The 178472-nt window shown below is 69.3% G+C and carries 126 protein-coding genes and 3 pseudogenes (1 of these 129 cut by a window edge); 46 read left to right on the forward strand and 83 right to left on the reverse strand.

Translation table 11 applies throughout. The annotated features are described in order from the left end of the window. From IE302_RS31575 to IE302_RS31660, 18 genes are all read right to left on the reverse strand, one after another. Nucleotides 1-662, reverse strand: the 5' portion of a protein-coding gene (locus tag IE302_RS31575) for a glycosyltransferase (protein WP_191258082.1). The gene continues 571 nt to the left of window position 1, outside the view; only the first 662 of its 1233 coding nucleotides appear in the window; it begins with the start codon at nt 660-662; its stop codon lies beyond the left edge, outside the window. A gap of 32 nt (nt 663-694) precedes the next feature. After that, entirely contained in the window at nt 695-1924 is a 1230-nt protein-coding gene (locus IE302_RS31580; protein ID WP_229908047.1) for a glycosyltransferase, read from the reverse strand. Nucleotides 1925-1935: 11 nt separating this feature from the next. Beyond that, the gene (locus IE302_RS31585; protein ID WP_191258084.1) at nt 1936-3126 is read right to left on the reverse strand and encodes a glycosyltransferase; all 1191 of its coding nucleotides are present in this window, start codon (nt 3124-3126) and stop codon (nt 1936-1938) included. A gap of 46 nt (nt 3127-3172) precedes the next feature. Continuing rightward, nucleotides 3173-4648 carry a tryptophan 7-halogenase gene (locus IE302_RS31590; RefSeq protein WP_191258085.1) on the reverse strand — a complete coding sequence of 492 codons (1476 nt, stop codon included), beginning with the start codon at nt 4646-4648 and terminating at the stop codon, nt 3173-3175. 61 nt (nt 4649-4709) lie between these two features. Next, a complete protein-coding gene (locus IE302_RS31595; RefSeq protein ID WP_191258086.1) occupies nt 4710-5930 on the reverse strand; it encodes a cytochrome P450 in 1221 nt (406 codons plus the stop codon). A gap of 127 nt (nt 5931-6057) precedes the next feature. Beyond that, nucleotides 6058-7254 carry a cytochrome P450 gene (locus IE302_RS31600; protein ID WP_191258087.1) on the reverse strand — a complete coding sequence of 399 codons (1197 nt, stop codon included), beginning with the start codon at nt 7252-7254 and terminating at the stop codon, nt 6058-6060. 39 nt (nt 7255-7293) lie between these two features. Continuing rightward, nucleotides 7294-8469, reverse strand: a complete 1176-nt coding sequence (locus tag IE302_RS31605) for a cytochrome P450 (RefSeq protein ID WP_191258088.1) — start codon at nt 8467-8469, stop codon at nt 7294-7296. A gap of 105 nt (nt 8470-8574) precedes the next feature. Further along, the gene (locus IE302_RS31610; protein WP_191258089.1) at nt 8575-8784 is read right to left on the reverse strand and encodes an MbtH family protein; all 210 of its coding nucleotides are present in this window, start codon (nt 8782-8784) and stop codon (nt 8575-8577) included. Beyond that, complete coding sequence (locus tag IE302_RS31615) at nt 8781-14357, reverse strand: non-ribosomal peptide synthetase (RefSeq protein WP_191258090.1); 5577 nt, start codon at nt 14355-14357, stop codon at nt 8781-8783. Before IE302_RS31615 ends, IE302_RS31610 begins: the two co-directional genes overlap by 4 nt. 20 nt (nt 14358-14377) lie before the next feature. Beyond that, complete coding sequence (locus IE302_RS31620; protein ID WP_191258091.1) at nt 14378-26572, reverse strand: non-ribosomal peptide synthetase; 12195 nt, start codon at nt 26570-26572, stop codon at nt 14378-14380. A gap of 284 nt (nt 26573-26856) precedes the next feature. Further along, entirely contained in the window at nt 26857-36330 is a 9474-nt protein-coding gene (locus tag IE302_RS31625) for a non-ribosomal peptide synthetase (protein ID WP_191258092.1), read from the reverse strand. Between the two features lie 2 nt (nt 36331-36332). Further along, entirely contained in the window at nt 36333-38285 is a 1953-nt protein-coding gene (locus tag IE302_RS31630; RefSeq protein ID WP_191258093.1) for an ABC transporter ATP-binding protein, read from the reverse strand. Between the two features lie 117 nt (nt 38286-38402). Next, nucleotides 38403-39233 carry a prephenate dehydrogenase gene (locus IE302_RS31635; protein WP_191258094.1) on the reverse strand — a complete coding sequence of 277 codons (831 nt, stop codon included), beginning with the start codon at nt 39231-39233 and terminating at the stop codon, nt 38403-38405. Between the two features lie 188 nt (nt 39234-39421). Beyond that, nucleotides 39422-40396: a ParB/RepB/Spo0J family partition protein gene (locus IE302_RS31640; protein WP_191258095.1), complete on the reverse strand. Its 975-nt coding sequence runs from the start codon at nt 40394-40396 to the stop codon at nt 39422-39424. A gap of 1193 nt (nt 40397-41589) precedes the next feature. Further along, on the reverse strand, nt 41590-42198 hold the full coding sequence (gene vanX, locus IE302_RS31645) for a D-Ala-D-Ala dipeptidase VanX (protein WP_191258096.1): 609 nt from the start codon (nt 42196-42198) through the stop codon (nt 41590-41592). Beyond that, nucleotides 42195-43238: a D-alanine--(R)-lactate ligase VanA-Ao2 gene (vanA-Ao2, locus tag IE302_RS31650; protein WP_191258097.1), complete on the reverse strand. Its 1044-nt coding sequence runs from the start codon at nt 43236-43238 to the stop codon at nt 42195-42197. The genes vanX and vanA-Ao2 overlap by 4 nt, the downstream gene beginning before the upstream one ends. 1 nt (nt 43239) lies before the next feature. Then, the gene (vanH, locus tag IE302_RS31655; RefSeq protein ID WP_191258098.1) at nt 43240-44271 is read right to left on the reverse strand and encodes a VanH-AOV family D-lactate dehydrogenase; all 1032 of its coding nucleotides are present in this window, start codon (nt 44269-44271) and stop codon (nt 43240-43242) included. Between the two features lie 475 nt (nt 44272-44746). Further along, nucleotides 44747-46099, reverse strand: coding sequence for a hypothetical protein (locus tag IE302_RS31660; protein WP_191258099.1), 1353 nt, complete (start codon nt 46097-46099; stop codon nt 44747-44749). 454 nt (nt 46100-46553) lie between these two features. Between IE302_RS31660 and IE302_RS31665 the strand changes: the two genes are divergently transcribed. Then, the gene (locus IE302_RS31665; RefSeq protein ID WP_191258100.1) at nt 46554-47771 is read left to right on the forward strand and encodes an AI-2E family transporter; all 1218 of its coding nucleotides are present in this window, start codon (nt 46554-46556) and stop codon (nt 47769-47771) included. Nucleotides 47772-47779: 8 nt separating this feature from the next. Here IE302_RS31665 and IE302_RS31670 read toward each other — a convergent pair whose 3' ends face one another. Both IE302_RS31670 and IE302_RS31675 read right to left on the reverse strand, forming a co-directional pair. Further along, nucleotides 47780-50281, reverse strand: coding sequence for a winged helix-turn-helix domain-containing protein (locus tag IE302_RS31670; protein ID WP_191258101.1), 2502 nt, complete (start codon nt 50279-50281; stop codon nt 47780-47782). 132 nt (nt 50282-50413) lie between these two features. Beyond that, nucleotides 50414-50878 carry a DUF7144 family membrane protein gene (locus IE302_RS31675; protein WP_191258102.1) on the reverse strand — a complete coding sequence of 155 codons (465 nt, stop codon included), beginning with the start codon at nt 50876-50878 and terminating at the stop codon, nt 50414-50416. A gap of 201 nt (nt 50879-51079) precedes the next feature. Here IE302_RS31675 and IE302_RS31680 point away from each other — a divergent pair, with 201 nt between their 5' ends. Then, nucleotides 51080-51586 (forward strand): DUF1269 domain-containing protein, encoded by a 507-nt coding sequence (locus IE302_RS31680; RefSeq protein ID WP_191258103.1) that lies wholly within the window; start codon nt 51080-51082, stop codon nt 51584-51586. Between the two features lie 88 nt (nt 51587-51674). On the opposite strand, the gene IE302_RS42585 is transcribed toward IE302_RS31680, so the two are convergent. Then, on the reverse strand, nt 51675-51998 hold the full coding sequence (locus IE302_RS42585; protein WP_229908049.1) for a hypothetical protein: 324 nt from the start codon (nt 51996-51998) through the stop codon (nt 51675-51677). Beyond that, nucleotides 51995-52351, reverse strand: coding sequence for a hypothetical protein (locus IE302_RS31690; RefSeq protein WP_229908050.1), 357 nt, complete (start codon nt 52349-52351; stop codon nt 51995-51997). The genes IE302_RS42585 and IE302_RS31690 overlap by 4 nt, the downstream gene beginning before the upstream one ends. Before the next feature lie 121 nt (nt 52352-52472). On the opposite strand from IE302_RS31690, the gene IE302_RS31695 reads away from it, so the two are divergent. The 3 genes and pseudogenes from IE302_RS31695 to IE302_RS43280 form a co-directional block, all read left to right on the forward strand. Continuing rightward, nucleotides 52473-55130, forward strand: coding sequence for a winged helix-turn-helix domain-containing protein (locus IE302_RS31695; protein WP_191258220.1), 2658 nt, complete (start codon nt 52473-52475; stop codon nt 55128-55130). Between the two features lie 93 nt (nt 55131-55223). Then, a complete protein-coding gene (locus tag IE302_RS31700) occupies nt 55224-55571 on the forward strand; it encodes an SHOCT domain-containing protein (protein ID WP_191258105.1) in 348 nt (115 codons plus the stop codon). 179 nt (nt 55572-55750) lie between these two features. Then, a pseudogene (locus IE302_RS43280) lies at nt 55751-55990 on the forward strand (potassium channel family protein); the annotation flags it as partial. A gap of 90 nt (nt 55991-56080) precedes the next feature. On the opposite strand, the gene IE302_RS31710 reads toward IE302_RS43280, so the two are convergent. Then, the gene (locus IE302_RS31710) at nt 56081-57436 is read right to left on the reverse strand and encodes an MFS transporter (protein ID WP_191258106.1); all 1356 of its coding nucleotides are present in this window, start codon (nt 57434-57436) and stop codon (nt 56081-56083) included. A gap of 139 nt (nt 57437-57575) precedes the next feature. On the opposite strand from IE302_RS31710, the gene IE302_RS31715 reads away from it, so the two are divergent. The 4 genes from IE302_RS31715 (at nt 57576) to IE302_RS31730 (ending at nt 63539) form a co-directional block, all read left to right on the forward strand. Then, complete coding sequence (locus tag IE302_RS31715) at nt 57576-59396, forward strand: glycoside hydrolase family 15 protein (protein ID WP_191258107.1); 1821 nt, start codon at nt 57576-57578, stop codon at nt 59394-59396. Between the two features lie 18 nt (nt 59397-59414). Beyond that, nucleotides 59415-60296 (forward strand): helix-turn-helix domain-containing protein, encoded by an 882-nt coding sequence (locus IE302_RS31720; RefSeq protein ID WP_191258108.1) that lies wholly within the window; start codon nt 59415-59417, stop codon nt 60294-60296. A gap of 232 nt (nt 60297-60528) precedes the next feature. After that, nucleotides 60529-62709: an RICIN domain-containing protein gene (locus IE302_RS31725; RefSeq protein WP_191258109.1), complete on the forward strand. Its 2181-nt coding sequence runs from the start codon at nt 60529-60531 to the stop codon at nt 62707-62709. 164 nt (nt 62710-62873) lie between these two features. After that, nucleotides 62874-63539 carry an FG-GAP repeat domain-containing protein gene (locus tag IE302_RS31730; RefSeq protein WP_191258110.1) on the forward strand — a complete coding sequence of 222 codons (666 nt, stop codon included), beginning with the start codon at nt 62874-62876 and terminating at the stop codon, nt 63537-63539. 234 nt (nt 63540-63773) lie between these two features. Here the strand turns inward: IE302_RS31730 and IE302_RS31735 are convergent, their stop codons facing one another. The 4 genes from IE302_RS31735 to IE302_RS31750 all read right to left on the reverse strand — a co-directional run bounded on the left by IE302_RS31735 (nt 63774) and on the right by IE302_RS31750 (nt 66720). Next, nucleotides 63774-64070, reverse strand: a complete 297-nt coding sequence (locus IE302_RS31735) for a DUF1540 domain-containing protein (RefSeq protein ID WP_191258111.1) — start codon at nt 64068-64070, stop codon at nt 63774-63776. An 84-nt stretch (nt 64071-64154) separates the two neighbouring features. Further along, a complete protein-coding gene (locus tag IE302_RS31740) occupies nt 64155-65111 on the reverse strand; it encodes an alpha/beta hydrolase (protein ID WP_191258112.1) in 957 nt (318 codons plus the stop codon). Nucleotides 65112-65157: 46 nt separating this feature from the next. Beyond that, a complete protein-coding gene (locus IE302_RS31745; RefSeq protein WP_191258113.1) occupies nt 65158-66063 on the reverse strand; it encodes a PDR/VanB family oxidoreductase in 906 nt (301 codons plus the stop codon). Nucleotides 66064-66078: 15 nt separating this feature from the next. Continuing rightward, complete coding sequence (locus IE302_RS31750) at nt 66079-66720, reverse strand: MSMEG_1061 family FMN-dependent PPOX-type flavoprotein (protein WP_191258114.1); 642 nt, start codon at nt 66718-66720, stop codon at nt 66079-66081. Nucleotides 66721-66787: 67 nt separating this feature from the next. On the opposite strand from IE302_RS31750, the gene IE302_RS31755 reads away from it, so the two are divergent. Together IE302_RS31755 and IE302_RS31760 are read left to right on the forward strand one after the other, a co-directional pair. Beyond that, on the forward strand, nt 66788-67405 hold the full coding sequence (locus IE302_RS31755) for a TetR/AcrR family transcriptional regulator (protein ID WP_191258115.1): 618 nt from the start codon (nt 66788-66790) through the stop codon (nt 67403-67405). Between the two features lie 41 nt (nt 67406-67446). Next, nucleotides 67447-67668 (forward strand): hypothetical protein, encoded by a 222-nt coding sequence (locus IE302_RS31760; RefSeq protein WP_229908051.1) that lies wholly within the window; start codon nt 67447-67449, stop codon nt 67666-67668. Here the strand turns inward: IE302_RS31760 and IE302_RS31765 are convergent. Then, nucleotides 67665-68480 carry an oxidoreductase gene (locus IE302_RS31765; protein WP_191258116.1) on the reverse strand — a complete coding sequence of 272 codons (816 nt, stop codon included), beginning with the start codon at nt 68478-68480 and terminating at the stop codon, nt 67665-67667. The genes IE302_RS31760 and IE302_RS31765 overlap by 4 nt on opposite strands. Nucleotides 68481-68624: 144 nt before the next feature. On the opposite strand from IE302_RS31765, the gene IE302_RS31770 reads away from it, so the two are divergent. Both IE302_RS31770 and IE302_RS31775 read left to right on the forward strand, forming a co-directional pair. Continuing rightward, a complete protein-coding gene (locus tag IE302_RS31770) occupies nt 68625-69308 on the forward strand; it encodes a GbsR/MarR family transcriptional regulator (RefSeq protein ID WP_191258117.1) in 684 nt (227 codons plus the stop codon). Between the two features lie 49 nt (nt 69309-69357). Continuing rightward, nucleotides 69358-70914: an outer membrane protein assembly factor BamB family protein gene (locus tag IE302_RS31775; protein ID WP_191258118.1), complete on the forward strand. Its 1557-nt coding sequence runs from the start codon at nt 69358-69360 to the stop codon at nt 70912-70914. 147 nt (nt 70915-71061) lie between these two features. On the opposite strand, the gene IE302_RS31780 is transcribed toward IE302_RS31775, so the two are convergent. Further along, nucleotides 71062-71472 carry a hypothetical protein gene (locus tag IE302_RS31780; protein WP_191258119.1) on the reverse strand — a complete coding sequence of 137 codons (411 nt, stop codon included), beginning with the start codon at nt 71470-71472 and terminating at the stop codon, nt 71062-71064. Nucleotides 71473-71532: 60 nt separating this feature from the next. Then, a complete protein-coding gene (locus IE302_RS31785) occupies nt 71533-72354 on the reverse strand; it encodes a peptidoglycan-binding domain-containing protein (protein ID WP_191258120.1) in 822 nt (273 codons plus the stop codon). Between the two features lie 230 nt (nt 72355-72584). On the opposite strand from IE302_RS31785, the gene IE302_RS31790 reads away from it, so the two are divergent. From IE302_RS31790 to IE302_RS31800, 3 genes are all read left to right on the forward strand, one after another. Next, nucleotides 72585-73391 carry an NBR1-Ig-like domain-containing protein gene (locus IE302_RS31790; RefSeq protein ID WP_229908052.1) on the forward strand — a complete coding sequence of 269 codons (807 nt, stop codon included), beginning with the start codon at nt 72585-72587 and terminating at the stop codon, nt 73389-73391. Between the two features lie 115 nt (nt 73392-73506). Further along, nucleotides 73507-74076, forward strand: a complete 570-nt coding sequence (locus IE302_RS31795; RefSeq protein WP_191258121.1) for a YbhB/YbcL family Raf kinase inhibitor-like protein — start codon at nt 73507-73509, stop codon at nt 74074-74076. Nucleotides 74077-74159: 83 nt separating this feature from the next. Next, entirely contained in the window at nt 74160-77285 is a 3126-nt protein-coding gene (locus IE302_RS31800) for an AfsR/SARP family transcriptional regulator (protein WP_191258122.1), read from the forward strand. On the opposite strand, the gene IE302_RS31805 is transcribed toward IE302_RS31800, so the two are convergent. Beyond that, the gene (locus IE302_RS31805; protein ID WP_229908053.1) at nt 77269-78045 is read right to left on the reverse strand and encodes an ABC transporter permease; all 777 of its coding nucleotides are present in this window, start codon (nt 78043-78045) and stop codon (nt 77269-77271) included. The two genes, IE302_RS31800 and IE302_RS31805, sit on opposite strands and share 17 nt — an antisense overlap. 11 nt (nt 78046-78056) lie before the next feature. Further along, entirely contained in the window at nt 78057-78992 is a 936-nt protein-coding gene (locus IE302_RS31810) for an ATP-binding cassette domain-containing protein (RefSeq protein ID WP_191258123.1), read from the reverse strand. Nucleotides 78993-79125: 133 nt separating this feature from the next. On the opposite strand from IE302_RS31810, the gene IE302_RS31815 reads away from it, so the two are divergent. Next, nucleotides 79126-80334, forward strand: coding sequence for a cytochrome P450 (locus IE302_RS31815; protein WP_191258124.1), 1209 nt, complete (start codon nt 79126-79128; stop codon nt 80332-80334). A 139-nt stretch (nt 80335-80473) separates the two neighbouring features. Here the strand turns inward: IE302_RS31815 and IE302_RS31820 are convergent, their stop codons facing one another. Continuing rightward, nucleotides 80474-81226 (reverse strand): PE-PGRS family protein, encoded by a 753-nt coding sequence (locus tag IE302_RS31820; protein ID WP_191258125.1) that lies wholly within the window; start codon nt 81224-81226, stop codon nt 80474-80476. A 150-nt stretch (nt 81227-81376) separates the two neighbouring features. On the opposite strand from IE302_RS31820, the gene IE302_RS31825 reads away from it, so the two are divergent. Beyond that, nucleotides 81377-87703 (forward strand): type I polyketide synthase, encoded by a 6327-nt coding sequence (locus tag IE302_RS31825; protein ID WP_191258126.1) that lies wholly within the window; start codon nt 81377-81379, stop codon nt 87701-87703. On the opposite strand, the gene IE302_RS31830 is transcribed toward IE302_RS31825, so the two are convergent. Beyond that, the gene (locus IE302_RS31830) at nt 87666-88574 is read right to left on the reverse strand and encodes an EamA family transporter (RefSeq protein ID WP_191258127.1); all 909 of its coding nucleotides are present in this window, start codon (nt 88572-88574) and stop codon (nt 87666-87668) included. The two genes, IE302_RS31825 and IE302_RS31830, sit on opposite strands and share 38 nt — an antisense overlap. 95 nt (nt 88575-88669) lie before the next feature. On the opposite strand from IE302_RS31830, the gene IE302_RS31835 reads away from it, so the two are divergent. After that, nucleotides 88670-89176, forward strand: a complete 507-nt coding sequence (locus IE302_RS31835) for a MarR family winged helix-turn-helix transcriptional regulator (protein ID WP_191258128.1) — start codon at nt 88670-88672, stop codon at nt 89174-89176. Here IE302_RS31835 and IE302_RS31840 read toward each other — a convergent pair. The 5 genes from IE302_RS31840 to IE302_RS31860 all read right to left on the reverse strand — a co-directional run bounded on the left by IE302_RS31840 (nt 89165) and on the right by IE302_RS31860 (nt 94384). Next, entirely contained in the window at nt 89165-89539 is a 375-nt protein-coding gene (locus IE302_RS31840; protein ID WP_191258129.1) for a GntR family transcriptional regulator, read from the reverse strand. The genes IE302_RS31835 and IE302_RS31840 overlap by 12 nt on opposite strands. Next, nucleotides 89539-90267, reverse strand: a complete 729-nt coding sequence (locus tag IE302_RS31845) for a hypothetical protein (RefSeq protein WP_191258130.1) — start codon at nt 90265-90267, stop codon at nt 89539-89541. Before IE302_RS31845 ends, IE302_RS31840 begins: the two co-directional genes overlap by 1 nt. A 68-nt stretch (nt 90268-90335) precedes the next feature. Continuing rightward, complete coding sequence (locus tag IE302_RS31850) at nt 90336-91037, reverse strand: DUF4232 domain-containing protein (protein ID WP_191258131.1); 702 nt, start codon at nt 91035-91037, stop codon at nt 90336-90338. A gap of 160 nt (nt 91038-91197) precedes the next feature. Continuing rightward, nucleotides 91198-93729 carry a phosphocholine-specific phospholipase C gene (locus tag IE302_RS31855; RefSeq protein ID WP_191258132.1) on the reverse strand — a complete coding sequence of 844 codons (2532 nt, stop codon included), beginning with the start codon at nt 93727-93729 and terminating at the stop codon, nt 91198-91200. Nucleotides 93730-93991: 262 nt separating this feature from the next. Then, complete coding sequence (locus IE302_RS31860; RefSeq protein WP_229908054.1) at nt 93992-94384, reverse strand: hypothetical protein; 393 nt, start codon at nt 94382-94384, stop codon at nt 93992-93994. A 226-nt stretch (nt 94385-94610) separates the two neighbouring features. Between IE302_RS31860 and IE302_RS31865 the strand changes: the two genes are divergently transcribed. The 3 genes from IE302_RS31865 (at nt 94611) to IE302_RS31875 (ending at nt 97415) form a co-directional block, all read left to right on the forward strand. After that, nucleotides 94611-95324, forward strand: coding sequence for a Crp/Fnr family transcriptional regulator (locus IE302_RS31865; protein ID WP_191258134.1), 714 nt, complete (start codon nt 94611-94613; stop codon nt 95322-95324). Nucleotides 95325-95382: 58 nt separating this feature from the next. Then, nucleotides 95383-95598 carry a hypothetical protein gene (locus IE302_RS31870; protein ID WP_229908055.1) on the forward strand — a complete coding sequence of 72 codons (216 nt, stop codon included), beginning with the start codon at nt 95383-95385 and terminating at the stop codon, nt 95596-95598. A gap of 89 nt (nt 95599-95687) precedes the next feature. After that, nucleotides 95688-97415: an HEXXH motif domain-containing protein gene (locus tag IE302_RS31875; RefSeq protein WP_229908056.1), complete on the forward strand. Its 1728-nt coding sequence runs from the start codon at nt 95688-95690 to the stop codon at nt 97413-97415. A gap of 1 nt (nt 97416) precedes the next feature. Here IE302_RS31875 and fxsT read toward each other — a convergent pair whose 3' ends face one another. The 5 genes from fxsT to IE302_RS31900 form a co-directional block, all read right to left on the reverse strand. Beyond that, nucleotides 97417-101823, reverse strand: coding sequence for an FxSxx-COOH system tetratricopeptide repeat protein (fxsT, locus tag IE302_RS31880; RefSeq protein ID WP_191258136.1), 4407 nt, complete (start codon nt 101821-101823; stop codon nt 97417-97419). A 1-nt stretch (nt 101824) separates the two neighbouring features. Further along, nucleotides 101825-102907 (reverse strand): AAA family ATPase, encoded by a 1083-nt coding sequence (locus tag IE302_RS31885; RefSeq protein WP_191258137.1) that lies wholly within the window; start codon nt 102905-102907, stop codon nt 101825-101827. 13 nt (nt 102908-102920) lie between these two features. Further along, a complete protein-coding gene (locus IE302_RS31890; protein WP_191258138.1) occupies nt 102921-104723 on the reverse strand; it encodes a VMAP-C domain-containing protein in 1803 nt (600 codons plus the stop codon). A gap of 180 nt (nt 104724-104903) precedes the next feature. After that, a complete protein-coding gene (locus IE302_RS31895) occupies nt 104904-105620 on the reverse strand; it encodes a S1 family peptidase (protein ID WP_191258139.1) in 717 nt (238 codons plus the stop codon). A 172-nt stretch (nt 105621-105792) separates the two neighbouring features. Then, on the reverse strand, nt 105793-106824 hold the full coding sequence (locus IE302_RS31900; protein WP_191258140.1) for a helix-turn-helix domain-containing protein: 1032 nt from the start codon (nt 106822-106824) through the stop codon (nt 105793-105795). Nucleotides 106825-106920: 96 nt separating this feature from the next. On the opposite strand from IE302_RS31900, the gene IE302_RS31905 reads away from it, so the two are divergent. The 3 genes from IE302_RS31905 to IE302_RS31915 all read left to right on the forward strand — a co-directional run bounded on the left by IE302_RS31905 (nt 106921) and on the right by IE302_RS31915 (nt 110448). Next, complete coding sequence (locus IE302_RS31905; RefSeq protein WP_191258141.1) at nt 106921-107820, forward strand: alpha/beta hydrolase; 900 nt, start codon at nt 106921-106923, stop codon at nt 107818-107820. A 47-nt stretch (nt 107821-107867) separates the two neighbouring features. Next, the gene (locus IE302_RS31910; protein WP_191258142.1) at nt 107868-109055 is read left to right on the forward strand and encodes a GNAT family N-acetyltransferase; all 1188 of its coding nucleotides are present in this window, start codon (nt 107868-107870) and stop codon (nt 109053-109055) included. 187 nt (nt 109056-109242) lie between these two features. Further along, complete coding sequence (locus IE302_RS31915) at nt 109243-110448, forward strand: acyl-CoA dehydrogenase family protein (RefSeq protein WP_191258143.1); 1206 nt, start codon at nt 109243-109245, stop codon at nt 110446-110448. Nucleotides 110449-110791: 343 nt separating this feature from the next. Here IE302_RS31915 and IE302_RS31920 read toward each other — a convergent pair whose 3' ends face one another. The 4 genes from IE302_RS31920 to IE302_RS31935 all read right to left on the reverse strand — a co-directional run bounded on the left by IE302_RS31920 (nt 110792) and on the right by IE302_RS31935 (nt 115264). Continuing rightward, on the reverse strand, nt 110792-111775 hold the full coding sequence (locus IE302_RS31920; protein ID WP_191258144.1) for a sporulation protein: 984 nt from the start codon (nt 111773-111775) through the stop codon (nt 110792-110794). Between the two features lie 126 nt (nt 111776-111901). Next, complete coding sequence (locus IE302_RS31925) at nt 111902-113233, reverse strand: erythromycin esterase family protein (RefSeq protein WP_191258145.1); 1332 nt, start codon at nt 113231-113233, stop codon at nt 111902-111904. Nucleotides 113234-113431: 198 nt separating this feature from the next. After that, complete coding sequence (locus IE302_RS31930) at nt 113432-114280, reverse strand: dioxygenase family protein (RefSeq protein WP_191258146.1); 849 nt, start codon at nt 114278-114280, stop codon at nt 113432-113434. Between the two features lie 78 nt (nt 114281-114358). Further along, the gene (locus IE302_RS31935) at nt 114359-115264 is read right to left on the reverse strand and encodes an AraC family transcriptional regulator (protein ID WP_191258147.1); all 906 of its coding nucleotides are present in this window, start codon (nt 115262-115264) and stop codon (nt 114359-114361) included. 135 nt (nt 115265-115399) lie between these two features. Here IE302_RS31935 and IE302_RS31940 point away from each other — a divergent pair, with 135 nt between their 5' ends. The 8 genes and pseudogenes from IE302_RS31940 to IE302_RS31975 all read left to right on the forward strand — a co-directional run bounded on the left by IE302_RS31940 (nt 115400) and on the right by IE302_RS31975 (nt 123650). Continuing rightward, nucleotides 115400-116575, forward strand: coding sequence for a glycosyltransferase 87 family protein (locus IE302_RS31940; protein ID WP_229908058.1), 1176 nt, complete (start codon nt 115400-115402; stop codon nt 116573-116575). Nucleotides 116576-116644: 69 nt separating this feature from the next. Next, nucleotides 116645-116809: a hypothetical protein gene (locus IE302_RS31945; RefSeq protein ID WP_229908059.1), complete on the forward strand. Its 165-nt coding sequence runs from the start codon at nt 116645-116647 to the stop codon at nt 116807-116809. After that, nucleotides 116806-117517: pseudogene (locus tag IE302_RS31950) on the forward strand (ABC transporter ATP-binding protein). The gene IE302_RS31945 and the pseudogene IE302_RS31950 overlap by 4 nt, the downstream one beginning before the upstream one ends. A gap of 83 nt (nt 117518-117600) precedes the next feature. Continuing rightward, a pseudogene (locus tag IE302_RS31955) lies at nt 117601-118437 on the forward strand (ABC-2 membrane transporter-related protein); the annotation flags it as partial. A gap of 10 nt (nt 118438-118447) precedes the next feature. Beyond that, nucleotides 118448-119197 carry an SDR family NAD(P)-dependent oxidoreductase gene (locus tag IE302_RS31960; protein ID WP_191258150.1) on the forward strand — a complete coding sequence of 250 codons (750 nt, stop codon included), beginning with the start codon at nt 118448-118450 and terminating at the stop codon, nt 119195-119197. A gap of 313 nt (nt 119198-119510) precedes the next feature. Further along, nucleotides 119511-121316: a ThiF family adenylyltransferase gene (locus IE302_RS31965; protein ID WP_191258151.1), complete on the forward strand. Its 1806-nt coding sequence runs from the start codon at nt 119511-119513 to the stop codon at nt 121314-121316. After that, entirely contained in the window at nt 121313-122299 is a 987-nt protein-coding gene (locus IE302_RS31970) for a 3-oxoacyl-ACP synthase III family protein (protein WP_191258152.1), read from the forward strand. The genes IE302_RS31965 and IE302_RS31970 overlap by 4 nt, the downstream gene beginning before the upstream one ends. A gap of 94 nt (nt 122300-122393) precedes the next feature. Then, nucleotides 122394-123650, forward strand: coding sequence for an HNH endonuclease signature motif containing protein (locus IE302_RS31975; protein ID WP_229908060.1), 1257 nt, complete (start codon nt 122394-122396; stop codon nt 123648-123650). Between the two features lie 6 nt (nt 123651-123656). On the opposite strand, the gene IE302_RS31980 is transcribed toward IE302_RS31975, so the two are convergent. Next, nucleotides 123657-124853, reverse strand: coding sequence for an FAD-dependent oxidoreductase (locus IE302_RS31980; RefSeq protein ID WP_191258153.1), 1197 nt, complete (start codon nt 124851-124853; stop codon nt 123657-123659). 20 nt (nt 124854-124873) lie between these two features. Next, nucleotides 124874-125437 carry a TetR/AcrR family transcriptional regulator gene (locus tag IE302_RS31985; RefSeq protein WP_191258154.1) on the reverse strand — a complete coding sequence of 188 codons (564 nt, stop codon included), beginning with the start codon at nt 125435-125437 and terminating at the stop codon, nt 124874-124876. 155 nt (nt 125438-125592) lie between these two features. On the opposite strand from IE302_RS31985, the gene IE302_RS31990 reads away from it, so the two are divergent. The 3 genes from IE302_RS31990 to IE302_RS32000 are packed head-to-tail and all read left to right on the forward strand — an operon-like array spanning nt 125593 to nt 127063. After that, a complete protein-coding gene (locus tag IE302_RS31990) occupies nt 125593-125781 on the forward strand; it encodes a hypothetical protein (protein WP_191258155.1) in 189 nt (62 codons plus the stop codon). Nucleotides 125782-125817: 36 nt separating this feature from the next. Next, nucleotides 125818-126312, forward strand: coding sequence for a hypothetical protein (locus tag IE302_RS31995; protein WP_191258156.1), 495 nt, complete (start codon nt 125818-125820; stop codon nt 126310-126312). A gap of 58 nt (nt 126313-126370) precedes the next feature. Beyond that, entirely contained in the window at nt 126371-127063 is a 693-nt protein-coding gene (locus tag IE302_RS32000) for a hypothetical protein (protein ID WP_191258157.1), read from the forward strand. An 18-nt stretch (nt 127064-127081) separates the two neighbouring features. Here the strand turns inward: IE302_RS32000 and IE302_RS32005 are convergent, their stop codons facing one another. After that, entirely contained in the window at nt 127082-128038 is a 957-nt protein-coding gene (locus tag IE302_RS32005) for a GlxA family transcriptional regulator (RefSeq protein ID WP_191258158.1), read from the reverse strand. An 87-nt stretch (nt 128039-128125) separates the two neighbouring features. Between IE302_RS32005 and IE302_RS32010 the strand changes: the two genes are divergently transcribed. Beyond that, on the forward strand, nt 128126-128269 hold the full coding sequence (locus IE302_RS32010) for a hypothetical protein (RefSeq protein ID WP_191258159.1): 144 nt from the start codon (nt 128126-128128) through the stop codon (nt 128267-128269). A gap of 229 nt (nt 128270-128498) precedes the next feature. Continuing rightward, nucleotides 128499-130247: a BCCT family transporter gene (locus IE302_RS32015; RefSeq protein ID WP_191258160.1), complete on the forward strand. Its 1749-nt coding sequence runs from the start codon at nt 128499-128501 to the stop codon at nt 130245-130247. A gap of 68 nt (nt 130248-130315) precedes the next feature. Here IE302_RS32015 and IE302_RS32020 read toward each other — a convergent pair whose 3' ends face one another. From IE302_RS32020 to IE302_RS42880, 21 genes are all read right to left on the reverse strand, one after another. Beyond that, a complete protein-coding gene (locus IE302_RS32020) occupies nt 130316-130792 on the reverse strand; it encodes a carboxymuconolactone decarboxylase family protein (protein ID WP_191258161.1) in 477 nt (158 codons plus the stop codon). 29 nt (nt 130793-130821) lie between these two features. Further along, complete coding sequence (locus IE302_RS32025; protein ID WP_191258162.1) at nt 130822-131685, reverse strand: sigma-70 family RNA polymerase sigma factor; 864 nt, start codon at nt 131683-131685, stop codon at nt 130822-130824. A gap of 71 nt (nt 131686-131756) precedes the next feature. Then, on the reverse strand, nt 131757-133643 hold the full coding sequence (locus tag IE302_RS32030) for an OmpL47-type beta-barrel domain-containing protein (RefSeq protein WP_191258163.1): 1887 nt from the start codon (nt 133641-133643) through the stop codon (nt 131757-131759). Nucleotides 133644-133713: 70 nt separating this feature from the next. Beyond that, the gene (locus tag IE302_RS32035) at nt 133714-137679 is read right to left on the reverse strand and encodes a ThuA domain-containing protein (protein WP_191258164.1); all 3966 of its coding nucleotides are present in this window, start codon (nt 137677-137679) and stop codon (nt 133714-133716) included. Nucleotides 137680-137698: 19 nt separating this feature from the next. Continuing rightward, complete coding sequence (locus IE302_RS32040) at nt 137699-138718, reverse strand: multicopper oxidase domain-containing protein (RefSeq protein WP_191258165.1); 1020 nt, start codon at nt 138716-138718, stop codon at nt 137699-137701. Between the two features lie 14 nt (nt 138719-138732). Then, nucleotides 138733-139623, reverse strand: coding sequence for a sugar phosphate isomerase/epimerase family protein (locus IE302_RS32045; RefSeq protein WP_191258166.1), 891 nt, complete (start codon nt 139621-139623; stop codon nt 138733-138735). Nucleotides 139624-139633: 10 nt separating this feature from the next. Further along, nucleotides 139634-140638, reverse strand: coding sequence for a sugar phosphate isomerase/epimerase family protein (locus tag IE302_RS32050; RefSeq protein ID WP_191258167.1), 1005 nt, complete (start codon nt 140636-140638; stop codon nt 139634-139636). Then, a complete protein-coding gene (locus IE302_RS32055) occupies nt 140638-143730 on the reverse strand; it encodes a ThuA domain-containing protein (protein ID WP_191258226.1) in 3093 nt (1030 codons plus the stop codon). The genes IE302_RS32050 and IE302_RS32055 overlap by 1 nt, the downstream gene beginning before the upstream one ends. 251 nt (nt 143731-143981) lie before the next feature. Beyond that, nucleotides 143982-145355 carry an alkaline phosphatase family protein gene (locus IE302_RS32060; RefSeq protein ID WP_191258168.1) on the reverse strand — a complete coding sequence of 458 codons (1374 nt, stop codon included), beginning with the start codon at nt 145353-145355 and terminating at the stop codon, nt 143982-143984. Continuing rightward, nucleotides 145352-146434: a metabolite traffic protein EboE gene (eboE, locus tag IE302_RS32065; protein ID WP_191258169.1), complete on the reverse strand. Its 1083-nt coding sequence runs from the start codon at nt 146432-146434 to the stop codon at nt 145352-145354. The genes IE302_RS32060 and eboE overlap by 4 nt, the downstream gene beginning before the upstream one ends. Next, complete coding sequence (locus IE302_RS32070; RefSeq protein WP_191258170.1) at nt 146431-147294, reverse strand: TatD family hydrolase; 864 nt, start codon at nt 147292-147294, stop codon at nt 146431-146433. Before IE302_RS32070 ends, eboE begins: the two co-directional genes overlap by 4 nt. Nucleotides 147295-147296: 2 nt before the next feature. Beyond that, nucleotides 147297-148712 (reverse strand): EboA domain-containing protein, encoded by a 1416-nt coding sequence (locus IE302_RS32075; protein ID WP_191258171.1) that lies wholly within the window; start codon nt 148710-148712, stop codon nt 147297-147299. After that, the gene (locus IE302_RS32080; protein WP_191258172.1) at nt 148709-149557 is read right to left on the reverse strand and encodes an SCO3242 family prenyltransferase; all 849 of its coding nucleotides are present in this window, start codon (nt 149555-149557) and stop codon (nt 148709-148711) included. The genes IE302_RS32075 and IE302_RS32080 overlap by 4 nt, the downstream gene beginning before the upstream one ends. Continuing rightward, nucleotides 149554-150711 carry an inositol-3-phosphate synthase gene (locus tag IE302_RS32085; protein ID WP_191258173.1) on the reverse strand — a complete coding sequence of 386 codons (1158 nt, stop codon included), beginning with the start codon at nt 150709-150711 and terminating at the stop codon, nt 149554-149556. The genes IE302_RS32080 and IE302_RS32085 overlap by 4 nt, the downstream gene beginning before the upstream one ends. Nucleotides 150712-150820: 109 nt before the next feature. Beyond that, nucleotides 150821-151990, reverse strand: a complete 1170-nt coding sequence (locus tag IE302_RS32090; protein WP_191258174.1) for a Gfo/Idh/MocA family protein — start codon at nt 151988-151990, stop codon at nt 150821-150823. Between the two features lie 43 nt (nt 151991-152033). Then, complete coding sequence (locus tag IE302_RS32095; RefSeq protein ID WP_191258175.1) at nt 152034-153086, reverse strand: substrate-binding domain-containing protein; 1053 nt, start codon at nt 153084-153086, stop codon at nt 152034-152036. A 34-nt stretch (nt 153087-153120) separates the two neighbouring features. Next, nucleotides 153121-154098, reverse strand: a complete 978-nt coding sequence (locus IE302_RS32100; protein WP_229908071.1) for an ABC transporter permease — start codon at nt 154096-154098, stop codon at nt 153121-153123. A gap of 35 nt (nt 154099-154133) precedes the next feature. Continuing rightward, nucleotides 154134-155636 carry a sugar ABC transporter ATP-binding protein gene (locus IE302_RS32105; RefSeq protein WP_191258177.1) on the reverse strand — a complete coding sequence of 501 codons (1503 nt, stop codon included), beginning with the start codon at nt 155634-155636 and terminating at the stop codon, nt 154134-154136. Continuing rightward, nucleotides 155633-156832, reverse strand: a complete 1200-nt coding sequence (locus tag IE302_RS32110) for an ROK family transcriptional regulator (protein ID WP_191258178.1) — start codon at nt 156830-156832, stop codon at nt 155633-155635. The genes IE302_RS32105 and IE302_RS32110 overlap by 4 nt, the downstream gene beginning before the upstream one ends. 337 nt (nt 156833-157169) lie before the next feature. Continuing rightward, nucleotides 157170-158372: an ROK family transcriptional regulator gene (locus tag IE302_RS32115; RefSeq protein WP_191258179.1), complete on the reverse strand. Its 1203-nt coding sequence runs from the start codon at nt 158370-158372 to the stop codon at nt 157170-157172. 115 nt (nt 158373-158487) lie between these two features. After that, nucleotides 158488-158772, reverse strand: a complete 285-nt coding sequence (locus tag IE302_RS42880) for a hypothetical protein (protein WP_229908062.1) — start codon at nt 158770-158772, stop codon at nt 158488-158490. Nucleotides 158773-158864: 92 nt separating this feature from the next. On the opposite strand from IE302_RS42880, the gene IE302_RS32125 reads away from it, so the two are divergent. Together IE302_RS32125 and IE302_RS32130 are read left to right on the forward strand one after the other, a co-directional pair. Next, a complete protein-coding gene (locus IE302_RS32125; protein ID WP_191258180.1) occupies nt 158865-159443 on the forward strand; it encodes a TetR/AcrR family transcriptional regulator C-terminal domain-containing protein in 579 nt (192 codons plus the stop codon). 4 nt (nt 159444-159447) lie between these two features. Continuing rightward, nucleotides 159448-160233 (forward strand): isocitrate lyase/PEP mutase family protein, encoded by a 786-nt coding sequence (locus IE302_RS32130; protein ID WP_191258181.1) that lies wholly within the window; start codon nt 159448-159450, stop codon nt 160231-160233. Between the two features lie 44 nt (nt 160234-160277). Here the strand turns inward: IE302_RS32130 and IE302_RS32135 are convergent, their stop codons facing one another. After that, entirely contained in the window at nt 160278-160940 is a 663-nt protein-coding gene (locus IE302_RS32135) for a response regulator (protein WP_191258182.1), read from the reverse strand. Next, the gene (locus IE302_RS32140) at nt 160937-162484 is read right to left on the reverse strand and encodes a sensor histidine kinase (protein ID WP_191258183.1); all 1548 of its coding nucleotides are present in this window, start codon (nt 162482-162484) and stop codon (nt 160937-160939) included. Before IE302_RS32140 ends, IE302_RS32135 begins: the two co-directional genes overlap by 4 nt. 132 nt (nt 162485-162616) lie before the next feature. Here IE302_RS32140 and IE302_RS32145 point away from each other — a divergent pair, with 132 nt between their 5' ends. The 4 genes from IE302_RS32145 (at nt 162617) to IE302_RS32160 (ending at nt 167282) form a co-directional block, all read left to right on the forward strand. Further along, nucleotides 162617-163585: a Bug family tripartite tricarboxylate transporter substrate binding protein gene (locus IE302_RS32145; protein WP_191258227.1), complete on the forward strand. Its 969-nt coding sequence runs from the start codon at nt 162617-162619 to the stop codon at nt 163583-163585. Continuing rightward, nucleotides 163582-164079, forward strand: coding sequence for a tripartite tricarboxylate transporter TctB family protein (locus tag IE302_RS32150; protein WP_191258184.1), 498 nt, complete (start codon nt 163582-163584; stop codon nt 164077-164079). Before IE302_RS32145 ends, IE302_RS32150 begins: the two co-directional genes overlap by 4 nt. Continuing rightward, on the forward strand, nt 164079-165596 hold the full coding sequence (locus tag IE302_RS32155) for a tripartite tricarboxylate transporter permease (protein WP_191258185.1): 1518 nt from the start codon (nt 164079-164081) through the stop codon (nt 165594-165596). Before IE302_RS32150 ends, IE302_RS32155 begins: the two co-directional genes overlap by 1 nt. Nucleotides 165597-165836: 240 nt before the next feature. Continuing rightward, entirely contained in the window at nt 165837-167282 is a 1446-nt protein-coding gene (locus IE302_RS32160; RefSeq protein ID WP_191258186.1) for a DUF1996 domain-containing protein, read from the forward strand. Nucleotides 167283-167437: 155 nt separating this feature from the next. On the opposite strand, the gene IE302_RS32165 is transcribed toward IE302_RS32160, so the two are convergent. From IE302_RS32165 to IE302_RS32190, 6 genes are all read right to left on the reverse strand, one after another. Next, complete coding sequence (locus IE302_RS32165; protein ID WP_191258187.1) at nt 167438-168127, reverse strand: hypothetical protein; 690 nt, start codon at nt 168125-168127, stop codon at nt 167438-167440. Between the two features lie 121 nt (nt 168128-168248). Beyond that, nucleotides 168249-168950, reverse strand: coding sequence for a Crp/Fnr family transcriptional regulator (locus IE302_RS32170; RefSeq protein ID WP_020633979.1), 702 nt, complete (start codon nt 168948-168950; stop codon nt 168249-168251). Nucleotides 168951-168977: 27 nt separating this feature from the next. Beyond that, nucleotides 168978-169343 carry a hypothetical protein gene (locus IE302_RS32175; RefSeq protein WP_191258188.1) on the reverse strand — a complete coding sequence of 122 codons (366 nt, stop codon included), beginning with the start codon at nt 169341-169343 and terminating at the stop codon, nt 168978-168980. 50 nt (nt 169344-169393) lie between these two features. After that, a complete protein-coding gene (locus IE302_RS32180) occupies nt 169394-169909 on the reverse strand; it encodes a hypothetical protein (protein WP_191258189.1) in 516 nt (171 codons plus the stop codon). 1 nt (nt 169910) lies between these two features. Next, nucleotides 169911-171665 carry a substrate-binding and vWA domain-containing protein gene (locus IE302_RS32185; RefSeq protein WP_191258190.1) on the reverse strand — a complete coding sequence of 585 codons (1755 nt, stop codon included), beginning with the start codon at nt 171663-171665 and terminating at the stop codon, nt 169911-169913. 35 nt (nt 171666-171700) lie between these two features. Further along, nucleotides 171701-174340 (reverse strand): P-loop NTPase fold protein, encoded by a 2640-nt coding sequence (locus IE302_RS32190; RefSeq protein WP_191258191.1) that lies wholly within the window; start codon nt 174338-174340, stop codon nt 171701-171703. A gap of 195 nt (nt 174341-174535) precedes the next feature. On the opposite strand from IE302_RS32190, the gene IE302_RS32195 reads away from it, so the two are divergent. After that, nucleotides 174536-175087, forward strand: coding sequence for a snapalysin family zinc-dependent metalloprotease (locus IE302_RS32195; RefSeq protein WP_191258192.1), 552 nt, complete (start codon nt 174536-174538; stop codon nt 175085-175087). Between the two features lie 56 nt (nt 175088-175143). Here IE302_RS32195 and IE302_RS32200 read toward each other — a convergent pair whose 3' ends face one another. Both IE302_RS32200 and IE302_RS32205 read right to left on the reverse strand, forming a co-directional pair. Further along, nucleotides 175144-175320: a ferredoxin gene (locus IE302_RS32200; RefSeq protein WP_191258193.1), complete on the reverse strand. Its 177-nt coding sequence runs from the start codon at nt 175318-175320 to the stop codon at nt 175144-175146. Between the two features lie 5 nt (nt 175321-175325). Continuing rightward, nucleotides 175326-176528: a cytochrome P450 gene (locus IE302_RS32205; protein WP_191258194.1), complete on the reverse strand. Its 1203-nt coding sequence runs from the start codon at nt 176526-176528 to the stop codon at nt 175326-175328. 184 nt (nt 176529-176712) lie between these two features. Here IE302_RS32205 and IE302_RS32210 point away from each other — a divergent pair, with 184 nt between their 5' ends. After that, nucleotides 176713-177642: a helix-turn-helix domain-containing protein gene (locus tag IE302_RS32210; RefSeq protein WP_191258195.1), complete on the forward strand. Its 930-nt coding sequence runs from the start codon at nt 176713-176715 to the stop codon at nt 177640-177642. Nucleotides 177643-177731: 89 nt separating this feature from the next. Here the strand turns inward: IE302_RS32210 and IE302_RS32215 are convergent. After that, a partial coding sequence (locus tag IE302_RS32215) for an HNH endonuclease signature motif containing protein (RefSeq protein WP_229908063.1) occupies nt 177732-178472 on the reverse strand: 741 nt, incomplete at its 5' end.

Below are 178472 nucleotides of genomic sequence, written 5' to 3' on the forward strand. Positions count from 1 at the left end.
GGCAGGATCCACGCGCCGGTCTGGACGGCGTCGAGCTCCGGGTCCACCGGGGCAAGGACCGCGTCCGCCGCCAGCCACGGCCGATCGCCGTAGCCGTAGCGGAAGACGTCCTCCACCGGGGGCAGGCCGATCGCGGCACGCCTGCTGTCGAGCGCCTCCCCGTACCGCTCGGAAAACCGCTGGGCGCGTTCGGCCCACAACACTCCGAAATCGGTCACGCCCGGCGTGGTCCGCTCGTCCTCCGGCGGATGGTAGTTCGACGACGGCAGGTAGTTCGGGCTGTAGGCGGCGTAGAAGTAGGGGATGCCGAGTTTCTCGGCCACCGACCGGACGCCGGTCGCGTGGGCCAGCTCCCCGGTCGCCACCACCACGTCACAGCCCTCGGCACCCGGGGGGACCTGGTCGAACTGCATGTCGATCGCCATGGCCGCGAATTTGCGTTCCTCTTCGGCCGACGGCGGCGGCATGCCTTCCTGCAGCAGCATGCCCTCGTGCGCCAGGCCGACCGGCACATGCGGCACACCGGCTTCGGCGAGCCGGTCCGCGGAGGAGGGCGACGCGCACATGCGTACTTCCGCGCCGAGCTCTCGCAACCGGACCGCCAGTGCCACCAGCGGTTCGACGTCTCCGCGGCTTCCGCACGTCGACAACAGCACACGCATTTCGCGTCCCCTATCTTGGTCGGTTCTGGGTGTCACGCGGAAACAGCGGACTTGGCCCGGCTGGCCGCGTCGAGCAGCAGCTCCGCCGCCACCGTCGTCCCGTCGACGCGGATCTCCTCCGCCACGGCCGTCGCCCGGACGCGGATCTCCGGGGTCAGTGCCGTGGTGAGCGCGGCCGACAGGGAGTCGAAAGTCGGGACAGGACCGTCGTGCGCCACCCCGACACCGAGTTCGGCCACCCGGCTCGCGTAGTACGGCTGGTCCGCCATCTGGGGCAGCAGGATCTGGGGCACGCCCGCCCGCGTGGCCACATGCGTCGTGCCCGCGCCGCCGTGGTGGATGACGGCGGCGACGCGGCGGAACAGCAGCTGGTGGTTCACTTCGCCGGTCTCGAAACAGTCGTCCCGGTCGTCGGGCAGGACCAGATCGGCCCAGCCGCGGGAAAGGATCGCCCGGCGGCCCTGGGCCCGGATCGCCTCGATGGCCACCCGGACGGCGTCGGCGGGGGCGCGCAGGCTGCCGAATCCCAGGTACACAGGCGGTGTCCCCGCGTCCAGGAAAGCCTGCAGCTCCGCGGAAAGCGGCCGTTCGTCGGGCAGGATCCACGCACCGGTCTGCACGGCGTCGAGATCCGTCGGCTGCAACGGGGCCAGTACCGCGTCGGCCGCCATCCAGGGGTGATCGGTGTAGCCGAAGCCGAAGATGTCCTCCACCGGCGGCAGGCCGATCGCTTCCCGTTGGCTGTTGAGCGGGCCGCCGTACCGCCGGAAGGCGCTCTGGTTGTTCCGCTCCCACAGTTCGCGGATGTCGGTCCCGGCCGGGGCGGGCGGTTCACCGAGCGGGGGCGGCGGCGGATAGTGCGGCGACGGCACGAAACTCGGGCAGTGAAAGGCGTAGAAGTAGGGAATGGCCAGCTTTTCGGCCACCGACCGGACGCCGATCGCGGCGGCCAGGAGCCCGGACGTCACCACCGCGGAACAGCCCTCGGCCGCCTCCGGGATCCGCTCGAACTGCGTGGCGATCGTCTCGGTCATGAACCGCTGCATGTCCTCGCGAGTCGGCGGCGCCGCGTTCTTGACCGGTTCGCGCGCGGAGGCTCCGACGGGCACATGCGGCACACCGACCTCGGCCAGCCGGTCCGCGCAGTCCGGCGGTGCGGCCAGCCTCGCCTCCGCGCCGAGCTCCCGTAGCCGGACAGCCAGCGCCACCAGCGGTTCGACGTCGCCGCGGCTTCCGCACGTCGCCAGCAACACCCGCGTCACGTTTCCCCCGTTCATGCCGGAACGGCCGGCTTCTCGGCACCGGCCGCGTCGAACAGCAGTTCCGCGGCCACCGTCGTCCCGTCGACGCGGATCTCCTCCGCCACGGCCGCCGCCCGCGCCCGGGTTTCCGGGGCCAGTGCCGTGGTGAGCGCGGCCGCGAGGGCATCGGCGTCCGGGACCGGACCGTCGAGCGCCACCCCGATCCCCAGCTCGGCCACCCGGTCGGCGTGATACGCCTGCTCCACCACGTTGTCCACCACGCGGCGCACCACGACATGGGGGATGCCCGCCCGCATGGCGAGATAGGTCGTGCCCGCGCTGTCGTGGTGAATGGCGGCGGTCACCCGGCCGAACAGGTCCTGGAGGTTCACTTCACCGACGGCGAAGCAGTCGTCCCCGTCGTCGGGCAGGGCCAGCTCGGCCCAGCCACGGGAAAGGACCACCCGGTGCCCCTGCGAGCGGACCACGTCGATGGCGACCTTCGCGGCGCCCGCGGTCCGGGCTCCGGACGAACTGCCGAAACCGACGTACACCGGCGGTGGCCCGGCGGCCAGGAACGCCTCCAGCTCCGCCGGGAGCGGCCGTTCGTCGGGCAGCATCCACACCCCGGTCTGCACGGTGCCGGTGTCCGCCGCCGGCCGCGGGGCCAGGATCTGGTCCGACGCCAGCCAGGGCCGCTCGGTGTAGCCGTAGTCGAAGAGCTCCTTCACCGGCGGCAGGCCGAGCTCGGCCCGCTTTTCGCCGACCGTGTCACCGAAAAGCCCGTAGGAGCCCTCGTTGTACATGTCCAGCTCCGCCCGGCTGTGCACCGACGGGAGATGGTCCGGGGACAGCACGACGTAGCGATACGGGACGCCCAGCTTCTCGGCCACCGACCGGGCGGCGACCGCGGCGGGCAGCAGACCGGTCGTCACCACCGCGGTACAGCCTTCGGCGGCCGCCTGGACCTTGTCGAACCACTCGGTGACGACCTCGGTCACGATCTCGGGATCCCCCGGCGCCGGTTCGCCCGGCCCGCGTGCCCCCGCGCGCACCGCCGGGCCGACCGCCACCATCGGCACCCCGACCTCGGCGCACCGCTCCGCGTAGTCCGGCGGCAGGCACATCCGCACCTGGACGCCGAGTTCCCGCAACCGCACGGCCAGCGCCACCAGCGGTTCGGTGTCCCCGCGCGATCCGCACCCCGTGATCAACACCCGCATTTCGCATCCCTTGTTTCGTAGGTCCCCGGGCCCGTCGCGCTCAGGTTCAGGCGGGGTGGTGCGGCAGCCACTTCATGCCGTCGGGCGAGGTCACCAGGCCGCCGGGGAACAGCGGCAGCTCGGGTTCGGCGTCGTCGCCGAGCAGTGCCTTCATCTGCACCTGGCCCGCTTCCTGCATCGCCTGCTTGACCACGGTCGACTTGAACATCGGCACCATGTCGTCGCCGTCGCCCGCCGCCATCTTGTCGACGGCGGCGGCGAATTCGGCGCTGTTCGCGGCGATCCGGTCGGCGGCGGTCAGCGCGGTCTCCCCGGACGACACCCCGCCGATCAGCTCGACGAACGACTCGATGTCGGTGCTCTGGTTCTGCGTGACCTTCTTGGCCTGCCAGAAATACGATTCCTCGTTCACGTTCATCTGATAGAAGGACACGAGGAATTCGTAGAAGACGCCGTACTCGCGGCGGTAGCGCGACTCGAACTCGTTCAGCGCGGTCTTCTCGTCCAGATCGCCCGCGAGGACGCTGTTGATCGACCGGGCCGCGAGCAGCGCGCTGTAGGTCGCCAGGTGGACGCCGGAGGAGAACACCGGGTCCACGAAGCAGGCGGCGTCGCCGACCAGGACCATCCCCGGCCGCCAGTAGGACTCCTGCTGGTACGAGTAGTCCTTGCGGACACGCAATTCGCCGTACCTGCCGGTGGTCACCCTGGTCGCGTCCGAGAGGTACTCCGAGATCAGCGGGCACTCGGCGATCAGCGCGTTGAGGGCCTTCTCGCGGTCACCCTGGATCTTGTCGGCGTCCTCCCGGCGCACCACCGCGCCGACGCTGGTCAGCGTGTCGCTCAGCGGGATGTACCAGAACCAGCCGTTGTCGAAGGCGACACTCAGGATGTTCCCCGAGACCGGCGCGGGCAGCCGCTTGCCACCCTCGAAATAGCCGAACAGCGCGAGGCTGCGGAAGAACTCCGAGTAGTTCCGCGAACCGCCGACCTTGGTGTAGAGCCTGCTCTTGTTTCCCGACGCGTCGATCACGAACCGCGCCGACACCTCGCGTTCGTTGCCGTCTGGATCGGTGTACCGCGCGCCGACGACCCGCTCGCCGTCTTCCACGACGTCGTTGACCGAGCAGCCTTCTCGCACGACGACGCCCTTGCTCCTGGCGTTCTTCAGCAGGATGTCGTCGAACACCGCCCGTTCGACCTGATAGGCGTGCGACGTCGAACCGGCCATCTTGGCGGAGATTCCGAAGTGGAACGTCCACGGCTCCGGGCGGGCGCCCCAGCGGAACGTGCCGCCCCGCTTGATCGGGAACCCGGCGGCGGCCAGTTCGTCGGAGACGCCGAGCATCCGGCACACGCCATGCACCGTGGCGGGAAGCAGCGACTCCCCGATCTGATACCGCGGGAAAACCTCTTTCTCCAGCAACAGGACCCGGTGACCCTGCATCGCCACCAGGGTGGCGACGGTCGAACCGCCCGGCCCGCCACCGGCCACCACCACATCGAAGTCTTCGACCGCCATGTCCCACCATTCCTCTGTCGAGTGTTGAATTGCCGGCGCCGGTTTTCCGATCCGGATCGCGCTACCAGGCGACTGGAACCCGATCAGGGCAGTCGACGAACGCGCTTCGGTACTTCACTTCCGCGATGGGGGCCGCCAGCCGCAGCCCGGGGAACCGCCGCCACAGGGTCTGATACGCCATCCGCAGCATCGAGCGGGCCAGCGCCGCGCCCACGCAGTAATGGATCCCGTGCCCGAAACCGACGTCCGACACCGCGGCGCGATTCGCGTCGAGCACGCCGGGATCCGGGGTCAGTGCTTCGTCCCGGTTGGCCATGAGGACCGAGCACAGGACGTAATCCCCCGCTTTGATCAGCTGCCCGTCGATCACCACGTCCTTGATCGCGAGCCGCGGATTCGGCGCCTGCACGGGGGACAGATACCGCACCAGTTCGTTGACGACACGATCGGCCTTTTCCGGGCTTTCGAAGAGCAACGGGATCTGGCCGGGATTCTCCAGCAGGGCGAGCACGCCGAAACCGATCATCCCCGCGACGGTCTCGACGCCGCCGAGGATCAGGGCCGTGCACAGGCCCTTCAATTCCTCGTCCGTGACGTTGTCGCCGTGCTCCCGCACGATCATGCCGAGGAAACCGTCGTCGGGATCGGCGCGCTGCCGGACGATGAGATTGTTCAGATAGCGGTTGAAGGCAGCGCTGTCGGCCGCCCGCGCCTTGAGCCCGCGGCTCAGATCCGTGTTCCGCCTGAGCCTGCGGACGAATTCACGCTGATCGTCGCGGGGAATGCCGAGCAATTCGCACAGGGCGTGCGCGCCGACCGGGTCGGCGAACAGCGCCTGGAGATCCGCGGGCGATCCCTCGGCCTCCAGCAGATCGAGGCGATCGTCGATGAGACCTTGGATCGCGGGTTCCATCCGGCGGATCCGCCGGACCGTGAATTCCGGCGTGAGCATCTTCCGCAGCCGGGTGTGCTCGGGCGGATCATAGGTCGAGATCTGCCCGACGAACTGGGCCTCCACATGCGCCGCCGATTTCGCCTGGGTGAATTGCGGCCGCGTCGTGAAATTCTCGTGATCGCCCAGGATCTTGCGGACGACGTCGTAACCTTGGGCCTGCCAGACGAAATCCCTGCCCAGCTGGGCGGACGATTCCCCGGCTATCCGGACCAGCGGCCCGTGCGCCCTCAGCTCGAAATTGTCCTCGTGCGGATCGCAGTCGTTCCTCAGCTGAAAGTTCGCCGGCTCCCGCAGGAGTGGCGCGACCTGATCGATACCGTGCCCCATCCGACTGGAAACTCCTTGGTTGACCGGAAAAGTGCCGTTCGGCTTCAGCGGCCCGAACACGCCGACGCCCCAATTCCACCCGCAATCTCCCGGCACGTCCAGCGACGCGGGTGGACGGACCCGGCGATCACCAGGAGACCATCAGTTCGGTCAAACCGTACGCGGGAGTGGTCAGACGGAATTTGTCCTCCTGCGCGGGATCCGCGAGCCTCAGCGCGGGAAAACGCTGCCACAGCGTGGTGAAGACCGTGCGCAGTTCGAGGCGGGCGAGCGCGGCGCCCAGGCAATGGTGGATCCCGTGCCCGAAAGCGATATGCGGCACGGAATCACGGGTGACGTCGAGCCGCTCCGGATCCGGCACCAGAGCGGGGTCGCGGTTCGCTGCCGGGAGAGAACAGATGACGCTGTCGCCCGTCTTGATCACCTGATCCCCGAAGGTGACGTCCTCCTTGGCGATCCGGGGCGTCGGGCTGTACGGCACGGTCAGGTACCGGATCAGTTCGTCGACGGCCCGTTGCGCCTGCTGCTCGTCACCCTGGAACGCCGCGATCTGTTCGGGATGCCGCAGCATCGCCAGCACCCCGAGCCCGATCATGCCGGAGATGTTGTCGTCGCCCGCCAGCATCACCTGAACGCAGAAACCGCGCAGTTCCTCGTCCGTGGCGTCGTCGCCGTATTCGGCGACGACCGCTCCGATCATCCCCTCCCCCGGCTCCTTGCGTTCCCTGGCGATCATCGCCAGCAGGTAGCGGGAGAACTTGTCGCCGAGCGCCGCCCGCCGCTTCTGGCTGAGCGACGCGTCGAGATGCCCGTGACAGAGCTTCATGAACATGTCCCGGTCGTCCCTCGGCACGCCGACCAGTTCGCACAGCACGGCGCCGGGCACCTTGTCCGCGACGATCGAGATCAGATCCGCGGGGGATCCCGTCGCCTCCATCTCGTCGAGACGTTCGTTCACGATCTGCTCGATGTAGGGCCGCATCCGCTGCATCTTCCGCAACGTGAAGCCGGGCATCAGTTTCTGCCGCAGCCGCGTGTGCTCGGGCGGGTCGTAGTCCATCAGGTTGCCGACCAGTTCACGCGGCCGGAAGATGCCCTTCCCGCCGATCTCGTCCCGCGGATCCCACCGGCGCCGGGTGCTGAACTGCTTGTGGTCGCCCATCACCTGCCGGACGACGGCGTGCGCGGTGGCCATCCAATGGGTCTCGGCGTCCGCCCCGGACCCGACGGTGACCCTCGTCAGCGCTCCGGCGCCGAGCAGTTCGTCCGCCGGATCCAGGCCCTGCCTGCGGATGTGCAGCGGGCGCGAGTCGTCCTCGCTCAACGGGAAACTCCTTTGCTCACAAGATTTCGTCCCCCGGCGCTACCAGTCGAGCAGCAGGGCTTCCACGTCGAACGGCGGCGGGCCCAGTTTGATCTCGCGATCCGGTTCGGCCAGCCGGAGCTTGGGAAAGCGGTGCGTCAGCGCCGGGATCGCCGCCCGGAACACCATTTCGGCCAGCGGCCTGCCGAGGCAGTGATGGATGCCGTGCCCGAACGTGACATGCGCGGGCTTTTCCCGGGTGATGTCGAACCCGTCCTCGGGATCGGGAAATTTCCGCCGGTTCGAGGCCAGCAAAGAACAAGTGACCGCGTCGCCCGCCTTGACGAGCTGATCGCCGATGTGGACGTCCTCCCGCGCGATGCGCGGAGTGGTCTTCTCGTCGCTGGTGAGGTACCGGGCCACCTCGTTCAGCCAATCCGGGACGGTGTCCGGCTTGTCCCGGAGCACCGCGAACTGTTCGGGGTGCTCGACCATCAGCCACGCGCCCGCCGCGAGGAACCGGGCCACCTGATCGCCGCTCGCGCCCATCACGAACGCGGCCACGCCCAGCAGTTCCGCGTCGGTGATGTCGTCGCCGTGTTCGCGCACCACCGCACCGAACATGTCGTCACCGGGTTCGCGCCGCGTCTTGGCCGCGACCTGGCCCATGTACGTCCAGTACTTGTTCCCCGCCGCCACCCGCCGTTTCCCCGACCGTTCGGCCCGGCTCGCGTGCAGGGCGCGCGACAGGTCCGCCTGATCGTCCCGCGGGATGCCGAGGAAATCGCAGATCACCGTCGTCGCGATGGGCCACGCGAACCGGGGCACGAAATCCACCGGGCCACCGGTCGCCTCGATGTCGTCCAGGGTGGCCTCGACGATCTTCTCGATCTTCGGGCGGAAGTCCTGCATGCGCCGGAAAGTGAACGCCGACGCCACCATCCGGCGCAGGCGCGTGTGTTCCGGCGGGTCGTACTGGTTGAGGAAGCCGGGCCAGATGCGGCCCGCCGCCGTCCCGCCGTAGAGCAGCTTGGCGCTGAACTTGTCCGAGCCGAGAACCTGCCGCGTCTCGTCGTACCCGGTGGCGAGCCACCCGGTCCGCCCTTCGGGGGAATCCTCGGACTCCATCACGGACATCGGGCCCTCGGCCATCAGGGCGCGCAGCTCCGGTCCCGGATCGAAGCGTTCTCTCCGGTGGATCTCCGTGCCCCGGAGGGCGTTGTTCTCCTCGAACACTGCACAGGGTCCTTTCGGCTCACCCTCGATGAATCCGTGCCAGGCCGGTTGGACGAGCACCGGGCTCGTCCAACCGTCCGCATTGCGCGGCTGGACACCTGAAGGTCAGGCGCCGGCTTCCTGCACGAGGCTCTTGGGCCGGAGGTCCGTCCAGTGCTCCTCGACGTAGGCGAGGCACTCCTTGCGGCTGGTCTCGCCGTGCACCCGGGTCCAGCCCGCGGGCACCTCCGCGAAGGCAGGCCAGAGGGAGTGCTGACCCTCGTCGTTGACCAGCACGTAAAAGGAACCGTCTTCGTTGTCGAAGGGGTTGCTCATCGTTGTGTCCTTTCCCCCTCCGGCCGCTGCCGGAGTTTCTCGGCGACGATGGCTCCAATCTGGCCCAGCGCCGCGGTTTGCACCATGTCGTAGTGGTTGGACGGGATGTCGTGCGCTTCGATGGCGCCGCTGGTGAAGTCCTTCCAGCTGGCTTTCGCCACCGAGACGGGCAAATGCTCGGGACGGTCCACAGTGGCCACGAAGAGCAGGATGTCCCCGGCGAACGGCGAAGAGGTGTGCCGTGGCCCGACTTCCCAGAGGTTGCGCATGACCGCTTCGAGGCGCGACCGCGCGGCCTCCCCCTTGACCAGCTGACCCGCGAGATCCAGGTCCGCCTGATTCCGCTTCGAGAGGGCCGCTTCCTCGCTCGCGGCACCGTTCGTCTTGCGTCCCATGTAGACCGGGTAGGCGTCGAGCAGGGCGAGCAGGCCGACCTCCTCCCCTTCCGCCTCCAGCAGCCTGGCCATCGCCTGCGCGATCCGGCCGCCGAGCGACCAGCCGAGGAGGTGATACGGCCCGGCGGGCTGCACGGCGCGGATCTGCGCGAGGTAGTCGGCGGCCATCTCCTCGACGCTGCCCGGCAGCGGTTCGGTCCGGGCCAGGCCGCGTGCCTGCACGCCGTAGACCGGCTGATTCGCCGGGAGGTACCGCAGCAACGGCTCGTAGTTCCAGCTCAGACCGCCGCTCGCGTGGACACAGAACAGGGGCGGGCGGTCGCCTTCGACCCGGAGCGGCAGCAGGATCTCGAAGTCGCCCGTCTTCACCGCGGCGGGAGTCCGCCGCCGCTCGCCCACGACGACCAGGGTCTTCGCGGGAGTCTTGCGGGCCAGCAGCTCCGTGCGCAGCATCCGGTGCCCCTCGTCCCCGAACGGGCAGGGCACGGTCGGCAGCTCGGCCGGTCCCTCGTCCACCGCCGGACCGGTGACGTAGAGATCACCGACGACGCCCGGGGCGACGGGCCGCAGGAGATCGTCCAGCAGGAGCGCGCCGAGCGGGCCGTCACCTGCCAGGTCCGCGATCACCCGGGGTACCTCCCCGGCCCAGCGCGCGGGGGCGATGGGCGGACGGCCGCGTTCGAAGTCGTCCAGGAAGAGGTCCAGCTCGCTGATCCGCCGCCGGGGATCCTCCGCCACCTGTTCGAGGACGCGGACCAGCCGCCGGGCCAGTGACTCGGCCGTGGCCTGATCGAACAGATCGGTGGCGTAGCGCAGCGCGCCTTCGAGGCCGCCGGGTTCGTCGTCGTCATCGAAGCGTTCGGTGAGCTCGACCGCGAGATCCAGCTCCATGGCCTCGGTCCCGCCGGGTTCGACGCCGGTGCGCAGGGCGGGCAGCTCCGCCGCGGACCATCCGTCGATGTCCTCCTCGTCCACCCGCAGGCCCACCTGGAACACGGGGTGGCGGGAAAGCGAGGCCGGCAGGTCCAGCAGCTCGACGATCCGCTCGAAGGGCACGTCGAGGTGCTCGCCCGTGGCCTGGACGGCCTCCTGCACCCTGGTGACGACCTCCAGGAAACCCGGATCTCCCGAGACGTCGGTGCGCAGGGCGACCGGCCGGGTGAACGGGCCGATCATCGGCTCCAGATCGAAGAGTTCCTCGTCCCGGGGCAGCGTCGTGCCGATCACCACGTCGTGCCCGGCGCCGGATTTGGCCAGCAGCATGGCGAGCGCGGCGTGCACCAGCCCGAGCGTGTCCGCGCCGACGGACTCCGCCGCCTCCGTCAACCGGGCGTGCGGGCCGGCGTCCAGCCGCACCGCGACCGACTCGGCCCGCCGCGACGGGACGGCCTGCCGCGGCCGGTCGAACGGGAGCACCGTCTCCCCGTCGATGCCCGCCAGGTGGTCCCGCCAGAAGGCGACCTGCTCGTTGATCAGGCTGCCCGGCTCGTTCTCGTCCGCGAGCAGCCGCTGCTCCCAGAGCGCGTAGTCGGCGAACTGCAGGGCCAGGGGCGCGCGCTGCGGGACCCGGCCCTCGCGCCGCGCGCCGTAGGCGGCCGCCAGGTCGCGGAAGAACACGTCCAGCGAGTCGTCGTCGGCGAGGATCCGGTGCACCTGGAGGTGCAGCACGTGTTCCTTGTCCGACAGCGCGAAAAGGTCGCACCGCCACGGCACTTCCGAGGTGAGGTCGAAGGCCGTCTCGCGCCGCTCGGCGAGCACCCCGGGCAGATCCTCCTCGGTGACCGGGATCGGCGTCGTCTCGATCGCCACGGTGTCGTGGACGTGCTGGCGGACGCTCTGCGCGTCACCGGGGAAGGTCGTGCGGAGGAGTTCATGCCGGGCCGCGACGTCGCCGAGCGCCGCCACCAGCGCGGGCACGTTCAGCCCGCCGCGCAAACGCAGCGCGACCGACGTGTGCAGCCCCGCCGTCTCGCCGCCGGGATCGGCCAGCAGCCAGGCACGCAGCTGCCGGGCGATGAGGGGCACCCGGTCCGGCCGCTGGGCGACTTCCAAAATGGGACGCGACTTGGCGGCCAGTGCCTTGGCCAGCCCCGCGGGCGTCGGTGAGGAGAACAGCTGCCGGATGGGCAGGTCCTCGCCGAGTTCCTCACGGATCCGCGCGACGAGCCGCATGGCGAGCGCCGAACTGCCGCCGAGGTCGTGGAAGGCGTCGTCCACCCCGACCTGCTCGACGCTCAGGATCTCGGCGAACAGCGCGCACAGGACCTTCTCGGTCTCGTTCTCGGGTGCCTTCTCCGACGTGCGTCCCGCGAGATCCGGGGCGGGCAGGGCCCGGCGGTCCACCTTGCCGTTGGGGGTGACGGGCAGGCCGGGCAGGGCGACGACCGCGATCGGGACCATGTAGTCGGGCAGGACCAGGGCCATCTGACGCCGGATCTCCTCCGGTCCCGCGTCGCTGCCGTCGGAGACGAAGTAGCCGACAAGGCGCTTCTCGCCCGGCTGGTCTTCCCGTGCCAGGAGAACCGCTTCGACGACACCCGGCTGGGCCGCCAGCACGGACTCCACTTCGCCGAGCTCGACCCGGTAGCCGCGGATCTTCACCTGGTCGTCCGCGCGGCCGAGGAACACGATCTCGCCGTCGCGGGTCCAGCGCGCCCGGTCGCCGGTGCGGTACATGCGTTCGCCGTCGAGGAACGGGCACGCCACGAACCGGTCGGCCGTCAGGCCAGGGCCGTTCAGGTAGCCGCGGGCCAGCCCCGTGCCCGCGATGTACAGCTCGCCCGCCACGCCCGGCGCGACCGGGCGCAGGAAGGCGTCGAGGACGTAGATCCTGCGGTTGGTCATCGGGTGCCCGATCGGCAGCTCGTCGCCCACCACGTCGCCGGGTTCGATCGGCAGCCACGTCGCGCACAGGGTGGTCTCGGTCGGCCCGTAGGTGTTGCGCACCCGCAGGCCGGGCTGGGCCCGCCGCAGGTTCTCCACCGACTGCAGGGGGACCACGTCGCCGCCGGTCCCGATCTCGACGAGCCCGTCGAAGCATTCCGGCGACGTTTCGGCCAGCGCGCGGAAGGTACCGGCGGTGAGGTGGACGAAGGTCGCGCCCCGTCCCACGGCCTGCCGGACACCGGCCGCGTCCAGCACTCCCGGTTCGGTGAGCAGGACCCGGGCACCCGAGACGAGCGGCACCCACATCGCGTAGAGCGACGGGTCGAAGACGTGCGTCGCGTGCATCAGCACGCCGTCGCCCGCACCGATCTGCCAGCCCTCGTCACCCGCCAGACCGGCCACGGCACCGTGCGGGATGCCCACGCCCTTCGGCAGGCCGGTGGATCCGGAGGTGTACATGACGTACGCCAGATCGTCCGCGTGCGGCCGGATCCCCGGCGCGGCGCAGGCTTCCACGGCCGCGCGCGTTTCCGGCGCGTCGAGCACGATCGCGTCGTCCGGCACGACGGCGGCGGTGGCTTCGGTGCACACCACGGTCGAGACGCCGGAATTCTCGAGGATGAACGAGATACGCTCGGCCGGGTACTCGACGTCCACCGGGACGTAGGCGGCGCCCGCCTTCCAGATCGCCAGGAACGCGATGATGAGATCCGGCGACCTTTCCATCGCCACCCCGACCCGGTCGCCGCGACCGACGCCACGACCGGCGAGGTGGCCCGCCAGCCGGTCCGACGCCCGGTCGACCTCGGCGTAGGTCAGGTTCGCGCCGGCGGCGTCGGTGATCGCCACCGCGTCCGGCGCCGCCGCCACCCGCCGGGCGAACAGCTCGACGACGGAGTCCCCCGGCACCGGGCCCGCGGTCGCGTTGAAGTCGTCCAGGACCAGTGCGCGCTCGGCGTCGCTCGCCAGGGTCAGACGGCCGACGAGGACGTCGGGCTCGGCGACCAGCCGCTCCAGCACGCGCGCGAGCGCGCCGACGACCGATCCGGCGGCCTCGGAGTCGAACAGGGTCCGGTCGTAGTCGAGGATCAGCGGCATCCGCTCGCCGGGTCCGGTGATCAGCGTGAACGGGTAGTGCGACGAATTACGTCCCCGCTTCACCGGGATCAGGCTCAGGCCACCGTCCGACGGCCTGCCGAGTCCCTTGCGGGGGAAGTTCTCGTAGATGACGAGCGTGTCGAAGACCGCCCCGGGACCGACGACGGCCTGAACGTCCTGCAGGCCGAGGTGCTGGTGGGCCATGAGCGCCGACTGGTCGCGCTGCAGCCGGGCGAACAGTTCGACCGCGCGCTGCCCGCCGTCGAGCCGGACCCGGACCGGCAGGGTGTTGAGCAGCTGGCCGACCATCGCCTCGACGCCGTCCAGATCGGCGGGCCGCCCGGAGGCGGTCGCGCCGAACACGACGTCGTCACGCCCGGCGAGCTGCGCCAGCACGACGGCCCACGCGCCCTGCACGACGGTGTTCAGCGTGAGGTCGTGGCCGCGCGCGAACCGGGCGAGGCCGTCCGTCAGCTCCGTGGACAGCTCGACCACCGTCGTGTGGATGTCCGGGACGCGGGCCGGATCGGGCGCGGCGACCGTGGTCGGCGTGTCCGGCCCGGCGAGCTCGTCCCGCCACGCCGCCCGCGCCACTTCCTTGTCCTGCTTGCCCAGCCACGCGAGATAGTCCCGATAGGACACGGTGGGCGGGAGCCCGGACGCGTCCCCGCCCGCGGCGTAGATCGCGGCGAGCTCACGGTGCAGGATCGGCATCGACCAGCCGTCCACCAGCACGTGATGCAGGGTGTGCACGAGCCGGTGGCTGTCCGGGCCGAGCCGGATCAGATGCAGTTTCATCAGCGGCGCCGCTTCGATGCGCAGCCGCTCGGCGAGCTCGTCGGCCGCCAGCCTGTCCACCTCACCGTCGGCGACGTCGTCCGGCAGCCCGGTGAGATCCGTTTCACGCCAAGGGATCTCCGCTTCGCGGGCGATCACCTGGACCATCTGCGCGCCGCTGACGTAACGGAAACAGGCCCGCAGCGCGGCATGCCGGTCCACGAGAGCCTGCCACGACGTCCTCAGCAGACCGGCGTCCAGCGGTCCGTCGATGGCGTAGACGGTCTGCACGGTGTAGGTGTCGCGACCCTCGTCGTCGAGGGCGGTGTGATAGAGCATTCCCTCCTGCAGCGGGGAAAGAGGCCAGACGTCCTCCACGCTGGAGCGGCGCTTCGCGCGAGTGTCGTCAACGGTCACGATGTGCTCCTTAGTACCGGTCATTCGCCGGCCAGCCCGGCCTCGAGTAGGTCCATCTGGTCAGGGGAGAGAGCGACGAGCGTGCCCGCGGCGGGTTCCGGTGCCGCGGCGGTCTCGTCCTCGTCCGGAAGTTCCTGGGCGATCGCCGCCAGCCGTTCCGGCGTCTTCTCGTCGAACACCTGCCGCGGGGTCAGGCGCAGCCCGGTACTGCGGGCCCGCACCGACAACTGCATCGAAGTGATCGAGTCACCGCCGAGTTCGAAGAAGCTGTCGTCGGGCCCCACGTGACCGAGCCCGAGCACCTCCGCGAACAGTGCGCACAACTTCGCTTCCACGGGGGTGCGCGGGGCACGGTCCGAGGTCATCGCGGCGAAGTCGGGGGCCTGCAGCGCTCGGTGGTCGAGCTTGCCGTTCGGGGTGAGCGGCATCTTCTCCAGCGGCACGAAGGCCGCGGGCATCATGTAGTCCGGCAGGCGTTCGGCCGCCAGCTCCCGCAGCGCGGAGGTCAGCGTGCCGTTCTCGGCGGCGGCATCGGCCGACGGCACGACGTAGGCCACCAGCCGCTTCTCGCCCGGCCCGTCCCTGCGGACCGAGACCGCCACCTGACCGACCCACGGATGCTCCGCGAGCACGGCTTCGATCTCGGCGGGCTCGACCCGGTACCCGCGTATCTTGACCTGCGCGTCGACCCGGCCGGCGAAGAGCAGCTGGCCTTCCCTGGTCCAGCGGAACAGGTCGCCGGAGCGGTACATCCGCTCGCCGGGGGCGAACGGGCTGGCGACGAACCGCTCCGCCGTCAGGCCGGGGCGCCCGAGGTAGCCGCGCGCCAGCCCGACACCCGCGATGTAGAGCTCGCCGACCACGTCCGGCGGCACCGGCCGCAGGAACGCGTCCAGCACGTAATGCCGCACGTTGTGGATCGGGCCGCCGAGCGGGACCTGGTCGTGTCCCGGGGACAGCGGGGCGCTCATCGTCGAGCAGATGGTCGTCTCGGTCGGGCCGTAGGCCTGGATCACCCGGCGGCCCGGCGACCAGCGGTCCACCAGCGCGGCGGGCAGTGCCTCGCCGCCTGTCAGCACGGTCCGCAGGGTGTCCGGCAGGTCGTCCTCGCTCGCCAGCACACTCGGCGACACCGTCAGGTGCGTGATGCCCGCCTGGCGGATCGCGTCGCCCAGCGTCACCCGGGGCGGCATGCTCGCCGCGTCCGGCAGGACCAGGGTCGCGCCCGCCAGCAGGGCCATGTAGACCTCGGAGACCATGGCGTCGAAGCCGATCGCGGACAACTGCAGGATCCGCGAGGACGACGTCACGGCCATCCGTTCGATATGCGCGTATCCCAGGTTGACGAGTCCGGAGTGGGTGACCAGGACGCCCTTCGGCACCCCCGTCGACCCCGACGTGTAGATCACGTACGCCGCGTCTTCCGGTGCCACCGTCGGCAGCTCGACGCCCGGCTCGGCGGCGGGCAGCTCCTCCAGCTCCAGCACCGTGCCCGCGAACTCCGCGGGCACGAACGACCGCGTCGCCTTGGTGCACACGAGTACTTCGGGAGCCGAGTTCGCGAGCATGAACTCGACGCGGTCACGCGGATAGTCCGGATCGACCGGGACGAACGCGCCGCCGGCGAAGGTGACGGCCAGCAGGGTCACCGCCAGGTCGACCGAACGCCCGACCAGCACGCCCACCCGGGCCTCGCGCCGCACGCCCGCCCCTGCGAGCAGCCGTGCCAGCGCCTCCACTTCGTCGAGCAATCCTTGGTACGTAAGGCTTCGCGCCCCGTCCTGGACCGCGACCGCGTCCGGCGTCCGGTCCGCCTGCGCGCGGACCAGCGCGGGCAACGTCTCCGCGGTGAGCGGCGCGTCGGTCCGGTTCCACTCGTCCACCACCAGACGGCGCTGCTCCGGGCCGATCAGGCCGATCCGCCCCACCGGTGTCCGCGGCTCGGCCAGCACCTGGTCGAGCGCGCGGAGAAGCGCGGCGAGCATCTCCTCGGCGCCGTCCCGGTCGACCACGTCCGGCCGGTAGATGAGTTCACCGCGGACGGGACCTCCCGCCACGGACGCGCGCAGGGACAGCGGATAGTGCCCGTCGTCGTCGGAATTCCCCGCCGGGCGCAGGACGAGCGCGTCGGGGCCGTCGAGCCGGGGCGGCGGGGGCGGGTAGTTCTCGAACACCACGATCGTGTCGAACGCGGCGCCGCGACCGGCGGCCTTGGTGATCTCGCTCTGCCCGACGTGCTGGTGCGGCAGCAGCGCGACCTGCCGTTCCTGCAGGCCCTTCAGCATGTCGACGACCGGTTCGGCGCCGCTGAGGCGGGCCCGGACCGGCAGCATGTTCATGAACAGGCCGACCGCGGACTCCACACCGGGGATCTCGGGCGGGCGCCCGGCCACCGCGGCACCGAAGACGACGTCCTCGCGTCCGGTCAACCGAGCCAGGTGCAGCGCCCAAAGTCCCTGGAAAAAGGTGTTCGGCGTGACCCCGTGACGGCGGCTGAACTCCGCCAGCCGCTTGCTCGGTTCGTCACCGAGTTCGAACCGGACGCGTTCGGGTTCCAGCGGCGTGAGGATCGACTCCGGCGGGACGACGTGGGTCGCCTCGTCGAGGCCCGCGAGCTCGGTCCGCCACGCCTCCAGCGCGGCCGCCTTGTCCTGGCGGGCGATCCACGCGAGGTAGTCGCGATACGACGCCGCGGCGGGCAACGCCCGGTCGTCACCGCCCGCTTCGTACGCCGCCAGCACGCCGGTGGCGATCAGCGGCAGGGACCAGCCGTCGACCACGATGTGATGCGACGTGAAGACCAGGCGGTGGCTGCGTTCGCCGAGGCGTACGAGATGCAGGCGCAGCAGCGGTCCCTCGGCCAGGTCGAACCGCGCGGCGTGCTGTTCCTCCGCGAGCCGGTCGAATTCCGCCAGCGCCTCGTCCTCGGGCAGCCCGGACAGATCGGTCTCCCGCCAGGGCAGCGTGACCTCGCGGGCGATCGCCTGCACGGCCGTCCCGGATTCGAGCTGATGGAAACTCGCCCGCAGGGCGGCGTGCCGGTCGAGCAGGGCCTGCCAGGACGCGCGGAACCGGGCGGCGTCCAGCGGGCCGTCGAGGGCGAGGGTCCGCATGCTCGCGTAGACGTCCGGGCCCTCCTCGTCCGCGGTGTGGAACAGCAAACCCTCCTGCAGCGGGGAAAGCGGCCAGATGTCGAGCAGGCCCGGCACGGCGGCCTCGACCTTCTCCACCTCTCGCTGCGTCAGCGTCGTGAGCGGGAAGTCGGACGGGGTGTGTCCCCCGGCGCCGCCGTCGACGTGAGCGGCGAGGCCGGTCAGCGCGGCCAGCCACGCGTCGGCGAACGACTCCGCCTCGGCGTCGTCGAGAATCCGCCGGGCCCAGGTCACGGTCAGCGAGAACTCGGGGCCGTCAGTGTTGTCGGGGCCATCGGTGCCGTCGGCCACTACGGCGTCGATCTCCAGGACATGCCGCAAAGGTGTGTCCAGCTCGGCCACGCCGCCGGTGATTCCCGTGATCTGCCAAGGCCGCGCGTCACCCTCGGACCGCGCCGAGAAGCGGCCGAGATAGTTGAACCCGATCTCCGCCTTGGGCAGCGCCGCGAGGACCGGCCCCGTCTCCGCGTTGAGATGCCGAAGCATCCCGTAGCCGAGCCCGCCGTCGGGCACGGCTCGCACGTTTTCCTTGACCTGCTTCAGCAGACGACCGGGCGCGCTCGCCTCGGTCACGTCCAGCCGGATCGGGTGGATGTCGGTGAACCAGCCGAGCGTCCGCGACAGGTCCATCTCGCCGAGGGGCTGACGGCCGTGGCCTTCGACGTCCACCACGACGGCGGTGCCGCCGCGCCAGCCTGCCACGGCGCCGGCCAGGGTGGCCAGCAGTACCTCGTGGACACCGCAGTGGAACGCCGAGGTGGCCTTCTCCACGAGCGTGCCCGCCGGCAGGGTCCAGGTCCGGCGGCCCGCCGTCGACACGGTGTCGCGCCGGGGATCGAGTTCGCCCAGCCGCGACTGCGCGCGGGCGAGGATCTCCGTCCACGTCGCCAGCTCCGCGGTCCGGGTCGCGGCCTCGGCGGCCAGCGTGCGCGACCAGCGCCGGAACGAGACGTCCGGCGGGTCGAGCGACGGCCGCCCGCCCGCGAGCACGGCTTCACAGGCCGCTTGCAGGTCCGCCACCAGCGTTCGCCACGACACCACGTCGACCACGAGGTGATGCGCGGCCACGACGAGCCGTCCGGTCCGTCCCGGTCCGGCGTCCACCCAGACCGCCCGGACCATCACGCCTTCGACGGGATCCAGGCGTGCCCCCGCGTCGGCGGCCCGGTGATCCGCGATCTCCCCGATTTCGCCACTGTCTTCGCCGTCGGCGTCGACCCGTTCGACGAGCGTCGCCGCGTCCACCGTGCCCCGCTCGGCCACGATCAGCCGGGGCCGGTCGCCCTCGGGCTCGACGATCCGGCTCCGCAGCAGGTCGTGCGTGTCGATCACCGCGCCCAGCCCGGCCGTCAGCGCGGCCACGGAAAGGTCGCCGGGGACCTCCACGGTCACCCACTGCGCCATGGCTCCCCGGGTCAGCCCCAGGGGATCGCGTTCGAGCAGTGCCAGCGCCACCGGCGTCAGCGGGACCTCACCGACGCCTTCGGTGTCCTCGGCCCGCGGCCGTCCGCCGTGTTCGGCGACCGCCGCGATCCCCGCGGGCGTCTTCCGGTCGAAAACCTGCTTCGCCCCGAAGACGAGATTCTCGCGCCGAGCGCGGGCGGCCAGCCGCATCGAGAGGATCGAGTCCCCGCCCAGTTCGAAGAAACCGTCGTCGGCGCCGACCCGGTCCAGCCCGAGGATCTCGGCGAACAGGTCGCACAGCACCCGCTCGGTCTCCGTGCGCGGTTCGCGTCCGGTCGCCCGCCCGGCGAACTCGGGGGCGGGCAGGGCCGCGCGGTCGATCTTCCCGTTGAGCGTCAACGGGAAACCGTCCAGCACCAGCACCACCGAGGGCACCATGAACTCCGGCAGCCGCGCCGCGAGCCGCGCGCGGACCGCGTCGGAATCCAGTCCCTGTCCCGGTTCCGCGGTCACGTACGCGATCAGGCGCTTCTCGCCGGGGCGTTCTTCCCGGGCCACCACGACCGCCTGCGCGACGTCGGGGACCTCGGTCAGCGCCGCCTCGATCTCGCCGGGTTCGACCCGGTAGCCCCGGATCTTCACCTGGGAGTCGGCACGCCCGCCGAACAGCAGCTCGCCCTGATCCGTCCAGCGCGCCAGGTCGCCGGTCCGGTACATCCGCCCCGGGGTGAACGGGTTGGCGACGAACCGCTCCGCGGTCGACGCGGTGTTGCCCAGATATCCGTGCGCCAGACCGGCTCCGGCGAGGTAGAGCTCGCCGGTCACGTTCGGGGCCACCGGCTGCAGGAACGCGTCGAGCACATAGGCCTGGCGCCCGGCCAGCGGTCCGCCGATCGGCAAGGTGGCGCCCGTTTCGTCGCCCGGTTCGAGGACGAGCCACGTGGCGCAGAGGGTGATCTCGGTCGGGCCGTAGAGCTGCCGGACCCGGACGTCCGGGCACGCCCGGCGCATCCGCTCGACGGAGGCGAGCGGGACCGCGTCCCCACCGGTCAGGATCTCCCGCAGCCCGAGGAAGGATTCCGGCGCTTCCTCGGCCACCGCACGGAAAGCGCCCGCCGTCAGGTGGACGGTGGTCACGCCGCGGGAGATCGCCTCGCGGAGGCGTTCCGCGTCGACCGTGCCCGGTTCCGCGACCACCACGCGGGCCCCGCTGACCAGCGGCACCCAGATCTCGACCAGCGACGCGTCGAAAGCGTGCGACGCGTGCAGCAGGACCCGATCGCCGGGGCCCTGGGACCAGCCCGGGTCGCTCGCCAGCGCCGCCACGCTTCCGTGCGGCACCGCGACACCCTTCGGCACCCCGGTCGATCCCGACGTGTACATCACGTACGCGACGTCGTCCGCGCCGACGGTGACCAGGGGCGCTTCATGCCGTGCCCCGTCGATCGCCGGGGCGTCCGCGAGCACCGGCTCGACCCCGTCCGGCACCGCCTTGCGGGTCGCTTCGAGACAGACCGCGACCGCCACCCCGGCGTCGGACAGCATCCGCTCGATCCGTTCCGCGGGGTAGTCCACGTTCACCGGGACCTGCGCGGCACCCGCCTTCCAGACCGCGAGCAGGGCGACGAGCAGCTCCGCGCCGCGCGCCATCACCACACCGACGCGGTCACCACGCCGTACGCCGACGGCGGCCAGGTTCCCGGCCAGCCGGTCGGATTCCCGGTCGAGGACGGCGTAGGACAGGGTCCGCTCGCCGTCCATGACCGCCACCGCGTCCGGCGAGGCGCTCACCTGCCGCCGGAACAGCCCGAGCACCGACGTCGTGTCGGCCGCCTCGCCCGTCGCGTTCCAGCGTTCCACCACCGCCGCGCGCGCCGGTTCGCTCGTCACGCCGAGGCGGCCCACCGGCAGCGAAGGCTCCGCCACCACCTGTTCCAGGACACGCACGACCTGCCTGGCGATCTCGGCCGCCGTCTCGCCGTCGAACCGATCGGGCCGGTAGGACACGTTGACACGCAAGCGATTCCCGAGGCTGACGTTCATCGTCAGCGGATAGCCGGTGCCGGTCCGGGTGACGACCGCGCTGATCGCGACACCGCCGTCGTCGCCGAGACCGTCGGCGGTGTGCGGGTAGTTCTCGATCATCACGATGGTGTCGAAGACCGCGCCCGTACCCGCCACCTTCTGGATCTCCGGCAGCCCCAGGTACTGGTGTTCGGTCAACGCCGCCTGGCGTCCCTGCAGGTCCTGGAACAACTCCAGGAGCGGCTGACCGCCGTCGAGCCGCACGCGAACCGGGACGGTGTTGATGAACATCCCCACCATCCGCTCGACGTCGGCCACCTCCGCCGGGCGCCCCGACACCACCGACCCGAACACCACGTCCGTCCGGCCCGCCAGCCGCGCCAGCACCAGCGCCCAGGCGGCCTGCAGGATCGTGCTCGTCGTCAACCCGTTGCCCCGGGCCAAGTCGGTGAGCGCGCGCGTCGTCTCCTCGGACAGCAGTTCGGCGTGCTCGCCGGGCAGCACCAGCGTCTTGCCCGCGTCGGCGTCCACAAGGGACGGTTCTTCCGCGCCGGCGAGTTCGGTCCGCCACGCCTCCCGCGTCCGGTCGCCGTCCTGACCGTCCAGCCAGGTCAGATAGTCCTTATAGGACGGTGCCGCCGACGGGATCTGCCCGCCCGTGTAGGCGATCGACACCTCGCCCAGCAAGAGCGGCGTCGACCAGCCGTCCAGGACGACGTGGTGCGAAGTCAGCACGAGCCGGTGCCGGTCGGTGCTGAGCCGGATCAGCGACAGCCGCAGCAGCGGCGGCGCGGTCACGTCGAACCGCCGGGCCTGATCGTCGGCGAGCAGCCGTTCGACCTCGGCGTCCGCGGCCGCCTCGTCGAGGTGCGAGAGATCCACCTCCCGCCAAGGCAGTTCGGCCTCACCCACGACGACCTGCACCGTCTCGCCGGACCCCAGCTGGTGGAAACCGGTCCGGAGCGATTCGTGCCGGGCGAGGACCCGGGTCCAGGCCGCGTGCAGCCGTCGCGCGTCGAGCGGCCCGTCGAGGTCCAGGATCCGCTGGCTCTGATAGACGTCGACGCCGTCGGTGTCGAAGGCCCGCTCGAAGAGCATGCCTTCCTGCAGCGGCGAGAGCGGCCAGATGTCGGTCAGCCCCGGCGCCGCGGCCTCCAGCTCCGCGACGTCGCGCTGCGTCAGGCCGACGAGCTCGAAGTCGGAAGGGGTGTGCCCGCCCGCGCCGGGATCCTCGGCGAGGGCCGCGAGGCCGGTCAACATCTCCAGCCAGGCCTCGCCGAGCCGTTCCACCGCGGCGAAATCGGAGTCCCGGGTGTCGATGGCCAGCCCCAGCCGGGGTCCGGACGGCGTGTCCTGGACTTCCGCGCTGACCTCCACGGCGTGGGCGAGGACCATGTCCGGACCGCCACCGAGCGGCCCTTCTCCCCCTGGCTGCCACGCGGTGTCCTTCGGGGCGAGGACGGTCCGGCCGAGATAGTTGAAGCCGATCCGCGAGGACGGCAGCCCGGCCAGCCTCGCCGCGGTGCCGGGGTTGAGATGACGCAGCAGTCCGTAGCCGGACCCGTCGCCGGGCACCGCGCGGATCTGGTCCTTGACGGTCTTCAGCACCGGCCCGGCGGCCGTGATGTCCACATCGGACAGATCGAGGCGGACCGGGTGCACGCTGGTGAACCAGCCCACGGTGCGCAGCAGATCCTCGCCGTCGGCGGCTTCGCGGCCGTGGCCTTCCACGTCCACCAGCAGCCCGCGGCCGGTTCCGCGCAGCCGCGCCAGCGCACCCGCGAGACCGGCCACCAGGACGTCCTGGATCCCGCAGTGGAACGCTCCCGGCAGGACGGCCACGAGGTTGCGCGCCTCGGAGCCGGACAGGCTCGTGGACCACGAGTGCGACTGCCCGGTGTGCTGTCCGGTGTCCTCGTCCCAGGACGGGTCCGCGTCCTCCAGCAGAGCGGCCCACTGCTCCAGTTCGGCCACGGTGCTCTCGCCGCGCGCCTGCTCGGTGAGCCGTCGCGCCCACTGCCGGTACGACGTCGCCGGGGCTTCGAGGGCGGGGGTCCCGCCGGCGAGCAGGGCTTCGTACGCCGACCGCAGATCCGGCAGGAGGATCCCCCACGAGACCGCGTCGACGGCGAGGTGATGCGCCACGAAGGCCAACCGGCCCGGCTCGGCGTCCCCGGCGTCGACCCAGACGACCCGCGCCATGATCCCCGCCGACGGGTCCAGCGTTCCCGTCGCCGTCCGGACCTCGCGCGCGGCGATCTCGTCCAGTTCCGCCGTCCCGGCGGCCACCCGCTCGACCAGGCTCGCCGCGTCCACCGCACCGCGCTCGGGCACGATCAGCCGTCCGTCCTGCTCCACCCGCGCCCGCAGCAGATCATGGGTGTCCAGCACCGCTCGCAGGGCGCTCACCAGCGCGTCCAGGTTCAAGCCCGCCGGCGTGACGACGACCCTCACCTGCGCGAAACCGGGGCGCTCCGCGTCGTCCCCGAGAGCGAGCATCACCGGCGTCCGCGGGATCTCCCCCACGCCCGGGACGACCTCGGCGCGGGGCGTCGTGCCCGCCTCCTGCGCCAAGGCCGCGAGACGCTCGGGGGTCCGGTGCTCGAACACCTGCCTCGGGGTCAGCGGGAGCCCCTCGCGACGCGCGCGGGCGGCGACCTGCATCGACGAGATCGAGTCGCCACCCAGTTCGAAGAAGCTGTCCTCGATGCCGACCCGGTCGAGGCCGAGCACCTCGGCGAACACTCCACAAAGGACTCGTTCGGCGTCGGTGACCGGTTCCCGGCCCGCCGACTTCGACGCGAAGTCCGGTTCGGGCAGCGCCCGCCGGTCCACCTTTCCGTTGACCGTCAGCGGCAACGCGTCCAGCGCCAGCACCGCGGCCGGGACCATGAACTCGGGCAGCGTCTCGGCGAGCAGTTCGCGCAGCCGCGCCGGGTCGACGTCCTGCCCCGTTTCCGGGACCACGTAACCGATCAGCTGCTCGTGCCTGGCGAGCACCACGGCCTGGCCGACCCCCGGCAGCCCGGCGAGGACCACCTCGATCTCGCCGGGTTCCACGCGATACCCGCGGATCTTCACCTGATCGTCGGCCCGGCCGGCGAACGCCAGCGCGCCCTGCTCGGTCCAGTACGCGAGGTCCCCGGTCCGGTACATCCTCCCGGCGGGCACGAACGGATCGGCGACGAACCGCTCGGACGTCAGCGCCGGACGGTCCAGATAGCCTTGCGCCACACCGGCTCCGGCGACGTACAGCTCTCCCGCCACCCCTGCGGGCACGGGCCGCAGGAACGCGTCGAGGACGTAGACCCGCCGCCCCCGCAGCGGCCGCCCGATCGGCAGCACCGCTCCCGAGGGCGCGCCGGGTTCGAGCAGCCACCAGGTCGCGCACAGCGTGGCCTCGGTCGGGCCGTAGAGATGCCGTACCCGGACGTCCGGGCACACCTGCCGCACGCTGTCCACCGCGGCCGGGGGCACCGCGTCGCCTCCGGTCAGCACCTCGCGCAGACCGGCGACGGACTCCGGCGATTCCTCGGCCAGCACCCGGAAAGCGCCCGCGGTCAGGTGAGCGGCCGTGACACCGGCGGCCACGTGGCGCGCCAGCGCCTCGCCGTCCACCGCGCCCGATCCGGCCAACACCACGCGCGCACCCGACACCAGCGGCACCCACAGCTCGAACAGCGAGATGTCGAACGCGTGCGAAGCGTGCAGCAGCACGGCGTCACCGGGGCCGACTCGCCACCCCGGCTCCCCGACCAGCGCCGCGACGTTGCCGTGCGACACCGCGACGCCCTTCGGCGTCCCCGTCGAACCCGACGTGTACATCACGTAGGCGAGGTCATCGGCGCTCGGGCCGGTCGACAGGCGGGCGCTTTCCGCCACCGCCCGCCGCGTCCTGGGATCGTCCAGGACGATCGGTTCGAGGCCGACGTCCAGCACGGTGTCCCGGTACGTTTTCGCGCACACCACCGCCGCGGGCCCGGAATCCGCCAGCATGAACTGCATGCGTTCCACCGGATAGGCGGGATCCACCGGCACGTACGCCGCGCCCGCCTTCCACACCGCGAGCAGCGTCGCGATCAGCTCGGGCGACCGGTCCAGCACCACGGCCACCCGGTCCCCGCGCCGGACTCCCTTGCCGTGCAAGTGACCGGCGAGCCGCTCCGCGTGCTCGGCGAGTTCCCCGTAGGACAGCGTCCGGTCGCCGTCGGCGATCGCCACCTCGTCGCGGTGGTGCTCCACCTGGTGGGCGAACAGCTCCGGCGCGGTCCGGCTCGGCGGCGTCTGGGACGACGCACCCCAGGCGTCGACCACCAAGGCGCGTTCGGCCGGGCTCGTCACCTCGACGTCGGCCACCGTGAGGTCGCCCGCACCCGACAGTTGACGCAGCACGCCCGTGAACCGCTCCAGGATGGCGAGCGCGGTGTCCCGATCGAAGAGATCCGTCAGATAGTCCAGCTTGAAGTACAGCGATTCGCCGGGGACGGCGACCAGCGTCAGCGGATAATGGGCGGCCACCCGGCCCTGGTGCACCCGGATGCCGAAGGTGTCCGCGGAGCCCAGTTCACCGGAATCGTGGTGGAACTTCTCGAAGACGATCAACGTGTCGAAGACGGCGCCGGGACCGGCCTCCTGCTGGATGTCCGCCAGGCCGACGTACTGGTCGGGAATGAGCGCCGACTGCCGTTTCTGCAAGTCCGTCAGCAGTTCGGCGACCGGCGTCCCGCCGCGCAGCGACACCCGCACGGGAACGGTGTTGAGGAACAGCCCCACCATTCCCTCCACGCCGGGCAGATCCGGCGGGCGTGCCGACACCGCGGCCCCGAACACCACGTCCGTCCGGCCCGTCAGCTGCGCGAGCACCAGTGCCCAGGCGCCCTGCACCACCGTATTCAGCGTCAGGCCCCGGCCACGGGCCAGCGCCCCCAGCTCTCGCGCGACGTTCTCCGGCAGCTCGGCCTCGACGCTCTCCGGTTCGGCGGGCGCCCGGCCCGGGTCGGCCGGCACCACCAGCGTCGGCTCGTCGACGCCGTCCAGCCGCGCCGCCCACGCCGAGAGCGACCTCGCTTTGTCCTGGCGGCTCAGCCACGCCAGGTATTCGCGGTAGGAAGTCACTTCCGGCAGGTCCACCGGGCCGCCGTCCGCCGCGTACAGCTTCGACATCTCGCCGAGCACGATGGGCAGCGACCAGCCGTCCATGATCGTGTGATGGCAGGTCACCACCAGTCGGTGCGTGGTGTCGCCGAGCCGGATCAGGGTCAGCCGCAGCAACGGCGCCCGCGTGAGATCGAACCTCGTCGTCCGGTCCTGTTCGGCCAGTTCCCGCACGGCCGTCTCGGGCCGGTCGAGGTGGGAAAGATCGACCTCACGCCACGGCAGGTCCACCTGCTTGGCGATGATCTGCACGGTCTCGCCCGATTTCCGCTGCCGGAAACAGGCGCGGAGCGGGGCGTGCCGGGCAAGCAGCGACTCCCAGGCCGCGCGCAGCCCGGCCGCGTCCACCGGTCCGTCCAGATCCAGGATCCAATGACCAACGTAGACGTCGGGCCCTTCGCCGTCGTAAACCGCGTGGAAGAGCAATCCGGCCTGCAAGGGCGACAGCGGCCAGATTTCCTCAATCCGCGACTGGTTCATCACTAATCTCCCTCAATCAGCGAAGGGCGTCGAATTCGCCGAACTCAGCTTGAATTCCCCGGCCCGGTTCCGAAACCGGATCGAGGAGGGCGACGTCTTATGCGGGAATACCCCCGTGGAAGGATCATCCCTCTGCCCGGCCTCGCCGGACAACCCCGTCCAGCCGCGCCGTTCTCTTTTCAGGGCAAGCGTTTCGTGGTCGGCCGGGTGGGTCGTGAGTGGCAAGTGCCGTTCTAACGACACTTACCACTCACGACCACCTCGACCGACGCGGTCCAGCCGCGTCAACGGCCGCTTTCGAACTCCGCTTCGAATTCGTCGATCTCGTCTTGGTTCAGTTCGAGGAGGGCGACATCGGACGCGGCGTGTTCCACCGCGGCCGGGGCACCAGCACCCCGTTCCACGACCGCCGCGATCGCCGCGGGCGTCCGCTGTTCGAACACTTCGCGCGCACCGAAGGCCATTCCCGCGCGGTGGGCCCGCGCCGCCAGTTGCATCGAAAGGATCGAATCCCCGCCCAATTCGAAGAAACTGTCGTCCGCGCCCGCTCGCTCCAGGCCGAGCACTTCGGCGAAGAGCGCGCACAGCAGCCGCTCGGCCTCCGTGACCGGCTCCCGGCCCGTGACGCGGCCGTTGAAGTCGGGATCCGGCAAGGCCTCCCGGTCCACTTTCCCGTTCGCCGTCAACGGAAGCGCGTCGAGCACCACCACCGCGGCAGGCACCATGTACTCCGGCAGCCGGGCCGCCACCCCCGCGCGCACGGCGGCTTCGTCCACCCCGGACACACCGGACACACCGGACTCTCCGGCAGCGGTCACGTAGCCGATCAGCCGTTTGCCGGTGCCGCTGTCGCGGGCCAGCACCACGGCCTGCCCCACCGACTCCTGCGCCACCAGGGCCGCCTCGATCTCGCCGGGCTCGATCCGGTAGCCCCGCACCTTCACCTGGTCGTCGACGCGGCCGGCGAACACCAGTTCCCCGTCCGCGTTCCACCGCACCAGGTCGCCGGTCCGGTACATCCGCTCGCCGGAACCGGACGGGTCGGCCACGAACCGCGTCGCGGTCAAACCCGCCCGCCCCAAATATCCCCGGGCGACACCCTCGCCTGCCACGTACAGCTCGCCCACCGCACCCGGCGGGACCTGCCGCAGCCACGAGTCCAGCACGAACGCCCGCATGTTCGTCGTGGGCGTGCCGATCGGCACCACCTCGCCGGACGGGGCCGCCTGCCCGGGTTCGAGCCGGTACTCGACGCATCCGACGGTCGCCTCGGTCGGCCCGTATTCGTTGACCACCACGGTGTCCGGGTACGTCCGGCGCCACCGCGTGATCGTGTCGACGGACAATTGTTCGCCGCCGAGCAGGAGATCACCCGGCACCGCGATTTCCCGGGAACCGGTGTCCAGGGTCTTCAAATGGCTCGGTGTGGCCTTGAGGAACAGCGACGGGGCGTCCTCCACCGTGCCGATCAGGTCCTCCAGCGCGCCGACCTGGACCGTTCCCCCGACGGTGAGCGGAGTGAGCATCGCGGTCACCGTCAGGTCGAAGGCGATCGACGAATGCATCAGCGATCGTCCCCGCAGCCCCGGGAACGTCCGACCGCAATGGTCCAGATAGTTCGCCAGGTTCCGGTGGGTGACGACGACGGCCTTGGGGCGTCCGGTGGAACCCGAGGTGTAGATCAGGTAGGCCGGATGACGCGGATCCAGCGGCCGGGCACGGTCGGCGTCGGTGACCGGCGTGCGATCCCGTCCCGCCATCTCGTCCACGGCCGACGGATCGTCGATCAGCACGGTCGACGGCCGGTCCGCCAGCACCTCACCGGCGGGCGAGCCCGACAGCGCGGCGCTGGTGATCACCAGTGCCGGTTCGGCGTCGTCGAGCATGAAGGCGACGCGATCGGCCGGATAGACCGGATCGATCGGCAGCCAGGCACCACCGGTCTTGGTGACCGCCAGCACCGTGACGATCAGTTCCAGCGACCGGGGCAGCATCACCGCGACCAGGCCTTCGGGCCCAGCGCCCCGCTCGATGAGCCAGCGCGCCAGTTGATTGGCGCGTGCGTCGAGTTCGGCGTAGGACAGCGACCGGTCCTCGAAGGTCACCGCGATCGCTTCCGGGGTGGCGGCGACCTGCGCGGCGAACGACTCCGGCAGCGTCCGGTCCGGCACCGGCCGCGCGGTGTCGTTGCGCGACAGCAACTCCCGCTGTTCTGCATCGGACAGGATCGGCACCGCCGGGAGCGGCGTCCGCGGCTCGGCGACCACGGCTTCGAGCACCCGGGTGAAGCGGTCCAGCACGGCACCGGCCTGCTCGGTGGTGAACAGCGCGGGCTGGTGCTCCAGCCGCAGCCGCAGGACGTCGCCGGGGACGACAGCCAGCGCCAGCGGGTAATGCGTGGCGTCGGCGGCGGTCATTCCCCGCACCCGCAACCGATCCGGTTCGGTGTCACCGGTCTCGTCGGGCCTGGGGTAGTTCTCGTAGACGACGAGGGTGTCGAACAACCGGCCCAGTCCGGCGGTCTGCTGGATGTCGGCGAGCCCGACGTGGTGATGGGCCAGCAACGCGATCTGCTCGTCCTGGATCCGCCGCACCAGTTCGGCGAAGGTCTGCTCCGGCCTCGTCCGGACCCGGACCGGGACGGTGTTGATGAACAGGCCGACCATGGTCTCGATCCCGGGCAGCTCGGCCGGTCGCCCGGACACCACCGCCCCGAACACCACGTCGTCGCGTCCGGTGGTCGCCGCCAGCACCAGGCCCCACACCGCCTGCAGCATCGTGCTGACCGTGACCCCGCATTCCCGGGCCCGCGTCGCCAAAGCGGCGGCGAACGTCTCGTCCAGTTCGGCCCACATCTGCCCGGGCACCTGGACCGGTACCGGCCGGTCTTCCGCGACCAGTGTCGGTTCCGGCAAGCCGGACAGGGCCTCGCGCCACGCGGCTGTCGACGCGTCCCGGTCGGTTTCGCCGACCCAGGCCAGGTAATCCCGATACGGGGTGACCGGCGCCAGCGCGGACGGAGCCGCTCCGCCTTGGTACAGCGTGAGCAGTTCGTCCACCAGCAGGGGGGTCGACCAGCCGTCGAGCAGGATGTGATGGTTGGTCAGCACCAGCCGGTGGCTGTCCGGTCCCAGTGCCACCACGGTGATCCGCAGCAGCGGGGGCTTGGCCAGATCGAACGGCCGTGCCCGCTCGGCCGCGGCCACCGCCGTCGCCTCGGCTTCCGGATCCGCCGACCCCGTCGCGTCCACAAAGGACACCGGTACTTCGATGACGCCCGGGATCACCTGGTAGGCGGGCCCGGCGGCGGCGTGCCGGAATCCGGCTCGCAGATTCGGGTGCCGCTCCAGCAGCCCGCGCACCGACTTCCGCAGCAGCAGCATGTCCAGCGGACCGCTCAGGTCCAGCACGGCCTGCGCGGTGTAGACGTCGACGCCGTCACCACCGTAACCGGCGTGGAACGCGAGCCCGTGCTGCAGCGGCGAAAGCGGCAGCACGTCGGCCACCCCACCGGCGTCCGCGTATTCGGCTTCGAGGGCTTCGATCTCGACCTGGTCCAGGGTGACGAGATCGAAGTCGGACGCGGTGTGCCCGCCCGCGGCGGGATCGTCCGCCTGCCGGGCCAGCCCGGCCAGCATGTCCAGCCAGTCCTGGGCCAGCCGTTCGACGTCCGCCTCGTCGAGCACGTCGTCCTGCCATTCCAGCAGGAGGGTCAGTTCGGGACCGTCCGGCGAATCCTGGACGATCGCGTTGACCTCGAGCGCGTGCGGCAGGCCCATCCCGGGTTCCAGCGAACTGCCGAGCTCACCGACCGGCTGCCACGCCCGCACGTCGCCCTTCTCGGCGGCGGCGAACCGGCCCAGGTAGTTGAACCCGATCCGCGGCGACGGCGAGTCCGCCAGGACCGGCCCCGTCACGTCGTTGAGATACCGCAGCAGGCCATAGCCGAGCCCGTCGCCGGGCACGGCCCGCGACTGCTCCTTGACCAGCTTCAGCAACCGCCCGGCCGCCGGGCCACCGGCGGCCACGTCCGCCAGATCGGTGTCCGCCACGGCCAGCCGTACCGGATGCGCGCTGGTGAACCAGCCCACCGTCCGGGACAGATCCGTCCCTTCGGCCGGATGACGGCCGTGGCCTTCCACGTCCACCAGCACCGTGTCGCCACCGCGCCGGCGGGTCACCGCTCCCACGAGCCCCGCGAGCAGGACTTCGTTGACCCCGCAATGGAAGACCACCGGGGCCCGGCCGACCAGCACCGACGTCTCCCGCTTCGGCACCACCCACGACCGCGAGCGCACCTCGCCTTCCGCGGACGGCGCGTGCGCACCGATCGGCTGGTCCCCCGTTCCGAGGATCGCCTTCCACGCCGCCAGTTCCGCGACCCGTTCCGCGGAGACCGCCTGCTCCTTCAGCAGGCCCGCCCACCGCTTGAACGACAAGCCCACCGGCTCCAGCGCCGGGGTCCGTCCCGCGGCCGCCGCTTCGCAGGCCACCTGCAGATCGGAAAGCAAGACCCGCCAGGACACACCGTCGACCGACAGGTGATGCACCACGACCACCAACCGGCCCGCCCGATCCGGTCCGGCGTCCAGCCACACGGCCTGCGCCATCACGCCCGCCGACGGGTCCAACCGGCTCACGGCCTCGCGCGCCGCGTCCTCCACGGCCTCGTCCGGCGAACGGCCGTCGATCCCGACGCGGGTGACCCACCCGGCCGCGTTCACCGCCCCGCGCTCGCCGACCACCAGCCGCCGTCCGCTCGCGTCGTCGACGACGCGGGCCCGCAGCATGTCGTGTGTGCCGACCACGGCCGAGAATCCCGTGACCAAAGCCTTTTCCGTCAGACCGGAAGGCGTCCCGACCACCATCCACTGCGCGAATCCCGGTCCCGTGACGCCGTCGCCCAGCAGCGCCATCACCGGTGTCCAGGCGACGTCGCCGACGCCGTCGGATGTCTGGGACGGAACCTGTTCCGGCGGCGCCGATTCCTCCGCCAGCCGCGCGATCCGCTCCGGGGTCTTCCCGTCGAAGACGTCCGCCGCGCTGAACGTCAGCCCGGAACGCCGGGCCCGCGCCGCGAGCTGCATCGAGAGGATGGAGTCCCCGCCGAGGTCGAAGAAGCTGTCGTCCACCCCGACCTGGTCCAGGCCGAGCACGCCGGCGAACAGCTCGCACAGCACCCGCTCGGTCTCGGTGGCGGGCTCCCTGGCGGGCGTCCCGGTGACGAAATCCGGATCGGGCAGCGCGCGCCGGTCGATCTTCCCGTGCGCCGTCAGCGGCAGGACGTCGAGCGCCACCACCGCCGCGGGCACCATGTACTGGGGCATCCTGGACGCGAGATGCGCCCGGACCGCCTGCGTGTCGATGTCGCCCGGTGTCACGTAGGCGATCAGGCGGTCTTCGCGGACGGTCACCGTCGCCTGGGTGATCCTCGGGTACGCGGACAGGGCGAACTCGATCTCGCGCGGTTCGACCCGGAAGCCGCGGATCTTGACCTGGTCGTCGGCCCGCCCGGCGGACACCAGTTCGCCCTGATCGGTCCAATACGCCAGGTCCCCGGTCCGGTACATCCGCTCACCGGGGGCGAACGGATCGGCGACGAACCGCTCGGCCGTCAAGCCGGGGCGGCCCAGATAACCGCGCGCCACCCCGATGCCCGCCAAGTACAGCTCACCGGTGATGCCGGGCGGCAACGGACGCAGGAACGAGTCCAGCAGATAGCCGCGCACCCCCGGGACCGGCCCGCCGAACGGGATCGGATGCTGCCCCGGCGACAACGGCATGCTCATCGTCGCGCAGATCGTGGTCTCGGTCGGCCCGTAGGCGTTGATCATCCGATGGTTCGCGGACATCCGGTCCACCAGGCCCGGCGGGCAGAGTTCTCCCGCCGCGACCACCGTGTCCACCCGGTCCGGCAACGCGTCGACCGTGCCCAGCACCGACGGTGGCGCCTTCACCTGCGTGATGTCCCACCGCGCCAGCGTTTCGGACATCGCCATCCGCGGCGGCAGCTCCTGCTCCGGCGGCACCACCAGGGTGGCTCCGGACAGCAGCGCCATCATCACCTCGGACACGATGGTGTCGAAGCCGAGCGCCGCGAACTGCAGGACCCTCGACGACGGCGTCACGGCGAACCGTTCGATATGCGCCAGTGCCAGGTTCCCCAGCCCGGTATGGGTGACGACGACCCCCTTCGGGGTTCCCGTCGAGCCGGACGTGTAGATCACGTACGCCGCACTGCGCGGATCCACCCGCGGCAGCTCGTCCTCCGACGCCGCCGGCAGCTCGGTCTCGTCGATCACCAGGAGCCGGTCCGCGTACTCCGCGGGCACCGTCCCGCGCGTCGACCCCGCGCACACCACCAGCATCGGATCCGCGCTGCGGAAGATCGTTTCCTTGCGCTCGTCCGGATACGCCGGGTCCACGGGCACGAAAGTGCCGCCCGCGAGCAGCACGCCCAGCATGCCCACGGTCCACCAGGACGACCGGCCCACCACGAGGCCGACCCGGGATTCGGATCCGACCCCGTTGGCGCGCAACACGGCGGCGAACCTCACCGACCGGTCCCACAACCGGGCGTACGTCAGGTCTCCCTCGCCGTCCGCCAGCGCCACACCCTCCGGCCGCCGGGCGGCCATCCGCCCCACCAGCGTGTGCAGCGGCTCCCCGGACACCAGCGGCGGTTGCCAGTGGCGCGTCTCGGCCGTGCCCACCCCGATCCGCCCCACCGGACCGGCCGGATCGGCGACCACCGCGTCGATGGCGCCGACGAACCAGTCCAGCAGCGAATCGGCGACGGCGTCCGGGACCTGGCCCTGCCAGTAGCCGAGCTGGATCTTGAACCGGTCCCCCGGCGTGATGCCGAGGGTCAGCGGATAGTGGGTGCCCTCGATGGTGCGCAGATACGTGTACCGGCCGGCGTACTCCCGCGGGTAGTTCTCGACCACCAGCAGCGTGTCGAAGGTCGCGCCGGGTCCGGCCGCCTTCTGGATCTCCGGCAGCCCCAGATGCTGATGCGGCATGAGGGCCATTTGACGGCCGTACAGGTCGGTGAGCGTGTCCATGACCGTTCGCTCGCCGTCCAGGGTCACCCGGACCGGCATCGCGCTCATCAGCAGCCCCGGCATCGACTCGATGCCCTGCAGTTCCGCGGGGCGGGTCGCGACCATGGTGCCGAACACCACGTCGGTCCGCCGCGTGAGCCGCGCCAGCACCATCGCCCAGGCGGCGTGCACCACCGTGCTCGGTGTCAGCCCGTGCTCGCGGGTGAACTCCAGCAGCCTGGCGTGCAGCGCGGGCGGCAGGTGGGTGACGCGGTAGTCGTAATCCGTCGCGGCGGACGCCGACGCGATCAGCGCGGGCTCGTCGAGGTCGGCGAGCTCCGCCCGCCAGGCCTCGCGTGCCGCGTCCTTGTCCTGCCGGTCCAGCCAGGCCAGGTAGTCACGGTAGGTGGCGCCGCCTCGTCGTTCCGGCAGCCGCCCACCGGGTTCGTACGCCTCGAACGCCTCGTTGAGCAGGACCGCCACCGACCAGCCGTCGACCAGGATGTGGTGGATGACGACCAGCAGCCGGTACCGGTCCTCGCCGAGCCGGACCAGCACCAGCCGGATCAGCGGCGCCTTGGCGAGATCGAACCGCTTCTCCTGTTCCTCACCGGCCAGGGCCTCGAAAGCCGCGTCGACGTCTTCGGCGCCCGTCAGGTCCACCGTCTCCCACGGCAGGGTGACGTCCCCGTGGACCGCCTGCACCGTCTTGCCCGACTCGAGCCGGTGGAAGGTCAGCCGGAGTTCGGCGTGCCGCCGGACGACCGCTTCCCACGCGGCCCGCAGCCGGGCCTCGTCCGGCCGCCCGTTCAGGTCCAGGATCACCTGCACCTGGTAGATGTCGGGCCCTTGGTCGTCGAGGATCGATTCGAAGAGCAAGCCCTCCTGAAGCGGTGCCAGCGGCCAGATCTCGTCAGCGCCCGGAGCGGCGATGGCCAGCTCCGCCTCCTCCGCCTCGGTCAGGGCGAGCAGGGGGCTCTCGCCGGACCGGCCGGCCGGGAGGTCGCGCGCCACGGCCGCGAGCCGGGCGGGAGTCGTCTCTTCGAAGATCTGGACGGGCGTCAGCAGCAGGCCCGCCTTGGCCGCCCGCGCCGCCAGGCGCATCGCGAGGATCGAATCCCCGCCCAGTTCGAAAAAGCCGTCGTCGACCCCGGCCCGGTCGACCCGGAGGACTTCAGCGAAAAGTCCACAAAGGACACTCTCGGCCTCGGTGCGGGGTTCCCGGCTCGTGGCGCTCGCCGCGAACTCGGGCGCGGGCAGCGCCGCCCGGTCCACCTTGCCGTTGCCGGTCAGCGGCAACGCGTCCAACACGAGCACGGCGACCGGGACCAGGTACTCCGGCAGCTCCGCCCGGAGACGCTCGCGGACGAGCGCGGGATCCAGGTCCCCGCCCGCCACCACGTAACCGATGAGCCGTCCGTCGACCGCCGCCACCACGGCGTCCTGGACGTCCGGCTGGGCGATCAGCGCGGCCTCGATCTCACCGGGCTCGATCCGGAACCCGCGGACCTTCACCTGGTTGTCGGCCCGGCCCGCGAACAGCAGCTCACCGTCGGCGGTCCACTGGGCGAGGTCGCCCGTCCAGTACATCCGCCGCCCCGGCCGGGACGGATCCGCCACGAATCGCTCCGCGGTCAGCCCCGCCCGATTGAAATAGCCCTCCGCCAGGCTCCCGGAGAGGTACAGGTCGCCGACCACACCCGGCTTCACCGGCCGCAGCGACTCGTCGAGCACTTGGACTCCACGGCCGGCCAGCGGACGCCCGATCGGCAGCACCGAACCCAGTACGTCGCCCGGCTCCAGCAGATGCCACGTCCCGCACATCGTCGCTTCCGTCGGGCCGTACATATGCCGGACCCGCGCCTCCGGACAGGCTTCCCGCACCCGCTCCACCGCGTGCACCGGCACCACGTCACCGCCGGTCAGCACCTCGCGGAAACCCGCGAACGATTCCGGCGATTCCTCCGCCACCGCACGGAAACTGCCCGCGGTCAGGTACGCCCTCGTCACCCCGGCCGCGGCCGCTTCCCGCAGCCGCCGGGTGTCCACCGAGCCCGGCTCGGCGATCACCACCCGGGCGCCGGACGCCAGCGGCGTCCAGATCTCGAACAGGGACGCGTCGAAGGCGTGCGGCGAATGCATGAGCACGCCTTCGCCGGGATCCATCGTCCAACCGGGATCCCGCACCAGCTCCGCGACGGAGCGCTGGGCGATCGCCACGCCCTTCGGCGTTCCCGTCGAACCGGACGTGTACATCACGAACGCCAGGTCCTCCGGGCGCACCGCGGCGACCGGCGTTCCGGCCACGTCGCCGTCCGTGACGGCGTCCGCCACGAGCGGCTCGATCCCCGCCGGGACGGCGGCACGCGCGGCGGCCGAACACACCGTCAGCGCGGCCGCCGAATCCGACACCATGAATTCCACGCGCGGCGCGGGGTAGGCGATGTCCACCGGGACGTAGGTCGCCCCCGCCTTCCACACGGCGAGCAACGCCACCACCAGATCCGCGGACCGGCCCATCATCACCGCGACCCGGTCGCCGCGGCGGATGCCCCGGCCTGCCAGCCGCCCGGCCAGCAGGCCCGCGTCCTCGTCGAGCCGCCGATAGGTCAGGACCCGGTCGCCGTCGACCACGGCCACCGCGTCGGGCGTCCGGTCCACGTGCGAGGTGAACAGATCGAGCACCGTCGAGGCGGGCCGCGCTGCGGAATTCATCGTCATCCTCCGAAACCCATGTATTGGATCGCCGGCTCGGGCTCTTCCACTTCGGCTTCTTCGATCTCCGGCTTGGGGGCGTCGCGGTCCGGGTTGGCGAACTGCGTGTGATAGAGCTCGGCGTAAAGACCGCCCTGCGCCAGCAGTTCGTCGTGCGTGCCGCTCTCCCGGACCCCGCCGCCGTCGATCACGAGGATCTGGTCGGCCTCGCGGATCGTGGACAACCGGTGCGCGATCACCATCGAGGTGCGGCTGCGCAAGGCGGTCTTGAGCGCCCGCTGCACCGCGGCCTCCGACTCGGAGTCCAGATGAGCGGTGGCCTCGTCGAGCACGACGATCGAGGGCGCCTTCAGCAGCAGCCTGGCGATGGCCAGCCGCTGCTTCTCCCCGCCCGACATGCGATAGCCGCGATCACCCGAGACGGTGTCCAACCCGAGCGGGAGGGACTCGATCAGGTCCCAGATCTGGGCCCCCTTGCAGGCTTCGATCAGCTCGTCCTCGGTGGCGGTCGGCCGGGCGTAGAGCAGGTTCTCCCGGATCGTGTCGTGGAAGAGGTAGGCGTCCTGGCTGACCACGCCCACCGTGTCGCGCAGCGAGGAGAACGTGAGGTCGCGCAGATCGTGCCCGCCGACGCGAACGGACCCGGAGTTCGGGTCGTACAGCCGGGAGACCAGGTGGGTGATGGTGCTCTTCCCCGCGCCGGACGGGCCGACGAGCGCGGTGAGAGTGCCGGCCCGCACGTGGAAACTCACGTCGCGCAGGACGTCCGGCGACACTTCCCCGCGTTCCCGCTCGGTCCGCAGGTGCTCCAGCGACGCCAGCGAGACCTCGTCCGCGGTGGGATAGCGGAACCGCACGTTCTGGAATTCGATGTCCGGCGCCACGTTCTTTTCGAGCTCGACGGCGTCGGGGCGTTCCTGGATCAGCGGCTTCAGGTCGAGCAGCTCGAAGACCCGGGAAAAGCTCACCACGACGGTCTGCGCGAGCTCCTGCATCCCGGACAGCTGGGTGATCGGCCCGAACAGCCGCGAAAGCAGGGTGGCGATGGCCACCAGCGTGCCGAGCTGGAACGCGCCGGCTAGCACCAGCTCGCCGCCGATGCCGTAGACGAGCGCGGTGGCGAGCGAGGCCATCAGCGCCATCATCACGAAGGCCGTCCGGCCCCAGACGGAAAGGCTGACGCCGATGTCGCGGATCTTCCCGGACCGCTCCTTGAATTCGGCCATCTCCTCGTCCGGCCTGCCGAAGAGCTTGGAAAGCATGGCGCCCTGCACGTTGAACCGCTCCTGGAGCAGCCCGCCGAGGCCGGTGTTCGCGTCCATCTGCCCCACGCTGCGCTTCTGGATCACCCGCCCCACGCGGATCCAGGGCACGAGGAAGATCGGGATCAGCACCAGCGTGATGAGCGCGACGAGCCATGAAAGGTAGATCAGCTCGGCCAGCACCACCACGACCATGACCACACCGGTGGCCGCCATGAGCAGACCGGTGAAGTGCTGCTGCGCCATGATCAGTTCCGAGTGCAGCCTGCCGACCAGGATCCCGGTCTGGGTGCGCGTGAAGAACGCGATCGGCAGCTGCCGGACATGGGCGAGCGCCTGGACCCGGAGGTCGTAGGTGATCCCCTCGCCGATCTTTCCGGAGATGTACCCGGAAACCAGCGCCAGCACCGCGGCCACCACGGCGAGCCCGGCGGTCAGGCAGGCCATCAAGATCACGACGCCGGAATCGTTCTTGACGATGCCTTCGTCGATGAGTTCCTTCAACAGCAACGGAGTCGCGACGACGATGGCCGCCTCCAGCGCCGCGACGAGCACGAACAGCCCTACTTTGCCGATATGCGGGCGGAAGTAGGTGAGCACCCGGCGCACCGTTCCCTTGTGGACCTTGGTGACCCAGGGATCGGGATCGTCATCGCTCTTGTCCACCCCCCCGAACCGCAACACCACGTCCATTCGGTCACCTCTCTCACGAGCCAAGTCGGCGATCTCAATCGTGCTTAATCGAGTCGATGTCCACGAGTCGGTCCAAGCGAGCACTTTCGGCACTTGGACGTGTTTTTACCGCCTGGCCTAGCGCTTCGCGGGGATGCGGGCATGGCCGTCGACGCCGCGCCACAGCAGATCCGTCACCCCGGCCAGGTCCCCGGACCGCAAGGCCGAGGCCGCCGCCGCGAGGTCGTTCGCGACCCGGTCGAGCACTTCGGCCACCGGCAGCGCGTTCCCGGAAAGAATCTCCCGCCACAGCAAGGGATTCCCGGCTGCGATCCGCGTCACATCGCGCAGGCCCTGCCCGGCGAGGGTCAGCGCGACGTCGCCGTCGCCGGTCAGGCTCGCCGCCACGGCGGAGGCCACCACGTGGGGAGCGTGCGACACCAGCGCCACCGCCGCGTCGTGCTCGGCCGGGGACACGGTGACGGCACTCGCCCCGCACAGCGACACCAGCTCCCGCACCAGCCGGACGGCGTCCGCGTCCGTCCCGGTGCCGGGGCAGAGTGCCCAGGGGCGGCCCGAAAACAGGTCGGCCCGGGCCGCGGCTGGGCCGGACCGCTCGCGTCCGGCGAGCGGATGTCCCGGCACATAAGCGGCCAGGTCGCAGCCGAGCCGCTCCGCGTCGGCGATCGGTTCGGCCTTCACACTGGCGACGTCGGTGTAGGCCCTGGCGACTTCCCGTTTCTGCAGCTCCGCCAGTCGTTCCCCGACGAGCCGCGGCGGGACGGCGATCACCGCCAGGTCGACCTCACCGCCGGTCCATTCCCGGCCCGCGCCGAGTTCCCGCGCCAGCTCCGCGGTCCGGGCGTCGACGTCGGAGAGGTACACCACCACGTCCTTCTCGCGAAGGGCCAGCGCGACGGAGGTGCCGATCAGTCCCGTACCGACGACGAGCGCCTTCTCGATGGTCACCTTCACTTCTTAGGCCGCCCACCTGGCGATGTCGAGACGCCGGCCTGGTCACCGTCCACTGAGGACTCCGGTGTCCAAGCACGGACCTGGACACCCCGCGGCGGGGCGAACGCGAAAAGGGGACCTTCACCGCGCACCGCGCGGGAAAGTCCCCTTCGCTCCAGGTTTTCGCGGCGCCGGCCGCGTCGTTAAGCGATCACTCCCGCGGCGAGATCGGTGGCACGGTTCTCCAGGTGGTCCGCGAACCCCGCCCAGACCCGGGCGTGATCCCTGGCGAATCCGGCGACCACGCCGTACAGATGCGGCGGCACGCCCTGCAGGATCCGCTCCCACTCCTGTCCGTCGATCGAGTGCATGGTGAGCATGCGCAACAGGATCCGGCCCACCTCGCTCAACCGCAGGGTGGGATCGGCCTTGAGCTTTTCCAGTACGGCCAGGCGCTCCCGGTCCAGCGCGTGGCCGAGGTCGGGCTCGGTCAGGCTCAGCGGATGCTGTTTGGCCCGCAGCCTCCGGTTGCCGTTCGGGGTCGGGCTCTCGCCGCGCTCCAGCCTGCCCCGCACGTCCCGGACCGTCTCCGGGGAGATGCCCACCTGTTTGGCGACCTGCCGGAGCGAAAGGCCGGGGTCGTTGCGGATGAGGTCGGCGGCGAGCCTGCGCCGCTCCGAACTGTCGACGGGCCGGATCCGCCCGTCCCGCCCGATCCTGGCCTCGTTCCCGTTCTCCCCACCACGTCTTCGGAGGTCCGCCACCGTTCCGGCGGAGATCCCGGTCGCCGAGGCCACCCGCCGATCGGACCACTGCGGATGCGTTCCGATGATCTGGACGGCCGCCCGTTTGCGGTCGGCCAGCGAAAGCGGCAGGCCGTGCCGGATGTTCGCTTCCACCGCCAGGACGAAGGCATCCGATTCGGTGCCGTCGATGAACCTCGCTTGAATCTTCGTGTCGCCTCGGACTTGCGCCGCCTTGAGCCTGTGCAGGCCATCGACCACCCGCATCGTCGGTCTGTGCACGAGAATGGGCGGAAGTTCCCATTCTGCGGACAGCAATGTCTCGACGTGGTCCGGATCCTCGCCCGAAGTTCGCGGCGAGGACACGGACGACAGCCGTGACAGCTCGATTTCGACGACCGGGAGAGCGGACAGGTCAACTCTCGTCGGATCCACCTAGCCCCCACTGAATCTCTTGTTCGCCAGCTTTGTGGCATGGCTTTGAATCCACCGTCCAACTGCTTGGCTTCGGTGGTTGGACACCACGATCCCGGCCGGCGCGGATCTCGGCCGCGCGGCGGGCGTCCTCGACGGTGAGGACTACTGGAAACGCCGCCGGCGGTCCCGCGTTCGCGGGCCGCCTCCACGGTCTTTCCTGAAGACCGTGCGGCAGCGTGGACTTCGACGAACCACAAGGCGGCAGGGCATCCTGCTTTTCGCCTCGAACAACGCTCTCCTCAAGACATTCGCTCAGCGACTTGAGTCCAGCAAGGGCCGCACCCGGTCAGCCCGAAGAAGCCGGTACCCGTCGCGGGACGAGGGTCTCGGAAGTTTTCATCCGGTGTTCAGGGAACCGGTGGGATCAGTGGCCGATCGGCCGGAATCTCTCACTGCCTCGCAAGACTCGGTCGCCCCCCTCTCGGTCCCCAGTAAGCGCGCACCCTGTCAACCCCAGCGGGTTGCGCACCACTTCAGCATGGCACGGCAAATCGTTGTCGGCAATTGACGAACAGCGTAATTCGCAGCGAAGAGGGCGCTCAAGATCAATATTCGAAACTTCAACTTCGGTATTGACCCGATCGCCCGGAGTGAGTAGCCCGCTCCCGCAAACGCTGGTCACAGACCTGCGGGTTGAGCTGTTCGCGGGAAGCGTTAGCCCGTTCGCGGGACCCGCTTTCCGATGTTGGACGATCACGGCCGTCGCCCGCCCGTGTGCCGCCCTTCGAAACTTATTCACACGAACGGTCGAGTCCGGCCCTCCCGGCGGTTGGTCCGCTACCGCACGGTCTATTCCGGTTTGTTCCGCCACAAGAGTTCACCCGGGGGATTTCGCGCCACGAACCAGGTTCACCCCGGCGGAGCAGCCGCGAGGGTGAGAGCAAAGCGGGGGATGCCAAGGTGGACGGGACCGAGAGTCCGTCCACATCGAGGTGGTCGGCCGCCTACCGGTGTTCCCCGCCTCTTCACCCGGGAGACGAGCGCGCGCCGATCGATTCGAAGGAGATTTCCGTGTATACGGCCCATCCGGGCTACCCCGGCCGAGTGACAAGAGCAAACGGGTCGCTTGACAGAAATGCCGCGGGTGCCACCTAGGGGCACCCGCGGCATTACTGTCACCGACCGGGCGGACACCGGTCCTTTCCCTGCCGTCAGGCGATGGGAAAGTCGAAATAGGTGTCCGGATACGGTTCGTTCTTCAGGGTGTAGTGCCACCACTCGCACTCGTACGAGCTGAAGCCGCTGTCCTCCATGACGGAGCAGAGGTGCTCGCGGTTCTTCTCCTGCTCCTTCGTGATGCCCGCCGCGCCGTGGTGCGAGACGACGTCCATCACGTCGTGGTCGCCACCCATGTCGGCGAGTTCACCGGTGTCCAGGTGGTAGAGCGTCAGGTCCACCGTGCTGCCGCGGCTGTGCCCCGACTTGGTGGCGACGTAGCCCTGCTCGAACATCTGGGGACGGTCGATGTTCGGGTAGTGCCTTGCCTTCTTCCGGCCGTCTTCGGGCTCTTCCGCCCAGCGCATGAAGCGATCCACGGCGCGCTGTGGACGGTAGACGTCCCAGAGAAGGATGCCGAAGCCGAGCGACTCGGCCTTGTCCCGCGCCTTCTCCAGCGCCGCGCAGAACGCGCGCGTGCCGACGACGCGGTTCACCAGGTAGCCGTCCACCGGCTTGCCGGTGAAGTTGTCCCAGGTGGCGTACTTGGCGTCCCAGCGGATTCCGGACACAACCTCGTCTACGAAGACGAAATCGTCTTTCATCCGTTGCGGCCCGCCAGGGTCAGCGTCACCAGCCGGTCGATCACTTCACCGAGCGGGATGCCGGCGGCCGCCATCATCCGCGGGTAGCGGCTGTAGGAGGTCAGGCCGGGGAGCGTGTTGACCTCGTTGAGGACGACGCTTCCGTCTTCCTTGAGGAAGAGGTCGACCCGCGCGAGCCCGCTGCAGCCCAGGGCGCGGTAGATGACCTTCGCGGTCTCCTTGACGAGCGTGCTCGACTCCTCCGGGATGTCCGCGGGAACGATGAAGCTCGAGTTCTCGGAACCGGTCTCGGGGCTCTCCTCCTGGTGGATCTTGAAGAAGCCGTGGGTCAGCGCGACCCGGTCCACCTCGCCGGTCAGCAGGTCGTCGCCGCTGCCGAGGACCGAGCAGCCGATCTCGCTGCCGACGACGGCTTCCTCGATCAGGATCTTGCCGTCGTACTGACGCGCCTCCGCCAGGGCGGCGGGCAGCTCTTCCTTCGAGGAGACCTTGCTGACGCCGAAGGACGAACCCGAGCGGGCGGGCTTCACGAAGACGGGGTACGTGAGCTCGTCGGCGTCGATGTCGTTGTCCGCCGTGACGATGTGGAAGTTCGGCGTCGCGATGCCCGCGCTGCGGACGACGGAGTAGGTGAGCGACTTGTCGATGCACATGACCGAGCTCGGGAGGTCGCAGCCGACGTAGGGGATGCCGGAGAACTCCAGCAGGCCCTGCACCGTGCCGTCCTCACCGAACTTGCCGTGCAGGACCGGCAGCACCACGTCGAGGGCGATCGTCTCGTACTTGCCCTCGTCCAGGACCAGCAGGCCGTGCACGCCGCGGTCCGGAGACAGGACGGCGGGGCGGGGGTTCGCGGTCTGCTCCCAGTCGGCGGAGGGGCCGTCGCACAGCAGCCAGGAACCACTCTGCGTGATCCCGATGTAGTACGGCTCGTACTTTTCGAGGTCGAGGTTCTTCGCGACCTCGCCCGCGGACTTGATGGAGATAGGATGTTCTTCGGAAAGCCCGCCGAACAGAATTCCGATTTTCAGCCTACCCATGCTACTTCCCGCTTTCGAATTGGAGACAATTGATGATGCTGTTTTCAACAGTGTCACTCAGCGCGTGGTCGGTGTAATAGGCGGTATGCGGACTGACGATCACGTTCGGCAGATTCTGCAGCCGCAGCAGCGGTTTGCCGTCGATGGCCTTGTTCCGGCAGTCGGCGTAGAATATCCCTTCCTCACCTTCGAGGACATCCAGCGCCGCTCCGCCCAATTTCCCGCTTTCCAGGGCCGCGATGAGGGCCTCGGTCTCGATGAGCGGGCCACGACCGGTGTTGATGATGTACGCACCGTGCTTCATCCGCTCGATGGCCTGCCGATCGAGCAGATGGTACGTATCCGTGGTGAGCGGCACATGGAGCGTCACGATATCGCTCTGCTGGAGCAATTCCTCGAGCGGGACATAGTCGGCCGACGCGGTCAGGATGGTGTCGTAGGCCAGCACCTTGCACCCGAAACCGCGCAGCCGTTCCAGCACCGCGACCCCGATCCGCCCTGTTCCGACCACCCCGACGGTCAGATCGCGCAGCTCTTTCCCGCGCACCTCGTTCAGCCGGTAGTCGTGCTCGTCGGTGCGGCGGATGATGGACTTGGCGTCGCGCACCGCCATCAACATCAGCATCAGCGTGAAGTCGGCGACGCTGTCGGGCGAGTAGGCGACGTTGCCGACGGTGATGCCGACGCTCGCCGCGTAGTCCACATCGATGTGGTTGAAGCCGATGCTCCTGGTGGAGATGTACTCGATGCCGATCTTGCTCAGCGCGAGAAGAATCGAGTTCGTAATGGGGGTCTTGTGACCGATACTGATGCATCGATTTCCGACTGCCAGTTCGATATTGGCCTCGGATACCGGTTCCTCAGCGATTGTCGGCGTAATGCCGAAACGGGGCGCCATCTCGCGGAACAAGGCGGCCTCGTCCTGCCCGCAGCCATAAATCGTGATTCCCCTCGCCAAGACGGCCGAGGAGGACGCGGACGCCAGCGATCCGGTGCTGGGGGCAGCTGATCGCGCTGGTTCGCTGTAGGTCATGCCGGACATTGTAGGCAGCGCGATATTCCCGGCTCGGATGGGGTTTTCGAGGCGCCGACAATAGGTTACCGCTTGGTAGCGGCGTGTGCACGGCGTGTCGATCGTCCGTGGTGAGCCCCTGCTCCACGGGGCCGGGCCTGGCCCCCGCCTGCTCCACGGGCTCCTGACCACCGATCTTGCCCGCCCGGCCGCCGGACCGAAACCGGCCCGTGACGGGTGCCACAAACCCGCGTCACCTGGTGATCGACACCTCAGCCCCGCCGGGGGCATGCGACGCGGCTCACGCTAGCCGGATCACGGCCCGTCCAAGTCCGAAACAAAGAAATCGCCTCGCATATTCACTCTGCGTATTCGACTCTCGTTACTTAATCGATCAAGAAGCCGCCCCGATACCGGATACGAGTACAAGAAGGCCCCCTTCACGGCGCCAGGCGCGGTGAAGGGGGCCTTCCTGTACTTCAGCACCCTCGAACGGTCAGCGAACACCCTGCGAAATGAGCTCCCCCAGGCCTTCGACGTCGTCGAGCGCTGCTCGCAGCTCGGCGGCGTACTCTTCAGCCCCGGCCCGCAGGCCCCGTTCGACGACACCGGCGGTGTCGAACGCCTCGACGTCCCCGCCGCTCAGCGTGGCGACGGACTCCTTGACGAGAGCGCCGAGCAACACCTCCTCGGGCACTCCCGGCGTTCCTTCCAGCGGCCAGACGAGATCGTCCAGCACGGCCTGCCCGCCCACCTCGCGAATCAGGCCCGCCGCGGTGATCCCCGGCACCCGGAAGCCTTCCGGCAACACCGCGCGAACACTCAGGTTGCGCGAAAGCCAGTACAGCAGCTGAGCGTTCACGTCCAGCTTGACGAGCCTCGGCGTCAACCACAGCGTGAGGTTCACGTAGTACTCGGTGAGGCGGTCGAGCACCTCACCACCCTTCTCGAAACCCCACAGGTTGATGTCGAAGTAGTGGTGCCACGTGGCGTCGGCGACGATCCGCCCGACCCCGGCCGCGGCGCCGTCGTACACAGTGGACACCCCGTAGACCTGACCGTTGCGCTTGTCGGTGCCGTGCGCGACGATCTCGGGCTTCGGTTGACCCAGGCGCCCCGCCGGCCAGACGTCCGCCGGGAACCGCTCGGGAATGAGCAGCTGCCCCTCGTGCATGTGATCCGGGAAGACGGTGATCGGCCCCCGCCTGCCCTGGAACAACGCGTGCGGCCTGCCGAACCGCTTCCGCAGGATCAGCTCCTGCGGGTACGGGTCGAGGTCGTTCGGGATCGTGTTGTTGATGTCACTGCCCCACGGGTCCGGCGTGTGGGTGTTGTGGCTGAACTCGATGCTCGCGTCCGGCCGGTCGTTCCACTCCCGCAGCTCACCCGCGCGCGGGACCCTGTGGCCCAGTGCCCGCCCCAGGTTCAGGTATTCGGACAGCGACGGATCCGCTCCCGGCGGACGCGGGTTCGAGTGGTCGCCGGTGATGAGCACACCGCCACCGGCGTCCATCCAGGACCGCAGCGCCGCGACCTCGGCGTCCACGAGCTCGTTTTCCGGCTCACCCGGCATGTTGGACTGCAACAGCCCGAAGAACCACACCTGCTCGTATCTTCCGAGTACCTCCGGAGTCAGTTTGTTGACAGCGTGCCCGCCGCTGTGCCGATTGATCAGATCGATCTCGAACTCGGCGAAGAACGGCTGATTTCCCAGGATCAGATCGCGAAGAATGCCGAGTGAGAAACCATCGGCGCCACCGAATCCGACGAAATCCGTGTAGAACAGGATTCTGATCTTCGGCTTGGCGAGCGGGCTCACATGATCAGCGGTGATACGTGCGTCGAACATCGAAAAATCCCCCTTGCTCGGAGCGCCTCGCCGTCCTCCCCGGCAACGCGCTCCCTTCCACGTATACCGGAACTTTCGAAGATCGTGCAGGCATCGGAAGCCCGGCTGAGGAATTCGCCGCGGGCAAGCGACGGAGCCGCCGGAATCCCTTTTTTCAGGTCACGATTCGTCGGTGACGTCGTTATCGCGCGGCGAGGAGGCTTCGGTCGGGGTGGCCTGGCGGGTCGGTGGCGTTGTGAAAGCCACTTTCGCAACGTTCAAGGTTGCGAAAGTGGCTTTCGCAACATCCGCAGTCGGCACACCGGCGAGCGAGCACGACACCTTTGCTCCCCGGAACCGGAATCGCCACTCACGACCACCTGCACCGACGCGCCACTTCGCCCGTGCCGGGTGACCTTCGCAAGACGACGGCCTGCCACGGTGGACCCACCAGACCGTCTCGGGAGGATGCCGCATGGTGCCACTGTCGCTCGACGAACTCCCCGCGTACCGGATCCGCCGTCCGCGCTGGGCGCACCGCCGCCGGAAAACGGGACGACGCAAGGAATCCCGCAATCCTCTTCGGGGTATCGCGGGCAGACTGAACACCGGCGCGCCGCCGGTTTCGTGGCCACCGGCGGACCAGCGGGACTCCGGCGGGCCGCTGCCCCGCGCGCTGGTGGTACTGCTGGGGTCCGCCGCCGCGGTCATCGTGCTGGCCGGGTTGTACGCCGTCGCCTGGCTCGTCGGGCCGGTGTTCCTCGCCCTGGTCATCGTGATCACCCTGGACCCGGTGCGCACCTGGTTGCGGCGCAAAGGCTTGCCGCGCTGGCTCACGGTCGCCGTGCTGGTCGTCACCGTCTACGCCGCGTTGCTCGTGCTGTTCCTGGTGGTCGTGGTGTCGCTCGCGCAACTGTCGGCCCTGCTCCCCCAATACGCCGACCATGCCGACGAACTGCTCCGGAACGGGATGACGTTCCTCGGCCGGTTCGGGGTCGGCGAACCGCAACTCCGCGAGATGCTGTCCTCTGTGGACGCCGGAAAGCTGGTCGGCTTCGCCGGTTCCCTGCTCGCCGGTGTCGGCGGTCTGGTCACGAACCTGGCCTTCCTGCTCGCGCTGATGTTGTTCCTGAGCACCGAATCGGCGTGGGCGGGGCAGCGCCTCGGCCGGATCGCGCGCGACCGGCCGTGGATCAGCGCGTCGTTGAAGCGCTTCGCTTTCGGCACCCGGCGCTATCTGGTCGTGACGACGGTGTTCGGCGCGGTGGTGGCGGCACTCGACACCGTCGCGCTCGCCCTGCTCGGCATCCCGGCGGCCGTGTTGTGGGGCCTGCTGTCCTTCGTCACCAACTACATCCCCAACGTCGGCTTCGTGATCGGGGTGGCCCCGCCCGCGCTCATCGCGCTCCTCGACGGCGGCTGGCGGGCCATGCTCGCGACGATCGTCGTCTACGTCCTGCTGAACTTCGTGGTGCAGTCGCTGATCCAGCCCCGGTTCGTCGCGGAGTCGGTCGGTCTGTCCACTTTGGTCACCGTACTCGCGCTGGTGTTCTGGACCTGGTTGCTCGGCCCGCTCGGCGCTGTCCTGGCCGTGCCGGCGACGCTGCTCGCGAAGGCGTTGCTCATCGACGTCGATCCGCGCGCCCGCTGGGCGGAGGCGCTGCTCTGCACGCCGAACCGGGAGCCGGAATGACCGGTCGCTCAGGTCAGGCCGTGGTGGCGGGCGACCACCACGGCCGACCGGCGGTTGTTCACCCCGAGCTTGCCGTAGATGGACCGGACGTGGGTCTTCACCGTGTTGACCGAGACCGTGAGGTCCGACGCGATCTCGTCCAGCGAACGCTGGGACGGCAGCCGCCGCAGCACGACCTGTTCACGATCGGTCAGCTCGCTGGGCGGGGTATTCGGGACGAGTCTGCCTCGGACGGACTGGGCGAAACCGTCCAGCGAGCCGAAACCGCCCGAATGGTCGATCAAGAGATTCCTGACCCGCGGCTCGGCGAGCGCGAACGGGCGCACCAGCCGGTGCGGGCGGGCGAGGGTGAGCGCACGGTCCAGGGCGTGCAGCGCCAGGGTCCGCCGATGGGAACGCAACGCGAGCGCGGTCTCGGCCAGGCAGGTGTCCACCGGCGTGGCGGGCAGCAGCGCGGGAGCGGACGCCGTGGCGCGCAGGACTTTCTCGGCCAGGTCGGTCTCTTCGACGGCGAGGTGGGCGCGGATCTGGAGCAGGGCGAGCTCGGCGGTACCCGGCAGCCTGTCCTGGGCCCACGCGAACACTTCGGCCGCGTGCAGGCCTTCGCCGCCCACGAGCGCCGCGTGGTGTTCCGCGACCGTGCACATCGCGGTGATCTCGCGAGGCAGTTCGAGGTCCGCGAGCCGGTGCCGGGCCACCCGCATGGCCTGCGAACCCATCGCCCGGTCGCCCGCGTCGAAGCGGACCATGCCCTCCAAGAAGCCCCGGAGCGGCCCGAGAACCGGCGCGGAGCCGGGCACCTCCGCTCGCGGGGCCTGTGCCAGCTCGCCCGCCGCCGCCACCGGCTCGAAGCGCATCAGGTCGTCGTAGGCCAGCATCAGATGGCATTCGGCGACACCAGGAGAGCGGCGCCAGCCGTGCCGTCGTGCGACGGCCAGCGCTCCGATGCACGCCCGCCGCATGGCCGTGTGGTCCCCGAGCAGCGCGGTCGCGACGGCGAGCGCGAGTCTGCTGTGCAGGACGAGATGTTCGAGACGTTCGCCGTGCGCCGCCCGCAGCGCCTCTTCGGCGCGGGTGACGGCGTGACGGCGGGCGCCCCGGTACAGCGACCGCCAGACCAGGTCGAGTTTGTCCCACGCGACGGCCTCCGGGGACCGCGCCACCGGCGGGACCGCGCTCTCGGACGGCCGGATCCCGGTCAGCAACGCGAGATGGGGCACGGCCAGCAGGCGCAGGCCGTCGTCGCCGAGATCGCCGGCGGCGGCGGTGAACTCTCCTCGCTGGACGTGGTCGAGCGCGGACGCCAGCCGGAGTCGCGGGCTCGCCGTCAGCGCCCCTTCCCCGAGGAAGGCGAGCGCTCCCCGGACGAGTTCCCCGTCACCCGCCAGCACTTGGCGCACCGCGTGATCGCGTGCCAGACGCAGGACGCTCTGGCGGTCGCGGCCCGCGACGGCGTGTGTCAGCGCTTCCCCGAACCGTCCCTCCCCGGCGTACCAGCGGGCGGCGATCCCCTGCAGCCGCAGCACCCGTGCGGGCGCCCGCCGCGCCAGCTCCGCCTGCAGGAAACCGCGCAACAGAGCGGGAAGCCGGTAGGTGTCGGCCGGGGTGCGCACGACGAGCCCGGTGTCGCGCTCCAGTTCGTCCAGCGTCACCCCGGCGTCCGGTGAGCCCGACAGGCGGGCCGCGAGCGTCGCGCTCACCGTGTCGCAGACACTGATGCTCAGCAAGAGATCCGAGGTCGCGGAGGGCAGCCGCGAGAGGACCTCGTCGGCGAAGAACCGGGCCACGGCGAGCTCGTCACCCCCGACGTCGGCGACGAGTTCGTCCGCGTCCTCGGCGCCGCGCACGGAGACCGCAGCCCAGCCGAGCGCGGCGGCCCAGCCCGAAGTGCGCTCGGTGAGTTCGCGGACGCGGCCTCCGCTCACCACGGCCCCGGCTGCGCGGAACAGGCTCGCGGTCTCCTCCGCGCTGAACCGGAGTTCCACGGCACCGAGCCGCGAAAGCGTGCCTTCGACCTCGAGCCGGGCCAGCCGGAGTTTCGGCTCCGTCCGGGTGGCCAGCACCAGCCGCAGCATCGGCGGCTGGTGCCGGGCCAGCGCGGCGAGCGCTTCCACCGGCTCCGGGCGGGAGATCTCCTGGACGTCGTCCAGGACGAGCCACACCGGTTCGGACAGCCCGGCGAACGCGTCGCCGAGATCGGCCAGGAACTCGGTGCGCCGCCCGGGCAGAGGCGGTTCGAGCCGGAACACCGGACTGTCCTCCGGCAGGCACGGACTTCGGCGCAGCGCGGAGAGGATCGCCGCCCACAGACGGCGTTCGTCGTTGTCGTCGTCGTCGAGCGAAACCCAGGCGACGTCCCGTCTGCCGCGGGCCCACCCGGCCAGCGCCGTGGTCTTCCCGGAGCCCGCCGGGGCCCGGAGCACGGTCACCGGCCGGATGGTGGCATGGTCGAACAGGGCCGTGAGCCGGGCACGCGGGACGAAGATGCCCGGCACCCGCGGCACCGTCACTTTGGCTCCGGGAATCCGCCAGGACCGCGATGTCGTTCGAGCGGGCAAGTCAACCTCTCGATCGTCCGAAGGATCGCGGCCCCGGTTCCGCGGCGGCCACGACTTGTACTGCTCAGCGGTATGGCCTACGGGTCACCAAATCTCGTACGTGGCCTCATCTCCGTGCACGAGCACCGCCCAGATCACCAAGACGTCCAGTGCGATGACCACCACACCCCATATCGGGTAAGCGGACAGGAAAACCAGCTGCCCCAGCGCGTTGAACCCGGCGAGCACGACGGTGACGATCCGGGCCCATGGGGCGCCGGTGAACAACGCGCTCCCCGCGACCACGGCCAGTGCCCCGACGATCAGGTGGATCCACCCCCAGGCACCGAGGTCGAACACGAGCAACCCCGACGGGCCGAGCAGGTAATAGGTCTGGTCGAACAGCGCGACCAGCCCTTCGACGGCGGTGAACAGGCCGGCCATGATGGTGATCGACCCGGCGAACCAGATCCAGCCCGACCGGCGGGACCGGGCGACGGCCGGGTCCGGCGGGGACGGCGGCGGCCCCGTCCCGGCCGTGGTGCTCCAGTGATGCGCTCTTTCGCTCATGGTCCCTCTTTTCCGGAGGAGCGACTGCGGACTCGGGCGATCATGGTGCGTTCACCGGGAGGTGGGCCTCGCCCGCGTCAGGTGAGATCAGGCCTGGCCGGAGCGGTTTCCGGCTCACACGGCGCGGGCGATGCGAGGCGACGGCGCCCCGAGCACAGTTCCGCTCGGAAACCCGATTCGCCGACCGAGGAGGACCTCAGCATGAGTTCGCTGACCGTATGGGCCTTTCCCACCGCCGACGGCGCCGAGAACGCGCTCGGGCTGCTGGAACGACTGCAGAAACAACAGCTCATCTCGATCGCCGACGCGGCCTATGTCACCTGGCCCGAAGACCGGAAGAAGCCGAAGACCAAGGACCTGGGCTCCATGACCGGCGCGGGCGCGCTGGGCGGCGGCTTCTGGGGCCTGTTGTTCGGACTGATCTTCCTGGTGCCGCTGCTGGGAATGGCGGTCGGCGCGGCGATCGGGGCGCTGACCGGTTCACTGACCCACGTCGGCATCGACGAGGACTTCATCGCGACCGTCCGGACGCATGTCACGCCGGGTACCTCCGCGCTGTTCGTGATGGCGGACGACGCCGTCCTCGACCGGGTCGCCGAACCGTTCAAGGAGACCGGCGCCACCCTGCTGACCACCAACCTCTCCGACGAGGAGGAGGCCCGGCTGCGGGCCGCGTTCGGCGAGTTCCCGCTCCCCGAACGGCTTTGAGCACGCGGCGCGTAAGTCCGTGAAGGCCTCCTTGAGGGACCCTGGGTCCCTCAAGGAGGCCTTCACGGAACTTCCTCATACAACTTGCCTACCCGCCGAAGGGGACTACTCCATTCCCGAATCGCCGCGCATCCGGGTAATTCCCGCCGCTCTCCTGCGCGGGGAGTTCCCGGACCCGGTGCACCGAGTCCACCCGCATCCCGAGCGCCTCGAGCGACCGCAGAACGCGGGAAATGCTTCCTTGATCGGTCACGGTGCCGAAAACGATCATCTCGTTGCCGATCGGGACGACGAGCATTCCCCGGAAATCGTCTACCGTCCCGTTCGCCTGTTCGGGGATTCGACCACTGCCCCGGAAGACGTAATTCACTCCGGCCAACGGTCCACGCTGGACCGGAATCGACAGAGTCATCCGTTCCCCTTTCCCCGGCCCGCCCGCCCGGCCAGGAACCACGCCGAGGCGAGTACCGCCAGATCGACCGCCGCCATGATCGATGACCAGGCATGCGACGGCAGGAACACCAATCGGGCGAACAGATCGAGACCGGCCCTGACGGCGAGGCGGATCGAGGTGACCGCGCTCAGGGCGGCGAGCATGACGGCCGCCGAGAACACCACCGCCTCGGCTCCGACGCGACCGGTACGCAGGACGTCGAGCACCACGAACTCGACGGGACCGATCCAGAAGAACTGCGTCGCGATGAATACGGACGTCGGCCGTTTCCGGCCTTTCTGTTTTCTCCAGTAATCTCCACGAGCCTTCACGGGGCACACGATTCTGGGTACGTCCGGCCTTTTCCTCGCCCAGCGCGGGTGAGACGGCCGAATTGCGTGGCAGGATCCGCCGGGACGATGTGAAACTGGCCGCAAAGGAGGCTGGCACATGATGACGGACCATGACATTTCGCCGCGAAGACGAGTTCCGAGGACAAAGGTGACCATCCCGGATCCGCCGGAGGATCTCGTTTCGCGGCCGCGTTTGCTCACCACCCTGGACGACGGGGCGGAGCAGGCCATGGTCTTCGTCGGGGCGCCGGCCGGTTACGGCAAGACGGTCCTGCTCGCCGATTGGGCGAGCCGCCGCCGCGGTGCGGTCGCCTGGGTGTCCGCCGACGCCGAGGACGACGACCGTCTCTTCTGGTCCGCGGTCCTCGCGGCGTTCAGCGGTTGCGCCGGGATCCCGGCGGAAAATCCGGTGCGGTCGCTCGCGGTCCCCGCCGAACCGGGCGCGGATCTCGCCTTCCTGGCCACGATCGCCGACGGGGTGGAGGCGCTGCCCGAACCCGTCCTGCTCGTCGTGGACGGTGCGCAGGAGATCACCGATCCCGGCACCTGGCGGGGACTTCAGACACTCCTGCGGCATCAGCCGTCGGGGCTGCGGCTGGTGATTTCGAGCAGGCGTGAGCCGCCTTTGCCGCTCGTGCGCGCCCGGGTCGCGGGACGGCTTCTCGAAGTGGGTGTGAACCGCCTGCGTTTCTCACCGGAGGAGGCCGGAACGCTCGTCGGGACGACCGGGCCGGGTATCCCGTCGCATCAGGTCGATCTGCTCGTGGCCAGGACGGGCGGCTGGCCCGCCGGGCTGCGGCTGGCCGCCGCTTCCGCCGCACGGCACGGAAATCTCGCCGATTTCTTCGCCGGTCGGGACAGGGCGGTGCTCGACTACCTGACCGACGAGGTGCTCGCGCCCCTGACCGTCCCCCAACGGGACCTGCTGCGCGCGATCAGCATCTGCGACGAAGTCCCGGCCGGGCTGGCGGCCGCCTTGTCCGACCGGCCGGACGCGGAGGCGATGCTCCGCGAACTCGGCGAACCCGCCGGACAGGTGGTCCACTCCGGCGGGACCCCGGCACGCCATCGGCTGCCGCCCCTGCTGCGCACCTATCTGCGGGCCGAGTTGCTGCGCCGGGCACCGGAGCGGACGAGGAGCCTGCACGCGGCGGCGGCGCGCTGGTTCGCCGAACACGACCTGCCCGCTCCCGCGCTGCTGCACAGCGTCCGCTCGGGCAACACCACCCGCGTCGGCGAACTGTTGCGCCGTCACGCGGTGGCGCTGTACCTCGGCGGCGAGCACAACGTGCTGCGGCTCGCCCTCGCGGTCCTCGGCGATCGGCGGTCCGTGTCCTCTCCCCTGCTGGCACTGGTATCGGCCGCGCTGCAGTTGGAAAGAGGTGAACCGTCGTCGGCCGAGTCGCAGCTGAGCTGCGCGGACGTGGCCTGGCCCGCCGAGCCGACGGCGGAGCTGACCGTGCTGCGGCAGCTGGTGCGGTCCCGGCTCGCCCAGGTCGATCGCGGTCCGGCGCAGGCCGCCCGCGCGGCCGAGCAGATCGACGGGCAGCTGGCGGCGGACACCGAACTCGGCGGGCTGGCGACCTTGCACCGGATCGGCACCCTGACCGCCCGCCGCGACCGGGGCTCGGCGCGGGAGGCCCTTGCGCGCGTCGCCGACGCCGCCGAGAGCGCGAACCACCATTTCCTGGCCACCCAGTGCCTCGTCACCCTGAGCGGGCTGGCCGGGTCCGATGGCGACTACCGGGTGATGGACACGCTGGCCCGCCGGGTCCAGGCCCGGCACGCGGCGCACGATCCGCATCGCTCGCTCGAAGGCGCCCAGGTGTCGGTCCAGCTCGCTTTCGGTGCCTTGCTGCGCGGGGACGCCGCCGAGTGCGTCGAACACGCGAAGCAGATCGCGCGGATGCTGGGCGACGCGCCCGCCAGAGCGGCCCGGAACCTCGGTCTGCTCGCCGAAACCCTGCGCGGCGCGGCCGAATTCGAGCTCGGCGGCTGGCATTCGGGACTGCGGAGGATGCGCCGGGCACGCACCAGGCTCGGCACCGGGCGGAGTTTCTCCACCGAGCACGCAGCGTGGTGCGCGATGCTGGAGCATCGCGCGGCGTTACGGCTCGGCGCGGCCGATCAGGCGCGGGAGACCTTCCGCTGGGCCCAGCCGATCATCGCCGGTTCGGGCGAACTGCTGCTGATGCGGGCCAGGACCCAGCTGCGGCTGGGCAGACAGGGAGCGGCGAGTTCCGTGCTGCGCTCACTGTCGGAAGAGGACGCCCCGATGCTGTTGCCGTGGGCGGGGATCGAGGCGTCGCTCATCGGCGTGCGGGCCGCGCTGGCGGCCGGGGCGCGGGAACGGGCGGTGCGGTCGCTGGACGACGCCTTGCGTACCGCGGAACCCGGCGACGTCCGGTACCCGTTCGTGTTCGCGCCGTCCGACGTCATCACGTTCCTGACCGCACGGCTCGGCAAACTGGGCGCCGGCGAGCGGTTCGCCTGCCAGGTGCTCGCCCAGCGCCGCGAACTGCGCACCCCGCCGCTGCCCGCGCCGCTGACCGAACGGGAACGCAACGTGCTGCGCCTGCTGCCCACCCAGCGGTCGATCGACGAGATCGCCGAGGACCTGACGGTCTCGCCGAACACCGTCAAGACCCACGTCCGCGGCATCTACGCGAAACTCGACGTCCGCAGCAGGCGCGACGCCGTGGCGACCGCGCTCCGCCGGGGTCTGCTGGACACCGAGGTCGGCGATTTCACGGGTTGACCCCCGCTCGCCTCACCCGGCTCGGGTGAGGCGAGCGGGCCCCGGATCCGGTCGAGTGACAGGGAAACGTCCGATCCGGTGTGAGGAGAGATCATGGCCATGGCGAGCGCGGACTACCCGTTCTCCGAGCTGATGTGGACGATGCTGGTGTTCTTCTGCTGGGTCGCCTGGTTCTGGTTGCTGTTCCTCGTCCTGACCGATCTCTACCGCAGGCCGGCCATCTCCGGCTGGGCCAAGGCGGGCTGGACGGTGCTGGTGTTCGTGCTGCCGTTCGTCGGCGTCCTGCTGTATCTCGGCACCCAGGGCAGACATCCGCGATCTTCGTCCACAACGGACCAAAGCCCGGCGGAGCAGATCGCCGAGGCGAAGCGGCTGCTGGACCAGGGCGTCATCGACGAGGAGGAGTTCAACGCGCTCAAGCGGAAGGCGCTCTCGTCTTGACCGCGGCGCCCGGTTGGCGGTTCTTCCACCTGGCGGTCCTGCGGCCGCTGCTCACGGTCACCGTGCTGCTGTGCCTGTACTACCTGCTCCCGGTCGATCAGGGACTGCACGCCTGGACCGTGACCACCTTCGCCTGCGGTCTCGCCGTCGTCGTCCTGCTCGTCGCCGGCGAGGTGCGGATGATCCTCCGCTCGCCGTTCCCCGCCCTGCAGGGAATCCAGGCACTGGCCCTGATCGTGCCGCTGTTCCTGCTGCTGTTCGCCGACGTCTACTACATCCTGGCCCAGGACCGGCCCGGCTCGTTCGGCACCGAGCTGTCCCGGACGGACGCGCTGTACTTCACGGTCACGATGTTCACCACGGTCGGTTTCGGGGACATAGCGCCGGTTTCGGCGACTGCGCGGATCGTGGCGACGATCCAGATGGTGGCGAACCTGATGGTGCTGAGCGTCGCCCTGCGGCTGATCGTGACCGCCGTCCGGCATCGGCGTTCGTCCACATCGGATGATTCACCGCGGCTTCGGGAGCGCTTTCGGGAGCGGTTTCGGGATCAGCAGGGCGGCGACCAGGCCGCCGACGGCGACCAGCGTCAAGGTGGCGAGCGCCAGCGCGAAGGACGTCCCGCCGGGTCTCGTCACCCCGGCCAGCACGGAACCGGCCAGCGCCGTCCCCACCGAAGAACCCAGGTTGGACACACTGCGCGAGACCCCCGAGATGTCGCCCTGGGCCGCGTCCGGGCTGCGCGACTGGACCAGGTTCACCGACGCGGTCAGCATGATCCCGACACCGGCGCCCAGCAGGAACAGCCCCGGCACGGCGCTCGCCACCCCCGAATCCGCCCGCACCAGCAGGAGCACGAGCACCAGTCCCGCGATGGCGAGCACGAAACCGCCGCGGATCAGGCGACGCTGTGAATGCCGCCGGGCCATCCGTCCGGCGGCCGCCGAGGCGACGAGGATGCCGATCGTCGCGGGCGTCAGCATCAGCCCGGTCCGGATGGCGTCGTAGCCCCGGACCTGTTGCAGGAACACGGCGATCACGAAGAACGAACCCTGCAGGACGAGCCACTGCACGTGCTGGGTGGCCAGGCCGAGGCGGGTGGTGCGGTCGCGGAAGAGCCCGGGTGAAACCAGCGGTTCGCGGCCCGTCTGTTCCCGGGCGTGGATATGCGCGGCGAACACGGACAGGACCCCGGCGCCGATCACGAGCAGCACCCAGAACCACGAGCTGCCCATCTGGAGCACGCCGACCACGACGAAGAACAGGCCCGCCGCCGAAAGCACCGCCCCGGCGACGTCGAACCGGGCCTTCTCGGGCACACGCGGCGGCTCCGCGATCCGCAGCGCCAGCACGACGATCAGGACGACGATGAGCACCTGCAGGAGGAACGAGGCCCGCCACCCCAGCCAGGTCGTGACCAGCCCGCCGAACAGCGGCCCGGCGGCCGCCCCGAGCGCGCCCGCCCCGCTGACCACGCCGAACCGGCGTGCCCTGGTCTCGACGTCGGGACTGGTGACGGTGACCAGGATGTAGATCGGCGGGATCATCAGCGCCGATCCGATGCCCTGCAGCAGGGAATACCCCAGCACCAGCAGCAAGGGCCCGTGCGCGGCCGACGCGAGCAGCGCGCCGCCGCCGTAGACGACCAGGCCGAGGAGGAAGCATCTCTTGCGGCCAAGGAAGTCGGTCAGTTTGCTGCCGGGCACCATCAGCGACGCCATGGTGAGGGTGAACAGCGTGATCGCGGTCTGGACGCCGAGCACCGTCGTGCCGAGATCCTCGGCGATCACGGTGACGGCGACGGTCATCGTCGTCGCGGCGTAACTGGCGACGAACTGAGCGAGGGCCAGGGGCGGAACGATCATCGGCGCGGCCTTCCTTCTCGGATGCCGCACACGGTGTCGTGCGCGGCACCCCGGCCACCTCACCCCGAGCGGATGAGGCAGTGGCCGCCCGCCGGGACGACGGTGATCTCCGACCGCACCCGATGCCCGAGGAGGCGCCATGCCCGAAACCGCGATCGCCGATCACGGCATGATCGGCGACCTGCAGACCGCCGCACTGGTCACCACCGGCGGATCGATCGACTGGTTTTGCAGCCCACGCTTCGATTCACCGTCGATCTTCGGCGCGCTGCTCGACGACGAACGCGGCGGCCGGTTCAGCGTCCACCCCACCGGCCCGTACACCAGCAAGCAGATGTACTACCCGGACACCGCGGTCCTGATCACCCGGTTCACCGGCGCGGACGGGATCGGCGAGGTCGTCGACTTCATGCCACCGGCCGACGGCGACGCGACCGCCAAGCACCGGATCGCCCGCCTCGTGCGCTGTGTCCGCGGGAAGATCACCTTCGAGATGGTGGTCGCGCCGCGCTTCGACTACGGCCGCCGCCCGCACGAGGCGATCCTCTTCGGACACGGCGCCGTCTTCGTGTCGAGCGAGATGTCGCTGACACTGCACCCGGTCCGCGAACCCGGCGACGAGCACCTCGCCGAACCCCGGATCGAAGGGAGCGACGTCCGTCTGCGGCTCGGCCTGACCACGGGACAGGTCCGGGGCGTCGTCCTCGAAACGGACACCGCGGAACCGCCGCGCGAGATCCGGCTCGCCGAGTTCACCGACCTGTTCGACGACACGGTGGGCTGGTGGCGTTCGTGGCTGGCCCGCTCCACCTATCGCGGGCGGTGGCGCGAGATCGTGGCCCGTTCGGCGATCACCCTGAAGCTGCTCACCTACCGGCCGACCGGCGGGCTGGTCGCCGCGCCCACCCTCGGCCTGCCGGAGGAACTCGGCGGGGAGCGGAACTGGGACTACCGCTACACCTGGGTGCGGGACGCGTCGTTCTCGGTCTCCGCGCTGCTGGCCCTCGGCTTCACCGAAGAGGCGGCCCGGTTCGGCGGCTGGCTGGGCGACCGGATCCGCGAAGGCGGCCGCGACCAGGCCGAGGGCGGGCCGCTGGCCGTGCTCTACCGCGTGGACGGTACGACGGACCTCCGCGAGGAAGACCTCTCGCACTGGTCCGGCTATCGCGGGTCGACCCCGGTCCGGATCGGCAACGACGCGGCGGGACAGTTGCAGCTGGACATCTACGGCGAGGCGCTGGACAGCGTCTTCGCCGCCGACCAGGCGGGTTTCGGATTGCCCCACCGCGGCTGGACCGCCGTCCGCGCGGCGCTCGACTGGCTCGGCGAGCACTGGGACCAGCCCGAAGAGGGCATCTGGGAGACCAGGGGCGGGCGCCGGTCCTTCACCTACGGCCGCCTGATGAGCTGGGTCGCCTTCGACCGCGGCCTGCGGATGGCGAGCACGCACGGCCGTCCCGCCCCGGTCGAGGACTGGACGTGGCAGCGCGACAGCATCTACGACCAGATCCTGAACCAGGGCTGGCACCGGACGCGGCAGGCGTTCGTCCAGCACTACACCGGGGACGAACTGGACGCGTCGCTGCTGCGGATGCCCCGCACCGGTTTCCTCCCGTCACGGGACCCGCTGTGGCTCTCCACGCTCGACGCGATCAGGAACGACCTCGTCACCGACAGCCTGGTCTACCGGTACGACCCGGCGGCGTCCCCGGACGGTCTCACCGGTTCGGAAGGCACTTTCTCCTTGTGCAGCTTCGCTTACGCCGACGCGCTGACCCGAGCGGGGAGGCTGGACGAGGCACAGGCGGCGTTCGAGAAGATGCTGACCTACGCCAACCACGTCGGCCTCTACGCCGAAGAGATCGCGCCGAGCGGCGAGCAGCTCGGCAACTTCCCGCAGGCCTTCACCCACCTCGCGCTCATCGACGCCGCGGTCACCCTCGACGCCGCCCTGGGGTGATTGCGCGAAGATGCGGGGATGGCCTACCGGACCTGGATGCGGTACTTCACACCGTCCGCCGTGCATCGACGGCTGGGTCTGGTGTGCCTCGGGGTCGGGCTCCAGCACGGTGCCCTGCCCGTCGTCGGGCCCCGCGTGCTCGATCACTACGTGGCCGTCGTGGTATCCAAGGGACGCGGCTGGTTCGCCGTGGCGGGCGGGGAGCGGCAGGAGGTCGTCGCCCCCGCCCTGCTGTGGCTCGTCCCCGGGGTCGGGCACCACTACGCGCCCGACCCCGGACAGGGCTGGGAAGAGTGCTTCGTCGACTTCGACGGCAGTGCCGTGGACGCCTACGTCGAGCTCGGCTACGTCACGCCCGGGACGCCGGTGGTGCCGCTGGGCGACGTCGAGGCCGTCCGCGACATCGTGAGCCGGATCGTGCGCTGCGCGCGCGGCGGCAGCCCACTGGCCCAGGTCGACGCCTCCGCGGCCGTGCATCATCTGCTGGTGGCGCTGCGGCGGGCGAGCGCCGGCAGCACCCCCAGCGGCGGTTCCCTGCTGGAGGCGCTGGCGCGGGACGCGCTGCTGCCGATCAGCGTCGCCGAGATCGCGGCCCGCCGCGGCATGACGCTGCCGGAGCTGCGCGCCGCCGTGCGCCGGAGCACCGAATCGGGGCTGAAGGACCACCTGCTGACGCTCCGCCTCAACCGCGCGAAGGAACTCCTGGCCACCACACGGATGCCGGTGCAGGAGGTGGCCCAGGCGATCGGCTACGAGGACGCCGCCTACTTCAGCCGGCTCTTCACCCGCCGGGTCGGGGTCTCGCCCGGCCGCTTCCGCGAATCGCGCGTCCAGGCCGTCCCCGGCGGCTGGAGTTCCCGGGTCCCGCCTCCCGACGACCCGCCGCTGGTGCCCGACTGACCCCTTGGACTTCCGTGGCGCACCGCTTGGACTTTCCGCGCACAAAGTGCATGAACAACGCTTGAAGTTGAGCGAAAGCGTTGACTTACGCGCAATAACGTTCATAACATCGGCGACCGCCCCGCCAACTGTGGTGCGGGTCACCGCCTAGAACGCATTTCGTCCTCTGAATGCGGTAGTTCGACGTACGAACTACCGCATTCAGAGGACGAAATGCCCTTGGGAGAGAGTCATGCGGACCCTGCCTCTTCTCGGCGCCGCGGCACTGGCCGTGGCGGCGACCACGGTGGTACCGGTGTCGTCCGACGCCGCGCCGCCGGACGCGACGTACACCATCACGGTCGACGCGAAGAAGTCGTTCAGCCCGACCACCGACACCCCGGCGAGTAGCTATGTCGACAAGGACGGCACGTTCTACTTCCAGCAGGCGGCCGCGCTCTACGGCGCCGACCAGCCGCGCGAGTGGGACTTCTACAGCGGACGCGATTTCGACAGCTTCACCAAGAACCCGATCAGCCAGGCGGTCAATCCGGCGAATCCCGCCGACCGCAACGACGACACGACCTGGCGTTGCAACAACAGCCCCACCGGCAAGGAATCCACGAATCCGCCCGCCGGATCGGGCTACTCGCAACGGAACTTCTGCGACCTCGTCGGCACCTGGGTCGATCCGGATACCGGCGACTGGTACGGCCTGATCCACAACGAGTTCACGCCCGAGCCGTTCGGCGCGTACTCGTTCTCGCACTACGACGCGATCGACATGGCGGTGTCGAAGGACCAGGGCAAGACCTGGGCCATCAAGGACCACGCGATCACTTCGCCCTACAGCACGAAACGCGGGGACACGTCGGCGTTCCCGCATCAGACGTTCGACTACGGCGACGGCGACCCGCGCCTGTTCGTCGACATCGCCTCCGGCTACTTCTACGTCTACTACGGCTCGCGCATCGTGCCGAAGGCCGGCGCCGGCGGCCCGATGACCGGGCTGGCGCACGTCGCCCGCTCGCCGATCTCGGCCAAGATGGCGACCGGCTCGTGGCAGAAGTGGTTCGACGGCGGCTGGTCCCAGCCCGGCGTCGGCGGCCGCGAGAGCAACATGGTCCCGGTGTCCTCCTCCGCCGACACCGGCTACACGCCCGTCGCGGACGACTACGACCCGGCCAACACCGGCAACGTCAGCCAGCAGATCGCCGCGGGGCAGCTGCCGCGCAAATCCGATCTGTTCATCATGAACATCGCCTACAACGCGCATCTGGGGCTCTACATCGGCGCGCCGGAGGCCGTGGACAGCGTCGTCCCCCAGCGGTACTACGTGACCGACGACCTGACGACGCAGAAGTGGCGGCTGATCGGCGACACCGGGAGCTACACCAACCAGTCCTGGTACCGCTGGTTCGTCGACGCCGCGAACAAGACGAACTCGACCATCATCGGCAAGCAGTTCCGGTCGTACTGCGCGGTGGCGTGTTCCGGCGGCGCGGGCGGCGAGTACACCACGCAGACCATCACGTCGTCGGCTCCCGCACCGTCCCCTGTGGACACTTCGCGCAAGTACCGCATCGGTCTCGGCGACGGCCGGGTTCTCGCACAGGGCAACGGAACCGCGACGACGTCCGTCGCGAGCACGACCGGCTCCGACCGCGAGGCGTGGCAGTTCTCCTCCGACGGTGACGGCTCGTACCGGGTCACCAACGCCGCCACGGGCCAGTCTCTCGGCGTCGACGCCGTGCAGGCGGGACGGGCGTGGGGCGCGAAGCCGACCGTGTCGTCTTCCTCCACGGTCGGGCAGCAATGGTTCATCATCCCGTCCACAGTGGACAAGGGAACCTTCCGGCTGGTGAACCGCTACAGCGGCCTCGTACTCGGCCTGTCCGGCAAGACGTCGCGCCTCGCGGAGACCACGCCGCTGCGGTCTTGGACCGACACCACCGGAAACACCGTCGGCGGCGGGCGGACCGCGGCCGAGCAGACGCTGAAGTTCACCGACGCCGGCGCGGGCACCCTTGAGGGCGTCCGCACCCTGGCCGCGTCCGGCAAGAACCTGGACGACCCGGATTCGTCGACGGCGACCGGTACGCCCTTGGTCACCTGGGCGCCGAACCAGGGCGCGAACCAGAAGTGGCTGTTCACCAAGCAGTCCGACGGGTCCTACACCCTGACCAACACGCATTCGAAGCTGTGCGCCGACGTCGAAGGCGGAGCCACGACCGCGGGCGCGCGCGTCATCCAGTGGACGTGCACCGGCGGCCCCAACCAGCGCTGGACCGCGGCGAAACAGCCAGACGGAACCTACAAGATCGCCAGTGTCCGGTCGGGCCTACTCCTGACAACGGCGTCCACTTCGGACGGTGCCGCCGTCACCCAACGGGCCGACACCGGCTCCGCACTTCAGTTGTGGGCGATCAAGTAGCCCGCTTTCTTCTTGTGCGGCCCGCCCCTCGTTCGAGTGGCGGGCCGCACGGTTGCTTATGTGTGGCCCATCACACTCTCGGTGCACGTTCATGATCCGCAACCGTCTCCCCTAGTGAGAGCACTTTCGGTGAAAAGCTCACCGAAGCGTGGAGGGAGAGCATCATGAAGCACACCGGCATCATCCGCACCGCCACCATCACCGGCGTCGCCGCCGCGCTGAGCCTCGGGGCCATCGTCCCCGCGCTGGCCGCGCCGTCGACCGACCCGGTCACCACTGTCGCGGACCTCGACGGCGACGGCGAACTCGAAACCGTCACGGCGCAGCTGACCGGCGACAACGATCAGGTCATCTCCGCGACCGTGAACGGCACGTTCACCTCGATCCACCTCGGCGCCGACAGCTACGCCGGCGTCCAGGCCCCGCGTGTCACCGACCTCAACGGCGACGGCCGCGCCGAACTCATCGTCACCCAGTCGGTGGGCGCCAACACGACCTTCTTCACCGCGCTGCACTACGACGGCCGTAACCTCAGCCAGGTCGTGGACAACGACAGCAAGCCGCTGTCCGTCGCCGAAGGCGGTGGCGTCGCCGCCCACCTCGGCTACCAGTGCACCCCGCTCGACGGCGGTGGCCGCACCTTCGAGACCGTCGCCGCCGAAGCCGACGACATCAGCGCCGACCCGCTGACCTACAGCGGCACTCGCACCGTCTACACCCTTCGCGACGGCGCGCTGACCACGCAGAACACCGTCTCCATCGACCACCGCCCGGTCACGGACCCGGTGCTCGGCACCGACGCCGCCAGCTGCGACCAGGCCGGCAGCTGACCGCCCGCGACTCCTGACCGAAAGTCCGTGAAGGCCCCCTTCCCTCGGCTGAGCCGAGGGAAGGGGGCCTTCACGCGCTGTCACGGCGCCTCCGCCGGGGGCAAGCGTTGCGAAAGCCACTTTCGCAACGCTGAAGGTTGCGAAAGTGGCTTTCACAACCTGCCCCCATGCCTCCCGCCCGAACTAGCGCCCACGTCGGGTGAAAGTCCGTGAAGAGTCGACGGCAGCAGATGCTTACTTGGTGTAGGTCAGGCAATTCGCCGCGTGGTCACCTTCACCCGGTCCGACACGGACACTCGAAGCGGTGCATTCCAAGGCGGAATTGTGCCGGCAATCGGACCGAGAGCAGGCGCCCACCTGCGCGGTCACCCGATCGAGGCCGCCTTTGGTGTTGAGCGGGACGAACGTTCCGCAATCGGCCGATCCGTTGCCGCCGCCCACCGTGATGGCGAAAGCGTGACAGCCGTCGTGGTTGTAGGAGCAGCCGCTGACCGTGCATTCGTGGACAGCGGGCATTTCCGTGGTGGTCATAACGACTCCTGTACTTCGTGGTGGTGGTGTCGTTCGGTATGACCAGGGTTACACCGCATTCCGCACCCGGCAATTCGGGGAAATTCATTCACGTCCGGCGAGCAGCCGTTCCAGCCAGGATTCCCGTGCGGCGAGGCACGATCGGGCGACGGCGGATTCCGGCGCGAGGTCGTAGAAGCCGTGAAAGGCGCCACCCCAGACGTGCAATTCCGCCTCTCCGCCGGCGGCCCAGATCGCACTCGCGTAAGCCACGGCCTCGTCCCGGAACACTTCGACCGCGCCCACGTCGATGAACGTCGGCGGCAACCCGCTGAGATCCGTCGCGCGCGCCGGAGCCGCGTACGGCGAGACGTCCGGCGAGCCTCGCCGCTCCCCCAGCACCATCGTCCACGCCGTCAGGTTGCTGGTGCGATCCCAGACGCCGACTCCGTCGTACTCCCGCGCCGACACGGTGTCGTTGCGGTCGTCGATCATCGGGCACTGGAGCAGTTGCCCGAACAGCGCGGGCCCGCCTCGATCCCGCGCCATCAGCGTGACCCCCGCGGCGAGGCCGCCTCCGCCACTGCCGCCGAAGATGACCAGCCGTCCGGGGTCGAATCCCAGCTCGTCCGCGTGCGCGGCCATCCAGTCCAGCCCGGCGTAGCAGTCCTCCACCGGCACCGGATGCGGATGTTCCGGCGCGCGGCGGAATTCGACGGTGACCGCGACCGCGTCGTACTTCATCGCCCACTCGATGAGCGGATGCGCCGACGCGAACCGGTCCGCCATCACCATTCCGCCGCCGTGGACGTGATAGATCCCCGGCCCGCCACCGCGGTGATCCTCGCACGCGATGACCGAAACCACGATCTCCGCGCCGCCGTACCCAGGAATCGTGTGATCGGTCCAGGTGACCGGACGATCGCCGATCTGCTCTTCGATGGACGGGAACTTCAACGACCGGTAGCGCTCCAGCTGCTCCGCCGTCATACCGACCGGGACATGTCCCGCCAGGGCGGGCAGCACGGCGGCGAGTTCGGGATCGTATGCGGGCTCGACCATCGCGCGAGCCTAGCCACCGGTCGCCGACAACCCGTATACGACGAGGTCAGAGATCGACGTCGAGCCGCGAAGCCGCACGGGAGACACAGCAGAACATGCGGCCCGGCGCCGCGCCGATGTCGTCACGGTGTTCCGGTTCACCACCGACGACGCCGATCTCGCAGCTGCCGCAAACCCCTTCACGGCACCCGGACGGGATCCGGAACCCCGCGTGGTTCAAAGAGTCCAACATGGACTCTTCCGCGGCGACCGGGACCGTCCGTCCTGATCGGGCACAGTGCACCTCGAACGGCGTGTTGGGCGCGAATTCCTTGATCACCGGCCGGAAACGCTCAAGGTGCAGGCCTTGCGCGGGAAACGCCGCCTCGGCCGCGTCGAGCATCGAAGCGGGACCACAGCAGTAAACCAGCGCCTGCGGGCCGAGTTCGGCCGCCAGCGCGGCGAAATCGGGCCTGCCTTGTTCGTCGGTGACGTGCACGCGCACCCGGTCGCCGCGAGTGGCCCGGAGTTCGGCGGCGAACGGCATGGCGGCCAGAGACCGGCCGACGTACACCAGCCTGGCCGAAGCGCCCGACGCGACCGCGGCCGCCAGCATCGGCACCATGGGCGTGATGCCGATCCCGCCCGCGACGAACAGGTACTCCGGCGCGGGTAGCAAGGGGAAGTTGTTGCGCGGCAAAGAGACTTCGAGGCTTCGGCCCGCGCGCAGGAACAGGTGGACGTACTCCGAGCCGCCCCGGCTGAGCCTGTCGTGCCGGACGGCGACCCGGTAGCTGCCGCGATCGGCCGGGTCCCCGCACAGCGAATACTGCCGGGTCAGCCAGTTCGGCAACGCCAGATCGATGTGCGCGCCCGGCTCCCAAGGAGCGAGCGGGCCTTCGGCTCCGCGCAGGACGAGGGAGACAGTGCCCTCGGCGACCGGTTCGACACGGTCGAGAATGGTCTGCTGCATCAATTCCCGCTCCCCTCAGTACAACTGCCGGTAGCTGGTTTCGAGCATGTCCTCCAGCACCGACGGATCGAGGTCGAGGCCCATCTGCTCGGTGGCGATCTCGCCGGCGGACGGCAGTTCGTCCGCCAGTGCCTGGCTCGCCGGATCCCAGAGCCGGGACCGGACCAGCGCGCGTCCGCAGTGGAAGAACGTCTCGGCGACCTCCACGATGATCGCCAGTTCCGCCTCCTTGCCTTCGGTGCGCATCCGGGCGAGGACGTCCGGCTCGTCGGTGGGATACGCGCGACCGTTGACCCGGAACACCTCCCGCAGACCGGGGACCACGAACATCAACCCGATCCCGTCGTTCTCGGCGAGGTTGCGGAACGAGTCGGCGAGCTTGTTGCCGGGCCGGTCGGGGATCGCCAGCGTGCGTTCGTCGAGCACCTTGACGAAGCCCGGGTAGTCGCCGCGCGGCGAGCAGTCGGGCAGGCCCGTCGCGTCCGCCGTCGCCATCGCCACGAACGGGGAATGGGCGATGAACCGATGGCCGTGCCGGTCGACGCGGTCGTGGACCTTGGCCTTGATCATCGCCTCCGGTTCGCCGAGCCGGGCGCGGACCTCCTCGTACGAGATCCGGCGAGGACGCCTCTCATTGGCGACATAACTGCTGGTCATGGCACAATTATGAGCAATTGTTCAGCCTGCCCGCTACTCGCTTTCAGGCCGCTTCACCGGGAGTGCCATGCCGTCGGACCAGCGCCGCATCCAGCCACGTAAACAGCCGCGTCAGGTCCGGGCCGAGCTGACCCGGCAGCGCATCCTCACCGCCGCTGCTCACATTTTCGCCGAGTACGGGTACGCCGCGGGGACCACGAACCGGATCGCCGAACGCGCCCGCGTCTCGATCGGTTCGCTGTATCAGTACTACCCGAACAAGGACGCGATCCTGGCCGAGTTGCTGACCCGGCACCTCGACGGCGACCGGGGTACCGCGACGCTGCGCAGGTACAAGGAATCGCCCGAGCCGCTCGAAACCATCATCAGGGACTTCGTGCGCACGGTGATCGACAACCATCTCGATGATCCGCAGCTGCTGCGGATCATGATCGAGCAGGCGCCGCGCTCCGGCGAACTGCTGGAGCGGGTCACCCGGGTGAAGTGGGAGATGATCGACGATCTGCTCGATCTGCTCCACGCCCATCCCGAGGTCCGGGTCCAGGACAAGGACACCGCGGCCCGGCTCGTCACGTCGACCGTGGAGCTGACCGTGCATCAGCTCATCGCCGCGCCCGGCTCCATCGACCTCACGCGGCTGGAGAACGAACTCGTGGCGATGATCACCGGTTACCTCCGCGCCTGATTTTCCGGGATTGACCAGGCGCTGAGCGGGTACTCACCGGTGTGATCCGAGCAGAGAACAGGATTCGCGGCCTCGCCGCTCACTGGCGGCGGAGAGGCGGCACCCTCGCGTTGGCCTGGACGGTGATCACCCTCGGCCTGGTCACCATGCTGTGGGTGTCGGATTTCCGTTCCTGGCCGGTGTATCTGACGGCCGCACCGGGTGCCGTCGTGTCCGTTCTGCTGTGGGTCGGCGTCGCCCGCGCCCGCCGAAGGCCGGGCTAGCGCGTCGCGCGCGTGGCGAGCTTGTCGAATTCGCGGTCCGGCAGGGTCCTGTTGAGTTCGAGGAGTTTCTCGGCGAGATGGCCGACCGCGTACCGCGTCTCCGGGCGGCCGGCCTCGATGGCAGCGCGGATGGCGTCCACGACGACGGCGGGGTCCGAGCCGTCGGCGAGTCCCGTTTCGCCTTGCCGCGCCATGGCTTCCGCCATCGCCCCGTACGCCCCGCCGCCGGAGATCTCGCGGAGCTGCGCGGACGTCTGATCCTCGAACTCGGTCTTGATGATGCCCGGCTGGATGATCACGACGTCGATGCCGAACGGCTCGACCTCCATCCGAAGCGTGTCGGAGAAGGCTTCAAGCGCGTGCTTCGACGCGTAGTACCAAGCGCCGAGCGGCAAGGCGATCTCGCCACCGATCGACGAGACGTTGACGATCGTGCCGGACCGCTGCGCCCGCATGGTGGGCAGGACGAGCTGAACCAGCCTGGCGGGCGCGAGAAGATTGACTTCGAGCTGGTCGCGCGCGCTGTCGAGCGGGACGTCCTCGATGGCGCCGTGCAGGACGGTCCCGGCGTTGTTGACCAGGACGTCGATCCGCTGCTGTTCGCCGAGAACGGTGTCGACCGCGCGACGGAGATCGCCCTCGTCCCGGGCGTCCATCTTCAGCGGATGGCCGCCCGCCGCGCGGAGGTCGTCCATCTTCTCCACGCGCCTCGCGGCACCGTAGACCGTGTGCCCGGCGCGCAGGAGCTCCAGCGCGGTGGCGTGGCCGATCCCCGACGAAGCGCCGGTGACCAGGCAGACCTTGGTCGTCATCCCTTGTGCACCTCCCGATCTCTTCACCATTCACGAAACACCGGATTTCCTCTCGCAGCAACGACACTTCTGTGTTCCCCCAGTTGAAGGGCCTACAATCGATGCAATGACCATGCAGCTGAATGCACCGGAGCGGGTGAACAGGTGCCGGGAAACCGCCTGACCCACGACGAGCGCAGGCACATCGCTTCGGGACTGACGGCCGGGCTCACCTACGCCGAGATCGCCCGGCGGCTGGACCGCCCGAAATCGACGGTCATCCGCGAGGTGGCGCGCAACGGCGGCGCTCACGGTTACCGCGCGGGACAGGCGGAGCAGGCGACGCGGTGGCGGGCGCGTAGACGCAAACCCGGTCCGCCGCCTGTCGCCGACCCCGCCGAGCGGACCCCGGAGGCGCTGCGGGACTTCGAGACCGAGTTCGCCGGGATGATGGCCGCGACCGGGGTGCCGTCGATGATGGCCCGGGTCCTGGCCTGCCTGTTCACCGGGGACACCGGCGGCAGTACCGCCGCCGAACTCGTCGCCAGGCTGGAGGTCAGCCCCGCGTCGGTGTCCAAGGCCGTCGGCTGGCTGGAACAACGCGGTCTGATCGGCCGCGAACGCGACGGCAGGCGGCAGCGTTACGTCATCGACGACCAGTTCGGCTACCGGGCCTGGCAGGCCAGCCTCGAAGCGATGACCGCGTGGGCGGACGTCACCCGGCGCGGCGCCGGGCTGTTCGACGGCCCGGCCGGGGCGCGGCTGGAGTCCACCAGCCGGTTCTTCCGGCATCTGCACAAGGACATGAGCGAGGCGGCCGAACACTGGCGGCGCACGAGCCCGCGGTGACGTCATTTCGACGGTCTCCCGGCGATTCCGGTCATGTCAGGATCCGGTCATGGGAGTGGTGGTCGCGGCGCTCGCCGCGGGCTGCGCGGTGCTGGCGGTGTTCCTCCCCGGTGGGGCGGCCCGCCCGGACCGGCCGGATCTCGAAGTGGCGCTGGTCGCCGCGGCGTCGGTACTCGCGGCCCTGCTGACGTTCGGGAAGTCCACCGGAGCGAGGGTTTCCGCGCTGGTCTGCGCGGTGGGCGCCACCGGCTGGGCGGTCTACTGCCTGAGCACGGATCTCGGCAGCGGCACCCCGGGCGGTGCGACAGCGGTGCTCGCGGTGGCCGCCGCCGTCACGCTCGGGGTGGCGAGCCTCCCGCGACCGGTCCGGTGGTGGCTCGCGGTCCCGCTCGTGGCGGTGCTCGCCGCGGGGACGGTGACCGCCGTGACGACCGTGCCCGGCCTGGCCGTGCGGTCGACGACTGCCACGGCCGTCACGGCGCCCGCGCCCGCCGACCGGGTGACGGCCGTGCCCTGGACCTGGACCCCGTCGTCCCCGGTGCTCGACGTGGTCGCGGCAGGCACCGGGGTGGCGGTCGCCGGGACCGGCGGCGAGGTCACCGCGCTCGACGGGCCGACGGGCGCGGTGCGCTGGACCTACGCCCGCCCCGGCGCCCACGTCCGCGCGCTCGTCCCCACTCCGGACGGGCTTCTGCTGCTGGCCGTCTTCGCTCCCCGCGACGGCGGGAAGGACCGTCATCACCTCACGGTTCTCGACGCGTTCACCGGCGCCGCGGTCCAGGAGACGCTGATCGACGACGTCCACGGCCCCGATCTGCTGGCGCCGACGTCCACCGTGCTGCCGTCGCTCACCTACCTGGGGGACAACGACTTCCGCGTCGACGCGCTCGACCTGCGCGGCGGAATCCCGCTGTGGTCGTGGAAAGCGCCCGAAGGGTGCGTTTCCCCGTTCGCGCTGCCCGCGAGCGGCCGTGACGTGGTGCTGGCGCCGCTGCTGTGCCAGGACCGGCTCAGCGTGCTCGGCCTGGACGAGCGCACGGGCACGCCACGCTGGGAGCACCGGCTGCCGGTGACCCGGCCGTCGGACGAGAAGGCCGACTACTATCTGCACGCGTCCCCCGGCGGCGGCAAGGTTTCCCTGTCCCTGCGGTACTCGGGCCTGGCGAGCGGCCGGAACACCGACGTCGTGCTCGACGCCGCCACCGGAACCCTCGTGTCCACAATGGACCCCAAGGCGCCGGCGCGGATCACGCTCGGCCCGGTGGCCGTCTCGGAACGCGACGAGAACGGGAAGACCACCGCGGCCACCCTGGACGGCGGGGTGGCCGTCGACCTCGCCGCCTGCCCGGACCGGCGGGCGCAGGCCACCACACCGACGGCGTACCTGCGCCTGTGCGGCTCGCCCGGCGGCGGGATGGTGGTGCACCGGCAGGAGCTCGACGGCTCCCCCGCGTCCACCCTCCCGGTCTCATGGCCGCCGCCCGGCGAACCGATCGGCGGCCTGCTCTCCGGCTCCGGCCGCCACGCGCTCGTCCCGGCCCCTGGCGCGCTAGTGGCCGCCCGGGCGGGCGACACCCCGGTCGTCGGGTTTCCCGCGACCGGGTGATCGCTTTCGCCGCGCGTGAAGGTCTTCTTGCCTGCCGGGTCGCTGACTGTGTGGATTTCGGTGCGTTGGATGGGTAAAAATCCACACAGTCCCGCGTGACCGGTCCGGTCGTGAAGGGGTGTGTAGAAATAGGGACGTTGAACGTCCCTATTTCCACACACCCCTCACCCTGAGCGACACCTCGCGCAAGGCGACCTTCCAAGCGTCGAGGTAGGCCGAAGCGGGCACTCGGGACCGCCGTTCGAACACGGGATCCCCGGGATCGTCCGTCTCGGCGATCAGCACGTCCTCGCCCTCGCGCCAGATCAGCAAGAGCCAGCATTGGTCGGATTCGAAGAACGGTTCCCGCGGGGTGCCCAGCGGGACGTCGTCGAGCGTCCACCCTCGCAAGGTCACTTCCACGTTGTCCCACCAGGAGAACTCGGCGAGCACCGTGTCTTCGCCGTCGATGAACCGCAACCCGTCTCCGAGCCTGCCTCCCCGCGGGAACAAGCGCACGGCGAATCCCTCGACCGGCCTGAACGTACTGGTGTCCAGGTCCGCGATGACGTCGTCCACGAAGACGACTTTACGGAGAAGGGCGGGCGGCCGAAGCCGCCCGCCCAGGACTCAGCGAGGTCACCCGCGCTTGAACTCTTCCCAGGTCACCTTCTTCACCTGCGGGCCGTCGTCCTTGGCGTGGCTCGCCAGGCCGTTGAGGCCCTTGAAGTAGTCGCCGGCCTGAGCCTGCGCCTGCGGCGACATGTCGGTGTCGCTGATCGCGATGCCGTGGATGTGCTCGGCCCAGTCACCCTGGCTCGGGGTGCGGTGCCACGCGGCGAACCCGACCTCACGCAGGGCCTTCACCGCGGCGGTCTTGTTCGAGATGTTGTTCACCGAGATGTCGACGGCACCGCCGCCGTCGTGCGTGCCACCCGAAGCGCCGACGCCGCCGGCGTTGTACGAACCCTGGGTGATGGTGAACTTGACCCCGGCCTTCTTCTCGGCGGCCGCGATCATGTCGGCGGTGCGCTTGTTCACCGTCTTGCCGTCCAGGCTGGTCTTCGAACCGACGCTGATCGGCGCGGTCACGGTGTAGCGGCCCTTGCCCAGTTCGGTCAGCGAACCCTTGCCCGGCAGACCGGTGGCGGCCAGGCCGCTGTGCCCCAGGGACTTCTGGTACTTCTCGTACGCCTTGACCGTCGAGGTGCCGAAGTGACCGTCGACCTGCTTCTTGTCGAGCAGGTTCTTCGCCGCCAGTGCCTCTTCGACCACCTTGACGCTCGGGCCGGAACCCGGCGTGATCGCCTGGTCGGCCTTGTACGGATCCCACATGGCCGCCTTGATCACGGCCTCCATGTTGACCGACGGCGCGGCCACCGCGGGCTGTCCCGCCGTGACCCCCATGAGCGCGGCTCCGGTCAGAGCGGTGAACGTCGCGGCGGTTGCCACCTTGCGCATGACTGCTCCTTCACTCGGTGCTGCTCCCTGTGAACAGCTCGTGACCGACACTGCCCTGAACGCGGGGGCGTCCGGAACCGCTTGTACGCAACGTCTGACGTCAAAAACCGCAGGTTGACAGCGTTTGACAGCGTGGGCGCCAGAGCGATTCCGCTGGTCGGCACGGCGATCGGGACGAAGTTCGCGATATAGTCACCTGGCCGCGCAGAGTGACGAAAACAGTTGTCACGTTGGACACGAACGCGAGGGGAAGCGTGCCGGGAGCGCAAGCGGAAGAGCGGACGCCGGAGCTCGAAGCGTTCATGGACGAGCTGCGGAAGCTCCGGACGCGGGCCGGGGAGCCCTCCTTTCGGAAGATGGCCGCGAAGTCCGGCGCGGTGTCGCACGCGACCCTGCATCTCACCGTCACCGGGCGTCGGCTCCAGCCCTGGGAGACCGTCCGGGAGTTCGTCCGCGCCTGCGACGGTGACGAGGAGGAGTGGCACGCCCGATGGCAGGGCGTCCAGCTCGTGCTCTCCGCCGACCGCGAACCGGATCCCGCGCCAGACCCCGCGCCGGCCCGGTCACAGTGGCGGTCCAAACGGGTCCTGGTGCCGCTGGCCCTCGTCGTCGCCGCCGCGATCGCCGCCGTCGTGGTCGTCCTGCTGCCGGGTGGCGAGAACGCGCCCGAACCGCCGCATCCCGGCGATGCGAGCAAGTTCGTCGCCGACGTGACCATTCCCGACGACACCGTCGTCAAACCGGGCACGCAGTTCGTGAAGGTGTGGGAGCTGAAGAACACCGGCACCGTCGAATGGAAGAAGCGGTACCTGCGCCGCACCGACCTCCCGGTCGCGCCCGGCGCCTGCCGCACCCCGGACCGGATCCCGGTCAACGACACCGCGCCGCAGGGGAACGTGCAGGTGACGGTCACCGTGGGCACCCCGCCGACCGCCCCGGCCGACTGCAAGGTGTTCTGGAAGATGGTCGACGAACAGGACCGGGAACTGTTCCCCGGCAACCGGCCGATCTACTTCTCCGTACTCGTGCGCCCCTGAGCCGAATCACCGGAAAACACCTCGTTCGGCCGGAAAAGTACGCTAGCCGCCTGATTCCCGGCTGCCTACGCTGAATTCCGCGCACGGAAATCACAAAATTCCTCGGGAGTCTCCCATGAGAACAACGAGAATCGTGTTCTGCGCCTTATTCGCCCTCGGCGCCGCGTGCCTTTCCCCCGCGGCCTCGGCGGCCCCGAACGCGTTCGCCCTGTCCAGTACCGCTTTCGCCAACGGCGGTCTCATGCCCAAGGTCCACGAATGCACCAGCGGCGGCGGGCAGGACCCGGCCAAGAGGAACGAGTCGCCGCCGCTGGCCTGGTCGGGCGGTCCCGCCGCGGCCAAGAGCTACGCCATCGTCATGCGCGACCTCGACAACAACAACCTCATCCACTGGGTCATCTACGACATCCCGGCGGCAACGGCCTCGCTCCCCCAGAACGTCCAGCACGTCTACCAGCCGCCCGTTCCCGCCGGCTCCCGGCAGATCTACTACCGCGGGAGCGCGAGCCTTTACGGCTACCAGGGACCGTGCTCACCCTCGACGGTGAACACCTACGAGTTCGTCGTGCACGCCCTCAACCGGGCGTCGCTCACGAATCTGAACTCCAGCTCGTCGACGCAGACCGCCGCCAGGGCGATCACCGCGGCGTCGATCGGCACGGCGAGGATCACCGGCGAATCGTAGCTCGGTGACACCGCCGGGATACGCAGAGCCAACCGGCGTCCGCCCCGGTGGGCCCGCTGATCACCCGTGGCAAAATCGGCCCAATGCAGATCGGGATGCTGGGCTCCTTCGAGGTTCGCACGGATGACGGCGGGCTCGCCGACGTCCCGGGCGCCCGGCTGCGAGGGCTGCTGATCGCCCTCGCGCTCGAACCGGGCCGGGTGGTCCCGAAAGCGACGCTCGTCGACTGGATCTGGGGCGAACAGCCGCCCGCCGACGCGACGAACGCCTTGCAGCGCTTGGTTTCCCGGCTGCGGAAGGTACTGCCGGAAGGGGTCGTCGAGGGCCAGCCGGACGGCTACCGGCTGAAAGTGGCGCCCGAAGACGTCGACGCCGTGCGGTTCGAACGCCTCGTCGGCCAGGCCCGCGGCGACGAGGAGCCGAGGCGGCTGCGTGAGGCCCTCGCCCTGTGGCGCGGTGGGGCCATGCAGGACGTCGGCCTGCAGGACAGCGAGGCGTTCGACGCCGCGGTCACCCGGCTCGAAGGGCTCCGCCTGACGGCGCTGGAGGACCGGTTCGACGCGGAGATCGACCTCGGTCACGGCGCGAAACTGGTCACCGAACTGACCGACCTGGCGGCCGCGCATCCCTTGCGCGAGCGGATCGTCGCCGCGCTGATGCGGGCCCTCGCGGCGACGGGCCGCGACACCGAAGCTCTGCTCGTGTACCAGCGCACGCGGGAAGCCCTCGCCGACGCGCTGGGCGTCGACCCTTCGCCGGAACTGTCCGCGGTGCACGTCGCGCTGCTGCGCGGCGAGCTGGGACGGCGGGAGGAGAACCGCAAGACCAACGTGCGCGCCGAGCTGACCAGTTTCGTCGGCAAGGACGCGGACGTCGCCAAGGTCCGCGACCTCGTCGCCGTGCACCGGCTCACCACCCTGATCGGTCCCGGCGGTTCGGGAAAGACCAGGCTGGCTACGGAAACCGCGCGCACCCTGCTCGGTGACCTGCCGGACGGCGCGTGGCTGGTGGAACTCGCGGCCATCGGCCCGGACGGCGATGTCGCCCAGGCGACGCTCGCGGGCCTCGGGCTGCGGGACGCGCTGCTCGGCGACTCATCGAACGCCGAACCCGCCGACCGGATCATCGCCGCGATCCGCGATCGCGAAGTCCTGCTGATCCTCGACAACTGCGAGCACGTGATCGAGGCGGCCGCGGCGTTCGCGCATCGAGTCCTCGGGGAATGCCGCCGTCTGCGGATCCTGGCCACGAGCCGGGAACCGCTCGGCATCACCGGCGAGGCGTTGTGGCAGGTCGTGCCGCTGGCCCTGCCGGACCCGCACGCCGCGCCCGGCGAGGTCGAGTCCTCCCCCGCCGTCCGGCTGCTGCGGGACCGGGCGAGCGCGGTACGCAAGGATTTCGTGGCCGACGAGGTCACCCTCGCCACGATGGCGCGGGTCTGCCGGGTGCTGGACGGGATGCCGCTGGCGATCGAACTCGCCGCGGCCCGGCTGCGCACGATGTCCATCGACCAGCTCGCCAACCGGCTCGACGACCGGTTCCGCCTGCTGACCGGCGGCAGCCGGACCGCGCTGCCCCGGCACCGGACGTTGCGCGCCATGGTCGACTGGAGCTGGGAGCTGCTGAGCGACGCCGAGCGGACGGTCCTGTGCCGGCTCTCGGTGTTCTCGGGCGGGGCGAGCCTGGAAGCGGCCGAGCACGTCTGCGTGAGTGAAGCCGTCGAGCAGTACGAAGTGCTCGAACTGCTCACCGCGCTGACCGAGAAGTCGCTGCTGGTCGCCGCGGGCGACGAAGCGCCGCGCTACCGGATGCTCGGCACGATCAAGGAGTACGCCGAACTCCGGCTCGCCGAGGCGGGGGAATCGGCGCTGGCCCGCGACGCGCATCTCGCCTACTTCATCGAGCTCGCCGAGGCCGCGGAGCCGATGCTCCGCGAGGCCGAGCAACTGGACTGGCTCGCCAAGCTCAACGCCGACCACGACAACATCACGTCCGCGATGCGCCGCGCGCTCGCGGCGGGCGAGGCACCGGCGGCGATGCGGCTCGCGGCGGCCTGCGGCTGGTACTGGTGGCTCAGCGGGCACCGCACGGAAGGCATGGAACTGGTCAGCGCGGCCGTCGAAGTCCCCGGTGAGACGCCGGACGAGGTCACGGCCGTGGTGTACGGACTCGTCTCGCTGTTCGTCAGCTCCGGTTTCGCCGACGAGAACACCGCGGCGAAGTGGATCCACGAGTCGTACCGGCTCAGCCAAAGCGGCGCGAAACACCACCCGCTGTTCGGACTCGTCGGTGCGCTGCAACGCATGCTGACCGGAGCGGAACCGGCGGCCGCGTGGGAACCGGTGCTGGAGGACGAGAATCCCTGGGTACGCGCACTGGCCAGGCTGCATCTCGGCAAGCTCCGGATCACGCTGGGACAGCCCGGCCCGGAGGCGGAGGCGTACCTCGAACAGTCACTCACCGAGTTCCGCGCCCTCGGCGAACGATTCGGGATCTCGTTCGCCCTGACCGAACTGGCGGACCGGATCGCCACCCGCGGCGAGTTCGCGACCGCGTGCGAGTACTACGGACAGGCGATCACGGTGGTGACCGAGGTCGGTTCCGTCGAGGACCTCATCCGGCTGCAGTCGCGGCAGGCCCAGCTGTACTGGCTGATGGGCGACGAGGAAGCCAGCGCGGCCGCCGCGATCGAAGCGCGGCGGCGCGCCGAACAGGTCACGTGGCCGGGCGCGCTGGGCATGCTGGCCCTCGCCCGCGCGGAACTCGCGCACTGGCGCGGTGAGACCGAAGAAGCCGCACGGGAGCTCGACATCGCGCTGGCCGTGATGGGCAACGAAGCGGATCTGGGACACGTCCGTGCCATCGCCCACGACCTGCAAGGCTATTTCGCGGACGACCTCGGCGAAGCGAGGGAACACCGGAAAGCGGCCTGGGAGGCGGCGAGCGAGGTGCGGCACGTGCCCGTGATCGCCCACATGATCGTCGGGATCGCGGACTACGCCCTGCGCCGCGACGATCCGGAGCAGGCCGCGCGGCTGCTCGCGGCGGCCGACGAGCTGCGCGGGCTGCCGGACCGGTCGCGTCCCGACGTGGCGCGGATCGAGGAGACAGTGCTGCGCCGCCTCGGCGAAACGAAGTTCGCGGAGGCGGCGCGAGAGGGCACCACTGCGGATTGGACCGAGCTGGTCGAGGTCACGCTCGCTTCTTGAACGTCGAGGACGCCCACAGGTAGCCGACCAGCGCGATCCCGGCGCACCAGCCGAGGGCGGGGAACACGTCGCTCGCGGCGGGCGCCCCGTTGAGAAGCCCGCGGAGGGTCTCGATGATCGGGGTAAAAGGCTGGTACTCCGCGAATTCCCGGAGTCCGGGGCCCATCTTCTCGGCGGGCACGATCGCGCTGCTGAAGAACGGCAGCATGACCAGCGGCACGGAGGCCATGCCCGCGGTCTCCGGGGACTTCGCCGCCAGGCCGAGCGCGATCGTGAGCCAGCCCGCCGCGAACCCGAGCAGGACGACCATCCCGACGACGCCGAGCCAGTCGAGGAAACCCGCCGACGGTGAGAAACCCAGCAGGAAGGCCACCCCGGTGAGCGCCGCGATGGCGATCAGGTTGGTCAGCAGGCTGGTGACGACGTGCCCGGTCAGCACCGCGCCGCGGGAGACGTCCATGACCTTGAAACGGTTGATGATGCCCTTCGTCATGTCGGAGTTCACCGCGGTCGCGGTGGCCCCGAGGCCGTAGCAGACGGCGAGCAGCATCAGGCCCGGCGTCGCGTAGTCGATGTAGTCGACGCCGACGCTGAACGCGTCGCCGAACACGTAGACGAACATCAGCATCATCACGACCGGCATCAGGATCGCGTTGAACACCGAGGTCGGGTTGCGGGTCAGGTGCTTGAAGTTGCGGCGCAGCATCACCAGCGAAGGCGACTTGGCGCTCATGGTGGCGGCAGGGGTCTGGGTGGTCATGGTCCGGGTAGTCACTTCACTGCCTCCGTGTCGCGGCCCGTCAGGGCGAGGAAAACGTCATCGAGATCAGGGGTGTGGACGGAGAACTCTTCGGCGGCGAGCGAGTGCCCGTCGAGCCGGTCGAGCAGCTCCCGCAGGGATTTCGTCCCGCCGTCACTGGGGACCCGCAGGGCCAGCGCCTCGTCGTCCCGGGTGGCACCGCGGAAGATCGCCGCCGCCGCGTCGAGTTCGGTGACGCTGGTGAACCGGAGCCGGACGTGCGTGCCGGGCATCCGGCGCTTGAGTTCGTCGGGGGTTCCGGTGGCGACCAGCTGTCCCTGGTCGAGGACCGCGATCCGGTCGGCGAGCTGGTCGGCTTCCTCGAGGTACTGGGTGGTGAGGAAGATGGTCACGCCATCCGCGACCAGGTCGCGGATGATGGACCACATCGTGCGACGGCTGCGCGGGTCCAGTCCGGTGGTCGGCTCGTCGAGGAAGATGATCCGCGGATCGCCGACGAGCGTCATCGCCAGATCCAGCTTCCGGCGCATGCCGCCGGAGTAGGTCGAGGCCGGCTTCTTCGCCGATTCCACCAGGTCGAAGCGCTCCAGCAGGTCGGACACGACCCGCTTGCCCCCGGCGGCGCGCCGGTTGAGATCCACCATCAGCTGGAGGTTCTCCTGCCCGGTCAGCAGTTCGTCCACCGCCGCGAACTGGCCGGTGACGCCGATGGCCGCGCGGATCGCCTTGGCCTCGGTCGCGAGATCGTGCCCCGCGACCCTGGCCGTGCCGCCGTCGGCCTTCATCAAGGTGGTCAGCAGGTTCACCGTGGTCGTCTTGCCCGCCCCGTTCGGGCCGAGCAGGGAGAAGATGGTGCCCGCGGGGACATCCAGGTCGATGCCGTCGAGCACGACCTTCTCGCCGAAGGTCTTTCGCAGTCCGGAGACCGCAATCGCTGTGTCGTTCATGGGAGCCACTTTGGGCGGCCCGCCTGACACGCCTCCGCCACCGCCCTGACACGGGTGGTGTCAGCGCCGTGTCAGCCTCGTGTCAGGCCCCGCGAAGAACGTGGTCGGCACAACCACCACGAAAGGCAACCCGATGACTGAGACGGTTCCCGTCCCGCAGGGCCTCCCGATGCAGCGCGACGCGGGTCCCTTCGCCCCGCCCAGCGAGATCACCCGGCTGCGCGCGGCCCGCCCGGTCAGTCCCCTGGTCTTCCCCGACGGTCACGAGGGCTGGCTGGTCACCGGCTACGACGAGGTCCGGCAGATGATGGCCGACACCCGGTTCAGCTCCCGCCAGGACATCGGCGTCCTGCACATGCCGTACGAGACGGGGATGCCCGCCCAGACCGAACCGTCCCCGCCGATGCCGGGCATGTTCGTCGCGATGGACCCGCCGGATCACGGCCGGCTGCGGAAGCGGCTCACCGGCGCTTTCACGGTGAAGAGGATGAAGCAGCTCGAAGAGCACATCGTCGAGATCACCGAACAGCACCTGGACGCGATGGCGAAGCTCGTCCCGCCGGTCGACCTGGTCAAGGAGTTCGCGCTGCCGGTGCCGTCGCTGGTGATCTGCGAACTGCTCGGCGTCCCTTACGAGGACCGCGAGAACTTCCAGGCCAGCTCCGCCCAGCTCATGGTCCGGGACCAGACGCTGGAAGAGAAGATGGCCGCGTTCATCGGGATGAACACCTTCCTCACCGAACTGGTGACGCGCAAACGCGAGACGCCCGGTGACGACATCCTGTCCGACCTGGGCCGCTACGACGACCTCACCATCGAGGAACTGGCGGGCGCGGCGTTCCTGCTGCTGCTCGCCGGGCACGAGACCACCGCGAACATGCTGGCGCTGGGCACTTTCGCGCTGCTGGAGCACCCCGCGCAGCTGGCCGAACTGCGGGCCGACGCGGAATTGCTGCCCGGTGCCGTCGAGGAACTCCTTCGCTATCTGTCCGTCGCCGACATCTTTTTCCGCTACGCCACGGAAGACCTGGAGCTCGGCGGCGAAACGATCCGCGCGGGCTCGACCGTCATCGTGTCGCTGCTGGCCGCCAACCGCGATCCGCGGCGCTTCGAGAACCCCGACACCCTGGACCTCCACCGCAACGCCCGCGGTCTCCTTTCCTTCGGGCACGGCATCCACCAGTGTCTCGGGCAGCAGCTGTCGCGGATCGAAATGCGCGCGGGTTTCGAGGGGTTGCTGCGCCGTTTCCCGACTCTCGCGCTCGCCGTCCCCGCGGACGAGGTCAAGCTCAAGACCGACATGAACATCTACGGCGTGCACGAACTGCCGGTCACCTGGTAAACGCTCGTCGCATTCAGTCGACCAAATGCGGGTGTCGGGTCCCGGCGCTCTGTGCCCTCGCTCGCCTGAGGTACATGAAGGCCCCCTTCCTTGCGATAGGCGCAAGGAAGGGGGCCTTCATGTACTTACGACCTCCGGATCACTTCTTCAGCCACTCCAACAGTTTGACCGTTCCGTCCCCCTTCGCACCGGTCTTGTGGATCTTCGGTTCACGGGAACCCTCGACGTAGTAGGAGGCCCCGGCGCCACCGCCGCCGCCCGCCGAGTCGTTGGTGCCCGACTCGCCACCACCGCCTCCGCCGCCACCCTTCAGCGCGTATCCCGCGCCGCCGCCACCGCCACCACCGGCAGTCGACGCGCCAGGCGCGCCTTGGCCGTTGTCGCCCTTCGACGTCTTCGCGGTACCACCGCCTCCGCCGTCGCCGCCCACGCCGAGCGACCCGCGCTCACCGCTGTCGCCCTTGTGCGGCTTCTCGTCACCCGCACCGCCGTCACCGCCGCGGGCCACCAGCGAGCCACCGCCGGCGCCGCCTCCCCCGGCCGCGACGATCAACGGCACGTCGCCGCGGCAGACCGCGCTCGACCCGCCACCGCCTCCGCCGTTGCGGCCGGAATCGGATTCCCCGGACCCGCCTCTGCCACCGGTGGTGAACCCGGAACCGCCGGATCTGCCTGCCTGTTTACCGACATGGATTTTGAGTGTTTCCCCGCCTTTGACCGGCACCGTTGCCTCGACCTCGGCACCGTGGCCCGGGCCGCCGGAATCCGCGTTACCGTGCCCTCCCTGTCCTCCTCGCAGGGAGAAGCGGCCCCACTTCGCGTCGGCGGGGACTTGGATTTTCTGTTCGCCCTCAACGGCTTCGAAGGCGTCGGTGGTCACGGTCTCGGTCATGATTCCTCCTGGGTTCGCTGCCGGAGATCCCAGTCTGGAATGCGCGATCCGTCTGCGGACAGTGCACGATCGGGCACGAAAAGACTTCGCTGCGTTTTCGGCCGTGTCCATTTGTACCAGCGTGGAGCAACCCGGTTATACCTTCGTGTAATGACCGAGATTCGCGGCGGCCCGCTGCGGCCGTTGGTGACTTTATTGCGGGAACTGCCGAGTGACCGGTCGGCATTCACCGACGAACGCCGGACCCTGACATTCGGGGAATTGCTGGACTCGAGCGGCCGGTTGGCCACGGGACTCGGAATCGCGCGGGGCGACCGGGTCCTGGTCCATCTAGGCGCCCGCGTCGAATTCGCCGAGTACTGTCTCGCGGTCCTGCGCGCGGGCGGGGTCGGGGTTCCGGTGAGCGCGCGGTCGACGGCGGCCGAGCTGACGCGGATCGCGGACGACTCCGGCGCCGGTCTGCTGATCACGGAGGCCCGGCACGCGGAAGTGGTACGCGAAATCCAGGCGGAGCGGCCACGGTTGCGGGTGGTGTTCGTCGAGGACGAGCCGATGCCCGCCCGTGGCGAACCGCGCGACGATCTCGGTCTCGACGAGCCCGCCTGGCTGCTGTACACCTCCGGCACGACCGGCCGCCCCAAGAGTGTCCTGACGACGCAGCGCGCGATCCTCTGGTCGTCGGCCGCCTGCTACGGCCCGATGTACGGGATCTCCGGCACCGACACGCTGCTCTGGCCGCTTCCGCTGCACCACGCGTACGCGTTGTCGCTGGCCTTCGCCGGGACGATCGCGCTGGGCACGCACACGAGGATCGTCGGCCACGACCTGCGGGGAGCGCTCATCGCGCATCCGGGCGGAGTCCTCGCCGGAGTGCCGGCGACCTTCCTGAATCTGCGGCAGGAGGTGCGCGGCGGGCTCCCCGCGCCGCGGCTGTGCCTGTCCGGAGGCGCGCCCTGCACCCCGTCGGCACGCGCCGCGGTCCGGGACCTGTTCGGCGTCCCGGTCCTCGACGGCTACGGCAGCACGGAGACGGGCGGCAAGATCGCCGTCCAGCTCACCGACGGCGAGGGCCTGATCCCGGTACCGGGCATGGAGATCCGGATCGCCGACGGGCAGATCGAGGTGCGCGGTCCCGGCGTGGCGCCGAACGTCGAGGGCGTGGACGGCTGGTACCGGACCGGCGACATGGGCCGTCTCGACGGCGGACGGCTCACGCTCGACGGGCGGGCCGACGACGTCATCGTGTGCGGCGGCCAGAACGTGCATCCGACGGAGATCGAGGCGGTCATCGCCGAACTCCCGGCGGTGCGGGACGTCCTCGTGGCGGGAAGACCCGACGAGGTCCTCGGCGCGGTTCCGGTGGCGTTCCTCGTCTCCGACGAGCCGGACCTCGACGAAGTACGCCGCCGGTGCCGGCGGCGGCTCTCCTCCTACAAGGTTCCGGTGGCCTTTCACCTGGTCGAGCGGCTTCCCCGGACGCCGTCGGGAAAGGCGCTGCGGCGGGAATTGCGGGTCCCCCGGCCCGGCGACGTGGAAACGCTGGTGCGCGAGGCGATCGCCGAACTGGGCGAGGGGGACCCCGGGGAACGGTGGCGCGACCGGCCGTTCGCCGAACTGGGCCTGACGTCGCTGCGCGGCGTGCACCTGCGGCACCGGCTGGCCGAGGCGACCGGCCGCGAGCTCCCCCAGTCACTCGTCTACGACTTCCCGACCCCGGCGGCGGTCATCGGCGAACTGAAGCGGCTGCAGTCCGGGCGCGGCAGGCCCGTCACGACGGAATCCGCGCCCGCGCGCGGCGATGACCCGATCGCCATCGTCGCCACGGCGTGCCGGTTCCCCGGCGGGGTGACCTCGCCCGAGGATCTGTGGAACCTGGTCGCCGCCGGTGTCGACGCCACCGGCGACTTCCCGGCCGACCGGGGCTGGGACCTGACCGTGCGGTACGACCCGGATCCCACCCGGATCGGCGGTTCCACCACCCGCCGTGGCGGTTTCGTCTACGACGCCGCGGATTTCGACCCCACGCTGTTCGGCATGTCGCCGCGCGAGGCGCTGTCGACCGATCCTCAGCAGCGGCTGCTGCTGGAGACGTCGTGGGAGCTGTTCGAACGCGCCGGTCTCGACACCGCCGCGCTGCGGGGCAGCGACACCGGCGTGTTCGTCGGGGTGATGAACGAGGACTACGCGAGCCGCCTGCAAGGGCATCAGCTGGAAGGACGGCTGGGCATCGGGTCTTCGCACGCGCTCGCGTCCGGCAGGATTTCCTACACCTTCGGCCTGAACGGCCCGGCGGTCACGGTCGACACGGCGTGCTCCTCGTCGCTGGTGGCCCTGCACTGGGCCGTGCGCGCGCTGCGGGCCGGGGAGTGTTCGCTCGCCGTGGCCGGTGGCGCGACGGTGATGTCGTCGCCGCGCACCTTCCTCGAATTCAGCCGCCAGCGCGGCCTTTCCCCGGACGGGCGATGCCGTTCCTACGCGGCGGGCGCGAACGGCACGGCCTGGGCCGAGGGCGCGGGTGTCGTGCTGCTGGAGCGGCTGTCGGACGCCCGCCGGAACGGGCATCCGGTGCTGGCGCTGGTGAGCGGTTCGGCCGTCAACTCCGACGGGGCGTCGAACGGGATCACGGCGCCGAGCGGACGCGCCCAGCGCGCGGTGATCCGGTCCGCGCTGGCCGACGCCGGCCTGGCCGCGCCGGACGTCGACGTCGTGGAAGGGCACGGCACGGCCACCCCGATCGGCGATCCGATCGAGGCGGAGGCGCTGATCGCCGCGTACGGCGCCGGGCGGGACCGGCCGCTGTGGCTCGGATCCGTGAAGTCCAACATCGGGCACACCCAGGCCGCGGCGGGCGTGGCCGGGGTGATCAAGATGGTGGAGGCGTTGCGGCACGGGCACTTGCCGCCGTCGCTGCACGCGGGCGATCCGAGTCCGCGCGTCGACTGGTCGGCGGGCGAGGTGGCCCTGCTGGCCGAAGCCCGCGAATGGCCTGCTTCAGCGAAACCCCGCCACGCAGGGATTTCCGCGTTCGGGATCGGCGGTACCAACGCGCACGTGCTCGTCTCGGAAGCGCCGATTCAGGTCGACGCCGGACGCCGGACTTCACCCAAGGCGCCGTGGGTGCTGAGCGCCGCGAGCGACGACGCGCTGCGGGCGGTCGCCTCCCGGCTGCTGGCGACCGCGGGTGGCCGCGACGAAGACGATGTCGCGTTCACGCTCACCACCCGCGCTCCACTGGAGCATCGCGCGATGGTCTCGTCCGGCGATCTCGCCGCCCTGCGCGCGCTCGGCACGGGTGAACGCCGCGGCCGGATCGTGCGCGGACCGGCGACCGCGGCGTTCCTGTTCAGCGGACAGGGCGCGCAGCAGGCGGGCATGGGGAAGGAACTGTCGGACACCTTCCCCTTGTTCCGCAAGGCGTTCGACGCGGCCTGTGAAGCCGTCGGCGGTCAGGTCCGTGACGTCGCCTTCGACGGCGGCGAACTGCTCGACCGGACCGATCACGCGCAAGCCGCGTTGTTCGCCTTCGAGGTCGCCCTGTACCGGCTGCTCGAATCCTGGGGCGTCCGGCCCGCCGCCGTCGCCGGGCACTCGATCGGGGAGATCGCCGCCGCGCACGTCGCCGGGATCCTCTCCCTCGAAGACGCCGGTGCCCTGGTGTCCGCGCGCGGACGGCTGATGGCGGCTTTGCCCCCGGGAGGCGTCATGATCGCGGTCCGGGCGGCCGAAAGCGAGGTCGCGCCGCTGGTGGGGGAATTCGCCGACCAGGTGGCGATCGCCGCGGTCAACGGCCCCCGATCCCTTGTCCTGTCCGGATCCGAGAGCGTGACGGAGGCCGTCGCGGCCCAGTGGCCGGGTTCCACGCGGCTGCGCGTCAGTCACGCGTTCCATTCGCCGCTGATCGACCCGATGCTGCCCGCGCTCCGCGAGGTGGCCGCCCGGCTGCCCCATCGCGACCCGGAACTCACCCTGATCTCCGGTCTGACAGGCCGCGCGATCACCGGCCTCGGCCCCGAGTACTGGGTGCGGCAAGCCAGGGACACGGTCCGGTTCGCCGACGCGCTCAACACCGTGGCCGCCGAAGGAACCGATATCTGCCTGGAGATCGGGCCGTCGGCCGTCCTGAGCAGGGCCGCGGGAGCGATGCTGCCCACAGTGTCCACTATGGACACCAGTCATGGCGTGCTGGAAGCGGTGGGCGAACTGCACACCACGGGTGTGCCCGTGTCGTGGCGATCGGTGTTCGACGGCAGCGGCGCACGCCGGGTCCCCCTGCCGACTTATCCCTTCCAGCGCGAGCGTTTCTGGCTCGACCCGCAACCACGCCGGAGTCCGGCGGACAGCGGGCACGCGATGCTCGGCCCGGCGCTGGTCGCCCCCGGCTCGCCCAGGATCGTGCACGGTGGCTCGGCGGGCGTGCGCACGCACGGCTGGCTCGCCGATCACGTGGTCGGCGGCACGACACTGTTCCCCGCGACGGCTTTCGTCGAACTGGCCTTGCACGCGGGCAAAACCGGCGTGGCCGAGCTGACGATCGAGGCACCGCTCCGGCTCGGCCGGGCCGAGGACGTCGCGCTGCAAGTGGTCGTGGACGGCTCCCGGATCGACATCTACGCCCAGGATTCCGGCTCCTGGATCCGCCACGCCACGGGTCGCCTGGCGCCGTCCGACGTCTTCGCTCAGCCATGGAAAGGCGAGTGGCCTCCTCCCGCGACCGAGCCGATCGAGCTGGAGCGGGCCTACGCCGCCCTCGACTACGGTCCCGCTTTCCGCGCGGTGACGGGTTTGTGGCAGGACGGCGACGAACTGTTCGCCGACGTCACGCTCCCCGAAGGTGTCGACGGCCGTTTCGACTTGCATCCCGTGCTGCTGGACGCGGCGGTGCACACCTTGGCGCTGGCCGGACCGCCGGACTCCGAGGTGCGGGTGCCGTTCCTGTGGACCGGCGTCCACGTGTTCACCGCGGCCCCGCGCCGGGCACGAGTCCATTGTGTACGGTCAGGTCCCGGCGAAGTCCGCGTCGAACTCTTCGACGCCGACGGAATGCCTGTCGCGGTAGTGGAATCCCTGCTCACCCGGCCGCTGCCCGCCGGGAGCACGATGCTCTACCGCCCGCATTGGATCCCCGTGCCCGCCTCGGGCGCCGACGACGTCCGGATCATCGACGCGCGCGGCGAAGACGTCCGAACCGTGCTCACGGCGTTGCAGGACACGCTTCCGCGCGGGGAACGCACCGTCGTCGTCACCGGCGACCCCGCCGATCCCGCGGCGGCCGCCGTGTTCGGGCTCGGGGCCGCGGCCTCGACCGAATACCGCGGCCTGATCACCGTGGCAGGCACCGAACTGCCGCTGGAGAAAGTGCGCGAACTCGTCGGCGGCAACCCCGAACCCCAGCTCGCGATCCGGGACGGCGTGCCGCACGCGCTGCGGATCGCCCGGACCGCGCCCGCGTCCGCCCGGCCGATCGATCCGGCGGGGACCGTGCTGATCACCGGGGGCACCGGAGGTCTCGGCGCGGCGCTGACCCGGCATCTCGTGTCCGCGCACGGTGTCCGGCAGCTGCTGCTGGTCAGCAGGCGAGGCCCGGACGCGCCCGGCGCGGAGGAGCTCCGGCGGCTCCCCGCCGAAGTGCGGATCGTCGGCGGCGACATCGCCGATCCCGCTTTCGTCCGGCGGCTGGTCGACTCCTGCGACCCACCGCTGACCGCCGTCGTGCACTCCGCCGCCGTCGTCGCCGATGCCGCTTTCACCGCGCAGACACCCGCGGGGTTCGAGACCGTCTTCCACCCGAAGGCCGACGCCGCCCGGATCCTGCACGAGGCCACGCGGCGTCTTCCACTGTCGGCGTTCGTGCTCTTTTCCTCGCTGGCGGGCACTTTCGGCAATGCCGGACAGGCGAACTACGCGGCGGCGAACCGCGTTCTCGACGCGCTGGCCGTCCGGCGGCGGGCCGAGGGCCTGCCCGCGACGTCGATCGCCTGGGGCCTCTGGGACCTGGAAGTCGGGCTGGGCGCGCACATTCCCGACGCGGCGAGGCATCGCATCCAGTCCTCCGGGGTGGCCGAGCTGACCCTGGAGCAGGGAATGGCCCTGTTCGACGCCGCGCTCGGCCATGCCGAACCGGTCCTGATCGCCGCCCGGCTCGACCCCACCGCCGCCGGCCTGCCCCCGATCGCCGGCGGACTCGGCCGCGCCGCGCCGAGACCGGCGCCGTCACCGGATCGGCGCTGGCCGGACCATCCCTCGGAGCGGGAACTGCGAGACCTGCTCCGCGTCGAACTCGCCGAGGTCCTCGGCCACCAGGACCCGGGCACGATCCCCGAGGACAAACCGTTCACCGACCTCGGGCTCGATTCGCTGGCCGTCATCGACCTGCGCACCCGGCTCCGGGAGCTGACCGGCGTGGAGGTCCCCGCCCGCGTCCTGTTCGACCACCCGACCGTCATCGAGCTCGCCGAGCACCTGCGAGCGTCTGGCTGAGGGTCAACGCGGTGAGGGCGATGGCGAATCCGGCGAGCTGCCAGCCGGTGAGGGTCTGGCCGAGAACCAGGAAACCCGCCGCCGTGGCGACCAGCGGGTTGGTCAGCGTCAGCAGCGAGAGCGACGTCGGGGCGAGCCGGTCGATGCCGCGGAACCACAGCGGGTAGGCCAGCGCGGTGGTGACGATGCCGATGTAGCCGTAGCCGATCAGGTTCGCGGTCGTCAGCGCGCCGGGGAGGCCTTCGAAGAGGAGGGTCGCCGGAGCGAGGACGAGCCCGCCCAGGGTGAGCTGCCAGCCGGTCATCGCCAGCGGATGCTCCGGACGGCCCCATTTCTTGGTGAGGACGATGGCCACGGCCACGAGCGCGACGGCGCCGAGCATCGCGGCCAGGCCGAGCGGGTCGAGCCGGGCTTCCGACGAAAGGGTCAGCAGGGCGACACCACCGGCACCCACGATCGCCGCGAGCACGGTCACCGCCGGTGTCCGGACGCGAAGGACGACCAGCGCGAGCCCGGCCACCATCAGGGGTTGCAGGGCGCCGAGGGTGGCGGCCACACCGCCGGGAAGGCGGTACGCGGCGAGGAAGATCAGCGGCAGGAAGGCGCCGAAGTTGAGCATTCCGAGCACCGCCGTCTTCCACCACCAGGACCCGTGCGGGAGGCGCCGGGTCAGCGCGAGCAGGAGCAACCCGGCCGGGAGCGCCCGCAGCACGGCGGCCAGGAGCGGCCGGTCCGGGGGAAGCAGGGTCGCGGTGACGACGTAGACGGTGCCCCAGCTGGCGGGTGCCAGCGCGGCGAGCCCGGCGTCACGGAGTGTCGGTTTCGCGGCCGTGGGCTCGGTCAGGACAGGCCGTTCGGCGATGATCGCCATGATGTCTCCTCACTGATAATCTCAACATTGAGATATCACCAGCGAGTTCTGTCAATGTCAAGTCTCTTAATGTTGAGATGAGTGGGAGGTGGGTCATGGCCGACGCGGTGGACGCGGTGATCGGGCTTTGGCGACACGAGCGGCCGGACCTCGAAGACAAGCTCTGGCCCGCCGAAGTGATCGGGCGCGTCCAGCGGCTGTCCCGGATCCTCGACCGGAAGCTCAAGGAGTTCAACGCCGAGCACGACCTGGAATCGTGGGAGTTCGACGTGCTCACCACGCTCCGCCGGTCCGGGGAAGCCGGCGGCCTGACGCCGGGCGCGCTGCTCAAGGCCGCGATGGTCACCTCGGGCGCGATCACGAACCGCATCGACCGCATGGAGACCAAGGGCCTGGTCGAGCGGGTGCGCGACGGCGACGACCGCCGCTCGATCAAGATCCGGCTGACCGCCAAGGGACGGCAGGTCGTCGACGAGGTCTTCGTGCTCCACTTGGAGAACGAGGCCCGGCTCCTGCCGGAACTCAAGCCCGAGCAGTGGGCCGAACTGGTCGGCGGCCTGCGGCTGCTGCTCGAACACTTCGGCGACACGTCATTGGAGTGACTCCAGCGCGGCGGCAGCGGCGGTCAGCGCGTCACCCGGGTCGACGCCGAGCTCACGAACGGCACGCGCGTAGTCGTCCGCCGCGGCTCGCAGCAGGGCGGCCTTTTCCGGACGATCGGCGGCTTCGGCGACGACCGTGCCCCTGGCGCGCGCGGTCTGCACCCAGCCGTTCTCTTCCAGCTCACGGTAAGCCCGCGCCACCGTGCCCGAAGCCAGCGCCAGATCCCTGGCGAGCTGCCGGATGGGCGGCAGCCGGGTGCCCGGCGCCAGCGCGCCGGTGGTGATCAAATGGACGAGCTGGTCCCGGACCTGCCGCCACGGCGCGATCCCGAGATCCGTGTCGACGACGACCTTCAGCGGCATCAGACCGCTTCGGCACGCGATCGGGCGGCTTCCGCGCGCGAGCGGTGGGCGAGGTGGTACCAGCCGGCGAATCCGGCGACGACCAGGATCAAGGACACCAGGTTCAGCACCTCCGGGATCGAAAGCGTCACCATGGCGGCCAGCCCCAGCCCGGCCGCGACCCGGGCGCTCCGGACCCGCAACGCGGCATCGGCCACACTGTCTCCTGTGGACGGACGACGGACGGCGAGCAGGATGACCAGCCAGGTCACCGCCGAGACACCCGCGGCGACCCCGAGCTGCGCCCACCACTGGTTGACCGCGATCCACGCCGCCGCGGCCACGGCGATCACCGCGTAGGTGACCAGGCCCCAGACCGGAATGAGCTCGCGCACCCCGCGGCGATCCAGCGTCGCCTCGCGTCGGGCGCCCTTCCGGGGGCGCTGGGCCAGCACCTCGGCGATCAGCGCGCCGACGAGCAGGGTGGCCAGGATGGACGAGGTGCTGTCGCCGCGCACCCCGGCGGCGTCGGCCAGCAGCGGCAACCCGAGGTACAGCCACGGATACCAGAACCGGCGGCGACGCAGATAACGCACGGCTTCGGCGAGGTCCGACGGCGAGGGATCGTCGACGCCCCAGCGTCGCAGCACTTTCTTCCCCTGCTTGTCACCCGGCCACAGCGCGATCAAGATCAGCAGACCGAACAGACCCATGAACAGGGCGACGGCCACGATGTTGTCGAACGGCACGATCAGCCTCCTCTTGTATCAAGTACACGGTACAAGACTGCGCGAAGGCCGGCACGGTGAACGGTGGGTCAAGCGGGGTCGGACAGGATCCCGTTGACGTAGGTCCCGGGGTGCGTGGCGGCGTCCTGGCGCAGCACGGGCAGGTCCGACGGCCACGTCGCGGTGAGCGCCTGGGTCTGCCCCGGCGGGATGGTCGTGACCTGCGTCGGCGTCCACGTGGGCTCACCCGCCGCGGGCTTCAGGACGGTGATGGTCGCGGTCGCGGTGGACCCCGCGGGAACGTCGTTGTACTTCACGCCGTTGTCCACCCTGGTCAGGTGGTAGACCGGGCCGTTCGGGTCGGCGGGGCCGTTCAGGTCCGCGCCGGGAACGCCGTACAGCGCACACGTCCTGGACGACTTGTTCTTGTAGGTCAGCGGAACGTCGAGCTGCGTCGGCGAGTTCGGGGACGGCTTCGGAGAGCCGAGCGCCAGCGAAAGATCCGTTGTGGCGCAACGGGGATTGTTGCCCGACCCGGCGGGTTTCCCGGGAGCGGACGGTTTCGGTGTTCCCGTTTGCCCGCCCTGCGGCGCGGGAGTGCCGGTGGCCGCGGAGGTGGCGGTGGGCGCGGCGGACGTCTCGACCCCGCCACCACCCGCCGGGGCAGACGGCGGCTGCGCGGCCGAAGGGGTACCGGAGTTGTTGCAGGCGACGACGGCGAGCACACCGGCGCAGGCGGCGATCACCTTGGCGACCCGCGTGGCGTTCGTTCGAATGGATCGGTGGCTCATCGTCTTCTCCCCGTTCGGCCCTGCTCGCTGTGGATCAGTCACCAAGCAGGATGCCCAGCGGGGCGGGAAAGATGCGTCACGATGACGCTGCTCTCACAAAAGCAACCTCGACGGCCGTGACGCATCTTTCCCGTTAGGACGGTGAACTCTGCCCGTTCGGTCACGCCCAGCCGAGCGGGGTGACCTCCGCCGCCGACGTCCACGGCCCGCGCCCGCCCGCCTCGGTGAGCGCGCGGAACCGCACATAGCGGGCCCGGGCGGGCCAGAACCGGAGCGTCTTCCGGGCGGCGTCATCGGCGAAAGTACCCGCGGCGACAGGGCTCCCCCAGGCCACACCGTCAGCGCTCAAGTAGACCTCGTAACCGCCGACGCGACCATGGTCGGAACCGTCCTGGCGCGGCAGGTAGTCCAGCCCGGTGACGGTGCGCGCGGCACCCAGATCGAGCTGGAGTTCGTGGGGCAGCGGGTCTTCCCCGCCGGACCACTTGCTGTGCCAATGGGTGGCGGGATCGCCGTCGACGGCGTTCGTCGCGGCGCCGGATTCACCGGTGGTCTCCTGACTGTCGGCCGAGCGGACGGTGGCGGCGAGCGGCCCGGAGCCCATGACCGGGTCGCTGATGGTCTCGGCGCCTGTCTCGACGTGACCCGCGAAGCGACGAACGAAGCCGTCCGGCCCCTGGACCGTCAGGTCGTACCAGCCGCCCATTCCGCCTTCGACGCTGAACCAGTCCTCGACCGGCGCGCCGGAGCCGACCGTGTACGTCCACGGCCCGCCGCCCCGGTTTCCGGTGCGCACCGTCAGCTCACAAGCGGCTCCGGCGTTGGTCATCTTCAGGTACACGACACCGGATCCCGGCCGCAGCACGACTTCCGGATTCGGCTTGCCCGCCGTGGTCGCGGTGATCCGGTTGCCCGCGAACCGCCGCAGGAAACCGTTGGGGCCGTGCGTGGTGAGGTCGTACGCCCCGTCCGGGGAACCCACCTGCCAGTAGTCCGACAGCGTGGCCCCGGCGCCCACGGTGTAGCGCCACGGCCCGTCGGTCCGGTGCGCGTTGGCATAGACGTAGAAGTGCGCGCCCGCGGCTCCGGTGTTGCCGAAGTCGATCCAGAACCGCTCCGCCGTCACCCGTCCCGACGCCGTCAGCTGATATGGCAACGGCCGCGCCGTCCGGACTTCGGCCTCCGAAACGGGCGGCTTCTGCACGGAAGGCGGCTGCGGCTCGGTGTTCCACGGCCCGCTCGTCGGCACCGGTTTGGTCAGCGCCGGATAGCTGGCACTCGGCGCCGTGGTGTCCAGCGCCGACGTCAGATCCCCGCAGACCGTGCGCCGCCACGGCGAAATGTTCGGTTCGGCGACGCCGCTCCACCGTTCCAGGAAGCGCAGCACGGAGGTGTGGTCGAAGACCTCCGAACACACCTTGCCACCCCGGCTCCACGGCGAGATGACGAACATCGGCACCCGTACGCCCAGCCCGATCGGCTCGGCGGAGACGAATTCGTCGGTCGTGGCGGCCGAACTCTTGCCCTCGTCGTCGGAAGCGGGCGGCGCCGGCGGCGGCATGTGGTCGAAGAAACCGCCGTCCTCGTCGTAGGTCAGCAGGAACAGCGTCTTGTCCCAGACCCCGGGTTTGGACGCGATCGTGTCGAGGATCGACTTGACCAGATCGGCGCCGGTGTTGGGCCCCCAGGCGGGATGCTCGGTCTGCGACTCCGGCGCGACGATCCAGGACACCGACGGGAGTTCGCCCGCGTCGACGTCGGACTTGAAGGCGCTCAGCAACTGCTTCGGCGCGACCCTGGCCAGACCGCGGTCGTACAGGGCCCGCTCGGTCGCGTTCAGGGTCGCCACCCCCGCCGCCAGCCCGTCGAGCAGGCGGGTGCGTTCGGCGGCCGAGGCCGAATCCAAGGCGTAGTAGAAGTACTCCAGCTTCGGGAAGGCCTTGCCCGCGGAGTCCTTCACCTTCGACAGCGCCTTGGTGCCGACGGCGAGGAAACTGCTGAAGTAGTCGAGCGAATTGTCGCCGTAATTGTCCCATTCCTGATAGACCCGCCAGCTGCGGCCGGCGGCCTGGAGGCGTTCGGCGTAGGTCTTCCAGGTGTAGCCGGTGTGCCCGGGGTTCTGCCAGGCGTCGTTGCCGATGGCGCGGGTCTTGCCATCCGGCTCGAAGCCGAGTTTGCCGGTGAACAGGTACAACCGGTTCGGGTTGGTGGGCCCCATTTCCGAGCAGTGGTAGGCGTCGCAGACGGTGAACGCGTCGGCCAGCTCGTGATAGAACCGCAAGGCCGAACGAGTGTGGTAGGTCAGCGAACGAACACCCTTGGCCGCGCGCCACGCGTCGTGACGGCCCTTGTTCCACGCGCGGTGCCCGCCGGACCAGCTGTGGTCGACGTCGGCCATGAACTGGTCGTCGATCGCGTAGGGAAGCAAGGTGCCCGCGCCGTCGGGCTGCTGGAACACCGACGCCCCCGAAGGAAGCCTGATCGCGGCCGGATCATTGAAACCGCGTACGCCGCGCAGTGTCCCGAGATAGTGGTCGAACGACCTGTTCTCCTGCATGAAGACCACGACGTGCTCGATGACGTCGAGTCCGCCCGTCGGCGCTTCGGCGGCGAGCGCCTGCCGGACGCTCTCCGGGAGCAAGGTGAAAGCGGAAGCCGCGCCAGCGGCCTTCAGCAGGGTGCGACGGCGCACAGAGCCCTCCAGAAATTGCGTTGAACCCGTTCGAATGTGATCGAAACTGCACCTTTGATGCGATCTGCGAGCAGATAGAAACATAGGTGCCTGCTCGGTTCAAGGGTTCCGCCGTCGGGCTGCATGATCGGAGCAACAGGTCGCGACTTTCGGATGGTCGTGGGTGTTCCCTACTCAAGGGCTGTGCCGGAAAAACCGAGGTGGGGGCCGCCCCCCTTGAGCGTCCCCCACCCCGGTCCACCCGGCCCGCACCGGCCGGACGTCATTCGTCCCCGTTGCCGGACCTCCCGAACGAAGCGGCCAGCGCGAGCACCATGACGACCGGCCAGAGCACGATCAGCACCGCGGCGCCGCCGAAGGTGATCGCCGTGACCGCGACCGCCGTCGCGATCAGCCCGCCGACCGGCGACGCGTAACAAAGCCCCAAGGGCCCCAGGAAGAGAGCCCACAGCAAGGCCGTCTTCACCGACTTGGCGGGCGGGCGGGGAACCGGATACCGCCCCGGGCCGAGAACCTCGTGGTCGGTGCTCTGATACCAGCCGCCGGACATCAGCGGCGGGTGTGGCGCGAAGGAAGCCGGTCTTCGCCCGAACGCCTTGGGCGTGCGGGGATTCGCCTCGGCGATCACGTGGCGGTGATCCTTCGGCCGTCTCATGACACTCTCCGCACTGCGCATGACACCCCTCCCCCGTCGCCGGCCCGAGGCCTGGTGAAGTGACCTCTCGCCTGGCACAATTACCGGTTGCGGTTCGAAACTTTCCGGGTCGTTCTGCCCACTGACCATGCTGACGAGTCGGGGGAGTGGCTGATGCGTCATATGGAACACAGCGCCGAAAAGGAACCCGGCGCCGGATCGGCTCCCGGGGCACCGGAGGGCCAGGATGACCGGTTCCGCCACGGGTGAGTACGGGGACCGCGGAACCTGGCATCGGCTGACTCCCGAGGAACAGTCCGCTCTCCGGAGCGCGGGACACGTGAAGGTATGGCAGCCCGGCCAGATCCTCGCCCTCCAGGGCAGCCCGCCCACCAGCATGTTCGTCGTCCTGCACGGCTGGGTGAAGATCAGCGCGACCAACTACCGCGGTGAGGACGCCCCGCTCGCCGCCCGCGGCCCCGCGGAGATCGTCGGCGAACTGGCCCCGATCAGCGGACTCCCCCGGTCCGCCACGATGTCGGCGATCGACGAGGTGCACACCCTCGTCGTGCCGCGGGAGAAATTCCTGGGCGTGCTGCGCGACAGGCCACGCATCGCCGAGGAGATCTTCCGTACCGCGGCGATCAGGCTGCAACAGTCGGATCGGCTGCGCCTCGAGTCCGGCGGACCGGATTTCCCGCAACGGCTCGCCGCGGTCCTCGTGGAACTGGCCCTACAGCACGCCCTCGACTGGACGGACGGGAAACAGGTCGATCTCCGGTTCAACCAAGGGGAATTGGCGAGTTTCGCCCGGGTCTCGCGCAGCACCTTGATCCGCGGTCTCGAAGAGCTCCGGCGGCTCGGCGTGGTGCGCACCGCACGCCAGCGCGTCACGATCACCCGCCCTCGCGCATTGCGGGAATTGGCCGCCGGGAGGCCCCCGCCGGAAGACAAGGCCTGATCGAACACCGAATGTCGGCTATCCTTGTCGAGGTTCAACTCTCGCAACCGTTTCACGGGTGGAGGGAATCGGCACGATGAGTTCTTTCTCGGCAAGCACGGAACCGGACATCGAATCGGCGTTGATCGATCTCGACGAGGTGTCGTTCACCGCGTTACGGGATCTGGACAGTGAAGCCTTCCGCCATTCGGCGCACCATGTCGTCGAACGGACCACCCTTGTCCGCGCACGCTATAGAAGTAGCAACACTGGGACCGGTGAGCGCATCGACTGATGCCACCACCAGGCGAGGCTCGCCCCGTGTTCCACCGTTTGTCATGGCGAGACTTCGACGCACTCGCGCGCCTTGACGGCGACGAGGACATGGCACGTCGGCTGCGCCGGGCCGAGCGGAGCCGGCGCAAACTGCTGATCCACGCGCTCCTGACCGAGGCCATGAAGACCTCGGCCGACCCGGGTCCCCTGCCGTCGCTGGATTCGGCCTGGGAACTCCTCGCACGTGCCGAAGCACGAGCACCCCGGGCGGTGAACCGGATGCTCACGAATCCGTACACCGGGAGCTGGGCTGGCTACACGACTCGCTTGATGCGCAACGGAATCGACGGCGTCGGTCCTTTGTGGATGCACCTCGGGCACGCGCACGCGATCGCGGCGGCCGCGGCGATCAGGGCGGAACTGGATTTCGAAACCGTCATCCCGGCCTGGCATGGAAACGCCATGCTTCCATCCCTGGGAATGGCCAGATTTCCCGGCACCGGAGCGTTTTCCTCGGTCGTCGTGCGCGGCGTCAATGGCCGGTACTTCGTTTCGGATGCCGAAACAACGGTCCGCCTGCCGGAAGCACCTGAATCCGACGCTCCGGGCTGGTGGGGAATCCGGCGGGTACGGAGCCAGGTCGGCGCGCACCGGTTTTCGTTGTGGCTGGACGACCTCGATCCCTATCGCGGACTTTACGAGCCCGTCCCACCGGAACGGTTGCCGGACAAGGAATTGGCGGAGTGGCAACGTCGGATCGACGAGGCCTGCCGCCTGATCGCCGCCCATCTGCCCGGACTGGCCCGGATCATGCCGGTGGGATTGGCCTCACTCGTACCGAAACCTCAGGTGCTGTTCCGAAACCCGAGCGCGTCGACCGGGGAGGCGTTCGGGAGCGCGGTGGTCGGCCTGCCCACCGACGGCGAGTCCCTCGCCGAAACCCTGATCCACGAATTCCAGCACATCGTGCTCGGTGGCCTGCTGCACCTGGTCGAGTTGTACGAGCCGGATCCGGGTGAACGGATTTATGTGGCTTGGAGGGATGACCCCCGCCCTTTGAGTGGTGCCTTGCAGGGGGTGTTCGCCTACTTCGGTGTCACCGCTTTTTGGCGTGCGCTGTATCAGGCCGGCCACAGTTCCCGGCGCTCCGGTTTCGAATTCGCGTACTGGCGCGAGCAGACCTGGCGCACCCTGCGGGTCCTGCGCGCGGACGCGACGTTGACCGTCGCCGGACGGCGATTCCTCGGCAACATCGCCGACCGCCTGGGCCCTTGGCGGGACGAGCCCGTGCCATCGGAGGCGAGCGCACTGGCCACGGCCGCCCGACGGGATCACCTCGCGGGCTGGAGAGCCCGGCACCTGCGCCCTGATCCGTCCGTGGTCGCCGAACTGGCGGCCGCCTGGCTCAGTGGACGGTCGAGGCCACCCGCCACCCTCGACGCCACCGATCTTCCCCCGACACCGGTACCGGACGGCAGCTGGTCCCACGCCCGGATGGACCTGATCCGGCTTAAAGTCGGGGGCGCGCCGACGTCGCCGGACAGACGACCGCCGGCTGTTCCCGGGGCCACCACCGCGGACCTCGCTTACACCGGCGGTGACTTCCTTGAAGCCGTCGCGGGTTACCGGCGAGAGCTCGCCACGGATCCGGATCAGCCGACGTCTCTGGTCGGACTGGGCCTCGCGCTGTGCGCGCGAGGCCCCCATCCCGCCGCCCGTGCCCTGCTGCACTGCCCTGAACTCGTCCGGGCCGTGCACCGGCACCTGCGAGCCGTCCCCCGGCCACCGACCGTGGAACAGCTCGCCTCGTGGATCGGGCAACTCGTACCGGACTGAGCTACATCAGCATCGGGTCGATGTCGCAGTCGGCCCGAGCGCCGCGCCCGGCCGCCTGCGTTCCCGGGTGGGCCTCGCCGAGAACCTGGCGGTACTTCACCAAAATCGGGTCGCGGAACGGCGCGGCCTCCTCGTCCCTGCCCAGCGCGGCCAGGTCCAGCCCGAGGTTGAAGGTCGCCGCGAGGACGGTGGGGTGCTCCTCCCCGAGCACCTGCTTGCCACGCTCGACGGCGTCCCGTCCCAATTCCAGCGCCCTGTCGAGTTCGCCCAACGCCACGAGATCACTCGCGAGGTTGATCGTGACGATGACGGTGTAGGGATGATCCGGTCCGATGGTGCTGCGGAAATGCTCGAGAGCGCGTTCGTCGAGAATGCGGGCGGCCGCGGGATCGCCCAGCAGCCGCAACGTCACCGCGAGGTCGACATTGGCCGCCAGGGTGTGCGGATGATGCTCGCCGAGACCACTCCGGTATCGCTCGAAGGTTTCCTCACCGAGCTTCTTCGCCGCTGCCAGGTCACCCGAATGACGAAGGTCGATCGAATGGGCGAGCGCACAGGCCATCGTCGTGGCGTGGTCGTCACCATAGGCGATCCGGAACCTCCTGAGGGCTTCCGTGGACAGGCTGAGCGCACCCGGGTGGTCACCGTCCTTCCGCCTGGTGATCGCCAGCATGAACGTGTTACCCGCCGCGTCCAGCTGGTCCGAGCCGAAGCGAGCGTAGAAGTTCTCCGTGAGCCTTTCCTGCTGGACCCGGGCCTGGCCGTACTCGCCCGCCTCGCGCAGGTCCACGATCAGCGCGCTGTTGACGCCGAAAGTGCGGATGTGGTCGCGGCCGAGCACCTCGATCCGCCGCCGGAGGGTGTCCTGATCGAGTTCCGCGGCCTCCCGGTAGGCACCGGCCAGCCGGAGACTGATGGCGTGCTGGTACGCGGCGTAGAGCGTCTCCGGGTCGTCTTCACCGAACATGCGCTTGGCCTTGTGATAGATCTCTTCGCTCAGTTTGCTCGCCGCCGCGAAGTCGCCCTGTGCCCGGAGATCGATCGTGATGTTGCGCTGCAGAGCGAAAGTCTCTTCGTTCTCTTCACCGGATATCTGAAGGCGCAGGGCGAGCGTGCGCTGATTGAGCTCCGCGGCTTCGGTGTACCGGCCGATCGCCCACAGATAGAGACCGAGCCTGGATGACACTTCGAGTGTCTGCGGATGCGTGGGGCCGAGGGTGTCGGTGAGCTGTTTCCGCGCTTCGAGGCCGAGCCGGGCCGCCTCTTCGTGGTCGCCGTACTCGAACAGGTACCGCATCAGGTTGATGTGGAGCTGACGCGGCCAGTCGTCGTCGCAGTTCAGCACATTCGCCGCGTAGGCGTGCGGCAGCAATTCGCGGTAGCGCGACCAGTGCCTGCTGGATTCAGGGTCGTTCGGGTCCAGCGCGGCGAGCAGCTGATGGGCGCCGTGCTGCATCCGGGCGTGCACCTGACGGGCCATGACCCGGTTACGCAGAACCAGCTGAACCAGACGGTGCAGCTGGAGAGTGTTGTTGCCGTGGTCGATCTTCGCCAGGCCATAGCGGTTGATGTCGCGGATGGCGCGGGCCAGTTTGATCGGATCGCGCAGCGCGGCGTCGAGTTCAGGGGAGATCGACACCCGGCTGACCCCGGTGAGCAGATCACGCGAAATCGGTTCCGGGGAAAAGAAAGCACAGATGTGCAGGATCTGGTGGGCCGCCGGGTTGCGGGTCTTCAGTTCTTCGAACGACACGTTCCACGCCGCGGCGACGGAGACCTCGTAGTCGGGCGCCGAGGCGGTGTCGAGGATTTCCTCGACCGACTCGTCGAACAGCCGCAGGTACTCCTGCACCGGCATCCCGGTCACCGCACGCCAGGCCGCCGCCTGTTCGACGGCCAGCGGCAGATCGCCGAGTTTCTCGGCGAGCTGGTCGGCGTCGGCCGGATCGATCTCGGGGCCGCGGCGGCCGAGCAGTTCGACACTTTCCTCACGTTTGAACACCGCGAGTTCCAGCGGGCGCGCGATACCCGCCCAGTCGGAGTTCCGTGAGGTGATCAGGATTTCGCCCGGGCCGTTGCGCGGGAAGAACGGCAGGACGGTCTCAGGACTTTCGGCGGCGTCGAAGACCAGCAGCCAGCGACGGAACGGTCGTCCGGTTCGCAGCGCCTCGATCACGGCGGGGACGGCGATGTTCGCCTCGGACGCGCCTTGCAGGCCGAGGAGACCGGCTAGTTCGGTGAGGCCGGCGCGGATCTGCGTGGTGTGCGCGGCGTCGATCCACCAGACGAGGTCGTAATCCTGCAGATGCCGATAGATGTACTCGGTGGCCATCTGGGTCTTGCCGATACCGCCGAGACCGTGCAGCGCAGAGGGAAGCACCGCGGTGGTACCGCTGCTCAACCGCTTGGTGAGCTGGTCGAGCAGCTCGTCACGACCGGTGAAGTTCGGGTTGCGCGGCGGGACGTTCCCGAAGACCAAGGGCGGGTCCTCGGGCTGCCGGGCGGGGAAGGTCCGGGAGGTGTCCGACGCCGAAGGGTGCACGATCCTGGTGGTCGGCTCGTTCGATTCAGGCTCACCGAGGTAGGACGAGCGCCCCTGCGTCGCCGGCGTCAAGGCAGGTGGACGTTCGGCCGTCTCAGGCATGTTTGGACTCGCAGTCTTTGTGGATGTCTGTATGGATTCAGACACAGTTAAGGCGGGATCTGGGTCTTGTACCGCGTTCCGCAGCCGGTCGGCCCGGGACAGGTACGGGCCGGAGAGCGCCCGCATGAGCGCGCTCTCCAGTTCCACGTCGGCCGAGGACTCGAGGGTGAGCACCGGATCCGGCGTGTTGTTCGGGTCGGCGATGGCGTCTCGGAGGTGACCGAGCAGCGGAATCCGGCCACCGAAATGAGTGGCGGCCACCCGGACGACCTTGGCCGTTTCCGACCGCCGCGCGCCGCTGAGCAGCAATTCCCGGACTGCCTCGGGAAAAGCGAAGACCCCACCTGTGTCCCAAGTGGACTTCCCCTCCCTGAGTCCGGGAGCGTACATGATCCCCGAAAGCAGCAATTCGAGGAGGTGCTCCAGCCTCGCTTCCGGCACGAACTCTTGTCCCACCAGCTTCGCCACGTCGAGACGGACCGGAACCGCCGCGAGCAACTGTGCCAAGCGTAGCGCCGGCGGCGACGCAACACTGCGGAATCTGTGCACTCTTTCGGCGGGTGACAAAGTTACCGGTGAGTCGCCGGAATCGGACTGGAAAATCCGTTCCGTGGCGAGGACGACCGTTCCTTCCGCGTCGGTGTCGTTTTCGCCGGTCATCAGTCCGGCCCACCAGCCCAGCGCCTGTGGCCGCAGTTCGAGCACCGGCACCGGCACGAGGTCGGCGGGCACCGCCGAGCCGGGTTCGAGCCAGGCGTCCGCGAGGTCGCACACCCACCGACCGTTGGGGGCCAACACGTTCGGGACTCTCAGCCGCGCCTTGTGCGGGCTCATCCCGCACCGGCCCCACAGCCATTGCGGCAGCAGGTGCACGATGCTGACCGGCATCTTCCTGCCCCACCGCGCCAGTATCGGATACAGCGCGTCCTTCTTTTGCCAGGCGTCCCCGACACCGTCGGTCAGCAGCAATACCACGCGCCGTCCCGACGAATCCATGATCTCGTCGGGATCGCGGGCGGGCGCGCCGGAAGTACCACCGCGGAGAACGAGATCTTCCTGGTCATTGTCCTTCGCGGTTTCCAACAACCGGACCTGAATGGTACGGAAAGCACCCACTTGCCTGAGCAATTCGACAAACGCGGACACCCTCGGCCGCCACAAGGCCATCGAGGGGCCGTTGTCGAGGACGAGCGTCAGGTCCAACCAGCGCTCTTTCCTCGATCGGGTGACAGGCCACCACCGCCCGGTCTCCGCTGCCCGGACGGCGGTCGCCACTTCGTCCAGGACCACATTGTTGTGTCGCTGCGAAGCCCTCTCCCGTTTCAGGGTTTTCAGCGCGCGGAAGTACGCAAGTGACTCGAGAAGAACGACTCCGCCCGGTCCCGTGCCGTCCACCGCGGGTTCGGGCAGCTCACCGGGGACGGCCTCGATCTCGACGGCCGCGGCGTCGTCTTCTTCGTCCGGCCGCCGGTCGTCTCGCATCGTGGACAGCCGCGGCTCGGGAGGCTCGGGTAGTTCCCCACGTTCCTGGAGTGCGTTGCGGATCCGTACGTCCTCGGCCGGCGGCTCCGGCTCCTCGGCGGGAGCGGGCTCCGGGCTCGCGCGCCGGGGCGCGATGGCCGCGGCCAGCCACACGATGTCCGCGACGTCGGTCCAGTTCAGGTCCTCGAATGCGAACCGCTTGGCCCCTGGGGGAAAACCGGTCCTCCGCCGCTCCGCCACCGGGGCGGAACGCGAGTCGGAGGTACCGCCCGGCCCGTCCATGTCACCGCACCGTCAGACGTTGCCAAAGAGCGTCCACCAGCCGCGGCCATGCCTCCTGATCCGGCTGGTACGCGCCCGACGTCGCCAGATAGACGGCGTCGAGCAGCCTGTCGGTCGGAAGACCGCCTTCCGCCTTGCTCCGTTCGGCGAACTCGCGGATGAGCTCGTCCCGGTGCTCGCCGTTCTCGCCGACCAGATGACTGGCCACGATCGCCGCCAGCTGATCCTCGCCCGGGTTCTCGATCCGCAATTGCAGGCACCGGCGCAGGAAAGCGGGCGGGAATTCCCGCTCACCGTTGCTGGTCATGATCACGATCGGGAAGGCGCGGCACCCGATCCGGCCGTCACGGACCACGGCCGTGCGCTCCGGATCGGCGGTGTGCACGGTGACCTCGGGATGCCGATTGCGCACTCGCGCCAGCTCTTCGACGATGAATTCGCCGTCCTCGAAGATCGACAACAGATCATTGGGCAGATCCGCCTCGGATTTGTCCAGTTCGTCGATCAACAGCACCCGCGGCAACTTACTCGGCAGGAAAGCCGTGCCCAGCGGGCCGAGCCGCACGAAATCACCGATCGGCGGCTCCTCGGCCTCGCCACCCAGCTGTGCCTGAGTCGTCGCCGCGGCCTGCACCCGGCCGATCGCGTCATAGCCGTACAACCCCGAACTCAGCGCCGTGTGGCTGGTGATCGGCCAGCGCAGCACCCTGCCCAGCCCCAGCTCCCGCGCGATCCGGTACGCGAGACTCGACTTCCCCGTCCCCGGATTGCCCGTCACCAGCAACGGCCGCCGCAAATACAGCGCCGCGTTCACCATGTTCAGCTCACCCGCGTCGACATCCTGCTCCGAAAGCATGAACGCGCTACCCAGACGACGCTCCGCCTCCCCGTCGTCGGGCGGCGGCACATCGTTCTCCGGCGGCGGGTCACCGCGATAGGAACGCCAAGGCGGCGGCGCGGGAAGGAGTTCCGCGAGGTCGATGTCGTGGATCGGCATTCCGGTGCCGCGATAGATCCACCAATCGGGTGCATCGGTCTGCGACATCCGGCCGTTCGCGGTCGCGTCCTGATCGTTCCCGCTCATCCGCGGCATCCCCTTACAGTCGAGTCGGGATCAACGGCTGGTCCAGGACGATCACCCTTTTCGGGTCGTCCCACATTACCACCAGATCGTGAGCCAGAGAATTCTTGAACGGTACGGCCGCACCCGAATTCGCCAGTTTGCGGCGATCCGGAAGTTCGATGAATCCGCTCTCCGCCGCCAATACCCAGTCGAGCAACCCGCGCAGCTTCTCCGGATCGGCGTCCGGATGCCACAACACCACCGGCAGGCCGCTGCGCAGGGCACTTGTCAACTCGTCCGGTGCGGAACCCGGTTCCGCCCGCGAGGACGGAGGATTCGTCAAGACGAGCCCGACCCAGTGCTCGTCGCTCAGAATTGCTTCGATCGGGTGACTCTCGGACCCGGTGCCTCCGGGATAGTGCAACCGGTCCGCCGAGGGGTCCTTCACCATGGAGTCCCAGCGAACATTCCATTCGCGATGCCAATGCTTCGCCCGCATCCTCTCCAGCGACCGTATTCCGAGCCGGTATCCGTAGCGCAGCGGTTGGGGCTGGCCGGTCCCATGTTCCTTCGCCCACCGCTGCACGGGCAAATTGATCAAGGTCCTCGGCAGGAGGAATTCCACCGACGCGGACATGCTCTGACCGGACCAGAAGGACTCAGTCTCCAGGATGACGTCATCGACCCGGAACTCGACCTCCGCTATGTCGATTTCCCGCACGCCGCCGAGGGCGGGCGGCCACACTTCCGGATCGTCCTGACGCCAGAATGCGAGAGTGCACCGCGTCGGATCGGCGGAAACCGGTTCGAGCATGATGATCAAATGCAGATGGGGGCGCTCGGGAATGGGCGGCCTGCTCTGCCGCTGATGCACGAGAGCCGGGGCGAGCCGGAGCGCCCTGGCCTGATCGGCGATCCAGCCCGCGATCATGGCGCCCTGCTCGCCTTCCATGTTCTCCGCGAGCAACCGCAGGAACGTCACCGCCGGCGGGATCCCGTCCGGTCCGGCGTTGAAATCGGTGAGCAGCTGGAAAGCCCCCCACGCGTCGGTGATGCCCTCCAGCCGGGGCAGCGGGACGGCGGGACCGAGTGCCCGGCTCATCATCACGGCCAGATGAGGCACTTCGATGCTGTTCAGCCGCTGGTGCAGGCCCGCCAGATCCTTGCGGGGGATCAGATCCAGCACCGTGCTGTCGGCGATGAGCAGATCCTCGGCGGCCTCGATCTCGAGAGACGGTTTCAGGACCGGGGCGGTGACCTCCCCGTGCAGCCGTAAATAAGCCGTTCCGGTGAAATTCTTGACCAAAACCGGGATCGGACCGTACAGCTCGGGCAACAGGCCCGGGTCTCTCGCGATGACGTCGGTGAAGAAACGCTCCGAGCAGATGAACGCGATCATCCGCCCGGATTCCGCGAACGCGTCCTTCGCCGTTTGCGCGTCCAGAATGCGGAAAGCGATGTCGACCGCCTCGCCGACCCAGCCGTTCCCGTCGTTCAGGACCTCGCCGGAGTTGAGACTCACCCGAAGCCGGATCTGCGCCTGCGGGGTCCGCGTATGGTTGTACCGGCGGAGCGCGACCGCGACCCGATCCGGTAACCGGTCGGCGACCAGGCTTTTGGTCGTTCCCGGCGGGAGCAGGACGAGCGCGCCGTCACCGCGATCCTCATGAGCGCAGGAATCGAAGTCGACCCCGCTTTCGGCGAACGCGGTCTTCAGCACTTCGTACATGCCTTGGCGCACGGCGATCCGATCGAGCGGGTACCGGTCCGGGGCGGTGAAGCCCACGACGTCCACCACGACGATCGTGCGGTCGAGAGGCTGCGTCGGTTGCGCCACTGGCCCCCTCCCAAGGTCCATGGCACCGACACCGGCGCCGAATCCCACATTATCGCGTCATCGGCGCGGAGCTGAGTATCAAATGACAAATCAGTCCGGACATTTCCGTGCTGGTTATTTGCCCACGAAACACGGAGCCCTCCCCGACCGCGCCGGGGAGGGCTCCGCTTTCACCGGTGATCAGACACCGGCGACCTGCTGGATCCAGCTGCGGTAGCGGGTGATGTTGGTGTAGGCGGTGTTGTTCGACCGGTCACTGGTCGAGGCGACACCGACCTGACGGCCACCGGAGAACATCGGGCCGCCCGAGTCACCGCCGGCGGTGATGCCGTCGACGCGGTTCGCGCAGACCGCGACACCGCCGTTGTAGTCACTGCAGTTGACCGAGTTGACCCGGACGGTGGCGACCTTCAGGTAGCGGGACTGGCAGTTGATCTCCGACCCGCACTGGCTGGTCGCGCCCCAGCCGTAGACCTGGACGTTCTGTCCGACCGCGACGTTGCTCGTGGTGCCGAGCGGCGAGTAGGTGGCGTTGACCGAACTGGTCAGCTTGACGATGGCGAGGTCCGCGCCCGAGTGCCGGGTGATGGTCGAGCCGGTGGCCATGGTGCCGCCGCTCTGCTGGTCGAGGCTGCCGATCCGGAAGGTGTAGGTGCCGCTGCTCGCGACACAGTGCTTGGCGGTGAGGATGTACTGCGGCGCGATGATCGTCGCGGTGCAGTTCTGCTGGCCGTTCACGAACAGCCGGGCCGCCCAGGGACCGCTCTGCGCGTTCTGGCCTCCGATGATCATCGGCTGCACGCCCGAGGGCTCGGCGGCGGTCGCGGCGGGGGCGGTCGAGCCGAGCAACGCCATGAAGGCGGTACCGGCCAGCAGGACGAGGGAGCGCAGTCGCATGTTCCGACTCATTTCTGCGGCCGGGGTCCGGGCCGCGTCAGTGGGGACAACGCGCTGATTCTGTGTCGTGCCAAGGGAATCCGGAAACCGACGAAAGTTCGCGTGCGCTACCTATTTAATTCCATGACGCGCGGAAGAGATTTTTGAGTATGCGCCGAAGATCATTAGGTAGTCACTCGCCGAGCAGACGCCAGGCGGTGAGGGCGAGCCGGGCCCTGGTCAGACCGGTGGGTTCGGTCAATTCGATGGCCAGGCTCTTCCCGATCTGCGTGAGCCGCCGGGCGACACTGCTGTGGTGCAGATGCAGGGAATCGGCGGCCTGGCGCACGGAACCGGTGGCGCAGTAGGCGTCCAGGGTCCGCAGGTCCTCCGGATCCGCCAGGCGGGTGATCGCGACGACGTCGGCGTTGGTCCGCGTGTCCTCTTCGGGGATCCGTGCGAGCAGTGCCAGCGCCCCGAGGTCGTCGTAGTGGATCACCGGCTGACGGGCGGTCGTGAACCGCAGCGCGGTCCCGGCGTCCCGCCAGGACCGATGCGGGCAATCGGCGGCTCCGATCCCCGCGCGCACCCCTTCCGGGAACCGGGCCGGATCCACCGTGGTGGCCAGGATGACGCCCGCGTCCGTGAGTGCCGCGGCCTTGACCGGGCGCCTCGGGCAGATCAGGGTCCCGATCTTCTCGAGCGGGACCTTCGACCGGACGACGACAACGCGGATCGGCGCGTCGGCGGGAAAGCCCAGCAGCCGCAGGGCCCGGTGCCTGGCCGCGTCGTCGCCGTCGGCGCCGATCACGAGTTCCACCAGCGCCGGATCGGCCATGGTGGTGCGGGCCGGGCCGTATCGTTCGACGACCGTCGCCACGGCGATCGCGAGCCGGTCCAGCACCGCGTCGTCGAGGGCGCCGGGAGTTCCCTCGCGCTCCAGCCACACCGTGCCGATCTCTTCGTCGTCGAGGGTGATCGCCACCGAGGTGGACACGGAAGCGGGATCCGGCGCGGCCTCGCGACCGTCCGGCGCCATGCGGAGGGTGCGTCCCGCGCTGTGCAGCCGGATGCCCGCCACGCATTCCGCCAGCCCGGCCGTCGCGCGGGCGAGCGCGGGCAGGTCGACGCGCCGCCGCATCAGGGTGTCGTAGAACATCACGACCCGGATGGCGCCTTCGACGTCGGGATCCAGATGCGAAAGCCGCGCGGCCAATGCCTCCATGTTCGCGAGCGTACGCGGCGTTCGTCGCGCGAAGGGGCGATCACGCGCGACGGTTGGCGGGCGGCGGGCGGGCCGAGGACTGGAAGGATCGCCGTCATGGATCCCGAACTGGAAGCCTTCGTCGCCCTGTTCCCCCCGGCGACGCTCGACGACCCGATCACCGAGCGCGCGAACTTCGCGAAACTGGCCGCGTCGGTACCGCGGCCGGACACGTCGGGGATGGTGGTCGAGGACCGGACGGCGCCCGGTGAGCCGGCGGTCCCGGTCCGGATCTACCGGCCGTACGAGGCGCTGGGCGCCATCGTCTGGCTGCACGGCGGTGGCTGGGTCATGGGCGATCGGGAGACCGAACACCCGTGGGCCGCCCGGCTCGCCGAAGCCTCGGGCGCGGTGGTGATCTCGGTGGAATACCGCCTGGCGCCCGAGAATCCGTTCCCGGCCGCGTTCGACGACGTCTACACCGTGCTGAACTGGGCGGCGGACCACGCGGGCGAACTCGGTGTCTCCCCGGACCGGATCGCGATCGGCGGGCACAGCGCGGGCGGCGGGCTCGCGGCGGCGACGGCGCTGCGAGCGCGCGACGAGGGCGGACCGCGGATCTGCTTCCAGTTGCTCAACCAGCCGGGACTCGACGACCGGCTTGAGTCGTGGTCGGCGCGGCGGTTCACCGACACACCGTGGATGAATCGCGCCAAGGCGGCCGCGATGTGGCGGTACTACCTCGACGGCCGTCCCGCCCCTTCGCCGTACGCCGCCCCGTCTCGGGCCACCGACCTCGCCGGCCTGCCACCCGCGTACGTCGCCTCCGCCGAGCTCTGCCCGAACCGCGACGAGAACATCGACTACGCGGTCCGGCTGCTGCGAGCGGGGGTGTCCGTCGAACTGCACCAGTGGCCCGGTACCTTCCACGGCTCGCAGGCGATCCTGTCCGCCGAGGTGTCCCGCCGTCAGATCGAGGAACTGGGCGCGGTCCTGCGCCGCGCGCTGGCCGGGTGATCCGCAATTCGGTTGACCCGATCGCGGGACGGCGATGCACTGTGCGGATGGAGATCCGTCCCACGACCGGTGAAGAGTTCGACGTCTTCGTCGACACCATGCACGCCGCCTTCGCGCAGTTCCGGGACACCGGGGCCACGACCTGGTCGGCACTCGAAATGGACCGCGGCCTGTTCGCCACGACCGAGGACGGACGGCCCGTCGGCACAGCGGCCGCCTACTCCTTCGAGCTCACCCTTCCCGGTGAAGCCGTCATCCCGGTCTCGGGAGTGACCGCCGTCGGTGTCCTGCCGACGCACCGGCGCCAGGGCGCGCTCAGCGCGATGATGCGGCGTCAGCTCGCCGACTTCCGGGCCAGGGGCGAGTTCCTCTCAGTGCTGCTGGCCGCGGAGGCGGTGATCTACCGGCGATTCGGTTACGGGCCGGCGACCGTCACCGAGCGGCTCACGGTGCAGCGAAACCGGGCCGCCTTCGCCCTCCCCCAGGCCGTCGGGGGCTCGATCGAGCTGCTGCGTCGCGCCGAATGCGGCGAGATCATGGAGGAGGTCTACGACCGGTACCGCCGCGTCCAGCCCGGGGCGCTTTCGCGGCCGAGTCGGTGGTGGGCTTCGGGAGCCGGTCAGCCCCCGGTCTCTCGGTCACCGCGCTACGTCGCCGTTCACCGTGACGCCGACGGTGTCCCGGACGGGTACGCCAGCTACTCCCTCAACGAGCCCGATACCTTGATCGTCGACGAGACCATCGCGGTGGACGACACCGCCGGCACCGCACTGGCCCGGTTCCTGCTCGAACACGACTTGATCGCGCAGGTCGTGTTCAAACACTGCCCGCCCGACCACCCGTTGCGCTGGCGGCTGGTGGATCTCCGCGCCGCCCGGACCAGCGACGAGACCGACTGGCTGTGGGTACGGCTGCTGGACATCCCCCGAGCGCTCACCGCGCGCGGCTGGTTCGCCGACGGTGAGCTCGTCCTCGACGTCGACGACCCCGCGCTCGGGGAGCACGGCCGCCATCTGCTGACCGTCCGGGACGGCGAGGCGGACTGTGTTCCGACGGACCGCGAGCCCGACCTGTCGCTGGACGTGAGCGACCTCGGCTCGATCTATCTCGGCGGCACCGCCCCGAGCACGCTCGTCCGGGCCGGGCGGATCCGGGCCCACCGCCCCGGTGCGGCCGTGCTGGCCGACGCCCTGTTCCGTGCCGAGCGTTCCCCGCATTGCCTGCATTGGTTCTGATCACCCGAGGGGCGCGGTCTCAGAGCGCGGACGTTCGTTGACACCCTGTAGTGCCACTGCTCTACTCGGACGCATGCGCTGTACGGCCTGAATCAGTGTCCGCCCACTTTCGAGAACACCCGGGAATTCCGGGCGCTCCGCCCTGCCCGGAATTCCCGTTCGCCCTCGCACAGAACGGAATTCACCCATGACCACGACCGAGAACCGGGTCCGGTCCGCCACCGAATGGCTGACCGTCGCGAAAGAGGTCGCCGCCGAACTCGCGGTGAACGCGGCCGAGCGCGACCGGAACAACGGCACGCCCGCCGCGGAAGTCCGGCTGCTCAAGGAAACCGGCCTGGTGACCCTGCTCGGCCCGGTCGAGCACGGCGGTGGCGGGCAGACCTGGGAGACCGCCTATCGCGTGACCCGCGAGATCGCGCGCGGCGACGGTTCCCTCGGCCAGATCCTCGGCTACCACTATCTCTGGGCCTGGGCCGCGCGCTTGGTGGCGACCGAGGACCAGATCACCGCGGTCGAAGAACTGTATACGCGTAACAATTTCGTGTTCGGCGGCGCGGTCAATCCCCGGGATTCCGACCTGACGATCACCGAAGACGGCGACGAAATCGTCTACAATGGACACAAGTCGTTCTCCACCGGCAGCAAGATCTCCGATCTGACCGTGCTCGAAGGTGTCCTCGAAGGCACCGAGGACCACATCTTCGCCATCGTTCCGTCCGAACAGGACGGGATCGTGTTCCACGACGACTGGGACAACATCGGCCAGCGGCTCACCGAATCGGGCAGCGTGACCATCACCGACGTGCGGGTCCCGTGGGCGAGCGCGGCGGGTTACGTCGACAAGGCGTTCCAGCCCCTGACCTACAACACGCTCAACGTCCCGGCGATCCAGCTGGTGTTCGCCAACTTCTATCTCGGCATCGCGCAGGGAGCGCTGGAAACCGCGCTGGCGTACACGCGCGAGCACACTCGCGCCTGGCCGTACGGCGGCGACAACAAGGCGACCGCCGGCGAGGAGTGGTACATCCTCGAAGGCTACGGCGATCTCCAGTCGAAGCTGTGGGCCGCCGAAGCACTGGTGGACAAGGCGGGAACGGCGATCTCGGCCGTGCTGCACGCGCCGCGCGAAGAATTGACCCCCGAAGCACGCGGCGAGATCGCGGTCCTCGTCGCCGCCGCCAAACAACGCACGATCGACACCGGGCTCGAAATCGGCTCGAAGATCTTCGAGCTGACCGGCGCCCGCGCGAGTGCCACGAAATACGGCCTGGACCGCTTCTGGCGGAACCTGCGGACGCATTCGCTCCACGACCCGGTGGCCTACAAACGCCGGGAGGTCGGCGCCTACGCGCTGCTGAACGAACTCCCGGAACCCACCTGGTACACCTGATCCTTCGGCCGGGGTGGTCGTGAGTGGCGATTCGGGTTCTCTTGAGGGGTAAGGCGAAGGTGTCGTGCTCGCTCGCCGGTGTGCCGGCTTCGGATGTTGTGAAAGCCACTTTCGCAACCATCAACGTTGCGAAAGTGGCTTTCACAACACCACCGCCCCACCGTTTCGCCGCCGGCCGAGGGGGTCGTGAGTGGCAAGTGTCGTTCTAACCCCACTTACCACTCACGACCACCGGTATCGAAGGGGCCCTTCCCTGCATACGATGCGGGAGAGACCCCTTCGGTACCGGTGGTCGTGAGTGGCGAATCGTGTTCTAACCCGAATCGCCACTCACGACCCCCGATCACTCTTCGAAGCCTTCGTCCCCGCCGTCGAAGGCATCCTCCATGACCTCGCCGAGGATCATGCCGCCGACCACACCGGCCGCGGCACCGGCGACCACACCGCCCATCCCCGGTCCCCGCCTGCCGTGATGACCGTGGTGGCCAGGGTGGCCGTGATGGTCGTACTCGTGGCCGTAGTGCTCCTGATGCCCGCCGAACATGGCGTGCCCGCCGCCGGATTCGGCGACCTTGGCCAGCCAGCCGTCGATGGCCGCGGCCCAGTCGGTGCGCAGGGCCTCCTCGTGCGAGACGTGGAAGCGGCCGAAGGCGTCACCGCCGGACCGGAACATGCCACCGCGTTTGTCGGCCTCCAGCACCACCACCAGGTCGTCCGGGCTCGCGACGAAGGTCAGCTCCACCTGGTTGACGCGGCCGGCGTAGCGCGACGGCGGGAAGAACTCGATCTCCTGGAAGAACCCGAGTTCCTGCCGGACGCCGTGCAGCCGCCCGGCTTCGACGTCGGCGCTGCGGAACGAGAACCCCAGCTCGCCGAACGCCTCCAGCACCCGGTCCTGCGACTCCAGCGGACCGACCAGTACCGGGTCGAGGTCGCCCTTGTCCGGGGCGCCCGCGATGACGAGCTCGGTCCGCACGCCGACGACCACGCCCGGCAGCTCACGCCCGCCGACCGCGCTGATCGGCGTCTCCCAGGGCAAGGCGATCTGGAACGGCACGGTGGTCGGCTGCCCCGCCGTCACCTGGACCTTGCGGCCCGCGCTGACCCGCAGGAACTCCGCGGTCCCGGCGCGCTCGTGGTCGCCGTGCTCGACCTCGACCCGGGTCACCAGCGAAAGCAGGATCTCCTCGATCTGGGCGTCGCTCGAACCGCCCTGGATGCGGACCTGTCCGGTGATCACCTCACCGGGCACGGCGTGCGGCGAGTCGAGCACGGTGTCGACGGACGGGCCGCCGACCCCGAAGGCGCTGAGCATCCGTTTGAACATCAGGGATTTCCTCCGCTGGGTACTGGAACCTGTGTGCCGCGAGAGCGGACACTTCGACTACTACCGAGAACAGCCGCGGCACGCCAGGCAAACCGGGTTAAAAACCCCTAAACGGGCGCGGCGTCACTACTTTCCCAGATCGGCCTGGCGCACGTCGTGCAGGTGGATGACGACGTCGTAGGAACGCCCGAGAGAGATGGCCACGGGGTCGACGGGGAACAGCGTGCCGATGGTGCGGGTGGGCCGGGCGGCGTCCAGCCAGGCGCGGGCGGCGGGCGGCGCGGTGCGGAAGTCCAGGTAGAAGTCCTCGAACCGGACCTTGTCGAGGGTGTGCTCGTTCGACCCGGGCGGCGCGGCCGGGACGGAGAACGGCTTCCAGTCGCCGCCGATCGCGATGTCCTTGGACAGGAAGGAACCCCGGTCGAAGCTGAAGCCGATCGGCAGGTAGTCGCGGCCCAGCGTCTCGCGCAGGAAGGCGCCCTGCGTCTTCGGGTACATCTCCGCGTTGTCGGGGATGTAGGCGACGTGGGTGTTGTGCGCGGAGAGCAGGACCTTCTGCCCGGTCCGCCGCTGCCACCAGGCGACGTTCTGCGCCATCGCCCGATCCCGCAGGATCTGGAAGCCGGGCAGCGACTTCGGGTCCGAGAGGTCGACGGAGAGGAAGCGGGCGGTCTGCGCGACGAACCGGGCGTGCTGAGCGGTCCAGTCGAGATCACTCGCGCCGGTGAGCCCCTTGATCAGCTCGAAGGCCTGCTCCGCCTGGGTGGCGAGCCGCTTCCGTTCGTCGAGCGGTTTGCGGAGGTAGGCGAGATGGTCGTCGATCGGGCGAAGACCGGTGTAGAGCTGGTTCAGCCGCGGCAGCGCCGCCGGATGGTGCTGTTTCACGTAGTCGGTGATCCTGGCGAAGAACGCGTCATTGATCGAAGGCCCGCCGAGATCGTCACCGACGAAGTGCACGGTGCGGGAGGGATGGGCGCGGTTGTAGTCACGCATCCACTGGATCAGCCTGACGAACTCCTCGCGGTCCCACGGGGAGCCGGCCACCGTCCGCTTCAGGATCTCGCGGGCGTCACCCCGGCCGGTCTGGACGTAGTCGTCGATCTCCATGCCCGCCGACCAGCTCGCTTCCAGCGCGAACGCCCGGAACCCCTTCTCCTCGACGAGGTAGCGGAACACCCGCTCCTTCATGGCGAAGAACTCGTGGGAGCCGTGCGTGGCCTCTCCGAGACCGACCACCTTCGCGCCGCCGATCATCGCGCCCAGTGCCCGCAGGTCGGCGGTGTTCCGGCCGGGTTCGGTCGACCGCAGCGGATGCGCCGCCAGGTCCAGCGACCACACCGGGTCCCGCCAGGACGTCGTCTCCGCCGCGTTCGCCGCGGGCGCGAGCATCGCTCCCGTCGCCACCACCGCGGCGACCGCCAGACCCCGTCTCCCCCAGCGCTTCCGGTTCTTTTCCATACCCGCTCACCCCTTCGTTCCGATGTCGAAGACGATCATCGTCCGGGCAGGGGTGCCGGCGCGCTGTAGCAAAGCTCCCACTTGGGGTGGGGAAAACCCCACCCCACGACGAGAAGGCGGGTGGACCCCCGCCGCCGGAGTGTGGGGCCCGGCGGCGGGAATCCACTCGCGTTTATCTCCCTCCGCAGCGGCTGCTCGTCACTCCGCGCGCCACAACGCGGGCGTGTTCGGCGGCTCCCAGCCGGGCTGGGCCGTGTGCGCCTGCAAGCACACGTAACCGCGGCCGCTGTAGGTGACCCGGGCGCCTGCGGAATAGCCGGTTCCCGCCGCCCAGGTCGTCCCGCCAGGCGGGTTGGAGGTCGAAGTGGGCGGATTGGAGGTGGTCGGGTTCGAGGTGGTCGGCCGGGTCGACGTCGGCGTCTGCCGCACGTTGAGCACGAAGTCGAACGCGGCCTCCTTGGCCGTGCCCACGTCGCGCACCTCCATCAGCAGCCGCGGGTCGAAGATCGTGTCGGTGTTGTTGCGCGGCTCGTTGGGGAAGTAGAGCTGCGTGGTCAGGATCGGCCTGCCGGGCGCCTGGACCTTGACGTGGATGTGCCGCGTGCGGCCGGGGTACAGGCCGGGCACGATCGTGCTCAGCGAGAACCTGCCCTGGTCGTCGGTGTACTGGTGACCGCGGAAGGTGTACCCCGAGTTGTCGTAGTTGCCGTTGACGTCGGCCTGCCAGAAGTCCAGCAGCGCCCGCGCGATCGGCTGGCACGCGAGACCGTAGACGAAGCCGGAGACGGTGAGCCTCGTGCCCTGCGTGCCCGGGGTGACGAGCGACGTCCGCTCCGGAGAGTTCGGCTTGAAGTAAGGACCTTCGGTCTGCGGAATGGTCGGGGCGTCTCCGTCGTGACATTCCGGGGTCAGCTCGGGCGTCTTGCCGCTCGCGACGGTGGTGCGCGCGAGAGCGGGGCCACCGACCAGCGCGACCGGGGCGACGACACCCGCGGCGAGCGCGGCCTTCAGCACAGTCTTTCGGCTGAGCTTGTTATCTTCGTCCATGACCTGCTCCTCGTGGGGCTTCGGGAATCACCCTCGACGGTATGGAGAAGATCAGCTCCGGACGATGGACTGCCTTGGTCAGTCGTGGTGAATCTCCGGGGGTGAGTCTCCGGTACGGCGATAATCACCGGGGCTCAACCCCGTTTCCCGTCGGAAGAACCGGCAGAAATAGGCCGGATCCGCGAATCCGACCCGGCTGGCGACCTGCCGGACGGTGAGATCGGTACCGAGCAAGAACCTTTTCGCTTCCCGGGTCCTGGCTTCGCGCATCAGTTGCGCCGCCGTCCGGCCGGTCGCCGTTTTCACCGCGTCGGTCAGATATCCCGGGGTGACACCGATCCGTTCCGCGAGCGCGCCGACCGACCAGAGCCCGAGATCGGGCCTGCCGAGCAACCGCGCGAATTCCGTTCCCACCGCCTGTGCCCTGGCGGGCGGACGCGGATCCGCCAGTCCGGGCAGCCGCCCCGCCCGGACGATCAGCACGTGCATCAGGGCCCGCAGTACCGAATCGGTACCCTGGCCGCCACAACGGAATTCCTCGTCCAGTTCGGCGACCAGCCGCGCCGTCTCCTCGGCCGCGCGTTCGTCGAGCCGCCAGGGCTGCTGGCTCAGCCGTCTCAGGGTTTCGCGATCCGCCGGATGTTCGAGCAGGAAGTCGTCGGTGAACAGGACGACGAATCCGCTGAGATCGCGGGCATCCCAATGATGCACCTGCCCCGGTGTTATGACCGCCAGTTGCGGCGGCCCCAATTCCCACCTCGTGAAATCGATGACGTGGTCACCGCTACCGCCGGTGACATGGACTATTTCGTAGAAAGTGTGCCGATGCGGGAATGCCGCCCGCGACATCGGCCCGATCGTGTCGAAGGTACCCACTGTGAACGGCAAGGCGTCCGGCGAACGGACTTCCAGCCGATGAAGTGGTAATTCCCCCGCCTTCGGTTTCAGGCAAGGAGTCCTGGGCAACACCGTCGTTCCGCGCATGGACCGGTCCCTTTCACCACACTGGGGAATGAAAAGTCTAGACCAATGTCCGGACGGTGACTGCCAACGGAAGTCGTGACTCGCCCGCCCGGTACAGTCGTGATCATCGACGCACGTCCGAAGGGTCACCGAGCGATGTCTCCAGTCACGTCGCGCGGTCGGGCCTGGTGGCCGGTCGGCGCGTTCGCCGCCCTGGCGCTGGCCTGTGCCGTGGCCTGGGCGACGACCGGCGATTCCCACAGTGACCTGGAGATCTACCGCTTCGGCGTCGACGCGCTGTGGAACGGCGGCGACCTCTACGGCGCCCTCCCGCTTTCCGACGCCGGGATCCCGCTGCTGTTCATCTACCCGCCGTTCGCCGCCCTGATACTCACCCCACTGGCGCTGGTGCCATGGACCGGCTCCGTGCTCCTGCTGTTCGCGCTCGGCCTGGCCGCACTGGGGGTCACCTTCTACGCGGTCACGCGCACGCTGTGGCCGTCCGGGGACAAGCGGAAGGCGCTGCTCGTCGCGTCGCTGGCGATCACTCCAGCACTCTTCCTCGAACCGGTCCGCCAGACACTCGGCTTCGGGCAGATCAACCTGCTGCTGATGGGCCTCGTCGCGGCCGATTGCCTGCTCGCCCGTGGCCGCTACCGGGGCATCGGCGTCGGTCTCGCCGCCGCCGTCAAGCTGACGCCGATGGCGTTCCTGCTGTTCTTCCTCGTGCGCAAGGACTTCCGCGGCGCGCTGACCGCGATGGGCACCTTCTTGGCCGCCTCGGCCGTCGCGTTCGCGGTCGCCCCGGAGGCCTCCGCCCGCTACTGGTTCGGCGGGCTCGCCGGCGCGTCGGGGATCAGCGGCACCTCGTTCCACACCAACCAGACCCTGCAGGCGGTGCTCGCGCGCTTCGGCGCCGAGTCCGCCAAGCCGTGGTGGCTCGTCCTCACCGGCGCACTGCTGGCGCTGGTGACGCTGACCATGTACCGCTCGGCCGCGGTGCCCGCGCTGCTGCTGAACGCGACGTTCGCCCTGCTCATCTCGCCGACGTCGTGGTCGCACCACTGGGTGTGGATCGCCCCGGCGCTGTTCACCACCGCCGCCTGCGTGGTGCTCCATCGCCAGGATCGACGCCGGGCACTGGCCTGGCTGGCCATGACCGGGGTGATCGCCACGGTCTTCGTCGCGGCACCGTTCCGGTACTTCCCCGCCTTCGACCGGCCCGGCCAGACATGGACGGCCGCCCAGCAGTGGCTGGGAAACTGCTACGTCCTCGCGGGCCTGGTCTTCCTGGTCGTCGCGGGTGTCTTGGCGCTGCGAAAGCGCGTTTAGCCAGCTAAACGCGATCCGGCCTGTCGCCGTAAAGGCCTCGTCGGCGCGAGGCCGGGCGTCGGCACTTTCGTGACGGCGACACTCACCGACGAATCGCTCGCCGCGCACGGTCCCCTGCGGATGGAACTGCGGCGCTGGCTGGGCAAGGCCCGCAAGGCCGGGCTCGACGACGAGAGCATCGAGGCGCTGTTCATGACGACCTTTCGGACCGCCGTTGGAGAGGAAATAGCATGACCGCCGTCCTGCAGACCGAGGGTCTCGGCAAGAGATACGGCAAGAACTGGGCGCTTTCCGAGTGCACGCTGGACATCCCGGCCGGGCACGTGGTGGGGCTGGTCGGCCCCAACGGAGCGGGCAAGACCACGCTGCTGAACATGGCCGCCGGGCAACTGCCGCCCACCACCGGCCGGATCACCGTGCTGGGCGGCCGCCCAGGGGGCAGCCCGGAACAGCTCGCGAAGGTCGGCTTCGTCGCGCAGGACACCCCGGCCTACGCCGGTCTTTCCGTCGCCGACCATCTGCGCCTCGGCCTCGATCCCGCGCGTAAGGCGGGCAAACTCTCCGGCGGCCAGCGCGCCCAGCTCGCGCTCACCCTCGGCGTGGCGAAACGACCGGAACTGCTGATCCTCGACGAACCCGTCGCCGCGCTGGCTCCCTTGGCGCGCCGGGAATTCCTGCAGGGCCCGCTCGAAGCGACCGTCGAACAGGAACTGAACGTGGTGCTGTCGTCCCATCTGGTCTCGGACCTGGAACGCGCCTGCGAACCAGCACGTCGTCTCGGAAAGCCATACGGACGTCCAAAGCACCTTCGTCGTCCGCACCGGGGAACCGATCCACGACCCGGTCTGGACGGTGAGCAAGCTGAGTCTCGAAGACCTCGTCCTCGCCTACCTGGCCGAAACCACCACGAACCACCGGCGGATCCTGGAGGTCCGGAGATGATCTGGCTGACCTGGCGTCAATTCCGGCTTCCGGCCGCGACCGTGTTCGGCGCGCTGGCCGTGCTCGCGCTCGTCCTGGCCGTCACCGCGCTCGTGCTCCTGCTGCCCGCGCTCATCGGCCTCTTCTGGGGCGCTCCGCTGTTCACCCGCGAACTCGAGACCGGGACGCACCGGCTGATCTGGAACCAGAGCGTCACCAGGACGAAGTGGCTCGCGGTCAAACTCGGGATCACCGGGGTGGCCGCGATGCTCGCCGACGGCGTGGGCAGCCTGGCGGTGACCTGGTGGGCGAGCACCTTCGAACAGGCCGCGGTCAAGGATTTCTCCCGGCTTTCGGCGATGGTGTTCGACGCGCGCGGTGTCATCCCCATCGCGTACTCGGCGTTCGCCTTCGCGCTCGGCGTGACCATCGGGATGCTGGTGCGCCGGAGCCTGCCCGCGATGGCCGTCACGCTGGCCGCGTTCGCGGTGATCCAGGTCGCCGTGCCGATCGTGGTCCGGCCGCATCTGCTGCCCGCGATCGACACGACCGTCGAAATCTCTCCGTCCACTGTGGATGGAATAGGGCGGAACCCGAACACCGGGGTGATGCATCTCGAAGCCAAGGCGCCGGATCCGGGCGGCTGGCTGCTGGCGGGCGAGACCGTCGACGCTTCCGGCAAAACCGTCGAGGACATCACCTTGCCGATGGCCACCGGCCCGTGCGCGCCGTCATCGGCACCCGGCGGCCCGGCCGCCAAGGCCGATCCGCGGGATCTGTGCCTGGCCGAAATCACCCGGCTCGGCTACCGGCAGCATCTGATCTACCACCCGCCGACGCGCTTCTGGCCGTTCCAATGGCTCGAAAGCGCGCTGTATCTGGCGCTCGCGCTCGGTCTCGCGGGATTCTGTTTCTGGTGGATCCGCCGCCGACTCGCCTGAGAGGACCGCGATGCTCGACCTGACCGGCACGACCACCCTCGTCACCGGGGCCAGCGGCGGTATCGGCCGGGGCATCGCCCTGCGCTTCGCCGAGGCGAGCAGCGCCGTCGCCGTGCACTATCACCGTGACGAGGCCTCGGCGCTCGCCGTCGTCGAACGCGTCGAGTCGGCCGGGGGTACCGCCGCCGCGTTCGCCGCCGACCTGACCGACGACGGCGAATGCCGCCGGCTCGTGGCCGCCGCCGCGGCCTGGACCGGGCGGCTGGACACCCTGGTCAACAGCGCCGGTGTGCAGCCGGTCGAGCCGCTGCCCGGGATGACGGCGGAAAGCTGGCGCGCCGTCCTCGACGCGAACCTCACCAGCGCGTTCTCGTGCACCCAGGCCGCCGCCGAGGTGATGGACGGCGGCAGTGTCGTCCACATCGCCTCGATCGAGGCGACCCAGCCCGCGCCGGGGCACGCGCATTACAGCAGTGCCAAGGCCGCCCTGGTCATGCACGCCCGCGCCGCCGCGCTCGAATACGGGCCGCGCGGCCTCCGCGTGAACGCCGTCTCCCCCGGCCTCATCGAGCGGCCCGGGCTCGAGGAGGCCTGGCCGGACGGCGTCCGCCGTTGGGAACAGGCCGCGCCGCTGGGCAGGCTCGGCACCCCCGGCGACGTCGCGAACGCCTGCCTGTTCCTCGCTTCACCGCTGGCGTCATGGATCACGGGACACAACCTGATCGTGGACGGCGGAGTCTCCGCGCATCCCACCTGGTGATCATGAGGCTGTGACCTCCGCCACAGGCAGCGAAGTGACCCGTTTCCTTGCGAAACAGCCCGCCACCCCATCGGGTGGCGATTCCGGCGGACTTCATCAAATCTGATGGCCCTCGATCGTGACGGATTGTCGAAGTCGCCGAAGGTAAACGATTGCCGCACCCGCTCGTGCGTACGGCTGCCATGGCGCAGGCCCTGAGACGCTCTGTCGTCGCACTGCTACAGTCCGCGACAGTTCGGTTTCCGTTGAGTTTCCGAGCTTTCCCTACGATTATCTCGCCGACATCCGGCATTTTCCCCAGAAAAGGCATCACTTGACGGATCTCAACCACCCGTGGAACGTGACCGCGTTCCTCGGGGCCGACACCTGCCTGATCGACTCCGTGCGAGAACTCCGCGCGCGGATCCTGTTCGATCGCGGGCGCCGCCCGGCCTTCCGCCGGGCGGACGGTTCGCACGCCGACGACCAGGACCTCGATTTCGGGGCCTGGCATTTCGTCGTCCGGCAGCATCCGGACGGTCCGCCGCTCGGCTACATCCGGCTCTCCACCCCCGCCACCGGCGACAACTTCCAGTCACGGACCTACCTCGGCGCCGAACGGTACGAGGAACTGCTTGCCACGCAAGGCATCGAGCCCGGCCGGGTCTTCGAGCACAGCAGGCTCGTCGTCGAGCACCGATCCCGGAAACTCGGGCTCGGGCAGTACCTCAACGCGCTCGCGATCGGCGCCGCGCACCATCTCGGCGCCCACGCCATGATCGGCACTTCGGGCACGAAGGACGGTCAGGACCGATTCCACGCGCAGTTCGGTTTCCGCGCGATGCCAGGCACCCGCCGCTATGTCGAGCAGTACACCGAAGACGTCGTGATCATGTTCCACCGCGTGGCCGAAGGCGCCGGGCGGCACCACGATCTCGTCACCCGGCTCCGGGACGAATTCCCCCGGATCGCCGCTTCCACGCCCGCCGCGCTCACGACCGGGACGCCGTCGGGCAGCCCCGCGCCCGCCGCGCTCACCACTGCCCTCGGTCCTGATCGCGACCTGTGGCGGCCGACCCTGCTCGTACCCCGCGAAGCGATGGATTTTCAAGCCCTGAAGGCGTTGCTGGCCTACGGCGACGTTCGTGAGATCCACGACACCATCGACGAACAGCTGACCGAACTGGTCCGCAGCCGCGAACCGTCGTGCCGGGACGAGACCGAGATCGCGGCCAGGAAACGGGAACAGCTCGCCGGGCTGGCGCGCTGGGAGTACGGCACCTGGGTCTGGTACCCGTGGTCGCGGCGGCTCGTGCACGTCCTGCCGCGCGACGAGTTCCGGCTCGTGCGCACGGATCGCAACCGCGGCAAGATCGACCGGCCCGAACAGCGCCGCCTGCTCGGCAAGCGGATCGGGATCATCGGTCTCTCGGTCGGCAACAGCGCGGCGGTCACCCTCGCGCTCGAAGGCATCGGCGGCGCCTACAAGCTCGCGGACTTCGACGACTTCAGCCTCTCGAACCTCAACCGGCTGCGCGCCGGCGTGCACGAACTCGGTGTCAACAAAGCGGTCCTGTCGGCGCGCCAGATGTTCGAGATCGATCCGTACCTCGACATCGAGATCCATCGCGGCGGCCTGACCGAGGACAACATCGAGGAGTTCTTCACCGGCGGGCAGGGCGCGCTCGACCTCCTGATCGAGGAATGCGACACCCCGTGGGTCAAGCTCGCGGCCCGCGAATACGCACGCGAGCTGCGCGTCCCGGTCGTCATGGACTGCAACGACCGCGGCATGCTCGACGTCGAACGCTTCGACCTCGAACCGGACCGGCCGCTGCTGCACGGCCTGCTCGGCGACCTCAAATCCGTGGACGTCGCCGATCTGGACCACCAGGGGAAGGTCGAGCTGATCCTGGCCATGGTCGACGCCGACCGGATCAGCCCGCAACTGGCCGCCTCCTTCGGCGAACTCGGCCGCACCCTGAGCAGCTGGCCGCAGCTGGCGTCCGGGGTCGCGCTGGGTGGCGCGCTGTGCGGTGAGGCCGCGCGGCGCGTCCTGCTCGGCCTGCCGTGCGTGTCCGGCCGGTTCTACACCGACCTCGACCGGCAGCTCGCCCCGGAACGGAGCACGGTCGCGTGACCCCGCTGCCCGTCCGGATCGCCGGTACCGGCGTCCACCTGCCCCCGGACGTCGTCACCAACCGGCGGCTCACCGAAACGCTCGACACCTCCGACGAGTGGATCGTCCACCGCACCGGGATCCGGGAACGCCGTTGGCTGGCCCCGGATCTCGCCACTTCGGACATGTGCGTGGCGGCCGCTCTGCCCGCGCTCGCGGCGGCGGGCTGCACCGCGAGGGACGTCGACGTGATCATCGTCGCGACCTACACCTACGACCAGCCGCTGCCCTCGACGGCCCTGATCGTCAAGGAGGCGCTCGGCGCTTTCCGGGCACTCACCTTCGACATCACACAGGCCGCCTGCGCGAACGGCGTCCAGGCGTTGTTCCTCGGCTCCCTGCTGGTGCGGACCGGTGCGGCGGAACGGGTCCTGGTGATCGCTGGCGACAGCGCGTCCCGGGTCACCGATCCGGAAGACCGCGCCACCCGGGTCTTCTTCGGCGACGCCGCAGGGGCCGCCGTGCTGACCCGGGCGACGTCGCCGGGCACCGGCCTGCTCGGCTGGGACTTCGGCGCCGAACTGTCCTACGACGTCGAGATCCCGGCGGGCGGCTCGCGGCAGCCCGCCGGGGCGTCGACGTTCGCGGACCGGCGGCACTATCTCAAGATGAACGGCCGGGCGGTGTGGGACACCGCCACCCGATGCCTGCCGGACAGTGTCCTGAACGCCACCGCCCAGGCCGGGCTGACGGTGGACGAGGTGGATCATTTCTTTCTGCACCAAGCGAATCTGAACATCGTACGGGCGGCGATGGACAAACTCGGCGTGCCGCGCGATCGTGCGCCGATCACCGTCGACAGACTCGGCAATACCGGTTCGGCGGGCGTTTTCACCGTGCTGCACAAGGGGTTCTCCGAGGGCTCGGTGCGGCCGGGCGACACCTTCGTCGTTTCGGCGATCGGGGCGGGGTTCCAGTGGGGCACTTTGTGTTTCAGGGCTTAGGGACGCACGGTGGCGCAATTAGTCCTCTAATTGCGCCACATATAGTCTGAATATGCTATAGTACAGGTGTTCGACCACGAGTACCGTTGTTTACGTGGCCAGCAGCGACAGACCCCAGACGACACGCACCGAGTGGTGGCGCGTCGACACGGCTGTGTTGCATGCCCGCAAGCAGGAACTGGAGGTCCTCAAGCGTCAACTGGATGCGGAGCAGAACGCGATCCTCGCGGAGATCAACATTCGCGGGGTGCGGGGATGCAGCGGGCATTCGACGTTGGCGGCGATGATCTACGAAGACTTCCACGTGACAGACAAGGAAGCCAAAGACCGTGCGGATCGGGTCCTGGCGTTGTATCCCGGTCCGTCGATCGGTGGAGATCCTGCCCCGCCTTTGGCGCCTCTGACCGCTGAGGCTTCGGCGGAGGGGGCGATCGGTGGTTCGCAGATCGACGCCATCATCCGCACTCTCGCCCGGATCCCGTCGTGGGTACCGGAGGAGGAGGTGCGGGGCGGGGAGAAGATCCTCGTCGACCTGGCTCGCCATGCCGGGCCGCGGAGCATCGCCCGGGCCGGGCGACGGCTGCTGGACAAGCTCGATCCGGACGGGAAAGAGCCGCGCAACGAGGACCCGAAGGATGTCCGACCGGAGTTGCGGTTCGTCAAGCACCGCGACGGAACCCTCGGCTTGAAGGGAACCTTGGATCTGGAAACGTATGCGCGGTTGAAGTCCGATCTCGACCCGATGGCCAAGCCGCACAAGGCCATCGACGGAGTCCGGGATTCCCGTACCCAGGACGAGCGGTACGGGGATGCCTTCACCGACTACGTACGGCTCAAGACCACCAGCCGAAACCTTCCCGGCCAAGCCGGAGAGGCCACGCACATCCTCGTCACCATGTCGTATGAGGACCTGATCAACGACCTCGGCGAAGCACACCTGGACCTGGCGGGTCCGATCAGCGCCACCGACGCCCGCATCCTCGCCTGCGACGCCCGCGTCCGACCAGGCGTCCTCGGCACCGCGGGCGAACCCCTCGACATCGGCCGCTCAAAACGAACAGTGTCGCTAGCTCAGAAGTACGCACTGACCATCCGCGACGGAGGCTGCGCCTTCCCGGGGTGCGACATGCCGGTGCCGCGTTGCACGGCACACCACATCGTTTTCTGGCGACACCACGGCGAAACGAAAATCGACAACCTCGTACTCCTCTGCACCAAACACCACCGGCTGATCCACCACAGCGAATGGAAAGTCCACATCGCCCAAGACGGACTCCCCGAATTCACCGCGCCCGCCTACCTCGACCCGACAGGAGAGCCCCGCCGCAACACCATGCACCTACGGACATAGGCCGACTCAGCGGCTCCGGAGTACCGTGCCCTGCTTCAGATTCGTCACCAGCGCCGTCGACTTGCCCGTGACGGCGGTCGCGAGTGTGCGTTCGAGTCCCGGAAGCTTCGCCACGCGGAGGAAGACCCGGCGCGCCTGAAGCAGGAGGCGGTTCGCGGGCAGGAACCATCGCGCGCCCCGGCGGGCGACCTGCTGCTTCTCCGTGACCACCGGGCGGACCAGCTTTTCGTACTCGGCGAACGCGGCTTCGATCGACGGCGTCCGGGCGAGTTGTTCGGCCAGCACGAAAGCGCCCGCGATCCCCAGCGAAGCGCCCTGACCGGCGAGGAGTGAGACGGCGTAACAGGAATCGCCGACCAGGACGACCCGGCCGCGGTGCCACGACGGCATCTCGATCTGCGCGACCTGGTCGTAGTACACCTCGTCGGCCGGCGGGCAGAGATCGAGCGCCTTGGGCACAGCCCAGCCCAGTGAACCGTAAGTCGCCCGCAACGCCGTGCGCGCGTCGTCCGGCAGCGCCGGGTCCGTCGCGCGGTGCACGGCGAACGCCGCGAGCTTGCCGTCGCGGAGACCGTAGAAACCCATCTGCATCCCGACGGTGTCGGTCAGGCAGAACCGCTCCCCCACCCGGGCACGGATCTCCTCGTCCTCGAAGACGAACGCCGCCGTATGGAACCCGAGGTAACGCAGGAACCTTTCCTCGTCACCGAAAACCAGCCGCCGCACGGTCGAATGGATCCCGTCGGCTCCGACCAGCAGATCGGCTTCGACCACCTCACCGTCCACCAAGGTGATCCGCGCCCGGTCACCGAGATCCTCGACACCGGTGACCCCGGCACCGAACCGGACCTCCACCGTGGCCGGAAGGTCCGTGCGCAGCACCCGCTCCAGATCAGGCCGCATGATGCTGCACAGCTTGCCCCGCAACGACTTGGCGAACTGGACGTAGTCGATCGCCGCCCGACGGCGACCGCGGTCGTCCAGCAAACTCGCTTCGTCCACCTGGTACGACACGTCTTCGACCTGCGACAGCAGGCCCATCTCCTCGACCGCGTCGAACCCGGGGCCGAAGAAATCGATCATGTAACCCTGCTCGCGCGGCCCCGCCGCTCGTTCCAGCACCACGACTTCGACGCCCAGCGTCGCGAGCCGGTGCGCCAGCGCCAGTCCGGTGATCCCGGCACCGCAGATCGCCACCTTCATCGGAATTCCTCCCTTTCGGTTCAGCCGACCAGCCTGCGCAGGACCGCGTAGGGCACCTCGTGAACGGACTCCGGTTCGAGCGCGCGATGCAGCAGAAGCCCGTCCACCGCGGCGAAAAGCACCGCGGCCGTGCCCTCGGCGTCGGCAACCCCACGCTCCGCCAGCCAGGCGCCGAACCTGGCACGCAGATCCGCGAGGAGCTCGCGAATGCCCTGCCGCAAGGTGTCGTCGCGGGTCGCGGCCAGGTAGGCCTCGGCGAACAGCAACGACATCGGATCGGTGCCGGAGTACTCGCCGACCGACGCCAGCAGCGCGTCCACGGCTTCCGCCGGCGTCTCGACGGTTTCGAGCGCCGGTTCGAAAGCACCGGCGACCTCGCGCATCGCCCCCAGGACGGCCTCGATCATCAAGGCCTGCAACGAGGGGAAGTGATAGTGCACGACGCTCGGCGTGACACCCGCGCGTTCGGCGAGGATCCGCGTACTGACCGCGGACCAGCCGAGTTCGGGCACCAGCGTGACCGCGGCTTCGAGCAACCGCCGCCGGGCGACCTGACCACGTTCCGCGGCCGGAGAAGCTGCCACCGTCGCCTCCTAGGGCGTTCGTCCTGTACGACTGCCCTGATCGTATGCCCTGTTTCGCCGGACGCGCAAACTCGGTGGTCACGCGTCAAAAATGACCTCTTTCGCCATCGGCGCCGCCGTCAGGCTTGCTCCTCCGAAGCCACTTTGGAGGACACATGGTCTCGAAACCCCGCGTAGCGCTGGGAATGCTCATCTTGGCCGCACTGGCGGGCGGGCTCCTCGCGTTGCTCATCTCGCTCGACGTGGGTGCCTTCTGGGCCAAGACGCTGCCGCTCGCCTTCCTGGTCGGCGCGGCCACCGTCGCCCAGTCCCTCGGCCTGTTCAACAAGAAAGACAGCGCCTAGGGACCGGTCCCCTCGCTCGCCGCTACCGTCCTGCCCGTGACCGAGCTAGGCGCCTACGTCGAACGCTTCGAGACGAACACGCGCAGCCGCGCGCTCCGGGGTATGGCCGCGATGCTGATCGGCGCGCCGATCGCCGTCGCCGGGGTCTTCCTGTTCGTGATGAACGACAAGGCGGGGGTTTCCGGCGGGGAGACGTTCATCGGCCTCTTCATCGGCTGCGGCCTGGGGCTGGCGCTGATGGGCGCCTGGGCTTGCTGGCAGGCGGTCGGCAAGCGCGGCGAGGCCTTCACCTTGTACGAGCAGGGATTCGTGCACACCTGGCGGAAGTCCACCACCATCGTGCCGTGGACCGCAGTCGAGGTAGCCATCGACCACACCAGGAAGAACGTCTTCGCCAAGGCGCTCGGCGGCGACGTCGGCTGCCTCGTAAAACTCACCGACGGCCGGAAGATCCTCATCAACGGGTTCACCGAGGGAGCCGCCCTGTTGACCCACAGTATCTTCGAGGCCGTCGGACGACGACCCGGCTGAGCCGCGGCAACCTTCCGGCCCCGCCGCGCGTTCTCCCCAGAACGGGGAGGAGACCGCCATGGAGATCATCGTCGCGAACGAACTGGGCGTCCGCGCCGTGGTGCTGACCCTGCGCGCCAAGGGATCGGCGCTCTGCTTCCGGCTGTTCCCCATGGTGCACATCGGCACGCAGTCCTACTTCGACACCGTGCGGCGACAGGCCGACGCCTGCGACGTGGTCGTGGCCGAGGGTGTCGGTGACGCGAAATCGGTGTCGCGGCTGACGGCGAGCTACCGGCTCGCGGCGCGGAACAAACGCCTCGGACTCGTGGTGCAGGACCTGAAGGCCGACTCGTTCACCGTGCCGACCATCCGCCCGGATCTCGACGGCCCGGAGTTCTCCGAGGGCTGGCGCCGGGTCCCGCTCGGGGACAGGCTGATGATGTCGCTCCTGGCGCCGACGCTGGGCATGTTCCTGCGTGGCTTCGGGACGCGCGGGATGCTGGCGCGGTTCCTGACCGTCGACGACGAGGACGATTTCCGGGCCGAATCGGCCGAAGCCATGCCCGAATTCGACGACCTGATCGGCGGCAGCCGCGACAAACTCCTCGTGGACGCGCTGGCCGGCCTCCACGAACAGCGGCGGCACGAGCCGGGGACGGTCGGCGTGGTGTACGGCGCCGAGCACATGCGCGCGGTCGTCCGCGAACTCCGCACCCGGTTCGGTTACGTCGTGCGGGACGCGGAGTACGTCACCGTGTTCAGCCTCTGACGAGAGGTCCTTTGTGGACTACACACGCGCGGGCGCGAAGGTCCGGCGATAGTCCTGCGGGGACACCCCGACCACCTTGTGGAAATGGTGGCGCAGCAGGGCTCCGGAGCCGAAGCCGCACCGGCGCGCGACCTCGTCGATGCCCATCGACGTCTCCTCCAGCAAAGACCTCGCGTGCAGCACCCGCTGGGTGGACAGCCATCGATGCGGCGTGGTGCCGGTCTCGGCGACGAACTTGCGCGCGAACGTGCGCTCCGACATCCGCGCGCGTCGGGCGAGGTCGGCGACGGGGTGATCGTGGGCGATGGTGTCGAGCATCCAGGTGAGCACCGGCTGGAGACTGTCGCCGGTGCACTCGGGAATCGGCACCTCGACGAACTGGCGCTGCCCGCCTTCCCGTTGCGGTGGCACCACCATGCGCCGGGCGATGGCGGTGGCCGCGGCGGATCCGAGTTCGCGCCGGATGAGATGCAGGCAGGCATCGATGCCGGCGGCCGTCCCGGCGCTGGTGATGATGTCGCCGTCGTCGACGAACAGGACGTCCGGGTCCAGCAGGGCCTGGGGGAACCGCTTGCGGAACCGATCGCTGTGCCGCCAGTGGTTCGTGCACCGCCGTTCGTCGAGCAGCCCCGCGGCGCCCAGCACGAACGCGCCGGTGCACACCGAGAGCAGGGTGGCGCCGCGCGCCGAGGCCGCGCGAAGCGCTTCGAGCACCGCGGGCGGGTACTCGTCACGCACGTCGCAGGCGGGGACGACGACGAGGTCCGCGTCCTCTGTCGCTTCGAGGCCGTGTTCCGGGGTCACCTTGACACCGTGACCGAGACTGAGCGGCTTTCCCGCCACCTCCCCGCATACGCGGAAGTCGAGCAACGGCACTCCGTCGTCGGTCCGGTCGTAACCGAACACCTCGCAGACGACGCCGAACTCGAAGGGGGCGAAGTCGTCCAGCAGCACCACGGCGACGCTCTTCAACATGGCCCGGAGCATAGCTGGCAGGATTTTGACGCACAACGACAGAACTGCCACTTTTGGCAGGATCTCAAGCGGCGCAAACTTACTGCCATGACCGCAATCATCGTCACCCTCGCCCTGATCGCCCTCGTCACCTACCTCCTGGAGCGCAACCACACCCGGCAAGGCCGCCCCGACGTCGCCGGTGGCGATCCGCTCTACCAGCCCTTCTGGCGGGGAGGCGCCACCGTCTGAACACCATCGGGTACCCACGGTTTCGGCGGCACGGTGTCACGAGCGACACGTTCGCCGCCGAGACCGGCGACGCGGCCCCCATCCCCCGAGGTCAAGACCATGATCTCCGGTTTAAACCTCTTCGCCCGCATTTTCTGCCGGTTACCAGTTTTCTGGTTAGGGTGCAGTGGTGCAAACGGGTTAACTCGGGCGGAAGGAGATCGCGCCGTCATCGGCGCGGGGCTGAAACATGAGTTCGCAGGACGGTAAACAAGCGGAAGAAGAGGCAGTCGCGGAGTCCGCGACCGACCTCGCCAACGCACCGGACACGACAGGTCCGGGCCACCCGCCCGATGAGCACGTCCCCCTCGACCTCGCAGCCGACCGCCCCGCCGAGACCGACCGGACCGTTTTCGGTGTCGCGGCGATACTCGCGCTCGCGATCATCGTCTGGGGCGTGCTCGCCCCGGACAGCCTCGCGAGTGTCTCGTCGACCCTGTTGAACGACGCCGTGATCCCTTACGGCGGTTGGGCTTTCGTGCTGACCGCCAGCGGTTTCGTGCTGTTCGCGGTCTGCCTGGCGATCAGCCGTTACGGCCGGATCCCGCTGGGCGGGGACAAGGAACTGCCCGAATTCCGGACGTCGTCGTGGATCGCGATGATGTTCAGCGCCGGCATGGGCATCGGCCTGATGTTCTTCGGCGTCTACGAACCCGTCTCCCACCTCGCGAGCCCGCCCCCGGGTACCGCGGCCCCGAACTCCGACGAAGCCGTCCACACCGCGATGGCGACGACGTTGTTCCACTGGACCGTCCACCCGTGGGCGATCTACGCCGTCGTCGGCCTCGCGATCGCCTACAGCACCTTCAGGAAGGGCCGCAGCCAGCTGATCAGTTCGGTGTTCGCGCCGCTGATCGGCAAACGGCGCACCGAAGGCCCGCTGGGCAAGGCGATCGACATCATGGCGATCTTCGCCACCCTGTTCGGTTCAGCCGCTTCCCTCGGCCTCGGCGCGCTCCAGGTCGGTGGCGGCATGGGCGCCGTCGGCTGGATCGACAGCCCCGGCCGCGGCCTGCTGGTCGCGATCATCGCGATCCTCACCATCGCGTTCATCGCTTCGGCGGTGTCCGGGGTGGCCAAGGGGATCCAGTGGCTGTCCAACATCAACATGGTGCTCGCCGCGGTGCTCGCGGTGTTCGTGCTGGTGGTCGGGCCGACCGTGCTGATCCTCAACATCGTGCCGGGCGCGATCGGCGACTACTTCCGTGAACTGGCGGAGATGTCCGGCCGCACCGGGATGACCGGCGGCGACGAGATGCAGACGTGGCTCGGCGGCTGGACGGTCTTCTACTGGGCGTGGTGGATCTCGTGGACGCCCTTCGTCGGCATGTTCATCGCGCGGATCTCCCGCGGTCGCACCATCCGGCAGTTCATCTTCGGCGTCATCGCGATCCCGAGTGTCGTGAGCCTGATCTGGTTCGCGATCTTCGGCGGCGCGGCGATCAGCAGGCAACGGGCCGGGACGGACATCGCGGGCGCGGGCAGCGCCGAGTCGGCGACGTTCAAACTCCTGGAAACCCTGCCGTGGTTCGTCCCGATCGCGATCCTGGTGATGCTCCTGGTGTCCATCTTCTTCGTCTCCGGCGCGGACGCGGCGTCGGTGGTGATGGGCACCTTGTCGCAGCGCGGAAGCGTGCATCCGAGCAAGAGCGTGGTCATCTTCTGGGGTGTCCTGATGGGCGCCGTCGCGGCGGTGATGCTGCTCGTCGGCGGGGACAAGGCGCTGACCGGCCTGCAGAATCTCACGATCCTGATCGCGGTGCCGTTCGTCTTCGTCATGGTCGGGTTGTGCGTATCGGTCTGGAAGGACCTGCGCAACGACCCGCTGATGAAGCAGGAAGACGCGATGATGCTGTCGCTGAAGGAATTGCACGAGGAACGCACCAACGGCCACGGACGCCGTCGCACCATCCTCGGACGCTCGAAACACCGCACCTAACCCCCGGGTGAAGTACATGAAGGCCCCCATCCTTGCGCCTAGGTACAGGATGGGGGCCTTCATGTACTTCAGAGAGCGGCGAACTGGCCTGCCTTGTAGTCGCCGGCGGGCTGCCGGGTGATGACGTTCAGCCGGTTGAAGGCGTTGATGAGCGCGATCTGGGTCACCAGCGCCAAAAGCTGCTCGTCGTCGTAGTGCTTGGCGGCCGCTTCCCAGGCCTCGTCGGTGACACCGGCGCTGTCGGCGATCCGGCAGCCCTGCTCGGTGAGTTCCAGCGCGGCGCGTTCGGCCTCGGTGAAGACCGTCGCCTCCCGCCACGCCGCGACCAGATTCAGCCGGGTCGACGTCTCCCCCGCCGCCGCGGCCTCCTTGGTGTGCATGTCCAGGCAGCCCGAGCAGCCGTTGATCTGGCTGGCCCGGATGTTCACCAATTCCCTTGTCGCAGCGGGAAGTTCGGTGCCTTCGAGCACCCTGCCCGCCGCGACGAGGTGCTTCACCAGCTTCGGTGCGAGAGCGGTCTTGAAGACTTCCAGCCTTGCCTGCATGGGATTTCTCCTTCTCGTCCGTAGTTCACTTACTTGGACGAGGGGGCCTCGAGAGAGGTAACACCCAGGGCCGCGAGGCGACGTGGATCACTCACGGAGTCGATCGCGACGATGCGGCCGTCGACGATCGTGCACGCCATCACGCCGCCCAGCCTGCCGCGCTTGTCCCAGGTCACCACGCCGGGCTTGCCGTCGACCAGGGCGGGGCGCGCGGTCGCCACGGCGCGGGCGCCGCGCTGGGCCCGTGTGGCCACCTCGGCCGCGCCGAGCCGGACGACGACGCCGCGCGGGGTCTCCGAGCGCCACGTCACGTCGGGGTCGAGCAGCTCGATCAACCCGTCGAAGTCTCCTTCGCGAGCAGCCGCGAGGAAAGCCTCGACCACGGCGCGCTGCTGGGGTTCCTCGACCGGACGCCGTCCCTGCACCTTCCGGCGGGCGCGGCTGGCGAGCATCTTGGCCGCGTCCGCGGATTTGCCGAGGATCTCGCCGACTTCGGCGAACGGGACGGCGAACAGATCGTGCAGCACGAAGGCGAGCCGTTCGGCCGGGCCGAGGGTGTCGAGCACCACGAGCAGCGCGAGCCCCACCGATTCGGCGAGTACCGCGTCCTCTTCCGGCGAGTCTTCGAGGATCAGCAGCTCGGGCGGCTCGTCGTAGGAGTCCTCGGGGCGGGTCTTGCGGGAGCGCAGGACGTCGATGCAGACCCGGCCGACGACGGTGGTCAGCCAGCCGGACAGGTTGTCGATCGAGTCTGCGTCCTGGCGGGCCAGCCGCAGCCAGGCCTCCTGGACGGCGTCCTCGGCGTCCGCTCGCGAACCGAGCATCCGGTGGGCCACCGCCACCAGACGTCCGCGTTGCTCCTCGAACGCGCTGGCCAGGGCTTCGCCGGTCATGTCGGTACCTTTCTCGCGCCGATCCGTCATGGACATGACGAGTGCGGCGCGAGAAAGGTAACCGAACCGGCTCAGACGTCCCGGATGGGCGTCTTCACCGTCTTCTTCATGCCGGGGTTCTTCGTCTCCGGCTTCTTCTGCGGCTCCGGCTCGACGGCCGGGCCGCCGATGCCAGAGTCGATCGCCGCCGTGACGATCAGGTTCCGCTCGTCGGACGAGATGACCTCACCGTCGAGGAGTTCCTGTGTCACCGCCCGCACATAGGTCACGAACTGGTCGTTCGACGAGTAATCCGACTCGTCGTCGATCACGTCGTTGATCGTGCAGCCGTTGCCGGTGTCGCGGTTCTCGACCTGGCTGTCCGCCGTGCCGACGAACACGGTATCCCGGACGTCGGAATCCGGGCAGGCGTCCGGACCCGGCGGGGCGGCGACGATGGTGAACGCGCCGCCCTGTTCCGCCGAGACGTTGCCCGCCTTGTCCGAGGCCCGGTAGGTCAGCGTGTGCGTGCCGAGCGCGGTCACCTTGACCGGCGCGGTGTACACCGTCCAGGCACCGCCGTCCAGTTTGTACTCGATCTTGTCCACGCCGGACCCGGTGTCGGTCGCGGTCAGGTTGATGGTCGCGTCCTCGATGTAGGACCAGCTTCCGTCCAGATCACCGCTCACCACCACGGAGACGACCGGCGCGGTGCTGTCGTCGCCTTCGACGATGGTGAAGGTCGCCGTGCCTTCCGCCGAGACGTTGCCCGCCTTGTCGGTCGCCTTGTAGTTCACCGTGTGCGCGCCGACGACGGTCAGCGCGAGCGGCGCCGAGTACGTCAGCCACGGGCCACCGTCCAGTTTGTACTCGACCTTGCCGACACCCGATCCGGCGTCAGTGGCGGTCAGGGTCACGGTCGCCTTGCCGACGTAGTTCCCGGCGGCGTCCTTGGTGCCGGTCACCTCGGACGTCACGGTCGGCGCGGTGGTGTCACTGCTGACGACGGTGAAGTGCGCCATGCCCTCCGGCGAGACGTTGCCCGCCTTGTCCGACGCACGGTAGTGGACCATGTGCATCCCCGGCGCGGAAACCGCGACCGGAGCGGTGTACGCGGTCCACGCGCCTTCGTCCACTTTGTACTCGACCTTGTCGACACCGGAATCGGCGTCGGTGGCGGTCACCTTCACGGTCGCGGTGTCGAGGTAGTTGCCCGCGCCGTCCTTGGTCCCGGTCACTTCGGACGTCACCGTCGGCGGCGTCTTGTCACCGGGCTGGCCCGCGACGACGCTGAACGACGACATCCCTTCCGGGGAAACGTTCCCGGCCTTGTCGGTCGCCTTGTAGTGCACCATGTGCGAGCCCACGGCGTTGACCACCACGGGCGCCGAGTACGCGGTCCAGGCGCCGCCGTCGAGCTGGTACTCGACCTTGTCCACCCCGGACTGGCTGTCGGTGGCGGCCAGGTTCACCGTCGCGGAACCGACGTAGTTCCCGGCGGTGTCCTTGGTGCCGGTGACGTTGGCGGTCACCGTCGGCGGGGTGGTGTCGGGGTTGCCGCCGCCGTCGGTGACGACGAACTCCCCCATCATCTTGGTGTGCCCCTGGATCGTGCAGTGGAACCGGTACTTGCCAGGGGTCAGCGTCACGGTCGCTTCATGCTCGCCGTTCTGCTCGTCGTAGGGGTTGGCGACGATGTTGAGGGTGACATCGTGGTTGTAGCCCGGGGTCTCGGTGTCGAACGTCAGCGTGTGCGACATCGTCGAGCCGAGGGCTTCGGTGTTCTTGAACAGGATCTTGGTCTCGCCCGCCACCGCGGTGGTCGGCGCGCTGAGGTAGTGGTCGGTGCTGTCGCCGGCGGTCCATTCCAGGGTCTGGACGGGTGCGGCGACGGCGGGTGCGGACGAGGCCGGCAGCACCAGGCCTGCCAGCGCGAGCGCCGCGGCCAGCAAGGCCACGACGAGGGTTCTTGGGGACATCGCAGGGAAACCTTCCGTACAGGGAGACCGGCCGGGCGCGCGGAATCCACGCGCCCGGCCGGTTTTCGCGCTACAGCTGCCGCACCCGGATGTTGCGGAACTCCATCAGGTCGTTGTCACCGTGGTTCTGCAGACCGATGAACCCGCTGACGAACTGCCGGAAGTCGGTCGACGGGTCGCCCGCCCGCGACGACTGGATCCCCGGCGCGTTCTCGAACTCGTTGATCACGACGCCGTTGCGGCTGATCGTGTACTTCTGCCCGACGACCTTGACCTCGTACTCGTTCCAGGTCCCCTTCGGCTTCACGCCCGCCTGGTCCAGCGGCCGCGGGTCGAAGTTGTAGATCGACCCGGTCTTCTGCGGCTCACCGGTGGCCCCGTCGTACAGCTGGACCTCGTGCCCGCAGTAGATCGCGACCCAGGCCTGCGACGTCTTCGCCGAACCGACCGTGCCGCAGCTGCCCGGCGGACGCTGCTCCAGCGGGGTGCGCGGGTCCGGGAACCGGACGAACACACCGCTGTTGGCACTGCCGCTCGGTGCGATGTCCTTGAACTGCAGCTTCACGGAGAAGTTGCCGAACTGCCGCGCCGAGTACCACAGCATGCCGAGCCCGCCCGACGGTCGCAGTGACCCGTCCGGCTGGATGGCGAACTGCCCGGACGGTGCCTGCGACCAGTTGCGGAACGACTCGGGCGTGCCGTCGTAGATCGCGTCGTAGCCGGTGACGCCCTTGTTGCCGATGGGCGACGCGGCGGCTGCGGCGTTGATCTTGTCCGACTCGGCCGAGTTCAGCACGCCGAGGTCGCCCAGCCGGTCCACGGCCTGGGTGACGTGGTTGACGAAACCGGCGTGGGAGGTCCACGTGCTCTCGTCGTCGATCATGTCGTCGACCGTGCACCCGCCACCGGCGTTCCGGTTGGTCACCCCGGTGTCGGTGTCACCGATGGTCACCGTGGCACCGGAATCCGCCACGAAACACCCGACGCTCACCGAGTTCCGCGTGGTGACCGTCTCGCCGTCCGCGTAGGTCACGGTCAGCTTGGCGGTGTAGAGACCCGTGCGGGGGTAGGTGTGCCGCGGGTCGGCCTGGGTCGAGATCGTGCCGTCGCCGAACTCCCACTTGTAGGAGACGCCGCCGGACTTCGACCCGGTGAAGGCCGCGGTGAGCGGCTTGTTCTGCACCATCGTCGACACCACCGCCGCGGACGGGGTGGCCTCGCCGCCGGTGTAGCTGATCTTCAGCAGCTTCTGGTTGTTGTTCACGGTGAAGAAGCCGCCGCCGTAGTCGAGTACGTACAGCGCGCCGTCCGGCCCGAACTTGGCGTCCATCCACTGGTTCAGCTTGGTGTCGCCACCACCGGTCGGGATGATCTGCCGCACGGTCTCGGCGAACACCGGCGGATCCTGCTTCGCGACGCCCGCCGGGTCGACGGTGACCGCGATCCGGTTCTGGCCGTTGCTCTGGTCACCGATGAACCACTTGTCGTTCCAGTAGGACGGCCACGCCACCCCGCTGGTGGTGTTGACCAGTTCGCGGTGATACGTCGGCCCGGTCATCACCGCCTGGCCGCCGCCCTTGAGGTAGGGCTGCGTGTAGGTGGCCTCGGCCGCGTTGTACGTCGGGACGGAGCTGTTGGGACGGTTGGGGAACACCGGCCCGCCGCCGTCCGGCGAGTACCAGATCATGTTCTTCTTGATCGGCGGCAGGTTCACCAGGCCGGTGTTGCGCGGCGAGGTGTTGACCGGGTTGTCGCAGTCGTACCAGCCGGTGAGCACCGCGGCGTCGGTGCTGCTGCGGTCGCGGTACGGCTGCTTGTTGCCCATGCAGTACGGCCAGCCCTGGTTGCCCGCCTCGGTGATGATCGTGGCGGTCTCGTACTTGGCCGGGCCGAGTTCGGGGCTCGGCGAGGACGCGTCCGGACCGACCCAGGCCGCGGTCAGCCAGTTGGTCTTCTTGTCGACTTGCAGACGCGAGATGTTCCGCACGCCCATCACGTAGATCTCGGGCCTGGTCTTGTTGCCGGGGTCGTTGGCCTCGGGGAACAGGTTGCCCGCCGGGTTGGTGTAGGTACCGTCGGCCTCGGGGTGGATCCGCAGGATCTTGCCGTTGAGGTCGTTGGTGTTACCGGCGGTGCGGCGCGCGTCCTGGAACGAGACGCCCTTGTAGTCCTGGGTCCAGTTGTTGCCGGAGTACCCGTTGGAGCCCTGCGACGAGTTGCTGTCACCGGAACCGATGTAGAGGTTCCCGTCCTTGTCGAAGTCCATCCCGCCGCCGGCGTGGCAGCAGCTGTGGACCTGGACGTCCCACGACAGCAGATCCTTGCGGGTCGCCTGGTCCAGCGTCTGGTTCTTCAGGTCGTAGGTGAACCGCGAGACCGTGCGCTTGCCGATCCGCTTGTCGATGTCGACCGACGCGTGCGGCATCCAGTAGGCGTACATGAAGCCGTTCTCGCTGAACTTCGGGTCCAGCACGAGACCGAGGAGGCCTTCCTCGTTCTTGACCAGTTCGTCGCCGCTGCCGCGGTTGCCCATCACCTTCAGCGTGGTGAGCAGCTTCGGCTTCTTGGTGACCGGGTCCCACTGGTGGATCGTGCCGCAGCCGGCGCCGATCTCGGGGTTGGTCCAGTCGTTCGGCGCGGGCACCGTGTTGCCGGCGCAGGCCGCGCGGCCGATGTAGAAGACCCGGCCGTTCGGCGCGATGGTGAGCCCGTGCGGCTCGCCCATCTGGTCCAGCTGACCGGTCTGGTTGATCCCGGTCAGGCGTTCGACCTTGTAGTTGGCCGCGATACCCGCCTTGCAGTCACCGCGCACCATGCCGGTGGTCCACTTCAGCGCGCCGAGGATGTGGCTGCGGAACTGGGCTTCGCCGTAGCTCGCCTCGGTCCGGCCCATCCCGGAGTAGAAGGAACGGCCGCCGTCGTAGTCACGGCACCACGAGATCGGGTGGAACGCGCCGTTGGCGCCGACTCCCGGCTTGTAGGTCGATTCCTCGACCTGCGCGACGGTGTGGACGGTGCCGACCGGGTTGACCTCCCAGTTGAGCCACCGGTCCGTGCGGACCCACTTCTGCGGCAGCCCCGCCGTGGTGGGGTTCGCCTTGTCGAGGACGTCGACCGTGGCCTCGGCCGGCGCGTTCTCCGGCGGCGGCGGGGTGTTCGACTGGTCCTTGAACAGCTTGAAGTCGGCCAGCTGGGTGGCCGACTCACCGGCGTTGGCGGTGATGTTCAGCCGGTAGTTCGCATACGCCGTGGTGTTGGCGAAGGTGAAGGTCCGGCTCTGGAACCGCTCGGGGAACACCTCGTTGGTGCGGGTGTCCAGATCGGTCCACGTGGTCCCGTCGTTGGAACCCTGCAGGGTCCAGTTCTTGGGGTCACGTCCGGCGAAGTCGTTCGCCGAGACGAGCGCGTAGCTGCTCACGGCGACCGGCGCGGCCAGCTTGTAGGCGACCCAGGCGGTGTTCGTGAAGGCCAGCCACTTGGTGTTCTCGTTGTTGTCGGCCAGCTTGTCCTTGCCCTCGTTGGGTGCGTTCTCCGCGCTCGCGGTGACCGACGCGACCGCCTCCGGCGTGGGACGCGCCCCCACCGGACGTGCGCCGATCAGACCGGAGAACCACTGCGAGCCGTCCTGGGCGCGTGCGGCGTCCGACAGCCCGAGGAAGCCGCCGCCCGCCTTCATGTAGTTCTGCAGCGAGGTTTCCTGGTCGCGGTTGAGCGTGATGCCCTGCGCGGAAAGGAAGACGACGCCGCGGTACTTCGCGAGGTTGGCGCCGGTGAACACCGCGGGGTCCGAAGAGGACGACACGGTGATCCCGTTCGCCTGGCCCAGGCTTGCGATCGCGTCCGTGGCGCGCAAGACGGGGTCCTTCTGGTCCGCGGCGGTGCCGTGGAAGACCAGGACGTTGACCGGGACGTTCGTCGCGGCTTCGGCGGTCACCGGGGCGATGGCCAGGGGAAGCCCGGAGGTGACGACGGCACCGACCGCCAGCGCGGCCAGTGACCGTCTGCGGAGCCGTCGTTGCGAAAAGATTCGTCTCAAGTTCTCGCTCCTTTCGAGGCTAGTGGTGGGAATGGGCCGAGGCGCCCGTCGCGTTCGGGGCGGCCGTGGTGCCGTGCTGGTGTCCCTTGAAGCGGTCGATCGCCTCCTGGGCGCCCGCGGGCATCCCGCCGTCGGCGTTGCGGACCAGGAACACCCCGGACATGCCGTCGTCCGAGTGCTGCTGGACGTGGCAGTGATACATCCACGCGCCCGGCCCGACACCGTCACCGGCGATCACCTGGAACCCGAAGGAGTTGCCGGGGTCCAGGGTCTTGTTGTCGACGATCGGGGCGTTGTCGGTCGCGCTGGTGAGCATGCCGGTGCGGGTGTCCGCCCAGCGGTGCGCGTGCAGGTGGAAGGTGTGCATCAGGTTGCCGTGCCCGATGCAGATGAATTCGACGCGTTCGCCGAGGTTCGCCTCGAAGATCGGCGTGTTCGGGGCGATCTGGTGGTTGATCCACATCTCGGTGAACACCACGGTGAACTGCTTGCTGGGCAGCAGATCGCCGCGTTTACGCACGATCAGGCCACCGTAGAGGCCTTTCAGCAGGCCGATGGTGCCGTGGTCGCCGTCGAACGCGTGGTCGTGGTAATGCCAGTACCCCGCGCTGCCGGGCATCCAGAAACCGTTGGCCGCCTGGTAGGCCGTCCGCGTCTTCCAGGTGTAGGTCTTGGTCTCGTAGGGCTTGTTGAAGGAATCGTTGAACGGCGAACCGTCGGATTTGGTGTCGTAGTTGACGCCGTGCGGATGGATCGACAGCCGTTTGTCGGTGTTGTTGACCAGCTCGATCACCAGCGTGTCACCCTCGTAGCACTCCAGGAGCGGCCCGGGGATCGTCGGCTTGCCGGGCTCGAGCCCGTAACCGACCCGGGTCGAGCCGGGAACGTAGTCGGCGTAGACGGTGATGTTGCGGGTCATCCCCGCCGCGGCGGCCGGTGCCGAACCGGCGCTCGCCGACACCACGACCGGGGCGATCACCCCGGCCGCGGTGCCCGCGAGCATCGATCTGCGGGACAGCCCGCGTTTCTTGTTGTCCATTGTGGATTCCCCAGTTAGAAGCGGACGTTACGGAGATAGGTGAATCCGGTCTGGGCGGTGCTCAGGGGATCCGTGGGGTTGTCGTGCTCGACGATGTACTCGTGCAGATTCGGGCGGGTGCAGCCGAAGATGCGGGGGAAGTCGATGACGCCCTTGCCGGGGTCGACCATCTTGCCGTCCGCGGTCCGGTCCTTGACGTGGTACTGCACCACGCGCGGGAAGTGCTGCCGGTACAGCGAAATCGGGTCGACCCCGCCTTCCACCGCCCAGAACAGGTCGATCTCCAGGTGCACGTAACGCGGGTTGGTGCCCCTGGCGAGCACGTCGTACGGGCGCACGCCGTCGATGGCCGCGAACTCGTGCGCGTGGTTGTGGTAGCCGAGCGGGATCCCCGCCTGGCGGAACTTCCGCGCCGCCGTGTCGAGCCGCCCGGCGAACTGCTTCCAGCCGTCGAGGGTGTCGAAGGCCGCGAACGGCACGTTGGCCCGGGTGTTCCCGAGGACCTTCGCGTCCGCGATGGTCTTGTCGAGGTCACCGTCGATGCCGACGTGCGTGGACGTCGCCTTGATGTGGTTCTTGTCCAGCAGCCCGCGGAACTCCTGCGCCGTACGGCCGTAGGTCCCGGCGAGTTCGACCTTCCGGTAGCCGATGTCCGCCAGCGCGGACAGGGTTCCCGGCAGATCGGCCTGCAACGCGGTGCGCAGGGAGTAGAGCTGGATGCTGATCTTGTCCACCGGGACCCGGCCATGACCGTGGCCGTGCCCCTGGGTCTCCGCCTCGGTCGAGGTGGCGGCGTTCGCGAGGCCCGGCAGGGTCACCGCCGCGCCGACCGCGACGGCCGCCGTCGCGGCGCCCCGGAGTAACGCCCGTCGAGAGTGGAACCGCTCAGCTTCTTCACCGCACATGAAACCGCCCTCACTTCTGGTTGCTGAAAGCCGCGTCGAAGGCCGCCGACGGCTTGTCGAACAGGAGCCCCCGCAGATAGGTCACGGCTTCCGCCGCGCCCCGGAGCCGGTCCATGCCGGCGTCCTCCCACTCCACCGAGATCGGACCGGCGTAGCCGATCGAATTCAGTGCGCGGAAACAGTCCTCCCAGGGCACGTCGCCGTGCCCGGTCGAAACGAAGTCCCAGCCGCGTCGGGGATCTCCCCAGGGGAGATGCGAGCCGAGCCTTCCGTTCCGGCCGTCGAACCGCTTCCTGGTGTCCTTGCAGTCCACGTGGTAGATCCGGTCGGCGAAATCGAGGATGAAACCGACCGGGTCGAGGTCCTGCCAGATGAAATGCGAAGGATCCCAATTCAGCCCGAATGCCGGACGGTTGCCGACAGCTTCGAGCGCACGTTTCGTGGTCCAGTAGTCGTAAGCGATCTCCGAGGGATGCACCTCGTGCGCGAACCGCACGCCGACCTCGTCGAAGACATCGAGGATCGGGTTCCACCGGTCGGCGAAGTCGGAGTAGCCCTCGTCGATGACCGCCTGCGAGACCGGCGGGAACATCGCGACGTACTTCCAGGTCTTCGAACCGGTGAAGCCGATCACCGTGTCCACGCCGAGTTTCGCCGCCGCGCGGGCGGTGTCGGCCATTTCCTTCGCGGCCCGCTGCCGGACGCCTTCCGGTTCACCGTCGCCCCACACCCTCGAAGGGATGATGGCCTGGTGGCGTTCGTCGATCGGGTCGTCACAGATGGCCTGGCCGACGAGGTGGTTGGAGATCGCCCACACCTTGAGCCCGTGTTCGGCGAGCAGCTTCAGACGGCCGGGCACATAGTCCTCTTCGGACAGTGCGCGGTCGACTTCGAAGTGGTCGCCGGAACACGCGATTTCGAGGCCGTCGTAGCCCCATTCACTGGCCAGCCTGCACACCTCGGTGAACGGGAGATCCGCCCACTGACCGGTGAACAGGGTGATCGGACGGCTCATCAGTTCTCCTCGAAGGTGATCGCGTCGACGTCGAACAAGCCGCCGGAACCGCCCTTGAACACGAGGAACAAGGAGCCGGTGCCGCCGGGGTCGGTGATGGCGGAAGCCGGGATGTCGGCATAGGTGTCCCAGCCGCCGGTGTTGGCGACGGTGACCGTCTGGACCAGCGGCCCGTCCACCGCGCCCGAGCGGACCTCGATCGTGCCGCCCTCGCCACCGGACGAAACCCGGTAGCCGATGCCGCTGACGCCGACGAGGTTCACCGGGTCGAATTTGATCCAGTCACCGGATTCGATGTGGCCGACGCGTTTGCCGCCACTGGCGCCGGCGTGCCCGACGACCTCGATCCCGCTGGACTGGGTGTAGAACTCCGCCTGCTTCAGCTTCGGCTGCAGGATGGACTCCGCGTCGCCGGTGAGCGCGGGCACGCCGTTGCCGCCGTTGTCGGTGTAGCCGGCGTTGATGACGCCGAAGACGTTGGCGTCCGCGCCGTGCCCTTCGTCGGCGGGCGTGGCGATGGTGCCCTCACAGCCGGTCGCGCGGCTCAGCGGATGCCCGTGTCCCTCGTGGCCGAGGATGTATTCGACGGTCACCTTCGAGCAGTCGATCGGGTCGTCCTCCGCGTCGGTCACCTCGACCTTGAACGGGACCATGTCGCCGAAGCTGAACACGCTGCCGTTGACCGGGGTCTTCAGTGTGACCACCGGCGCGGTGTTGCCGACGGTGACCACCACGCTCGCCGAGCCGGTCAGCCCGGTGGGGTCGGTGACGGACAGCTTCGCCGTGTACTGGCCGTTCGCGGCGTAGGTGTGGGAAACCGGGGTGGCCTCGGTGGAGTCCGTCGTGCCGTCACCGTCGAAGTCCCAGGCGTAGGTGAGCGCGCCACCGTCGGGGTCGTTCGTCCCGGCCGGGTCGAACTTGACCGTGAGCGGCGCCTGGCCGGACGTCTTGTCCGCGGCCACCTGGGCGACCGGCGTCCGGCGTCCCTTGGTGTAGTCGACGCGGTAGACGGCGGATTCCTTGGAGCCGCCGAAGTAGCCGGTGCCGTAGTCGAGGACGTAGAGCGCGCCGTCCGGGCCGAACTCGATGTTCATCGGGCGCACCAGGTCCATCGAGTCGAAGAACGGCTTGATGGCACCGCGTTCCCCGTTCTTGCCGACGGTGATCTCCTTGATCCAGCCGCGTTCCCATTCGTAGGCGAAGGTCTTGCCGTCGAAGTACTCCGGGAACTTCGTCTGCGACGGGTTCTTGGCGTCGTACTGATAGACCGGGCCGCCCATCGGGGACTCGGGACCGGTGCCGAACTCGGGCACCGAACCGCCGTCGTAGGGGATCCACGCCTTCTCGACCGGAGGCAGGTCGGTCAGCCCGGTGTTGCGCGGGCTGGTGTTCTTCGGTTTGGCGCAGTCGAAGGCGGCGCCGGACTGCTTGGTGGCGAAGTCGTAGTCGATGAACGGCTGGTTGTCGCCGATGCAGTACGGCCAGCCGAAGTTGCCGGGCTTCTTGATCAGGTTGAACTCGACCGTGCCGCCGGGACCGCGCTTGGGGTCGGCCGCACCGGCGTCGGGACCGTAGTCGGCGAGGTGGATCCAGCCGGTCTTGCGGTCGACGGCGAAGCGGAACGGGTTGCGGAAGCCCATCGCGTAGATCTCGGGCTTGGTCTTGGCCTTGCCCTTCGGGAACAGGTTGCCGGTAGGGACGGTGTACTTGCCGTTGGCACCGACCTTGATCCGCAGCACCTTGCCGCGCAGGTCGTTGGTGTTGCCGGAGCTGCGCTGCGCGTCGTACACCGGGTTGCGGTCGGCGCGCTCGTCGATCGGGGTGAAACCGTCGGAGGAGAACGGGTTGGAATCGTCCCCTGTGGACAGATAGAGGTTGCCGTGGGAGTCGAAGTCGATCTCGCCGCCCGCGTGGCAGCAGATGCCGCGTTCGGCCGGGACCTGGAGGATCTTCTGCTCACTGGCGACGTCGAGCTTGTTGTCGGTGCCCAGCTTGAACCGCGAGAGCTGGTTGTAGCCCTTGAACGGCTCGAAGTCCGCCGGCGTGCCGTTCTCCGGCGCGTCACCGGCCGGGGTGTTCAGTTTGGGCGCGTAGTACAGGTAGACCCAGCGGTTCTTGGCGAAGTCCGGATCGATGGCGACCCCCTGCAGGCCGTCCTCGTCGTGGTTGTAGACCGGGATCTGCCCGGCCAGCGAGGTCGTCGCCGACGAGCTGGTGTACCAGACACGGCCGTCGCGCGAGGTGTGCAGGACGTCGCGGTTGGGCAGCACCGAAAGCGCGATCGGCTCGCCGGTCTTCTCCTCGCCCTTGGCCAGGGTGATCTGGTCGAAGTCCGCGTCGACCGGGTCTTCCTGGGTCTGCTTGGCGCAACCCGCCTCGCTCAGCTTGGTGGCGTACTTGATCCCACCGGCGAGATGCTTGAGGAAGGCCGGTTCGGTGTAGGACTCCTTCGTGTGCCCGCCGCCGGTGTACCAGGACCGGCCGCCGGAGTTCTCGTGGCACCAGGCGATCGGGTGATCGCCCATCGCGCCGTCACCGGGCTGGTAGCTCTTCTCGTCCAGGCTGGCGAGGACGTTGACCTTGCTCCGCGGGTTCGAGCGGTAGTTGTACCACTCGTCGGTGCGCGGCCAGGTCTCGGGAAGATCCACAGTGGACACATGCTCGTGGTCCTCGACCTTGACGTTCGCCTTCTGGATCTGCGGATGGGACTTGAAGTACGCCCCGACCAGGTCGCCGTACCAGGGCCAGTCGTATTCGGTGTCGGAGGCGGCGTGCACGCCCACGTACCCGCCGCCTCCCTTCACGTACCGCTCGAACGCGGCCTGCTGGTCCGCGTTCAGCACGTCACCGGTGGTGGAAAGCCAGACCACCGCGTTGAAGCGCTTGAGGTTCGCGTCGGTGAAGGCCGCCGTGTCCTCGGTGGCCTCCACACCGAAGTGGTTCCGCGCCCCCAGTTCCTTGATCGCCTTGATCCCGTCGGGGATCGAATCGTGCCGGAAGCCCGCGGTCTTGGAGAACACGAGCACCGTCGCCGCTTCGTGCGCCGATGCGGTTTGCATCGGTAGCGCGACGCCTGTCAGAGCCGTGACCATGGCTGTGACGAGCACACCCAATCGTCGTTTCAAAGACATAGCAGTAGCGATCCTTTCGATGAGCGGCGGCGATCAAGGAAGGGGATGCGGGTGGAGCTTCCTTTCTGGCGGTGATTTCGGCCTATTCAGGCCGGTCGCGAAGCCGGATCACGCGTGATTGGAGGCGGATCACGCGTGTTTCCGGCCGGATCACGGTGTTCGGTCTCCAATCACGTGAGTTCCGCCTCCAAGCACGCGTGTTCGGGCCCCAGTCACTTCAAACCTTGCAAGGAAAGGAGCAACGGGTGGACGTCGGTCGCGCCGACGCGACCGGACGGCTGGAAGGCCGGGTCCGAGCACAACAACACCGGACCGTCCTCTGTGGAGTCCGGCAGCCGCCCGTGCGAGCCGCGCACCCAGCGCGGATCGGTCGGGACGACGTCCATCGCGTACCGGAGCCCGGCGAACTTCTTCGCCAGGTTCAGCCCGGCCCGCGCCTTGGCGAACTTGTCCTCCGGGTCGAAGAACAGCTCGGCGGGGTCGTAACCCGGTTTGCGATGGATCTCGACGCCGCGCGCGAAGTCGGGCTTCCGCTCGTCGTCGAGCCAGTAGTAGTAGGTGAACCACGAGTCCGGCTCGGCGACCGCGACGAGTTCGCCGGCGCGTTCATGGTCGATCCCGTACTTCGCCTGTGCCTCACGGTCGAGGACCTCGTCGACGCCGGTCAGTTCGCCGACGATCGAGCGCACCCGTTCGAGATCGGCGGAGTCGCGGACGTAGACGTGCGCGACCTGGTGGTCGGCGACGGCGAACGCGCGCGACGCCCACGGGTCGAGGTACTCCATGCCCGCCTGGGTGTAGACCTCCAGCAGGCCCTCCCGCCGCAGCGCCCGGTTGATGTCGACCGGGCGGTGCACGTTGGTGATCCCGTACTCGCTGAGCGCGACCACGGTCGCCCCGGCGTTGCGGGCGTCGTCGAGCAGCGGCGCGAGCGCGTTGTCCAGCTCCCGTGCGGCTTTCCGGGCCTGCGGCCCGTCGGGACCGAACCGCTGCAGGTCGTAGTCCAGGTGCGGGACGTAGGTCAGCAGCAGATCAGGCCGCTTCTCCCGCAGGATCTGCCGCGACGCGCCGATGACCCACTTGCTCGACTTGAGCGACGCCGTCGGGCCCCAGTACTGGAAGAGCGGGAACTCCCCCAGCGCGCCGGTCAGCTGGTCGTGCAGCTCGGGCGGCCGCACGTAGGCGTCCGGCGACTTGCGGCCGTCGGCGTGGTAGATCGGCCGCGGGGTCACCGTGACGTCGGTGCTCATCCCCATCGCGTACCACCAGCAGACGTTCGCCGAGGTGTACCCGGGATGCGCCGCCCGCGCGGTCTCCCACAGCTTCTCGCCGCCGACGAGCCGGTTGTGCTGCCGCCACAGGAAGATCTCGCCGAGCTCGCGGAAGTACCAGCCGTTGCCGACGATCCCGTGCTGCGCGGGCATGAGCCCGGTGAGGAACGTCGACTGCGCGCTGCAGGTGACGGCGGGCAGCACCGTGCCCAGTTCGGCCTGCCAGCCGTCCTTCGCGACGGCGGACAGTTTCGGCATGTCCCGCAACGCCTTCGGGGTCAGCCCGACGACGTCGATGACGACCAGCGGCTTCATGCGGAAACCCCTTCCGTGCCCAGGTTCGTTTTCGCCCACTCGAGTTCGGCGGCGATCCCGCCGACGAGGTCACCCGCGTCCGGGAGCACGCTCCAGGTGTAGGTCTCGACCTCGATGTGCGGTTCGCCGGGCAGCCCGGCGGCGACGGTGCGCAGGACGTCCGTCGTGGTGGCCAGCGGCGCGGCGGGCGCCTGGTGCAGCGGCATGTGGAAGTGCACCCGCCACGGGCCCTCCCCCGGCAGTTCCGTCCATGCCTCGGGAAGGTCGTCGGCCTTGTGCACGACACCGTCGGTGCCGAGCTCCCGGACCTGGTGCAGGTAGCGGGGTTCGGCGAACGCCGCCAGGGCTTCCCGCGCCTCGGCGGGCTTTTCGACGTGCAGCGCCGCGGAAGCCTGCACCTTGACGATGTCCACATCGGACTCGGCGATCGCCATGAGGGTCTCCGCCGGATCGGCGAACGACACCGCTAGGTGGCAGGTGTCCAGGCACAGCCCGACGTACTCCGGATCGACACGGCCGGACAGCCAGCCCAGCGCGTCGGCCACGGTGTCGAGCACACAGCCGGGTTCGGGTTCGACGGCCAGCCGGATCGGCCGGTCACCGGTGGCCCGGATCGCGCGGACGACCTGCTCGAAGGCCGCGGCCGCGCTGTGGTCGTCGTGCTCGGTCCACGGCTCGCGCCACGCGAGCGGCAACGTGGAGATGCTGCCGTACGTGGCGTCCTCGGCGAGCAGGTCGGCGAGGACGGTCACACAGTCGATCGTGTACGCGGCCCTGTCCGAATTGGTCCACTCAGGACGGTAGACGGCGTGTTTGACGACCTCGTCGTGGAACCCGCCGTACGGGAACGCGTTCAGCGTGTACACGCTGAGCCCGCGCGCGTCGAGTTCGGCGCGGAAGGCCTTGCGTGCCTGAGGATCGTCGGCGAGCCCGCGCGCGACCGGCGCGGAGAGCCACAGCCCGACGCCGAGCTTGTCGGCGCCCAGTCGCTCGCGCACCGGGAGCGCGTACCGCTCCAGCTGCGCGACGATGCCGTCGACGTCTTCGGCCGGGTGGACGTTCGTGCAGTAGGAGATCATTTGCGGGCACCTCGCAGGACCGAGTTGCCCTCGAACGTCTCCGCCTCGCCGGTGAAACCGGGCAGCGGGTCGAGGGTGAGGCGTCCGCTCTGGTCGTAGAAGGCGACCGGGTTCTGCCACAGCACCTTGTCGACGTCCGCGTCGGTGAAGCCGCCGTCGAGCATGGCCTGCCCGGTTTTGGCGGTCTTCAGCGGATCCGAGCGGCCCCAGTCGGCGGCCGAGTTGACGATCATCTTCTCCAGCCCGTACTGGCGCAGGATCTCGACCATCCGGTGCTCGTCCATCTTGGTGTCCGGGTAGATGGAGAAGCCCATCCAGGCACCGGAATCCTTGACCAGCTTGACGGTGACCTCGTTGAGGTGGTCGACGATGACGCGCTCCGGCGCGATACCCGCCTCCCGCACGACGTCGAGGGTGCGCTTGGTGCCTTCGAGCTTGTCGCGGTGCGGGGTGTGCACCATCACCGGGAGGTCGTGGTCGAGGGCCATCGCCAGCTGCTGCGAGAAGACCTCGTCCTCTTCCTTGGTCATCGAGTCGTAGCCGACCTCGCCGACCGCGACCACGCCGTCCTTGGCCAGGTACCTCGGGAGGACGTCGAGCACCTCGCGGCAGCGGGGGTCGTTGGCCTCCTTGGGGTTCAGCGCGATCGTGCAGTGGTGCCGGATGCCGAACTGGGCGGCGCGGAACCGTTCCCAGCCGATGAGCGCGTCGAAGTAGTCGGTGTAGGAGCCGACGCTGGTGCGCGGCTGCCCGAGCCAGAACGCGGGTTCGACCAGCGCGCGGACACCGGCCGCGTACATGGCTTCGTAGTCGTCGGTGGTCCGGGAGGACATGTGGATGTGGGGATCGAAGATGCGCACGGTCAGTGGCCTTCCTTGAGCAAGGCGAGGGCGTCGGCGGGAACGTCACGTCCGGCGGCCCTGCGTTCGTCGGCGAAATCGGCGAGCATCCGCTTCAGCTCGTCGTCCGCGCGGGTTTCGAGGTCCGCGACGGCGGCCAGCGGCACACCGACGAAGACGCATTTGAGGACGCCGTGGCGCCACGTGTGGTCGTCCAGGAACCGGGCGAAGGCACCCATGGCGGCGGCGACCAACCTGATGTCGTTGGCGCGCAAGGCGTCCTCGACCAGTTTGATCCCGGCATCGGTGACTTCGGCGCCCGGGGACTCCAGCGAGGCGAGCGCCCGCAGGACCCCGCGCCGTTCGGCGTCGTCGCCGAACCGGTAGAGATCGCGCAGTTCCGTGGCCAGCGCGGCGTCGTCGAGGACGTCGGCGAGGACCGTCACGAGCCGGATCCGCGCCCGGTCGTCGACGGTGCCGTGGACCAGGCCCTGCGGATCCGTCTCCGGTCGCAGCGCTTCCCTGCCGACCTCGCGGCCGACGGCCGGGAAGAGCGCGCCGATCACCGACGGCTTCTCCCGGATCCGGCGTTCCGCCTTGGCCGACCACGTCTGCGGCATCGCGGCGGTGAGCGCCTCGAAGGCCCGGCGCGCGGTGTCCGGAGCGGCGTGGCTGTGCCGGGGCAGTTCGACCGCGGCCAGTCCGGTGTAGCCGATCTCGGCCAGCGCGGCGAGCGTCCCGGGCAGGTCCAGATGCCCGTCGCCGAACTCCAGATGCTCGTGGACCCGCGGCAGCATGTCGTCCAGCTGGACGTTCCACAGCAGCGGACCGGCGAGGCGGACGCATTCGGCCGCGTTGACCGGCTCGACCGCGACGCAGTGCCCGACGTCGAGCGTGACGCCGAACAGCTCCGGCTCGCCGAGTTCCTTGCGCAGGTCCAGGACCTGGCTCAGATGCTGCACGCGATGACCGGGCTCGGGTTCCATCGCCAGCCGCACGTTCAGCCGCGCGGCGTGCTCCAGGACCGCCGCGACTCCCTCGCGCAACCGGGACCACGCGAGGTCGGTGTCCACAGTAGACACTCCGGACCAGAACGAGACGCAGTCCGCGCCGAGGTCTCCGGCGATCTGCAGCGCTCGGGCCAGGAAGTCGATCCTGAGCGCGGGGTCGTCCGACAGCAGCGTCGGCGAGTGCTTGCGCCACGGGTCGAGCAGGTACCGCGCGCCCGTCTCGATGACGACCCGGTTCAGGCCGAGCGCCGAAAGCCGGGACGCCACGTGGTCGACCCGCCGCGCCAGATCGTCGGCGAACGGGTCGAGGTGGTCGTGGTCCAGCGTCAGCGCCACCCCGGTGTACCCGAGGTCCGCGATCACCGCGAGGGCCTCGTCGAGGCGGTGGTTGGAGAAGCCGTTGGTGCCGTATCCCAAAGAGAACGTCATGTGGGGCTCACCTTCCGCGACAGCTTGCGGGCGATCGGCAGCGCGGCCGCGACCAGCGCGGCCCCCAGGACCGAGCCCTTGGCGGTGACCGCCGCCTGCAGCGGGACCATGCCGTGGATGCCGTTCTTGGTCGCCGAGCGCACGGACTTCGCCGACGGGTCGCGGACGGCGTCCGCCTGAGCCCGGCCGACCAGGCCCGCGTAGCCCGAACCGGCCGCCATCGAGGCCGCGCGATGCCAGCCGCCCCGCGCCGGTCCGGTCAATGCCAACGTTGTCGCCGCACAGCTGGTGGCCAGTGCGGCGCGGGCCGTCGCCGGATTCGCGCCGTGGACCTCCCCGGTGGACAGCGCCGTGACGCCGAGTGTGTGGACACCCACCGCGGCCGCCGCGGTGGCCGCCTTCTTCGGCTCGTCACCCGCACCGAGCAGGACGTCGAGCGTGCGACAGGCCGCCATCGCCACCGGTCCGGCCGGGGTCGGCTTGAGCACGGTGTCGTAGGCCCAGACCGAAGCGGCCAGGGGAACCGCGACCCGCATCGCCCGGCGTCCGCCGCCGAGTGCCGCCAGGCCCAGCCCGGCCGCGGTCAGCGCGGCGCCGGTGGTGAGCGCCGCGCCGGCACTCACCCGCCCGGACGGGATCGGCCGCTCGGGACGCTCCACGGCGTCGAGCTTCCGGTCCGCCCAGTCGTTGAGGGCCATCCCGGCCCAGTAGAAGGCGACCGAGGATAGCGGCAGCAGCAGCCGTCGCCCGGTCATCTTGAGCCCCGCCGCGGCGGACCCGGCGACCGTGTCGCCGAGCACCGTCAGCGCGGCGGGCGCCCGCACCAGCTCTACATACGCCTTCACAGGGCTCCTGCCCAGGCGATCAGGCGGGCGGTCTGCTCGGCGAACCGGTGCTCGTCGCTGCCCAGCGGGTCCTTGAAGAAGAAGCCGAGTTCGGTCAGCGCGCCACTCTGCCCGGCGGCGTGCGCGGCGGTGACGAACCGGGCGAGGTCGAGGATCAGCGGCGCCGCGAGCGCGGAGTCGTAGCCGGTCCAGGTGAACTGCAGGCTCATGCGCGCGCCGAGGAAACCCTCGAACGACACGTGGTCCCACGCGGTCTTGATCTCGCCGAGGTCGGGCACGTTGTCGATGTGCAGCGGCGCGGTGACGTCCTCACCGAGCAGCGCCGCGAGCCCGCGGGCCTTGGATTCCAGCTTGCTGTTCGCGGTCACCGGGTCGGCGAGGGTCTCGCCGTCGCCGCCGCCGAGCAGGTTGGTACCCGCCCAGGAGCGGACCTTCAGCGCCCGCGCGCTGAACATCGGCGCGAGGACGGTGCGCAGCAACGTCTCGCCGGTCTTGCCGTCGCAACCCGCGTACGGCAGGCCTTCCCGCTCGGCGAGTTTCCGCAACGCGGGCAGGGTGATCCCGGCCGACGGCGTGAACTCGACGTACGGGCTTCCCGCCTTCAGAGCCGCGTAGGCCGACAGGGAACTGGAGGGCAGCACCGCCCGGGCAGGGTCGGCCAGCGCCACTTCCAGCGCGTCGAGATCGTCGTGTTCGGGCAGGTGAGGGCACGGGGCCTCGGTCGAGGACACGTTGACCACCACGACCCGCGCGAGGTCGTGCCGGTCGGCGAAAGACCGGATGTCCGCCGTGAGCCGGGCGGCCGCGTCGGCCTGGGCACCGGTGTGCGTCGCCGGGTGGTAGCCGTCGCGGATCTCGGCGTCCACCTCGGCCAGCCCGGACCGCACCGCGGAGAACACCGAGTGCCCGAACACGCCGGCGTGGGCCAGCTGTTCGGCGCGCTTCTCCAGCGGGGTGTGCACGATGTCGTGCCCGCCGAGGACCAGATCGTCCCAGCCCGGCAACGGAACCCCGGCGAACGCGGGCAGCTCGGTGACACAGCCGCCACCGCCGGCGACCCCCGCGCGCAGCGCGAGGAGCCCTACCGCGGCGGTAGTGGCGACAGACCCCCTCGCCCCGATCAACCAGATGCCCGTACGCTCGTGAGCAGGCATTTCTCCACCTTTCCAGAACCCGAGAACCCCAACCTCCGATGGTCGGATGTTTCGGATCGAACCAAGTCGCAGTGATAGCCGTCATGCGACTTTCGGCTGGATCTCTCGCTCAGTTACTCCCCTTCACGGTGACGCCGGGCACAGTGGTCCATCGCGCCTCGTCGGACGCGCTGCGCTCGACCGCGTCCAAGACCTGCTGAACCCTCAATCCGTCCTCGAAGGACGGTTCGGGATCCTTGCCTTCGCCGATCGCGGTGAGCAGATCGGCGACCTCGTTGGTGAAGGTGTGCTCGTAGCCGAGGAGGTGCCCCGGCGGCCACCAGACCCCGACGTACGGATGCTCGGGTTCGGTGACCAGGATCCGGCGGAACCCGGCTTCGGTGGCGGGTTGCCCACCGTCGAACCAGGACAGTTCGTTCATCGACTCGAAGTCGAACGCGAGGCTCGCCTTCGACCCGTTGATCTCCAGCCGCATCGCGTTCTTGCGGCCCAGCGCGAACCGGGTCGCCTCGAAACTCGCCACCGCGCCGCCGGTGAACCGGCCGAGGAACAGCGCGGTGTCGTCGACCGTGACCTGTCCGGTGCCGCCGTCACCGTCCGGCCGCTCCTTGACGAAGGTGTTGGTCAGCGCGGAAACCCCGGTGATCGACTCGCCGGTGACGAACTGGGCGGCATCGACGATGTGCGCGCCGAGGTCGCCCAGCGCGCCCGAGCCCGCCTTGTCCTTGTGCAGCCGCCAGGTCATCGGCGCCTGCGCGTCGGACAACCAGTCCTGCAGGTACACCGACCGCACGTGGCGGATCTCGCCGAGCGCCCCGCTCGCGACCAGTTTCCTGGCGTGCGCGAGCGCGGGCACCCGGCGGTAGTTGAACGCCACCATCGACCGGACGCCGTTGGCCCGTGCCTTCGCCGCCGCCTCGGCCATCGCTTCGGCCTCGGCGAGGGTGTTGGCCAGCGGCTTCTCGCACAGCACGTGCTTGCCTGCTTCGAGCGCGGCGATCGCGATCTCGGCGTGGCTGTCGCCCGGCGTGCAGATGTCGACCAGGTCGACGTCGTCGCGGGCGATCAGCGCGCGCCAGTCCGTCTCGACGTCTTCCCAGCCGAACCGTTCCGCCGCGGCCTTCGTCCGTACCTCGTCACGGCCGCCGAGCACGGCGAGTCTCGGGATCAGCGGTGGCGTGAAGAACCGGTGCACGCTGCGCCACGCGTGCGAATGCACCGCACCCATGAACGCGTGGCCCACCATGCCGATCCCGATCGTTTCCCTTGCCGTGCTCATGCCCCTCCTAGATGCTCCGCTTGCGTGTGTCGGGTACGCGGGTTTACGAGTCGAAGCCGACGTCCATGTACTTGTCGACGTTCTCCTTGGTGACCACCGCGGAGTACGTGGTGATCTCGGCGGGGATCTCGTGCTCGGCGAAGTCGCCGGCGCCCTTGCCCTGGCCGAGGAGCCGGGCGAGCGAGATCGCCGAAGACGCCATCGACGGGCTGTAGAGCACCGTCGCCTTCAGCGGTTCGGCGTCGGACTTGATCAGGTTCATCGCGTTCTTCGAACCGGCGCCGCCGACCATCAGGAAGTTCTTGCGGTTGGCGTTGTTGATCGCCGCGATGACCCCGACCCCCTGGTCGTCGTCGTGGTTCCACAGCGCGTCCAATTTGGCCGCGGACTGCAGCAGGTTCGACGTCTGCTTCTCGCCCGACTCCGGGGTGAACTCCGCGGAGACCCGCGGGCCGACGGCGAAACCCTGCCGGGCCAAGGCGTCCTTGAAGCCCTTGCTGCGTTCCTGGGTCAGCGGCAGCGAGTCGATCCCCGCGACCTCGCCGATCACCGGGCTGGCGATGTTCTTCGCCTTCATCTGCTGGGCGATGTAGTTCCCGGCGTTGACGCCCATCCGATAGTTGTCGCCGCCGATCCAGGTCCGGTACGCGAGCGGGGTGTCGAAGACGCGGTCCAGGTTGATCACCTGGATGCCGGCGTCCATCGCCTGCTGGCCGACCGCGGTGAGCGCCTTGCCGTCGAACGGCAGGATCACCAGGACGTTGACCTTGGCGTTGATCAGCGTCTCCACCTGGGAGATCTGCTGGTTGACGTCGTTGGTGCCCTCGGTCGCGTTGAGCGTGACCTCACTGAACTTCTGCGCCTGCGCGCGGGCGTTCTTGGTGATGGCCGCCATCCAGCCGTGGTCCGCGGCCGGGGCCGAGAACCCGATCGTGACCGGGGTTCCGGGCTGCGAGTTCGACCCGGCGTTGGCCACGTTGGCCGCGTTGTCCTGTGCCGGTGCCTCGTTCGAGGTGCACGCGGTCAGCAGCGCACCCGCTCCGACGGCCGCGCCTCCCAGCAGGAATCGGCGGCGGTGCAGGGATTGTTCGGTCATGAGGACTCTCCATCCACGGTGACGGGGGTGACCACTAAGTACTCGACTTGGTTTTCTTCACGGAGCGGAACTGCAGGAGCGCGGCCAGCACGATGATCACGCCCTTGGCGATGTTCTGGATGTCGGTGTCCAGGTTGTTGAGCGTGAAGATGTTGGACAGCACGGTGAAGATCAGCACGCCGATCAGGGTGCCGATGAGCGAGCCGCGGCCACCGGTGAGCAGGGTGCCGCCGATGACGACCGCCGCGATGGCGTCGAGTTCGTAGAGCAGGCCGTTGGTCGAGGCGCCCGCGGTGGTGCGGGCTACGACCATCAGCGCGGCGATACCGCAGCACAGGCCGGCGACGCCGTAGACGAGTGCGGTGTGCCGCTTGACGTTGATGCCCGCCAGCCGCGACGCCTCGGCGTTGCCGCCGACGGCGAAGGTGCGGCGGCCGAAGGTGGTGCGGTTCAGCACCACCCAGCCGATCGCGAACACCAGCGCGAACATCCAGATCAGCACCGGGACGCCGAGCAGGTCGCCGCGGAAGAACTCCAGGAAGCCCGCCTCCGACACCACCTGCGTGCGGCGGCCGCTGATGCGTTCCGCGAGGCCGCGGGCCGAGACGTACATCGCCAGTGTCGCGATGAACGGCACTATCTTCCCGTAGGAGATCAGGATCCCGTTGACCAGTCCGCAGCCGAGGCCGACCAGGAGTCCACAAAGGATCATCACGAACGGGCCGTAGGACTGGGTGGCCAAGGTGGTCAGCCAGACGCTGGAGAGCGCCACGATCGACCCGACCGAGAGGTCGATGCCGCCGGCGATGATCACGAACGTCATCCCGACGCTGACCACGCCGATCGCCGCGGCGAGCCGCAGGATCGTGGAGATGTTGCCGTCGGTGAAGAACTGGTCGGGCCGGGTCACGCTCCCGACGATGCACAGGATCACCAGCACACCGGTCAGCCCGAGCAGCCGGGGGTCGGCCGCCAGCTTGAAGCCGGTTTTCTTGGGTGGTACCGGTTCCACGGCGCTTTCCGTACGCACCGATTCGGCTTGGTCGGTCACGCCGCACTCCCCTCGAGAATCACGTCGAGCACATCCGCCTCTGTCAGCTCCGCAGACGGCTTTTCAGCCAGGACACGTCCTTCACGCAGCACCAGCACCCGGTCGGACAGTCCGAGTACTTCGGGGATCTCGCTGCTGACGAGCACGATCGCGACCCCGGTCGCGGCCAGTTCCTCGATCAGCCGGTACAGCTCGGCCCGCGCGCCGACGTCGACCCCGCGGGTCGGCTCGTCCAGCAGCAGGACCCGGCAGCCGCGGACCAGCCAGCGCGCGAGCACCGCCTTCTGCTGGTTGCCGCCGGACAGCGTGCGGATGATCCGGTGCGGGTCGGCGGGCCGGAGATCGAGCCGCCGCAGGCTTTCCCCGGCGTCGTCGAGTTCCCTGCCCCGCTCGGTGAACCCGAACGTCGCGTACTTGCTCAGGCTCGCCAGGGTCACGTTGTGCACGACCGGCAGGTCCAGCAGGAGCCCCTGGCTCTTGCGTTCCTCCGGCGCCAGGCCGATCCCGGCCTTGACCGCCGAGGACACGCTGCCCGGCCGGACCGGCTCGCCGTCGACCGACACCGAACCCGTGTCCTGCTTGCGCGCGCCGAAGATCGTCTCCAGCAGTTCGCTGCGTCCCGACCCGACGAGGCCCGCGATCCCGACGACCTCACCGGCGTGCACGGTGAAGTTCACGTTCTCGAACTCGCCGACGGTGGTCAGGTTCTCCACCTTGAGGACCTCGTTGGCGGGGTCGACGTGCTCCTGGTGACGCGGGCCGAACACGGTTTCGACCTTGCGGCCCGCCATCAGCGCGACGAGGTCGGAGGTCGGCGTCTCCTTGGCGTCGAGGCCGGTGGAGACGGTCTTGCCGTCCTTGAGCACGGTGACGCGGTGACCGATCCGGCGCAGTTCTTCGAGCCGGTGGGAGATGTAGATGATCGCGACGCCCTCGGCGGTCAGTTCGCCGACGATGCGGAACAGGTTGTCGACCTCTTCGCCCGCCAGCGCCGCGGTGGGCTCGTCCATCACCAGCAGTTTCGCGTCGTACGCGAGCGCCCGCGCCATCGAGACCAGCTGCTGCCCGGCCGCGGACAGCTTGCCGACCTCGGTCGACGGCGTGATCTCGGGATGTCCGAGCCGGGCCATCAGCTTGGCGGCCTTGGTGCGGGACTCGCTGATCCGCGTGAACCCGAACCTCGCGCGCTCGCGGCCGAGGAAGATGTTGTCCGCCACGGAAAGCCCGGGCACCAGGTCGAGTTCCTGGTACATGGTCGCGATGCCGATCTTCAGCGCGGCGACCGGCGACGGCAATGTGACCGGCTCGCCCTGCCAGAAGATCTCGCCGCCGTCGGGGCGGTGGGCCCCGGCGAGCGTCTTGATCAGCGTGGACTTGCCCGCGCCGTTCTGGCCGAGCAGACAGTGCACCTCGCCGGGTTCGACGTCGAAGTCGACCCCGTCGAGTGCGCGCACCCCCGGGAACGTCTTCACGATCCCCCGGACGGATAGCAGGGTCATGCCGGAGCCTCCTCGGTCAGGAAAGGGACTAGCGTCGGGTCGGCGAAAAGGCGTTCGGTGGCCAGGTGCGCGGCGCCGCGCAGCGGGGCGGTGGTGCCCAGCGGCGACGGCTCGACGCGGCAGGCGGGCTCGTGCCCGAGCGGACGCGCGGACAGTTCGCGGCGCACCGGCTCGACCAGCCATTCGCCCAGTTCGGCGAAGTAGCCGCCGAGCACGACGACGTCCGGGTCGAGGACGTCGACCACAGTGGACACCGCGATGCCGAGCGCGACCCCGAGTTCCGAGACCGCCCCGACCGCGCGCTGGTCACCGCGCTGCACGCGGTGCTTGAGCAGCCCGACCCGGCCGTCGACGCCGAGCGCGGGATCGTGCAGCGGATCGCCGGGCGAGGCGGCGCCGCGCAGAACGGCGTTGAGCCCGGCCTTGGTCTCCAGGCAGCCGACGCGGCCGCAAGGACACTGCTCGCCCGACGGGTCGACGGCGATGTGCCCGACCTCGCCGGCGAAACCCCTGGCACCGCGCAAGATCGCGCCGCCGGACACGAGTCCGCCGCCGACGCCCGTCCCGCCGCTGAGGTAGAAGAGCTCCCGCACGCCGCGGCCGACACCGGCGACCGCCTCGCCGACCGCGCCGAGGTTGGCCTCGTTGTCGACCATGATGGCGTCGGCCGCCAGGCCGAGCCGGGCGGCGAGGAGGTCGGCGATCTCGGCGTCGCGCCAGCGCAGGGTCGGCGCGAACCGCAGTACGGCGGCGGCCGAGTCGACCAGGCCGGGAACCGACACCGTGACCCCGACCGGCTGCTCGTCGCGCAGCACCTGTCCGGCGAGGAAGGCGAGTTCGTCCATGCTCCGGTGCAGCCCGAGCGCGGCGACGTCGGCGGTCTCCGTGCGTTCGGCGACGACGCGGCCGTCGAGGTTCGTGACCACGGCGGCGAACCGGTCGGCCTCGACGCTGAGCGCGAGCCCGTACGCGCTGGCACCGTTCAGCTCGACCAGCTGGCTGGGCCTGCCGTTGCCGCCGCCTTGGAGTCCGGCGGAGCGGACGAGGCCGCGGTCGGTCAGCTCGGTGATCAACCCGGAGACGGCGGCCTTGGTGAGCCCGCAGCGCGCCGCGAGCTGGGTACGCGAGAGCGGCCCGACGCGCAACGCCCGCAGGAGCGCTGCGAGGTTCGCAGTGCGTGGATCGGTCGCGGCCACACATCCCTCACTTACGAATCGGCCGTAACAAACTTTGTTACTTAGCCAGCGAAAGTAGGGTGGTGCGTGTCACTCGTCAAGGTGACAACAGGACAGAAATGCCCGTCGTCACCCGAATAGCCGTTCAAATCACTGCAGACTTTCGTACTTTACGAGCGAAAGTCTGTACGATCTTGACGTTACTAATCGGAATCGCGTGGATGCCCAACGTGCCGCCAGGCGGTCACTCAGCGCTCTCCCGGCCCAGCCCGCCAAGTGCAATGAAGGGGCCTTTCATAGCAAAATTTGCTATGAAAGGCCCCTTCATTGCACGCGTACTGGCGCCAGAACCCGACCGTCAGCTACTCAGCGTGAAGGCCCGGTCCGTGGCCGACCAGGCGGCCCCGATGACGCCGGCGGTGTCGCCCAGCTCGGACAGCACGATCGGCAGGTTCCCGGTCGCGAGCGGCAGCGACCGCCGGTAGACCGAGCTGCGGATCTCCGCGAGCAGCTGATGCCCGAGCTGCGCGACGCCGCCGCCGATCACGACCATGCCCGGGTTCACGAAACTCACCAGCGAGGCGACCACCTGCCCGAGCCGCCGCCCGCCGTCGCGGATCAGGTTGACCGCGCCGAAGTCGCCCGACGCGGCCGCGCGGCCGACGTCCTGGGCGGTGATCGCGCCGCGGGCCGCGACGACGTCGGCGAGGTAGGTCGACCGGCCGCTGCGGGCCAGCGTCAAGCCGTCGCGGGCCAGCGCGGCGCCGCCGAAGTACGCCTCCAGGCAGCCCGTCTCACCGCAGGCGCAGGTCGGCCCGTAGTCGTCGAGGCGGATGTGCCCGATGTCGCCCGCGGTGCCGGCGACGCCGCGGTACACCTTGCCGCCCAGCACGATCCCGCAGCCGATACCGGTACCGATCTTGACGAACACGAGGTCGTCGATGGAACGGGCGACCCCGGCGTGCCGTTCCCCGAGCGCCATCGAGTTCACGTCGTTGTCGACGGTGACCGGGCAGCGCAGCAGCCCGCCGAGATGGTCGCGCACCGAGAACCGGTCCCAGCCAGGCATTATCGGCGGCGCGACCGCCATGCCCTCGGCGAAACTCACCGGCCCGGGAAGCCCGATACCGGCGGCGATCAGTTTGCCCGGCGCCTCCTCGCGGATCTTCTCCGCGAGAGCGGTCACGCGTTTGAGGACCGCGTGCGGCCCCTGCCGGACGTCGCAATCCTCGACGGTGTGGACCAGCACCTCACACGAAGCGTCGGTGAGGGCGACCCCGACCGACGTCGCGCCGACGTCGACGGAAAGCACGCGCAGGTCTCCCGCCAGCCGGACCAGCGTGGACCGCCTGCCGCCCCGGCTCGCCGACGGACCGGCGGTTTCGACGAGGCCGACTTCGGCGAGGCGCGCGACCTCGGCGCCCACCCGGGCCCGCGGCAACTCCAGCCGCTCCCCCAGCTCAACCCGGGACATCGGCCCCTCGTCGCGCAGCAAGGTGAGCAACTGGGTCTGGTGCCGGGTTTCGACCATCGGATGCTCCGTGGTGGATGCCGTGCTCATTCCCCCGAGCCTACGGCGTCGTCCACCGAGTGTCCCGAATGCCACGGCGGAGAAGCGCACACGGGATTCGGAACCTTCGGCACCCCCCGGGCGGGAACAAACCCACCGGACTCGTTCAGTCCACTGTGGACGATTTGGTACGAACGTGACTCCAGGACAGGATCAGCACGATCGTGGTGATCCCGCCGATCCGTTGCGGCATGGCGAACAGCGCGAGCAGGTAGCCGGTGGCTACCCACTGAGCGGAACCGAGTGGTGCCCGAAATCCGGCAGCGATCGTGCCGAGCGCGACGTTGACGACGGTCGACGTGAACATCGAGAGGAATCCGCCGACGGTCAAGATCGACGCCATCCCCCACAGAGCGGGGGTTATGCGCTCGTCATCGGCACTTCCGATCATCCTACCTGCAAACCTTATCGCTGTTAATATCTTAACGGTGATAAGATCAGCCCGAGTTGTCAAGTCCGATAGGGACGGACAAAGGTGTGCCCATGGTCGTGAGACGGGATGGCTACGTTCGAGCCGCGCTCGAACTCCTCGACGAGGTCGGGCTGGACGGATTGAGCCTCCGCAAGCTCGGGGAAAAGCTCGGTGTGCGGGGTCCCGCGCTCTACACCCACTTCAAGAGCAAGCAGGCGTTGCTCGATCAGATGGCCGAAACCATGCTGGACGATCAGCTCTCCCCGCTGGACGATCCCGCCGCGACGGCCGACTGGGCCGGATGGCTGACCCGGCGTGCCCGCGTCATCCGCCGCACACTGCTGTCCTACCGGGACGGTGCCCGGCTGCACGCGGGCACCCGCCCGACCGAGCGGGCGGCGATGACACCGCTGATCAAACCGTTGCTGGCGGCCGGTTTCGACGAAGAAGACGCGAAGTACGCGATCCTCGCCATCAGCCGGTACACCCTCGGCTGCGCGATCGACGAACAGCAGCACGTAGACAGCGATCACGCCGAGGATCCCGCGGCTTCCTTCGAGTACGGCCTGGCCCGGCTGATCGCCGGGCTCCGCGCCGACGTCGATGTCGCAAACCCGCCAGACCGGGATGTCGCGAACCTGCTGGACTGAGGCCATGACAACCGAAAACGCCCGGCTGTTCCGCTCCCTGCACGTCCCGTCCAGCCCGCTGGTACTGGCCAACGCGTGGGACGTCGCGAGCGCCAGGATCGTCGAAGACGCGGGTGCCGCGGCGATCGCCACCACCAGTGCCGGGGTGGCGTGGAGCCTCGGCGCCCCCGACGGCGACCTGATCGGCCGCGACCTCGCGGTGGACCTGATCGCCAGGATCGCCCGCGTGACCAAGGTTCCGGTGACCGCGGACATCGAAGGCGGGCACGCGGACACGCCCGGCGGCGTCACCGAAACCGTCGCCGCGGTGGTGGCGGCGGGCGCGGTCGGGATCAACATCGAGGACGGGCCGCGGCCGCCCGAAGAGGTGGTCCCGCGGATCGCGGCGGCCCGCGCGGCGAGCGACGAGGTGTTCGTCAACGCCCGGATCGACACCTTCCTCCGGGGGCTCGGCGGCGTGCCGGAGACGCTGGAACGCGCGGCCGCCTACCTGGCGGCGGGCGCCGACGGGATCTTCGTGCCCGGCGCCGTCGATCCCGCCGTGATCACCGCGCTCGTCGAGGGCATCGACGCGCCGGTGAACGTGATGGCCCACCCCGGCGCGCCGAGCGTCAAGGAACTGGCCGGCCTCGGCGTCGCGCGGGTGAGCGTCGGTTCCGGGATCAGCCAGAGCGCGTACGCCCTCGTGCGGGAAAGCGCCCGGGAGCTCTTCTCGGCCGGAACGTACTCGCGCCTCGAGGAGTCTTTCGACTACGGCGCCCTGAACGCCCTCCTGACCCCACGCGTTTAGTCCTCTGAATGCGTGACCCCACGCATTCAGAGGACGAAACGCGGTCAGGACCAGAGGTAGCGTCGCTCGGGCCGCCCCGTCCCGCCGTACTTCAGCGTCACCTCGGCCTTCCCGGTCGCCACGAAATGCTCCAGGTACCGGCGCGCGCTCACCCGGGCGACGCCGGTCGCCTCGGCGCATTCGCTCGCGGACATCCCGCCCGCCGCGCCCCGCAGCGCGGTTTCCACCAGCCGGGCGGTCTCCGCGGTGAGTCCCTTGGGCAGCACGGGTTTCGCGCTCGGCCGCGAGCCGAAGACCTGGTCGACGTCGGCCTGCCCGGCCTCGGCCAGCCGGTCCAGCCGCTGGTGCAGCGACGCGAAATGGGTGAGCTGATCACGCAGCGACGCGTACTCGAACGGCTTGATCAGATAGTGCAGGACCCCGCCCCGCATCGCCTGCCGCACGGTTTCGACGTCGGTCGCCGCGGTGATCAGGATGACGTCGACGTTTTCGGTGGCGCGCAGTTCCCGCAGCACGGAAAGCCCGTCGAGGTCGGGAAGGTAGACGTCCAGCAGCACCAGATCCGGTTTCAGTTCCCGCGCCAGGCGGATCGCGTCGGCGCCGGTGTGCGCGACACCGGCGACGGCGAAGCCCTCCGTGCGCGTGACGTATCCACTGTGGACTTTCGCGACCATGAAATCGTCGTCGACGACGAGCACCCGGATCATCGCGGCAGCCTCGCCGTGAACACCGCGCCGCCGGAGTTGTGCACCTCGACGGAACCGCCCCGCCGGACGCACGCCTGCCGGATCAGCGCGAGCCCGAGACCGCGCTGGCCGTGCGCCGCGGCCTTCGTGGTGAAGCCGTGCTCGAACACTTCCTCCGCGATCTCCGGAGCGACTCCCGGCCCGGAATCGCGGACCTCCACCCGCACTTCGCTCTCCTCCTGCCATACGCCGACCTCGATCCAGCCCTGCTCGCCGCCCGGTTTGGCCGAGCCCAGCGCGTCCAACGCGTTGTCGACGAGATTTCCCAGCACTGTCACCAAATCCGTGGAGAGCGCGTCCTCGACGCGGTCCAGTTCGCTGTCCGGGGCCATCCGCAGCCCCACCCCGCGTTCCGCGGCGAGCGACGCCTTCGCGATCAGCAGTGCCGCCACCGCCGGGTCGCCGACGCGGGAGCCGACCTCGGCGCGCCACTCCCCCTGCGCCGAGCTGATCCGGCTGACGTAACCGCGGACCTCTTCGTATTCCCCGAGTTCCAGCAGTCCGGAGATGGTGTGCAGCCGGTTGCTGAACTCATGCGCCTGCGCCCGCAACGTGTCGGTGGCGTGCCTGCTGGCGTCGAGTTCGTCCCGCAGGGTCATCAGATCGGTGCGGTCCCGCAGGGTGACGACGGCGCCCCGCACGTCGATCGGCATCCGGTTCAGCGTCAGCACCTTTCCTTGCCTCAGCACGATCTGGTCGGCGCCGGTCGCGCGGCCGGTGAGCAGGTCGCGGATCCGCTCGTTGAGGTCGAGGTCCTCGACCGACCGGCCGACGGCGTCCTCCGGGAGGGCCAGCAGTTCGCGGGCCTGGTCGTTCACCAGGGTGATCCGGTGCTGCGGGTCAAGGCCGACGACGCCCTCCTTGATGCCGTGCAGCAGCGCCTCCCGGTTCTCCACCAGTGCGGTGATCTCGTGCGGTTCCAGCCCGAGCGTCTGGTTCTTCACCCGGCGCGCCAGCAGCAGTGAACCGCTCACACCGATCACCAGCGCGACCCCCAGCACCCGCAGGGCGTTGTCCGGCGAGTCGAGGAAACCGGCGAAGAAGCCGGGCGACTTCGAGCCCGCCGCGACCATGCGGATCACCTTGCCGCCCTTTTCGTCCAGCACCGGGACGTGCGCCACGATCGAACCGTCGAGTTCGCCGACCCACGACCGTCCGGAAAGGACAGTGCTCTCGCCGATCCCCAGCTGGGTCCGGAGCTGATCGGGATACGGCGACGCGAGCACGTACCGGTCCGCGTCGGCGATGACGACGAAATCCACCCCGGAGAGGCTCCGCGCGGTTTCCGCGGGCGCGGCGAGTTCGAACGAGCCGTTTTCGAGATCGCCCACGATGCCCTGCGCGGCGACACTCTCCGCGACCGAGAGCACCCGGCGCCCCTCGGTGGTGCGGAAATTGTTCCCCGCCTGAGTGACGGCCAGGACGCCCACCGCGCACAGTAGGCAGGTGACGACTACCAGTTGCCACACGAGGAGCTGGCGGGCCAAGGAACCTCGAGCACCCATCGCCACCTCCGCGTGACCAAAACGACCACAACAACCATTGGGCCCGCAAGCGGGACATCTCTGTTTACACGAGTGCAACATGTCCAACCACGCGGCAGAGAGGCGGGGATCACAGTGAAGCCCAGTAGCTGGTTGGCCATCGCGGCGGCGCTCGTCGCCGTCTTGCTGGTGCCACCGTTGCTCACCCCGGGCAGCGAAGCCGACGAGGGCTCGCAAATCCGGTCGATGCGGGTGCTCGTGCCCAACGCGCCCGGCGGCGGATACGACATCACGGCCCGCACGGCGACCAAGGCGATGGAAGACGCCGATCTGCTCGGCAACGCGGAGGTGTTCAACCTCCCCGGCGCGGGCGGCACGGTCGGCCTCGGCCGCACGGTGGCCGAACGCGGCAACGGCAAGCTCGTCATGTCGATGGGTCTCGGCGTCGTCGGCAGCGTGTTCACGAACAAGTCGCCGTCTTCGCTGCTCGACACCACGCCGGTGGCGAAGCTGATCGAAGAGTCGGACATCGTCGTGGTCGGCAAGGACTCGCCGTACAAGACGATCGGCCAGCTGATCTCGGCCTGGAAGGCGAATCCGGGCGCGGTCCAGGTCGGCGGCGGTTCGTCGCCCGGCGGCCCGGACCACCTGGCGCCGATGCTGATGGCGAAGGCGGTCGGGCTCGCCCCCAAGGCGGTCAACTACGTCCAGTTCGACGGCGGTGGCGAGCTGCTCGCGTCGGTCCTCGGCGGCAAGGTCGCGTTCGGTGTCTCCGGCGTCGGCGAATACCGCGACCAGATCGCGGCGGGCACGCTCCGGGTGCTGGCGGTGACCAGCGAGAAGCGCATCCCCGGGATCGACGCGCCGACGCTGTCGGAGTCCGGGGTCGACGTCAAGTTCACCAACTGGCGCGGCATCGTCGCGCCGCCCGGCATCACCGAATCGGACCGGGCGAAGCTGGTCAGCCTGTTCGATCGGCTGCAGAAGACGCCGCAGTGGCAGGAAGCCTTGCAGCGCAACGGATGGACCGGGGCCTTTGCGCCCGGGGAGCAGTTCGGTTCGTTTCTCAAAGAGGAGAACACGCGAGTGGCAACGGTGCTGAAAGAGCTGGGTCTGGCATGACGACCAAGTGGCTGAAGGAGCGCTCCGAACTCGGGGTGAGCGTGGTCCTCCTGGCGCTCGGCGTGCTGGTGCTCACCGACGCGCTGAGCATTCCCACCGACTTCGCCCAGCGCGGGCCGGTCGGGCCGAAGGCGGTGCCGATCCTGGTCGGTTCCCTGCTGCTGCTCGTCGCCGTGCTGCTGGCCCGCGACGTGCTGCGCGGCGGCAAGGGCGAGGCCGAGGGCGGCGAGGACATCGACCTCAGCGAGCCCGCCGACCTGCGCACGGTCCTGTTGCTGTGCGGTGCCTTCCTCGCCAACGCGGCGCTGATCGGCCTGGTCGGGTTCCCGGTCTCGGGCGCGATCCTGTTCTGGGGCGCGGCGTACGCGCTCGGCAGCCGCAACCTGGTGCGGGACCCGCTGATCGCGGCGGGCATGTCCGTCGTGACCTTCCTGGTCTTCAACAACCTGCTCGGTGTCCCGCTCCCCGGTGGCCCGTTGATGGAGGTGTTCTGATGTTCCAGCAGCTCATCGACGGCTTCGGTACCGCGCTGACCCCGACCCATATCGCGATGGCGGCGATCGGTGTCCTGCTCGGCACCGCGATCGGCGTGCTGCCGGGCATCGGCCCGGCCATGGCGGTGGCGCTGCTGCTCCCGGTGACCTACGGGCTGGAGCCCACCGGCGCGTTCATCATGTTCGCCGGCATCTACTACGGCGGGATGTTCGGCGGCTCGACGACGTCGATCCTGCTGAACACCCCGGGTGAGAGCGCGGCGGTGGTCGCGGCGATCGACGGCAATCCGATGGCCCGCAAGGGACGAGGGGCGCAAGCGCTTGCGGCGGCCGCGATCGGGCATTTCGTCGGCGGCATCCTCGGCACGATCGCGCTGGTCGTGCTGGCCCCGGTGATCGCGAAGCACGCCGTCGACATCGGTGCGCCGGATCTGTTCGCGATCATGGTGCTGGCGTTCATCGCGGTCACCTCGGTGCTCGGCAGTTCCCGGATCCGCGGGGTGGCGTCGCTGCTGATCGGCCTCACCATCGGCCTGGTCGGCCTCGACGAGATGACCGGCCAGCAGCGGCTGACCTTCGGCTCGCTGCACCTGGCCGACGGTATCGACGTGGTGATCGTGGCGGTCGCGCTGTTCGCGGTCGGCGAGTCGCTCTGGGTCGCCGCGCACCTGCGGCGCAACGCGTTCAAACCGATCCCGGTCGGCAGGCCGTGGCTCTCGCGCGCCGATCTGAAGCGGACCTGGAAGCCGTGGCTGCGCGGGCCGCTCATCGGGTTCCCGTTCGGCGCGGTGCCCGCGGGCGGCGCGGAGATCCCGACTTTCCTCTCCTACGTCACGGAAAAGCGGCTCTCGAAGCACAAGGACGAGTTCGGCAAGGGCGCCATCGAAGGTGTCGCGGGTCCGGAAGCGACGGCGTCGGCCTCCGCCGCCGGGACGCTGGTCTCGATGCTGACGCTGGGCCTGCCGACCACCGCGGTCGCGGCCGTGATGCTCGCGGCGTTCCAGCAGTACGGCATCCAGCCGGGACCGCTGCTGTTCGAGCGGGAGTCGTCGCTGGTGTGGGGCCTGATCGCCTCGCTGTTCGTCGGCCTGACGCTGCTGCTGGTGCTGAACCTGCCGCTGGCGCCGCTGTGGGCGAAGCTGCTGCGGATCCCGCGGCCGTACCTCTACGCGGGCATCCTGTTCTTCGCCAGCGTCGGCGCGTACGCGGTCAACGCGGACATCTTCGACCTGCTGGTGATGTTCGTGATCGGCCTGATCGGGTTCGCGATGCGCCGCTACGGACTCCCGGTGCTGCCGGCGATCATCGGCGTCATCCTCGGCCCGGCCGCCGAACAGCAGATGCGACGCGCGCTGCAGCTGAGTGACGGCAGCCTGACCGGGTTGGTCAACACCCCGTTCGCGATCGTGGTCTACGTGATCATCCTGGCGATCCTGTTCTTCCCGTTGATCAAGCGCTTCCTGCCTGCTCGTCCCACCGCCACCGAGGCGGAGCCCAAGGACAAGGTGGACGCCTGACCAGTGGGAATCCGGCCCGGCCTCGACTGCCCCGAGGCCGGGCCTTCCCCTTTCTGCAGATAACGAAAAGGTAACGGCAAGATCGCTTTTTGAACCGCCTCTCGTTCGGAGCCGTTTCAGCCAACGCGGAGTCAGTGACACCGGCGCTGCCGGCGCCGCTCCCCCGGGCTCCGCGCAACGACACCGAACGAGGTGAACAAGTTCATGCCCCGTAACCAAAGAACCGCCGGTCGCCACCGCATGGCACGCCGGACCAAGGTCGCCACGGGAGCCATCGCGCTCTCCCTCGCCGTCGGCGGGATCGTCGTGGTCAACACGACCGGTACCCCCGACGCGGCCAGGGCCGACGGCGCGGACAAGTCGTTCTTCATCGACATCAAGAAGGTTCCCCGCGGCAACAACGTCAACCTCGACCTCGCGAAACGAGGCGCCCGAGGGACGTTCACCGTGGACTGCGGCCGCAACGAGAACGGCCACTTCAACGGCGACAACTTCATCGCTCAGCCCGGCGTCCGCAATGGAGCCGAGCACCTCCACGACTACGTCGGGAACCTCTCGACCAACGCCGACTCGAACAACAAGAGCCTGCTGCGCGCGGGCACCACCTGCAAGAACGGGGACAAGTCGGCCTACTTCTGGCCGGTCATCCGGATCAACACCGAGGAAGAGGAAGAGAACGAGGCGGCGAACGAGGAGAAACTCGCCGCCGACCGCGTCGACGCGGCCAAGGACGAGGCCGCCGCTCAGGTCGACTGCCCCGACGTCGCCAGCGAACTCAGTGAACTCAGCGAGGTCCCCGACCAGGCCGCGCCCGCGGTCGACGAGAACCTCGACAAACTCGACCAGGAGTCCGACAACGCGAACAACCAGCTGGCGCAAGGAAATCAAGCCGGTCAGGTGCTCGACGAGCTGAAGAACAAGCGGAAGCCGTCGATCAAGAAGATCAGCGACACCATGCGGCAGGCGGGCAAGCAGGTCTCGAAGAACGAAGACCAGCTCGCCACCTGTGCGGTGAAGCAGAACGGCGAAGGCGGCCTCGACAACGGCGGCGACAACAGCAACGTCAACGCCGCGGGCGACGCCGAGAAGAAGAAGTCCGACGGCAAGGCCGCGGACCTGCCCGGCGTCGACGGCAACAACGAGATCGGGAACAACGAAGGCGAGATCCAGCGGCCCGCGAAGGTGGACCTGACCTTCACCAGCGGCGGCGCCCGCCGCGTCGTCGCGATGCCGAAGTTCCTGCGCGTGCTCTACGGCGACGCCAAGCAGAGCACCAACGGCCCGGCCAACGCCCGGCCCAGCTGGACCTGCAGCGGCTTCGAGGACCGGCTCACCGAGCTGTACCCGATCTGCCCGCAGGGCAGCAAGGTCACCCGGATCCACTCGTTCCCGAACTGCTGGGACGGGAAGAACACCGACAGCGCCAACCACCGCACGCACATCGTGTTCGGGGACCGCAACGGGAACTGCCCGCGCGGCTTCAAGAACGTGCCGCAGCTGCGGATCACCCTGGTGTACGACATCCCGCCTGCCATCCAGGCGGCCGGGCAGTACGCGGTCGACGCTTTCGCACAGGAGAAGCACAACCCCCGCTCCGATCACGACGACTTCGCGAACGTCATGTCGCAACGGCTGATGAACCAGCTGGTGAAGTGCGTCAACAGCGGTAAGCGCTGCCGGCAGTAGGCGGAAGCGCTGTGTGGGGGCGCGGTGGGGATGACCCGCGCCCCCACCCCCGCGCCGGGGTCCGGTCCCTGGCCCGGCGTAGGGGTACCGGGCCAGAGACCGGCGAGCGATACGGTTTTCCCTCCCTGGAAACCGGACCGCCCGGTCCTTGGGGGTCAGGCCGTCGTCGACAACCGGCTCACCCGGTTGAACACGAGCGGCACCGCGACGGCGGGGTTGAGTTCGGCCAGGACCGCTTCGGCGTCCAGGCCGGGCAAGTGGATCCACGCGCTGTCCGCGAAGTCCGGGGTCGTGACGCTGATCCGGGCGCAGCGGGCGGGCGGGACCAGCGCGACCCCGAACGGCTCGACCACGTTGCGCCACACGGATTGCGAGACGATCATCCCGGCGCCGAACTTGTCACCCGTCGGGTCGGAACGGCACCAGTAGCCGACGGCGTCGTTGAAGGTCGAGGCGCACAGCAACCGGGTCAGGGTGATGTACGTGCGGTGGTACCGGTGGTTGTCCGCCATCGGTCCCATGTGGACCGCCACGCGCGCCCGCATCGGGACGCGGGCGTAGCGGTTGCGGGTCCGGAGCAGATGATCCAGGTGGAACACGACCTCGCAGAGCTGGCCGACGGCGTGGTCCGGATACGCGACCATCAGCCCGTCTCCGGTCTCCCGGAAATGACGCGCTTCCCCCGGAGCGAGTCCCACCGCGTTGAAGGAGCGGGAAACCAGCGTTTCCATCTCGGTCTTCATCGGGTCCAGCAGGTCGTCACTGGCCTTGGACGACCCGACGATGTCGACGGAAAGCACGGCGTGGGTGTGCGCGTTGTATTGGCCTGAGGTCAGCACCTGCATCTCTGCGACCCCTCCCCTGATCGGTGAAAACTGGCGGCAGGAAGCAGTGTTCCCACTCCTCACCGGAAGTTCTGTTCGGAACCGAACAAAACCTGACCCCGCGATGGTCAACGCCAGTGAGCTAAGTCACACCTTTTTCCGTGATCACCCGCAGTGCCTCGCGATCGACAACGGTGATCGCACGGCGCGAACTGGCCACAACTCCCGCCTTCCGGAGCTTGTCCAGTGCCTGGGCGACCATGGTCCGCCCCATCGGGATGAACTGTGCGAGTTCGTCCTGGCTCAACGGGATCCCGATCCGCCAGCCGGCGGGTGTCCGGATGCCACAGACGTCGACGAGGTAGTCCAGCCGGGTCGCGACCCTCGCCACCGCCTGCGGTTTCCAGGACTGCGTCCGCTGACGCTGGGCGAGCACGAACCGGCGGGCGACGCTGACGAGTACCTCCCGCATCGCCGCCGGATGGTCCAGCAGGAACCGGTTGAACTCGCTCGCCGCGATCCGCCGGACGTGGACCTCCTCGATGGCGACGACGTCGGCCATCCGGATGCCGCCCGCGATCACCGCGATCTCGCCGTGCAGATCACCGGGGACGCCGACGTCGAGGATGACCGTCGCCCCCATCCGGTCGGCGCTGGTCACCTTCACATAGCCGTGCCGCAGCAGCATGACGAAGTCGCCGGGTTCGCCCGAACGCATCAGCGCCTGTCTGCTCTCGTAGGTCTGCGGGGTACCCATCTCCAGCAACCGGGCACGGACGGGTTCGTCCAGCCGCTCCAGGAACGGACGTTCTCTCTCTTCGGCGGCCTCCGGGCCCAAACCCACGAAACCCTCCCAGGCAGTCGTGAACACCTATCGCGGAGAGTAACCGAATCGGCCACCCGATCCGGCGACGGAACCGTCGTGGGTGGTGAAGATGCCCAGCCGGACCAGTTCCAATCTGATCCACTCGGCCAACCGGTGCAACGGTCCGTCTTCGGCCTCGACGAAGTAGCTGTCCACGATCTGGTGTCGCCTATCGGCGTGTTTCGCCGCATAGAGCAGCGCTGACCGTACCTCCGACACCTTCAGCGGAGCGACCTTGATTCCTGGAGCGGGCCGCACGGTGCTTTTGGCGGCCATCACCGCCAGCACGGCCTCCTCCAGGCTGAACCGGTGCTCCACCGGTACGACCACATGTTCCACGCCCTCGACAACCCGGCGCCCGATCAACGGCATACTGTCAGATCAGCATGACGCACGGCCGTAGTCTGTTCGGCACCGAACACTCACCTCGGTTCGGCCGCCCCGATGGCGTCTTCGAGCACTTCCTGGAACAGGTGCATCCGCTGGCCGAGCATCAACTGGTCCGGGTTCTCGTCCTGCACCGATCGCTCCAGTTTCATGGTCAATTGCCTGACCGTCAGGTGCAGCTGAAGGACGCCTTCCGACCTTTCGCCCTTTCGCTTCTCGAGCATCGCCACCGCCCGCCGGAAAGCCCCGGAAAGCTCCGTCTCGCCCGGCCGCGCCGTTTCGATGGCCGTCAGCGCCCGCCCGAGGAGGCTGTAGTGGTCGTGGCCGTGGCCTTCGGGTTCCGGCGCTCGCTTTTCCCTGGCCGGTCTCCGTCGCCTGCCGTTCAGCACGAAGAACGCGGTCTCGGCCGGGACCAGCACGGCGAGCGCGGCGGCGGCGCCGAACAGCCAGGCCTGCGGATGCGGGTAGGTCACCGCGCGGCCGATCAGCCCGGCGATCAGCGCGAGCACCACGGCGACGACGTGGAACGGGCGGTTGTCGTACTCGGCCATGTCAGAAGTTGCTGAAGACGTTGACGAACATCTTGTCGATGCCCTGCGGGTCGACGGCCTGGTAACTGCGGGCCTTGGACTTCTGCGCGATCTCGTCGAGGACGCGGCTGTCCGCCTGCGCGCCGTAGGCCATGGTGAAGATCCGGACGGAGTTGTCCAGCCGTTCCGCGTCCACGGCCTGCAGCACCTGCTCCCGGGAGCCTGCCCCGGTGTTCTCACCGTCGGTCAGGAAGACGACGGCGTTGATCAGGTTCGGGTCGAACTCACGCCGCATCTTGTCGTTGGCGGCCACCACGGTCTCGTACAGGGACGTGTTCCCTTTCGGGGTCAGGTTCCCGACCAGGTCGAGCAGGGAACCGCGGACGTTCTTCACCTTGCCGATCGGCATTTTCTCCTCGTGCCCGTCGGAGAACGTCCACAACCCGACCTCGTCTTCGGGATGCAGGTACTCGAGCTGTTTCTTGATCGCGGGTTTCAGCAGGTCGATCCGGCGTTCGGCGTACGGCTTGTCCTTGCGGTTCTTGTCGAAGGGATCGTTCATCGAGCCGGAAAGGTCCAGCACCAGCAGGATCCGGCCGCGCCGTTGCGTGTACTCCCAGCCGTCCAGCATCTTCTGGATCTGCTGTCCGGTCGGGACGCCGATCTTCGGGATTCCCGGGGTCTCCCGGGTGCGCACGACCTCGGCCAGTTCCGGGCTCCCGGTGCCACCGGGGTCACGGAACCCGAGGTTACGGAAGCGTTTCTGCTGATCGGGTTCCAGGAGGAAGGCGTAGAGATCGTTCGCCGCGGCCTGCTGCTCCGGGGACGCGTTCGCGGTGATCAGGAACGGATGGTCGATCAGCATCGTCCCTTCCTTCGGGGGCACCGCGACCAGCGGGCGCACCGGCGCGACGGGGTTCCCGTTCAGCTGCGCGGGATCCCCGGTCGGCACGCCGCGGTTGTAGAGGTAGACCATCTGCTCCTGCATCGCCATCGCGCTGATGTAGGGCGTGGGCTTCTTGCGGTCCTCTTCGTACAGCGTCTTCAGGAAGGCCACCGAATCGTCGCTGTAGTAGGCGACCGACGCCTCGATGCCGCGGACGAACCGGACGGCGTCCGGCGTCCCGATCTTGTCGTAGTCGCCGCCCGTCGCCGCGAAGTAGGTCGCGATGGTCGCGGCGAGCCCGGACGTCGACCGCCGCGGATTGTCCTTGCCCAGCGTGAAGTTCCCCCACTGGGCGTTCGCCGCGCCTGTCGAGCCCCAGCCGCCGTTCTGGTTCACCTCCAGCACGTCACTCCAGCCGATGCTCTTTCCCGGCCAGCCCATCGCGACGGCCATCGGTTCCGGCATCGCCATCACCATCGGGCTGGTCGCGAGCGAGGTCTTCGGCCCGGGCTTGATCCGCTCGCCCTTTCCGCGCTGGCCCAGCAGATCGAGCCAGAGCGACGAACTCGGCAGCCAGACCTGGGGTTCGGGCTGGTGCTCGTCGAGGTCGTTCCAGCCGTCGGCGATGAGGTCGAGCGCGGCGCCCGAGGTCTTCTTGAACGCCTCGACCTTCGCACACCGGCCGTCGTCGAACGTCCGGCCGGTCTTGTTGTACCGCTCGGCCAGTTCGGCGATCAGGTCGCCCTTCTCCGTGGAGGAACTGGTGACCAGGCGGAGGCAGTCGGTCCTGGCCGCGTTCGAAGGCGCGCTGACCGTGGTCGCGAGCAGGACGATCACGAGCGTCCCGACGAGCGCGCCGAAGACGAGCGAAAGCCAGCCTGATCCCCGCATGCGCTCCCCCTCGCCGTCGTAGCGGGCAAGTGTAGCTACGACGTCGTCCCCGGTTCTGTTTCCTCGGTCACCAGATCGTAGGTTTCGAAACTGTAGCGGGCGAGAGTGCCCACCCAATTCCGATAGACCTTTAGATCATCGAAGGATTCGACGTCTAGCCGCCATTCAGGTGGAAAGGACTCCCGCAACGATTCGCCGCCGGAAAGCGCGATGAACGTGGAACGCGCGGAGACCGGATCGGCGACCAAGAGTGTCAGCAGGACGAGCACCGCCCGGTACGGCCCGCCGACGAACCGCGCCAGTTCCGCGTCGGGAATGCCGATGCGCACGAGCCGGTAAAGGTTGACCAGTTTCCGGATCTCGCGCGGCGTGTTCAGTCTTTTCCGCAACCGGTGGACGAAATCGCGTTCGACCTCGGTGAGCCGTAACCGGTCCGGTCGCATGTTGTAGAACGTCGGCGGGGTCTTGTCCTCGACCAGGACCTCGACCGGTTCGCCGTTTTCCCCGCGTTCGGCGGCGGCGTCGTCCTCCGGCCATTCTTCGTGCCCGCGCGATGCCGGTCCCCGTCCCTCGATCGGCATCAGGACGTCGATCAGCTCGTCCGCCGCGGCTCCCAGGGGACGCAAGGCGAACACGATCTGGAAGATCTTGTCGAGGTACTCGGCCCGCCCGGCTTTCCCGGCTTCCCCGGCACCGAAGAGTCCTTCGTGGTGCTGGTCGAGGCATCGCCGCAACCATCTCGGATCGACAGCCACCACCACGACGAACGCGGGCAGGGCCAGCAGCAGGTGCACGGCGGCGAGCACCTCGATCACCTTCGACGGCGGGCAGCGGTCGAGGTCGTCGATGTAGAGCACGATCCGTTCCAGCGGCGGATCGCCCTTGGCGCCCGCCTGCCGCCATTCGTTCCGCGCGTCCACCAGATCGGCGCTGAGGTCCGCGAGATCTTCCCGGACGCGGGCGAAAACCCCTTGGTAGTCCCCGTATCGGCCGGTCTTCGCCGCTTCGATCAGGTCGCCGAGCCGGGTGGCCGCGTCCAGCCGCCGGAGCCGTTCCTCGGTCTCCCGGACCTCGGTCTCGAACCGTTCCGACCGCTTGTCGACGTCGCTCCGCAGTTGGTCCAATGTGGACTTCAGTGGCGCGAGAGCCGCCCTGGCGGTGGTGAGCGCCGGGGTCAGCACGGCCCCGAGCGCGACGATGGCGCCCGCCGCGGCGAGGATCGCGTTGTGCCACAAGGCCCAGCCGGTGATCACCCCGGCGATGCCGAGCACCGCCAAGACCGCGTAGCCCGCGACGGCCCACCGGCGCCGCCTGCGTTCGGCCCGGTCCACGCCGGACACCAGAAGCCGCCAGCGCCAGGTGAACGGCGAGTCCGCCTTGACCGCGTGCAGGCCCGCGAGCCTGGTCCGCAGCAGTTCGCGTTCGGCACGGACCTCGCCGGCGTCCGCGTGCGCCCGGGGCGCGCCGAGGTTCCGGAACAGATGGTCCACCAGCCCGACCCACAGGTGGTCGTCGTGGTACTGCCAGGCGTTGAACCGGATCTGCCGGATCTCGCCCGCGAACACACTGGTGGCGGCGGCGCCGCGGGACAGGCGGGCCAGTTCGGCCACCCGGTCGGTCACCTGCCGCACGAAACTGGACTTGCCGGAACCCCAAGGGCCCAGCAGGGCGACGCACAACGGCGGGCTGGTCTCGCGGTCGGCGATGACGGCGGCGAGGGTGCGCACGTCGTCCTGGAAACCGATCAGGTCGACGGAGCTCTCGACGTCGGGCGTGATCCGCGGGCGCGCCCGCCCGGGTTTGGGCTCGACGAAACCGGTGCCGTCGATCTGATTGCCGAAGCGGTCCCACACCCGGATCGTGCGGTCGTCCCCGACCGTCACGATCTTCTCGTTGCCCGCCGTGCAGGCGATCGCGCGGACGTTCCCGCGATGTCCCTTGAGGAGGGTGTATCCGGCCGGGTCGTCGATCGCGCGGACACAGGCTTCGCCGCGGGACCCGCCGCAGAACACCAGTCTGCCGTCCGGGCTGAAGGCCAGTGTCCGCACCACTCCGACGTGACCGGGGAAGACGAGCGCCGGATCACCCTTGCGCCCCCACAGCCGGACCGTTTCGCCTTCACCGGACAGCACCTGCTCGCCGTCGGCCGAGATCGCGACCACCCGGACCGCGCCCGCGCCGCCGAACCGGTAGTGGGAAACGACTTCCCGGTCCCACAACCGGACACCGCCGGTGTCGTCGCCCGCGACGACGACGCGGCCGTCCGGGGTCACCGCGATCGATTCGACCTCCGGGCCGCCGGTGCGGAGGCCGCGTACGGTCACGCCGTCCAGCCGCCGGACCTCGACCACGCTTCCCGCGCCGGACACGGCGAAATCGTTCGCCACCGCGACCGCGACGGTCCGCTTGGTGGTCTGGACCTCCGGCGGCCGCGCCTCGTGCCCGTCGAGCCGCCAGCGCCGCACCGTCGCCCCATCGCAACCGACCACGTGCCTGCCCGAGATACCCACCGCGAGCACCGGCCGGTCGTGGCCGCTCAGCACGATCCGCTGGCTGCCGGTCTCCAGGTCCCAGACCCGGACCGTCCGGTCCGCACCCCCGGTGACCAGGCGGTTTCCGTTCACCGCGACCGCGAGGATCGGTTCTTCGTGTCCGGTGAAACGCGCCGTCGTCATAACGGCACAGTCTCCCGGTCGCGTCAAGATCTTGGTTAACGACAGGCGACTATCGGCGGGTACCCCGACAACCTTGACAGGTCCTAACATCACGCGGAGGCAACGAAGGATCACTCAGAGAATCCTTCGGCCAGAACAAAAGAGTGTCGACACTGCTCCGAAATTCCAGCACGCCTTAAACGCGAGGAGTTCAACGTGCTTCGACGTACCTTCGCCGCGGTGCTCACCGGCGCCGCGCTCTCCATCTCGGTGCTCTCGGCACCCTCCGCCGGTGCCGCCGAGATCATGGCGACCACCCTGACCTACGACGACAGCCAGGCCGCGGAGTTCAAGGCAGACGTTGCCGCCGGCGTCAACGTCTGGAACACCAACGTCACCAACGTCCGTCTGGTGAAGGCGACACCGGGGCAGCGGGTCAACATCCGGATCATCGCCGACAACGGCTGGCCGCGCGCCACCCTCGGCCCGGTCCGCCCGAACGGCACGGTCACCGTCTGGTACGGCAGGCAGGCCGTCCAGCAGGGCTACAACAAGACCCGGATCGCCTCGCACGAACTGGGCCACAGCCTCGGCCTGCCCGACGTGAAGCCCGGGCCGTGCTCGTCGCTGATGTCCGGTTCGACCGGTGGCGTCAGCTGCGCCAACGTGAACCCGAACGCCCAGGAGAAGGCCCAGGTCCAGCGGAACTACGCCGGCACCGCCGCGCGGAACGCCGACGAGGGCAAGGTCCTCGCCGAAATCGGCTGATCCCGCCGATCCGGGCCAGGGGGTGCCCGCCCGGCACCCCCTGGCCCGGATGGCGGCTAGCTCGCCTTGATCGCCGACGCCGGGCACAACTGCACGGCGTCGCCGACCTCGGCCGGTTCCGGATCCAGCAAGCGGACCCGGCCGTCTTCTTCGTCCTGTCCGAACACCTCGGGCGCGGTCAGCACACACATTCCGGCGCCCACACACCGTTCCCGGTCGACTTCGAGTCGCATCGCGATCAGTCCCACGCCACCGGGAGCGCGTACACCCCGTAGATGTCGGAATCCGACCGCAGCGGGATCTCGTCGGCCGGAACGGCCAGGCGCAGCGTGGGGAACCTGTCGAGAAGCCCGGTGAACGCGACCTTCATCTGGACCCGCGCGAGCTGCTGGCCGAGGCACTGGTGGACCCCGTGCCCGAAGGACAGATGCCCGGCCGTCTTCCGCTCGACGTCGAGCTTGTCGGGTTCGGGGAACTTGAGCGGATCACGATTGGCGGCCAGCACCGAGATCGCGACCACCTCCCCCGCCTTCACGAGCTGCCCGCCGATTTCGACGTCCTCCAGCGCGGTGCGCGCGCCGGTGTGCGCGATCGCCAGGTAGCGCAGCAGTTCCTCGATCGCGCCTTCGATCTTCTCGGGATCCTCGCGCAGGAGAGCCAGCTGGTCCGGGTGCCGCAGGAGCGCGAAGGTGCCCAGCCCCAGCATGTTGGCCGTGGTGTCCAAACCGGCCCCCAGCAACAGGAACGCGATGCTGGTGAGCTCCTCCTCGGTGAGTTCGGTGGCGGCGAGGTCACCGAGGATGTCGTCGGTCGGCTCGGCCCGCTTCGCCACGACGAGCCGGTAGAGGTACTCCCCCAGCGCGTTCATGGCGGCTTCCTGTTCCGCGAGCGGGGCGTCCGGCAGGTTCAGCGGCAGGACGTTGCGGCGGAAGAACTCGTGGTCCTCGTAGGGGACGCCGAGCAGTTCGCAGATCATCAGCGCCGGGATGGGCTGCGCGAAAGCCGTCACCAGGTCGGCCGTCGTGCCCTGCCGCTCCATCGCGTCGAGATGCTCGGCGACCACTTGCTCGACCCGTTCGGTGAGCCGCCGCATCCGGCGAACGGTGAACTTGCCGGTGAGCAGCTTGCGGTATCGGCCGTGTTCGGGGTCGTCCATCTTGATGAACATCCCCGGCGGCGCGGGCGGCGGCTGCACCATCGCGGCCGGCCCCGGCAGCGGTGAGTGCATCAGCTCCTGCCGCGCGCTGAACCGCGGATCCGCGGCGATGTCGCGGACGAGCGCGTGCCCCGTCGCGAGCCAGCCCTCGTGGCCGCCCGGGAACGTCAGGCGGACGAGCGGGTGCTCGTCGCGCAGCGGGCCGAGCTCGGCGGGCGGGTCGAACGGGCATCCCTTCGGCCGTTCGAGGGGCACCTCCGTCAGATGGGGTACCGAAGTCGTCATTGCTGTTCCTCCCAGTTTTCAGCGATGACAAAAGGCTACGTTGCATTCAGGGATCACTCAAAGATAATGGCTGGCTTTTTCAGCATTATTGCTGGTAGATTTCCGGAAATCGTTGCAACGGTCGTGTCAGTGAATGCAACGAGTCGTTGCAATGATCTGCGAGTGAACGCACAGGGAGGTGCCCATGCCGGGTGGCAGGCTGACGCAGGAGGACCGCCGGCTGATCGCGGCCTGGCTCAAGGACGGCCTCGGGTACGCCGAAATCGCCCGACGACTCGGGCGCCCGACGTCGACGATCAGCCGCGAGGTCGCGCGCAACAGCGGCCATTCCGGGTACCGCGCCGAAGAAGCGAGCCGGGTGACCGGGGAACGAGCGCGGCGCCGGAAACCACAGCCGCGGGCCACCCCCGTCGTCGAGAACGGGTACGGGCGGGACCCCGAGGCCGTGCGCGCCTTCGAACTCGACTTCGCCGAAATGATGGTGGCGACCGGACTGCCTCGGATGGTCGCCCGGGTGCTCTCTTGCCTGGCCGTCAGCGACGACGGCGTGCTGAGCGCGGCCGAACTCGCCCGACGGCTTCAGGTCAGCCCCGCCTCGGTCTCGAACGCCGTCGGCTACCTCGAAACGCAGGCGATGCTCAGACGGGAACGGGACGGGCGACGGGAGCGGTACGTCATCGACGAGGAGATGCCGCAGAGCGTATGGGCCGAGAGCATCCGGGCGAACCAGGAATGGGTCAAGATCGCCCGCCAGGGCGCCGAAGTCTTCGGCGTCTCGACGCCCGCGGGTGCGCGCATGGACGACCTCTCACGGTTCCACGCGCGGATCAACGAAGTCATGCTGGACGACAGGGTCGCCGTTTACGCCGGCGACGCGCTGACGGTGCTCGCCGCGCTGCTGCACGCCGGACGCTCGCTTTCCGTCCCTGCGCTCGCGTCCGCGCTGGGGTGGACCGGGGAGCGGGTCTCGGGCGCTTTGCGGGCTGTGGAGGAGTATCCGCACATCGCCGGTCCGGTGAGGGTGGTTTGTTCCGGTTCCGGCGATGGGGAGTATCGGGCGGTTCCGTTGGTGGAACGGCTTACCGAGGCGCAGGTGGCTGCTTTGGGGTCGTGAGTGGCGATTGCCGTTTTTCGGCGATGGCTTGCCGGTGGGATGCGGGCTCCGTGTCGCACTCCGGTCGTCGCCGGTTTTTGGCGACGGGTTCAGAACGGTGGTGGCTCCTCGGCGGTGTGTGGGCGGGGTTGGTGGAGTGGGGGCGGCGTGCTGTCGTGGGTTTGGCCGGTGGGGGTGGTGATGGTGAGGGTTCCGTCAGAGGCGAGTGTGTAGGTCCAGTCGGGTTCGTCTTTGAGGCGGTGGTCTCGGCGGCAGAGGGCGATGAGGTCGTCGGCGTTGGTGTGGCCGCCGTGTTGCCAGGGCAGCGTGTGGTCGAGGTCGCAGGCCTGGGCGACGCGGTGACAGCCGGGTCTTCGGCATTCGCGGTCCCGGACGCGGACGAACTCGTCGAGACCGGCGGTGGGCCGGTAGCGGTCGCGGCCGAGGTCGAGGACTTGTCCGGAGAGCGGGTCGGTGATGATCCGGCGGAGCACGGTGTTCGGGCCGGTGGCGATGTGCCGGGCCAACGCGGCCGGTATGTGGCCGTGTCCGGCGAGTTCGGCGGGGTCGTCGTTGAGGGCGAGGTAGGTGTCCAGGTCCATGTACAGGAACACCTCAGCGCGTTCGCTGGTGCCGCCCGTGCTGCCAAGCAGCAGATCGAGCGCGACGTCCGCGCGGAGCTGATCCAGGGTGCGGGTCTCGCCACCGGTCTTGAGGGCCCGGGCCTCACGGTCGATCCGCCGGTAAGCGGCGGTGACCTTCTCGACCGGGCCGTCCTCGACCTCGATCGACGCGACCCCGGTCTCGCCTTGGCGCAGGGTGAGGCGGCGACCGTCGCGATGGTGCTCGGC

Origin of the sequence: Amycolatopsis oliviviridis, assembly GCF_014654365.1 — a bacterium.
Lineage (GTDB): Bacteria > Actinomycetota > Actinomycetes > Mycobacteriales > Pseudonocardiaceae > Amycolatopsis > Amycolatopsis oliviviridis.

What these genes read in the sequence shown, in the direction of transcription:
- IE302_RS31585 (WP_191258084.1), bottom strand. Translation starts at nt 3,126, where the DNA reads ATGCGGGTGTTGATCACGGGGTGCGGATCGCGCGGGGACACCGAACCG.
- IE302_RS31590 (WP_191258085.1), bottom strand. Translation starts at nt 4,648, where the DNA reads ATGGCGGTCGAAGACTTCGATGTGGTGGTGGCCGGTGGCGGGCCGGGC.
- IE302_RS31595 (WP_191258086.1), bottom strand. Translation starts at nt 5,930, where the DNA reads ATGGGGCACGGTATCGATCAGGTCGCGCCACTCCTGCGGGAGCCGGCG.
- IE302_RS31610 (WP_191258089.1), bottom strand. Translation starts at nt 8,784, where the DNA reads ATGAGCAACCCCTTCGACAACGAAGACGGTTCCTTTTACGTGCTGGTC.
- IE302_RS31620 (WP_191258091.1), bottom strand. Translation starts at nt 26,572, where the DNA reads ATGAACCAGTCGCGGATTGAGGAAATCTGGCCGCTGTCGCCCTTGCAG.
- IE302_RS31625 (WP_191258092.1), bottom strand. Translation starts at nt 36,330, where the DNA reads ATGAATTCCGCAGCGCGGCCCGCCTCGACGGTGCTCGATCTGTTCACC.
- IE302_RS31630 (WP_191258093.1), bottom strand. Translation starts at nt 38,285, where the DNA reads ATGGACGTGGTGTTGCGGTTCGGGGGGGTGGACAAGAGCGATGACGAT.
- vanX (WP_191258096.1), bottom strand. Translation starts at nt 42,198, where the DNA reads ATGAAAGACGATTTCGTCTTCGTAGACGAGGTTGTGTCCGGAATCCGC.
- vanA-Ao2 (WP_191258097.1), bottom strand. Translation starts at nt 43,238, where the DNA reads ATGGGTAGGCTGAAAATCGGAATTCTGTTCGGCGGGCTTTCCGAAGAA.
- vanH (WP_191258098.1), bottom strand. Translation starts at nt 44,271, where the DNA reads ATGACCTACAGCGAACCAGCGCGATCAGCTGCCCCCAGCACCGGATCG.
- IE302_RS31660 (WP_191258099.1), bottom strand. Translation starts at nt 46,099, where the DNA reads ATGTTCGACGCACGTATCACCGCTGATCATGTGAGCCCGCTCGCCAAG.
- IE302_RS31665 (WP_191258100.1), top strand. Translation starts at nt 46,554, where the DNA reads ATGGTGCCACTGTCGCTCGACGAACTCCCCGCGTACCGGATCCGCCGT.
- IE302_RS31675 (WP_191258102.1), bottom strand. Translation starts at nt 50,878, where the DNA reads ATGAGCGAAAGAGCGCATCACTGGAGCACCACGGCCGGGACGGGGCCG.
- IE302_RS31680 (WP_191258103.1), top strand. Translation starts at nt 51,080, where the DNA reads ATGAGTTCGCTGACCGTATGGGCCTTTCCCACCGCCGACGGCGCCGAG.
- IE302_RS42585 (WP_229908049.1), bottom strand. Translation starts at nt 51,998, where the DNA reads ATGACTCTGTCGATTCCGGTCCAGCGTGGACCGTTGGCCGGAGTGAAT.
- IE302_RS31695 (WP_191258220.1), top strand. Translation starts at nt 52,473, where the DNA reads ATGACGGACCATGACATTTCGCCGCGAAGACGAGTTCCGAGGACAAAG.
- IE302_RS31700 (WP_191258105.1), top strand. Translation starts at nt 55,224, where the DNA reads ATGGCCATGGCGAGCGCGGACTACCCGTTCTCCGAGCTGATGTGGACG.
- IE302_RS31710 (WP_191258106.1), bottom strand. Translation starts at nt 57,436, where the DNA reads ATGATCGTTCCGCCCCTGGCCCTCGCTCAGTTCGTCGCCAGTTACGCC.
- IE302_RS31715 (WP_191258107.1), top strand. Translation starts at nt 57,576, where the DNA reads ATGCCCGAAACCGCGATCGCCGATCACGGCATGATCGGCGACCTGCAG.
- IE302_RS31720 (WP_191258108.1), top strand. Translation starts at nt 59,415, where the DNA reads ATGGCCTACCGGACCTGGATGCGGTACTTCACACCGTCCGCCGTGCAT.
- IE302_RS31725 (WP_191258109.1), top strand. Translation starts at nt 60,529, where the DNA reads ATGCGGACCCTGCCTCTTCTCGGCGCCGCGGCACTGGCCGTGGCGGCG.
- IE302_RS31730 (WP_191258110.1), top strand. Translation starts at nt 62,874, where the DNA reads ATGAAGCACACCGGCATCATCCGCACCGCCACCATCACCGGCGTCGCC.
- IE302_RS31735 (WP_191258111.1), bottom strand. Translation starts at nt 64,070, where the DNA reads ATGACCACCACGGAAATGCCCGCTGTCCACGAATGCACGGTCAGCGGC.
- IE302_RS31740 (WP_191258112.1), bottom strand. Translation starts at nt 65,111, where the DNA reads ATGGTCGAGCCCGCATACGATCCCGAACTCGCCGCCGTGCTGCCCGCC.
- IE302_RS31745 (WP_191258113.1), bottom strand. Translation starts at nt 66,063, where the DNA reads ATGCAGCAGACCATTCTCGACCGTGTCGAACCGGTCGCCGAGGGCACT.
- IE302_RS31750 (WP_191258114.1), bottom strand. Translation starts at nt 66,720, where the DNA reads ATGACCAGCAGTTATGTCGCCAATGAGAGGCGTCCTCGCCGGATCTCG.
- IE302_RS31755 (WP_191258115.1), top strand. Translation starts at nt 66,788, where the DNA reads ATGCCGTCGGACCAGCGCCGCATCCAGCCACGTAAACAGCCGCGTCAG.
- IE302_RS31765 (WP_191258116.1), bottom strand. Translation starts at nt 68,480, where the DNA reads ATGACGACCAAGGTCTGCCTGGTCACCGGCGCTTCGTCGGGGATCGGC.
- IE302_RS31775 (WP_191258118.1), top strand. Translation starts at nt 69,358, where the DNA reads ATGGGAGTGGTGGTCGCGGCGCTCGCCGCGGGCTGCGCGGTGCTGGCG.
- IE302_RS31785 (WP_191258120.1), bottom strand. Translation starts at nt 72,354, where the DNA reads ATGCGCAAGGTGGCAACCGCCGCGACGTTCACCGCTCTGACCGGAGCC.
- IE302_RS31795 (WP_191258121.1), top strand. Translation starts at nt 73,507, where the DNA reads ATGAGAACAACGAGAATCGTGTTCTGCGCCTTATTCGCCCTCGGCGCC.
- IE302_RS31800 (WP_191258122.1), top strand. Translation starts at nt 74,160, where the DNA reads ATGCAGATCGGGATGCTGGGCTCCTTCGAGGTTCGCACGGATGACGGC.
- IE302_RS31805 (WP_229908053.1), bottom strand. Translation starts at nt 78,045, where the DNA reads ATGACCACCCAGACCCCTGCCGCCACCATGAGCGCCAAGTCGCCTTCG.
- IE302_RS31810 (WP_191258123.1), bottom strand. Translation starts at nt 78,992, where the DNA reads ATGAACGACACAGCGATTGCGGTCTCCGGACTGCGAAAGACCTTCGGC.
- IE302_RS31815 (WP_191258124.1), top strand. Translation starts at nt 79,126, where the DNA reads ATGACTGAGACGGTTCCCGTCCCGCAGGGCCTCCCGATGCAGCGCGAC.
- IE302_RS31820 (WP_191258125.1), bottom strand. Translation starts at nt 81,226, where the DNA reads ATGACCGAGACCGTGACCACCGACGCCTTCGAAGCCGTTGAGGGCGAA.
- IE302_RS31825 (WP_191258126.1), top strand. Translation starts at nt 81,377, where the DNA reads ATGACCGAGATTCGCGGCGGCCCGCTGCGGCCGTTGGTGACTTTATTG.
- IE302_RS31830 (WP_191258127.1), bottom strand. Translation starts at nt 88,574, where the DNA reads ATGGCGATCATCGCCGAACGGCCTGTCCTGACCGAGCCCACGGCCGCG.
- IE302_RS31835 (WP_191258128.1), top strand. Translation starts at nt 88,670, where the DNA reads ATGGCCGACGCGGTGGACGCGGTGATCGGGCTTTGGCGACACGAGCGG.
- IE302_RS31840 (WP_191258129.1), bottom strand. Translation starts at nt 89,539, where the DNA reads ATGCCGCTGAAGGTCGTCGTCGACACGGATCTCGGGATCGCGCCGTGG.
- IE302_RS31850 (WP_191258131.1), bottom strand. Translation starts at nt 91,037, where the DNA reads ATGAGCCACCGATCCATTCGAACGAACGCCACGCGGGTCGCCAAGGTG.
- IE302_RS31860 (WP_229908054.1), bottom strand. Translation starts at nt 94,384, where the DNA reads ATGAGACGGCCGAAGGATCACCGCCACGTGATCGCCGAGGCGAATCCC.
- IE302_RS31865 (WP_191258134.1), top strand. Translation starts at nt 94,611, where the DNA reads ATGACCGGTTCCGCCACGGGTGAGTACGGGGACCGCGGAACCTGGCAT.
- IE302_RS31875 (WP_229908056.1), top strand. Translation starts at nt 95,688, where the DNA reads ATGGCACGTCGGCTGCGCCGGGCCGAGCGGAGCCGGCGCAAACTGCTG.
- fxsT (WP_191258136.1), bottom strand. Translation starts at nt 101,823, where the DNA reads ATGGACGGGCCGGGCGGTACCTCCGACTCGCGTTCCGCCCCGGTGGCG.
- IE302_RS31885 (WP_191258137.1), bottom strand. Translation starts at nt 102,907, where the DNA reads ATGAGCGGGAACGATCAGGACGCGACCGCGAACGGCCGGATGTCGCAG.
- IE302_RS31895 (WP_191258139.1), bottom strand. Translation starts at nt 105,620, where the DNA reads ATGCGACTGCGCTCCCTCGTCCTGCTGGCCGGTACCGCCTTCATGGCG.
- IE302_RS31900 (WP_191258140.1), bottom strand. Translation starts at nt 106,824, where the DNA reads ATGGAGGCATTGGCCGCGCGGCTTTCGCATCTGGATCCCGACGTCGAA.
- IE302_RS31905 (WP_191258141.1), top strand. Translation starts at nt 106,921, where the DNA reads ATGGATCCCGAACTGGAAGCCTTCGTCGCCCTGTTCCCCCCGGCGACG.
- IE302_RS31910 (WP_191258142.1), top strand. Translation starts at nt 107,868, where the DNA reads ATGGAGATCCGTCCCACGACCGGTGAAGAGTTCGACGTCTTCGTCGAC.
- IE302_RS31915 (WP_191258143.1), top strand. Translation starts at nt 109,243, where the DNA reads ATGACCACGACCGAGAACCGGGTCCGGTCCGCCACCGAATGGCTGACC.
- IE302_RS31920 (WP_191258144.1), bottom strand. Translation starts at nt 111,775, where the DNA reads ATGTTCAAACGGATGCTCAGCGCCTTCGGGGTCGGCGGCCCGTCCGTC.
- IE302_RS31925 (WP_191258145.1), bottom strand. Translation starts at nt 113,233, where the DNA reads ATGGAAAAGAACCGGAAGCGCTGGGGGAGACGGGGTCTGGCGGTCGCC.
- IE302_RS31930 (WP_191258146.1), bottom strand. Translation starts at nt 114,280, where the DNA reads ATGGACGAAGATAACAAGCTCAGCCGAAAGACTGTGCTGAAGGCCGCG.
- IE302_RS31935 (WP_191258147.1), bottom strand. Translation starts at nt 115,264, where the DNA reads ATGCGCGGAACGACGGTGTTGCCCAGGACTCCTTGCCTGAAACCGAAG.
- IE302_RS31940 (WP_229908058.1), top strand. Translation starts at nt 115,400, where the DNA reads ATGTCTCCAGTCACGTCGCGCGGTCGGGCCTGGTGGCCGGTCGGCGCG.
- IE302_RS31960 (WP_191258150.1), top strand. Translation starts at nt 118,448, where the DNA reads ATGCTCGACCTGACCGGCACGACCACCCTCGTCACCGGGGCCAGCGGC.
- IE302_RS31980 (WP_191258153.1), bottom strand. Translation starts at nt 124,853, where the DNA reads ATGAAGGTGGCGATCTGCGGTGCCGGGATCACCGGACTGGCGCTGGCG.
- IE302_RS31990 (WP_191258155.1), top strand. Translation starts at nt 125,593, where the DNA reads ATGGTCTCGAAACCCCGCGTAGCGCTGGGAATGCTCATCTTGGCCGCA.
- IE302_RS32000 (WP_191258157.1), top strand. Translation starts at nt 126,371, where the DNA reads ATGGAGATCATCGTCGCGAACGAACTGGGCGTCCGCGCCGTGGTGCTG.
- IE302_RS32005 (WP_191258158.1), bottom strand. Translation starts at nt 128,038, where the DNA reads ATGTTGAAGAGCGTCGCCGTGGTGCTGCTGGACGACTTCGCCCCCTTC.
- IE302_RS32010 (WP_191258159.1), top strand. Translation starts at nt 128,126, where the DNA reads ATGACCGCAATCATCGTCACCCTCGCCCTGATCGCCCTCGTCACCTAC.
- IE302_RS32015 (WP_191258160.1), top strand. Translation starts at nt 128,499, where the DNA reads ATGAGTTCGCAGGACGGTAAACAAGCGGAAGAAGAGGCAGTCGCGGAG.
- IE302_RS32020 (WP_191258161.1), bottom strand. Translation starts at nt 130,792, where the DNA reads ATGCAGGCAAGGCTGGAAGTCTTCAAGACCGCTCTCGCACCGAAGCTG.
- IE302_RS32025 (WP_191258162.1), bottom strand. Translation starts at nt 131,685, where the DNA reads ATGACCGGCGAAGCCCTGGCCAGCGCGTTCGAGGAGCAACGCGGACGT.
- IE302_RS32030 (WP_191258163.1), bottom strand. Translation starts at nt 133,643, where the DNA reads ATGTCCCCAAGAACCCTCGTCGTGGCCTTGCTGGCCGCGGCGCTCGCG.
- IE302_RS32040 (WP_191258165.1), bottom strand. Translation starts at nt 138,718, where the DNA reads ATGGACAACAAGAAACGCGGGCTGTCCCGCAGATCGATGCTCGCGGGC.
- IE302_RS32045 (WP_191258166.1), bottom strand. Translation starts at nt 139,623, where the DNA reads ATGTGCGGTGAAGAAGCTGAGCGGTTCCACTCTCGACGGGCGTTACTC.
- IE302_RS32050 (WP_191258167.1), bottom strand. Translation starts at nt 140,638, where the DNA reads ATGAGCCGTCCGATCACCCTGTTCACCGGTCAGTGGGCGGATCTCCCG.
- IE302_RS32055 (WP_191258226.1), bottom strand. Translation starts at nt 143,730, where the DNA reads ATGGTCACGGCTCTGACAGGCGTCGCGCTACCGATGCAAACCGCATCG.
- IE302_RS32060 (WP_191258168.1), bottom strand. Translation starts at nt 145,355, where the DNA reads ATGAAGCCGCTGGTCGTCATCGACGTCGTCGGGCTGACCCCGAAGGCG.
- eboE (WP_191258169.1), bottom strand. Translation starts at nt 146,434, where the DNA reads ATGATCTCCTACTGCACGAACGTCCACCCGGCCGAAGACGTCGACGGC.
- IE302_RS32075 (WP_191258171.1), bottom strand. Translation starts at nt 148,712, where the DNA reads ATGACGTTCTCTTTGGGATACGGCACCAACGGCTTCTCCAACCACCGC.
- IE302_RS32085 (WP_191258173.1), bottom strand. Translation starts at nt 150,711, where the DNA reads ATGCCTGCTCACGAGCGTACGGGCATCTGGTTGATCGGGGCGAGGGGG.
- IE302_RS32090 (WP_191258174.1), bottom strand. Translation starts at nt 151,990, where the DNA reads ATGAGCACGGCAAGGGAAACGATCGGGATCGGCATGGTGGGCCACGCG.
- IE302_RS32095 (WP_191258175.1), bottom strand. Translation starts at nt 153,086, where the DNA reads ATGACCGAACAATCCCTGCACCGCCGCCGATTCCTGCTGGGAGGCGCG.
- IE302_RS32105 (WP_191258177.1), bottom strand. Translation starts at nt 155,636, where the DNA reads ATGACCCTGCTATCCGTCCGGGGGATCGTGAAGACGTTCCCGGGGGTG.
- IE302_RS32115 (WP_191258179.1), bottom strand. Translation starts at nt 158,372, where the DNA reads ATGAGCACGGCATCCACCACGGAGCATCCGATGGTCGAAACCCGGCAC.
- IE302_RS42880 (WP_229908062.1), bottom strand. Translation starts at nt 158,772, where the DNA reads ATGATCGGAAGTGCCGATGACGAGCGCATAACCCCCGCTCTGTGGGGG.
- IE302_RS32125 (WP_191258180.1), top strand. Translation starts at nt 158,865, where the DNA reads ATGGTCGTGAGACGGGATGGCTACGTTCGAGCCGCGCTCGAACTCCTC.
- IE302_RS32130 (WP_191258181.1), top strand. Translation starts at nt 159,448, where the DNA reads ATGACAACCGAAAACGCCCGGCTGTTCCGCTCCCTGCACGTCCCGTCC.
- IE302_RS32135 (WP_191258182.1), bottom strand. Translation starts at nt 160,940, where the DNA reads ATGATCCGGGTGCTCGTCGTCGACGACGATTTCATGGTCGCGAAAGTC.
- IE302_RS32140 (WP_191258183.1), bottom strand. Translation starts at nt 162,484, where the DNA reads ATGGGTGCTCGAGGTTCCTTGGCCCGCCAGCTCCTCGTGTGGCAACTG.
- IE302_RS32150 (WP_191258184.1), top strand. Translation starts at nt 163,582, where the DNA reads ATGACGACCAAGTGGCTGAAGGAGCGCTCCGAACTCGGGGTGAGCGTG.
- IE302_RS32155 (WP_191258185.1), top strand. Translation starts at nt 164,079, where the DNA reads ATGTTCCAGCAGCTCATCGACGGCTTCGGTACCGCGCTGACCCCGACC.
- IE302_RS32160 (WP_191258186.1), top strand. Translation starts at nt 165,837, where the DNA reads ATGGCACGCCGGACCAAGGTCGCCACGGGAGCCATCGCGCTCTCCCTC.
- IE302_RS32165 (WP_191258187.1), bottom strand. Translation starts at nt 168,127, where the DNA reads ATGCAGGTGCTGACCTCAGGCCAATACAACGCGCACACCCACGCCGTG.
- IE302_RS32175 (WP_191258188.1), bottom strand. Translation starts at nt 169,343, where the DNA reads ATGCCGTTGATCGGGCGCCGGGTTGTCGAGGGCGTGGAACATGTGGTC.
- IE302_RS32180 (WP_191258189.1), bottom strand. Translation starts at nt 169,909, where the DNA reads ATGGCCGAGTACGACAACCGCCCGTTCCACGTCGTCGCCGTGGTGCTC.
- IE302_RS32185 (WP_191258190.1), bottom strand. Translation starts at nt 171,665, where the DNA reads ATGCGGGGATCAGGCTGGCTTTCGCTCGTCTTCGGCGCGCTCGTCGGG.
- IE302_RS32190 (WP_191258191.1), bottom strand. Translation starts at nt 174,340, where the DNA reads ATGACGACGGCGCGTTTCACCGGACACGAAGAACCGATCCTCGCGGTC.
- IE302_RS32200 (WP_191258193.1), bottom strand. Translation starts at nt 175,320, where the DNA reads ATGCGACTCGAAGTCGACCGGGAACGGTGTGTGGGCGCCGGAATGTGT.
- IE302_RS32205 (WP_191258194.1), bottom strand. Translation starts at nt 176,528, where the DNA reads ATGACGACTTCGGTACCCCATCTGACGGAGGTGCCCCTCGAACGGCCG.
- IE302_RS32210 (WP_191258195.1), top strand. Translation starts at nt 176,713, where the DNA reads ATGCCGGGTGGCAGGCTGACGCAGGAGGACCGCCGGCTGATCGCGGCC.